The 224872-nt window shown below is 69.8% G+C and carries 233 protein-coding genes, 3 tRNA genes and 1 pseudogene (1 of these 237 cut by a window edge); 112 read left to right on the top strand and 125 right to left on the bottom strand.

Going from position 1 to position 224872, the window contains the following annotated elements; translation table 11 throughout:
* From ABD716_RS09230 to mftA, 10 genes are all read right to left on the bottom strand, one after another.
* Positions 1–614: the 5' portion of a vWA domain-containing protein gene (locus tag ABD716_RS09230; RefSeq protein ID WP_344776092.1), read on the bottom strand. The gene continues 64 nt to the left of window position 1, outside the view; only the first 614 of its 678 coding nucleotides appear in the window; the start codon lies at positions 612–614; its stop codon lies off the left edge, out of view.
* 306 nt (positions 615–920) lie between these two features.
* Positions 921–1883, bottom strand: a complete 963-nt coding sequence (locus ABD716_RS09225; RefSeq protein WP_344776090.1) for an AAA family ATPase — start codon at positions 1881–1883, stop codon at positions 921–923.
* Positions 1884–1912: 29 nt separating this feature from the next.
* Complete coding sequence (locus tag ABD716_RS09220) at positions 1913–2734, bottom strand: mycofactocin-coupled SDR family oxidoreductase (RefSeq protein WP_344776088.1); 822 nt, start codon at positions 2732–2734, stop codon at positions 1913–1915.
* Between the two features lie 46 nt (positions 2735–2780).
* Positions 2781–3623: a mycofactocin-coupled SDR family oxidoreductase gene (locus tag ABD716_RS09215; protein ID WP_344776086.1), complete on the bottom strand. Its 843-nt coding sequence runs from the start codon at positions 3621–3623 to the stop codon at positions 2781–2783.
* 13 nt (positions 3624–3636) lie between these two features.
* Complete coding sequence (locus tag ABD716_RS09210) at positions 3637–4473, bottom strand: mycofactocin-coupled SDR family oxidoreductase (RefSeq protein ID WP_344776084.1); 837 nt, start codon at positions 4471–4473, stop codon at positions 3637–3639.
* Between the two features lie 23 nt (positions 4474–4496).
* Entirely contained in the window at positions 4497–5330 is an 834-nt protein-coding gene (locus tag ABD716_RS09205) for a mycofactocin-coupled SDR family oxidoreductase (protein ID WP_344776081.1), read from the bottom strand.
* A gap of 11 nt (positions 5331–5341) precedes the next feature.
* Positions 5342–6157, bottom strand: coding sequence for a mycofactocin-coupled SDR family oxidoreductase (locus tag ABD716_RS09200; RefSeq protein ID WP_344776079.1), 816 nt, complete (start codon positions 6155–6157; stop codon positions 5342–5344).
* A 104-nt stretch (positions 6158–6261) separates the two neighbouring features.
* Positions 6262–7530: a mycofactocin radical SAM maturase gene (gene mftC, locus ABD716_RS09195; RefSeq protein WP_344776077.1), complete on the bottom strand. Its 1269-nt coding sequence runs from the start codon at positions 7528–7530 to the stop codon at positions 6262–6264.
* Positions 7527–7847 carry a mycofactocin biosynthesis chaperone MftB gene (gene mftB / locus ABD716_RS09190; protein ID WP_344776074.1) on the bottom strand — a complete coding sequence of 107 codons (321 nt, stop codon included), beginning with the start codon at positions 7845–7847 and terminating at the stop codon, positions 7527–7529. Before mftB ends, mftC begins: the two co-directional genes overlap by 4 nt.
* Complete coding sequence (mftA, locus tag ABD716_RS09185; RefSeq protein ID WP_344776072.1) at positions 7837–7941, bottom strand: mycofactocin precursor MftA; 105 nt, start codon at positions 7939–7941, stop codon at positions 7837–7839. The genes mftB and mftA overlap by 11 nt, the downstream gene beginning before the upstream one ends.
* 114 nt (positions 7942–8055) lie before the next feature.
* Here mftA and mftR point away from each other — a divergent pair, with 114 nt between their 5' ends.
* Together mftR and ABD716_RS09175 are read left to right on the top strand one after the other, a co-directional pair.
* The gene (gene mftR, locus ABD716_RS09180; protein ID WP_344776070.1) at positions 8056–8646 is read left to right on the top strand and encodes a mycofactocin system transcriptional regulator; all 591 of its coding nucleotides are present in this window, start codon (positions 8056–8058) and stop codon (positions 8644–8646) included.
* A complete protein-coding gene (locus ABD716_RS09175) occupies positions 8643–10190 on the top strand; it encodes a GMC family oxidoreductase N-terminal domain-containing protein (protein WP_344776068.1) in 1548 nt (515 codons plus the stop codon). Before mftR ends, ABD716_RS09175 begins: the two co-directional genes overlap by 4 nt.
* Positions 10191–10197: 7 nt before the next feature.
* Here the strand turns inward: ABD716_RS09175 and ABD716_RS09170 are convergent, their stop codons facing one another.
* Together ABD716_RS09170 and ABD716_RS09165 are read right to left on the bottom strand one after the other, a co-directional pair.
* A complete protein-coding gene (locus tag ABD716_RS09170; RefSeq protein ID WP_344776066.1) occupies positions 10198–10836 on the bottom strand; it encodes an FMN-dependent NADH-azoreductase in 639 nt (212 codons plus the stop codon).
* A gap of 190 nt (positions 10837–11026) precedes the next feature.
* Positions 11027–11239, bottom strand: a complete 213-nt coding sequence (locus ABD716_RS09165; RefSeq protein WP_344776064.1) for a hypothetical protein — start codon at positions 11237–11239, stop codon at positions 11027–11029.
* An 18-nt stretch (positions 11240–11257) separates the two neighbouring features.
* On the opposite strand from ABD716_RS09165, the gene ABD716_RS09160 reads away from it, so the two are divergent.
* The gene (locus ABD716_RS09160; protein WP_344776061.1) at positions 11258–12214 is read left to right on the top strand and encodes an SDR family oxidoreductase; all 957 of its coding nucleotides are present in this window, start codon (positions 11258–11260) and stop codon (positions 12212–12214) included.
* Here ABD716_RS09160 and ABD716_RS09155 read toward each other — a convergent pair.
* On the bottom strand, positions 12211–12447 hold the full coding sequence (locus ABD716_RS09155; RefSeq protein ID WP_344776059.1) for a hypothetical protein: 237 nt from the start codon (positions 12445–12447) through the stop codon (positions 12211–12213). The genes ABD716_RS09160 and ABD716_RS09155 overlap by 4 nt on opposite strands.
* Positions 12448–13029: 582 nt before the next feature.
* On the opposite strand from ABD716_RS09155, the gene ABD716_RS09150 reads away from it, so the two are divergent.
* The 3 genes and pseudogenes from ABD716_RS09150 to ABD716_RS16380 form a co-directional block, all read left to right on the top strand.
* Positions 13030–13317, top strand: a complete 288-nt coding sequence (locus ABD716_RS09150) for a hypothetical protein (RefSeq protein ID WP_344776057.1) — start codon at positions 13030–13032, stop codon at positions 13315–13317.
* Positions 13318–13360: 43 nt separating this feature from the next.
* Complete coding sequence (locus ABD716_RS09145; RefSeq protein ID WP_344776055.1) at positions 13361–13666, top strand: hypothetical protein; 306 nt, start codon at positions 13361–13363, stop codon at positions 13664–13666.
* Positions 13667–13759: 93 nt separating this feature from the next.
* Positions 13760–14029: pseudogene (locus tag ABD716_RS16380) on the top strand (HAD hydrolase-like protein); the annotation flags it as partial.
* 46 nt (positions 14030–14075) lie between these two features.
* Here the strand turns inward: ABD716_RS16380 and ABD716_RS09140 are convergent.
* Positions 14076–14813, bottom strand: a complete 738-nt coding sequence (locus ABD716_RS09140; RefSeq protein ID WP_344776053.1) for an SDR family oxidoreductase — start codon at positions 14811–14813, stop codon at positions 14076–14078.
* A 58-nt stretch (positions 14814–14871) separates the two neighbouring features.
* Here ABD716_RS09140 and ABD716_RS09135 point away from each other — a divergent pair, with 58 nt between their 5' ends.
* The 7 genes from ABD716_RS09135 to ABD716_RS09105 all read left to right on the top strand — a co-directional run bounded on the left by ABD716_RS09135 (position 14872) and on the right by ABD716_RS09105 (position 19738).
* On the top strand, positions 14872–15309 hold the full coding sequence (locus ABD716_RS09135) for a MarR family winged helix-turn-helix transcriptional regulator (RefSeq protein ID WP_344776051.1): 438 nt from the start codon (positions 14872–14874) through the stop codon (positions 15307–15309).
* Positions 15306–16427, top strand: a complete 1122-nt coding sequence (locus tag ABD716_RS09130) for a glycoside hydrolase family 113 protein (RefSeq protein WP_344776049.1) — start codon at positions 15306–15308, stop codon at positions 16425–16427. Before ABD716_RS09135 ends, ABD716_RS09130 begins: the two co-directional genes overlap by 4 nt.
* A 184-nt stretch (positions 16428–16611) precedes the next feature.
* Positions 16612–16869 carry a type II toxin-antitoxin system Phd/YefM family antitoxin gene (locus ABD716_RS09125; protein WP_344776047.1) on the top strand — a complete coding sequence of 86 codons (258 nt, stop codon included), beginning with the start codon at positions 16612–16614 and terminating at the stop codon, positions 16867–16869.
* Position 16870: 1 nt separating this feature from the next.
* Positions 16871–17128, top strand: a complete 258-nt coding sequence (locus ABD716_RS09120; protein ID WP_344776045.1) for a Txe/YoeB family addiction module toxin — start codon at positions 16871–16873, stop codon at positions 17126–17128.
* Between the two features lie 171 nt (positions 17129–17299).
* On the top strand, positions 17300–18001 hold the full coding sequence (locus ABD716_RS09115) for a VOC family protein (RefSeq protein WP_344776043.1): 702 nt from the start codon (positions 17300–17302) through the stop codon (positions 17999–18001).
* A 731-nt stretch (positions 18002–18732) separates the two neighbouring features.
* Positions 18733–19086, top strand: coding sequence for a hypothetical protein (locus ABD716_RS09110; protein WP_344776042.1), 354 nt, complete (start codon positions 18733–18735; stop codon positions 19084–19086).
* A 142-nt stretch (positions 19087–19228) separates the two neighbouring features.
* Complete coding sequence (locus tag ABD716_RS09105) at positions 19229–19738, top strand: hypothetical protein (RefSeq protein WP_344776040.1); 510 nt, start codon at positions 19229–19231, stop codon at positions 19736–19738.
* Positions 19739–19779: 41 nt separating this feature from the next.
* Here ABD716_RS09105 and ABD716_RS09100 read toward each other — a convergent pair whose 3' ends face one another.
* Positions 19780–20577, bottom strand: a complete 798-nt coding sequence (locus tag ABD716_RS09100; RefSeq protein ID WP_344776038.1) for an SDR family NAD(P)-dependent oxidoreductase — start codon at positions 20575–20577, stop codon at positions 19780–19782.
* 117 nt (positions 20578–20694) lie between these two features.
* On the opposite strand from ABD716_RS09100, the gene ABD716_RS09095 reads away from it, so the two are divergent.
* The gene (locus ABD716_RS09095) at positions 20695–21213 is read left to right on the top strand and encodes a MarR family winged helix-turn-helix transcriptional regulator (RefSeq protein ID WP_344776036.1); all 519 of its coding nucleotides are present in this window, start codon (positions 20695–20697) and stop codon (positions 21211–21213) included.
* Between the two features lie 55 nt (positions 21214–21268).
* Here the strand turns inward: ABD716_RS09095 and ABD716_RS09090 are convergent, their stop codons facing one another.
* Complete coding sequence (locus tag ABD716_RS09090; RefSeq protein WP_344776034.1) at positions 21269–21571, bottom strand: antibiotic biosynthesis monooxygenase family protein; 303 nt, start codon at positions 21569–21571, stop codon at positions 21269–21271.
* A 215-nt stretch (positions 21572–21786) separates the two neighbouring features.
* On the opposite strand from ABD716_RS09090, the gene ABD716_RS09085 reads away from it, so the two are divergent.
* The 3 genes from ABD716_RS09085 (at position 21787) to ABD716_RS09075 (ending at position 26028) form a co-directional block, all read left to right on the top strand.
* Entirely contained in the window at positions 21787–23031 is a 1245-nt protein-coding gene (locus tag ABD716_RS09085) for an O-acetylhomoserine aminocarboxypropyltransferase/cysteine synthase family protein (protein WP_344776032.1), read from the top strand.
* A gap of 23 nt (positions 23032–23054) precedes the next feature.
* On the top strand, positions 23055–24377 hold the full coding sequence (locus tag ABD716_RS09080) for an LLM class flavin-dependent oxidoreductase (protein WP_344776030.1): 1323 nt from the start codon (positions 23055–23057) through the stop codon (positions 24375–24377).
* 118 nt (positions 24378–24495) lie between these two features.
* Positions 24496–26028, top strand: coding sequence for a glycosyltransferase family 39 protein (locus ABD716_RS09075; RefSeq protein WP_344776028.1), 1533 nt, complete (start codon positions 24496–24498; stop codon positions 26026–26028).
* 19 nt (positions 26029–26047) lie between these two features.
* Here the strand turns inward: ABD716_RS09075 and ABD716_RS09070 are convergent, their stop codons facing one another.
* Together ABD716_RS09070 and ABD716_RS09065 are read right to left on the bottom strand one after the other, a co-directional pair.
* The gene (locus ABD716_RS09070; RefSeq protein WP_425553415.1) at positions 26048–27316 is read right to left on the bottom strand and encodes an MFS transporter; all 1269 of its coding nucleotides are present in this window, start codon (positions 27314–27316) and stop codon (positions 26048–26050) included.
* Between the two features lie 32 nt (positions 27317–27348).
* Positions 27349–27819 carry a DUF2000 domain-containing protein gene (locus tag ABD716_RS09065; RefSeq protein ID WP_344776026.1) on the bottom strand — a complete coding sequence of 157 codons (471 nt, stop codon included), beginning with the start codon at positions 27817–27819 and terminating at the stop codon, positions 27349–27351.
* 68 nt (positions 27820–27887) lie between these two features.
* Between ABD716_RS09065 and ABD716_RS09060 the strand changes: the two genes are divergently transcribed.
* Positions 27888–28367, top strand: coding sequence for an Lrp/AsnC family transcriptional regulator (locus ABD716_RS09060; RefSeq protein WP_344776024.1), 480 nt, complete (start codon positions 27888–27890; stop codon positions 28365–28367).
* Positions 28368–28410: 43 nt separating this feature from the next.
* Here ABD716_RS09060 and deoC read toward each other — a convergent pair whose 3' ends face one another.
* Together deoC and ABD716_RS09050 are read right to left on the bottom strand one after the other, a co-directional pair.
* Complete coding sequence (gene deoC, locus ABD716_RS09055) at positions 28411–29103, bottom strand: deoxyribose-phosphate aldolase (RefSeq protein ID WP_344776022.1); 693 nt, start codon at positions 29101–29103, stop codon at positions 28411–28413.
* The gene (locus tag ABD716_RS09050) at positions 29096–29458 is read right to left on the bottom strand and encodes a winged helix-turn-helix transcriptional regulator (protein WP_344776020.1); all 363 of its coding nucleotides are present in this window, start codon (positions 29456–29458) and stop codon (positions 29096–29098) included. Before ABD716_RS09050 ends, deoC begins: the two co-directional genes overlap by 8 nt.
* Positions 29459–29523: 65 nt before the next feature.
* Between ABD716_RS09050 and ABD716_RS09045 the strand changes: the two genes are divergently transcribed.
* The 4 genes from ABD716_RS09045 to ABD716_RS09030 all read left to right on the top strand — a co-directional run bounded on the left by ABD716_RS09045 (position 29524) and on the right by ABD716_RS09030 (position 34374).
* Positions 29524–31767 carry an LLM class flavin-dependent oxidoreductase gene (locus ABD716_RS09045; RefSeq protein WP_344776018.1) on the top strand — a complete coding sequence of 748 codons (2244 nt, stop codon included), beginning with the start codon at positions 29524–29526 and terminating at the stop codon, positions 31765–31767.
* A gap of 84 nt (positions 31768–31851) precedes the next feature.
* Positions 31852–33102 (top strand): MFS transporter, encoded by a 1251-nt coding sequence (locus tag ABD716_RS09040; RefSeq protein WP_344776016.1) that lies wholly within the window; start codon positions 31852–31854, stop codon positions 33100–33102.
* Positions 33103–33104: 2 nt separating this feature from the next.
* The gene (locus tag ABD716_RS09035) at positions 33105–33659 is read left to right on the top strand and encodes a winged helix-turn-helix transcriptional regulator (protein ID WP_344776014.1); all 555 of its coding nucleotides are present in this window, start codon (positions 33105–33107) and stop codon (positions 33657–33659) included.
* Positions 33660–33819: 160 nt separating this feature from the next.
* Positions 33820–34374, top strand: a complete 555-nt coding sequence (locus ABD716_RS09030; RefSeq protein ID WP_344776012.1) for a YceI family protein — start codon at positions 33820–33822, stop codon at positions 34372–34374.
* 94 nt (positions 34375–34468) lie between these two features.
* On the opposite strand, the gene ABD716_RS09025 is transcribed toward ABD716_RS09030, so the two are convergent.
* Both ABD716_RS09025 and ABD716_RS09020 read right to left on the bottom strand, forming a co-directional pair.
* A complete protein-coding gene (locus tag ABD716_RS09025; RefSeq protein WP_344776010.1) occupies positions 34469–35092 on the bottom strand; it encodes an NADPH-dependent F420 reductase in 624 nt (207 codons plus the stop codon).
* 47 nt (positions 35093–35139) lie between these two features.
* Positions 35140–35874, bottom strand: coding sequence for an SDR family NAD(P)-dependent oxidoreductase (locus ABD716_RS09020; RefSeq protein WP_344776008.1), 735 nt, complete (start codon positions 35872–35874; stop codon positions 35140–35142).
* Between the two features lie 121 nt (positions 35875–35995).
* Between ABD716_RS09020 and ABD716_RS09015 the strand changes: the two genes are divergently transcribed.
* From ABD716_RS09015 to ABD716_RS09005, 3 genes are read left to right on the top strand one after another with little or no spacing between them, the layout of a single operon-like run.
* Positions 35996–36580 carry a TetR/AcrR family transcriptional regulator gene (locus tag ABD716_RS09015; protein ID WP_344776006.1) on the top strand — a complete coding sequence of 195 codons (585 nt, stop codon included), beginning with the start codon at positions 35996–35998 and terminating at the stop codon, positions 36578–36580.
* A gap of 55 nt (positions 36581–36635) precedes the next feature.
* A complete protein-coding gene (locus ABD716_RS09010) occupies positions 36636–37076 on the top strand; it encodes a MarR family winged helix-turn-helix transcriptional regulator (RefSeq protein WP_344776004.1) in 441 nt (146 codons plus the stop codon).
* Positions 37073–38488 (top strand): MFS transporter, encoded by a 1416-nt coding sequence (locus ABD716_RS09005; protein ID WP_344776002.1) that lies wholly within the window; start codon positions 37073–37075, stop codon positions 38486–38488. The genes ABD716_RS09010 and ABD716_RS09005 overlap by 4 nt, the downstream gene beginning before the upstream one ends.
* Here the strand turns inward: ABD716_RS09005 and ABD716_RS09000 are convergent.
* The gene (locus ABD716_RS09000; RefSeq protein WP_344776000.1) at positions 38453–39472 is read right to left on the bottom strand and encodes a YeiH family protein; all 1020 of its coding nucleotides are present in this window, start codon (positions 39470–39472) and stop codon (positions 38453–38455) included. The genes ABD716_RS09005 and ABD716_RS09000 overlap by 36 nt on opposite strands.
* 81 nt (positions 39473–39553) lie before the next feature.
* On the opposite strand from ABD716_RS09000, the gene ABD716_RS08995 reads away from it, so the two are divergent.
* Positions 39554–41047 (top strand): DNA-3-methyladenine glycosylase 2 family protein, encoded by a 1494-nt coding sequence (locus ABD716_RS08995; protein WP_344775998.1) that lies wholly within the window; start codon positions 39554–39556, stop codon positions 41045–41047.
* 15 nt (positions 41048–41062) lie between these two features.
* Here the strand turns inward: ABD716_RS08995 and ABD716_RS08990 are convergent, their stop codons facing one another.
* Positions 41063–41521: a Clp protease N-terminal domain-containing protein gene (locus ABD716_RS08990; RefSeq protein WP_344775996.1), complete on the bottom strand. Its 459-nt coding sequence runs from the start codon at positions 41519–41521 to the stop codon at positions 41063–41065.
* Positions 41514–41714 carry a helix-turn-helix domain-containing protein gene (locus tag ABD716_RS08985; RefSeq protein ID WP_344776176.1) on the bottom strand — a complete coding sequence of 67 codons (201 nt, stop codon included), beginning with the start codon at positions 41712–41714 and terminating at the stop codon, positions 41514–41516. The genes ABD716_RS08990 and ABD716_RS08985 overlap by 8 nt, the downstream gene beginning before the upstream one ends.
* A 77-nt stretch (positions 41715–41791) precedes the next feature.
* Between ABD716_RS08985 and ABD716_RS08980 the strand changes: the two genes are divergently transcribed.
* Positions 41792–43006 carry an FAD-dependent monooxygenase gene (locus ABD716_RS08980; RefSeq protein ID WP_344775994.1) on the top strand — a complete coding sequence of 405 codons (1215 nt, stop codon included), beginning with the start codon at positions 41792–41794 and terminating at the stop codon, positions 43004–43006.
* Positions 43007–43027: 21 nt separating this feature from the next.
* A complete protein-coding gene (locus tag ABD716_RS08975) occupies positions 43028–44779 on the top strand; it encodes a cutinase family protein (RefSeq protein WP_344775993.1) in 1752 nt (583 codons plus the stop codon).
* A 1-nt stretch (position 44780) separates the two neighbouring features.
* On the opposite strand, the gene ABD716_RS08970 is transcribed toward ABD716_RS08975, so the two are convergent.
* The 5 genes from ABD716_RS08970 to ABD716_RS08950 form a co-directional block, all read right to left on the bottom strand.
* Positions 44781–45350 carry a DinB family protein gene (locus ABD716_RS08970; RefSeq protein WP_344775991.1) on the bottom strand — a complete coding sequence of 190 codons (570 nt, stop codon included), beginning with the start codon at positions 45348–45350 and terminating at the stop codon, positions 44781–44783.
* 23 nt (positions 45351–45373) lie between these two features.
* A complete protein-coding gene (locus ABD716_RS08965; protein WP_344775989.1) occupies positions 45374–46720 on the bottom strand; it encodes a serine hydrolase domain-containing protein in 1347 nt (448 codons plus the stop codon).
* A gap of 95 nt (positions 46721–46815) precedes the next feature.
* Complete coding sequence (locus ABD716_RS08960) at positions 46816–48114, bottom strand: ATP-dependent DNA helicase (RefSeq protein WP_344775987.1); 1299 nt, start codon at positions 48112–48114, stop codon at positions 46816–46818.
* Positions 48115–48170: 56 nt separating this feature from the next.
* The gene (locus tag ABD716_RS08955) at positions 48171–50138 is read right to left on the bottom strand and encodes a bifunctional copper resistance protein CopD/cytochrome c oxidase assembly protein (RefSeq protein WP_344775985.1); all 1968 of its coding nucleotides are present in this window, start codon (positions 50136–50138) and stop codon (positions 48171–48173) included.
* A gap of 102 nt (positions 50139–50240) precedes the next feature.
* Positions 50241–50528, bottom strand: a complete 288-nt coding sequence (locus ABD716_RS08950; protein WP_344775983.1) for an HU family DNA-binding protein — start codon at positions 50526–50528, stop codon at positions 50241–50243.
* 172 nt (positions 50529–50700) lie between these two features.
* Between ABD716_RS08950 and ABD716_RS08945 the strand changes: the two genes are divergently transcribed.
* Entirely contained in the window at positions 50701–51951 is a 1251-nt protein-coding gene (locus tag ABD716_RS08945; protein ID WP_344775981.1) for an amidohydrolase, read from the top strand.
* A 125-nt stretch (positions 51952–52076) separates the two neighbouring features.
* On the opposite strand, the gene rpsN is transcribed toward ABD716_RS08945, so the two are convergent.
* From rpsN to ABD716_RS08905, 8 genes are all read right to left on the bottom strand, one after another.
* Positions 52077–52382, bottom strand: coding sequence for a 30S ribosomal protein S14 (rpsN, locus tag ABD716_RS08940; RefSeq protein WP_344775979.1), 306 nt, complete (start codon positions 52380–52382; stop codon positions 52077–52079).
* A 5-nt stretch (positions 52383–52387) separates the two neighbouring features.
* The gene (gene rpmG, locus ABD716_RS08935) at positions 52388–52555 is read right to left on the bottom strand and encodes a 50S ribosomal protein L33 (RefSeq protein WP_022881958.1); all 168 of its coding nucleotides are present in this window, start codon (positions 52553–52555) and stop codon (positions 52388–52390) included.
* Positions 52555–52791 (bottom strand): 50S ribosomal protein L28, encoded by a 237-nt coding sequence (rpmB, locus tag ABD716_RS08930; RefSeq protein WP_344775977.1) that lies wholly within the window; start codon positions 52789–52791, stop codon positions 52555–52557. Before rpmB ends, rpmG begins: the two co-directional genes overlap by 1 nt.
* A 184-nt stretch (positions 52792–52975) precedes the next feature.
* Complete coding sequence (locus ABD716_RS08925; RefSeq protein ID WP_344775975.1) at positions 52976–53395, bottom strand: Fur family transcriptional regulator; 420 nt, start codon at positions 53393–53395, stop codon at positions 52976–52978.
* The gene (locus ABD716_RS08920) at positions 53392–54291 is read right to left on the bottom strand and encodes a metal ABC transporter permease (RefSeq protein ID WP_344775973.1); all 900 of its coding nucleotides are present in this window, start codon (positions 54289–54291) and stop codon (positions 53392–53394) included. The genes ABD716_RS08925 and ABD716_RS08920 overlap by 4 nt, the downstream gene beginning before the upstream one ends.
* A complete protein-coding gene (locus ABD716_RS08915; protein WP_425553414.1) occupies positions 54288–55190 on the bottom strand; it encodes a metal ABC transporter ATP-binding protein in 903 nt (300 codons plus the stop codon). The genes ABD716_RS08920 and ABD716_RS08915 overlap by 4 nt, the downstream gene beginning before the upstream one ends.
* The gene (locus ABD716_RS08910; protein WP_344775969.1) at positions 55162–56070 is read right to left on the bottom strand and encodes a metal ABC transporter solute-binding protein, Zn/Mn family; all 909 of its coding nucleotides are present in this window, start codon (positions 56068–56070) and stop codon (positions 55162–55164) included. The genes ABD716_RS08915 and ABD716_RS08910 overlap by 29 nt, the downstream gene beginning before the upstream one ends.
* Before the next feature lie 74 nt (positions 56071–56144).
* On the bottom strand, positions 56145–57203 hold the full coding sequence (locus ABD716_RS08905; RefSeq protein ID WP_344775967.1) for a histidinol-phosphate transaminase: 1059 nt from the start codon (positions 57201–57203) through the stop codon (positions 56145–56147).
* Positions 57204–57240: 37 nt separating this feature from the next.
* Between ABD716_RS08905 and ABD716_RS08900 the strand changes: the two genes are divergently transcribed.
* Positions 57241–57645, top strand: a complete 405-nt coding sequence (locus tag ABD716_RS08900) for a phage holin family protein (RefSeq protein WP_344775965.1) — start codon at positions 57241–57243, stop codon at positions 57643–57645.
* On the opposite strand, the gene ABD716_RS08895 is transcribed toward ABD716_RS08900, so the two are convergent.
* On the bottom strand, positions 57605–58855 hold the full coding sequence (locus ABD716_RS08895; RefSeq protein ID WP_344775963.1) for a hypothetical protein: 1251 nt from the start codon (positions 58853–58855) through the stop codon (positions 57605–57607). The genes ABD716_RS08900 and ABD716_RS08895 overlap by 41 nt on opposite strands.
* Positions 58852–59070: a hypothetical protein gene (locus tag ABD716_RS08890; protein WP_344775961.1), complete on the bottom strand. Its 219-nt coding sequence runs from the start codon at positions 59068–59070 to the stop codon at positions 58852–58854. The genes ABD716_RS08895 and ABD716_RS08890 overlap by 4 nt, the downstream gene beginning before the upstream one ends.
* Positions 59071–59310: 240 nt before the next feature.
* Between ABD716_RS08890 and ABD716_RS08885 the strand changes: the two genes are divergently transcribed.
* Together ABD716_RS08885 and purB are read left to right on the top strand one after the other, a co-directional pair.
* Entirely contained in the window at positions 59311–59757 is a 447-nt protein-coding gene (locus ABD716_RS08885; protein WP_486326950.1) for a low molecular weight protein-tyrosine-phosphatase, read from the top strand.
* Between the two features lie 44 nt (positions 59758–59801).
* Positions 59802–61184: an adenylosuccinate lyase gene (gene purB / locus ABD716_RS08880; protein ID WP_344776174.1), complete on the top strand. Its 1383-nt coding sequence runs from the start codon at positions 59802–59804 to the stop codon at positions 61182–61184.
* 33 nt (positions 61185–61217) lie between these two features.
* Here purB and ABD716_RS08875 read toward each other — a convergent pair whose 3' ends face one another.
* The 11 genes from ABD716_RS08875 to ABD716_RS08825 form a co-directional block, all read right to left on the bottom strand.
* Complete coding sequence (locus ABD716_RS08875) at positions 61218–61571, bottom strand: hypothetical protein (protein ID WP_344775957.1); 354 nt, start codon at positions 61569–61571, stop codon at positions 61218–61220.
* The gene (locus ABD716_RS08870) at positions 61568–62131 is read right to left on the bottom strand and encodes a DUF308 domain-containing protein (RefSeq protein ID WP_344775955.1); all 564 of its coding nucleotides are present in this window, start codon (positions 62129–62131) and stop codon (positions 61568–61570) included. Before ABD716_RS08870 ends, ABD716_RS08875 begins: the two co-directional genes overlap by 4 nt.
* A 119-nt stretch (positions 62132–62250) precedes the next feature.
* Positions 62251–64788, bottom strand: a complete 2538-nt coding sequence (locus tag ABD716_RS08865; RefSeq protein ID WP_344775953.1) for a glycoside hydrolase family 65 protein — start codon at positions 64786–64788, stop codon at positions 62251–62253.
* A gap of 26 nt (positions 64789–64814) precedes the next feature.
* Positions 64815–65567 (bottom strand): HAD family hydrolase, encoded by a 753-nt coding sequence (locus ABD716_RS08860; protein ID WP_344775950.1) that lies wholly within the window; start codon positions 65565–65567, stop codon positions 64815–64817.
* A 104-nt stretch (positions 65568–65671) separates the two neighbouring features.
* Positions 65672–66910 carry a glycoside hydrolase family 1 protein gene (locus ABD716_RS08855; protein ID WP_344775948.1) on the bottom strand — a complete coding sequence of 413 codons (1239 nt, stop codon included), beginning with the start codon at positions 66908–66910 and terminating at the stop codon, positions 65672–65674.
* Positions 66907–68955 (bottom strand): beta-galactosidase, encoded by a 2049-nt coding sequence (locus ABD716_RS08850; RefSeq protein ID WP_344775946.1) that lies wholly within the window; start codon positions 68953–68955, stop codon positions 66907–66909. Before ABD716_RS08850 ends, ABD716_RS08855 begins: the two co-directional genes overlap by 4 nt.
* Positions 68952–69872 carry a carbohydrate ABC transporter permease gene (locus ABD716_RS08845; protein WP_344775943.1) on the bottom strand — a complete coding sequence of 307 codons (921 nt, stop codon included), beginning with the start codon at positions 69870–69872 and terminating at the stop codon, positions 68952–68954. The genes ABD716_RS08850 and ABD716_RS08845 overlap by 4 nt, the downstream gene beginning before the upstream one ends.
* A complete protein-coding gene (locus ABD716_RS08840; RefSeq protein WP_344775941.1) occupies positions 69869–70834 on the bottom strand; it encodes a carbohydrate ABC transporter permease in 966 nt (321 codons plus the stop codon). Before ABD716_RS08840 ends, ABD716_RS08845 begins: the two co-directional genes overlap by 4 nt.
* Positions 70827–72161, bottom strand: a complete 1335-nt coding sequence (locus ABD716_RS08835) for an ABC transporter substrate-binding protein (RefSeq protein ID WP_344775939.1) — start codon at positions 72159–72161, stop codon at positions 70827–70829. Before ABD716_RS08835 ends, ABD716_RS08840 begins: the two co-directional genes overlap by 8 nt.
* Positions 72162–72215: 54 nt before the next feature.
* A complete protein-coding gene (locus tag ABD716_RS08830; protein ID WP_344776172.1) occupies positions 72216–73808 on the bottom strand; it encodes an FAD-dependent oxidoreductase in 1593 nt (530 codons plus the stop codon).
* A gap of 200 nt (positions 73809–74008) precedes the next feature.
* Positions 74009–75112 (bottom strand): LacI family DNA-binding transcriptional regulator, encoded by a 1104-nt coding sequence (locus tag ABD716_RS08825; protein ID WP_344775937.1) that lies wholly within the window; start codon positions 75110–75112, stop codon positions 74009–74011.
* 203 nt (positions 75113–75315) lie between these two features.
* Here ABD716_RS08825 and ABD716_RS08820 point away from each other — a divergent pair, with 203 nt between their 5' ends.
* Positions 75316–76299, top strand: coding sequence for a hypothetical protein (locus ABD716_RS08820; protein WP_344775935.1), 984 nt, complete (start codon positions 75316–75318; stop codon positions 76297–76299).
* A 55-nt stretch (positions 76300–76354) separates the two neighbouring features.
* The gene (locus ABD716_RS08815; RefSeq protein WP_344775933.1) at positions 76355–78826 is read left to right on the top strand and encodes a carbohydrate binding domain-containing protein; all 2472 of its coding nucleotides are present in this window, start codon (positions 76355–76357) and stop codon (positions 78824–78826) included.
* A 126-nt stretch (positions 78827–78952) separates the two neighbouring features.
* Here the strand turns inward: ABD716_RS08815 and ABD716_RS08810 are convergent, their stop codons facing one another.
* The 6 genes from ABD716_RS08810 to rpsF all read right to left on the bottom strand — a co-directional run bounded on the left by ABD716_RS08810 (position 78953) and on the right by rpsF (position 82943).
* Positions 78953–79423: a nuclear transport factor 2-like protein gene (locus ABD716_RS08810; protein WP_344775931.1), complete on the bottom strand. Its 471-nt coding sequence runs from the start codon at positions 79421–79423 to the stop codon at positions 78953–78955.
* Positions 79424–79463: 40 nt separating this feature from the next.
* The gene (gene dnaB, locus ABD716_RS08805; RefSeq protein WP_344775929.1) at positions 79464–80852 is read right to left on the bottom strand and encodes a replicative DNA helicase; all 1389 of its coding nucleotides are present in this window, start codon (positions 80850–80852) and stop codon (positions 79464–79466) included.
* Between the two features lie 451 nt (positions 80853–81303).
* Positions 81304–81756: a 50S ribosomal protein L9 gene (gene rplI / locus ABD716_RS08800; RefSeq protein ID WP_344775927.1), complete on the bottom strand. Its 453-nt coding sequence runs from the start codon at positions 81754–81756 to the stop codon at positions 81304–81306.
* A gap of 11 nt (positions 81757–81767) precedes the next feature.
* Complete coding sequence (gene rpsR / locus ABD716_RS08795) at positions 81768–82031, bottom strand: 30S ribosomal protein S18 (protein WP_120789059.1); 264 nt, start codon at positions 82029–82031, stop codon at positions 81768–81770.
* A 29-nt stretch (positions 82032–82060) separates the two neighbouring features.
* Positions 82061–82570 (bottom strand): single-stranded DNA-binding protein, encoded by a 510-nt coding sequence (locus ABD716_RS08790; RefSeq protein ID WP_344775925.1) that lies wholly within the window; start codon positions 82568–82570, stop codon positions 82061–82063.
* Positions 82571–82574: 4 nt separating this feature from the next.
* On the bottom strand, positions 82575–82943 hold the full coding sequence (rpsF, locus tag ABD716_RS08785; RefSeq protein ID WP_344775923.1) for a 30S ribosomal protein S6: 369 nt from the start codon (positions 82941–82943) through the stop codon (positions 82575–82577).
* Positions 82944–83096: 153 nt separating this feature from the next.
* On the opposite strand from rpsF, the gene ABD716_RS08780 reads away from it, so the two are divergent.
* From ABD716_RS08780 to ABD716_RS08770, 3 genes are read left to right on the top strand one after another with little or no spacing between them, the layout of a single operon-like run.
* The gene (locus ABD716_RS08780) at positions 83097–84287 is read left to right on the top strand and encodes a glycosyltransferase (protein ID WP_344775921.1); all 1191 of its coding nucleotides are present in this window, start codon (positions 83097–83099) and stop codon (positions 84285–84287) included.
* A 9-nt stretch (positions 84288–84296) separates the two neighbouring features.
* Positions 84297–85127, top strand: coding sequence for an aldo/keto reductase (locus ABD716_RS08775; RefSeq protein ID WP_344775919.1), 831 nt, complete (start codon positions 84297–84299; stop codon positions 85125–85127).
* Entirely contained in the window at positions 85127–85945 is an 819-nt protein-coding gene (locus tag ABD716_RS08770) for a PIG-L family deacetylase (RefSeq protein WP_344775917.1), read from the top strand. Before ABD716_RS08775 ends, ABD716_RS08770 begins: the two co-directional genes overlap by 1 nt.
* Here ABD716_RS08770 and ABD716_RS08765 read toward each other — a convergent pair.
* Complete coding sequence (locus ABD716_RS08765) at positions 85851–87287, bottom strand: CCA tRNA nucleotidyltransferase (RefSeq protein ID WP_344775914.1); 1437 nt, start codon at positions 87285–87287, stop codon at positions 85851–85853. The genes ABD716_RS08770 and ABD716_RS08765 overlap by 95 nt on opposite strands.
* Positions 87288–87370: 83 nt before the next feature.
* Here ABD716_RS08765 and ABD716_RS08760 point away from each other — a divergent pair, with 83 nt between their 5' ends.
* From ABD716_RS08760 to ABD716_RS08735, 6 genes are all read left to right on the top strand, one after another.
* On the top strand, positions 87371–89608 hold the full coding sequence (locus tag ABD716_RS08760) for a DUF6049 family protein (RefSeq protein ID WP_344775912.1): 2238 nt from the start codon (positions 87371–87373) through the stop codon (positions 89606–89608).
* Complete coding sequence (gene murJ / locus ABD716_RS08755) at positions 89601–91214, top strand: murein biosynthesis integral membrane protein MurJ (protein WP_344775910.1); 1614 nt, start codon at positions 89601–89603, stop codon at positions 91212–91214. Before ABD716_RS08760 ends, murJ begins: the two co-directional genes overlap by 8 nt.
* 71 nt (positions 91215–91285) lie before the next feature.
* On the top strand, positions 91286–92281 hold the full coding sequence (gene trxB, locus ABD716_RS08750) for a thioredoxin-disulfide reductase (RefSeq protein ID WP_344775908.1): 996 nt from the start codon (positions 91286–91288) through the stop codon (positions 92279–92281).
* Positions 92282–92328: 47 nt separating this feature from the next.
* Positions 92329–92655, top strand: a complete 327-nt coding sequence (gene trxA, locus ABD716_RS08745; protein ID WP_344775906.1) for a thioredoxin — start codon at positions 92329–92331, stop codon at positions 92653–92655.
* 165 nt (positions 92656–92820) lie between these two features.
* On the top strand, positions 92821–94134 hold the full coding sequence (locus ABD716_RS08740) for an aminotransferase-like domain-containing protein (protein ID WP_344775904.1): 1314 nt from the start codon (positions 92821–92823) through the stop codon (positions 94132–94134).
* A 34-nt stretch (positions 94135–94168) separates the two neighbouring features.
* Positions 94169–95146, top strand: coding sequence for a D-alanine--D-alanine ligase family protein (locus tag ABD716_RS08735; RefSeq protein WP_344775902.1), 978 nt, complete (start codon positions 94169–94171; stop codon positions 95144–95146).
* A 59-nt stretch (positions 95147–95205) separates the two neighbouring features.
* On the opposite strand, the gene ABD716_RS08730 is transcribed toward ABD716_RS08735, so the two are convergent.
* The 9 genes from ABD716_RS08730 to rpmH form a co-directional block, all read right to left on the bottom strand.
* Positions 95206–95568 carry a DUF952 domain-containing protein gene (locus ABD716_RS08730; RefSeq protein WP_344775900.1) on the bottom strand — a complete coding sequence of 121 codons (363 nt, stop codon included), beginning with the start codon at positions 95566–95568 and terminating at the stop codon, positions 95206–95208.
* 20 nt (positions 95569–95588) lie between these two features.
* Complete coding sequence (locus tag ABD716_RS08725) at positions 95589–96548, bottom strand: ParB/RepB/Spo0J family partition protein (protein ID WP_344775898.1); 960 nt, start codon at positions 96546–96548, stop codon at positions 95589–95591.
* A complete protein-coding gene (locus tag ABD716_RS08720) occupies positions 96548–97378 on the bottom strand; it encodes a ParA family protein (RefSeq protein ID WP_344775896.1) in 831 nt (276 codons plus the stop codon). Before ABD716_RS08720 ends, ABD716_RS08725 begins: the two co-directional genes overlap by 1 nt.
* Before the next feature lie 115 nt (positions 97379–97493).
* Positions 97494–98120 (bottom strand): 16S rRNA (guanine(527)-N(7))-methyltransferase RsmG, encoded by a 627-nt coding sequence (gene rsmG / locus ABD716_RS08715; protein WP_344775894.1) that lies wholly within the window; start codon positions 98118–98120, stop codon positions 97494–97496.
* Positions 98121–98217: 97 nt separating this feature from the next.
* Positions 98218–98715, bottom strand: a complete 498-nt coding sequence (locus ABD716_RS08710) for a Jag family protein (RefSeq protein ID WP_425553412.1) — start codon at positions 98713–98715, stop codon at positions 98218–98220.
* Positions 98716–98736: 21 nt separating this feature from the next.
* Entirely contained in the window at positions 98737–99726 is a 990-nt protein-coding gene (gene yidC / locus ABD716_RS08705; protein WP_344775890.1) for a membrane protein insertase YidC, read from the bottom strand.
* A gap of 10 nt (positions 99727–99736) precedes the next feature.
* Entirely contained in the window at positions 99737–100057 is a 321-nt protein-coding gene (gene yidD, locus ABD716_RS08700) for a membrane protein insertion efficiency factor YidD (protein WP_344776170.1), read from the bottom strand.
* A 47-nt stretch (positions 100058–100104) separates the two neighbouring features.
* A complete protein-coding gene (gene rnpA, locus ABD716_RS08695) occupies positions 100105–100443 on the bottom strand; it encodes a ribonuclease P protein component (protein ID WP_344775888.1) in 339 nt (112 codons plus the stop codon).
* 13 nt (positions 100444–100456) lie between these two features.
* On the bottom strand, positions 100457–100594 hold the full coding sequence (gene rpmH / locus ABD716_RS08690; protein ID WP_120789077.1) for a 50S ribosomal protein L34: 138 nt from the start codon (positions 100592–100594) through the stop codon (positions 100457–100459).
* A gap of 380 nt (positions 100595–100974) precedes the next feature.
* Here rpmH and dnaA point away from each other — a divergent pair, with 380 nt between their 5' ends.
* From dnaA to ABD716_RS08630, 12 genes are all read left to right on the top strand, one after another.
* A complete protein-coding gene (dnaA, locus tag ABD716_RS08685) occupies positions 100975–102417 on the top strand; it encodes a chromosomal replication initiator protein DnaA (protein WP_344775886.1) in 1443 nt (480 codons plus the stop codon).
* A gap of 450 nt (positions 102418–102867) precedes the next feature.
* Positions 102868–104013 carry a DNA polymerase III subunit beta gene (gene dnaN, locus ABD716_RS08680; RefSeq protein WP_344775884.1) on the top strand — a complete coding sequence of 382 codons (1146 nt, stop codon included), beginning with the start codon at positions 102868–102870 and terminating at the stop codon, positions 104011–104013.
* 41 nt (positions 104014–104054) lie between these two features.
* A complete protein-coding gene (gnd, locus tag ABD716_RS08675; RefSeq protein WP_344775882.1) occupies positions 104055–104942 on the top strand; it encodes a phosphogluconate dehydrogenase (NAD(+)-dependent, decarboxylating) in 888 nt (295 codons plus the stop codon).
* Positions 104943–105030: 88 nt separating this feature from the next.
* Entirely contained in the window at positions 105031–106209 is a 1179-nt protein-coding gene (gene recF / locus ABD716_RS08670) for a DNA replication/repair protein RecF (RefSeq protein WP_344775880.1), read from the top strand.
* The gene (locus ABD716_RS08665) at positions 106206–106709 is read left to right on the top strand and encodes a DciA family protein (protein WP_344775878.1); all 504 of its coding nucleotides are present in this window, start codon (positions 106206–106208) and stop codon (positions 106707–106709) included. Before recF ends, ABD716_RS08665 begins: the two co-directional genes overlap by 4 nt.
* A gap of 122 nt (positions 106710–106831) precedes the next feature.
* Positions 106832–108835: a DNA topoisomerase (ATP-hydrolyzing) subunit B gene (gyrB, locus tag ABD716_RS08660; RefSeq protein ID WP_344775876.1), complete on the top strand. Its 2004-nt coding sequence runs from the start codon at positions 106832–106834 to the stop codon at positions 108833–108835.
* Between the two features lie 31 nt (positions 108836–108866).
* Positions 108867–111458, top strand: coding sequence for a DNA gyrase subunit A (gene gyrA / locus ABD716_RS08655; RefSeq protein WP_344775874.1), 2592 nt, complete (start codon positions 108867–108869; stop codon positions 111456–111458).
* Positions 111448–111858, top strand: coding sequence for a DUF3566 domain-containing protein (locus ABD716_RS08650; protein ID WP_344775872.1), 411 nt, complete (start codon positions 111448–111450; stop codon positions 111856–111858). Before gyrA ends, ABD716_RS08650 begins: the two co-directional genes overlap by 11 nt.
* Positions 111859–111950: 92 nt before the next feature.
* A tRNA-Ile gene (locus ABD716_RS08645) sits at positions 111951–112027 on the top strand.
* A gap of 13 nt (positions 112028–112040) precedes the next feature.
* Positions 112041–112113 (top strand) — tRNA-Ala (locus ABD716_RS08640).
* 158 nt (positions 112114–112271) lie between these two features.
* Positions 112272–113597 carry a ferredoxin reductase family protein gene (locus ABD716_RS08635; protein WP_344775870.1) on the top strand — a complete coding sequence of 442 codons (1326 nt, stop codon included), beginning with the start codon at positions 112272–112274 and terminating at the stop codon, positions 113595–113597.
* Positions 113598–113768: 171 nt separating this feature from the next.
* Positions 113769–114167 carry a PPOX class F420-dependent oxidoreductase gene (locus ABD716_RS08630; protein WP_344775868.1) on the top strand — a complete coding sequence of 133 codons (399 nt, stop codon included), beginning with the start codon at positions 113769–113771 and terminating at the stop codon, positions 114165–114167.
* Here the strand turns inward: ABD716_RS08630 and ABD716_RS08625 are convergent.
* Positions 114152–115081, bottom strand: coding sequence for an alpha/beta hydrolase fold domain-containing protein (locus ABD716_RS08625; protein WP_344775866.1), 930 nt, complete (start codon positions 115079–115081; stop codon positions 114152–114154). The two genes, ABD716_RS08630 and ABD716_RS08625, sit on opposite strands and share 16 nt — an antisense overlap.
* A 34-nt stretch (positions 115082–115115) precedes the next feature.
* Here ABD716_RS08625 and ABD716_RS08620 point away from each other — a divergent pair, with 34 nt between their 5' ends.
* Positions 115116–115538, top strand: a complete 423-nt coding sequence (locus ABD716_RS08620; RefSeq protein ID WP_344775864.1) for an NUDIX hydrolase — start codon at positions 115116–115118, stop codon at positions 115536–115538.
* On the opposite strand, the gene ABD716_RS08615 is transcribed toward ABD716_RS08620, so the two are convergent.
* Positions 115535–116062: a DNA helicase gene (locus ABD716_RS08615; RefSeq protein WP_344775862.1), complete on the bottom strand. Its 528-nt coding sequence runs from the start codon at positions 116060–116062 to the stop codon at positions 115535–115537. The genes ABD716_RS08620 and ABD716_RS08615 overlap by 4 nt on opposite strands.
* Positions 116063–116194: 132 nt before the next feature.
* On the opposite strand from ABD716_RS08615, the gene ABD716_RS08610 reads away from it, so the two are divergent.
* Both ABD716_RS08610 and ABD716_RS08605 read left to right on the top strand, forming a co-directional pair.
* Positions 116195–116734 (top strand): peptidylprolyl isomerase, encoded by a 540-nt coding sequence (locus ABD716_RS08610; protein ID WP_344775860.1) that lies wholly within the window; start codon positions 116195–116197, stop codon positions 116732–116734.
* Between the two features lie 30 nt (positions 116735–116764).
* Complete coding sequence (locus ABD716_RS08605) at positions 116765–117631, top strand: rhomboid family intramembrane serine protease (protein WP_344775858.1); 867 nt, start codon at positions 116765–116767, stop codon at positions 117629–117631.
* A gap of 129 nt (positions 117632–117760) precedes the next feature.
* Here ABD716_RS08605 and ABD716_RS08600 read toward each other — a convergent pair whose 3' ends face one another.
* A complete protein-coding gene (locus ABD716_RS08600; protein ID WP_344775856.1) occupies positions 117761–118003 on the bottom strand; it encodes a cell division protein CrgA in 243 nt (80 codons plus the stop codon).
* Positions 118004–118044: 41 nt separating this feature from the next.
* Between ABD716_RS08600 and ABD716_RS08595 the strand changes: the two genes are divergently transcribed.
* The 3 genes from ABD716_RS08595 to ABD716_RS08585 are packed head-to-tail and all read left to right on the top strand — an operon-like array spanning position 118045 to position 119647.
* Positions 118045–118827: a class E sortase gene (locus ABD716_RS08595; RefSeq protein ID WP_344775854.1), complete on the top strand. Its 783-nt coding sequence runs from the start codon at positions 118045–118047 to the stop codon at positions 118825–118827.
* A 2-nt stretch (positions 118828–118829) separates the two neighbouring features.
* Complete coding sequence (locus ABD716_RS08590) at positions 118830–118991, top strand: hypothetical protein (protein ID WP_344775852.1); 162 nt, start codon at positions 118830–118832, stop codon at positions 118989–118991.
* Positions 118988–119647, top strand: a complete 660-nt coding sequence (locus tag ABD716_RS08585) for an anthranilate synthase component II (RefSeq protein WP_344775850.1) — start codon at positions 118988–118990, stop codon at positions 119645–119647. The genes ABD716_RS08590 and ABD716_RS08585 overlap by 4 nt, the downstream gene beginning before the upstream one ends.
* Before the next feature lie 42 nt (positions 119648–119689).
* Here ABD716_RS08585 and pknB read toward each other — a convergent pair whose 3' ends face one another.
* The 7 genes from pknB to ABD716_RS08550 are packed head-to-tail and all read right to left on the bottom strand — an operon-like array spanning position 119690 to position 128689.
* Positions 119690–121411 carry a Stk1 family PASTA domain-containing Ser/Thr kinase gene (gene pknB, locus ABD716_RS08580; protein ID WP_344775848.1) on the bottom strand — a complete coding sequence of 574 codons (1722 nt, stop codon included), beginning with the start codon at positions 121409–121411 and terminating at the stop codon, positions 119690–119692.
* A 44-nt stretch (positions 121412–121455) separates the two neighbouring features.
* Entirely contained in the window at positions 121456–123234 is a 1779-nt protein-coding gene (locus ABD716_RS08575) for a protein kinase domain-containing protein (RefSeq protein WP_344775846.1), read from the bottom strand.
* Entirely contained in the window at positions 123231–124688 is a 1458-nt protein-coding gene (locus tag ABD716_RS08570; protein WP_344775844.1) for a peptidoglycan D,D-transpeptidase FtsI family protein, read from the bottom strand. The genes ABD716_RS08575 and ABD716_RS08570 overlap by 4 nt, the downstream gene beginning before the upstream one ends.
* Positions 124689–126110 (bottom strand): FtsW/RodA/SpoVE family cell cycle protein, encoded by a 1422-nt coding sequence (locus ABD716_RS08565; protein ID WP_425553410.1) that lies wholly within the window; start codon positions 126108–126110, stop codon positions 124689–124691. It lies immediately after the preceding gene.
* Entirely contained in the window at positions 126100–127341 is a 1242-nt protein-coding gene (locus ABD716_RS08560) for a PP2C family protein-serine/threonine phosphatase (RefSeq protein WP_425553422.1), read from the bottom strand. Before ABD716_RS08560 ends, ABD716_RS08565 begins: the two co-directional genes overlap by 11 nt.
* Positions 127342–127346: 5 nt before the next feature.
* Complete coding sequence (locus ABD716_RS08555; protein WP_344775840.1) at positions 127347–128000, bottom strand: FHA domain-containing protein FhaB/FipA; 654 nt, start codon at positions 127998–128000, stop codon at positions 127347–127349.
* Complete coding sequence (locus tag ABD716_RS08550; protein ID WP_344775838.1) at positions 127997–128689, bottom strand: FHA domain-containing protein; 693 nt, start codon at positions 128687–128689, stop codon at positions 127997–127999. Before ABD716_RS08550 ends, ABD716_RS08555 begins: the two co-directional genes overlap by 4 nt.
* A 177-nt stretch (positions 128690–128866) precedes the next feature.
* Between ABD716_RS08550 and ABD716_RS08545 the strand changes: the two genes are divergently transcribed.
* Positions 128867–128953, top strand: a tRNA-Leu gene (locus tag ABD716_RS08545).
* 80 nt (positions 128954–129033) lie between these two features.
* Here ABD716_RS08545 and ABD716_RS08540 read toward each other — a convergent pair.
* Together ABD716_RS08540 and ABD716_RS08535 are read right to left on the bottom strand one after the other, a co-directional pair.
* Entirely contained in the window at positions 129034–129951 is a 918-nt protein-coding gene (locus tag ABD716_RS08540) for a cation diffusion facilitator family transporter (protein ID WP_344775836.1), read from the bottom strand.
* Between the two features lie 70 nt (positions 129952–130021).
* Positions 130022–130663 (bottom strand): response regulator transcription factor, encoded by a 642-nt coding sequence (locus ABD716_RS08535; protein ID WP_344775834.1) that lies wholly within the window; start codon positions 130661–130663, stop codon positions 130022–130024.
* A 94-nt stretch (positions 130664–130757) separates the two neighbouring features.
* On the opposite strand from ABD716_RS08535, the gene ABD716_RS08530 reads away from it, so the two are divergent.
* The 3 genes from ABD716_RS08530 to ABD716_RS08520 all read left to right on the top strand — a co-directional run bounded on the left by ABD716_RS08530 (position 130758) and on the right by ABD716_RS08520 (position 132425).
* A complete protein-coding gene (locus ABD716_RS08530) occupies positions 130758–131093 on the top strand; it encodes a DUF7882 family protein (protein WP_344775832.1) in 336 nt (111 codons plus the stop codon).
* Between the two features lie 57 nt (positions 131094–131150).
* Positions 131151–131735, top strand: coding sequence for a uracil-DNA glycosylase family protein (locus ABD716_RS08525; RefSeq protein ID WP_344775830.1), 585 nt, complete (start codon positions 131151–131153; stop codon positions 131733–131735).
* Between the two features lie 78 nt (positions 131736–131813).
* Positions 131814–132425: an HdeD family acid-resistance protein gene (locus tag ABD716_RS08520; RefSeq protein ID WP_344775828.1), complete on the top strand. Its 612-nt coding sequence runs from the start codon at positions 131814–131816 to the stop codon at positions 132423–132425.
* Here ABD716_RS08520 and ABD716_RS08515 read toward each other — a convergent pair.
* A complete protein-coding gene (locus ABD716_RS08515) occupies positions 132391–133215 on the bottom strand; it encodes a GntR family transcriptional regulator (RefSeq protein WP_344775826.1) in 825 nt (274 codons plus the stop codon). The two genes, ABD716_RS08520 and ABD716_RS08515, sit on opposite strands and share 35 nt — an antisense overlap.
* A gap of 80 nt (positions 133216–133295) precedes the next feature.
* Here ABD716_RS08515 and ABD716_RS08510 point away from each other — a divergent pair, with 80 nt between their 5' ends.
* Positions 133296–134501, top strand: a complete 1206-nt coding sequence (locus ABD716_RS08510; RefSeq protein ID WP_344775824.1) for an MFS transporter — start codon at positions 133296–133298, stop codon at positions 134499–134501.
* A 127-nt stretch (positions 134502–134628) separates the two neighbouring features.
* Here the strand turns inward: ABD716_RS08510 and ABD716_RS08505 are convergent, their stop codons facing one another.
* Positions 134629–134901 carry a hypothetical protein gene (locus tag ABD716_RS08505; RefSeq protein WP_344775822.1) on the bottom strand — a complete coding sequence of 91 codons (273 nt, stop codon included), beginning with the start codon at positions 134899–134901 and terminating at the stop codon, positions 134629–134631.
* 121 nt (positions 134902–135022) lie between these two features.
* On the opposite strand from ABD716_RS08505, the gene ABD716_RS08500 reads away from it, so the two are divergent.
* The 6 genes from ABD716_RS08500 to ABD716_RS08475 all read left to right on the top strand — a co-directional run bounded on the left by ABD716_RS08500 (position 135023) and on the right by ABD716_RS08475 (position 141750).
* Complete coding sequence (locus ABD716_RS08500) at positions 135023–136057, top strand: LacI family DNA-binding transcriptional regulator (RefSeq protein ID WP_344775820.1); 1035 nt, start codon at positions 135023–135025, stop codon at positions 136055–136057.
* A gap of 79 nt (positions 136058–136136) precedes the next feature.
* Entirely contained in the window at positions 136137–137825 is a 1689-nt protein-coding gene (locus ABD716_RS08495; protein WP_344775818.1) for a glycoside hydrolase family 13 protein, read from the top strand.
* 45 nt (positions 137826–137870) lie between these two features.
* Positions 137871–139253 (top strand): ABC transporter substrate-binding protein, encoded by a 1383-nt coding sequence (locus ABD716_RS08490; RefSeq protein ID WP_344775816.1) that lies wholly within the window; start codon positions 137871–137873, stop codon positions 139251–139253.
* 88 nt (positions 139254–139341) lie between these two features.
* Positions 139342–140217, top strand: a complete 876-nt coding sequence (locus ABD716_RS08485) for a carbohydrate ABC transporter permease (RefSeq protein ID WP_425553421.1) — start codon at positions 139342–139344, stop codon at positions 140215–140217.
* Complete coding sequence (locus ABD716_RS08480; RefSeq protein ID WP_344775812.1) at positions 140214–141092, top strand: carbohydrate ABC transporter permease; 879 nt, start codon at positions 140214–140216, stop codon at positions 141090–141092. Before ABD716_RS08485 ends, ABD716_RS08480 begins: the two co-directional genes overlap by 4 nt.
* Positions 141093–141144: 52 nt before the next feature.
* A complete protein-coding gene (locus tag ABD716_RS08475; RefSeq protein ID WP_344775810.1) occupies positions 141145–141750 on the top strand; it encodes a hypothetical protein in 606 nt (201 codons plus the stop codon).
* Here the strand turns inward: ABD716_RS08475 and ABD716_RS08470 are convergent.
* Together ABD716_RS08470 and ABD716_RS08465 are read right to left on the bottom strand one after the other, a co-directional pair.
* Complete coding sequence (locus tag ABD716_RS08470) at positions 141731–143332, bottom strand: amino acid permease (RefSeq protein WP_344775807.1); 1602 nt, start codon at positions 143330–143332, stop codon at positions 141731–141733. The genes ABD716_RS08475 and ABD716_RS08470 overlap by 20 nt on opposite strands.
* Before the next feature lie 54 nt (positions 143333–143386).
* Positions 143387–143959: a TetR/AcrR family transcriptional regulator gene (locus tag ABD716_RS08465; protein WP_344775805.1), complete on the bottom strand. Its 573-nt coding sequence runs from the start codon at positions 143957–143959 to the stop codon at positions 143387–143389.
* Between the two features lie 125 nt (positions 143960–144084).
* Here ABD716_RS08465 and ABD716_RS08460 point away from each other — a divergent pair, with 125 nt between their 5' ends.
* On the top strand, positions 144085–145533 hold the full coding sequence (locus ABD716_RS08460; RefSeq protein ID WP_344775803.1) for an MFS transporter: 1449 nt from the start codon (positions 144085–144087) through the stop codon (positions 145531–145533).
* Between the two features lie 184 nt (positions 145534–145717).
* On the opposite strand, the gene ABD716_RS08455 is transcribed toward ABD716_RS08460, so the two are convergent.
* From ABD716_RS08455 to ABD716_RS08440, 4 genes are all read right to left on the bottom strand, one after another.
* Positions 145718–146740: a hypothetical protein gene (locus ABD716_RS08455; RefSeq protein WP_344775801.1), complete on the bottom strand. Its 1023-nt coding sequence runs from the start codon at positions 146738–146740 to the stop codon at positions 145718–145720.
* Between the two features lie 35 nt (positions 146741–146775).
* A complete protein-coding gene (locus ABD716_RS08450; RefSeq protein WP_344775799.1) occupies positions 146776–147180 on the bottom strand; it encodes a VOC family protein in 405 nt (134 codons plus the stop codon).
* Between the two features lie 67 nt (positions 147181–147247).
* A complete protein-coding gene (locus ABD716_RS08445) occupies positions 147248–147730 on the bottom strand; it encodes a helix-turn-helix transcriptional regulator (protein ID WP_344775797.1) in 483 nt (160 codons plus the stop codon).
* An 89-nt stretch (positions 147731–147819) separates the two neighbouring features.
* Positions 147820–148338 (bottom strand): nitroreductase family deazaflavin-dependent oxidoreductase, encoded by a 519-nt coding sequence (locus tag ABD716_RS08440; RefSeq protein WP_344775795.1) that lies wholly within the window; start codon positions 148336–148338, stop codon positions 147820–147822.
* Here ABD716_RS08440 and ABD716_RS08435 point away from each other — a divergent pair.
* Together ABD716_RS08435 and ypfJ are read left to right on the top strand one after the other, a co-directional pair.
* Positions 148337–148951 carry a flavodoxin family protein gene (locus tag ABD716_RS08435; protein ID WP_344775793.1) on the top strand — a complete coding sequence of 205 codons (615 nt, stop codon included), beginning with the start codon at positions 148337–148339 and terminating at the stop codon, positions 148949–148951. The two genes, ABD716_RS08440 and ABD716_RS08435, sit on opposite strands and share 2 nt — an antisense overlap.
* A gap of 59 nt (positions 148952–149010) precedes the next feature.
* Positions 149011–149907, top strand: a complete 897-nt coding sequence (gene ypfJ, locus ABD716_RS08430; protein WP_344775791.1) for a KPN_02809 family neutral zinc metallopeptidase — start codon at positions 149011–149013, stop codon at positions 149905–149907.
* 4 nt (positions 149908–149911) lie between these two features.
* Here the strand turns inward: ypfJ and ABD716_RS08425 are convergent, their stop codons facing one another.
* From ABD716_RS08425 to ABD716_RS08415, 3 genes are read right to left on the bottom strand one after another with little or no spacing between them, the layout of a single operon-like run.
* The gene (locus ABD716_RS08425; RefSeq protein ID WP_344775789.1) at positions 149912–150175 is read right to left on the bottom strand and encodes a glutaredoxin family protein; all 264 of its coding nucleotides are present in this window, start codon (positions 150173–150175) and stop codon (positions 149912–149914) included.
* A gap of 9 nt (positions 150176–150184) precedes the next feature.
* Positions 150185–151570 carry a M20/M25/M40 family metallo-hydrolase gene (locus ABD716_RS08420; protein WP_344775787.1) on the bottom strand — a complete coding sequence of 462 codons (1386 nt, stop codon included), beginning with the start codon at positions 151568–151570 and terminating at the stop codon, positions 150185–150187.
* Between the two features lie 48 nt (positions 151571–151618).
* Positions 151619–151987, bottom strand: a complete 369-nt coding sequence (locus ABD716_RS08415) for a TM2 domain-containing protein (RefSeq protein WP_344775785.1) — start codon at positions 151985–151987, stop codon at positions 151619–151621.
* Between the two features lie 173 nt (positions 151988–152160).
* Here ABD716_RS08415 and ABD716_RS08410 point away from each other — a divergent pair, with 173 nt between their 5' ends.
* Positions 152161–153117, top strand: coding sequence for an ADP-ribosylglycohydrolase family protein (locus ABD716_RS08410; RefSeq protein WP_344775783.1), 957 nt, complete (start codon positions 152161–152163; stop codon positions 153115–153117).
* Positions 153118–153270: 153 nt separating this feature from the next.
* On the opposite strand, the gene ABD716_RS08405 is transcribed toward ABD716_RS08410, so the two are convergent.
* From ABD716_RS08405 to ABD716_RS08385, 5 genes are all read right to left on the bottom strand, one after another.
* Positions 153271–154398: a TM2 domain-containing protein gene (locus ABD716_RS08405; RefSeq protein WP_344775781.1), complete on the bottom strand. Its 1128-nt coding sequence runs from the start codon at positions 154396–154398 to the stop codon at positions 153271–153273.
* A gap of 213 nt (positions 154399–154611) precedes the next feature.
* Positions 154612–155418, bottom strand: a complete 807-nt coding sequence (locus tag ABD716_RS08400) for a nuclease-related domain-containing protein (protein WP_344775779.1) — start codon at positions 155416–155418, stop codon at positions 154612–154614.
* A gap of 172 nt (positions 155419–155590) precedes the next feature.
* On the bottom strand, positions 155591–156502 hold the full coding sequence (locus ABD716_RS08395; RefSeq protein WP_344775777.1) for a DUF6188 family protein: 912 nt from the start codon (positions 156500–156502) through the stop codon (positions 155591–155593).
* Positions 156499–157536: a hypothetical protein gene (locus ABD716_RS08390; RefSeq protein WP_344775775.1), complete on the bottom strand. Its 1038-nt coding sequence runs from the start codon at positions 157534–157536 to the stop codon at positions 156499–156501. The genes ABD716_RS08395 and ABD716_RS08390 overlap by 4 nt, the downstream gene beginning before the upstream one ends.
* Positions 157533–157823, bottom strand: coding sequence for a hypothetical protein (locus tag ABD716_RS08385; protein ID WP_344775773.1), 291 nt, complete (start codon positions 157821–157823; stop codon positions 157533–157535). Before ABD716_RS08385 ends, ABD716_RS08390 begins: the two co-directional genes overlap by 4 nt.
* A gap of 119 nt (positions 157824–157942) precedes the next feature.
* On the opposite strand from ABD716_RS08385, the gene ABD716_RS08380 reads away from it, so the two are divergent.
* A complete protein-coding gene (locus tag ABD716_RS08380) occupies positions 157943–158974 on the top strand; it encodes a serine hydrolase domain-containing protein (RefSeq protein WP_344775771.1) in 1032 nt (343 codons plus the stop codon).
* Between the two features lie 108 nt (positions 158975–159082).
* Positions 159083–159313 carry a hypothetical protein gene (locus tag ABD716_RS08375; RefSeq protein ID WP_344775769.1) on the top strand — a complete coding sequence of 77 codons (231 nt, stop codon included), beginning with the start codon at positions 159083–159085 and terminating at the stop codon, positions 159311–159313.
* Here the strand turns inward: ABD716_RS08375 and ABD716_RS08370 are convergent.
* Together ABD716_RS08370 and ABD716_RS08365 are read right to left on the bottom strand one after the other, a co-directional pair.
* Entirely contained in the window at positions 159291–159581 is a 291-nt protein-coding gene (locus ABD716_RS08370) for a DUF1905 domain-containing protein (protein ID WP_344775767.1), read from the bottom strand. The two genes, ABD716_RS08375 and ABD716_RS08370, sit on opposite strands and share 23 nt — an antisense overlap.
* 26 nt (positions 159582–159607) lie before the next feature.
* Positions 159608–160210, bottom strand: a complete 603-nt coding sequence (locus ABD716_RS08365; RefSeq protein ID WP_344775765.1) for a TetR/AcrR family transcriptional regulator — start codon at positions 160208–160210, stop codon at positions 159608–159610.
* A 90-nt stretch (positions 160211–160300) separates the two neighbouring features.
* On the opposite strand from ABD716_RS08365, the gene ABD716_RS08360 reads away from it, so the two are divergent.
* Positions 160301–161191 (top strand): oxidoreductase, encoded by an 891-nt coding sequence (locus ABD716_RS08360; protein ID WP_344775763.1) that lies wholly within the window; start codon positions 160301–160303, stop codon positions 161189–161191.
* Between the two features lie 162 nt (positions 161192–161353).
* On the opposite strand, the gene ABD716_RS08355 is transcribed toward ABD716_RS08360, so the two are convergent.
* Positions 161354–161698, bottom strand: coding sequence for a hypothetical protein (locus ABD716_RS08355; RefSeq protein WP_344775761.1), 345 nt, complete (start codon positions 161696–161698; stop codon positions 161354–161356).
* A gap of 66 nt (positions 161699–161764) precedes the next feature.
* On the opposite strand from ABD716_RS08355, the gene ABD716_RS08350 reads away from it, so the two are divergent.
* Positions 161765–162094, top strand: a complete 330-nt coding sequence (locus ABD716_RS08350; RefSeq protein ID WP_344775759.1) for a GNAT family N-acetyltransferase — start codon at positions 161765–161767, stop codon at positions 162092–162094.
* Between the two features lie 9 nt (positions 162095–162103).
* On the opposite strand, the gene ABD716_RS08345 is transcribed toward ABD716_RS08350, so the two are convergent.
* Complete coding sequence (locus ABD716_RS08345) at positions 162104–162343, bottom strand: hypothetical protein (RefSeq protein ID WP_344775757.1); 240 nt, start codon at positions 162341–162343, stop codon at positions 162104–162106.
* An 83-nt stretch (positions 162344–162426) separates the two neighbouring features.
* On the opposite strand from ABD716_RS08345, the gene ABD716_RS08340 reads away from it, so the two are divergent.
* Genes ABD716_RS08340 through ABD716_RS08330 form a run of 3 tightly spaced genes read left to right on the top strand, consistent with a single transcriptional unit; the run spans position 162427 to position 165954 of the window.
* Complete coding sequence (locus ABD716_RS08340) at positions 162427–163698, top strand: aspartate aminotransferase type Ic (RefSeq protein WP_344775755.1); 1272 nt, start codon at positions 162427–162429, stop codon at positions 163696–163698.
* Positions 163699–163734: 36 nt separating this feature from the next.
* On the top strand, positions 163735–164550 hold the full coding sequence (locus ABD716_RS08335) for an ABC transporter ATP-binding protein (RefSeq protein WP_344775753.1): 816 nt from the start codon (positions 163735–163737) through the stop codon (positions 164548–164550).
* 9 nt (positions 164551–164559) lie between these two features.
* Positions 164560–165954, top strand: a complete 1395-nt coding sequence (locus ABD716_RS08330; RefSeq protein ID WP_344775751.1) for an MFS transporter — start codon at positions 164560–164562, stop codon at positions 165952–165954.
* 65 nt (positions 165955–166019) lie between these two features.
* Here ABD716_RS08330 and crcB read toward each other — a convergent pair whose 3' ends face one another.
* The 11 genes from crcB to ABD716_RS08275 all read right to left on the bottom strand — a co-directional run bounded on the left by crcB (position 166020) and on the right by ABD716_RS08275 (position 174911).
* Positions 166020–166391: a fluoride efflux transporter CrcB gene (gene crcB / locus ABD716_RS08325; RefSeq protein WP_344775749.1), complete on the bottom strand. Its 372-nt coding sequence runs from the start codon at positions 166389–166391 to the stop codon at positions 166020–166022.
* Positions 166388–166945 (bottom strand): fluoride efflux transporter FluC, encoded by a 558-nt coding sequence (locus ABD716_RS08320; RefSeq protein ID WP_344775747.1) that lies wholly within the window; start codon positions 166943–166945, stop codon positions 166388–166390. The genes crcB and ABD716_RS08320 overlap by 4 nt, the downstream gene beginning before the upstream one ends.
* A complete protein-coding gene (locus tag ABD716_RS08315) occupies positions 166938–167534 on the bottom strand; it encodes a universal stress protein (protein WP_344775745.1) in 597 nt (198 codons plus the stop codon). The genes ABD716_RS08320 and ABD716_RS08315 overlap by 8 nt, the downstream gene beginning before the upstream one ends.
* Before the next feature lie 10 nt (positions 167535–167544).
* A complete protein-coding gene (locus tag ABD716_RS08310) occupies positions 167545–168252 on the bottom strand; it encodes an HAD hydrolase-like protein (protein WP_344775743.1) in 708 nt (235 codons plus the stop codon).
* Between the two features lie 64 nt (positions 168253–168316).
* Entirely contained in the window at positions 168317–168730 is a 414-nt protein-coding gene (locus ABD716_RS08305; protein WP_344775741.1) for an SseB family protein, read from the bottom strand.
* A 73-nt stretch (positions 168731–168803) separates the two neighbouring features.
* On the bottom strand, positions 168804–169802 hold the full coding sequence (locus ABD716_RS08300; RefSeq protein ID WP_344775739.1) for a glycine betaine ABC transporter substrate-binding protein: 999 nt from the start codon (positions 169800–169802) through the stop codon (positions 168804–168806).
* Positions 169799–170590 carry an ABC transporter permease gene (locus ABD716_RS08295; protein ID WP_344775737.1) on the bottom strand — a complete coding sequence of 264 codons (792 nt, stop codon included), beginning with the start codon at positions 170588–170590 and terminating at the stop codon, positions 169799–169801. Before ABD716_RS08295 ends, ABD716_RS08300 begins: the two co-directional genes overlap by 4 nt.
* Positions 170587–171813, bottom strand: coding sequence for an ATP-binding cassette domain-containing protein (locus ABD716_RS08290; protein WP_344775735.1), 1227 nt, complete (start codon positions 171811–171813; stop codon positions 170587–170589). Before ABD716_RS08290 ends, ABD716_RS08295 begins: the two co-directional genes overlap by 4 nt.
* Positions 171800–172450: an ABC transporter permease gene (locus ABD716_RS08285; RefSeq protein ID WP_344775733.1), complete on the bottom strand. Its 651-nt coding sequence runs from the start codon at positions 172448–172450 to the stop codon at positions 171800–171802. Before ABD716_RS08285 ends, ABD716_RS08290 begins: the two co-directional genes overlap by 14 nt.
* A 218-nt stretch (positions 172451–172668) precedes the next feature.
* Positions 172669–173364 carry an endonuclease NucS gene (nucS, locus tag ABD716_RS08280; RefSeq protein WP_344775731.1) on the bottom strand — a complete coding sequence of 232 codons (696 nt, stop codon included), beginning with the start codon at positions 173362–173364 and terminating at the stop codon, positions 172669–172671.
* A gap of 185 nt (positions 173365–173549) precedes the next feature.
* Positions 173550–174911 (bottom strand): MFS transporter, encoded by a 1362-nt coding sequence (locus ABD716_RS08275; protein WP_344775729.1) that lies wholly within the window; start codon positions 174909–174911, stop codon positions 173550–173552.
* 151 nt (positions 174912–175062) lie between these two features.
* Between ABD716_RS08275 and ABD716_RS08270 the strand changes: the two genes are divergently transcribed.
* Positions 175063–176160, top strand: a complete 1098-nt coding sequence (locus tag ABD716_RS08270) for a LacI family DNA-binding transcriptional regulator (protein WP_344775727.1) — start codon at positions 175063–175065, stop codon at positions 176158–176160.
* Between the two features lie 101 nt (positions 176161–176261).
* On the opposite strand, the gene ABD716_RS08265 is transcribed toward ABD716_RS08270, so the two are convergent.
* Both ABD716_RS08265 and ABD716_RS08260 read right to left on the bottom strand, forming a co-directional pair.
* Positions 176262–177647: a glucose-6-phosphate dehydrogenase gene (locus ABD716_RS08265; protein WP_344775725.1), complete on the bottom strand. Its 1386-nt coding sequence runs from the start codon at positions 177645–177647 to the stop codon at positions 176262–176264.
* Positions 177648–177729: 82 nt separating this feature from the next.
* A complete protein-coding gene (locus tag ABD716_RS08260) occupies positions 177730–179082 on the bottom strand; it encodes an MATE family efflux transporter (protein WP_344775724.1) in 1353 nt (450 codons plus the stop codon).
* Between the two features lie 35 nt (positions 179083–179117).
* On the opposite strand from ABD716_RS08260, the gene ABD716_RS08255 reads away from it, so the two are divergent.
* The 4 genes from ABD716_RS08255 (at position 179118) to ABD716_RS08240 (ending at position 183329) form a co-directional block, all read left to right on the top strand.
* Positions 179118–180203, top strand: coding sequence for a PrsW family glutamic-type intramembrane protease (locus ABD716_RS08255; protein WP_344775723.1), 1086 nt, complete (start codon positions 179118–179120; stop codon positions 180201–180203).
* Positions 180204–180279: 76 nt separating this feature from the next.
* Positions 180280–181236, top strand: a complete 957-nt coding sequence (locus tag ABD716_RS08250; protein WP_344775721.1) for an ABC transporter ATP-binding protein — start codon at positions 180280–180282, stop codon at positions 181234–181236.
* Positions 181236–182858 (top strand): ABC transporter permease, encoded by a 1623-nt coding sequence (locus ABD716_RS08245; protein ID WP_344775719.1) that lies wholly within the window; start codon positions 181236–181238, stop codon positions 182856–182858. Before ABD716_RS08250 ends, ABD716_RS08245 begins: the two co-directional genes overlap by 1 nt.
* Before the next feature lie 3 nt (positions 182859–182861).
* Positions 182862–183329, top strand: coding sequence for a GbsR/MarR family transcriptional regulator (locus tag ABD716_RS08240; RefSeq protein WP_344775717.1), 468 nt, complete (start codon positions 182862–182864; stop codon positions 183327–183329).
* An 81-nt stretch (positions 183330–183410) separates the two neighbouring features.
* Here the strand turns inward: ABD716_RS08240 and ABD716_RS08235 are convergent, their stop codons facing one another.
* From ABD716_RS08235 to ABD716_RS08220, 4 genes are read right to left on the bottom strand one after another with little or no spacing between them, the layout of a single operon-like run.
* The gene (locus tag ABD716_RS08235) at positions 183411–184409 is read right to left on the bottom strand and encodes an ABC transporter permease (protein WP_344775715.1); all 999 of its coding nucleotides are present in this window, start codon (positions 184407–184409) and stop codon (positions 183411–183413) included.
* Positions 184409–185368: an ABC transporter permease gene (locus ABD716_RS08230; protein ID WP_344775713.1), complete on the bottom strand. Its 960-nt coding sequence runs from the start codon at positions 185366–185368 to the stop codon at positions 184409–184411. The genes ABD716_RS08235 and ABD716_RS08230 overlap by 1 nt, the downstream gene beginning before the upstream one ends.
* Complete coding sequence (locus ABD716_RS08225) at positions 185365–187113, bottom strand: dipeptide ABC transporter ATP-binding protein (RefSeq protein WP_344775711.1); 1749 nt, start codon at positions 187111–187113, stop codon at positions 185365–185367. The genes ABD716_RS08230 and ABD716_RS08225 overlap by 4 nt, the downstream gene beginning before the upstream one ends.
* Positions 187110–188759, bottom strand: a complete 1650-nt coding sequence (locus tag ABD716_RS08220; protein ID WP_344775709.1) for an ABC transporter substrate-binding protein — start codon at positions 188757–188759, stop codon at positions 187110–187112. Before ABD716_RS08220 ends, ABD716_RS08225 begins: the two co-directional genes overlap by 4 nt.
* A gap of 95 nt (positions 188760–188854) precedes the next feature.
* Between ABD716_RS08220 and ABD716_RS08215 the strand changes: the two genes are divergently transcribed.
* A complete protein-coding gene (locus ABD716_RS08215; protein ID WP_344775707.1) occupies positions 188855–190828 on the top strand; it encodes a M13 family metallopeptidase in 1974 nt (657 codons plus the stop codon).
* Positions 190829–190961: 133 nt separating this feature from the next.
* On the opposite strand, the gene ABD716_RS08210 is transcribed toward ABD716_RS08215, so the two are convergent.
* Entirely contained in the window at positions 190962–191873 is a 912-nt protein-coding gene (locus ABD716_RS08210; RefSeq protein WP_344775705.1) for a serine hydrolase, read from the bottom strand.
* Positions 191874–192053: 180 nt separating this feature from the next.
* On the opposite strand from ABD716_RS08210, the gene ABD716_RS08205 reads away from it, so the two are divergent.
* Positions 192054–193442, top strand: coding sequence for a glycine--tRNA ligase (locus tag ABD716_RS08205; RefSeq protein ID WP_344775703.1), 1389 nt, complete (start codon positions 192054–192056; stop codon positions 193440–193442).
* Positions 193443–193578: 136 nt separating this feature from the next.
* Here the strand turns inward: ABD716_RS08205 and ABD716_RS08200 are convergent, their stop codons facing one another.
* Both ABD716_RS08200 and ABD716_RS08195 read right to left on the bottom strand, forming a co-directional pair.
* Positions 193579–194202, bottom strand: coding sequence for a GNAT family N-acetyltransferase (locus ABD716_RS08200; protein WP_344775701.1), 624 nt, complete (start codon positions 194200–194202; stop codon positions 193579–193581).
* A 54-nt stretch (positions 194203–194256) separates the two neighbouring features.
* Complete coding sequence (locus ABD716_RS08195) at positions 194257–195582, bottom strand: glutamyl-tRNA reductase (protein WP_344775699.1); 1326 nt, start codon at positions 195580–195582, stop codon at positions 194257–194259.
* Positions 195583–195667: 85 nt separating this feature from the next.
* Between ABD716_RS08195 and hemE the strand changes: the two genes are divergently transcribed.
* The 5 genes from hemE (at position 195668) to ABD716_RS08170 (ending at position 199369) form a co-directional block, all read left to right on the top strand.
* On the top strand, positions 195668–196774 hold the full coding sequence (gene hemE / locus ABD716_RS08190; RefSeq protein ID WP_344775697.1) for a uroporphyrinogen decarboxylase: 1107 nt from the start codon (positions 195668–195670) through the stop codon (positions 196772–196774).
* Positions 196771–198282: a protoporphyrinogen oxidase gene (gene hemG / locus ABD716_RS08185; RefSeq protein ID WP_344775695.1), complete on the top strand. Its 1512-nt coding sequence runs from the start codon at positions 196771–196773 to the stop codon at positions 198280–198282. The genes hemE and hemG overlap by 4 nt, the downstream gene beginning before the upstream one ends.
* A 68-nt stretch (positions 198283–198350) precedes the next feature.
* A complete protein-coding gene (locus ABD716_RS08180; RefSeq protein WP_344775693.1) occupies positions 198351–198719 on the top strand; it encodes a hypothetical protein in 369 nt (122 codons plus the stop codon).
* Between the two features lie 10 nt (positions 198720–198729).
* Positions 198730–199128: a phage holin family protein gene (locus tag ABD716_RS08175; RefSeq protein ID WP_344775690.1), complete on the top strand. Its 399-nt coding sequence runs from the start codon at positions 198730–198732 to the stop codon at positions 199126–199128.
* Entirely contained in the window at positions 199118–199369 is a 252-nt protein-coding gene (locus tag ABD716_RS08170) for a hypothetical protein (protein WP_344775688.1), read from the top strand. The genes ABD716_RS08175 and ABD716_RS08170 overlap by 11 nt, the downstream gene beginning before the upstream one ends.
* A gap of 93 nt (positions 199370–199462) precedes the next feature.
* On the opposite strand, the gene ABD716_RS08165 is transcribed toward ABD716_RS08170, so the two are convergent.
* Positions 199463–199747 carry a hypothetical protein gene (locus ABD716_RS08165; RefSeq protein WP_344775686.1) on the bottom strand — a complete coding sequence of 95 codons (285 nt, stop codon included), beginning with the start codon at positions 199745–199747 and terminating at the stop codon, positions 199463–199465.
* A gap of 146 nt (positions 199748–199893) precedes the next feature.
* On the opposite strand from ABD716_RS08165, the gene hemQ reads away from it, so the two are divergent.
* The 7 genes from hemQ (at position 199894) to ABD716_RS08130 (ending at position 206514) form a co-directional block, all read left to right on the top strand.
* Positions 199894–200643, top strand: a complete 750-nt coding sequence (hemQ, locus tag ABD716_RS08160; RefSeq protein ID WP_344775684.1) for a hydrogen peroxide-dependent heme synthase — start codon at positions 199894–199896, stop codon at positions 200641–200643.
* Positions 200640–201734: a ferrochelatase gene (locus tag ABD716_RS08155; RefSeq protein ID WP_344775682.1), complete on the top strand. Its 1095-nt coding sequence runs from the start codon at positions 200640–200642 to the stop codon at positions 201732–201734. The genes hemQ and ABD716_RS08155 overlap by 4 nt, the downstream gene beginning before the upstream one ends.
* On the top strand, positions 201734–202690 hold the full coding sequence (gene hemC / locus ABD716_RS08150; RefSeq protein WP_344775680.1) for a hydroxymethylbilane synthase: 957 nt from the start codon (positions 201734–201736) through the stop codon (positions 202688–202690). Before ABD716_RS08155 ends, hemC begins: the two co-directional genes overlap by 1 nt.
* Positions 202687–203475, top strand: a complete 789-nt coding sequence (locus ABD716_RS08145) for a uroporphyrinogen-III synthase (protein WP_344775678.1) — start codon at positions 202687–202689, stop codon at positions 203473–203475. Before hemC ends, ABD716_RS08145 begins: the two co-directional genes overlap by 4 nt.
* 74 nt (positions 203476–203549) lie before the next feature.
* Entirely contained in the window at positions 203550–204539 is a 990-nt protein-coding gene (hemB, locus tag ABD716_RS08140) for a porphobilinogen synthase (RefSeq protein WP_425553407.1), read from the top strand.
* Between the two features lie 72 nt (positions 204540–204611).
* The gene (gene hemL / locus ABD716_RS08135) at positions 204612–205940 is read left to right on the top strand and encodes a glutamate-1-semialdehyde 2,1-aminomutase (protein ID WP_344775676.1); all 1329 of its coding nucleotides are present in this window, start codon (positions 204612–204614) and stop codon (positions 205938–205940) included.
* 178 nt (positions 205941–206118) lie between these two features.
* On the top strand, positions 206119–206514 hold the full coding sequence (locus tag ABD716_RS08130; RefSeq protein ID WP_344775674.1) for a hypothetical protein: 396 nt from the start codon (positions 206119–206121) through the stop codon (positions 206512–206514).
* Positions 206515–206517: 3 nt separating this feature from the next.
* On the opposite strand, the gene ABD716_RS08125 is transcribed toward ABD716_RS08130, so the two are convergent.
* The 4 genes from ABD716_RS08125 to ABD716_RS08110 form a co-directional block, all read right to left on the bottom strand.
* On the bottom strand, positions 206518–206931 hold the full coding sequence (locus tag ABD716_RS08125) for a DUF1304 domain-containing protein (RefSeq protein ID WP_344775672.1): 414 nt from the start codon (positions 206929–206931) through the stop codon (positions 206518–206520).
* 36 nt (positions 206932–206967) lie between these two features.
* Positions 206968–207801 carry an ABC transporter permease gene (locus ABD716_RS08120; RefSeq protein WP_344775670.1) on the bottom strand — a complete coding sequence of 278 codons (834 nt, stop codon included), beginning with the start codon at positions 207799–207801 and terminating at the stop codon, positions 206968–206970.
* Complete coding sequence (locus ABD716_RS08115) at positions 207798–208724, bottom strand: ABC transporter ATP-binding protein (RefSeq protein WP_344775668.1); 927 nt, start codon at positions 208722–208724, stop codon at positions 207798–207800. Before ABD716_RS08115 ends, ABD716_RS08120 begins: the two co-directional genes overlap by 4 nt.
* An 83-nt stretch (positions 208725–208807) precedes the next feature.
* A complete protein-coding gene (locus tag ABD716_RS08110; protein WP_344775666.1) occupies positions 208808–209743 on the bottom strand; it encodes an aldose 1-epimerase family protein in 936 nt (311 codons plus the stop codon).
* A 99-nt stretch (positions 209744–209842) separates the two neighbouring features.
* On the opposite strand from ABD716_RS08110, the gene ABD716_RS08105 reads away from it, so the two are divergent.
* The 8 genes from ABD716_RS08105 (at position 209843) to ABD716_RS08070 (ending at position 221852) form a co-directional block, all read left to right on the top strand.
* Positions 209843–211927 carry a S53 family peptidase gene (locus tag ABD716_RS08105; protein WP_344775664.1) on the top strand — a complete coding sequence of 695 codons (2085 nt, stop codon included), beginning with the start codon at positions 209843–209845 and terminating at the stop codon, positions 211925–211927.
* A gap of 94 nt (positions 211928–212021) precedes the next feature.
* A complete protein-coding gene (locus ABD716_RS08100; RefSeq protein WP_425553419.1) occupies positions 212022–212711 on the top strand; it encodes a polyprenol monophosphomannose synthase in 690 nt (229 codons plus the stop codon).
* A gap of 34 nt (positions 212712–212745) precedes the next feature.
* Positions 212746–213297: a YbhB/YbcL family Raf kinase inhibitor-like protein gene (locus ABD716_RS08095; protein ID WP_344775660.1), complete on the top strand. Its 552-nt coding sequence runs from the start codon at positions 212746–212748 to the stop codon at positions 213295–213297.
* Between the two features lie 110 nt (positions 213298–213407).
* Entirely contained in the window at positions 213408–214943 is a 1536-nt protein-coding gene (locus ABD716_RS08090; RefSeq protein WP_344775658.1) for an MmgE/PrpD family protein, read from the top strand.
* A gap of 11 nt (positions 214944–214954) precedes the next feature.
* The gene (gene prpB / locus ABD716_RS08085) at positions 214955–215854 is read left to right on the top strand and encodes a methylisocitrate lyase (RefSeq protein ID WP_344775656.1); all 900 of its coding nucleotides are present in this window, start codon (positions 214955–214957) and stop codon (positions 215852–215854) included.
* A 68-nt stretch (positions 215855–215922) separates the two neighbouring features.
* On the top strand, positions 215923–217026 hold the full coding sequence (locus ABD716_RS08080) for a bifunctional 2-methylcitrate synthase/citrate synthase (RefSeq protein WP_344775654.1): 1104 nt from the start codon (positions 215923–215925) through the stop codon (positions 217024–217026).
* Between the two features lie 79 nt (positions 217027–217105).
* Positions 217106–218086: a DNA-3-methyladenine glycosylase family protein gene (locus ABD716_RS08075; protein ID WP_344775652.1), complete on the top strand. Its 981-nt coding sequence runs from the start codon at positions 217106–217108 to the stop codon at positions 218084–218086.
* 16 nt (positions 218087–218102) lie between these two features.
* On the top strand, positions 218103–221852 hold the full coding sequence (locus tag ABD716_RS08070) for a proline dehydrogenase family protein (protein ID WP_344775649.1): 3750 nt from the start codon (positions 218103–218105) through the stop codon (positions 221850–221852).
* On the opposite strand, the gene ABD716_RS08065 is transcribed toward ABD716_RS08070, so the two are convergent.
* Entirely contained in the window at positions 221849–222214 is a 366-nt protein-coding gene (locus tag ABD716_RS08065) for a GntR family transcriptional regulator (RefSeq protein ID WP_344775647.1), read from the bottom strand. The two genes, ABD716_RS08070 and ABD716_RS08065, sit on opposite strands and share 4 nt — an antisense overlap.
* Positions 222215–222629: 415 nt before the next feature.
* On the opposite strand from ABD716_RS08065, the gene ABD716_RS08060 reads away from it, so the two are divergent.
* Together ABD716_RS08060 and ABD716_RS08055 are read left to right on the top strand one after the other, a co-directional pair.
* Entirely contained in the window at positions 222630–223394 is a 765-nt protein-coding gene (locus ABD716_RS08060) for a C40 family peptidase (RefSeq protein WP_344775645.1), read from the top strand.
* A gap of 153 nt (positions 223395–223547) precedes the next feature.
* Positions 223548–224753, top strand: a complete 1206-nt coding sequence (locus ABD716_RS08055; RefSeq protein WP_344775643.1) for a C40 family peptidase — start codon at positions 223548–223550, stop codon at positions 224751–224753.
* Positions 224754–224872 lie beyond the last annotated feature (119 nt).

Genomic DNA, 224872 nt, shown 5'->3' with positions numbered 1-224872 from the left:
AGGGTGCCGTGCCCGCTGCGCGCAAGCTCGCGGCCGAGCTCGACGTCGCGCTCGCCGCTCGTGTCGAGCAGCACGTCGAGCCGGGGCAGCGCCGCCGCGAGCGGTCGCGGGTCGGGGCCGGCGTTGTGCACGCAGTCCGAGAGCAGGACGACGCGGCTGTCGCGCTCGGGGGAGCGGGCCAGCTGCTCGGCTGCCAGCTGCAGCGGGAACGCGACGTTGGTGAGACCCCGCGCGGGAATCCGCATCAGCTGGTCGAGCAGTTCGAAGGGGCGCACCGGCGCCCCGATCTCGAGCAGCACCGCGGCATCCGACCAGAAGGCGATCACGGCGAGCCTGTCGCGCTCGAGCTCGCCCGCGAGCGCGCCCACCGCCGCGGCCGACGTGGTCAGCCGCTCGCCCTTCGACGACCCCGAGACGTCGACGAGCAGCACGACCGCGCGCGTCGAGCGGATGCGGTCGCGCACGATGATGTCCTCGTCTTCGGGCACCGGCCGCTCGGCGAGCACCTCGATGGTCGCGTCGAGGTCGATGTCGTCGGCCGCACCGCGGTAGGGCAGGCTCGCGAGCACGCCCTGCCCGCGGCGCGACGACGACTGCGCCCGTGGCCGGGGCACGGCGAGCGCCGCCGCGATCGCCCGAGCCCGTTCGCGCGCGGCGGGCTCGACGGCGAGCTGCTCGTCGATCAGGGCGAGCTCGGCCGGGTCATCCGTGAAGCCCGCCTGCAGGGCGCTCGGCAGCTGCGGCGCACGGGCGGATGCCGCGCCGCGCTTCTGCGCGCGCAGGGCGATTCCGGACTTTCCCGGCGTGGCCTCGAACAGGGTGGGCTCCTCGGTGAGTTGCTTCGGGGTGCGGGTGAGCGGCCGCGTCGGCGGCCGCTGGGCGCGGCGTTCGACGGGGCCGCCGTCGGCGGGGACCTCTCTTCACGTCGGCCCGGTGAAGGTGGCCGGCTCGAGGATGAAGCGGTCCTCCCAGATCTCGCGCAGCACGCGCTCGGGGGTGGTCTCGGCCGCTTCGTCGAGCCGGATGCGGCCCGAGAGCGAGACGAGCATGGCGTCGAGCATCAGCTCGGGGTACGGCGCCGCGCCGTCGCCGGCGCCCGCGCGGGCATCCGGCTCGGCCCTCGTCACCCCGCGCAGTGCGGCGAGCTCGTTCGCGATCAGCGCGCAGTCGATCGCGCCCCGCACGCTCGAGCCCTGCCGCACCGCGGGGTGCGCGCGAGTCGCCCGCGTCACGGCGACCGCGTCGACGACGATGCGCTCGGCCACGGCGCCCGCGATGCCGCTGCGCAGCGCGACGATGCGCTCTTCCGCGGCGGCATCCTGATAGTCCACGACGATGCGGTTGAGGCGGTCGCTCACGCTCATCGACAGGCGCGTCGTGCCCACGTTGTCGTAGGGGTTCATCGACGCGATCACCCGGAAGGTCGGCTTCGCGACCACGCCGCCGACGCGCGGCACCTCGATCGCTCGGTCGGCCATGGCGGTGAGCAGGGTGTTGAGAGTGTCCTCCGGCGCGCGGTTGAACTCCTCGATGTAGAGGAACCCGCCCTGCTCCATCGCCTCGACGAGCGGTCCCGCGACGAAGTTGTCGGCGCTGTAGTCCTCGCGCAGCACGCGGGCGGGGTTGTGGTGGCCGATCAGCTTGGCCGGCGTCAGGTCGCCGTTGCCCTCGACGAACAGCAGCGGGATGCCCCACTCTGCGGTGATCGCTTTGAGCATGGTCGTCTTGCTGGTGCCCGGCGGCCCCTCGAGGATGAGGTCGCGGCCGGCGCCGACGGCCGCGAGGGCGAGCTCGAGCTCGTGCTCGCGGCCGACGACCCGCGCGAGGATGCGCTCGCGCAGCGCCGTGCGGTCGCCCGGGTTCGTGACGTCGCCGTCGGTCATGCGGATGCCTCCTCTGCGGCCCCTCGTTCCTAGTACTGCGTCATGCCGCCGTCGACGGCGAGGGCGTGCCCGGTGACCCACGTCGACTCGTCGGAGGCGAGCCAGAGCACCGCGTTCGAGATCTCGCGCGGCGGCATCATGCCGGGAATCCACTGCGTCAGCATCCCGAACAGGTCCGGGTTCTCCTTCTGCCCGCGCTCGAAGCCGTTGTCGGGCAGGCCGAAGATGCCGTTCGCCATCGGGGTGTCGACGCCGCCGGGGTGCACGGAGTTCACCCGCACGTGGTCCTTCGCGAGCTCCATCGCGAGCGACTTGGTGAGCCCCGTGACGCCGAACTTCGCCATGTTGTAGGCGAGGTTCCACGGGCCCGCCTTGAGCCCGTTGGCCGAGCTCGTCAGGATGATCGAGCCGCCCCCGCCGTCGATGAGGTGCTGCACGCCGGCCGTCACGGTGTTCCACACGCCGATCAGGTTGATGTCGATCGTGGTGCGGATGATCTCCGGCGTCATGTCGTGCCAGGGGCCGACGATGTCGATGCCGGCGTTGCCCGCGATGACGTCGAGCCGGCCGAGCTCGCCGACCCCCTTGTCGACGAAGGCCTTCAGACCGTCGAGGTCGCGCACGTCGACCGCTTCCGCGACGATGCGCCGATCGAGCGCCTCGACCTGGCGCACCGTCTCGGCCAGATCGTCCGGCGTGGCCGTGGGGTACGGCACGTTCTCGACCTGCGCCGCGATGTCGACCGCGATGATGTCCGCGCCCTCCTCGGCGAGCCGGAGAGCATGCGCCCGCCCCTGCCCGCGTGCCGCCCCGGTGATGAAGGCGACCTTGCCTTCGACCCGTCCTGCCATGTGTGTGTCCTTCCGTAGATTGTCTGAACCGGTCACGCGAGCCGGGTCACTTGATCGTGTAGCCCGCGTCGACCTTGAGCTCGGTGCCCGTGACGTAGCGCGCCTCGTCTGAGGCGAGGAACAGCACGGCGTTCGAGATGTCGACCGGCTCGACCCAGGGGATGGGCAGCGCGTTGGTGGACTCGAACACCGCGGCCGCCTGTTCCTTCGTCGGGTGCTCGACGTCGGGCAGGAAGAGCTTGAACGCCGCCTCGTTGAGGATCATGTCCGTCGCGACACCCGTCGGGTGCACCGTGTTGACGCGGATCCGATAGGGGGCGAGCTCGAGGGCGAGCGTGCGCATGATGCCCACGACCGCGTGCTTGCTCGCCGTGTAAGCGGCGACGTTCGGCGTGCCCTTGAGGCCCGCCGTCGAGCTCGTCAAGATCATCGAGCCGCCCGTGCCCTGCTCGATGAGGTGGGGGATGACCGCCTTGGCGGTGTGCCACACGCCCGTCTGATTGATGTCGATGACGTCCTGCCAGTCGGACTCGCTCACCTCGTGCGTCTTGTCGCCGAAGGCGAAGACGCCGGCGTTGGCCGCGACGACGTCCACGTGACCGAGCTCGGCCACGCCCTCGTCGAGCGCCGCCTTCAGCTCGTCGAAGTCGCGCACGTCGGCCTTGCGCGCGACGACCCGCCGGTCGAGCGCCTCGATCTGCCGCACGGTCTCGTCGAGGTCGGCTTGCGTCGACCCTGCGTAGTACCTCTCGATGCTCGGGATGCCCTCGCAGATGTCGACCGCGATGATGTCGGCGCCCTCCTGGGCGAGGCGCAGCGCGTGGCTGCGCCCCTGCCCACGGGCGGCGCCGGTGACGAAGGCGACCTTGCCCTCTACCCGTCCTGTCATGTCCGCCGCCCCTCTACTTGAGCAGCTGGCCGGCGTCGACGCGGACTTCGAGTCCCGTCACATAGCGGGACTCGTCGGACGCCAGCCACAGCACGGCGTTCGAGATGTCGACCGGCTCCACCCACGGGATCGGCAGCACGTTCAGCGTCTGGAACCGCGGCGCGAGCGCCTCCTTGGTGCGCTGCTCGGGTGTCAGATCCGGAGCGAACAGCTCGTACGTCGCCGAGTTCTGGATCATGTCGGTGTTGACGCTCGTGGGGTGCACCGAGTTGACGCGGATGTTGAACGGCGCGAGCTCGAGGGCTGCCGTCTTCATCACGCCGACGACGCCGTGCTTCGCCGCGACGTAGTGCCCGATGTTCGGGATGGCGAGGAGCCCCGCGGTCGAGCTGGTGAGGATCATCGAGCCGCCGCCGTTCGCCTTGAGGTGGGGGATCGCGGCCTTCACCGTGTGCCACACACCCGTCAGGTTCACGGCGAGCATGTCGCTCCACTGCTCCTCGGTGAGCTCGTCGAGCGTCCCGAAACTGAAGATGCCGGCGTTGGCCGACACGATGTCGAGCTTGCCGAGTTGGGCGACGCCCGCGTCGAGCGCACCCTTGAGCGCGTCGAAGTCGCGGACATCGGCCTGCGTGGCGACGATCCGGCGGTCGAGCGCCTCGACCTGCCGCACCGTCTCGTCGAGATCGGCCGGGGTCGACATGGCGTAGGGCACCGTGTCGATCTGGCCGGTGAGGTCGACGGCGATGATGTCGGCGCCTTCCTGCGCCAGGCGAAGGGCGTGGCTGCGGCCCTGGCCGCGCGCCGCGCCGGTGACGAAGGCGACTTTGCCTTCGACTCTTCCAGGCATGCTGGTTCCTTCTTTCTTTGTCTTCAGATCAGGTAGTTGCCGCCGTCGACGGGCAGCGGCACCCCGGTGACGAACCGTGCCTCGTCGGAGGCGAGCCACAGCACCGCATTCGAGATGTCGACCGGCTCGACCCAGGGGATCGGCAGCGCAATCACGGCCTGCGACGCCGCGGCGAACTCCTCTTTGGTCGACCCCTGTTTGCCGGTGAACAGGTCGTAGGTCGCCGAGTTCTGGATCATGTCCGTGTCCACCTGCGTCGGGTGGATGCTGTTCACGCGGATCGACAGCGGCGCCAGCTCGATGGCGAGGGTCCGCATCAGCCCGACCACCCCGTGCTTGGCAGACACGTAGTGGGCGATGTTTCCGTAGCCGCGGATGCCCGCCTCAGAGCTCGTCAGGATGATCGAGCCACCCCGGCCGCCCGCTTTGATGTGCGGCAGCCCTGCCTTCACGGTGTGCCACACACCGGTGAGGTTGGTGTCGATCATGTTCTGCCACATGTCCTCGTCGAGCTCATCAGCCGGCGCCATCTGCGTGGAGATGCCCGCGTTGGCCGAGATGATGTCGAGTCGGCCGAGCTGGGCGACGCCGTCGTCGACCGCTTTCTTGAGCCCGCCGAAGTCGCGGACATCCGCTTTGCTCGCCACGATGCGGCGGTCGAGCGCCTCGACCTGACGGACGGTCTCGGCGAGGTCCGCCTCCGTCGCGCCGTGATACGGCGCCCCCGGGATGTCCTCGAGCAGATCGACCGCGATGATGTCGGCGCCCTCCTGCGCGAGCCGCAGCGCGTGGCTGCGCCCCTGACCGCGAGCGGCTCCGGTGATGAAGGCGACCTTGCCCTCGACCCTTCCTGCCATGAGCGACCCCCTTACCTCTTGTTGACGAAGCCGGCGTCGACGGGAAGTGTGACGCCGGTGACATAGCGCGCGGCGTCCGAGACGAGCCACACGATCGCGTTCGAGATGTCGACGGGCTCGACGAGCTCGACCGGCAGCGCGTTCGCCATCGCCTGGCCCATCGCCGGGTCGGCCTGCAGGAACTGCTGCATGAACTCGTTGACGACCATCGGGGTGTTGACGCCCGTCGGGTGCACGGTGTTCACGCGGATCGAATACGGCGCGAGGTAGTTGGCGTAGGCCCGCATCAGGCCGACCACGCCGTGCTTCGCCGCGGTGTAGCCGATGCCGCCCGGCGTGTTCCCGCCGATGCCGGTGAGCCCCGCCGTCGAGCTGGTCAGCACGATCGCGCCGCCCTCACCGCGCTCGATCATCGACGGCGCGGCGACCTCGACCGTGTGGTAGACGCCGGTCAGGTTCACGGCGATGACGTCGGTCCACTCCTGGTACTGCGGCGTGAGCGACATCGGCGCGATCCCGGCATTGGCGGCGACGATGTCGACGGGGCCGAGTTCGGCGACGCCGGCGTCGAACGCCGCCTGCAGGGCGTCCTTGTCGCGGACATCCGCCTGCCTCGTGAAGATGCGGCGGTCGAGGGCCTCGACCTGCCGCGCCGTCTCGGCCAGGTCGTCGGGCGTCGACATCGGGTACGGCACGGTGTCGATCTGGGCCGCGATGTCGATGGCGATGATGTCCGCCCCCTCCTGCGCGAGGCGGACGGCGTGGCTACGGCCCTGGCCGCGAGCGGCGCCGGTGACGAAGGCGACTTTGCCCTCGAGAACTCCCATGGTGTTCTACCTGCTTTCTTCTGTTTTCGAGCGCGACGAGCCACCCCGACGGCGTTGTCAGGGTGATCGGATGCGTCGCGCGGGTCTGTGGGGCGGAGCGGGTCCTACTGCGGGTTCTGCGGCGCGAGCCCGGCCAGAGGGTCGGCCTCGCAGGCGTTGACGGGCGGGCGCCCCAGGTCCTCGCGGCGCTTCAGGGTGAGGCGCACCGGCCCGAGGCCCTCGCGGGGCCGGGGCGGCGTGGTGCGGTGCGAGTGGTCGGCCGACGGCTTCGGGGCGAGCCCCTCCTTCGCCTTGGCATTCTTCAGCAGCTCTTCGCCGTAGCCCTGCACGCACTCGGGGTCTGGCCCGTCGAGCGGCAGCCCGGTGAAGAACTTCGCGGCCATGCATCCGCCTTTGCACGTGTCGAAGAACTGGCACGACGTGCACGCGCCGCCCGACTGCGGCTGGCGCAGACGCAGGAACAGCTCGGACTCGCGCCACACCTTCTGGAAGCCGCCCGGCATGCGGACGTTGCCGGCGAGGAACTCGTCATGGATCGCGAACGGGCAGGCGTACACGTCGCCGATCGGGTCGATCAGGCACACGACCCGGCCCGCGCCGCACAGGTTGAGCCCGGGAAGCGCCTCGCCGTAGGCCGAGAGGTGGAAGAACGAGTCGCCCGTGAGCACGCCGTCGCCGTGGGCGACGAGCCAGTCGTAGAGCTGCTTCCGCTGCTCGGGCCGCGGGTGCAGCTCGTCCCAGGTGTCGGCACCCCGGCCGGAGGGCCGCAGCCGGGTGAGGCGCAGCTGCGCGCCGTAGCGGTCGGCGATCGCCTTGAACTCGTCGAGCTGCGGGATGTTGTACCGGGTGCACACGACCGAGAGCTTGAAGTTCTTCATGCCCGCGGCCTGCAGGTTCGCCATGGCGGTGATCGCCGTCTCGTACGAGCCGGGCCCGCGCACATAGTCGTTGACCTCGGCCGTCGCGCCGTCGAGCGAGATCTGGATGTCGAGGTAGTCGTTCGCGGCCAGCTGCCGCGCCCGCTCTGGGGTGAGCTTCACGCCGTTCGTCGAGAACTTCACCCCGACGTGGTGGCTCGTCGCGTAGTCCACGATGTCCCAGAAGTCGCTGCGCACCGTCGGCTCGCCGCCGCCGATGTTGACATAGAAGACCTGCATGCGCTCGAGCTCGTCGATGACCGCGAAGCACTCCTCGGTCGTGAGCTCGCGCGGGTCGCGCCGCCCCGAGCTCGACAGGCAGTGCACGCACGAGAGGTTGCATGCGTAGGTGAGCTCCCACGTGAGGCAGATCGGCGAGTCGAGGCCGTACTCGAACAGGTCGACGAGGCGCTGCGGCTTCGCCGGAGCCTCGGCCCTGACATCCGTCATCGTCATGCCGCCACCTCGCTGCTGTCCTGCTCGCTGCTGTCCTGCTCGACCAGCATCTGCGCCACGCGCAGCGTCTCGAGCGCGCGACGGAACGTCGGGAGCTCGGCGTCTGTGACGCCCGCGTCATGGCAGGCGGCGCGTGCGGACGGCTGCTCGTCGAGGCTGCGCACGACCGCGAGCAGGCGCGGGTCCTTGAGGAACGACAGCTTCCGCGTGCCGAAGTGGTACAGCAGTGCGCCGAACGGCTCGGGGCGCACGGAGACCTGCGGGTGCAGGCGCCAGGCGCGGCTCAGGTCGAGGGGCGGGCGCGATTCAGTAGACACCGCACATGCCGTCGATCGAGACCTCTTCGACGAGAACGTCGGATTCGATGATGGCGTCGTCGGTGTTATCGGCGGCTACGGGCTTCTCAGTCATATCGATGCTGCTCCTGAGTTCGATCTTCGTTGATCGTGGGGATTCCTCCGCGATGGAGCACACGTTACGTGGCACTCGGTGCCACCGCAAGAGCTGTGGAGCAAGATGGTCACCATGACAGGGCAGACGGGCGCGCACGCGACGCGGCGCGCGACCACCGTCGCGCAGCTCAGCCACATCGGGCTGCAGCTGTTCATCGAGAACGGCTTCGACGAGACCACCGTCGACGAGATCGCGGCCGCCGCGGGCATCGGCCGGCGCACGTTCTTCCGCTATTTCGCCTCGAAGAACGATCTGCCGTGGGGCGACTTCGACGAGCTCGTCGAGCGGATGCGCGCCGACCTCGCCGCCGTGCCGGATTCCGAGCCGCTCTATGCGACGCTGACCCGGGCTGTGCTCGACTTCAACACCTATCCGGCATCCGAGCTCCAGTACCACCGCGAGCGAATGCAGCTGCTGATGACCGTCCCGTCGCTCGTCGCCCATTCGACGCTGCGCTACGAGTCGTGGCGCGAGGTGATCGCCGAGTTCGCCGCGCGCCGACTGGGGGAGCCCGTCGGCAGCCTGCGGCCACGCATGATCGGCTGGGTCTATCTCGCCGCATCCCTCGGTGCCTACGAGCAATGGCTGCACGACCCGGGAAGCGAGCTGCTCGAGGTTCTGAGGTCGGCTCTCGACATCCTGTCGGAGCGGCTGACCGCGTGACGGATGCCTCGGCCGAGCCCGCCGTCGACGTGATCGTCGTCGGTGGAGGCTCGGCGGGCTCGGTCCTCGCGGCGCGCCTCTCGGAGGACGACGGCCGCCGGGTGCTGCTGCTCGAGGCCGGCCCCGTGCCCCGCCGCGCCGACGCGTTCCCCGCCGAGGTGCTCGACGCCGGGCGCGTCGCCGGGGCGCGCGCCGGCCTTCCGGTCAACTGGCGGATTCCGGGCGAGCTCACCCCCGGGCGGCCGTTCGTGAGCACCCGCGGGCGCATCCTCGGCGGGTCGTCGGCGACGAACGGCGGGTACTTCATCCGCCCGCGGCTCGCCGACTTCGCGGAGTGGGCGCGGGCGGGCGGGGACGCCTGGTCGTACGAGGGAGCGCTGCCGCTGCTCGTCGGCCTCGAGCGCGACCTCGACTTCGGCGCGCTGGCCGAGCACGGCGACGCGGGCCCGATCACGGTCGCGCGCGACCCGCTCGAGCATCCGGCCGCCCGAGCGTTCGCCGCGGCGAGCGCCGAGCTCGGCTTTCCCGCGGACCCGGACAAGAACGCGCAGGGCCGCCCCGGCTTCGGGCCCGTGCCGAGCAATGCCGTCGGCGGGGTACGCCAGAACGCAGGGCTCGTCTTCGTGCTGCCGGCGCTCGCGCGAGCGAATCTGACGGTGCGCGGCGACACGCTGGTCACCCGGGTGCTGCTCGAACACGGTCGCGCGGTCGGTGTCGTCGCGCGTCCCGCGAACGGGAGCGGGAGCGGCGGCGAGCGCGTCATCCGCGCCGGCCAGGTCGTGCTGGCGGCGGGGGCGATCCGCTCGCCGCAGCTGCTGCTGCTCTCGGGCATCGGGCCGCGCGACGAGCTCGCCGCCCACGGGCTGCCCGTCGCCGTGCACGCGCCGGGGGTCGGAACCGCGCTCTCGGATCACCCGCAGCTCCTCATGGGCTGGCGACCGCGTGAGGCGGTGCCCGCGCCCTCCGGTCGCTGGATGGGCGGCGTCCTGCACGCGGGCCCGGCTGGTGGCGAGCTCGAGGTGCTGCAGTCGCTGCGGCCGATGAGCGAGGTGACGGGGTCCGCCACGAGCGACGACGTGCTGCCGCTGCTCGTGTCGGTGACGACGCCGGCGCGCACGGGGCGCCTCAGGTTGCGCTCGGCCGACCCCGGCGATTCGCCGCTGCTCGACTATCGCTACCTCGGCAGCGCCGACGATCGGGCGCGCTGGCGTGACGCGACGCGCCTGGTGGCCGGCGTGCTGGATGCCGCGGCGATCCGCGCCGACGCGCGGGCGACGACCGCCCCCGAGGCATCCGCTCTCGCCGACGACGACGCGCTCGACGCCTGGGTGATCGCGCGCCTCGGCACCGCGATGCACAGCGCCGGTACCGCCTCATTCGCGGGGCCGTCACCGGTTGTCGACCCGGGCGGCCGCGTGCTCGCCGTACCGGGGCTGCGCGTCGGCGACGCGTCGATCCTGCCCGCAGCGCCGCGCCGGGGCACGGCTGTGGCGGCGTTGCTCGCGGGCGAGATCGTGGCCGCCGCGATGCGCTCGGACGGCTGAGAGGCGGTCAGAGCGCGGCGGCGAGCCGGGCGAGCTCGCGCTGCGCCGCGGCATACTCGGCGTCGAACGCCGCACGCTCGCCGGCCATCGCGGGCACGCTCAGCGCGAGGGTGCGACTCACGGCGACCGTCTCGACGCGCATGCCGAGCGCGCTCTCGAGGATGATCCGCAGCGGCGGCACCGTGTGGTCCCAGTTCTCGGTCGCGGAGCCCTGGTCGTAGATCGCCCCACGCGTCGTGACGATGACGGCCGTCTTCCCGCGCAGCGGCTGACTGTCGACGTCGAAGGGGGCGGTCAGCCCCGGAACGTGGATGTGGTCGACCCACGCCTTGAGCGTCGACGGCAGCGAGTAGTTGTACATCGGCGCCCCGACGACGAGTGCGTCCGCGCCGAGCAGCTCGTCGATCAGCGCGCTCTGGCGCGTCTCTGCCTCGGGGAACGCCGGCGCTCCGGCAGGCCGCAGCCGCGGCGGCCAGTGCAGCGAGGCGTGCGGCAGATGCGGCAGCGCTTCAGCGTGCAGGTCGCGGCTGACGACGGTGTGGTCGGCGCCGCGCTCGCGCCACCGGGTGGCGAACTCCGCGGTCAGCCGGCGCGAGACCGAGGCGTCCCCCGCGGAAGACGAGTCGAGCTGCAAGAGAACCGGCATGTGTCCCGCCCTTCGTCGTGTGGGTTCACGTTACGCCCGAGAGGATGCCGCTCGGCGACCGGGCCGGTCGGGTCTGCGCCCCCGGTCGCGCACTTGTGCGTCCGCGCCCGACAGCTGCGCCCACCCGCGCGGGCGCAGCTGTCGGTGCCGGGCGCAAAACCCGGCGGGGGATCCCGGCAGGGGACCCCTGCTAGCTCGCGATCGCCGGGGCCGGGGCCACGGCCGCCTCGCCGCGCGCCTCGCCCGGCTGCGCCGCGTGCGCGACCGCGAAGACCTGCTGCAGCGTCGCGTCGAGATCCTGCGCGAGGCACTCGGCGGCGATGATGTGGTCGGGGCGCACGATCACGGCGCCGACGGGGCGGGCGTCGAACCAGTCCTTGAGCACGCCGCCGTCGCCGATCACGACGACGGACGCGTCGGTGTGCAGCAGCTGCTGCGCGCGTCGATCGCGGGGTCGTCTGCTCCGGCATCCGAGCGCGGGCACGTCAAAGACACGTTCTGGATCATCGGTCTGATCCTCGCGCTCGAGAAGCGCCTGTCCGACAACGAGGCGCGCAAGAAGTACCTCGAGATCCGCGGGCAGATGCTCGACACGGCGCTCGCGCAGGTCGGCGGGCAGTTCCCGCCCGAGGCGCTCGCGGCCGACCCCGAGCTGTCGACCCTCGCCGTCGACCTTCTGACCGAGCACTACGCGAAGCTCGGTGCCGCGTGCGCGACCGAGCTCGCCTCGGCCGGGTACCGCATCGCGGCGATGTCGCCCTCTGGCCGGGGCGCGGCGCTCGCCCGCGAGCTCGGCGGCGTGGGCCTCGACGGCTCGAACCGCTCGGTGGACGATCTGCAGGCCGTCGTCGACCTCGCCGTTACCGAGTACGGCCGCGTCGACACGGTCGTGAACTGCTCGGGGCATGCCGCGAAGGGCAAGATCCTCGAGCTCACCGACCAGGACTGGCAGGACGGCCTCGAGCTCTACCTGCTGAACGTCGTGCGCATGGCGCGCATCGTCACGCCGCACCTGCTCGAGGCCGGCGGCGGCTCGATCGTCAACATCTCGACCAGCTCGCCGTTCGAGCCGAACCCGAACTACCCGGTCTCCGCGACGATCCGCGCGGGTCTCGCGTCGTTCACGAAGCTTTACGCCGACGAGCACGGCCCGCGGGGCATCCGCGTCGACGGGGGCAGCTCGCGCGCGGTGCAGCGCGGGCGTTGTAGCGCGGGCGGCGCTCACCTGTGCCGTTGCAGTCGAGGTGCCTGTGCGGGCATCTTCAGCGGGCGGGGCAAACGGGCATTGGTACAGACCGCGGCCATGCGGCGGCCGCTTTCCGCGCGACTCCGCGTGATGGGGGACGGGCTATCGCGCTGCATACGACCGAGCTCCTAAGGTCGGGCGTACGCCCCACTACGGTGGACCCGGTCGTACGCTCCGACGACCAGGTACCCGACTCCGAGCAAGGACCACACGATGCCGAGCACGATCCGCAGCGTCGTCAGACCCTCCGCGATCGCCAGCGCAAGCCAGACCGCGCCCAGGCACGTCATCAAGACGCCTCTCCACAGCCGGGGCCGCCCGAACATTGCTCGAATGAGCGGCTGGCGGTCGTCGTCTTCGCTCACGGTAGAAATGTAGTCCCAAGGCCGCTCGACGCTGAAGCCCGATGATCGATCAAACGCGGACATCAGAATCGACCTACTGCCGACGAGTCGCCCAAAGCGATGCGCGCAGACCGATCGCTCCACGGGCAGGTCAGGGCCCTTGTATGGCAGTGTCGAGTGAGAGTCGACTCTTGTGCAGAATTCCGTCGAGGTCATGGGGCCGCTGAGGTGGGTTTTCACCGCCGTGCTGTTGGCGCTCGCGATCATCAATTGGGCGGCGGGTCACGGTTACATTGGGCTGAACTCGACAATCGGCATCCGGATTCCGCCGCTTCAGCGCAGCAAATCCGCCTGGAGGGCGGGGCACGCAGCAGGCGTGGTTCCGGCAGCGGTGGCTTTCACCGTCTTCCTGATCTGCAGCATCGTCGGCCTCTTTGCGAGCGTCGTGGTCTGGGGAGTGGTCGGTTGCCTTCGTGGGTGGGCTGGTCTGGTCAATCACGGTTGCGGTTCGCGCCGCCAACGCTGCGTAGCTCCGCAGTTGCGTGGAAACCCATCGACTATCCGGCGACGCAAATTTGTGGTTCTCGGCCTAGTCTCATCGCCATGGGGTTGCAGCACGAGGTCATCACAATCATGGTGATCGCGTTCGGGGTTCTCTTCCTCGTTGCCTTCTTCGCCATGCCGTGGATCGTCCAGGGCGAGCGTCGGCGCCAGCGGAAGAAGGCACAGTCCGGAACAGTGGGCGTGTTCGACGAAGTCTTCCATCCCGAAGCAAAGAACGCTCGCGTCATGTGGGAGGCGCAGACCGAGCTACCCGCGCCTGCACCGACGCCGGGAGACAAGCCCGACCTCGACGGCGGGCACATCACCATTCGGCTTCCCCAGCAATAAGCCACCCTGCTTCTTGCCTCTGCGTCTAGCTAGCATCGTGGGGGTGGCAGGGACGATCGTTGTGACAATGAAGGGCTACTGGCTCAGCGCCGGATGGTTCCGGCTGACGGCCCGCCCGTTCGTCCGGATCGACGGAGCCGAGCAACGGGTCCGGTGGGGCGTCCCACACTCGACCGATGTCGAAGCCGGCACGCACACCGTCGCGGGTGGCATCCGATACCCCGGCTTCTCTTCCCTCATGGGAACCCGTGACATCACCGTCAACGTCGCCGCTGGTCAGACCGTTTCCCTCATTGCCCGAAACGGGCTCTTCAACAGCGAACCGTTCTATCTGTCGGCCGCACGCTGATCGATCGGCTATCGGGCGCGCAGTCTCGCGTCCGAACCGCATCGTCTGGCGGCGTGCGCTGCGGGAGCGAACGCGTTGTCTTCTGGGACTTCGATGGCAGGCTCGCGGCGCGAGATCTGCTCTCCTCGCGGGGTACCGGAACGTGATCCTCAGCAGTCACGCACTCGAACTACCGCAACTCGTTGCGGATCTGGGGCTTTCTCCCTGGATCGGCAGGACCATCACGAGCCAGCGGTCGGCGCGGAGCAGGCGAACCCATGCATCTTCGAATACGCGCTTGAGGCGGCAGGTGCGGGTGATGACGTGTGGATGATTAGTGACAATCCCGTTGCCGACATCGGTGGAGCTGAGGTAATCGGTCGAAGTTCGGCTTTACGCGTCTGCGTCGTGATCGCTCGGGAGACCCTGGTCACCAGACCAGTCTCGTGTCGTCTTCGTAGACGGTGCCGGTGGGTCCGTCGGCGTCGAGGGTGGCGAGGCGGATGGCGACGGCGGCGCCTTCGTCGGGGGTGCGGGTGCCACGGAAGCCGTTGAAGTCGGTGGCGACGTGGCCGGGAGCGGCGCCGTTGATCTTGAGTGCGGTGTCGGTGAAGGCGCGGGCGTAGTGGACGGTGATCGCGTTCAGGGCGGTCTTGGAGCTGGAGTACACCATGGAGGGCTGCCCGGCCCAGGCGCCCTCTTCGCCGAGGGAGCCGCGCTTGCTGGTGACGTTGACCACGCGAGGCGCGTCAGCCTTCATCAGCAGGGGCAGGAAGGCGTTCATCATGCGCACGACGGCGAAGACGTTGACCTCGTAGACGCGGCGCATGTCCTCGGGCGTCTCCTCGGTCGGGGTGGGCAGGTGGTCCATCGGGCGGAAGGTGAGGGTGTTCGCGCCGGCGTTGTTGACTAGCACGTCGAGTCGGCCGAACTCGTTCTCGACGAGCTCGGCGAGTGCGTCGACCTGGTGCTGGTCGGTCACGTCGAGCAGGACCGGGCGCACGTCGCCGTCCAGGGTCTCGGCCGCGGCGTGGCCGGCGGCGAGGTCGCGGGCGCCGAGGAGCACGGTGAAGCCCTTGGCAGCGAGCCCGCGGGCGATGGCGAAGCCGATGCCCTTGTTCGCCCCGGTGACGAGTGCGACCGGGCGAGCTGTGTCTTGTGTTGTCATGACAACATGATCGCCCTAAAATGTTGTCATGTCAACACGGGTGACCTAGGCTCGGGGTGTGAAGGGTCTTTCGGATGAGGAGGCGCGCATCTGGCATGCCTGGAAGCGCGCGAGCGACACGGTCAGGGCGCGGGTGGCCGAGGAGATCGGCGCCGCGACGGGGCTGTCCGATCCGGACTTCGGCATCTTGACGCGTTTGGAGGATCTCGGCGACGGAACGCTGAGGCAGAGCGAGCTGGCCGCCTCGATGGGGTGGCACCGCAGCCGCCTGTCCCATCAGCTCACCCGTATGGAGGAGCGTGGGCTGGTTCTGCGCGACGCGGCCGCCGGCCCCGGGGTGACGGTCTCCCTCACTCCCGCGGGATCCGCTGCCGTCGCCGCGGCGCGCCCCGTCCACGCCGAAGCGGTGCGACGCCACCTCGTCTCGCGCATCCCGTCCGCTGAGCTGGCCCGCCTCACGGAGGTGCTGGAGCGGCTCGGAGACGCCAGCACATGATCCGCGACAGCGAGGCGCCCGCGGAGGCACCGGGGAGCTTCTCCCTGCGTCGGGGTGCGGGCCGGTGGACGTTCGTCGGGCCGGGAGGTCATGCCTTCGTCAGTCTCGGCGTCAACCATGCGGACGAGACGAACCTGCTGTACCCGCACAACATCGGTCTCTGGCAGGAGCGGTACGGCAGCACGGCCGCATGGATCCGGAACGGCCTGGAAGCCGACCTGCAGGAGTGGGGCTTCACCACCATCGGCGCCACCGAGGAGGCGGTGTCCGGGCGGCAGCTCGCCGCCGGCGGTGGCCTCGTCGACATCGCGCATACGCACGGCTGGCCCGTCACCGACTACGCGAGCGCGAGCCTGCCGTACTGCGTGCCGCTGCGCCCCTTGGAGATCGAGGCGTGGAACGCGTTCCCGGCGTACCGTGACCCGAGGGACCCCGGCTTCGCCGAGTACTGCGACTACCTCGCCCGCCGCTACGTCGCACCCCACGCCGGACGGCCAAACCTGCTGTGCTACCTCCTCACCGACGCCCCGCGCTGGACCGGCCACCCCGCCGGTGCGGGATTCCCCGGAGCGGACGATCCCAGCGTCCTCTTCGAGATCGCCGACGCTTATCACCGGACGATCACCGCGGCCATCCGCCGCCACGACCCGGACCACCTCATCCTCGGAGACCGCTACGGGCTGACCGCGGGAATGCCCGGAGCAGTGCTCGAAGCCGCGAAGCCGCACGTGGACGCGTGGGCCGTGCAGGTGTTCACCGGAGCCAGCGACGGACGGCTGAGCCGGAGCCTCGATACCCTCGACGCGCTCCACGAGCACACAGGCAAGCCGATCCTCATCGCTGACACCGGCAACTGGTGCGCCACCCCGACCAGCCCGCACCGCGCCTCCGACATCCCCGACCAGGCCGGCCGCGCCCGTCGCTACATCACCGCACTGTCTGCATACGCATCCCGGCCCTGGTTCCTGGGCTGGCACTGGTGCGGCTACATTGAAAACACCGCCCGCGGCGTCGGCATGAAAGACCCCTACGACCAGCCATACCGCGACTTCGTCGAACCAGTCGCCGAAGCCAACCCTGACATCGCCGCCACCCTCGGACACGAGAACTCGCTGTGACGGGCCCGTACCGGTGTTCTGCCCGCCGGCCTCGCAGCCTTGCCACTGGCAAAGATGGTCGGGCGTGCGGCCCACCCACGCGCCGGTGAAGAACGCGCGGCACGCTGACCGATCCGCTATCGAGGCATTCCAACATCGGTTTCGCGACGGCAGGACGTACACTTTTCTGTACGGGAGGTTCGTCATGAAGACCATGAGCTACACCGAGTCGCGAGCAAAATACGCCGAAGTACTCGATTCGGTCGTCGACGACCGCGAAGAAGTCATCATCACCCGCGCGGGCCACGAACCCGTCGTCATCGTCTCGCTCGAGGACTATGAGTCGCTGCGGGAGACGGCGTATCTCATGCGCTCGCCCGCCAACGCGCGCCGGCTCCTCGACGCGATGGAGCGCCTGGAATCGGGGCGCGGCCAGGCACACGAGCTGATCGAGACCGACTGACGTGCAACTCGTCTGGGACGAGAACGCCTGGGACGACTACCTGTGGTGGCAGGCACAGGACCGCAAGGTGCTGAAGCGGATCAACGCCCTGCTCGTCGACATCCAGCGCAACGGCAACGATGGCATCGGCAAGCCCGAGGCGCTCAAGCACGACTTCGCGGGATATTGGTCCCGGCGCATCACCGACGAACACCGCCTGGTCTACAAACTCGTCGGGGATGAGGTCCGCATCGCCTCCTGCAGATACCACTACGGGTAGCGCGCCGTCTCCCGCCGGCAACTTCCGTCAGCGCGCCCGCTGGGCGACTCCGTCATGACGCGTCGCTGGGAGCGACAAGCTCGACTTTGAACCGCTCGCCGTTCTCAAGAAATGCGGCGTAGTGGTCGGGGCCGCCAGCCCAAGGATGGCGGTCGGCATACAGTTGCGACCGTGCTGGGTCTGGCGCGGACCATCTCGGATGGTCAGACGGTCGCCTACTTTCAGGACCTGCTGATGGAGCCCCGCTCTCAACGACACGGTACCGGAGAAGCCTTGCTCGACGAAGTGCTCTATCGCACGCGCGACATCCGGCAATTCGTACTCCTGACGGGCGCCGAACCGACGCAGAGCGCGTTCTACGAGTCGCGTCGACTTGTCGAAACGCGCGACGTCCGCCCAACGCTGATCGATCAGCTCGCGCGCTGCTGCCACGATGGTTTCGTGGATGCCGACCTCGAACCCGCCCTGGTGCCCGAGCTGCTCGTCGCTGACCTGTCTCGGAGCCTCTCATTCTGGGTGGGGCTCTGCGGGTTCTCGGTTCGTTACTCACGACCTGAGGAAGGCTTCGCGTACATCGCTCGCGGCACCGCGCACGTGATGCTCGAGCAGATCGGCGTCGGGCGCAACTGGGTCACCGGCGCTCTGGAATCTCCGCTCGGACGCGGCATCAACTTCCAAGTCAGCGTCCCGGACTGTTCGCATATCGCCGAAGCTCTGCGCGCAGCGGGTGTGGAACTCTTCATGGAGCCCGAGACGAAGTGGTACCGCGTCGATGACCACGCAGCCGGCGTCCAGCAGTTCCTCGTCACAGACCCAGACGGCTATCTCCTCCGCTTCCAGTCCTCGGTCGGCCGCCGCAACATCGCTCGCTGAACCACCGCTCAGCGAGCCGCGGTCAGCCCCAAGGTGCCGCACGAGGAAGTTGACGCTTCGGCCGATGATGTCGTCGGCCTGCACAGCGGTCCATGCGCCTGTGCAGCCAGCCATCAAAGGTGCCGATGCTCACGTTCGGGCCGGCCGCTTCGACAAGCGGTTCGCGCTTCTCCGTCGTCGGCATTGCACCCTTCTAAGCCGCGCACGAGCTCGGCCAGACCCCAGATCGTCAGTACCATCGGCGAGAGGTCATCGGATGGTCATGAGGTTCTCGGCACGGCCGGCACGGAGTACGACGTCCACGGGGGAAGCCCATGAGCGCCGCGCACTGATCCCGATCCTCTTCGGCATCACACTCGTGCTGGCCGGATGCTCTCAGCCGACCGCCGCGCAGTCTCCCCGGAACCCGCCCTCCACAAGCGTGGGGCAGCCCACTGGCAACTCCTCGGTGCCGGCGACGCCGCTGACAGTGTCAGGCGGGCCTCTGCCGATGAGCGTCGGTGCGCCTCCCTCGGACGAGGCGACGGTCCCCTGGACTCTTGAGAAGGTCGATCGCGCCGCGAACCGGATCTACCTGGTTGCCAGCAAACAGGGCTGCGTGACACCGTCGCGGGTCGCCATCACTGACACAAGCACCCAAGTCGTGATCGCCGTGACCGGGCGCAAAGCAGACTCACCGTGCACCGGCGATGCGCGCACGCTCTTCGGGTACATAACGCCACCGACCGCGATTGGCGATCGCCGAGTCGTCCACGGCTGAGCGTCGCCCATTCGGGGTGGGCCAGCCGTTCACCGGTGGCGCGCTGACCGATCCGCTTGCGGGCGTCGCTGCGAGCCTCAAGCATGCATGCGTGGGATCCAATGACGAGTACACGCCCGAAGACCGCGTCCTGACGATCGGTGTTCTGGCGAGATTGGCCGGGTGGTTTCTCACCCCGGAGGCAGGCGGCGACGAGGCGATGATGGATCGCTACCGCCGCGATCTCGGCCGGCTCGTGGGTCATGTGCCGACCAACGAGGAATGCCATCGGCGTCTCGAAGATCAGATCGTGCGTCTGCGTCACTCGATCGGAGAGCGCTGGTAAGAAGCCCAGGCGAAGGCGTGACCGTACGCAGAGCACCATTCGGCCCGGCCTCGCCAGGATTCGGACGCGGAGTACGGCAGCGGCGGGGTCTTCCCTCGCGGCGTAGCGATCTGCCACAGTGAGCGCAAGAGATCGGAGTCCGATGACCGCCACGCTCGAGACGCCCGCCACGACGACGCGAACGCCGCTTCCGGGCGCACGGATGCTGCGGCGGACCGTCTGGCTCATCGTGGTCGCCGCAGTGAGCGCCTTCGGCTACGGCAGCCTGGTGCTCGCGAGCAAGGGCGGCGGGGTCGGCCCCGAGGTGTTCGTGGACGGCAACGGCAACCACGTCGACGCCAACGGCAACCCGACCGATGCCACCCAGACCTCGGTGAACGTCGTCATGCACGCGAGCCCGGTGATCTACGTCCTGATCGCGGCGATCGCGCTGGGGGCGATCGCCGTCGTCCTGCGCCGGGCACCCGATGAAGCATCCGTCGTTCGCATCCTGACGCGCGCCATGTTCGTCGCGCCGGCCGTCGCGCTCATCGCGGTCATCGTGGCCTACGCGTGGTTCCGGGCGATCCCGATCGACTACTGGGTGCAGCCTGGCTGGCACGTCGCACCGTTCCCGTTCGGGTCTGTCGAGGTGACGCAGTCGACCTCGTGACCACGAGACGCCCGTGGCTCTGCGCGCCCGTCGCGCGGCGATCACAGGGTCGTGGTCAGGACACCGCCGTCGGCGCGCAAAGCGGCTCCGTTGGTGGCTGACGAGCGCGCGCTGGCGAGGTAGGCGACGAGGTCCGCGATCTCGGCGGGGTCGATGAAGCGCTCGAGCAGGGTCGTCTGGTTCTGGCCGATGATGACCGCCTTCATTGCGTCGACCGAGAGGCCTTGTGACCCGGCGATCTCTTCGACGGTCGACGCGACGCCGTCGGAGTAGGTCGGGCCGCCGAGCACGCTGTTGACGGTGACGCCCGTGCCCCTGGTGAGTTTCGCCAGACCGTTGCCGAGCGCGATCGTCGCAGCCTTGGTGGTGCCGTAGTGGATCATGTCGGCCGGCACGTTCACCCCTGACTCACTGGAGATGAAGACGACACGACCCCAGTCGCGCTGAAGCATGCCGGGCAGCAGTGCCCGTGCGAGGCGCACCCCGCTCATGACGTTCACCTCGAAGTAGCGCCGCCAGTCCGCGTCGTCGATGTCGGCGAACGCTGCGAGCCCGAACTGGCCGGCGTTGTTGATGAGGATGTCGATGTCGAAGGCCCGCACCTCGTCGAGCAGGCGGGCGACGTCTTCGGGCTTCGCGAGATCCGCCGCCAGCCCTGATGGGCGCGCGCCGGGGTACTCGGCCCGCAGCCTCTTGAGCGCCGCGTCGACGCCGGCCTGCGTCCTGCCGTTGATGAGGACCTGGGCGCCTTCGGCGGCGAGCGCGGATGCGATCGCGTAACCGATCCCGCGGGTCGAGCCACTGATGAAAGCCGTCCGCCCCGACAGTCCCAGGTCCATTCCTCATCCAGATCCCGGCGCTGCGAACGCCGAAGTTGACTTGCGCAGGAAAGTAAAACTAGGCGAATTCAGTTTCCTGAGCAAGTGAAAACCGGTTCTGTGGGGTAGCGTGCATGCATGCCCGAATCACAGCGGAGCGCGCAGAAGGAGCTGACGAGGCTGGAGATCTGGTCCTCCATCGCGACGTTGCTCGAGCGTCTCCCGGCTGCGCTCGACGCTCAACTGCAACGCGACAGCGGGATCACCCACTTCGAGTACGGCGTCCTCTACGCCCTCGACACGGCGCCGCAGCGAACCCTGCGCTTGAGCACTCTTGCCGGGTACGCCAGCTGCACCCTGTCCCGCCTGTCACGTGCGATCTCGCGCCTCGAGGGCCGCGGCTGGGTGAAGCGCACCATCGACCCGAGCGACGGCCGCTTCACGCTCGCGGCCCTCACCGATGACGGGCATGCGAAGGTCGCCCAGGCGACCCCCGGCCACGAGGCACTCGTCGACCGTCTCGTGTTCCAGGCACTCACGCCCACCCAGGCGCGACAGCTGGGCATCGCGAGCCGGCGGATCTCCGCAGCCATCGCGCCGGAGCCGAGCTGGGCCCCCAACGCCGAAGTCCAAAACCGGTCGTTGTCGGCACGCTGATCTGACCTTCGTCAGCGCTCGCCCGCGACCCGCCTGCGGCGGTGCGGCGCGACGGCTACAGCTCGACGACCTCGAACTCGAGCAGGCTCGCGCCGGTGGCCACGGGGCGCGGGCCGGACTCGGCGCCGCCATGATGCGCCGCCGCCGCACCGTTCTCGCGCCAGGCCTGGAAGGATGCCTCGTCGGCCCACGTGGTGACGACGAAGTAGCGGGTCTCGCCCGAGACGGGTCGCAGCAGCTGGAATCCTTCGAAGCCGGGGGCCGAGTCGACGGCGTGCTTGCGCGCGGCGAAGCGCGACTCGAGCTCGGGGCCGGCGTTCTCGGGCACCTCGATGGCATTGATCTTCACGACAGACATGAGGCCATCCTCGCGGCGGAAGCTGTGGGCCGGGTCTCCATTCGGCTGCGCCGAGTCGACCCGCATAGCGGTCTCCATTCGGCTGCGCCGAGTCGACCCGCGGGCGCACGCTGGTCGACTCGCCGCCTGCGGCGAATGGAGACCGAGTCGCGTGCGCGTAACCGCAGGTCACACAGCGGGCCGCTTCCGGCCGGCGGGGCCAAGATCGAGGCACCATGGGAAACACCGAGTGGGGCTTTTCGACCGAGCAGGTGCACGCCGGCATCCGACCAGACGGCGGCCACGGCGCGCGCATCACGCCGGTCTACCTGAGCAACGGCTTCCTGTTCGACGACTTCGAGCAGGCGCGCGAGCGGTTCGCGGGCGAGACCGAGGGCTACTACTACACGCGCTACGGCAACCCCACGATCGCGGCCGTCGAGCGCAAGCTCGCGGGCCTCGAGCACGGCGCCGACGCCCTCGCGGTCGCAAGCGGCCAAGCCGCCCTGACGATCGCGTTCCTCACGCTGCTGCAGCAGGGCGACCACGTCGTCTCGGCCCGCTCGATCTACGAGGGCACCCGCGGCCTGCTGCGCGAGGACTTCGCGCGCTTCGGCATCACCGCCACCTTCGTGAAGGACCCGAACGACGCCGATTCGCTGCGCGACGCATTCCGGCCGAACACCAGGGCCGTCTTCATCGAGTCGATCCCGAACCCCCGCAACGACGTCCCCGATCTCGAGCTCGTCTCGGCCATCGCGCACGAGCACGGGGTGCCCGTCATCGTCGACAACACGCTCGGCACGCCGTTCCACGTGCGCCCGATCGAGCACGGGGCCGACCTCGTCGTGCACTCCACGAGCAAGTTCCTCTCGGGCCACGGCTCGGCGATCGGGGGAGCGATCGTGGACTCGGAAAGCGAGTATCTCAAGGATGCCCGCGCCGACGGCCACACCGTCACGAACGAGACGTTCACGCAGAAGGCCCGCAGCCTCGCCGGCCGCTTCGGCCCGACGCTCTCGCCGTTCAACGCCTTCCTGCTGCAGCACGGCATCGAGACGCTCTCACTGCGCATGCGGCAGCAGTCGGGGAACGCGCTCGAGATCGCACGGTGGCTCGAGGCGAGCCCGGCGGTGGCATCCGTCGACTACAGCGGGCTGGAATCGAACGCGCATCACGCGAACGCCGAGCGCTACTTGCGCGGCGGCTACGGCGCCGTCTTCGCCTTCACCCTGAAGGGCGGCCTGCCGGCCGCGCAGGCGCTCATCAACCAGGTGACGCTGTGGAGCCGCATGACGCACCTCGGCGACGTGCGCTCGCTGATCCTGCACCCCGCGTCGACGACGCACATCCATCTCACGGCCGACGAGCTCGCCGAGATCGGCATCGGGCCCGGCACGATCCGGGTTTCCGTGGGCATCGAGGATGCCGCGGACCTGATCGCCGACCTCGAGCAGGCGCTCGCGGCCCCCGCGGCGTAGGCCCGCGAGGTAGGAAGGACACCATGACGCGACTGCAGCACTTCGGCTGGTTCTTCTCGCGCGGCTTCGGGCCGCAGGCGTGGGGGCGCGCGGACTACCACTGGGGCTACGACTGGTTCCGGCCAGAGCTCTATGTGCACGCCGTGCAGCAGCTCGAGCAGGCCGGCCTCGACCTCGTGATCCTCGAGGACGCGCTCTCGATCGGGAATCCCTCGACCATCGACCTGCGCACCCGCCAGGCCTACGGCGGCCCCAAGCACGACCCGCTGCTGCTCGTGCCGTACCTGCTCAACGCGACCAGGCACCTCGGCTTCACCCCGACCATCAACCCGGTCGCGACGCCGCCCTATCTGGCGGCCCGTCAGGCGGCGACGCTGCACCACCTGAGCGGCGGGCGGTACGGCATGAACGTGGTGACGGATGTCGCGTCGAGCCGCCACTTCGGCGCCCGGCCGCTGCCGCACGACCGCGCCTACGATCGCGCCACCGAGTGGCTCGCCGTCGTGAAGAAGCTCTGGCACTCGTGGGGCGAGGGCGCATTCGTGAACGACACCGAGAGCTGGCACTTCGCCGACGGCGCGAAGATCGACGCGTTCCGGCACACGGGGGAGTACTACGACGTGACGGGGCCGCTCAACGCGATCCCCTTCGACGACGGCGACCCGGTCGTCGTCTCGCCCGGCGGCAGCCCGAGGGGCATCGCCTTCGCCGGCGCGAACTCCGAAGTGCAGCTCGCGCTCGCGCCGCTCGACGTGTCGTCGGTGGCGGGCTACCGCCAGCGCGTGATCGACGCCGCGAGGGATGCCGGGCGCTCGGCCGCGTCGATCAAGACGCTCTTCGTCTTCAAGCCAGAGATCGTCGCCAGCAAGGAAGAGGTCGACCGGGTCGTCGCCGCGAGCGAGAACCCGAGCGACGCCGAGCTGCACGCCATCCTGCTCGGGCAGTCGAGCGACCTCGAGACCGACCTGACCGGCCTCGACTGGGACAAGCCGATCGACCCCGACGCGATCTTCGGCGACCACGTCTCGCGCGGCTCGATCAAGGGCCTGCTCGCGGGGGCGTCGTCGTTCGAAGAGCACACCCTGCGCGAGCTGCTGCGGCGGCACGCCCGCAAGGGCCGCGCCGCAGACCGCGCCGGCTGGGTCGGCACCGCCCAGGACATCGCCGACTACATCGAGGAGTTCGGCGAGGTCGCCGACAACGACGGCTTCATCTTCTCGGGCGACCTGCACCCGACGACCGTGCACCGCTTCCTCGACCAGCTGGTGCCCGAGCTGCGCGGTCGCGGCCTGCTGCGCACCGAGTACGGCGACGGCAACCTGCGCGCGAACCTGACGGAGTTCTGAGCGGGCCGGGGCAGTCCCCGCGCGCCGCCGCGCCCGGCCGCCCACCCCGCGCGCCCTCACTGCGGGTTCCTGGGCTTCCTTAACGGATTCTTCGACCTGCCCTGGTTCTCTGCCCGGTATGAGCACCGCCCTGTGGGTCACCCGCCCGCCCCGTGCGCACGAGTTCCAGCTGCGCAGCCGGCTGCGCACGCCCGCCGTCACGGTGCCGGCCGGCGCGGGCGCGCTCGCGACGCTCGTCACCGCCCTGGGGTCCTGGATTCCGTCGTTGTGGGGCGACGAGGCGGCCTCGGCGCTGTCGGCGCAGCGGTCGTTGCCGTCGTTCCTGCACGAGGTGACGCATGTCGACGCCGTGCACGCCGTCTACTACGCCGCGCTGCACGTGTGGGTCGCGCTCTTCGGCGCGAGCGCGTTCTCGCTGCGATTCCCCTCGGCCATCGCGACCGGCGTCACGGTCGCCGGCCTGATCGTGCTCAGCCGCATGTTCACCGCGAGCTGGCGGCTGCCGATCCTCGCGGCGGTGCTCGCCGTCGCCCTGCCGCGACTCGACTTCGCGGGCATCGAGGCGCGCAGCTATGCCTGGACGGCGGCGGTCGCGACCTGGATCGTCGTGCTCGCCGTGGCGACGCTGCGCGGGCGGCTGCCGGCGAGCGCGGGCTGGGCCGGCCTCGCGGTCCTGTGCGGGGCAGGCGCGGCGCTCAACCTGATGGTCGGCAGCCTGATCGCGGTGATCGGATGCCTGGCTGCGCTCTGGGGGCGCGGTCGGCGCGCTCAGCTCGCGCGCTGGGCGGCCGCCTCGGCCGTCGCCCTCGTGCTGGCCTCGCCGATCGTGCTGCTGGGCCTGCTCGAGCGGCATCAGGTGGCCTTCCTCGCGCACCGGCCCGTGCCCGCGACCGCCTGGCTCGTCGACCAGTGGTTCCACGACCCGCTGTTCGCCGCCGTCGGGTGGCTCCTGCTCGGCGCCGCGGTCGTCGTGGTCGCGGTGCGGCGAGACGCGGCGCTGGATCGCGGCCTCGGCCTCGTCGCCCTGCTCTGGGCCGGCCTGCCGAGCGCGTTCCTGATCGGCACGATCTCGACCCTGCACAACTACGCCGCCCGCTATCTGACCTTCACGGCCCCGGCGGTCGCGATCCTCATGGCTCTCGCGCTCGACGCCGCCTTCCGCAGCTGGCGGCCGGCCGGCGCGGCAGCCCTCGCGCTCGTGCTTGCGTCGGCTGCCCCCGCGGACCTCGCCCAGCACGGGCCGAACGCCGAGAACGGCAGCGACTGGGCGCAGTTCGGCGCCGTCGTCGCAGCGCACGCGCGGCCGGGCGACCAGCTCGCGTTCGACGAGGTGGTGCGGCCGAGTCGCCGACCGGAGTCCGCATGGCGGCTATACCCCGCCGACTTCCGTGGCGACGCCGTTCCGCAGCTCATCACGCCGTACTGGCAGCGGCACACCTGGTCGGACGAGCTCATGACGATTCAGGATGCTGCGGCGCAGCACCGCTTCACGGCGGCGACCGTCTTCGCCGTCGAGGCGGACTTCCCGGGGGAGGGGGTGGTCGACGTGCGCGGGGTGCCGTCGCTCGAGGCATCCGGCTATCACGTGGTCGAGCACTGGAAGCTGCACTCTGACGACGTCTACATGCTCGACCGCGACCCCGTGCGCTGAGCCGTGAAACCGGGCGCCGCTACGACGGCTCGGAGTCGCCCGCCAACGGCGCACCGGCCGCACGGGCTGCGGTGGGTGGGGGCGCGACGCCGGCGCGCACACGCCCCGCGTTCTTCGGAATCCACGCCCACAGGGCCGCAGCCGCCCCGAAGCCGACGACGGCGCTGACCTCGATGCCGAGCGCGAGCCCGGCGACGGCCGTCACGGCAGACAGGATGACCGGCCCGATGCCCGCACCCGCATCGGCCAGCTCGCGCCAGACGCCGAGGAAGGTCGGCCGGCCGACGGCGGGCGAGGTGTCGGCGCCGAGCGTCATGACGATGCCCGAGCCGATGCCGTTTCCGAAGCCCATGATCATGGCAACGAGGGCCAGGGTGGCGACACCGTGGGTGAGGGGCATGAGCGCGAACGAGACCCCCAGCACGATCGTCGACGGCACGGCCACCCAGCGGCGGCCGTAGCGGTCCATCACCTTGCCCGCAGGGTAGAAGGTGAGGGCGTCGATCGCCCCGGCGACGCCGTAGATGATCGACGAGACCGACGGCTCGAGCCCGAGATGCGCCGCCCACAGCGGTATGACGATCTGCCGCGTCTGCCTGATCGCCGAGAGCAGCAAGACGCCCATGCCGAGCGTGAGGAACAGGCGCCGATACTGCTTGACGATGCCGACCGTCGTGACGGCGGCCGCCGCGCTGCGCCGCTTCTCGTCGAGTTCGAGGTCGGGAACGCGATAGACGATGACGGTGGCCGCGACGATCGCGGCGAGCGCGACGAAGTATGCACCGTCGAGGCCCCAGAAGTGCATCGCCGCCGCGCCGATGAACGGGCCGAGGAAGACGCCGATGCGCATCGTGCCGCCGAGGGTCGACAGCGCCCGCGCCCGCATGTGCGGGGGCACCATCTCGGTCAGGTACGACTGCCTGGCGAGGTTGTAGACCGAGCTCGCGGCGCCGATCAGCAGCACGCCGAACGCATACGTCAGCAGTGACAGCTCGTGGTCGCGCAGGTCGATCAGGCAGAAGGCGAGGCCCACGATCGTGATGCCCGCCGCGACGAGCATCGCGCGGCGTTCGCCGATGCGCGTGGCGAGGATGCCGGAGGGGATGTTGGTCGCGATCGAGCCGATGCCGATCAGCGCCGCGACGAGCGCGGCGACCGAGGTCGTCGCACCGCGATCGATCGCGCTCAGCGCGATGACGGGGAAGATCGCACCCTCGGCGAGACCGAACAGGGTGGCCGGACCGTAGGCCGCCACCGCGATCTGGCGCAGGCGGAATTCTTCGGTCACGTTAACCATCTTGCCCCGCCGGCCGGTGGCGCTCACCCCAGCAGCGGCAGCCTTCCGACGAGGCGGTCGACGCGGTTGCGAGGGCCGACCAGGCTGAGGGCGAGGTACTCGTGCTCGTCCGCCGCGCGCGCCGCCAGCTCGTCGACGTACTCCGCATAGACGCGCGTCGCCTGCGCCGCGGCCACCATGTCCGCGACGAACAGGTCCTCGCGGGCGGCCGCCTTGGCGCGCAGCTCGGGAAGGCGAACGCCCGGGGCCGCGAGGATCGTGCAGCCGAGCCACGGCAGCCCGGGGTGCGGCGCACCGGAGGCGTCCGCCACCTCGGGTCCGAGCAGACCCGTGACGCGCGCCTGGGTGGCGGCGGCCACGCAGACCGCCGCATTCACGGCACGGCCCGGCGGCAGCGCGGAGTCCACCACGATGACCCACTTGAGGGGCGCCTCGCGCGTCGAAACGGTGGGGTCGAAGAGGTCAGGGTCGAAGCCGATGGTGAGGGAACTCATGGCGCTAGCTATTCAGATCGGCGGAGTCAGTGCAACACGGCCGCACTTCGTACGGCTAGGGTCCCCCTATGGCCGAACTCGACGAACTAGATGCGGCGATTCTCGCCGTTCTGCAGGCCGACGCACGGACGACGAATCGCGACGTCGCCGCCGCCGTCGGCATCGCGCCGACGACCGCGCTCGAGCGCACGCGCGCGCTGCGCGACCGCGGCGTCATCACCGGCGCGAGCCTCGACGTCGACCTCGCTGCCGTCGGCCGGCCCGTGCAGGCACTCGTCGCCGTGCGCATCCGCCCGCCGTCGCGAAAGGCGATCGAGGGGTTCCGCGACTGGGTCACCGGGTTGCCCGAGACCCTTGGCGCGTTCGTGACCACGGGCGACCAGGACTTCATCCTGCACATCGCCGTTCCCGACAACGACGCGCTGTACGCATTCGTGATCGACAAGCTGACGAGCCGGCCCGAGATCGCCGACGTGCGCACCTCGGTCGTCTACGAGCACCTGCGCCGCAAGGCCGTCGCGCCCGTCGGGGTCAGGCCGCGTCGCTGACCGCGCTGCAGCGCACGCACCGAGCTCGCGCGGGCATCCGCACTCAGTACCCCGCTTCGCCCGTCGTCGCCGCCCCCGCGAGCAGTGCGCGCGCGCCGGAGACGCCGAGCCGTGTCGCCCCGGCCGCGATCATGGCGCGCGCCTGCTCGATGGTGCGCACCCCGCCAGAGGCCTTCACCCCGACCTCGGGGCCCACGCTCGCGCGCATCAGCGCGACGGCGTGCTCGGTGGCGCCACCGCTCGGGTGGAATCCGGTCGACGTCTTCACGAAGTCGGCGCCCGACGCGACGGCGGCGCGGCAGACCGCGACGATCTCGTCGTCGGTCAGCACCGCCGACTCGATGATGACCTTGAGAACGGTCGGCGCCGGCGCCGCGGCGCGCACGGCGGCGATGTCGGACTGCACGTAGGCGAAGTCGCCCTCCTTGGCGGCGCCCACGTCGATCACCATGTCGATCTCGTCGGCACCGTGCTTCACGGCCTCGGCCGCCTCGACGGCCTTCACGGTCGAGCTGTGCTTGCCCGACGGGAAGCCGCACACGACGGCGACCTTGAGATCGGCCTCGAGCGGCACGTCGACGGGAAGCATCGAGGGCGAGACGCACACCGAGTAGGTGCCGAGCTCGATCGCCTCGGCGATCAGCGCCGAGACGTCGGCGTGCGTCGCCTCGGGCTTGAGCAGGGTGAAGTCGATGTAGCGCGCGACCTCTGCCGCGGAGAGGGCCGAGTCAGTCATGGTTCGATTCTGCCGCCTCCCAGCGCTGCCCGTAGCGCACGAGCGGCTGCAGCGCGGTCAGCAGGTCGCGGCCGCGCGGGGTCAGTGCGTAGCGCACGGTCACCGGCGTGGTCGGCTCGACGATGCGATCGATCAGCCCGGCGTGCTCGAGCTCTTTGAGCCGGAGCGCCAGCATCCTGTCCGACAGTCCGGCCACCGACGCCACGATCTCGGTGAACCGCGTGGCGCCGCGGGCGACGGCGAGCATGATCGCGCTGCTCCAGCGGCGCCCGATCAGCTCGACGATGCTCGTCGCGCGACGGCACTCGTCGTCGTCGATCTGCTCCCAGCCGGTGCGAAGTTCCTCGATGGTCACTTACCTATTGTGAGTCACTTCTGCGCATGTTGCCGCAAACAGAGCGAGAACGGATGCTTGTGCCCATGCCCGACTACGGCCACCCCCTGCGCTTCGGCACGTTCATCACCCCGACCAACTCGCCCGCTGAGCGACCGGTCGAGCTCGCCGTGCTCTCCGAGCAGCTCGGCTTCGATTTGGTCACCTTCCAGGACCACCCGTACCAACCGCGCTTCAGCGACACGTGGACCCTGCTCACCTGGGTCGCGGCGACGACCGAGCGCATCCACCTCAGCGGCAACGTGCTCAACTCCGCGCTGCGGCCGCCGGCCGTGCTCGCGCGCAGCGCCGCGTCCCTCGACCTGCTCTCGCACGGCCGCTTCGAGCTCGGCCTCGGCGCCGGCGGCTTCTGGGACGCGATCGCCGCCATGGGCGGCCCCGCCTGGACCCCCGGCCAGGGCGTCGACGCCCTCGCAGAGGCGATCGAGATCATCCGCGGAATCTGGGACGCCGCCGAGCGCCGCCCCCTGCGCGTCGCCGGCTCACGCTGGCACGTGGACGGCGCGAAGCGCGGCCCCGCCCCTGCCCACGAGATCCCGATCTGGATCGGAGCGCTGAAGCCGCGCATGCTGCGCCTGATCGGCCGCGTCGGCGACGGGTGGCTGCCCAGCCTGCCCTACCTGCAGCCCGGCGACCTGCAGCGCGGCAACGCCACGATCGACGCGGCGGCGACAGCGGCGGGCCGCGACCCGGGCGAGATCGTCCGCCTGCTGAACGTGAGCCCCCAGAGCACCGCGGAAGAGCTGGTGCGCTATGCCCTCGAAGACGGCGTCAGCACCTTCATCTTCATGGGCGATGACCCCGACACGTTGCGCTTCCTCGCGGGCGAGCTCGTTCCGCAGGTGCGGGAGGGCGTGGCGGCGGGGCGCGCGCAGGCGGGCACTCCCGCGGCATCCGCTCGCACGCGGTCGAGCGCGGCGCGCGCCAAGCGGATGCCCGGCATCGACTACGACGGCGTCCCCGCGTCGCTCGCGCAGCGCGCGGTCGAGCCGGGCGACGTCGCGTACGCGCGCTACACCTCTGGCTACCTGCGCGGCGGGGCGCCGGGTCTCGTGCTGCGACCGCAGACGGTCGCCGAGGTGGCGGATGCCGTGGACTTCGCCGGCCGTCACCGCGAGCTGCCCCTCGGCATCTTCAGCGCCGGCCACGGCCTCTCCGGCCGCTCACTGAACCGCGGCGGCCTCGTCATCGACGTCGGCGCCTTCGACGACATCGAGGTGCTCGATGGGGCATCGGGCCGCGTGCGCGTCGGCCCGGGCGCGCGCTGGCTCGACGTCGCTCGGGCCCTCGCGCCGCACGGGCTCGCGATCACGAGCGGCGACTACGGCGGCGTGGGGGTCGGGGGCCTCGCGACGGCGGGCGGCGTGGGCTGGTTCGCGCGCGAGCACGGGCTGACGATCGACCACCTGCGCTCGGTCGATGTCGTGCTCGCCAGCGGCGAGCACGTGCGCGCCGCCGCCGATGAGAACCCCGAGCTGTTCTGGGCGATGCGCGGCGCCGGCGCGAACTTCGGCGTCGCGGTCTCGTTCGAGTTCCAGGCGCAGCGCGTGGGAAGGCTCGGCTTCGCGCAGCTCGCCTTCGACGCGAGCGACACCGCGGGGTTCCTCACCCGGTGGGGCGCCGCGGTCGAGGCATCCGATCGCCGTGTCACGGGCTCCGTGATCCTCAGCGGCGGTGGCCGCGCACGCTATGCGCAGGCGCTCATCGCGGTCGACAGCGACGACCCCGACACGATCGTCGAGCTGCTGCAGCCGATCGCCGGGGTCGCGCCGCTCGTCGATCAGTCGGTCGCGCTCGCCACCTACGACCAGGTCATGGCGGCGTTCGTAAGCGACGAGCCGCAGCAGGCGCAGGGCGAGCCGCACAGCCACTCGGGCCTCATCGAGCACCTCACGCCGGCCTTCGCGGCCGACGCCGCAGCCCTGCTCGACGCGGGCGCCTCGTACTTCTTCCAGCTGCGCGCAGTGGGCGGCGCCGTCGCCGATGTTCCGGCCGAGGCGACGGCATACGGCTGGCGGGGCGCGAACTTCTCGGTGGCGGCGTTCGGAACGCGATCGTCGGGTCTCGACGAGTGGTGGCGGCGCCTTGAGCCGCACTTCGCGGGGCTGTACCTCAGCTTCGAGACCGACACGGGGCCCGACGCGCTCGCCCGGGCCTTCCCGGCGGGGCACCTCGCGCGCCTGCGCGAGCTCAAGCGGCGCTACGACCCGAGCGGTCTTTTCCGCGACAACTTCTTCATCGCACCCACCGCTTCCGAGCGCGCCGCCTGAATTGGGAATAGCTACTCAGCTCGCTGAGTTGGGAAGGAGTATTCAGCCCTTCTGGGCGCCGCACTCGATCTGACAGGACGACCGATGAACCGCATCGCACGCACGCTGCCCAGGGCAGCCTCGTACTGGACGGCCGCGGCCGTCGCCGCCATCGCCCTCTGGACCAGCGGCGCGCCCAGCACCACCTACCCGCTCTACGAGTCGCAGTGGCACGTCACCACGGCCGTGACCAACGCGGTGTTCGCGGTCTACCCGGCCGCGCTCGTCGTCGTGCTGCTCGTCTTCGGCGACCTCGCCGACCACATCGGCCGTCGCGCAGCGATCCTGCTCGGCCTCGCGGCGATGCTCGTCGGCACCCTGCTGTTCGCGCTCGCGCCGAACATCGGCATCGTCTTCGTCGGCCGCGTGTTCATGGGCGTCGGCGTGGGCCTCGCGCTCAGCCCCGCCTCCGCGGCGGTGCTCGAGTTCAGCCGGGCGGGGCGCGAGCGCGCCGCCGGCTCCGTGACCACGGCGGCGACCGCGCTGGGCCTCGCCCTCGCCACGCTCATCGGCGGCGCCCTGATCCAATACGCGCCGTTCCCGCTGCACCTCGACTTCTGGGTGCTCACCGTCGTGATCGCCGCCGTCGCCGCGATGGTCTGGTTCATGCCGCGCCACACCCGCGACGAGGCCAGGGGCGCATGGCGCCCGCGCGGCGTCGCCGTGGCACCCGGCATCCGCCTGATGTACCTCGTCGCCGCGCTCTCGATGAGCACCGCGTACATGTTCGGCGCCATCATCCTGAGCCTCGGCGCGACGATCGCCGAGCAGATCACGCACGCGACGAACGTGCTCGAGGTCGGTGCGATCATGGCCGTCATGTCGGTGTTCATCGGCGCGACCGCGCTCGCGACGCGCACCGTCAGGCCGCGCAACTCGATCTCGATCGGGGCGGTCGTGACCCTTGCTGCCTTCGCGCTGCTGCTCGACGCGGCCTACACCGGCTCGCTGCCCGTGTTCGTCGCCACGACGATCGTCGCCGGCTCGGGCTACGCGCTCATGTTCTCGGGCGCGCTGGCGCTGATCGGCCAGAACGCCCCCGCGCACCACCGCGCCGGCACCATCTCGGCCGTGTATCTCGTGGCCTACCTGATGCAGGGCGCCACGGCCGTCGCACTCGGGTTCATCGCGACCGGCGGCGGCCTGCGCAGCGCACTCGACGTCGGCGCCATCGGGGTGGGCGTGTTCGCCATCGGCTCGCTCGTGACTGCGCAGGTGCTGCGCGCGCGGCAGAATGCTGCGGAATCACGCACCGCTGCGACCGCGCACACGGCTTCCATCGCCTTCGAGGAGTGACCATGCCCGACCTGACCGCGACCACGCACGAGCCCGAGCTCGACCCGGTGGACGCCCGGGAGTACCAGGCGCTGTGCTCGATCTCGCGCACCGTCGACATCCTCGGGCCGCGCTGGAACTTCCAGATCATTCGCGAGGCGCTCGCGGGGATCACGCGCTTCGCCGACTTCCGCGAGATGCTCGGCGTCTCTCCCGACATCCTGAGCGCGCGGCTCAGCTCGCTGGTGGACGCCGGCGTTCTCGAGCGGCGGAAGTACCACGCCCCCGGCGAGCGCGCCCGCGATGAGTATGTGCTGACGCAGGCCGGCCGCGAGCTCGACATCGTCATCTCGGCGCTGCGGGACTGGGGCGACCGGCACGCGCCGGGCGAGTTCGGGCCGATCAGCCGGCGCATCCGACGCAGCGACGAGACCCCGGTGCACGTGGCCTACGTCGACGATGCCGGGCGCGAGGTGCCCTCGGAGGACGTGGTCGCGCTGCCCGTCGAGTCGACTCCGGCGGTGAGGTTCTACGCGCGGCGCAGGGAGCTTGTGGAGCGCGCGGCGGCGACGCGCTAGGGGGGATCGCGGTCCGAGCCGAGCCGTCCGGGGCTCGCCGCCGAGCAGCGGCTTTCGTAATAATTCAAGATGATCTGGAATACAGAGCAATTCCATGCGCTTGCATGCACCAGACGGGGCATCCGCCTCGGCCATCCGATTCTCTAGGAGTACGAGAGCCATGACCGACACCATCGACATCCCCGGCTACCGCGCCGGCACCTGGGTCGTCGACCCGACCCACACCGAAGTGGGCTTCAGCGTCCGCCACCTCATGATCGCGAAGGTGCGCGGCAAGTTCGAGAAGTTCGAGGCGACCTTCGTCACCGGCGAGAACCCGCTCGAGTCGTCCGTCACTGCCAAGGCCGAGGTCGCCTCGATCAACACCGGCGAGCCGAACCGCGACGGCCACCTGCGCACCGGCGACTTCTTCGAGGCCGACAAGTTCCCCTACATCGAGTTCGTCTCGACCGGCGTGCGCGTCGACGGCGGCGACTTCAAGATCGACGGCGACCTCACCATCAAGGGCACGACCAAGCCGGTCACCTTCGACTTCGAGTTCGCGGGCTTCCAGTCCGACCCGTACGGCAACTACAAGGCCGGCGGCACCGCCACCACCAAGATCAAGCGCGAGGACTGGGGCCTCACCTACAACGCCGCGCTCGAGGGCGGCGGCGTGCTGATCGGCTCCGACGTCACGATCACGATCGAGATCGAGGCGGCGCTGCAGGCGTAACGCCGCCCGCTCGCTTGGGCCACCAGCTTCCGGCGTGCGCTACTCGGATCGGAGTAGCGGAACGCGGAAGCTGGTGGCCCGACGCATAGGCGGCTCAGCCGAGGGCGTTGACGCCGAGGGAGAAGTCGAAGTTCCCGACGCCATGTCGGGCCAGCCCCATCGTCAGCACGCCCGCGCCCTCGACCCAGTGCGCCATGCTCAGGCCGCCGGTGTCACGCGGGCGCAACCCGATGCTCTCGATGAACGCGGACACCCGCGCCTTCGCTGCCGCGTCGTCGCCCGCGATGAACACCTCGGCCGAACCGCCGTGCGCGAGCACATGGCGGAACAGGGTGTTGAACCCCTTCACGACACGGGCGCTCGCCGGCGCGGCATCGGCCACCAGCTGGGCGATCGAGGTGGTGTGCGGCACCGCCAGACCGGTGCCGGTCGCGTCGAAGGGGTTGGTGATGTCCACGACGGTCTTCCCTGCCAGCGCGTCCCCGAACTCGCGGACGACGGGAACGGCCGCCTCGAACAGCACGGCGAGGATGACGATGTCGCCGATCGGAGCGGCGCCCCACGCCCCGCTCGTCGTGCCGCCGCCCAGGGATGCCGCCAGCGTCGCCGCCTTGGCCGCGTCGCGGCCGATCACCTCGACCCTGTTGCCGCCCGCCACGGCGAGCGCGCCGATGGTGCGGGCCATGTTCCCCGTGCCGATGATGCTGATGGTTCTCATGTGGTTCTCCTTCGTGTCGTGCCGGTCAGCTGCCGATCGGGTGCCGGTCACAGGGCGGTGGTGCCGCCGTCGGCGACAAGCTCGAGGCCGTTGACATAGCTCGAGTCATCCGAGGCGAGGAACAGGGCGACGTTGGCGATCTCCTCCGGCCGGCCCATCGCGCCACGCGGAATGAGGGACTCGAACGCCGCCTTCGTGGCCTCGTCGAACAGCTCCTCCTGCTTGGCGGTGGCGACCTGGCCCGGCGTCAGCACGTTGACCCGGATCTTCCGGTCGCGCAGCTCATTGAGCCAGACCCGAGCCCAGGCCTGCTGAACGGCCTTGCTGCCGGCGTAGAGACTCCACCCCGGGAAGGCGCCGAGCGAGGCGTTCGAGCCGGTCATGAAGACCGAGGCCCCGTCTGCCAGCAGCGGCAGCGCCTTCTGCACGGTGAAGAGCGTGCCGCGGGCGTTGAGCCCGAACCAGGTGTCGAACTGCGCCGGCGTGATCTCCCCGAGGGGTGCCGCCTCGCCGCCGCCGGCACTGGCCCACAGCACGTCGATCGCGCCCTTCTCGCGCGCGACGACCTCATACAGGCGATCGAGGTCGTCGAGATCCGCGGCGTCGCCCCGCACGCCGGTGACGTTGCGGCCGATCTGCTTCACGGCCTCGTCCAGCGCCTCCTGACGGCGTCCCGTGACGAAGACGTACGCGCCCTCGTCGACGAACAGCTTCGCTCCGGCCAGCGCCATGCCGCTGGTGCCGCCGGTGATGACCGCGACCTTGCCGTCGAGCTTTCCCATGTTGCTCCTTCGAGTCAGTGGTGCCGTGCGCACCAGGCGTCGATGTTAGGTACACCGATCTGTGTGCTTACGCTAACAGACTAAGTACACCGTTCCGTACCATGTCGCGTACCATGGGCTCATGACGGAATTGCAGAAGGGGCCGCAGGGCCTTCGCCGCGGGCGGGGCGCCCGCGAGCGCATCCTCACCGCCTCACGGCAACTGTTCCGCGATCAGGGCATCGCGGGCACCGGCATGGACCAGCTCTGCGCGACGGCCGAGGTGTCGAAGCGCACGCTGTACCAGCACTTCGCCGGCAAGGACGAGCTCGTCACCGAGTGCCTGCGCCAGTTCGACCCCACCGTGCTCGCGCACGTATTCGACCGCGTCGACCTCAGCCCCCGCGAAAAGCTCCTCGCCGCCTTCGACATCCCCGCGGACAACCCGATGTGCCCCTACATCTCGACCGCCGTCGAGCTGCACGACCCGGGCCATCCCGCCGCCCAATACGCGTCCGAGTACAAGAGGGCCGTCGCCGCGCGCTTCACGGTCGCCGCCCGCGAAGCCGGCGCCCCCGACCCTGAAGGCCTCGGTGAGCAGCTCGCGCTGCTGCTCGACGGCGGGGCGGCCCGCAGCCGCGTGCTGAACTCCGACGCCTTTCCCACGGCCGCGGCCATCGCCGCCGTGCTCATCGACAACGCCATCCCCGAGACGGCCGGGCGTTGAATCCGGGACTCGGATATTGACAGCGAAACTTGCAAGGTAGGCTTACTATATTGAGGTGAGCAACCCCACCGACCCCGAGACGCTCGCCGACAGCATCTCCGACATGCTCGCCTCGCTGCGCCGCGCGATGCGCAGCGGCCGCCAGATCGGCGACCTGCCCCCGCGGCACGAGGCAGCACTCGCCTGGCTGCGCCGCAAGCGCCAGCTGACCACCGCTCAGCTCGCCCGCTTCGAGCAGATCACCCCCCAGTCGATGGGCGTGGTCGTCGCCGAGCTCGTCGAGCGCGGCCTGGTGGTGAAGACGAAGGACCCGGAAGACGGTCGACGCGAGCTGCTCACGCTGACGGACGCCGGCGCGGCGACCGTGAACCGCACCGACGAGGCGCGCCACGCCGACCTCATCGAGCTTCTCGCCACCCGGCTCACCGAGACCGAGCGCGACACCGTCGCCCGGGGCCTCGCCGTGCTCATGAAGATCGAAGAGGACCAGAAGTGACCGACGCCCCCGCAGCCCCCGGCCGGTTCACCTGGCGCTTCGTCACGCCCGTGCTCATCGGGCCCGTGCTCAACCCGATCAACACGAGCATGATCGCCGTCGCACTCGTGCCCATCAGCCACGACCTCCACGTCGCGACGTCGACCGTCGTGTGGCTCGTCGCCGGACTCTACCTCGCGAGCGCGATCGCGCAGCCGACCATGGGTAAGCTCGCCGACGTCTTCGGGCCGAAGCGGGTCTACCTCGTCGGGCTCGTCGTCGTGCTGGTCGCCGGCTTCCTGCCGAACATCTGGCACGACTTCAGTGCGGTGCTGATCTCGCGCATTCTCATCGGCATCGGCACCTCGGCCGCCTATCCGTCTGCGATGTCGCTGATCCGCGACCAGAGCGCGCGCCTCGATCGCCAGACCCCGCCCGCGCTGCTCTCCGGCCTCTCGATCGCAAGTCAGACCGTCGCGGCGGTCGGCCCCGTGCTCGGCGGCGTGCTGATCGAGTTCTTCGGGTGGCAGTCGATCTTCCTCGTCAACATCCCGCTCGCCGCCATCGCGCTCGTGACGACGATCGTCTGGGTGCCGTCCGACGCGACCCGACCGCAGCGCCCCGGGCCCAAGCCCACCCTGCGCGACGTCGACCCGATCGGCATCGTGCTGTTCGCCGGCGCGCTCGCCTCGCTGCTCGTCTTCCTGCTCGACCTCAAGCTCTCGATGCTCTGGCTCGTCGGCGTGACCCTTGTGCTCGTGGCGGCACTCCTGTGGTGGTCGCTGCGCAGCAGGCATCCGTTCATCGACCTGCGCATGCTGCGGCGCAACGGCGCGCTCAGCCGCACCTACCTGCGCATGCTGCTCATCTACTTCGGCGCCTACACGATGATGTACGGCTTCAGCCAGTGGGTGCAGGGCTCGGCCGGGTACTCGGCAGATCAGGCCGGCTTCATCCAGCTGCCGACGGCCGTGCTCGCGGCGCTGACCTCGATCACCGTCGCGAAGAACCGGCGGCTGCGGCTGCCCCTCGTGCTCTCCGGCCTCATCCCGTTCTTCGGCGGCGTCCTGCTGATCTTCCTGCACGCGGCGAGCCCGCTCGTGCTGCTGCTCGTCGTCGCCGCCATCTTCGGCGTGCCCCAGGGGCTCGCCTCGGTCAGCAATCAGCAGGCGCTCTATCGGCAGGCGCCGGGCGACCAGCTCGGCACCGCATCGGGCCTCTCGCGCACCGCCGTGTACCTCGGCTCGATCCTCTCGTCGGCCGCGATCGGGCTCGCCTTCCCGCATGCGCCGACGGATGCCGGACTGCACGGCCTCGGCATCGCGATCGCCGTCATCGTGGGGCTCGCGGCCCTGCTCGCCCTCGTCGACCCGGCGCTGCGCACGCGCAAGGACGGCTCAGAGCGTGTGGGTGGCGGCCTGAAGTCCGAGTGACGACAGGGCGACGAGCACCCACAGGCTCGCGCCGAGCACCAGCGGGCGCAGCCCGGCCTGCCTGAGCACGCCCACGCGGGTGCCGAGGCCGATGCCCGCGAGCGCGACCGTGATCATGAAGGTGCCGAGCTGGCTGAGATACGGATGCCACGCCTGCGGGATCACTCCGAGGGAATCGACCAGCACCGCGACGAGGAACCACACCAGGAACATCGGCACGACCTTGTTCCACGAGATGCGGCCGGGGGGCTCTTCTGCCGCGGCGCCGCCGGCCGCGGCATCCGCCCGCACCTCCTGGCGCCGCTTGTACAGCGCCAGCGCGACCGTGATCGGCACGATCATGAGCGTGCGCGTGAGCTTCACGACGATGCCATACGCGCCCGCCGCGGCGCTGAAGCTGAATGACGCCGCGACGACCGATGAGGTGTCGTTGATCGCCGTGCCCGCCCACAGGCCGAAGGAGTGGTCGCTCATGCCGAGGGCGCGCCCGATGAACGGGAACGTGACGACGGCGATCACGTTGAACGTGAAGATCGTGCCGATCGCGTAGGCGACGTCGGAGGACTTGGCGCGGATGACCGACTGGGTCGCGGCGATGGCGGATGCCCCGCAGATCCCCGTTCCCACGCCGATCAGCGTGCGCACGTCGCCGTCGAGGCCGAGCGCACGCCCGATCAGCCACGCGCCGAGCAACGCGATCGCGAGGGTGCCGAGCATCACGGGCAGCGAGTGCCAGCCGGTGCGCAGCACCTCGACGATCGAGAGCCCGGTTCCGAAGACCACCACAGAGGCCTGCAGCACGTACTTGCCCGACCAGGCCGCTCCGGCGTCCGTCACCGTGCCCGGCTTCAGGAACGCGGCGAGCACGGCGCCGATCACGATTCCGAACACGGGCGCTCCGACGACGGGGACGAGGGCGCCGAGCCCTGTGGCGACCAGCGCGATCGCGACGCAGAGGCCGAGCCCGGGCAGCCGCTTCTTCATCACGGCCAGGCTACCCGGCAGCCCGAGACCCATGTCCGATTCCCGCCACTCAGCGCGCGCCGCGCCACGGATGATGGAGGGGTGAGCACGCCATTGGACCCCGAGGTCGCCTACCGCGCGGCATCCGGCCGCGACCCGCGCTTCGACGGGCGCTTCTTCCTCGGCGTCACCACGACGGGCATCTATTGCCGGCCGTCGTGCCCGGCGCGCAAGCCCCTGCGCCGCAACGCCGTGTTCTTCCCCACGGCAGCCGCGGCCGTCGCGGCGGGCTTTCGCGCGTGCAAGCGCTGCCGGCCCGATTCGCTCCCCGGCTCGCGGCACTGGGATGCGAGCGGGGACCTCGCCGCCCGCGCCGTGCGAGCGATTCGCGACGGGGTCGTCGACGAGTTGGGGGTTGCCGGGCTGGCGCGGCGGCTGGCGGTGAGCGAGCGGCACCTCCACCGCGTGCTCGTCGCCGAGGTCGGCGCGTCCCCTCTGCAGCTCAATCGCACGCGCCGCGCGCACACGGCACGCACGCTGATCGAGCAGACCTCGCTGTCGCTCACCGACATCGCCTTCGCGGCGGGCTTCGGCAGCGTGCGCCAGTTCAACGAGGTCATGCTCGGCGAGTACGGGGTGCCGCCGTCGGCGCTGCGGCGCCCGGGCGCGGGCGCGGCTTCGGGGCGGGCGGGCGCGCTCGGCCCCGGCGACCCCGCGTCGGACGCGGCGCCAACGGTCGTGCTCCGGCTGCGGCACCGCGCCCCGTACGACGCCGTCGCCATGCGGGCGTTCCAGAGGGCGCATGCCGTGGCCGGCATGGACCTGATCGGCGACGACGGCGCCTTCACCACGGGCGTCCCCGCGCCCCACGGCACGGCCGTTGCGACCGTCGACTGGGCCGCGGCGAGCGCCGACCACCTCACCGTGCGCATCCGCCCCGCCGACATCGCCGACCTCACCGGCATCGTCGCGAAGCTGCGGCGCTGGCTCGACCTCGACGCCGACCCGCAGCTCATCGCCGAGGTCCTCGGCCCCGACCCGATCATCGGGCCACTCGTCGCCGCGCGGCCCGGCCTGCGTGTGCCCGGCTCCCTCGACGGGGCGGTGATCGCGATGCTGACGGTCATCGGCCAAGCCGTCTCGCTGAAGGCCGCGGCGGTGTTCGCGGCCCGGCTGGTCGCGGCCTTCGGCACGTCGGTGAGCGACAGCGGGTTGCATGCGTTCCCCACGCCGCAGACGGTGGCGGGCGCCGGAGCGGACGCGCTGCGCGAGATCGGGCTCACCGGGGCGCGAGCCGCGGCGCTGCACGCCCTCGCGTCTGCGCTCGCACGCGGTCTCGAGCTGAGCCCCGCCTCAGACCGCGCGCAGGCGCGCCGCGAGCTGCTCGCGCTGCCCGGCATCGGCCCGTGGACGGCCGACTACATCGCCCTGCGCGCCCTCGGCGACCCCGACGCCTTCGCGCCCGGCGACCTCGTGCTCAGGAAGTCTCTCGGCGCGAGGACCGAGCGCGAGGCATCCGCCATCGCCTCTGCCTGGTCGCCGTGGCGCGGCTACGCCGCGATGCACCTGTGGACGTCCTCGGCGTACCTTCCCTAAGCACCCCGGCCACGACTAGGCCGCCTGCAGTCGGTCGCGGGCGGCCACCGCGTCGACCGCGAGCGCCGCGAGCAGCTGCGCGGCCGGATCGGGCGCGTCGCGCTCAAGCAGCGCGAGCATCATGTGCCGCGGCGTGAGCGAGCGCGCCTTCTCGGCCACTCCGTGCCGCAGCGTGCCGTTCATGACCTGCCGCGCACCCGCCGTGAACGGCACGAACCTGCCCACCCGCCCGCGCCCGCCCGGCGCGAACTCGCCCAGCTCGATGCCGACCGCGGCAAGGGCCGACCGGTCGAGCTGCTCGGCCGCCGTGCGCGCCGCCTCCGCATCGATGCCCACGGCCGCGGCCAGCTCGTCGTTCTCGAGCAGCGTGATGAGCAGATGCTCGGTGCCGACCCTGCGGTCGCCACGCCGAGCAGCCTCGTAGCGCGCGTCGTCGACGGCGACGCGGGTGGCCAGTGCGAATCGCTCAAACATCTTTCTTCCCATACTTCGCGTGGACCGACTGCCGAGTGACGCCGAGCGCGTCGCCGATCTGCTCCCACGACCAGCCAGCGCGACGCGCGGCCTCGACGTGCATGGCCTCGACGCGCTCGGCGAGGCGGTGCAGCGCGCCGACGGCGCGCAGGCCCGTGGCCGGGTCCGTCTGCGTGAGTCGAATGCCGAGCAGATCGGATGGCTGCGAGTTCGGCAGATCCTTGTCAGTTTGGCTTGACACGCGTCTATTGTCAGCCCAAACTGACACGCATGTCAACGTCAATTCAAACTGACGCACCGCCCATCGTCATCGTCGGTGCCGGCCCGACGGGGCTGCTGCTCGCCGGCGAGCTGGCCGACGCCGGCGTCCGCGTCATCGTCCTCGAACGGGAGGCTCAGCCGGCGACGATGCCCAAGGCCAACGGCATCGTCGGCCGCGCCGCGGTGGAACTCGCCCGGCGCGGCGTGCTGCGCGGCAGCGGCCTTCGCATCGTGCGCCCGCCGCGATTCCTGTTCGGAACGCTCGCGCTGCGGCTCGGTCTGGGGCCGGCGAATCCGCTGCATCTGCTGCCCGTTCCCCAGCGCCGCCTCGAGCAGCTGCTCAAGCAGCGCGCGCTCGCGCGCGGCGTCGAGCTGCGCCGTGGCACCACCCTCGCCGGCTTCACGCAGGGCGGCGACGCCGTCGAACTGGAGGTGCACACCCCGAGGGCCACGGAGCGCCTCCCGGCAGCCTTCCTCGTCGGCTGCGACGGCGCCAGGAGCACGGTGCGGAGGGCCGCCGGCATCGGCTTCCCAGGCTTCACGAGCGACGTCATCACGCGGATCGCGCGCGTGACCCTGCCGCCGCGCACCGCGCGGCTCGACGGTCGCGGCGACACGATCGAGCTCACCGGCATCGGCCGCCTGCACACCATGCGCCAGAACCGACTGCCGGGCGGTGGCTTCGCGATCGCCCCCGTCGCGACGCTTGATCGCACCGCCCCCGATGACCTCTACCTGATCACGACCCACGAGCCGCACCGCGGCGAGGAGCCCACCGACGCTCTGCCGGAGGCCGAGCTGCGGGCCAGCCTGCGCCGTGTGCTCGGGGCCGAGCTGCCGTTCTCGGCCGTCGACTCCGCGCGCAGCACGGTGGCGAACAGCAGGCTGGCGAGCACCTACCGCGTCGGCCGCGTGCTGCTCGCGGGCGACGCGGCGCACATCTTCAACGCGGGCGGGTCCGCACTCAACGTCGCGCTGCTCGACGCGCTGGCCCTGGCGCCGCTTCTTGTGGCTGCGGCGCGGGGCCAGGCATCCGTCGCCTCACTCGAGGCCTATGAGAGCGCGCGCCGACCTGCGGCAGAACTCGCGCTCGCCCAGACGCGCGTGCAGGCCGCGCTCAGCGGTGATGACGAGCACGCCAGCGCGCTGCGCGAGATTGTGGGCACGCTCATAGCTTCCCGTACGGGCGCTCGAGCCGTGGCCCGTCTCATCGAAGGCTCATGACACCCGCGTAGCGTTGAACGGGTGACCCGCACACGTCGACGCACGCCCGCGCTTGCGGCGGCCGCCCTGGTGGCGCTCGCCCTCGCGGTCTCGTCGGCGACCCCTGCGCGGGCGGCGGCGACTCCGACGCCGACGCCGGCTGCGACGGGCGCGGCGGCCGGTGCGGTGGCGGGCAACTGCCCCGACTACGAGTTCATCGGCGCGCGCGGCTCCGGCGAAGACAACAGCATCCCTGCGAAGAAGCGCTACACCTCGGCGAACCCGAGCTGGGGCATGGGCGGCGAGCTCGCCGACCTCTACCGACGCGTCGAGAAGACGGCGTCGGCGAACGACGTGACGATCACGCCCTACGGCGTTCCCTATCCCGCCGTCGGCATCGATGTCGTGACGGGCGACGCCCTCGTCAGCGGCGACCTCGGCGTGTACTCGAAGTCGGTCGAGCTGGGCGCGCACGCGGCGGCGGCCGAGCTCGAGCGGGTGAGTCGCACCTGCCCGGGTACCGGCGTGATCATGTCGGGGTACTCGCAGGGCGCCCAGGTGATCGTCGAAGCCGTGCTGTCGGCCATGCCGAGTGCCCGCCGTGCGCTCGTGGCGGCCGTGTTCTTCGGCAACACCTACTTCAACTCGGCCGACAGCACCGACGACTACGGCAGTTTCGCGCCCGGCCTCGACGGCTACCTCGTGAGCAACAGCAAGGGCGGCAGCACGCCCAACGGCGCCGCCGACGCCGGCTCCGCCGCGAGCACGGCCGACGGCGGCAGCGACTGGGCGAGTGAGTTCGGGCGGGCCGCGATCTTCGACTACTGCCACGACGGCGACCCGATCTGCGGGCTGGTCGACGACCGTGTCGTCGGCGGCGTGAACTACCCCGTCCGCGACTTCGCCCACATCGTCGCGACCACTGCGAGCCCGTCGGGCGACCCCAACATCCTGTCTCAGCACGGCACCTATCAGCGCGGCGACACCGCGAACGCGGCGCAGCAGCTGCGCTACGTGATGGGGCTCCCGCTGCTGCGTGCGCCGAAGGCGACGGCCAAGATCACGGGGCCCGTGACGACCGAGGTGGGTGCCGAGACCCGCTTCAGCGCGGCGGGCAGTCTCAGCGACCCGGCCGACCCGATCATCCGCTACGCCTGGACCATCGACGGCGGCACCGCAGCCGCGCGCCGGCTCACGACCACCGCCCCGAGCCTCGCCACGGTCTTCGCGACGCCCGGAACGCACACGATCGCGCTGCGCACGACGACGCTGACCGGCGCGCAGGCCTCGGCCTCCGCCAGCGTCGAGACCTCGCCGAAGCCGGTCGCGGCCCCCGCCGCGCCGACGCGCGTCACCGCCACGCCCGGCGACGGCGCCATCACGCTCAGCTGGCCGGCCGTCGATGGGGCGGAGTTCTATGCCGTGAAGGACTCCGACGGCAAGCTGCTCACCGCCTTCACGCCGCTCGTGGCCGGGCAGCAGACGGTGTCGTGGACCGACACCGGCTTGAGCAACGGCCACGCCCGGAGCTACCGCGTATATGCCGTCAACAGCATGGGCCGCAGTGTCGGCTCGACCGAGGCGACCGCCGAACCGGAGGCGGCGCCGAGCCGGCCCGCGGCGGCGGCCGTGCGGCTGCCTGCCGCCGCGGCGACCCCCGTCGACCCCGAGCTGGCGTGGGCGCTCGGACTCGGCCTGATCGTGGTGGTGGTGGCTGTCGCCCTGCTCAGAACGGCGCCGCCGCGCCCGGCGCGCCCTGCCCGCCCGGCGCGGGTGCGTCGCCGCCTGCGCTGAACTACTCGCCTGCGCTGAAGGATTCGCCGCCGACATCCCAGCGATGGTGGATGACGTCGTGCGCGAAGTATGCCGCGAGCGACGCGACCGTGAAGCGCGAGCCGTCAGTGCGTCGCCCCGTGCGACCGAGCTCGGCGTCGGGCACCAGCTCGAAGGCATCCGCGATCGCATGGCCCGCGGCCGCCAGCTCGCGCGCGACCCGCACGGGCGACTGGGACCGGTAGTCCGCCCGCACGGCCGTGTCGTCCTGGTCCCAGTTGAGGAAGTCGGGGTCGGTGAGCACGAGCATGAGGTTGAGCCGCGCGTGCATGATGCGGAATACGTCGCGGGTGTGCGCGGCGTATTCGAGCGGCGACCACGTCGAGTCGTCGGGGCGCACGCCGAGGGCTGCGGCCGAGCCGGCCGCCGCCGAGCCGTCGCCGCCTTCGAGAACTCCCTGCCAGAACTCGACGGCCTCACGCGTCACGCGGGGAACGTCTCCATAGCTGATCGCCGCGGGGTCGAACCCGCACTCGGGGCAGGCGCGCTCGAGCACCCAGGTCCAGTTCTTCGTGTCAGGCGTGATGGGCACTGGCTCAGTATCGCAACGACGGGCTAGTACTCGGGCTGGATGTCTGCGATCGCGGCGAGCGCGGGGGTGAGTGCGCCGCCTGCGGCGTTGCACCCGGTCTCGTGCGGCAGCACCGCGCCCAGCTGCTGAGCCGTCCACGGCAGGCCGATCGCCGGCTGCTTCTTGCCCGACTCGGCCGGCGCCTTCGACGCGATCGAGGCGAGCTGCAGGGCGACCAGCCGGGCGAAGTTCGCGCCGGGCGTCGAGTTGTTCACCATGACGACGACGGTCAGCCCCGACTTCGGGTCGGAGTACGCGGCGGTCGCATAGCCCGGCACCGCGCTCGCGTGCCCGATGAGGGGCCCCATCTTCTCGACCCCGAGCCCGTACTGCGCCCACGACGGCATCGACTTCGACATGATCACGCTCTTCTGCTGCTGCGCGGCGAGTTCGTCGGGCAGCAGGGCGCCCGCCGCGACGGCGTGCACGAGCGAGGCCGTGTCTGTCAGGTTGCTGACCAGACCGCCGGCCTGCTGCATCGCCGTCGGCGAGAGCTTCGTGTCGTCATCGAGCACCTTGCAGTTCGTCGCACCGGTCACGGGGTCCCTGTCAGCCGCGTATCCGCTGGCGACCGGGCTCGGCAGCGCCGAGGTGCTCGGAAGGGTCGTCGTGTCGCTGATGCCGAGCGGCCCCGTCACGTACTTCTCGTAGAGCGACGGCCATGACTCGTGGGTCGCGGTCTGCAGTGCAAGGCCGAGCAGCACGAAGCCGGCGCTCGAATACGACCACTTCTGACCGGGGGCACCGGTGCGCGCCTGGCCGAGCCCGCTGTTGATCAGCTCGACCGCGTCCCAGGTGCGCGTCGGGTTCGTCACCATCTGCGGCGCGAGCTCGCCCCAGTAGTCGGCGAACCCCGAGGTGTTCTGGCACAGTGCGCCGAGGGTGAGCCCGTTCAGGCCCACCATGCGCGGCAGATAGGTCGACACCGGGTCGTCGAGCTTCACCTTCTTGTCGCCCACGAGCCCGAGCAGCACGGTGCACGTCGCGGGTTTCGTGATGGACCCGATGCGGAACGACGCGTCGACGTCCATGGGCGCCGCGTTCTTCTCGCGTGACGCGTGGCCGGATGCCGCCGTCCACGTTCCCGACCAGGGGGCCCACACGCCGGCGACCCCGCCGCTCGCACCCGCCAGCTTGACCGCATTGTCGAGCACGTGCTGCAGTTGCTTGGTCGTGCTGCTCGGCATCCGATCGCCGGTCTGCGCTCCGATCGCGGTGACGCTGGCGCCCGCCACATTGCCGCACCCGGCGAGCAGCAGCGCGCTCATGCCGAGAGCGATCGCGGCAATCGCGCGGCGCGCGCGCAAAGCAGGACGGACGTCAGACGCCATGCCCACCACCCCTCGTGCAGCAGCAGTCTGTGGTTTCGAGTCTATGCGTGCGTCTACGGTCATCCATACGCCGATCGGATGACTCCGCGACGGTGTTACGAAGCCGTGACCGCCACGCGCGGCGCACGCCCCGCGTCGGCCATGAACCGCTCGACGTCCTTGTCGACCCAGATGTCGGAAGGGCGCAGCGGCCGGGTCAGATAGAGCCCCTCGAGCGCCGTGATGCGGCTGAGTGCGACGTAGGTCTGCCCGGGGCTGAACGCACGCGAGCCGAGGTCGACGATCGCCTGGTCGTAGGTCTTCCCCTGCGATTTGTGGATCGTCACCGCCCACGCGAGGCGCAGAGGGAACTGCGAGAACTCGGCGACGACCTCTTTCTCGAGCTTCTTCGTCGCCGGATCGTAGCTGTACTTGTGCCGCTCCCACGTGGCCGGCTCGACCTCGTAGCGCACGCCGTCGATCTCGACCTCGACGTTGGCGGTGATCTTGGTCACGGTTCCGATCGAGCCGTTCACCCAGCGCACCTCGCCCTGCCCCTGGGTGTCGTTGCGCAGGAACATCACCTGCGCGCCGACCTTCAGCTCGAGCGCTTCGTCCGCCGGGTAGTTGCGGCCGCCGAAGTCACCCGAGATCTCTGCCTTGGCGGTCTGCAGCCGCCCCGGCAGCCGCTGCAGCTGCGCCTGGTTGATGCGGTTGACCGAGTCGTTGCGGCTCGCCAGCGTGATGACCCCGTCGCGCGGCGCCGGGCGAGCGCCCACCGTGTTCAGCCTGTCCGCGATCTCCTTCGTGACCATGCCGTGCCGCACCGCGTTGAGCATGTACTTGAACTCGGCCTCGTGCTGCCGGTGCACCTCGCCGAGCTCGACGATGCGCAGCTCGGCCGTTTGCCACACCTTCGCGTCGAAGAACCACATCGAGCGGTAGGTGTCGGCGAAGTACTCGCGCTCTTCCTGGCTGCCGGGCACCGGCGCCAGCTGGTACGGGTCGCCGAACAGCACGACCTGAACGCCGCCGAACGGCTCCTTCCGCTTCCGCGCCTGGCGCAGGCTGCGGTCGATCGCGTCCATCAGATCGGCGTTGACCATCGACACCTCGTCGATCACGAGCGTGTCGATCGTGTTGAGCAGCTTCTTCAGCTCGTCGGACTGGTCGATCGCCTGGTCGGCGATCACGCCGATCGGCAGTCGGAACAGCGAGTGGATCGTCTGCCCGCCGACGTTCAGGGCGGCGACGCCCGTCGGCGCGCTGATCACCAGCTGCTTCTCGGTGTTCCACGCGAGGTGGTTCAGCAGCGTGGACTTGCCCGTGCCGGCGCGGCCGGTGACGAACACGTGCTCGCGCGTCTTCTCGATCAGGTCGAAGACGGCCTGCTGTTCGCGAGAGAGTCGGGGCACCGATTCAGATTAGTTGCCGTCGGATGCCGCCGCCGTTGATATCCCCAGGGTGCCGCTCAGCGGCGCGAGGAATCCCGTTCGGCCATGCGCTGCAGCATCGCGTTGTATTCGGCGACGTCGGCGTTGCCGGTGCGATCGGACGCCCGGTCCTTCCGCTTCGTCTCGCGCGCGTCGCTGCGGCTCCATTGCAGGGCGACGATGATCGCGAGCACCAGCGTCGGAAGCTCGCCGATGCTCCACGCGATGCCGCCGGCGACGTACTGGTCGTGCATCGGCGTCGCGCCCCAGGTGCGGCCCATCGCCCCGAACCAGTCGGCGAGGAACAGCCCGGACGCCGTCATGATCGTGAGTCCGAAGAAGGCGTGCACCACCATCGTTCCGAGCAGCAGCACGAGCCGGAACGGGTAGGCGAGCCGGAACGGCACCGGGTCGATCCCGATGAGCGACTGGACGAAGAGGTAGCCGGTGATGAGGAAGTGCACCGTCATCCACTCGTGCCCGAGATGGTTCTCGGTCGCCCAGCGGAACAGCGGCGAGTAGTAGAAGACCCAGAGACTGCCCACGAACAGCAGCGCAGCGATGAACGGGTTGGCGAGGATGCCTGCGATCTTGCTGTGCACGGCGAGCAGAATCCACTCGCGCCCGCCGCGCGAGCCGTCCGTGCGCTTGGCGATCGCGCGAGCCGCCAGGGTGACCGGCGCGCCGGGGACGAGCAGCAGCGGAACGACCATCATGAGAGCCATGTGCATCGTCATGTGCGCGGAGAACAGGTAGTCGACGTAGACCGCGATGCCGCCGCTCGTGATGTAGGCGAGCACGAGCATGCCGACGATCCACGAGATCGTGCGGCCGAGGGGCCACGCGTCGCCGCGGCGGCGCAGGCGCAGCACGCCCGCGACATAGAAGACGATGCCGAACGCGGCGACGAGCAGCCAGATCGGGTCGACGTTCGCGCCGAAGAGCAGCGTGCGCAGCGTCTCGGGCGGCGGCAGCGGCTGCCCCGTCAGGATCTCGGCGGGCGTCGTGCCGATGGGCACCTGCTGAACGGGCGTGGCGGTGCGGGCGAGTGCGGCGGCGATGCCCGAGGCGACGCCCATGAACGCGAGCTCGGCCGCCACGAGCGCCCAGAACGGCCCTCGGCCGGCGCTCGTGCGAAGGCGGGCGATCAGCCACCTGCGCTGCAGCACGCCGAACAGGCCCAGGATGATGAGCACCGTCACCTTGCCGATGACGAGCAGGCCGTACGGGGTGAGCAGATTCGCCCAGGTGCCGATTCGCAGCTGCGCGTTGAGGAAGCCGCTGAAGGCCACGACGATGAAGCAGATCAGGGCGAGGCTCGAGTAGCGGGCGAGCACGGTCGGAAGCCGGTCGCCGCCGAGCGTGTTGCGCAGCAGCACGAGCGTCAGCAGGCCGCCGATCCAGACGGCGGCGCCGACGATGTGCAGGCCGAGCGAGGTGATCGCGAGGTTGTGGCCGCTCGTGCCTGCGGCATGCCCCTGCAACGCGATGGGAACCAGCGAGCCGGTGGCGAGCAGAGCGACGAAGACGAGAGCGGTCTGGTTGCGGACCGCGAAGCACAGCACCGTGGTCGCCGCGGCCGCGAGCGTCGTGATGCCCCACGCCTGGCCCAGGGCGATGCTCGAGACGAACTGCATGAACTGGTTGCTGAAGGCCTCCGTCGCCGCAAGGCGCGTGCCCGTCGCGTCGCTGAACGAGAGCACCGTGACGACGCCGGAGGCGACCGCCATGACGGCGGCAGATGCCGCCGCGACATCGAGGGCGCGGTCGAACTCGGGCCTCTTCGCGCTCAGGGCGAAGATCGACAGCACGAGCGCCCCGATCATGCCCGCAGACGACAGATCGACCACCAGCTTCGTGAGCGGCAGACCCCACCTCACCACCGGGCCGGGGTCGCTCAGTGCGAGCGGCGCGCTCGCCCCGCCGAAGGCGAGGGCGGCGATGACCGCGGCGAGCGCCGCGACGACGAGTGCGACGGGCCCTGCGACGCGCTGCGCTCTGTTCACCGCACCAGCGTAGTTCGCGGTGCCTTGGAGCTTTCCTGGCACGGTCGCGCGCACGAAAAAGGCGCCCACCGCGGTGAGCGCCTTCCTCTGTGTGGTGCGGTCTTACTTGACGGCAGCCTTGAGCTTCGAGCCCGCGGTCAGCTTGACGCGCTTGCCGGCCGGGATCTTGATCTCGGCGCCGGTCTGCGGGTTGCGGCCCGTGCGAGCGGCGGTCGCCGAGCTCTCGGCGGCGAGCCAGCCGGGGATCGTGACCTTGCCGCCGTCGGCAACGGTCTTCGCGATCGTCGCGAAGAAGGCGTCGATGACGCCGCCGACGACGGTCTGGCTCTGGCCGGTCTCACCGGCGACCGCAGCGACGAGCTCGGTCTTGTTCAGCGACTTGTCAGCCATGGGGTGTCCTCCTCGGACTACTGCTGCGTCAGCAGCGTCTGTGTTCAGTGATGAAACGGTTGGCCCACAGGGAGGCTGGTGTTCCGGCCCCCTCCGGCCACGGCCAAAGTAGCATCACACCCGCGTGAATCCGCGGAATTTCGGCGTGTTGCGGCAGTGAAAGGATGTCGTCATGAGCCATCGCGACGACAGGAATCCGATCAGAACGACCCGCGGAAGCGTCGCGGTGACGAATGCCCGACTCGTTCCCGTCTCGGCAGAGCCGATCGAGAACGGCACGATCGTGGTTGTCGATGGTGTGATCCAGGCGCTCGGCGCCGGGGTCGAGATCCCCTCGGGCATCCCTGTCGTCGACGCGGGCGGCAAGCCGGTCTACCCCGGCTTCATCGAGGCGCACGGCCATCTCGGCGTCCACGAGGAGGCCGAGGGCTGGGCGGGCAACGACACCAACGAGATGACCGACCCGAACGGCGCGGGCCTGCGCGCCATCGACGGCATCAACATCGAGGACGAGGGCTTCCGCGACGCCCTCAGCGGCGGAGTCACGAGCGCCGTGATCAAGCCCGGCTCGGGCAACCCGATCGGCGGGCAGACCGTTGCGATCAAGACCTGGGGCGGGCGCACCGTCGATGAGCAGGTGATCGCGGATGCCGTGTCGGTGAAGTCCGCGCTCGGCGAGAACCCGAAGCGGGTCTACGGCGACAGGAAGCAGCTGCCGTCCACGCGGCTCGGCGTGGCATCCGTCATTCGCTCCGCGTTCGTCGACGCGCAGAACTACCGCGCCAAGCGCGACGCCGCGGCGGCCAAGGGCGAGGTGTTCGAGCGCGACCTCGCGAAAGAGACCCTGGTGCGCGTGCTCGACGGCGAGCTCGCCTGGGACCAGCACACCCACCGCGCCGACGACATCGCGACGGCACTGCGGCTGGCCGACGAGTTCGGCTACCGCCTGGTGATCAACCACGGCACCGAGGGTGCCGAGCTCGCCGACGTGCTCGCCGAGCGCGACGTGCCGGTGATCTTCGGGCCGCTCTTCACGACCCGCTCGAAGGTCGAGCTGCGCAAGCGGGCGATCGTGAACCTGGGGCGGCTGGCCGCGGCGGGCGTGCGGGTCGCGATCACGACGGACCACCCGGTCGTGCCGATCAACTTCCTCGTGCACCAGGCGTCGCTCGCCGTCAAGGAAGGGCTCGACCCGCGCACCGCCATCGAGGCGCTGACCGTCAACCCGGCCTCCTTCCTCGGCCTGCGCGAGCGCGTCGGGGCGCTCGAGCCCGGCCTCGACGGCGACCTCGTGATCTGGTCGGGCGACCCCCTCGACGTCAACTCGCGCGCCGAGCAGGTCTACATCACGGGCACGCGCGTGTACTCGTGGGATGCCGCAGGCGGCGGCGCCGTCGTGGAGCGCTCCGCCCGCTTCGCCTAGCAACTAGTTCCCGTTCCGGACGGATGCGCCCGGGGCCGCGGGCGCGCATGTCCGGAACGGGAACGAGTTGGCGCCGGGCACGACGAAGGCCCCCTGGAGAACCAGGGGGCCTTCGTGAGAACTGCTTACCAGCTCGACTTGGTGATGCCGGGCAGCTCGCCGTTGTGCGCCATCTCACGGAAGCGGACACGCGAGATGCCGAACTTCGAGAGGACGCCGCGGGGGCGGCCGTCGATCTGGTCGCGGTTGCGCAGGCGCACCGGCGACGCGTTGCGCGGCAGCTTCTGCAGCCCCACGCGAGCGGCCTCGCGCTCCTCATCGGTGGAGTTCGGGTTCACGAGCTGCTTCTTCAGCTCGAGGCGCTTCGCGGCGTAACGGGCGACGACGGCCTCGCGCTGCTTGTTGCGGGCGATCTTGCTCTTCTTAGCCATATTCCTTAGCGCTCCTCACGGAACTCGACGTGCTTGCGGATGATCGGGTCGTACTTCTTCAGCACGAGGCGATCGGGGTCGTTGCGGCGGTTCTTCTTGGTCACGTAGGTGTAACCGGTGCCGGCCGTCGAGCGGAGCTTGATGATCGGGCGGATGTCCTGCTGCTTGGCCATTAGATCTTCTCCCCACGGGCCAGGATGTCCTTGACGACGGCCTCGATGCCGCGGGCGTCGATGACCTTGATGCCCTTGGCGGACACGTTCAGGGTGACGTTACGGCGAAGCGAAGGGACGAAATACGTCTTCTTCTGGATGTTCGGGTCGAAACGACGCTTGGTGCGTCGGTGCGAGTGCGAAATGGTGTGACCGAAGCCGGGGGTGGCGCCGGTCACCTGGCACACTGCTGCCATGTGATTCCTCCATCACTACCGATGCCCCAGAAGGGGCATCCCAAGATCTCTTGTCGGCACACGCCCGCCACCTTTTTTCGCGAAAGGGGGATCGGTGTGTGCGAACCGGCTCGAGGAGTCCGAGCCAGACAAACATCAAGTCTACGGGACGGCGTGTCGCGGCACCAAATCGCGGCGAGCGCGGCTATGCGGATGCCTGTGCCGAACGCGCCTGCGCGGAACAGTCGCGGCACAGGCCGAACACGTCGACGACGTGCTGCGGCTCGGTGAATCCATTCGCGCTCGCGACCTGCTGGGCCCATTCCTCGACCGCATCGGCCTCGATCTCGACCGTGAGCCCGCAGTTGCGGCAGATGAGGTGATGGTGGTGGCCCGTCGTGGAGCACGCACGGTAGAGCGCCTCGCCTTCCGGCGACTGCAGCGAGTCGGCCTCGCCCTCGACGGCGAGCGACGCGAGCGCGCGGTACACGGTCGCGAGCCCGATGGGGGAGCCGCCGTCGCGCAGATTCGAATAGAGGCCCTGCGCGCTGATGAAGCCGTCGCTCGAGCCGAGCGCCTCGCGCACGGCCTCGCGCTGCCAGGTGTTGCGCTTCGCGGTCGTCATGCCGCCACCTCCATGGGGGCGGCCGGCTCGGGCATCCGGCGCCCGGAAACGCCGCGACGCGCACGCGACGCGCCGATCACGCGGCAGACGACGTAGATCGCGAACGAGATCGTCGTGACATACGGGCTGATCGGGACAGAGCCGCCGAGAGCCAGCAGGATGCCGCCGACCATCGACACCACGCCGAACAGCACGCTCAGCAGCGGCACCACGAGCGGCGAGGCGGAGACGCGCAGCGCCGCAGCGGCCGGGGTCACGAGGATCGAGAGCACGAGCAGCGCACCGACGATCTGCACCGACACCGCAACGGTCAGCCCCAGCAGCAGCATGAACACGATCGACAGCCCGCGCACCGGCACCCCGCGTGCGGCCGCGACGTCGGCGTCGACCGACGCGAAGCTGAGCGGGCGCCACACGATGGCCAGCCCGACCAGCACGACGAGGGCGATGGCGATCAGCCAGCCGACCTGCGGGTCGTCGATCGCGACGATCTGCCCGGTGAGCAGCCCGAACTTGTTGGCGCTGCGCCCGGGGTAGAGGGCGAGGCACAGGATGCCGAGGCCGAGGCCGAACGGCATGAGCACCGCCGTGATGCTGTTGCGCTCGCGGGCCCGGGCACCGAGTGCGCCGATGAGCAGCGCGGCGACGAGCGAGCCCACGATCGAGCCCTGCACGACGCCGACGCCCAGCAGCAGCCCCGCCGAGGCGCCCGCGAACGAGAGCTCGCTGATGCCGTGCACCGCGAACGCCATGTCGCGGCTCATCACGAACACGCCGATCAGGCCGCCGATCACGCCGAGGACGGCGCCCGCGATGATCGAGTTGCGCAGCAGCACGAGTAGCTGGCCGTAGTCGCTGAAGTTGAAGATCTCGCCCCAGAGCTCCGCGTGCGTCACAGCACCACCACCTCGCTGTCGTCGGGGTTGTGGTCGCACACGGCCTCGTGCCCGGCGTCATGATGCTCGTCGTGGGGGGCGTGGCCGCTGTCGGGCGTGCCGACCACGATGATGCGGCCGCGCGCGCGGATGACGTCGACGGGCGAGCCGTAGAGCTCGCTCAGCACCTCGCTGCGCAGCACCTCGTCGGGGGCCCCGACGCGGAATCGCCCGCCCGCGAGATAGAGCACGCGATCGACGATGGGCAGCACGGGATTCACGTCGTGCGTGACGAACAGCACGCCGAACCCGCGCTCGCGCCGGTGCCGGTCGATCAGCTCGCTCACGGCGCGCTGGTTGTTGAGGTCGAGTGAGGCGAGCGGCTCATCGGCAAGCAGCAGACGGGGGTCGGATGCCAGCGCCTGGCCGATGCGCAGGCGCTGCTGCTCACCACCCGACAGCGTCGAGACGGGCACGTTGGCGTAGTCGGTCGCGCCGACATCGGCGAGCAGTCGGTCGACCCGGCGGCGCTTGTCGCGGCTCGGCCAGAAGCCGTACGAGCGGCCGTCGACGCCGAGGCCCACCAGATCGCGGGCGCGCAACGGCGTCCCCTCGTCCGCCAGCTTCTGCTGCGGCACGTAGCCGATGCGCGGATTCCCCGCCGTGACGGGCTCGCCGGCGACAAGCACTTCGCCCGCGGTCAGCGGCTGCCGCCCGAGGATCGCACGCAGCAGGCTGGTCTTGCCCGACCCGTTGGCACCGAGCACCGCGATGAACTCGCCAGGGGCGACGTCGAGGTCGAGCCCCTGCCAGAGCGTGCGGCGGTCGAAGCGCAGCGTCGCGCCCCGCAGGCTCAGGACCGGGCCGGCGGGGCGCTCACCTGCCGAGAGCTCAGTCGCCAAGCGCTGATCCGATCGCATCGAGGTTCGCGGTCATCCACTCAATGTAGTTCTTGCCCGTGGGCAGCGTCTCGGTCACCGGCACGACGGCGACGTTGTTCTGCTTGGCCGCCTTCAGCACGGCTTCGGTCTGCGGCCCCGTGGTCTGCTCGTTGTAGGCGAGCAGCTTCACGCGACCGCTGCTGTAGAGGTCGAGCGTCTGCTTCAGCACCGTCGGTGCGACATCCGTGTCGTTCTCGATGGCCTCACTGAACTTCTCGGGCGTGACGTTCTTCAGCCCGATCGCGTCGAGCATGTAGACGGGGACCGGCTCGGTGATGGTCACCGCCGTGCCCGCGTGCTCGCTCTTGAGGTGCGCTTCGGTCGCCTCGAGGTCGGCGAGCTTGCCGTCGAAGCTCGTCGCGTTGGCGTGGAAGTCGTCCGCCGCCGCGGGGTCGGCCTTCGCGAACGAGTCGGCCAGCTGGTCTGCCACCTTCTTGACGGTGGGGAAGTCGTACCAGAGGTGCTCGTTGAAGTCGCCCTCGCTCGGGTGCTGGTCATAGCCCGAGATGTCGGCGGCGACGAGCGTGGTCGGGTGCTTCTTCGACGCCTTCACCATGGTGCTGACGAAGTCGTCGTAGCCTCCCCCGTTCGAGATCACCACATTCGCCTTCGAGATGGCGAGCTGATTGCGGGCGTCGGCCTGGTACTCGTGCGGGTCCTTGTCGGGGTCGTCGATGATCGACGTCACCTTCACGTGATCACCGCCGATCGCACTCGCGACTGAGCCCCACACGTCGGTCGAGGCGACCACGTTGAGGCTTCCGGACTTCGCTGGGCCGGAGGCGTCGGTGGAGCAGCCCGCCAGGACGAGGGCCGCCGCGGCGAGAGCGACAGGAGCAATAAGGCGCGTTCGATTCACGTCTGTGACGTTACGCCTTATTGATAATGATTGTCAAAACCAGCAGAGCAGCAAGCGGATGCCTGCGCCGCACCTCAGTGCGGCAGGGTGGCCGTCACCGCGAGAATCCGCTCGATCGACTCCTCTTCGCCGATCGAGATGCGGATGCCGTCATCGAGGAACGGCCGCACCGCGATGTCGGCGTCGAAGAACGCGTCGGTCGCCGCGGTCGTGTGCGCCCCGGTCGGCAGCCACAGGAAGTTGCCCTGCGCCGCGGGAATGCTCCAGCCCTGCTCGACGAGCGCACCGCGCAGGCGGTCGCGACGGCTGACGATCTCGGCCACGCGCTCGTCGAGCGCGTCCTTCCTCTCCAGGCTCGCGAGGGCGGCGGCAAAGCCGAACTCTGTCACCGCGAATGGGATCGCGGTCGCACGCGCCGCGGCGAGCAGGCGGGCGGGCCCGATCGCGTAGCCGACGCGCAGCCCCGCGAGGCCGTAGGCCTTCGAGAACGTCCGGGTGATGACGAGGTTGGGGTAGCGCCCGAGGTAGGCCTCGCCGTCGACGGCGCTCGGGTCGGTGACGAACTCACGGTAGGCCTCATCGAGGACGACGAGCACCTCGGGGGGAACGGCGGCCATGAACGCCTCGAACGCCGCCGCGGGCACCGCGGGCCCTGTCGGGTTGTTCGGCGAGCAGACGACCACCACGCGGGTGCGCTCGGTGACCGCCGCGGCGAGCGCGGTGAGATCGTGCTCGAGCGTGTCGGTGAGCGGCACGCGCACGCTGGTCGCGCCGGTGACGGTGACGAAGCCGGGGTATGCCTCGAACGAGCGCCATGCGTAGACGATCTCGTCGCCGGGGGCGGCCGCCGCGAGGAACAGCTGCTGCAGCAGGGACGACGAGCCGGCGCCGACGATGACCTCGCTGAACTCGACGTCATAGCGGTCGGCCAGCGTGGTGCGCAGGGCCACGGCCGCGCCGTCGGGGTAGCGGTTGATCTCGACGTGCGCGGCCGCGGCCTCGAGCACACCGGGAAGCGCCGGGTACGGGTTCTCGTTGCTCGACAGCTTGAAACCGTCGGGCGAGGGCGAGCGCCCCTGCGAATAGGCCGTCAGCGCGGCGATCTCGGGGCGCAGACGCACATTCTCAGACACCCTTCAAAGGTAGCCGTGCGCCTGTCAGACTTTCGCCATGCGCTTCGTCGTGAAACTGCTGATCAACGCCTTCGCCCTCTGGCTCACCACGCTCATCGTCGCGGGCGTGCACGTGACGGCATGGAAGGACGGCTCGGGCTCGGCGCTCTTCTGGACCTACATCGTGCTCGCGCTGATCTTCGGCATCGTGAACGGCGTCGTCGGCACCGTGCTGCGCATCGTCGCCTTCCCCCTCTACATCCTCACGCTGGGCCTGTTCTCTCTGATCGTGAACGGGCTGCTCCTGCTGCTCGTGGAGTGGATCAGCGACCACTGGCTGCACTTCGGCCTCACCGTCGACGGCTTCTGGTGGGGCGTGCTCGGGGCCCTCGTGCTCGGCATCATCGGCTGGATCGTGGGGCTCATCTTCCGGCCCCTGACCCAGCGGCCTGACCCTCGCTGAGCCGCTCGCCCCGCCAGAGCGTCACCTCGGCCGGGCCACCGCCCGTGAAGGCGGCGAGCTTCCCCCGCGCCGCGACGAGCCGAGGGTCGCTCGAGACATCCATCTCGGCCGCGGTGCGCGCGTAGCCGGTGAGCTCGTGCGCAGGCAGGACGCCGGAGCCCCGGGCGTCGGCCGGCGTCGCCTCACGCACGAGCAGCCGCGCGTCGACGAGCGGCCGAGGACTGCCGCCGAGCGCGGGCACCGGGTCGTCGGTGTGCTCCACGGCGACGTCGACGGTGCCGCGCGGCACGCGCACGCCCGCGGTGGGGGAGCCGAAGGTGACGACGGCCGGCACCGGTGCGACCCCGCTGGTCGCGATCGCGGTGGCGACGATGCCGCCCTGCGAGTGGCCGACGGGGACCACCGGCTCGCCGCTCTTCCACCCGGCGCGTTTCAGCGCCTCGATGGCCGCCCGCGTCGAGCCCGCAGAGCCGCCCGCCACGCCGACGACGTTCGAGGTGTCGTCCCACGGCTCGGTGCCGGGCTCGAGCGACCAGTCGATCGTGCCGGCGGAATAGACGATCCAGTGATGCTCGCCGTCGGGAAGCGTGTACTTCTCGACCCGCAGCTGCGGCTGCCCGGCCTGCGCCGGGGGAATCCGCTTCGCAAGGTCGCCGAACCCGCCGGGCGCCCGGTCTATGCGCGGCGCCGACGCGGTCACCGGGCTCGCCGTCACCGCGGTCTCCTCCAGCGCATCGCCCGGCAGGGCGCGCACGAGCACCACGAGCCCCGGCAGATTCACCGCGTCGGCGAGGTGGCGCAGCGCGGCGACGATCTGCGGGTCCCCGACCGTCAACGCGGAGTGCTGCGCCGCGCTGACGCCGAGCGCGACCAGCAGCGCTCCGAGCTCGGGCACGGGCCCCACCAGCCGTGCGAGCAGCTGCTGCTGAGCGAGCACGACCCGCTCGGCCCAGCCGTATGCCTCGGCGGCGGCCTCGAGCTCGCACGCGAGCAGCTCGGCCTCGCGCACAGCGTCGGCGAGCTCGTTCTCGGCCCGCGCGAGCACCTGGGCGGCGGCGCCGGTCGCGAGCTCCGTGCACGCGAGCGCGGCGCGCACCTGGCCGTGAATGCCGTCGACCCGCTGCGCGACCTCGCGCAGCTCGCGGCGCGCGCCGAGCAGGTCTTCGGTCTCGACGGCGACGCTTCCCCCGCCCGAGACCTCGAGCGTCACAGCTCTGCCTCGGCGGCGGCGAGCGCCGCCCACGCAGCGTCGATGCGCTCGCGCAAGCCGTCGATGCGCAGCCGGAAGGCCCACCCGGCCGGCCCTGCCCACAGCCCGCGGTCGGGCAGCAGGCGATACACCGGCAGGAGCTCGGCCTCGGCGGCGCGCACGCGAGCGCGCAACGCAGCGCGCTGCCGCTCGTGCTCGGCGGACAACACGGTCATGATCAATCCACTCCCGGCGCGGGGTGGAAGACCAGGCTGCCAGGAGCCGCGGGCAGCGGGAATGCCCGGGCGCGGCATCCGTGCACAATCGCAGCCCGCATCGCCCTGTGCGGGGCGAGATCCCCAGCGCGGTGCGGCAGAATGGCTCGCGTGACGTTCGCCTCGCCCGCAGATGACGAGGTCGCCCCCGACCTGTTCCGGGTGTGCTTCGTCTGCAGCGGGAACATCTGCCGCTCGCCCATGGCCGAGGTCGTCTTCCGCGACCTCGCCGAGAAGGCCGGCATCGGGCACCGCATCGCCTCGAGCTCAGCAGGTACGGGCGACTGGCACGTCGGCGAGCCCGCCGACCGGCGCACCGTCGCCGCCCTGCACCGCCGCGGCTACGACGGGGCGATGCACCGGGCGCGCCAGTTCGACCCCGAGTGGTTCGATGAGCTCGACCTCGTGGTCGCTCTCGACCACAGTCACAAGCGCATCCTCGACCACTGGGCGGGAACGCCCGACAACCAGGCCAAGATCGCGCTGCTGATGAGCTTCGCTCCGCACCACGGCGACGCCCTCGATGTGCCTGACCCGTATTACTCCGATGACGCCATGTTCGACAGCGTGCTCGATCTCGTCGAGCGCTCCTGCGCCGGCCTCGTGCACCAGCTCGAACCGGCCCTCAAGCACGAACACCGCCGCTGAGGCGGCAGATGACAAGGAACCGCACCAGAGACATGAACGATCAGCTGCCCGCCCTGCCCCCTCAGCCCATCAGCCCGCTCGACGGGCGCTACCGCGCCGCCGTCTCGGCGCTCGGCGACCATCTCTCCGAGGCGGGCCTCAACCGGGCGCGGGTGCACGTCGAGGTCGAGTGGCTGATCTATCTCACCTCGCACTCGATGTTCGGCTCGTCGCCGCTCGAGTCCGAGCACGTGCAGCAGCTGCGCGCCTTCGCCGCGAACTTCGGCGACCTCGAGATCAACGCCCTGGCCGAGATCGAGGCGAGGACCCGCCACGACGTGAAGGCCGTCGAGTACCTGATCCGCGGCGAGCTCGATCGCCTCGGGCTGAACGGCATCGCCGAGCTCACGCACTTCGCGTGCACCAGCGAAGACATCAACAACCTCTCCTACGCGCTCACCGTGAAGGCCGCGGTCGAGCAGATCTGGCTGCCCAAGCTGCGCCGCGTCATCGACACGCTCGCCGCGCTCGCCCACGAGCACAAGGACGCCGCGATGCTCTCGCGCACCCACGGCCAGCCGGCGACGCCGACGACCATGGGCAAGGAGCTCGCGGTCTTCGTCTACCGCCTGCAGCGGGTCGTCGCGCAGCTCGAGCATTCCGACTACCTCGGCAAGTTCAGCGGAGCCACCGGCACCTTCGCGGCCCACCTCGCCGCCGACCCGCGCGCCGACTGGCCCGCGATCAGCCGCGAGTTCGTCGAAGGGCTCGGGCTCACCTGGAACCCGCTGACGACGCAGATCGAGTCGCACGACTGGCAGGCAGAGGTCTACGGCAAGGCGGCGCACGCGAACCGCATCCTGCACAACCTCGCCACCGACATCTGGACGTACATCTCGCTCGGCTACTTCCGGCAGATCCCCGTGCCCGGCGCGACGGGCTCGTCGACCATGCCGCACAAGATCAACCCGATCCGCTTCGAGAACGCCGAGGCGAACCTCGAGCTGTCGTCGGCGCTGCTCGACGCGCTGTCCGCCACGCTCGTCACCTCGCGCCTGCAGCGGGACCTCACGGATTCCACCACCCAGCGCAACATCGGCGTCGCCTTCGGCCACTCGCTGCTCGCCCTCGACAACCTCGAGCGGGGGCTCGGCGAGATCGCGCTCGACCCCGAGGCGCTCGCGGCCGACCTCGACACGAATTGGGAGGTGCTCGCCGAGGCGATCCAGACCGTCATCCGCGCCGAGGTCACCGCCGGCCGCTCGACGATCACCGACCCCTATGCCGTGCTGAAGGAGCTGACCCGCGGCCACCGCGTCGGGCCGGCCGAGCTCGCCGAGTTCGTGCAGGGCCTCGAGATCGGCGACGAGGCGAAGGCACGGCTCATCGCGCTGACGCCGGCCACCTACATCGGCGTCGCGCCCCAGCTGCTGCGCTTCCTCGACTGAGCGGGCGGATGCCCCAGGGCCAGTGCCCTAGGGTCAGTGCCCCGGGCTCGGCGCCCCGGGCTCAGTGCCCGCCTCGTCGTCGGGCTTCGGCTTGTCGAGCAACACGGGGCGCGAGCCGCCGTTCGCGGCATCCTGCTCGGCGATGTCGGCCTGCTCGTCCTCGGTGGGCTTGATCGACTGCACGAAGAGCGCGGTGATCACGAGCGCGACGATGAAGACGACGCCGAGGCCGATGACGGCGACGACCCAGCTGCGGGATGCGACGAGCATGACCACGCCCGCGAACAGCGCGAGCACCGCCGAACCGCCCACCAGCTCGGCGGGGCGCAGCACCTCGCGGCGCGACGGCTGGCGGGAGGCGGGGGTGCGGGACTTGCGGGCGCTCATGCGTGGGACTCCGAGGTTTCGTCGGCGGCCCCCGCGGGCTGAGCCCACTTGAGCGAGAACGCGCCGATCGCGAGGTAGACGCCGATGACGATGGCGTAGGCGCCGAACAGGCCGACGGCGAGTCGGTGCTCGGGCGGAATGACGAGGTAGACGATCGCGAGGACGACGGTCGCGCCCCCGACCAGCAGCCGGTCGCGCGCGGCAGCGGCGTCAGCAGGAACGCGTCGTGCGCGCCAGCCGCCGTACAGCTCTGCGGCACCGGTCAGCAGCGCCCAGACGCTCACGCTGTAGAGCAGGTCGCCGAGTGCGCCCGCATGCACGATCAGCGCGACGACTCCCGCGGCGACTCCGATGATGCCCTGCACCAGCCAGACCGTGCGGCTGCCGGCATCCGTCGCGAAGAAGAACGCGCACGCCGCGAGCCCGCTCACGATCGCGAACGACGCGAACATGGCGATGCCGTAGGCCGCCGTGTGGTCCTGATCGAGGGTGATCACGAACCCCGCCGCGAAGGCGATGACGGCACGCACAAGCTGAAGAAGCCAGTACCGGCCAAGCACGTGAATAGCCCTGCTTTCGGATTCGAAGGGGATCGACTCCTCAGTCTAGTTGCGGCGCTCTTGTGGCTTTTCTGAACGGATGCCTCATCGCGACGGCCGCGCCCGACTCGGTTCCCGACTCAGTTCCCGTGCGGCTGGATCACGACGATCGGCGCCGTGCCGGTCGTCGGCGTCGGGTCGTCGGCCGCGAGCGTCGGAATCGACGCGGTCATGACCGACCCGTCGGGCCGCAGCTCGCCCTTGATCGCGCTCGCGCTCGGGGTGCCGTGCCTGATCGGGCCCTGCCCGTCGAGCGGGATGAGCCGCGGCTCGCCCGGGCGCACGAAGAACGTCTCGCCGCGCACCGAGACCTCGACGCCCTCGCCCTCCTCGATGCGCAGCTGGACGCTCTCGCGCCGCAGCTCGACGCGCAGCCGGCTGCCCTTCACGGTGAGGCGGTAGCGGATGCCCTCCCACTCGTTCGGAAGGCGGGGGTCCATGCTGAGCTTGCCGAGGTAGTCGCGCACGCCGCCGAAGCCCCACACCAGCGAGCCCCAGACGCCGCCCGTCGACGCCACGTGCACGCCGTCGACCGCGTTGTTGTGCAGGTCTGCGAGGTCGACGTAGACCGCGTCGAGGAAGTAGTCGACGGCGAGCTGGCCGTAGCCGACCTCGGCGGCGATGATCGACTGGGCAACGGCCGACAGCGTCGAGTCGCCCGTGGTCAGCGGGTCGTAGTACTCGAAGTCGGCGAGCTTCTGCTCGGCCGAGAACTCGTCGCCCTGCAGCACGAGCGCGAGCACGACGTCGGCCTGCTTGAGCACCTGGAAGCGGTAGATGACGAGCGGGTGGTAGTGCAGCAGCAGCGGCAGCTTCTCCTGCGGGGTGTTCGGCAGGTCCCAGAGCTCCTTCTCGAGGAAGTCCGCGTCCTGAGGGTTGATGCCGAGGCTCTCGTCGTAGGGAATGTGCATCGCCTCGGCCGCGCGCACCCACTCGGCGACCTCGTCGTCGGTCAGCCCGAGCCGGTTCACGACGCGGCGGTAGGCGCTGGGGTCGCGCTCCTTCACGGCCCGCACGGCCCGCACGGCCGCGCGCAGGTTCCCGCGCGCCATGACGTTCGTGTACAGGTTGTCGTTCACGACCGTCGTGTATTCGTCGGGCCCCGTCACGCCGTGGATGTGGAAGATCTCGCCGCCGTTGTAGCGCCAGAAGCCGAGATCGGCCCACATGCGCGCGGTCTCGATGAGGATGTCGATGCCCTCGGAGTCGAGGAACGCGTCGTCACCGCTCGCGTTCACGTACTGCACGAGCGCATACGAGATGTCGGCATCGATGTGGTACTGCGCGGTGCCCGCCGCGTAATAGGCCGAGGATTCCTGACCGTTGATGGTCCGCCACGGGAAGAGCGCACCGCGCTGGCTCAGCTCGCCGGCGCGCGCCCTGGCGTCGTCGAGGATGCTGTGCCGGTAGCGCAGCGCGTTCCGCGCAGCGGTCGGCTGCGTGTAGCTGAGGAACGGCAGGACGTAGATCTCCATGTCCCAGAAGTAGTGGCCGCCGTAGCCCGAACCGCTCACGCCCTTGGCGGGGATGCCGAGGCCGTCGGCGCGCGCCGTCGCCTGCGCGAGCTGGAACAGGTTCCAGCGCACGGCCTGCTGCTCGGCGGGGCGGCCGAACACCTCGACGTCGCTCTTCGCCCAGAAGTCGTCGAGCCAGATGCGCTGGTCCTCGTAGAGCTGCTCGATGCCGCGCTCGCGCACTCGGTCGAGCGTGCGGTCGCATCGGTCGGCGAGCTCGCGCACGGGAACCGCGTGCGAGGTGTGGTAGCTCAGCAGCTTGACGAGACGGATCGGCACGCCGGCCTTCGCCTCGACGCGGTACTCCTGCTTCGCGAGGTCGTCCTCGAGGGTGTACGACTGCGTGACCTCGTTGTCGGTCTCGACGATGTGGTCGGCCGCGACCGCGATGGTCATGCGCGAGTTGGTGCAGCGGTAGCCGAGCAGGCTGCGGCCGCCCGAGTTCCGCTTCAGCCGCGGCTGCAGCACGCGCTCGGCGAACGACTCCGCCTTGCGCGGGTCGAAGCCGGCGTCGCCGAGGGCGGCGCCGCCGATGCCGTATTCGTCCTTGCGGTCCTGGCGGTTGATCACCTGGCTCGAGAGCACGACCGAGGCATCCGCATCGAGCACCGTGACCTCGTAGTCGACGACCGCCAGGTGCCGGTCGGTGAACGACGCGAAGCGGCGCGAGGTGATCTGCACGCGGCGCCCCGAGGGCGTGCGCCACTCGAGGTCGCGCGTCAGAACGCCGTTGACGAAGTCGAGGCGGCGCTCGTACGACAGCAGCTCTGCCTCGGAGATCTTGAAGGGCACGTCGTCGACATAGACGCGGACCACCTTCGCGTCGGGCGCGTTGACGATCGTCTGGCCGACGTGCGCGAAGCCGAAGGCGTCCTCGGCGTGGCGGATCGGCCAGGTCTCGTGGAAGCCGTTCACGAAGGTGCCCTGCGTGACGCCTTCGCGCGCCTCTTCGTAGTTCCCGCGCAGCCCGATGTAGCCGTTGCCGACCGAGAACAGAGTCTCGGTCCGGCCGAGGTCGGCGATGGAGAGCTCGCTCTCCACCAGAGCCCACTCGTCGATCGGGAAGCGATCGCGATCCAGAGGGTCGGCGGCAGGTCGTCTCATTGCTCTTCCTCAGTCTCCGTTCGGGCTCAGGCGGTCTGCGTCGGGGTGATGCTCTTCCAAGTCTCGACGAGTTCGGCGAGGTCTTCGACCACCACGTCGGCGCCTTCGCGCAGCAGCGCATCCCGGCCGGTGCCGCGGTCGACTCCGACGACGATGAACCCGCCGGCGCGCCCCGCGGCGACGCCCGAGGTGGCGTCCTCGACGACGACGGCGTGCGCGGCATCCGTACCCAGCACGTGCGCGGCGTACTCATAGGTCGCGGGCGACGGCTTCCCTGCGAGGTTCTGCGCGCGTGCGACCTTTCCGTCGACGACCGTGACGAAGCGGTCGGCGAGCCCCGCTGCGTTGAGGACGTCGACCGCGTTCGCCGACGACGACACGACGGCCGAGCGGATGCCTGACGCGTCGACCGCGTCGAGGAACTCGATCGACCCGGGGTACGGGGCGACGCCCTCCTCAGCGAGCACCCGATTGAACTCGAGGTTCTTGCGGTTGCCGAGGCCGCAGACGGTCTCGGCGTCGGGGCCGTCGCTGGGGTCGCCCTCGGGAAGCACGATGCCGCGGGCGGCCAGCTCGTCGCGCACGCCGTCATAGCGCGGCTTGCCATCGATGTGGTCGAAGTAGTCGGCCTCGGTGTACGGCCCGGCGCCGACCTTGGCGAAGTACTCCTGGAAGAGCAGGGCCCACGCCCGACGGTGCACCTCGGCGGTCGGTGTGAGCACCCCGTCGAGGTCGAACAGCACGGCGCGTACGTCAGCGAACAGTTCAGCCCCAGCCACGTTCCGAGCGTAGCGAGAGTGGTCGACCGGTGCACTGCCCGGAGAGAACTGTGCGCCCCCACGTCGAACCACCCTGACCTGCCTCGGTCCCGCGCGTGGCCGGTCTACGCGCCCGAGCGGTCCATCCGACTCTGACCGCAGCCTGCCTCATCCACAGCGACAGTTCCCGTGCGGGCAACGTCGGCGAACCAAGCCAGTGACGGCTTGGGCCGTCGCTCGAACGTCGTGCGGTTCCAGTCGACCAGACCGAAGGTCGGCGTGAAGCTGCCCCACTCGTAATTGTCGAGAAGCGACCAGTACAGGTAGCCACGCACATCGACGCCGTCGTCCATCGCCGCACGAAGGCCGAGAAGGCCCGCGGCCGTGTGATCGATTCGTCGTCGGTCATCCCGTGTCGCGAAGCCGTGCTCGGTGACGAAGACCGGCGTCCCGCCGGTCACCTCCCAGGTATGTCGCACAGCGCGACCAAGCGATTGCGGGTAGTACTCCCAGCCAAGGATGTTGGTCTCCGTTCCGTCTGGCAGCGGCATCGGGCCCTCCGTGCCGATGAGATTGCGCGAGTAGTTCTGCACACCGACGAAGTCGTCGCCGCGCGCTGCCTCAGTGAAGAAGTCCTCCCGCGGATAGCGATAGGCCCTCATCACCTCTTCTGCACCGGGAACGGCCTCGAAGTCCTGGGTGCCGATCGTCCAGCCCACCTTAAGTCCGGGGATGCCGGACAACACCTCCTTCGCGCGGTGATGCGCATGGACGAGCAGCTCGGAGGCCTTCGGATCCGGATCCGGCCGCGCGACCATGCGCATCTCGGCGGCCTCCCAGTCCCGGTGCGTGGCAACCATGTTTGGCTCGTTGATGGTGCACACCCATTCCACGTCGTTCTCAAGGATCGGGCGCACCGTCTCGACGTACCGCGCGAATCGCTCGGGCGCGCCGGCGTCGGCCCAGCCGCCGCGGCGACTGAACCACAGCGGATTGGTCGCATGGTGGAGCGTGACCATGGGGGTGATCCCACGATCGAGGCATCCGTCGATCATGCGCCGGTAGTGCTGCAACTGAGCCTTCGACGTCCAGCCCTCCTCGGGCTGGATGCGCGCCCATTCGATCGAGAAGCGGTAGACCTGCAGCCCCGCGTCGGCGACCAATGCGACATCGTCTGGCCAGCGGTGGTACGAGTCGGCGGCATCGCCGCTCGGCTCCTCGAGGTCGGTGTCCGGTCGGTGCTCCCGAGCCCACCAGTCGGACGCGACGTTGGACCCCTCGACTTGGTGCGCGGCCGTCGCGCTTCCCCACAAAAAGTCGCGAGGAAAGCGTGCGACCTGCAGCCGTTCATCATCCCAGTTCATGACTGCCCCCTCTCGTCGTGATGTCCCCCCGACAGTGAAGTCCGCCGTTCTCTGAAGACCGCAGCACCTCCGGCCGGCACTGCTCCGGTACCACGGGCCACGCGCCCGGTGAGCAGATCTTCGCCGTACACGGCGATTTCGGCTTCCTCGGCGCCGTGGTTGATGCAGAAGAGGAAGCCCGTGCCATCGGCCGCCACGCGACGAACGAGATCCACCGCCGTGCCGGTGGCGGCAGCGGGCGGCCGGATGCCGAGCTCCGCTGTGAGCGCACCGGCCAAGGCGTCGAACGACTCCTCGGCGAGGACCGCAGCGACGTAGCGCACGGTGCCGGCGCCGAGCTCGCGTCGTGTCATCGCCCCGAGTCCTCGCAGCGGCCCGTCCGAGAACGTCGCCGTCGTCCGACTCGTCGTCGGAGTCAGGTGCTCGACCCAGCGCTCCGCGGTGCTTCCGTCGCTCAATCTGACACGTTGACCGGGCTGAAGCGGCAGCAGTTCCTCGCCCCGGAGACCCAGCAGCTCCCGGAACGCTCCGGGATAGCCGCCGCCGATGACACGCGCCGTGTCGTCGACTATGCCCGAGAGTGCGGTGATGAGCACATGCATGCCGGATCGCACAGCGGCGTCGAGTCGCTCCGTCAGTCCGGCGGAAGCCTGATAGAGGCCGGGGAGGATGATCAGGCGGTAGCCCGCCAGCGCATCATCCGGGTGCAGCACGTCCACGCGGATGCCCCGGCGGTGGAACGCACGATGAGTGCGCTCGGGCAGCAACGGGTATGCCACGTCGATCGTCGGCGGCCGCGCCGCGTCCATCGCCCAATGCGCCTGGGCGTCCCATAGCACCGCAACTTCGGCGCGCTCGACCACGCTGCCGGTCACCGGGGCGAGGCGAGCCAGTTCGGCGCCGAGCTCACAGACCTCGCGCCATACTCTCGTGTGGACACCCGCATGAGGCACCATCGCCGAGTGGAACTGCTCGACCCCGGCGGTCGACGCGCGCCACTGGAAGAACAGCGCCCCGTCCGCGCCGCGGGCGATGTGACTGAGCGTGTCGCGCCGCATCTCGCCCGGTCCCTTGGCTCGGTTGCGTGGCTGCCAGTTCACGGCGCTCGTAGAGTGCTCCATCAGCAGCCATGGGCCGCCACCGGCCACGCCCCTCGCGCGGTCCGCGCTGAAGGCGAGTTCGCGGTGACGTTCCGGATCCGCAGCGACGGTGTAATGGTCGTTGGCCACGACATCGACTTCCGCGGACCAGGCGTGGTGATCGATGGCATCCGCGCCCTGGGCGATCATGAAGTTTGTCGTCGCTGGCACCGTCGACCCGGCCCCACGGATCGCCACGACCTCGGCGCGGTAGTGGGCGAGGAGCTGATCGGAGCAGAAACGCCGGTAGTCGAGCGCGAGGCCCGGGTCGGGTGGATTCCTCGTGGTCCTCGGCGGCGTGATCTGCGACCACGCCGTATACCCGTGTCCCCAGAATGCCGTGCCCCAGGCCCTGTTGAGCGTGTCGAGGGTGGTGTGGCGACGGCGCGCCCAAGAGCGGAAGGCGATCGCGCACTCATCGCAGAAGCACTGCGCATTCTCGTTGCCGAACTCGTTCCCGACATGCCACAGACTGAGTGCGGGATGCCGTCCGAACGCCTCGGAGAGCACGGCAGCCGCGCGCGTCGCGTAGTGACGGAACACGGCGGAGGACGGGCACCACGACAGCCGGCCGCCGCCGGGCACTCGCCGCCCCTGTGCATCGACGAGTTGGATCTCAGGGTGGGCATCGAGCAGCCACCACGGCGGCGCGGCGCTGGGCGTGGCGAGATTGACCCCGATGCTGGCGGCGTCGAGCCGGTCGAGCAGCCGCTCAAGCCAGTCGAGTTCGAAGCGTCCGTCCTGCGGTTCGATGGTGCTCCAGGCGAACATGCCAAGGCTGACCCGGTTGACCCCGGCCTCGCGCATGAGGCGGAGATCCGCGTCGTTCACCTTCTCCGGCCATTGCTCTGGATTCCAGTCCGCGCCGAAGAGCATCATCCCCTCGGCGACGCGCGCTCCACTCATCCTTTGACGCTTCCGTCCGTCAGACCGCCGACGAAGCCGCGCTGGTTGAACAGGAACACCACGAGCACGGGAATGGTGATGACGACGGCACCGGCCATGAGCGGCCCATACTGGACATTCCCCGTTGCGAGGAACTGCGCGAGAGCGAGCTGCACCGTCTGGTTCTCCGGCGTCGTGGTGATCACGAGCGGCCAGAGGAAGTCGTCCCATACTCCGGTGAAAGCGAAGATCGCGATCACCGCAAGCATCGGCCGCGCCAGCGGCAGATAGATGCGGCTGAAGATGCGCCATTCACCCGCTCCGTCCACACGCGCCGCCTCAGCGAGCTCGGGCGATGCGGAGATGAAGTACTGCCGGGCGAGGAACACATTCATGGCACCGACGAGGTACGGAATGGTGAGACCGGCCACCGAGTTGAGCAGCCCGTTTCCGCCGTGGCCAAGGAGATCGTTGCCGCCGGCGAGCGGAATGCCGCGCGTCATCAGAAACAGCGGGATCAGCGTCACCGACACAGGGATCGCGGTCGTCGACAGCAGGATGTAGAAGACTGCTGTACTGCCGGGGAACGGCAGTCGCGCGAAGGCGTAGCCGCCCAGCGTAGCGAGGATTACGTTTGCAAGCACCACCACGATCGCGACGATCGCCGAGTTCAGAAGCGCCCTCAGCATGTTCGTCTCAGTCATCACATCGATGAAGTTCGCAAAGGTCGGATCGGCGGGGATCAGGCTGATGGAGCCGAATGCCTTGTCCTCTGGCGTAAACGAGATGCTGAGCATCCAGAGGAACGGCACGAGCACGAGGATCGCCGCGGCGAACGCCACCACGACACGCGTCGTGTTCGCTGCTCGAGTACGAGTCTTGAGCGACGTGCCTTGCCCGCGGCGCGCGGACTGCGGCCGTCCGGCGTCTGGAGTCATGAGCTCCTCCTTCCCAGCATCCCCCGCATGGAAAGCAGTGAGACACCGGCGATCAGGGCGAACAGCACGAAGGCCATCGACGACGCGCTGCCGAGCTGGTTGTACTGGAATGCCTGCTGATAGATGAGGTAGTTCGCCGTGGTCGTGCTGCCGAGCGGTCCACCTTGGGTCAGCACATAGATCTCAGCGAAGCCCTGCGCGAGGAAGATGATGTCCATCGCCACGACATACACGAGCATCGATCTGAGCCCGGGCAGCGTGACGTGTCGGAATTGCTGCCAGCCGTTCGCGCCGTCGACACGAGCCGCCTCATACAAATCCTTCGGAATGGACTGCATTCCCGCCATCAGCAGCACCATGTTGCTGCCGAGCGCCTTCCAGATGCGCATGACGGACGCCGCATTGAGTGCCGCCGACTGCGAGATGAGCCAGTGCTGATCAGAGAGTCCGACAGCGTTCAGCACCTCATTCACGAAGCCGTTCTGTGAATAGAGCCACAGCCAGATCATGCTGACGGCCGTCAGCGACACGATCTGCGGGATGTACAGAGCCGAGCGAACGAACCCGACGCCCCGGAACGGTCGGGAGACGAGCACCGCGAGCAGCAACGCGATGACGACCGTCGGTGGCAGCACCTGCAGCACATAGCGGGCCGTCACCCAGAGCGACTTCCAGAAGTCGCCGTCCTCGAAGATGTGCGCGTAATTGCTCACGCCGTTGAACACGGGGCCGCTTCGGCTCAACGGACTGTACGAGGTGAAGCTCAGTACCAGCCCGTACACCACGGGAATGATGCTGAAGATCCCGATGTACGCGATCGCGGGCATGGCGAAGCCGAGTCCGATCCAGTTCAGCCGCGTCCACCGCTTGCGCGGCCGGCCCGGGGCGGGGGCCGGCGCAGGCGTGCCCGCGCCGGCCCCCGCCCGTCGCGCCGTGGTCAGCGCGACAGTGTCGTCAGCCATTCGCGGACAGAATCCCATCCACCTCGGATGCCGCCTGCTTCAGCGCTTGTTTCGGGGTGACGACTTTGTTCAGTGCCTGCTCGAGATACTTGTCGAGCGTGTCACGTGCCTGCACCCAGTTGGGAACATTCGGATTCGGAACCCACTGGCTGGATGCCTTGAGCCATGCTCCGAGAACCGGGCTGTTCTTCACGTATGCGGTCGAGAGGGCCGAGCTGCGATTCGGCACGCCGCCGATCGTCTTGATGTACCCGTTGTAGTTGGCCGGATCGATCATGAACTCGATGAACTTCCAGGCCAGCGTCTTGTTCTTGCTGTCCTTGTTGATCATCATTCCGGGCCCGGAGCCGCCGAATGCGTAGCCTTCGCTCTGCCCGGCGAACTTCGGCGGCTGGACGACTCCCCAATCTCCATTGGGGTAAGCCGCGGCGATCTTGGAGGCGCCTTGAGCGGTCTGGATCGTCATCGCCGCGTCTCCTGTGACGAGAGGCTGCTGCGCGGTGGGCTCGTTCAGATAGTCCTGACCGAGGTTGGTCGCAACCGCGTCAGGGCCTTGGTACAGGCTGACGAAGTACTGCAGAGCCTTTTCACCGGCGGCCGAGTCGAACGTCGCTTTGGTGCCCTTCTTGTTGAGCTGGCTGCCCCCTGCCGAGGCGATCAGGGTCGCAAAGCTTTGCTGCCGCCCGGTCGCCTCGGTCTGCAGCAGCAGCCCGGAACGTGTGATCTTGCCGCTGCTGTCACGCTTCGTCAGCTTCTCGGCATCCGACTTCACCGCTTCCCACGTCGTAGGCGGTGCGTTGGGATCGAGCCCGGCCTCGGTGAAGTCTTTCTTGTTGTACATCAGCAGCCAGCCCTGCATCTGCAGCGGGATCATGTACTGCTTCCCATCGACTTTGGCACCGGCAAGCGCGTTGGCGAGGTCCTTGCGATCGGAGGCGCTCAATTTCTCGACGTCGCTGTCGAGCGGCTCGATGCGGTCGTTCTTGACGAAGTCGGCGACAGCGGCGGCTCCGTGGCCGAACACATCGGGGGCACTGCCCGCGGCAAAGGCTGCATTGAGCTTTGGCGACAGGTTCGTGTAGTCGACGAAGGTCACGTCGACCTTGGCACCGGTCTCCCTCTCGAACTTCGGCACCATCGTCTGCTCGACGTACTTGCTCTCATTCGGGTCGTTGCCAGGGAACCACACCGTGAGGTGCTTGCTCGATCCCGATGCGGTGTCGCCGGACGTACTGGAATTGCTGCTACAGCCAGTGAGGGCAAGAACGGCCGCCGCGAGCATCCCTATGCTCGCCGCAGCCACTTTCCTTCGTGAGATAACACCCATTGTCATCTTCCTTTTCTCTGTGATCGTCGCTGATCGTGGGTTTTGGGGCAGGTTTCAGGTAGTGGTGCGGCGCACGTCATCCGGCCACTCGAGTTCGACACCGTGTACCGAGGCCAGGAGTGACTGGAAGTCGTCGAGGGCAGCCCCCCGCCTCAGAGCCCGCGGCGGCACCCGTCGATCGAGGGAAAGCGCCGCGGCCGCGCCGGCCGCCTCTCCGATGTTCCATTCCACCGGATGTAGGCGATAGCACCCATTGGTGATGTGCGTAGTGCCGATGTTCTTTGCGCCTGCCAGCAGGTTGTCCACCCGCACAGGCAGCAGAGCGCCGTAGGGGATCTGGAACGGGTAGTTCGCCACGTCGATGTAGGTGCGCGGGCCGGCTGCGCCACCGGTGCTGGGATGCAGATCGATCCGGTACGACCCGACGCCGACGCTGTCCGCGAAGAGCTCGGAGCCGGACTCCAATCCGAGTTGGGCACGCGCCTCTACTCCGACATGCTGCTCGAGGACAGTGAATTCGGCGACGATGCGCCGCGACTCGCGGATATAGGGACGCAGGGCCAGCCCGTCCACTCCGCCGGCGAGGTCGCCGCGCAGCCGCAGACCCGGATAGCCGGTGCCACCGTCGTAACGAGGCGCCTCCGTCTGCATCCAGTAGAGCAGTGACAGGCTCAGCTGCCTCGACTCGAGAAGGCTGCGCTCCCGGCTGGCGTCGTCGACGCCGATCAACGGTCCCATCCAGTAGTCGTTCTGCGGCCAGTTGACGACGGACACGTCACTTGCATAGCGTTCCGGTGCGAAGGTGCCGACACTGCTGATACGGCGATAGTTCCACCGGTCGCGTGCCTTGCCGCCGCGCGGCGATGCGGCACTCGCGAAGATGTTCTCGGTGCGCGGCTCCAACGTGATCGGATGCACATCGGTCCAGGAGAGCAGCGGACCGGGCCAGAACGACGGCACATAGTCGCGCCAACGCTCGTAGTCGGTCGGTCGGTCGATTGTGTTGTCGCGGTCTGGCAGGTAATCGACGGCGAAGCACCACGTGAATGCCTGTTGGTCGAGCGGATCACCGGGGCCATCGACGGCATGCAGCTCGCCGGTCGTCGCCCGGGACTCGGCGCCGATGACGTGCTCGACACCGGCCAGGGCGAGCAGCTCGCCGGTCTCGGTTGCGTCGATGAAGCGATCGGCGGTGAGCAAGCGATGCTCCCCCTCGGGGCCGACCAGGTCCACCGCAGAGATGGAGTCTCCATCGGTGATCGCAGCGGTCGGAGCGGACGAGAGCCACACCGTGATCGTGCCGTCGAGGCGGTACGGCGCGATCATCTCGTCGATCGCGGCAAGCGCGACCCGCGGTTCGTGGCAGATCACGCTCACCCCTCCTTGACCGGGATTGAGGTGCTCGTCGGCCGCAGCCTCGCGGCTCAGGGAGTAGTTCCGGCGGTAGTAGTCCCGGATCCGCTTCCGGAACTCTCGATAGCTGGCTGTCGCTCCGAAGTCCTCGATCCAGGGATGCTCGTCGGGGGGTACCAGCTGGCTCGTGACCTGACCGCCGAGCCATGGCGACTCCTCGGTGAGCACCACGGTCCGTCCCATACGGGCTACGGCGAGCGCTGCCGCCACACCCCCGAGTCCTCCGCCGATCACGGCCACATCAGCGTGTGCGTGCACCCTCTGTCCTCTCCTCGTCGAGCTGTTCAACGGCGATGATATAAGCGCATTAGGTCATGCGCAACATCAATCGCTGTGGGCTCTAGGACGCAGATCGCGCGCCCGGTCCTACTGCCCAGAACCCGCCCCTCGAAGCCGCGGGACCACTTGCGGGCCGCTGCGACGTGCGGGGGTTATCACTCGATAGGGGAGGAAGGAGCCGCGAGCGATCCGGCGTCGCGAAGCGAACACGACAGCGTCGTGGATGCAGGCGCCGCGACCGGATCCGCGAGCAGCGCGACGAGCAACCGCATCGCCTCCCGGCCCATCTCACGACGGGGGATGGAGAGCTCGGTGATGCTGCGCGCTGGTGCCAGCTCTGGTGTGCCGCTAAGTCCCACGAGCGAAAGGTCGCCGGGGACCGCGAGCCCCCGCGCCGCCGAGACATCTCGGATCGCCGCGGCGGTCGTCGTGCTCTCTACAACGAGCGCGGTGAGTCGCGTGGCGCGCGCCCAATCAAGCACCGCTTCGACATCGATCGCAAGCTCCGCACCCTCCGCGGCGCCCCCGAGCGCCACCAGGTGATCGCCATCCAGACCAGGATTACGTCCGATGCCCGCGCGATAGCCGGCGCGGCGGCCGGGGATCGTCTCGTTCGAGTTCGCATCCAGCACCATACCGACGCGCTCGTGCCCGAGCCGCGCGACCCGGTCGACGATCTCAGCCGTCGCAGAAAGGTAGTCGGCCGCGACGTAGTGGACGTCGACGCCCTCAATGTGCCGCTCGCCGATGAACACGAAAGGGTAGTTCTCGCCGGCAAGCCGCCTGATCTCGTCCTGTCGTTCGCCCCAGCCAACGAGTATGCCCCCGTCTGCGAGCTGTAGGCCGTTGGCACCGTCAGGGAACAAAGAACGCTCACCCCGTTGGTCCTTGGCGGCTGTGAGCATGAGCAGGTTGTAGCCAGCCGCCTCGGCCTCCTCTTCCACCCCGACAAGGAACTCATAGTAGAAGTCTTCTTTGACGAGAGGGAACAAGCGCTGGAAGGTGAATACTCCGACGAGCTTGTTCGCACCACCCGCGAGATTCCGGGCGGCGATGTTGGGCGAGTAGCCGAGTTCTCGCACCGCTTCGAGCACGCGACCGCGGGTGCGGTCGCTGATGCGGATGTTGCCATACTGGCGGCCGTTCAAAACCGCCGAGACGATAGCGGGGGAGACACCCGCGTGACGTGCGACGTCGGCCTGGGTGAGACGGCGACGACTGCGATCGGCGGCCTCGACCCCTTGCTTCGCTGCGGCCACGGCTACCCCTCCTCGCGTCGCCCGCGGCACTTCCGCACAGCAACCGATGGCCCAGCCTAGCGCGAGGACACTGCTCACATTGGGGAGGAAGGGTCTTGCGATGCGCCTTAGGTAACGCGCTACTATCACGCTACCTGGACCTCTTCCATGCCCACGGAGAGCCCAGAGCGAGAGCAAGGGAGCTCGGAGTGCAAGGGAATGCGATGACGAAGACAGCTCGTCGTTGGCTGCGCAGGGCGCTCATCGTCACGATGGTCGTCGCGCTGCTCGGCATCGGTGGCGGCCTTACGGTCTCGGCCCTGCACACCCCACACTTCGCCGACGACGAGGTCGCGCGCGTCGGTGGGCAGAGCATAAGCTCGGCCGAGCTCGCGGCGATCGCCGAGTCAGAAGGACTGCCCCTCGAGAGCACGACGCAGGTGAGGGCCGGAATCACAGCCGCCGCAAGATTCACCGTGCTCGAGCAGCTGGCAAAGCAGCACGGCATTATCTCCAGCACCTCGTACGACGATGTCCTCGCCCAGATGCGCCTGGCCAATGCTCGGCAGCAGGCGACGTTGCGATCGGGAAGCACGGTGTACGGCGTCACACAGTTCACGCCGCAGAGCTACCTCGCACATCTGAACAGCTCGCTGCGCACAGCCCTGATCGCGAAGCTCGTCGCGAGCGGAAAGTTCTCGACCAGCGCGGCCCGACTGAAGGATTACTACGACACTCACGCGAACGCCTACGCGAGAGCCTCGGACGACATCCGGCTGCGGGTACTGCGCTTCTCTGCGGATGCTACGGGGCAAGCGGCTGCCGAGCATGCGCTCGCGGCTCTCCAATCCGGCCGGAGTGTGACGGATGTCACCACCGCGAGCGGCCCCGGATTGGAGCGCGCCGAGAGTCTGCACGTCGATCAGAGCTCCGTCGGCGAGCTGTCCAAATATCACAGCGGCGAGTTGTCCGCCGCTCAGGCCCTCGCACCGGGCTCAGCTGCTCTGGTGCCCGATGACATCAACGCAGAGCCGCTCCTGCTCGTCTGCCAGAGCAGAAAGGCGGGAGGCCTCCAGCCCTTCGGGAAGGTCCGCGCGGAGACGCAGACCCTCTATGAGAAGGCGAGTCTCGACAAGCTCATCAGCCGGCGGCTCGCGGGCGAACAGCTCGCGGTGCGGCCCGACCTGTCCGCATTCGTGCGCGGATGACGCCCCCGGAACACGACTGGCACATAACGAGAAGACCACCACAGGAGGAACGCTCATGAAGACGCGCAGCCACGCCGCACGCTGGGCGAGCAGCATCGCCATCGGAGCCACGATCGCCGCCGCGGGCATCTTGGCGGCAGCGCCCGCTCAGGCGGCCACCAACCTCGTCAAGAACGGGGACTTCGAGACTGGGGCGCTCACACCGTGGACGAGCTATCCGAGCGGGTCATCACAGGTCGTCGGCCCTGATGCGGGACATGGCGACGCGCACGGCGGCACCTACTTCGCCACCGTTCCGGCGGGATCGAGCATCTCGCGCACCGTCACCGGACTCACAGCGAGCCGCTCTTACCTCGCAGTGGCCTATCTGCGTAACGACGCAGGGGCCACGGACTTCTTCATGGGCCTGCGCTACTTCGACGCGCAGCATCCGAACGTCATCGCCTCCGAGGAGAAAGTCTCCTCCAGTCAGGACTGGACACGCGTTGGTGTGGCGTTTGCGACGGACGCGTCACACAGCCAAGTCGGAGTCCTGCTGCAGAACGCGTCGGCCAGCGGCAACGGTTATGCCGACGACGTCGCCGTGATCGCGCTCTCCACGGCGAGGCTGGAGATCCAACGGGACCAGGCTGCAGCGGCGCAACTCAGCCAGTCCGGTTCCGACCCGACGAACTGGTCCGAACTGCAGTCGGCGCTCACGCAGGCCGACGAGGCGTTCTGGGATGCGGCGGCCACAGACATCCAAGTACAGGACGCCGCGATCCGATTGCATGCCGCACTCCAAGCCTTCTCTCTCGCCCCGGTCGGCGTCACCTCGCCGGGGCACACGACGTACTACGTGTCGTCGTCGACCGGTGACGACACGAATAACGGACTGACGCCGGAGACCGCGTGGAAGACAGTCGCAAAGGTGGACGCGAGCACCTTCGCCGCGGGCGACAAGATCCTCTTCAAAGGCGGCGATCAATGGCTTGGGACAACGCTGCATCCCCGCGGCAGCGGAGCTGCCGGGGATCCGATCGTGCTCGGCGCCTACGACGATGCAGGAGAGAAGCCGCTCATCGACTCCCAGAACGACGTCATCTCGATGCGCACCTACGATCTGGTCAAGCAGGACGCGAATAGCCATCTCACTCCGCTTGCCGAAGACTTCCACGCCTCCGTCTACCTCGACAACCAGCAGTACTGGACCATTCAGGATCTCGAGGTGAGCAATCACGCCCCGGGTGACACCGATCTCACCGGCGACGGAGAGTCCCGCGACGGGATCATGATCATGAACGACAACGGTGGCACTCTGCACAGCGTGCATGTCGTCGACTGCTATGTGCACGGCGTCCTCGGTAGCAAGAGCGATAAGACGTACTGGGGCAGCGCCGGCATCATCTACACGGTCATGCTGAAGGCGCCAGGTGCCACTGTGCAGTCGAACTACGACGATGTGTTGATCGAGGGAAACTACGTCGTGAACACGAACCGGCAAGGCATCGTCACGAACTCCCGCCAGAATCTGCGAGCCGACATCGACACGACCGGCGCTCTCGCGGACTCGATCGCCGCGGGCCTGTCCCCGTGGTACCCGAGTACGAACGTCGTGATCCGCGACAACTACGTGAAGGATGTCGCCGGAGACGGGATCCTCCCACAGGTGACAGACCACGCTCTCGTCGAGTACAACACGGTCGACGGATTCAACGAGCGCTCCGGCGGCGCGAGCGCTGGGATCTGGGCCTGGAATGCAGACCACACCGTCTTCCAGCTCAACGAGTCGTCCGGCGGAACGACGACCCAGGACGGGGAAGGCTACGACATCGACTATGGGCAGACCGGCACCATCTATCAGTACAACTATTCGCACGACAATGACGGCGGATTCATGCTGATCTGCTCCTCCGGGCAAGGCAGTAACACCTCTGGCCCTGGAGCGGGAGTGAAGTCGCAGAACGGGGTGGTGCGCTACAACATCAGCCAGAACGACCAGGCGCATACCTTCATGTTCAGCGGATATTCGGATGGAACGCAGATCTACAACAACACCCTGTATCAAGGACCGGGCGTGAATGCCCGGCCGATCGACTTCTGGGCGTGGGAAGGCACCTATCCCACTTCCGCCTCGTTCTACAACAACATCTTCGATCTCCAGAGCGCCGGCGCCTGGAACTTTACTGACACGGTCGCCGACGGCACGTTGAAAGATGTCTCAGACCTATTCACCTTCGACGGGAACACCATCTACGGCAGCCACACCGCCAACGAACCGGCCGACCCGGACAAGCTCACGAACGACCCCGTGCTCGTCGCTCCAGGAAGCGGCACCACGCGAACTCCCGTCGGCGGGCGGTACCTCACCCCTGATCTCACGGGATATCGCCTCCAAGCGACGTCACCAGATATCGGCACCGGCGTCGTGGTCGAACAAATGAACGGCACGACTATTGGCGGGATCGCGGCCAACGGAGGTCGCGACTACTGGGGCGACGCTGTCACGCCCGGCCAAAGGCCGAATCGGGGCGCAGACAATCGCTAGGCATGCGGTGCCGTCTCGCGATGTAGCGAACGTCCCTGAGCGAACAGTGCGCCCGGCGCGGCAGGGTACGGCTCTTTACTGCGCGGTTCGGAAGCTCGAGCGACATGCTGGCACGCCTCGGGCACCTTACGGCTTGATGACCATGCGGGAGATCCGGTCCCCGTCGACGGTGAATCGGATCGGGCTGGTGCCATTGAAGCCGTTGCCTGTCACGACGTCGGTGACGACCCATTCGCCACCGGCATCACGCGCGTCGACAACGTCGAAGTGCGCCTGCTTGCCGATGTTGTCAGTCTGGTTCCATGAGCGGGCCCCTTCGTTGTCATGGAAGACGCGGCCCCAGTCCTCGAGATAGGCGTCATCGGTGAACGACGCCACGAACGCATCGGAGTCGGCCGCATTGGTGGCGTCGAAGAAGCGCTGAATGGGGCAGGAACTGTGCTCATACATAGACGATCGCAGCCGCGGGTGACCGTATCCAGGGGCTGTCGCTCCTCGGATGCCTGCACTCCGGATCCGGTTTCCCGACGCCTCGGGCCGCGGATCTCGAACCCCGCCGGCCGCACCGTCTTCATCCCCGATCGTCGACTTCGACATGGCGCCGACATCGAGTGCCGAGGAGCGAAAGATGCTCCCGCTACATCGCCGCCATGTCGGCGAAGCGGGAGTAGGCGCCCTGGAAGGCGACCGCCACATCGCGGGTCGGGCCGTTGCGGTGCTTGGCCACGATGAGGTCGGCCTCGCCGGCGCGGGGGCTCTCGCGGTCGTAGGCGTCTTCGCGGTGCAGCAGGATCACCATGTCGGCGTCCTGCTCGATGGAGCCGGACTCACGCAGATCAGACAGGGCCGGGCGCTTGTCGGTGCGCTGCTCGGGGCCACGGTTGAGCTGCGACAGCGCGATGACCGGAACCTGCAGCTCTTTGGCGAGCAGCTTGAGCGCACGCGAGAACTCTGAGACCTCTTGCTGGCGCGACTCGACGCGCTTGCCGCTCGTCATCAGCTGCAGGTAGTCGATGACCACCATCTTGAGGCCGACGCGCTGCTTGAGGCGGCGGCACTTCGCGCGGATCTCGACCAGCGTCATGTTCGGGCTGTCGTCGATGTACAGCGGCGCATCGTTGATGCGGCCGCGCGTCGAGGCGAGCTTCGTCCAGTCGGACTGCTCGAGGCGCCCCTTGCGCAGCACGTGCAGGGGCAGCGAGCCTTCGGCCGAGAGCAGGCGCATCGCGATCTCGGCCCGGCCCATCTCGAGACTGAAGAACACCGTGGGCATGTCGTTCTTCACGGCGGCGCTGCGCGCGAAGTCGAGCGCGAGCGTCGACTTTCCCATGGCGGGGCGGGCCGCGACGACGATCATCTGGCCCGGGTGCAGACCGTTCGTGAGCTCGTCGAGCTCGGCGAAGCCCGTGGGCACGCCCGTCATGGTGCCGTCTTTGTGGCTGGCGGCGTCGATCTCGTCGCTGGCGGCGTCGATCGCGACGTTCAGCGGCACATAGTCTTCGCTGTCGTTCGTGTTGGTGAGGTCGTAGACCTCGGCCTGGGCGCGGTTGACGAGGTCGGCCACTTCGCCCTCTGCCGCATAGCCGTATTGAGCGATGCGCTCGCCGGCCGTGACCAGCCCGCGCAGCACCGCCTTCTCTGAGACGATCTGCGCATAGAAGCCGGCGTTCGCGGCCGTCGGCACCACACTCGTGAGCGTGTGCAGGTATTCCACGCCGCCCGCCCGCTGAAGCTCGCCGGTCTTGATCAGCTCGTCGGTCACCGCGACGACATCGGTCGGCTCGCCGTGCGAATAGAGCCGAAGCACCGCCTCGTAGATGACCTCGTGCTTCGGCAGGTAGAAGTCCTTGCTGCGCACGACCTCGACGACGTCGGCCACCGCGTCTTTGCTGAGCAGCATGCCGCCGAGGGTGCTCTGCTCTGCCAGCTCGTCGTAGGGAGGAGTGCGGGCACCGGGGTACCCGCCCGACTCACCCCCGCGGCCACCGCGGTCGTCGCGACGCTCGTCCAAGTGTGCGATCGACAAGCCGTCTCCTTTGCATTTTCGGCGCGCTGAACTGTCTGGCCGTCACTCTTGTGGCAACCACCGACATCGGGGCGAGCGAAGGTGCGGGGAATCTCTGCGGCACCGTGTGCTCGCCCCCGCCTCAACGCGGCTCTGGCCACCCTAGGGAAGCCCTGGTGCCGATTCAAGACGGCCTGTGGATAAGGCTGGGGACGAGGAGTGCGAAACGCCGTGCACCATGTGGACGACCGCTGTGGAAAACTGTGGACGGGGAAAAGTCTTGGAGCCGCAATTCGCACCTGACCAGGGATTTCGAATTCCCCACCCTGTGTGTAGAAAGTTGTTTAGAGTGCCGGTCGAGGGTTTGCATTTCGGGCGTGTTGCCTGTGCACAAGGCTGTTGAAAACGGCCCCATAAATGGCGATAGCGGCGGGACGGATCCCGCCGCTATCGGCAATAGTGCACCTTGCGGTTACTTGGCCGCAACCACCTTCAGGGTGATCGTGGCGACGATGTCGTCACGCAGCTTCACAATGGCCTCGTGAGTGCCGGTGCTCTTGATCGGGGCGACCAGCTCGACGCGGCGCTTGTCGACCGCGCCGATGCCCGCCGCCTCGACCGCCGCGGCGATGTCGCCCGGCTTCACCGAGCCGAACAGACGGCCCTCGGCGCCCGCCTTGACGGTGAGCGTCACGACGTTGGCCTTGAGCTTCGCGGCGAGGTCCTGCGCCTCTTCGATGCTCGCGTGCTCGCGAGCCGCACGGGCGGCCTTGATGGCCTCGACCTGCTTCTCGCCGCCGCGGGTCCACGGGGTGGCGAAACCCTGCGGCACGAGGTAGTTGCGGGCGTAGCCGTTCTTGACCTCGACGACGTCACCGGCCGAACCGAGACCGGACACTTCGTGGGTGAGGATGACCTTAGACATGGGTTTCCTCCTTAGCGGCCGGCGCCGGCGTAGGGGAGCAGTGCCATCTCACGGGCGTTCTTGATCGCCTTCGCGATCAGACGCTGCTCCTGAACCGACACGCCGGTGATGCGGCGGGCGCGGATCTTGCCGCGCTCAGAGATGAACTTGCGCAGGGTTGCGACGTCCTTGTAGTCGATGACACCGACGGTCACGGACTTCGCCGGGGCGGCGTTCTTGCCGTCCTTACCCTTGCGGATCGGCTTGCGGCGGTCGCCGCTCGACTTTCCAGCCATGAGTGAATTCCTTAGTTGATGAAGAGTGTTTAGAAGGGCGTGTCGTCGCTGTAGCCGCCCGGGGCCGACCACGGGTCGTTCGACGGGGCGTCGACCGGGGCCGCGGGAGCCCACGGCTCCTCTGCTCCGCCGCCGTTGCCGCCGAAGTTCGAACCGCCGCGGGGGCCGCCCGACGACTGCGCCCGCGTCACCGACGCGGTCGCGTAACGCAGCGAAGGACCGATCTCGTCGACCTCGAGCTCGATGGAGACTCGGTTGTTGCCGTCACGGTCCTGGTAGTTGCGCTGCTTGAGACGCCCGGTAGCGATGACCCGGGAACCCTTGGTCAGTGAACCCGCGACGTGCTCGGCGAACTCGCGCCAGACGCTCGCGCGCAGGAACAGCGCCTCACCGTCCTTCCACTCGTTGCTCGCTCGGTCGAACGTGCGGGGCGTGGAAGCGATGGTGAAGTTGGCGACCGCCAGACCGTTCTGCGTGTAGCGCAGCTCGGGGTCGCTGGTCAGGTTGCCGACCACGGTGATGATGGTCTCGCCGGCCATGGGACTAGGCGCCGACCTTCTCGGCGGCCGGGGTCTTGGCGGCCTTCGCGGCCTTGGCGGCCTCGACCTTGGCGACACGGGCCACGGCCTCTTCGGCGCGCAGGACCTTGGTGCGCAGAACGGCCTCGGACAGCTTCAGCTGGCGGTCGAGCTCTGCCGTGGCCTCGGGGGTCGCGTGGAAGTCGACGACGGCGTAGATGCCCTCGGCGCGCTTCTTGATCTCGTAGGCGAGACGGCGACGGCCCCAGACGTCGACCTTGTCGATCGTCCCGTTGTCGTTACGAACGACGTTGAGGAACTTGTCAAGGCTGGGAGCAACGGTGCGCTCATCGATCTCGGGATCGAGGATGACCATCAACTCGTACTGATGCATGACTAACCCACCTCCTCTGGACTCGAACGGCTGCAGTCTTTCTGCAGCAGGAGGGTATGTGCATCGTGTGGCGACCTCGCGGAAGAAGCCCGGAGGGCAGACCACAACCTGAATAGGATACCGGACGGAGGGTTGCGGGTGCGAATCGGTCTGGTGTCACTGCACACCTCACCCCTCGACACCCCCGGGCGCGGCGACGCGGGCGGCATGAACGTCGTCGTGCGGGCTCTCGCCGATGAGCTCGCGCTCGCGGGCCATCGCGTCGAAGTCCTGACCCGCGCGGCATCCGTCGCCGATCACGGGCGCATCGAAACGCTCGAATCCGGCGCACGCGTCCGCTTCCTCACCGCGGGCGAACCGTGCCCGCTCGCGAAGAGCGAGCTGCCCCGGGTCACCGATGAGTTCGCGCGGATGCTGCGCGAGCAGCCCCGCTTCGACGTGCTCCATTCGCACTACTGGCTCTCGGGCCGTGCGGCGCTGCCCGTTGCGCGCGACACGGGCGCGGCGCACGTGCTCAGCCTGCACACTCTCGCGGTCGTCAAGAACGCGCGGCTCGCGCCCGGCGACACGCCCGAGCCGCGTGAGCGGATCGATGCAGAGCGGATGCTGGCGTGCCGCTCCGAGGCCGTGATCGCCTCGACGCGCAGCGAGCGCGACGCGGTGATCGCGGCGTACGGCGCATCCCCACGCGCGGTCGAGGTGGTCACGCCCGGCGTCGACACCGGCACCTTCCGGCCGGCGCCCCGATCGCCGCTGCGCGACGAGTCGACCCCCAGTGCCGACAGACCGACACTCCTCGTCGTGGGGCGAATCCAGCCGCTCAAGGGCCAGGACCTCGCCATCCGCGCCCTCAGCCGCCTCGCACCCGGCATCCGGCCCCGACTGCTCATCGCGGGCGACGTGAGCGGCGCGGGGAACGAGCGCTACCGTGCCGAGCTCGAGCGGCTGATCGCCGAGCGCGGGCTGGTGGGCGACGTCGAGTTCGTGGGCGCTCTGGCGCGTCGCGAACTCGCGGCGCTCATCGCACGCAGCACCCTCGTGCTCGTGCCGAGCCGCTCGGAGACCTACGGCCTCGTCACGCTCGAGGCGGCGGCGTGCGGGGTCCCGGTCGTGGCCGCGGCGGCGCCCGGGCTCATCGATTCCGTGCGCGCCGGCGCCACCGGGGTGCTCGTTCCCGGGCGGGACGAGCGCACGTGGGCGGCCGCCATCGAGCGACTGCTGAGGGACCCCGCGCGTCGGGCGGTGATGGCGCAGGCATCCCTCGCACACGCACGCGCGCACACGTGGAGGGCGGCGGCGGCCCGTCTGGCAACCCTCTACGAGCGCCTTGCGCGCGCGAATTAGTTTGGAAGCATGACCGCTTCCACTTCTGTCCCTTCCGTGGCACTGAACGACGGCACGTCCATTCCGCAGCTCGGCTTCGGCGTCTTCCGGGTCGACCCGGCTGAGACGGCGCGCATCGTCAGCGACGCGCTCGAGGTCGGCTACCGGCACATCGACACCGCTGCGATGTATCGCAACGAAGACGGTGTGGGCCGCGCGATCGCCGAGAGCGGCATCGCGCGCGACGAGCTGTTCGTGACGACGAAGTTCCCGAACAACGGCTCGAGCAGCGCCGCCGATGCCCTGCGGCACAGCCTCGACCAGCTCGGCCTCGAGCGCGTCGACCTCTACCTCATCCACTGGCCGCGGCCGCGGCTCGGCACCGCCCTGTCGGCCTGGCAGGAGCTCATCGAGCTGCAGCGCGAGGGGCTCGCCACGTCGATCGGCGTCTCGAACTACCGCATCGAGGACCTCGAGCAAATCATCGCAGAGACCGGCGTCACGCCCGCCGTCAACCAGATCGAGCTGCACGTCGAGTTCCAGCAGCGCGAGCTCGCGGAATACCACGCTGCGCATGGCATCGCGACCGAGTCGTGGTACCCGCTCGGCGGCGGCGAGATCTCCTCGGCGCCCGCCCTGCTCGAAGTGGCGAAGGCGCACGGCGTGACGCCGGCGCAAGCGATTCTTCGGTGGCAGCTGCAGACGGGCAACATCGTGATCCCGAAGTCGAATCGCCGCGAGCGCATGGCCGAGAACCTCGACGTCTTCGGCTTCGAGCTGAGCGACGTCGAGCTGCGTGCCCTCGCCGCCGTCGACCGCGGTGCCGCCGGCCGGCGCGGTGGCGACCCGAACGAGCTGTAGTGGCCCTTCCCCCTCTGTTCGCCCGGGTGCGGCGCGCACTGTTCCTTCACGCCCACCCCGACGACGAGTCGCTGTCGACCGGCGGACTCATCGCCGCCCTGGGGGATGCCGGAGCCGCGGTTCGCGTCGTGACGTGCACCAGGGGCGAGCGCGGTGAAGTCGTGCCCGGCCCGCTCTCGTGGCTCGAGGGCACGCCCGAGCTCGCCGACCACCGGGTCGGCGAGCTCACCCGCGCGCTGTACGAGCTCGGGGCCGGCACGCCCTGCTTCCTCGGCGAGCCGCGCGCTCGCGCGCTCTACCGGGGTCCGGACTTCCGGTACCTCGACTCGGGGATGAGCTGGGGCGAAGACGGGCGGGCGCAGCCTGCCCCGGACGCGCCGGCGGGCACCTTTGCCGGCAGTCCGGCGGCGCGAGCGGACGCGATCGCCGCCGCGAAGCGCTTCCGGCCCGACGTCGTCGTGAGCTACGACTCGGGCGGGGGCTATGGCCACCCCGACCATCGCTGGGCGCACGAGGTCGCGCGGGACGCGGCGGCGGCCGTCGGGGTGCCGTTCATCGAGGTCGTCCCGGCCGAGGCATCCGATGCGGTGGACGTCGCGATCGACCTCGCGGCCAAGCGCCGCGCACTCGCCGCCCATGCGAGCCAGCTGACGCTGACGGCCGACGGCTTCGTGCTCTCCGGCGGCCAGCACCACGTGCTCGAGCCGGTCGAGCGCTACCGGCTCAGCCCTGCGCCTGCTGCTCGGCCCACCACGCCGCGAGGCGTGCCGTGGCCTCCTCAGCGCCGAGCGGCCCCTCGTCGAGGCGCAGCTCCATGAGGAACTTCATGGCGCGGCCCACGTCGGGACCGGGCCGCAGGCCCAGCAGCGACATGACCTCGTCGCCGTTGAGATCGGGACGGATCGCGTCGATCTCCTCCTGCTGCTTGAGCTGCGCGATGCGCGCCTCGAGGTCGTCGTAGGCGAAGCCGAGGCGGTCGGCCTTCCGGCGGTTGCGCGTCGTCACGTCGCTGCGCGTCAGGATGTGCAGGCGCTCGAGCTGGTCGCCCGCGTCGCGGACGTAGCGGCGCACTGCCGAGTCCGTCCACTCGCCATCGGTGTAGCCGAAGAAGCGCAGGTGCAGTTCGATGAGGCGCGCCACCGCGTCGACGGTGTCGTTGTCGAAGCGCAGCGCGCGCAGCCGCTTGCGGGCGAGCCGTGCGCCGACGAGGTCGTGGTTGTAGAAGCTGACCGCGCCGCCCGGCTCGAGCTTGCGGGTCGCGGGCTTGCCGATGTCGTGCAGCAGCGCCGCGAGGCGCAGCGTCACGTCGGGCGCGGCGCCCGGGTGACGCGAGTGCTCGTAGCCGATGGCCTGATCGAGCACCGTCAGCGAGTGCTCGTAGACGTCCTTATGGCGGTGCTCTGCGTCGATCTGGAGCTGGAGCGCCGGCAGCTCGGGGAGCACCAGCTCCGCAAGGCCCGTGTGCACCATGAGCTCGAGCCCCGGGCGGGGGGTGTCGGATGCCAGCATCTTGACCAGCTCGTCGCGAATCCGCTCGGCGCTGACGATCTTGAGCGTCTCGCGCATGCCGCTCATGGCATCCATCGTCTCCGCGGCCACCTCGAAGCCGAGCTGGGCGGCGAAGCGCGCCGCCCGCAGCATGCGCAGGGGATCGTCGCCGAACGACACCGCTGCGTCGACCGGGGTGCGCAGCAGGCGGCCCATCAGGTCCTCGACGCCGCCTGACGGGTCGACGAGCTTGATCTCGGGAACGCGCAAGGCCAGCGCGTTGACGGTGAAGTCGCGGCGCACGAGGTCGGCCTCGAGGGTGTCGCCGAATTCGACCACCGGCTTGCGCGTCTCGCCGTCATAGCTGTCGGCTCGATAGGTCGTGATCTCGACGGTCTCGCGATCGACCCGTGCGGCGATGGTGCCGAAGGCCCGGCCGACATCCCAGGTGGCTTCGGCGAGCGGCGCGACGATCTTGAGGATGTCGTCGGGGCGCGCATTCGACGCGAAATCGAGGTCATGCACGGGCCGGCCCAGCAGAGCGTCGCGCACGGGGCCGCCGACGAGAGCGAGCTCGAAGCCCGCGGCCTGGAACGCCTGGGCCAGCTTCGAGACCACGGGGGACTCGGCGAGGGTTCGCAAGCGTGAAAGGGAATCGGCCACGCTCTGCATGCGGGGAATTCTACCGAGGCGGCTTCCGGCGCCTCGGGCCGGGTCACAGGGTCGCCTTCTCTGCCGCCCATAAACTGACCTGCATGCCAGAGAAGGAGGGTGCTGTGCGCCGACGCGCGCCTCGAAGCCTTCTCGGCGTCACTCTTGCGCTCGTGGGCGCGATCGGCGCGATCACGCTGGGTTCGGTGGCCGTGCCGGCGCCCGCGGCGCACGCCGCGCACCGTGACGCCCCGGCCGGCAAGCCCACGGTCGAAGTCTTCGCCTCGGGCGGCGGCGTCGTCAGAGACGGCGCCGATGTTCAGGTGTCGGTGGTCATCGCCAACCCCAGCACCGAGGCCGTCCCAGCCGGGCACGTCTCCGTAGCCGTCACGACCTCAGCGATTCCCTCGACGGCCTCGCTCAGCGACTTCACGAAGAGCCCCGGCGGCCGCGCGTCGCGCAGCCTCGGCTCGGCGAGCACCGCTGCGGTGCCCGCCGGCGGCTCACAGGTCGTCGCTCGCCTGACCGTGCCGGCCGACACGCTGAACCTGCCCCAGAGCGCGCCCGGCGTGTTCGGGCTGAGCGCGAGTGTGACCACCTCCGACGGTCCGCTCGGCGCCGGCACCGGCACCCTGGTCGTCCCCGACTCGACCCCGACGCGGGTCGGCGTGGCAGCGATCATGCCGATCACCGTGCCGGCGACCGGCGCCGGCCTGATCTCGTCGACCGACCTCGCCACCTACACCGCCTCCGACGGCGTTCTTTCCCGCGAGCTGACGATCGCGCAGCAGAACCCCGAGCTGACGGTGGGGATCGACCCCATGATCCTGGTCTCCATCCGCGCGCTGGGGCAGAGCGCTCCCGCGAGCGCGCGCGAGTGGCTGACGAGCCTCGCCGATCTGGGGAATCCGAGCTTCGCCCTGCAGTACGGCGATGCGGACCCGGTGCTCCAGCTGCAAGCCGGGCTGTCGGCCCCACTTCAGCCGAGCGATTTCAGCTACGCCATGTCGCCCGGCGACTTCAATGCGCCGCTGACCGTGGGCGAGCCCACCTCGACCCCGAGTCCGACCCCGACGCCGACCTCGTCGCCGACGACGAGCACGCGTCTGCCGTCGCTCGCCGAGCTCGTCGGCTTCACATATTCCCTCGACGGCATAGCTTGGCCGGCCTCGGGCACGGTGCGGGCTGCCGATGTCGAGAAGCTGAGCGCGGCAAAGCTCACGACGACCATCGTGAGCTCGAGCAACACCAATGCGACGTCGCTCAGCCAGACGCCCGGTGCCGCCCTGTCGACCGATCACGGCGACCTTCTGGTGACCGACGATGCCCTGAGCACAGCGCTTCAGGCGGCCGCCACCGCAACCGACGCGGCCGACGCCAACGTCGCTTCGGCGGCCCTGAACGCACAGCTGGCACTCGCAGCCGAGAACGCCTCGAGCGGCACCGTGGTGCTGGCGTCGCTCGCGCGCTCCCTGCCGACGGACACCGCGCGCGCGACCGCCGCGCTCTCGTCGGCCTTCGACTCCGAGTTCAGCCACCCCGCGACCCTCGACCAGGCGATGTCGTCGACTCCCACTCAGGGCCTCGCCCTGGTCGACCATCAGAACACCAACGACCGTCTGCAGAGCGCCCGCGACCTGCTCGACCTCGCTGGCGAGCACCGCGCAGGAGGAACGCCGCCGAGCGACAACATCGCCACCTTTGCGAGCGTGCTCACCACGCCCGCCCTGCTGACCGGCGACGTGCGTGCGCGTCTTCTCGACCTGTTCTCGGTCGGCTGGGTCGGCTCCGACAATTGGCCCGCGGCCGTCAAGAAGCAGATCGACTCGATGCACTCCACCGTCGCCGCGGTGCAGATCGTCTCGCCCGGCTCCATTCGCCAGGCATCCCGCCAGGCCCTCATCCCCATCACCGTGACGAACAAGCTCGATCACGCCGTCGATGTGGTGCTGCGCGCCACCCCGTCGTCGTACCGGCTCACGGTCGACTCCGACACGACGAAGACCATCGCGCCGGGCTCCAGCGCGAAGGTCCTCGTGCCGGTCAAATCGCAGCTGAGCAACGGCACCGTCTATCTCGGGCTGCAGCTCTTCAGCAGCACGGGCGTCGCGATCGGCGAGTCGCGCACCGCCGAGATCGACGTGCACGCCGATTGGGAGGGCGTCGGCGCCTTGATCTTCGGCATCATCGTGGCCGGGTTCTTCGGCTTCGGGCTCTTCCGCACGATCCAGCGCCGCCGCCGTGAGAAGGCGGAGGCCGAGGCAGGGGCGGCTGCTGAGTCCGACGCCGAGTCCGATGCCGCCGAGGCGGGCGACACCCCGGGCGGAGCCCCCCGTGGCTAGCCTCGGCCGCGCGACAGCGTTGCTCGCGAGCGGCACGCTGGTCTCGCGCGTGCTCGGCTTCGGCCGGCAATGGATGCTGGTGCAGGCGCTCGGCACCGTCGGATTCGTCACCGACGCCTTCAGCACCGCCAACAACGTTCCGAACACGATCTTCGCGATCATCAGCCAGGGGCTGCTCAACGCCGTTCTGATCCCGCAGCTGGTGCGCGCAGCGAATCACAAGGACGGCGGCCAGGCGTACATCAACAAGCTGGTCACGCTCGGCATCCTGGTCTTCGGCGCGATCACGGTCGTCGCGACTCTGCTCGCGCCGCAGCTGATCTTCGCCTACAACATCCACGGTGCGAAGGCGACGCTCGCGACCGCGTTCGCGTACTGGTCGCTGCCGCAGATCTTCTTCTACGGCCTCTACACCCTGCTCGGCGAGGTGCTCAACGCGCGGAAGTCGTTCGGCCCCTTCACCTGGGCGCCCGTGCTCAACAACGTGGTCTCGATCGCGTCGCTGATCGTCTTCATCGCCGTCTACGGCCCGGGCGGCCTCCCCGGCGTCGCCGATTGGTCGCCCCTCGCCGTGTTCATCGTGGCCGGCGGCGCGACGCTCGGCATCGCCGCGCAGGCGCTCATCCTCACCCTGTTCTGGCGCCGCGTGGGCTTGCGCTTCCGCTTCGACTTCGCCTGGCGGGGGATGGGGCTTCGCTCGGTGGGGACCGCGGCGGGCTGGACCTTCGCCATGCTCCTGTGCACGCAGGTCGCCGGATGGTTCGAGACGGTCGTCGCGAACTCGGCTTCCGGCCATCACCGCGCCGGGGTGACCGTGATGACGACGACGTGGCTGCTGTTCATGCTGCCGTACTCGATCATCGCCGTCTCGATCGTCACGGCCTACTTCACGCGGATGTCCGAGCACGCACGCGACAACGACATGGAGTCGTTCAAGGCCGACTACTCGCAGTCCGTGCGCGCGATCGTCCTGAGCGTCTCGGTGTGCGCGGCGGTGCTGATCGTCACCGCGATCCCGGTCGCCCGCATCTTCAGCAACGATCTGCGCGCGATCAACTCGTTCGCCTACGTGCTCATGGCCTTCGTCGTCGGACTCGTGCCCTTCGTCATCGGCTTCGTCACCCTCCGCGCCTTCTATTCGCTGGGCGACACCCGCTCGCCGTTCCTCTACACGCTCGTGCAGTCACTGATCGTGGTGGCGGGGCTCTTCGTCTGCTTCACGCTTCCGCTCGAGGCGCGCGTCTTCGGGATCGCCCTCACCGTGTCGATCGCGGGAACGGTGCAGACCGCGCTCGCGATGCTGGCGCTGCGCCGCCGCCTCCACGGCCTCGAGTTCGGCCGCGTGTTCAGCGCCGTGCTGCAGGGCTTCGCAGCCGCAGCGGTCGCGACGATCGTCGGCTTCGGGGTCCTCGTCGCGTTCGTGGAAGTCGGGCCGCCGCGGTTCATCACGGCCTCGTTCGGCAGCGCCGTCATCACCAGCGTGGTGGTCGCCATCGTCATGCTCGCGGTGTATGTCGCACTGCTGCGCGCGTTCCGCACCCCCGAGCTGCTGACCGCCATCGCCGGCATCCGGCGCCGTCTGGGTCGTTCACAGACAGCGGAATAACTCCACCTACTATGTGTTCTACCTTCCAGCGCCTGCGTCTTCCGCGGGTGCGCAACGTCAGGGAGTACTGAGTGACTGAGAACGGCGTCCGCGACGTCATCATCATCGGGTCCGGTCCCGCCGGTTACACCTCCGCGATCTACGCGGCCCGTGCCGAGCTGAACCCGCTCGTCATCGCCTCGAGCGTCGAGGCGGGCGGCGAGCTGACGAAGACCACCGAGGTCGAGAACTTCCCCGGCTTCCCCGAGGGGGTCATGGGTCCCGACCTCATGATCAAGATGCAGCAGCAGGCCGAGCGCTTCGGCGCAGAGGTCGTCTACGACGACGTGGTGGCCGTCGAGCTGCTCGGCGAGACCAAGCGCGTCGTGCTGGGATCCGGCCAGACGCACGAGGCGCGCAGCGTCATCGTCGCGACGGGCTCGGCCTATCGCCGTCTCGGTCTCGAAGACGAGGACCGCCTGTCCGGCCACGGCGTCTCGTGGTGCGCCACCTGCGACGGCTTCTTCTTCCGTCAGAAGAACATCGCCGTCGTCGGCGGCGGCGACTCCGCCATGGAAGAGGCGACCTTCCTCACCCGCTTCGCCGACAAGGTGACGGTCATCCACCGCAAGGACACCCTGCGCGCCTCGCGCATCATGCAGGAGCGCGCATTCGCGAACGAGAAGATCGAGTTCGCGTGGAATAAAGAGGTCGTCGGCATTTCGGGCACGGATGCCGTGACCGGCGTCACCCTGCGCGACACGGTCGACGGCACCGAGAGTGAGCTCGCCCTCGACGGCCTGTTCATCGCGATCGGGAACGACCCCCGCGTGCACCTGTTCCACGGCCAGCTCGAGCTGACCGCCGCCGGCACGATCGCCGTCGACGGGCGCTCGTCGCGCACCAGCGTCCCCGGCGTGTTCGCCGCGGGCGACGTGATCGACCCGACCTATCGTCAGGCCGTCACGGCCGCCGCGTCCGGAACAGTCGCGGCGCTCGACGCCGAGCACTACCTCGCCGAGCTCGACCAGGCGGCAGAGTCCGTCGACGCCGTGCTCGAGCCCGCGGGCGGCGTCGCGTCCGCCTAGTGCGGGCGCCGTGTGCACGAAAAGACCACCCCAAAGGAGATATGAGAATGTCCGCTGCTAAGGCTGTGACCGACGCCTCGTTCGAGGCCGACGTCCTGAACTCCGACAAGACCATCCTGGTCGACTTCTGGGCAGAGTGGTGCGGCCCGTGTCGTGCGGTCTCGCCGATCCTCGACCAGATCGCGTCCGAGCACGCCGACAAGATCGAGATCGTGAAGCTCAACGTCGACGAGAACCCGGCGACCGCCGCGAAGTACCAGATCACCTCGATCCCGGCGATGAAGGTCTACCAGGGCGGCGAGGTCAAGAAGACCGTCATCGGCGCCAAGCCGAAGCCGGCCCTCGAGCACGACCTGGCCGAGTTCCTCGCGTAAGGACTTCTGAGCGAGGCTTTCGGGCCCCTGCTCACCGAGCCAATCGGGCATGAATGGCCCCGTTCCACACGGAACGGGGCCATTTTCCGTGTCCGTGGCGACACGCGCGGCGGTTCCGCACAGCGCGCCTGGTTACGATTGACCAACCGTCGAGATTGGACGCACGTGATCGAGAGCTCGCCCGCGCAGGGCAACAACCTGGACCCCTGGTACAACTCCTACGCCAGCCGCACGGCAGGTCTGGCAGCCAGCGAGGTCCGAGCTCTCTTCGCCGTCGCGTCGCGGCCCGAGGTGGTCTCGCTCGCCGGCGGCATGCCCTACGTTTCCGCACTTCCGCAGGAGCTCGTGACCGGCGCGATGGACAAGGTCATGGCCGATCAGGGCCCCGTGGCGCTGCAGTACGGCTCCGGGCAGGGCGTCCCCGCGCTGCGCGAGCAGATCCTCGAGGTCATGGCGCTCGAGGGCATCCGCGGTTCCGCCGACGACGTCGTCGTGACGACCGGGTCCCAGCACGCGCTCGAGCTGTTCAGCAAGCTGTTCATCGACCCGGGCGACGTGGTCATCGCCGAGGGGCCCAGCTACGTCACCGCCATGGTGATCTTCAACTCGTACCAGGCCGATGTCGACCACGTTCCGATGGACGAGCACGGCCTCATCCCCGGCGCGCTGCGCGAGCACATCGCCCGCCTCAAGGCCGCCGGCCGCCGCATCAAGTTCCTCTACACGATTCCGACCTTCCACAACCCCGCCGGTGTGACGCTCACGTGGGAGCGTCGTCTCGAGATTCTCGAGATCTGCAAGAGCGAGGGCATCCTCGTGCTCGAGGACAACCCCTACGGTCTGCTCTACTTCGGCGACCGCCCGCCCGCCGCCATGCGCTCGATCGAGGAGGAGGGGGTCGTCTACCTCGGCACCTTCTCGAAGACCCTCGCCCCCGGGTTCCGGCTCGGGTGGGCGCTCGCCCCGCACGCGATTCGCGAGAAGCTCATCCTCGCCAACGAGGCGGCGGTGCTGTCCCCGTCGTCGTTCACGCAGCTCGTGGTCTCCGAGTACCTCTCTCAGGCCGACTGGCGCGGCCAGATCGACACCTTCCGCGGCGTCTACCGCGAGCGGAAGGAGACGATGCTCTCCGCCCTTCAGGAGCACCTGCCCGAGCTGTCGTGGACCAACCCGAACGGCGGCTTCTACGTGTGGCTCACGCTACCCGAGACGCTCGATTCGAAGGCCATGCTGCCGCGCGCCGTGAAGGAGCTCGTCGCCTACACCCCCGGCACCGCGTTCTATGCCGACGGCAACGGCAGGCACAACATCCGCCTGTCGTTCTGCTACCCCACGCCCGAGCAGATCAAGGTGGGCATCCGCCGCCTCGCCAACGTCATCGGCGGCGAGCTCGACCTGCTTGAGACGTTCGCGGGGACGGGCGAGCTGAGTTCTATCCGGATGCCTCGCGGCGCGTTCCCGCCCAGCGACCTGCGCTGAACCGCCGCAGGCTAGTTTCAAGGATTCCCTGATCATGAGCGATTTCGACCGACTCAATGTGCTGGTCCTCGCCGGCGGCATCTCGCACGAGCGAGACGTCTCACTTCGCAGCGGTCGGCGGGTCGCCGACGGTCTGCAGGCGCACGGCCATCGCGTCACCGTGCGCGAGCCCGATGCCGACCTTCTCGGCTATCTGCGCACGGCGCGGCCCGATGTCGTGTGGCCGGCGCTGCACGGCGCGAGCGGTGAGAACGGCGCGCTGCGTGCGCTGCTCGCTGCCTCCGGGGTTCCGTATGTCGGCGCAGAGCCCGAGCCCGCCCGACTCGCCTGGCTGAAGCCGATCGCGAAGACCGTCGTGGCCCGTGCCGGGGTGCCGACGCCGCAGGCCGTCACCCTGCCGCGCGAGACGTTCCGCGAGCTCGGGGCGAACGCTGTGCTGAGTGTCCTCAGGGACTTCCTCGGGGCGCCGCTGGTGGTCAAGCCGTCGCAGGGCGGCAGCGCTCAGGGGGTCACGATCGTCGACGACGAGGCCGAGCTGCCGCGAGCCATGGTGACGGCGTACACCTACGCCGATGTGGCGCTGCTCGAGCGCAAGGCCGTCGGAACCGAGATCGCCGTCACGGTGCTCGATCTCGGCGACGGTCCCCAGGCACTGCCCGCGGTGGAAATCGCCCCCAACCAGGGCGTCTACTCCTTCGAGGCGCGCTACAACGCGGGTGAGACCCACTTCTTCACCCCGGCGCGCCTCGCCCCAGAGGTCGCCGAGCGCGCCGCGCAGACGGCGGTCGAGGCGCATCGCGCGCTCGGACTCCGTCACATCTCACGCGTCGACCTGATCGTCGATGCCGAGGGAACCCCCTGGTTCCTCGAAGCGAACGTGCTTCCCGGGCTGACCGAGACCTCGCTTGTGCCGCTTGCGATCCAGGCCGCCGGCTTCGACCTCGGCTCGGTGTATGTGGGGCTCGCTGAGCGCGCGATCAAGGACTTCGACGCGGCCCTGCTCAGCCGCTAGCTGGCGCCCGGGTCGGGTAGCTCGCCTCTCGCGTTTCACATGAAACGCCCGCCGAGGCCTCAGAAGCGGAATCGGCCCTCGTGGTCGAAGGCGGCGGGGAGCACGTCGCTGACCCACTCGGTGCGCAAGGGGGCATAGATGTGGGGAAACAGCTCGCCATCGCCGCCGTCCTCGTCCACCACGCGCACGCCGGCCGCCCGGATCGCGTCGACATCGAGAACGAGAACGCACAGCTCGTCCTCGTCGCCCGCGTGGACGAACTCGGCCACGCGGGCGAGCTGATCGGCGTAGGACGCGTGCACGAAGCCGACCTCGGCGAACGTCGCGCCGCGCGTCGAGAGCCGATAGAGGCCATCCGCCTGCGCCGCCTCCCAATCGGAGCGGTGGGCGAGGTGGAGCGCCCTGCCGGAATCGCGTTTCACGTGAAACACAACCGTGTGATTCAGGCCGGGTAGGCGGTCTCGCCAAGCTCGGACAGGATGCGGTTCAGGTCCTGGATCGTCGCGAAGTCGATCGTGATCTGACCCTTGCGGGACGAGAGTGCGATCTTGACGCGCGTGTTCAGGCGATCGCCGAGCCGCTCCGCCACCTCGTCGAGGTGGCCCTTGTGGCGACCGGCCGTGGGCTTCGTACGCTCGGGCTTCGGGGCCTTGCTGACGACGGCCTCGGCCTGCCGCACGGAGAGATCCTCGTTGACGATCTTGTCGGCGAGCCGCACCATCGCCTCGGTCTCACCCGCCGCGAGAATCGCCCGCGCGTGCCCTGCAGAGAGCACGCCGGCGGCGACCTTCGACTGCACCGGCGCCGGCAGCTTGAGCAGGCGCAGCGTGTTCGAGATCTGCGGCCGGGACCGGCCGATGCGGCCCGCAAGCTCCTCCTGCGTGATGCCGAAGTCCGACAGCAGCTGCTGATAGGCGGAAGCCTCCTCAAGGGGGTTCAGCTGGGCCCGATGCAGGTTCTCGAGCAGCGCGTCGCGCAGCATGTGCTCGTCCTGCGTGTCCTTGATGACAGCCGGGATCGTCGCGAGGCCGAGCGCCTTGGTCGCGCGCAGGCGGCGTTCGCCCATGATCAGCTCGTACTTGCCGCTCTCGCCCTTGATCGGGCGGACCACGACCGGCTGCAGCACCCCGACCTCACGGATCGACGCGATCAGCTCGTCGAGCAGCTCCTGGTCGAACTCGGTGCGGGGCTGGTTCGCGTTGGGCACGATGTCCGCGGGGGAGAGGCTGGCGAGCCGCGCCCCGGGAACCGCCACCAGTGCGTCGGAGTCCTCCTGCGGTGCAGCCGCCGTCACAGCATCCGTGGATGAGAAGAAGACGTCGGCCGGGCGAGCGCCCGAATCGGCGGGCGCCGTCGGAATGAGGGCGCCGATTCCGCGTCCGAGTCCAGTGCGCTTCGCCATTACCGGGGTACTCCTCTTCGTGCGATTTCAACGGCGGCCTCGAGGTATGCCAGGGACCCGGAGGAACCGTAGTCGTAGGCGATCACGCTCTGGCCGTAACTCGGTGCCTCAGAGATGCGCACGGAGCGGGGGATGACCGTCGCGAGCGTCTCCTTGGGAAAGTGCTCGCGTACGTCTGCGGCGACCTGGTGGGCGAGGTTCGTGCGCGAGTCATACATCGTGAGCAGGATGGTCGAGAGCCTCAGCTTCGGGTTCAGGTGCTTCTCGATGAGCTTGATGTTCTTGAGCAGTTGGCTGAGGCCTTCGAGCGCGTAGTACTCGCACTGGATCGGTATCAGGACCTCGTTCGCGGCGACGAATGCGTTGATCGTGAGCAGTCCGAGCGACGGGGGGCAGTCGATGAAGATGTAGTCGAAGTCGACGCGCTCGAGGTACTCCTGCAGTGCCCGGGCGAGACGCTGCTCACGAGCGACCATCGACACCAGCTCGATCTCAGCACCGGCCAGGTCGATCGTGGCAGGCACGCAGAACAGCCCCTCGGCTTCGGGGCTCGACTGCACGACGTCCTCCATCGGGGTCTCGCCCACCACGACGTCGTACACGCTCGGAGTTCCCTCGCGATGCTCGACCCCGACCGCCGTGGAGGCATTGCCCTGCGGGTCGAGATCGATGACGAGCACTCGGGCGCCGTACTTCGCGAGGGCGGAGGCGAGGTTGACCACCGTGGTCGTCTTCCCCACACCGCCCTTCTGGTTCGAGATCGTGAAGATGCGCGTGCGCGAGGGAAGGGGGAGGACCTGCTGCTCCGCTGCGGCGCGCCGCTTCGTCATGTCGGTCAACTCCCGCAACAGCGGGGGAGCACCGGCGTCGTGCGCGGGGTCCTGCTCAGGGGGTTTCACGTGAAACGGTGGTCCTTCTCGGATCGGCGGGCGGCGGGGAGGAGGTCTAGTTCACTGTAGCCCGGATCACCCGGGTGACCTCTGCGAGCACGCCCTCGCCGAGCACGACGACCTCGATGTCGTGGACCCGGTTCTTGCGCAGTTCCTTCGTCGCCGCCTCGATCTCCGCCTGGGCACCGGCGCCCTTCAGCAGAACGAGCTCCCCGCCGAGCCGCAGGAGAGGGGCGGTGATCGGTACGAGTTTGCGCAGCGCGCTCACCGCGCGAGCAGTGACCTGATCGAAGGAGTACTTCGGTGCCTCCTCCGCGCGCGCCCTCAGCACCTCGACGTTGTCGAGACCCAGCTCGCCCACCTGCTCGTTGAGCCAGGTCACGCGCCGCTCCATCGGCTCGATCAGCGTGAAGGAGACATCAGGTCGCGCGATCGCGAGCACGAGACCGGGAAGGCCCGCCCCGCTGCCGACATCGCCGACTCGGCCCGGGCGCAAGAGGGGACCCACGACGGCGCAGTTCAAGATGTGCCGCGTCCAGAGTCGCGGCAGCTCGAGCGGGCCGATCAGTCCGCGCTCCTCGCCGTGCCGGGCGAGGGCGGCGGTGAACCGGCGCGCGAGCTCGATCCGGTCGCCGAACAGGGCAACGGCCGCTTCCGGCTCCGGTTCCATCTCGGGGGGCATCCGCACTTCTCTCCTTCGCCGATCGCGGTGGGTTTCACGTGAAACAAAGCGAAGGGGCGCCGATCGCGCTTCACGACCGGCGCCCCTGAATACCGCCCTATGCGCGCGAGATCACCGTATGCCGCTCGGCGCCCTCGCCCTGCGACTCGGAGGTGAATCCGCGCTCGGCCACGAGGTCGTGCACGAGCTTGCGCTCGTAGGACGACATCGGGGGGAGCGCCGCCTTCGCCGCGCCCGCCTCGATGCGCGCCACGGCACTGTCGACGAGCGCGGCGAGTTCCTGCTGCCGTGCATCGCGCGAGCCTCCGATGTCGAGAATCAGGCGCGAGAACTCGCCGGTCTGGTTCTGCACGGCGAGACGAGTCAGCTCCTGCAGCGAGCGCACCACATCCTGCTGCGAGAGGCGGCCCAGATTGCCACCCTCCCCGGCAGTGACCGTCAGGTACGTGCGGCCGTTTCGAACGTCGATCTCAAGATCACCGTCGAGGTCGGCGATGTCGAGGAGCTCCTCGATGTAGTCGGCCGCGAGGTCACCCTCGTCAACGGCGCCGTCGGCTGCGGTTTCGGGGGCTGTGGTGTCGCTCATGGCATCCATCTTCGTATCGGGCGCCGTCGCCTAGCGGCGCTTCTTCTTGCGCTTGTTGCTGACCGGCTGCTGACGCTGCGTATTGACCCGCGTGACAACAGCCTCGCCGCCGTCGACCGCGGGCGCGGCGACCTGCAGCTTGCCGGCCGCAATCAGCGCCTCACGCTTCTTCGCAAGGCGCTCCTCACGCAGGCGCGCCGCCTCGCTGCCGGGCGTCGGCATCGCGCGGATGACGAGGAACTGCTGCACCATCGTCCAGATGTTCGTGGTGAGCCAGTAGAACATGACGCCGAGCGGGAACGCGAAGCCCGAGAACAGGAAGATGAACGGCAGGAAGTACATCAGCGTGCGCTGCTGACGGAACTGCGGGCTGTTCTTCGTCTCGTCGGAGATGTTCTTCGACATGATCTGCAGCTGCGTGTAGAACTGCGAGGCGACCATCAGGGCGACCATCACCGCGGCGACGATCATGACCGGCACGACGGGCCCGCCGGCATGGTTCATGGCGCTCTGGAAGCTGTCGTGCAGCGGCGCGAAATCGAACAGCGACGCAGAGCCGAAGGACTTGGACAGGGATGCGTTCAGCATTCCGACGCCCACCTTGCCGTGCTGGGCGTTGTTCAGCACGGCGAACAGGGCGCCGAAGATCGGCAGCTGGATCAGCAGAGGAAGACACGACGCCAGCGGGTTGGTGCCCGTCTCTCGGTAGAACTCCATCATCTCGCGGCTCATGGCCTCGCGCGAGAGCTGGTCTCTCTTGCCCTTGTACTTGTCCTGGATCTTCTTGATCTGGGGCGCGACCTCGAGCATCTTGCGCTGGTTCTTGATCTGGCGCACGAACACCGGAATCAGTGCGGCACGAACGACCACGACGAGGCCGACGATGGAAAGAACCCAGGTCAGACCACCATTCGGGTCCATTCCGAGGTGGGAGAAGATCCAGTGCCAGGAGACCAGAACGACCTCGACCAGCCAACGGATCGGCCAGAGGATCGTGAGGTACAGATTCTCGAGGTTCATCTCGGTTGGGTCAGCCCTTTCCTTGGCCGTGGTGCGCGTGATCGTCGACGACGAAGCCGTAGCGATTCACGTGGAAGTGAGAGGAGTGCGATTCGGGAACATCGTCGACGCCGCCCACCGCCCAGGGGTGGCAGCGCACCACACGACGCGCAGCGAGGAAGCCCCCGCGCCCGAGGCCGTGCTGCTGCACGGCGCCGAGTGCATACGCCGAGCACGACGGGTAGTAGCGACAGACATCGCCGTAGAGCGGGGAGATCACGGCACGGTAGCCGCGCAGAAGCGCAACGACGATGTTGCGGGGAAGGAGCCGAAGGGTGCGGGCGACGTGCATCGCGGACGCGGCGGCGGGCCGCGTGAATCCGGGCGCATGCGCGGTGGTCATCGGGTTCCTGCCCTGTGGATGGCTTGGGAGATCTCGTGATGGAGAGTAGACCAGGATGCCTGCGCGGACGCTGGCAGGGCCCTGATCACGACATCGGCGCCGGCAGGAGCTTCGGCGAGCAATTCGAAGGCCACTGCCTTCAATCTGCGTCGCACGGTGTTCCTGACCGGCGCCGAGCCGACAGTCTTGCCCACGATGAACCCGAAGCGCCGTTCCGTCTGCCCGGGGGTGATGCGCACGTACGTCAGGGTGTGAGGTGCGGGGAACCTGGTCCCGCGCCGCACCACCGCCCTGTAGTCGTTCGCCCGGACGATGCGGTTGGCTTTGGCGAGCACCGCGAGCGGACTGCTACGCGGAGAGCTCGCTGCGGCCCTTGCGACGACGGGCGGCCAGGATGGCGCGGCCCGCACGGGTGCGCATACGCAGGCGGAAGCCGTGCACCTTGGCGCGGCGGCGGTTGTTCGGCTGGAAGGTACGCTTCGTCATGGTTCGTCTTTCGATCGATGCAGCGGCCAGGACGTCGGAGTACGACACAGGGCCTCGAGGAATGGGAGCAGCCGAGCACTCGGCTGCAGTCAACCAATTAACTGTACGGGCGCGAGACGTGTAGTTCAAACTGGGGCGCCGCAGTCACAGCCGAATCGAACGAACCATCCTGCCGACACATTCCAGAACCGCCACACGTGACACGCCGTGAGACGCGCGTTCTATGCCCCGTTCGGGATTTGTCCACAGCCTTCTCCTTCACTACCGTGGCACTCACAGTTATCCCCAGGCCCGTCAGCTTCCAACGACGGGCCGTGTGTTTTCTTGCGACGCTGAGGTGGATAACGCTGTGAATAACTACAGGGGACCCGGGGACACAGATGACTGATGGCGACGCTGCGCTTGATGAGGCGTGGGGATCGATCCTCGCGACTCTCGAGAAGGACGAGCGTGTAACGCCTCAGCTCTACGGCTTCCTCAGCCTCGTCGAGCCCAAGGGGATCATGGCCGGCACCTTCTATCTGGAGGTTCCGAACGAGTTCACCCGCGGCATGATCGAACAGCGCAGCCGCGTGCCGCTGCTCTCGGCCATCGGCGGTCTCGATTCCTCCCTCGAGGTCTCGACGTTCGCCATCGTGGTCAACCCCGAGATCGAGCAGGAGATCCTGCAGACCGGCACCGACCCGGTCCCCGTCGAGGCGGCACCGGCCCCCGCGTACGCGGAAGCACCCGCTCAGGTGGCGCCGCCCGCCCCGCCTTCACCCGAAGTCACGGTCGCGCCGCGCGCCACCGACACCCGCCTCAACCCCAAGTACAGCTTCGACAACTTCGTCATCGGCCAGTCGAACCGCTTCGCGCACGCCGCGGCGGTCGCGGTGGCCGAGGCGCCGGCCAAGGCGTACAACCCGCTCTTCATCTATGGCGACTCCGGGCTCGGCAAGACCCACCTGCTGCACTCGATCGGCCACTACGCCATGAGCCTCTACCCGGGCATCCGCGTGCGCTACGTCAGCTCGGAAGAGTTCACCAACGACTTCATCAACTCGATCCAGAACAACCGGGGAGCGAGTTTCCAGGCCAGGTACCGCAACATCGACATCCTGCTGATCGACGACATCCAGTTCCTGCAGCGCGCGGTGGAGACGCAGGAGGCCTTCTTCCACACCTTCAATACGCTGCACGACCACAACAAGCAGGTCGTGATCACCTCAGATCTGCCGCCGAAGATGCTCACGGGCTTCGAGGACCGCATGCGGTCTCGGTTCGAGTGGGGCCTCATCACCGACGTTCAGGCGCCCGACCTCGAGACCCGCATCGCGATTCTGCGCAAGAAAGCGCAGAGCGAGAAGGTCATGGTGCCCGACGACATCCTCGAGTTCATGGCGACGAAGGTGTCGAGCAACATCCGAGAGCTCGAGGGAACGCTGATCCGCGTCACGGCCTTCGCGAGCCTCAACCGCACGCCGGTGGACATGTCCCTCGTGCAGACGGTGCTGAAAGACCTCATCACCCTCGACGATGACAACGTCATCGCGCCGGTCGACATCATCACGGCGACGGCCGACTACTTCAAGCTCTCGGTCGACGACCTCTACGGCTCATCCCGGTCGCAGGCGATCGCCACCGCCCGGCAGATCGCCATGTACCTGTGCCGCGAGCTGACGAATCTGTCCCTGCCGAAGATCGGGCAGCTGTTCGGCAACCGCGACCATACGACAGTGATGTACGCGAACAAGAAGATCAGCGAGCTCATGAAGGAGCGCCGCTCGATCTACAACCAGGTCACCGAGCTCACGAGTCGCATCAAGCAGACGCGCCGCTGACGCGCGTGTCAGAAAAAGCCCCCGGCCCGCCCGGGGGCTTTTCGTGCGTCCGGGGCTGCCTGCGGCGCGATTGCGGCCCCTCCTGAGCCCCCAGTTCACACTGTGGATAACTTGTGGAGTGTTAAGGCATAACACGCTCGCCGGTGTGGGCGAGACGCTGATTCTTGTGAATCACACGTTTTTGCGCGCTTCCGTGTCATTCCGCGGCAGACGGGCTCACCACATGACATTCACAACTGACAGGAATGTAGTTCCCGCGCCCCGACTGGCATCGGCCGAGTTATCCACACTCTCCACATCCGTTAAGACCGTTAACCGAAATATTTGTAAGCCAGCGATTCCACAACCTCACGTCGGGCGGCGGTGCGGAATCACACGTTTGTCGGCTCACCCTGAACGCGGCGCTAGCATTGTGACGACTTCCGTCCGCCGACTCTCCAGGGGTGTCTCTTGCGATATCAGGCCAATCGCGACGTTCTGAGCGATGCCGTCTCTTTCGCTGTCAAACTCCTGCCGCAGCGCACGACGCTGCCGATCCTGTCGGGCATCCTGATCCGCACGACCGACGCGGGCATCTCGCTGTCATCGTTCGACTACGAGGTCTCGTCGCAGACCGAGATCGACGCCGAGGTCACCGAGCCTGGCACGATCCTCGTCTCGGGCCGGCTGCTGGCCGACATCGTTTCGCGCCTACCCAACGCACCCGTGCAGTTCTCCACCGATGACGGCAAGATCGCCGTCAGCTGTGGCTCTTCGCACTTCACCCTGCTGTCGATGCCCGTCGAGGAGTACCCGACGCTTCCGCAGATCGAGCAGTTCAGCGGCGTCGTGCCGGCGGATGCCTTTGCCGAGGCCGTGGCCCAGGTCGGTGTCGCTGCTTCGCGCGACGATGTGACCCCTGTCATCACCGGCGTGCAGCTCGAGATCGCCGAGAACGCGCTGAGCCTCGTCGCGACCGACCGCTACCGCGTCGCCGTGCGCGAGATCGACTGGGACGGCGGGGCCGGCGGCGTCGAGCAAGCGAGCGCCCTCGTGCCGGCGCGCACCCTGCAGGAGATCGGCAAGACGCTCGGCCACACCGGCAACATCTCGGTCGCCATCCAGAACAACGACGAGCGCGAGCTCATCGCCTTCTCCGCCGAGAAGAAGACGGTGACGTCGCTGCTCATCAAGGGTAATTTCCCCCCGGTGAAGCGTCTCTTCCCGGAATCCGTCGACAACTACGCAGTGCTCAACACGGCTGAGCTGATCGAGGCGACCCGCCGCGTGCAGATCGTCCTCGAGCGCGAGGCAGCGCTGCGCTACACCTTCACGTCAGAAGGCCTGACGCTCGAAGCCATCGGCTCCGAGCAGGCGCAGGCCTCGGAGAGCATCGACGCTCTTCTGACTGGGCAGGACACCGTCGTCTCGCTCAAGCCGCAGTTCCTGCTGGACGGTCTGAGCTCGGTGCACTCGGAATTCGTGCGCATCTCGTTCACCAAGACCGAGAACCCCAACAAGCCCGGCCCCGTGCTCATCACGAGCCAGACCAGCAGGGAACAGGCCGGGAGCGACACATACAAGTACCTGCTGCAGCCGAATCTGCTGCTGCGTTAGTGGGAACCACCCCGCCAACGCGTCAAGGAAGAAGGACCCCCATGCACATCGGTCTCGTCGGTCTCGGCAAGATGGGCAACAACATGCGTGCCCGCCTCGAGAAGAACGGCGTCGAGGTCACCGGCTACGACACCAACCCCGCCGTCAGCGACGTCGCCGCGCTCGCCGACCTGGTCAAGGCGCTGCCCGCGCCGCGCACGGTGTGGGTCATGGTGCCCGCCGGCAAGATCACCGACGCCGTCGTGAACGACCTCGAGGGGCTGCTCGAGCCGGGCGACCTCGTCATCGACGGCGGCAACTCCAAGTTCACCGACGACTTCCGCCACGCCGAGCAGCTCGCCGCGAAGGGCATCGACTACATGGATGCCGGCGTCTCCGGCGGCGTGTGGGGACTCGAGAACGGCTACGGGCTCATGGTCGGCGGCTCGCAGGCCCAGGTCGAGCGCGTGATGCCGGTGTTCGACGCACTCCGCCCCGAGGGGCCGCGCGAGGAAGGCTTCGTCCACGTGGGCGAGGTCGGCGCCGGCCACTACGCGAAGATGGTGCACAACGGCATCGAGTACGCGCTGATGCAGGCCTACGCCGAGGGCTACGAGCTGCTCGACACCCGCAAGGACATCATCAAGGACGTCACCGGCACCTTCAAGGCGTGGCAGCGCGGCACCGTGGTGCGCTCGTGGCTGCTCGAGCTGCTGGTGCGCGCCCTCGAGGCCGACCCCGAGTTCCAGAACATCGAGGGCTACGTGCAGGATTCCGGCGAAGGCCGCTGGACCGTCGAGGAAGGCATCAACAACGCGGTGCCGCTGCCCACGATCTCGGCCTCGATCTTCGCGCGCTTCGTCTCCCGCCAGGAGGACTCGCCGGCGATGAAGGCCGTCGCGGCGCTGCGCAACCAGTTCGGCGGTCACGCGGTCAAGGCCGTCGACTAAGGAACGTCTGTCGCTGGGCGAGCAGTTCTGCTGCTCGCCCAGCGCTCGCGGTTAAGGCAACCGCCGGCCGGAGAGGAGGAGAGCACCGTTGCACGTGAAACGGCTCACCCTCACCGACTTCCGCAACTACCGCTCGGCCGAGCTCGACCTCGCGCCGGGGGTCACGGTCTTCGTCGGCCCGAACGGCCAGGGGAAGACGAATCTCGTGGAGTCGCTCGGCTATCTCGCGACGCTCGGCTCGCACCGCACCTCCGTCGACGCGGCGATGATCAGGGCGGGGGCGGATGCCGCGGTCGTCCGTGCTCTGCTGCGACACATCGACCGCGAGTTGCTCGTCGAGGTGCAGCTCAATCGCGGTGCGGCGAACCGCGCCCAGGTGAACCGCTCGGCGGTGCGCACGCGCGAGCTGCCCCGCTACTTCTCGAGCGTGCTGTTCGCCCCGGAGGACCTCGCCCTCGTGCGCGGCGAGCCGTCGACGCGCCGCCGCTTCATCGACGAGCTCCTCGTGCAGCGATCGCCCCGACTCGCCGGAGTCCAGGCCGACTACGCGCGGATCGTGACGCAGCGCAACTCCCTGCTCAAGTCCGCGCGCGCCCAGCGCATCAAGGAGTCGCAGCTGTCGACGCTCGAGATCTGGGACGAGCGCCTCGTTGAGCTCGGCAGCGAGCTCATCGACCGGCGCGAGGAACTGGTCGCCGAGTTGGCGGCGCCGCTGCGCGACGCATATCAGGCCGTCGCGGGCGTCGATCAGCAGCCGCGCGTCACGCAGCGGCTCAGCATCCACGGAGCTGCGGGCGATGACGACGACGGGGATGCCGGGAGCGGTTCTGTCTCCATGCGCGCTGCGCGCGAGTCGACCGGCGACGGGGCGACTGCCGACGTGTTCCGCGCGGCCCTTGCCGGGGTTCGGCGCAAGGAGCTCGAGCGCGGGCTGACCCTCGTCGGCCCACACCGCGACGACCTGCTCTTCGAGCTCAACGGACTCCCCGCCAAGGGCTACGCGAGCCACGGCGAATCATGGTCGTTCGCATTGGGGCTCCGACTCGCCGCGGCACAGCTGCTGCGAGCCGAGTCCGCGATCGGCGACCCGGTGCTCGTCCTCGACGACGTGTTCGCGGAGTTGGATGCCGCGCGGCGGCGCGCACTCGCGCAGGCGATCGGCGACTTCGAACAGGTGCTCATCACCGCCGCAGTCCTCGAAGACGTGCCTGCCGAGCTCGGCGCCCGGCTCGTGAAGATCCGTGCGGGGGAGGTGCTGGCCGAGTGAACGACTCCGGTGACGAGCCGCGCAGTGAGGCATCCGCCGTCTATCTGCGCCTCAAGAAGCTGTTCGGCGGACCGTCGGCCCGCAGCTCGAAGACGCGGCGACGGGCCGAAAGTGGAGAACCGGGATCTGAGCCGTTCGGTGCTGGGCGAGACCCACGCGGCCTGTCGTCGGTCATGGACGCGCTCACGACGGAGCTCGGCTGGGACTCCGAGCTCGACAAGGCCGAGCTCATCGGCGCCTGGTCGGAGCTCGTGGGCGAGAGCACGGCCTCGAAGTCGCAGCCGCTCGGAATCGAGGACGGCGTGCTGACCGTGCAGTGCGAGTCGACGGCGTGGGCGACGCAGCTGCGCATCATGCGCGTCGAGTTGCTGACTGCAATCGCTCAGCGGTACCCGCGGGCGGGCATCCAGTCGATCCGTTTCAACGGGCCGGACGTACCGAGCTGGAAATACGGTCGCAGGTCGACGCAATGGCGTGGCCCTCGCGATACTTACGGCTGAGAAGGCAAATCTCATGACGAACGCGTAAAAAACGCGTCAGAGCGGCGTCTAGCCCCGGGAATCGCAAGCCCTCCTGATACGATGGAACGTCACGATTTGTGGGGTCAGGAGCTCAATTTCATATGACGACCGAACCGACGAACCAGGCCGGCGACGGCTCTGACGACCAGAGCTACGGCGCGAACCAGATCCAGGTGCTCGAAGGCCTCGAGGCGGTTCGGAAGCGGCCCGGAATGTACATCGGCTCGACCGGGCCCCGCGGTCTGCACCATCTCGTGTGGGAGATCGTGGACAACGCGGTTGACGAGTACCTCGCCGGCAGCGGTGATCGGGTGGTCGTCACGCTTCTTCCCGACGGCGGGGTGCGGGTCGTCGACAACGCACGCGGCATCCCGGTCGACATCCATCAGCCGGAGGGCATCTCGACGGTCGAGCTCGTGCTCACCGTGCTGCACGCCGGCGGCAAGTTCGGCGGCGGCGGCTACGCGGTCTCGGGTGGTCTGCACGGCGTCGGCTCGTCGGTCGTCAACGCGCTCTCGAAGCGACTCGACGTCGAGGTGAAGCGGCAGGGGCACGTCTGGACCCAGAGCTACCACGACGGCAAGCCCGACGCGCCCCTCGCCCAGGGTGAGGCCACCGAGAGCACGGGAACGACCATCACGTTCTGGCCGAACGACGAGATCTTCGAGACCGTCGAGTTCGACTACGAGACGTTGCGATCGCGCTTCCAGCAGTACGCCTTCCTCAACAAGGGCCTCTCGATCGAGCTGCACGACGAGCGGGCGATCGACCAGCTGGACGAAGAGGGCGAGCCGATTCAGGCACGCAGCGACGTCTTCCACTACGAGCGCGGCCTCGAGGACTACGTCGAGTACCTCAACTCGATCAAGAAGAACGAGATCGTCAACGACGAGATCATCCACTTCGAGTCAGAGGACACCGAGCGCAAGATCGCCCTCGAGGTGGCGATGCAGTGGACCAGCGCCTACAGCGAGAGCGTCCACACCTACGCGAACACGATCAACACGCACGAGGGCGGCACCCACGAGGAAGGGTTCCGCGCGGCGCTCACGACACTGGTGAACCGGTATGCCCGCGAGAAGGGCATCCTCAAGGAGAAGGACGACAACCTCTCCGGCGAGGACATCCGCGAGGGTCTGACCGCGGTCATCTCTGTCAAGCTGGCCGAGCCGCAGTTCGAGGGCCAGACCAAGACGAAGCTCGGCAACACCGAGGCGAAGGCGTATGTGCAGCGGGTCGTGGGCGATCAGCTCGGCGACTGGTTCGACCGCAACCCGAACGCGGCACGCGACATCATCCGCAAGGGCATCCAGGCCGCCACGGCACGCATCGCGGCGCGCAAGGCGCGCGAGACGGTGCGCCGCAAGGGGCTGCTCGAGGGCAGCGGCATGCCGGGCAAGCTCAAGGACTGCTCGTCGAAGGACCCGTCGATCTCCGAGATCTTCCTGGTCGAGGGCGACTCGGCCGGCGGCTCGGCGACACAGGGGCGCAACCCCTCGACCCAGGCGATCCTGCCGCTGCGCGGCAAGATCCTGAACGTCGAGAAGGCCCGCCTCGACCGCGCCCTCGCGAACGCCGAGATCCAGGCGATGATCAAGGCGTTCGGCGCCGGCCTCGGCGAGGAGTTCGACGCCGAGAAGGTGCGCTATCACAAGATCGTGCTGATGGCCGATGCCGACGTCGACGGCCAGCACATCACCACGCTGCTGCTGACGCTCATCTTCCGCTACATGCGGCCGCTCATCGAGCTCGGCTACGTGTACCTCGCGCAGCCCCCGCTCTACCGCCTCAAGTGGACCAACGCCGAGCACGAGTACGTCTACTCCGACCAGGAGCGCGACGCACTGCTCAAGGCGGGCCAGGCCGCGGGCAAGCGGATTCCCAAGGACAACGGCGTTCAGCGCTACAAGGGCCTCGGCGAGATGAACTACGAAGAGCTCTGGGACACCACGATGAACCCCGAGACGCGCACGCTGCGCCAGGTCACGATGGAGGACGCGGCGGCGGCCGACGAGGTCTTCGCGACACTCATGGGCGACGACGTCGACTCGCGTCGTCACTTCATCCAGAAGAACGCCAAGAACGTTCGCTTCCTCGACGTCTAGAGCCTGCCGGCATCCGTAAAGAAAAGAAGACATGTCTGACGAGACCCCCGGTATCGACGAGCCCAACATCCACGGCAAGATCGACCAGGTCGACCTGCAGCTGGAAATGCAGCGGTCGTACCTCGACTACGCCATGGCCGTCATCGTCGGCCGTGCGCTGCCCGAGGTGCGCGACGGTCTGAAGCCCGTGCACCGCCGCGTCATCTACGCGATGTACGACGGCGGCTACCGCCCCGACCGCCCCTTCTCGAAGTGCGCGCGCGTCGTCGGCGACGTCATGGGCCAGTACCACCCCCACGGCGACTCGGCGATCTACGACACCCTCGTGCGCCTGGTGCAGCCCTGGGCGCTGCGTTACCCGCTGGCCCTCGGCCAGGGGAACTTCGGCTCGCCGGGCAACGACGGCGCGGCCGCCCCGCGATACACCGAGACCAAGATGGCGCCGCTCGCCCTCGAGATGGTTCGCGACATCGACCAGGAGACGGTCGACTTCCAGCCCAACTACGACGGGTCGACCGATGAGCCGCTCGTGCTGCCGAGCCGCTTCCCGAACCTGCTCGTCAACGGCTCTGTCGGCATCGCCGTGGGCATGGCCACCAACATCCCGCCCCACAACCTGCGCGAGGTGGCGGATGCCGCGCTCTGGGCGCTCGCGCACCCGGATGCGACCCGCGAGGAGCTTCTCGAAGCCGCCATGCAGCGGATCAAGGGGCCCGACTTCCCGACCGGCGCCCAGATCCTCGGCGTCAAGGGAATCCACGACGCCTACCGCACCGGCCGCGGCTCGATCACGATGCGCGCCGTCGTGGGCGTCGAGGAGATCCACGGCCGCACGGCCCTCGTCGTCACCGAGCTGCCCTACCAGGTCAACCCCGACAACCTCGCGATCAAGATCGCCGACCTCGTCAACGACGGCAAGCTCGCCGGCATCGCCGACATCCGCGACGAGACCTCGGGCCGCACCGGCCAGCGACTCGTCATCACGCTGAAGCGCGACGCGGTGGCGAAGGTCGTGCTTAACAACCTGTACAAGCACACCCAGCTGCAGGAGAACTTCGGCGCGAACATGCTCGCCATCGTCGACGGCGTTCCGCGCACGCTGCCCCTCGACGGGTTCCTCACCGCGTGGATCGATCACCAGATCGACGTCATCGTGCGCCGCACGCAGTTCCGGCTGCGGCAGGCGGAGGAGAAGGCGCACATCCAGCGCGGCCTCGTGAAGGCGCTCGACGCGCTCGACGAGGTCATCGCCCTGATCCGCCGTTCGCCCGACGTCGACCAGGCGCGCACGGGCCTCATCGAGCTTCTCGACATCGACGAGCTGCAGGCCAACGCGATCCTCGCGATGCAGCTGCGCCGCCTCGCCGCACTCGAGCGGCAGAAGATCATCGACGACCTCGAGGCCCTCGAGCGCGAGATCGCCGAATACAAGGAGATCATCGCGTCGCCCGAGCGCCAGCGCGGCATCGTCAGCGACGAGCTCACCGAGATCGTCGACAAGTACGGCGACGAGCGCCGCACCGACATCCTGCTCGGCTACGACGCCGACATGTCGATCGAGGACCTGATCCCCGAAGAGGAGATGGTCATCACCGTCACCCGCGGCGGGTACATCAAGCGCACCCGTAGCGACAACTACCGCTCGCAGCACCGCGGCGGCAAGGGCGTCCGCGGCGCGCAGCTGCGCGGCGAGGATCTCGTCGACCACTTCTTCGTCACGACCACCCACCACTGGCTGCTGTTCTTCACCAACATGGGCCGGGTGTACCGGGCGAAGGCGTACGAGGTGCCGGAGGGCGGGCGCGACGCGAAGGGCCAGCACGTCGCCAACCTGCTGGCGATGCAGCCCGACGAGCAGATCGCCGCAGTGCTCGACATCCGCGACTACGAGGTGGCGACCCACCTCGTGCTCGCGACCCGCGACGGGCTGGTGAAGAAGACCCCGCTCGAGGAGTACGACACCAACCGCACGGGCGGCATCATCGCCATCAAGCTGCGCGAGGGCGACGAGCTGATCTCTGCCCTGCTCGTCGAGAACACCGACGACATCCTGCTCGTCTCGCGCAAGGGCATGTCGCTGAGGTTCACGGCGACCGACGAGTCGCTGCGGCCGATGGGCCGCTCGACGAGCGGTGTGAAGGGCATGAGCTTCCGCGACGGTGACAGCCTGCTCGCGGCATCCGTCGTCACCGACGAGGGCTTCGTGTTCGCGGTCACCGAGGGCGGCTACGCCAAGCGCACCTCGGTCGATCAGTACCGCCTGCAGGGCCGCGGCGGCCTCGGCATCAAGGTGGCCAAGCTCGTCGAGGACCGCGGCGACCTCGCCGGGGCGCTCATCGTGGACGAGGACGACGAGGTTCTCGTCGTGCTGCAGAGCGGCAAGGTGGTGCGCACGGCCGTCTCAGAGGTTCCTGCCAAGGGCCGGGATACTATGGGCGTCGTCTTCGCCCGCTTCGCGGACAACGACCGCATCATCGCCCTTGCGCGCAACGTCGAGCGGAAGCTCGGCGGCGAGGACGTGGTGAGCGAGGCGAGCGAGGGTACCGAAGAGGCAGTACTCGTAGAAACGACAGAGCCCGCAGCGGCGGGCCCGGTGGAGGGTGAACCGACAGATGAGCAGTAGCGTCGCCGAGCGACTCGCCCGCAAGACGGCGAAGCGCCCCACGTCGAAGCAGGTTCGCCTCAAGCTGGTCTATGTCGACTTCTGGTCGGCCGTGAAGGTGTCGTTCCTCGCGGGCCTCGCGCTCGCGATCATCGGCATAGTGGCGACGTTCCTGCTGTGGACCGTGCTCACCCAGACCGGCGTCTTCAAGCAGATCGCCGAGCTGTTCCAGTCCATCGGCGGTCAGAGCCAGAGCGGCCTGCTCGACGCGGTCGGCCTGGGCAACGTCATGAGCTTCGCCATCATCGTCGGCATCCTCGATCTCATCGTCGTGACTGCGCTCGGCGCCGTGGTGGCGCTGCTCTACAACCTGTCGGTGAAGATCACCGGCGGCCTGCTCGTCGGCTTCACCAACAACTGATTCCAGACGAGCGGATGCCTGTCCCAGGGTTTTCCCGGCCCGATTTCGTCGCAGCGGCAATCGTCCGGTAATCTCTAACAGGTTCGTTTCACGGGGCTATAGCTCAGGCGGTTAGAGCGCTTCACTGATAATGAAGAGGTCCCAGGTTCAAGTCCTGGTAGCCCCACCACGTTCCCCTTCTGGGGGCCTTAGCTCAGTTGGTAGAGCGCCTGCTTTGCAAGCAGGATGTCAGGAGTTCGATTCTCCTAGGCTCCACTCCGTCGCAACGCCCGGCCATCTCGCCGGGCGTTTTTCGTATGCCGGCTTCAGCTCGGACCTTGGCCCGGGCGACGGCGTCCGCACGGGCGCTGCTCGTGATCGGCCATGCCCGTGGCTAGGGTGGGAGCCATCCCGCGATCAGGAGGAGGGCCCGGTTGAGGAATCTGCTGAGCGGGCTGGTCTGGATCTTCCTCTACCTGGCGTTCTGCCTCGCTCCGCTGGCCCTGATCATCGGCCAGGACAATCCGCCCGGGCGCCCCTTCCTCGTGGAGTTCTCCGTGGCGCTCGGATTCGTCGGGCTGTCCGTCCTCGCGCTGCAGTTCGCACTCATCGCGCGTTTCCAGACCGTGGCCGCCCCGTTCGGCATCGACGCGCTGCTCAAGTTCCACGTGCAGATCACGTTCTTCGGGCTCGGCTTCGCCCTCGTGCATCCGATCCTGCTGTTCCTTGCCGACCCGAAGTACCTGCCGCTGCTCAATCTCGCAACCGCGCCGTGGCGCGCCCGGTTCGCCTTCACGAGCGTCATCGCCCTGCTGGTGCTCGTCGTGATCTCGCTCTGGCGCCGCCGCCTGCGCGTCAGCTACGAGGTGTGGCATATCTCACACAGCATCCTGGCCGTCGCCGTCGTGCTGTTCGCCCTGCTGCACGCGAGCCTCGTCGGCTTCTACGTCGTCGGCATCGTGCGACATGTCGTCTACGACGCCTATATCGGCGGGCTGATCTTCCTGCTGCTCTGGATTCGCGTGCTCAGCCCGATCGGGCGCTATCGGCGACCATGGTCGGTCGTCGAGGTGCGCCCCGAATACGGGAACGCGAGCACGCTGGTCGTCGAACCGGTGGGGCACCCCGGCTTCCGCTTCGACCCGGGGCAGTTCGGCTGGATCGCCGTCGGCCGCTCGCCGTTCAGCATGACGCAGCACCCGTTCTCGTTCTCCTCCGCGGCGGACACTCCGGAAGGCGGAACGATCAGCATCACCATCAAGGCGGCAGGGGACTACACCCGCACGATCCCGTCCGTGCGACCGGGAACCCGCGTGTATCTCGACGGCCCGCACGGCGTGTTCTCGATGGACCGCCGGCAGGCTCCCGGCTACGTGTTCATCGCCGGCGGCGTCGGGGTCACACCGTTCGTCAGCATGCTCACGACGATGAAGGAGCGCGGAGACGTGCGACCCGTGACGCTCTTCTACGCGAGCCCGCGGTGGGACGAGGTCATCCTGCGCGATCAGCTCGCCGAGTTGGATGCTGCGCTGCCGAATCTCACGGTCGTCCACGTGCTCAGCAGGCCCGACCCGGGCTGGGCCGGCGAGTCGGGCCGCATCACCGCCGAACTGCTGCGCCGGCACCTGCCGCCGCAGTTCCGCCGCTATGAGCACCTGATCTGCGGGTCGACGCAGATGATGGATGCCATGGAGGACGCCCTCGTCGAGGTGGGCGTCCCGCCCAGCCGCATCAGCAGCGAACGCTTCGACATGGTCTGAGGGGAGTCCCGTGAGACAGAGATGGATCACGAGCTTGGTCATCGCGGTGGGCTCGGTGCTCGTACTCGCGAGCGCCGTCTTCGCGCTGGTCAGAGCCTGACTACGATCGAGGGAGGCGCTTCCGGGCGCGCGGGATGCCGTCGATGAGGCATCCCTTGATTGAATGAGGGCATGAGCGCAGCCGACGTCATTCCTGCCCACCTCATTCACCTGCTCGAGAATCCGAACTACGGATTCCTCGGCACGATCCGCCCCGACGACACCGTGCAGGTCAACCCGATGTGGTTCGACTTCGACGGCGAGACTCTGCGGTTCACCCACACCACGAAGCGGCAGAAGTTCCGCAACCTGCAGCACAACCCGGCGATGAGCTTCGCCGTGCTCAACCCCGAGAACCCGTTCAACTATCTCGAGGTGCGCGGCAAGCTGATCGAGGTCGTGCCCGACCCGACGGGCGAGTTCTACATCCACCTGGGGAAGCGCTACGGAAACGCCGGGCAGGAGGCCCCGCCGGACAGCGCCGATCGCGTCATCCTCGTCATGTCGATCGAGCGCTACACGACCCAGTAGGGCGCGAGGCGCCGCCGGAGCCACGCGCGGGCCGCGCGCGCTTCCGGCAGGCGGCTCGCGGCGAGGAACACGTGGAACCCGCCCGCGGCGGTGAAGGCCGCGATGTCGACGCCGTCGCGGCGGGCGGATGCGTGGAAGTCGCGGGCGTCGGCGAAGAGCAGATCGCGCGTGCCGAGCACGAGCGAGGTCGGCGGCAAGCCGCTGAAATCGCGGGCGAACGCGGGGCTGACGAGGGGCTCGGCGGGGTCGAGTCGGCCGGCCCAGACCCCGCCCGCGATGCGCAGCCCGGTCGCAGCGAGGCTCGGGTCGCGCCGCTCGAGCGCCGGCACCTCGCGGTGCTGCAGCGTGACGTCGAGCCACGGCGCGGCGAGCACGAGGTGCGCCGGTGCGGCCGGGTCCCCGCGCAGGCCGAGGGCGACGGACAGCGCGAGGCCGCCGCCGGCCGAGTCGCCTGCGAGGATCGGCGGGGCGCCGTCTCGTTCGCCGACCGCGCGCACCACCGCGGTGACGTCGGCAACGCCTCGGTGCGCCGTTCCGAGCGGCGCCAGCAGATAGTCAGGCGCGATGACGCGCACGCCCCACTCGCGCACGAGCGAGGCGACGAGCCACCAGTGCGCGGTCTCGAACTGGTGGACGTAGGCGCCGCCATGCACCCAGACCAGTGAGCGGGCGGATGTCGCACCGGCGCGCGGCTCGACGACAAGCGCGCGCAGTGCGCCGAGCTGCTCCCACCGCATTCGGAATTCGCGACGATAGCGCGCAGGGGGAACGGCGAACCGGGAGCCTGCGCTTGCCGCGAGGTTCAGCCGAGTGCGCTCTTCGTCGACCAGGATCGGCTTGTAGCGCAGTGCCGGCAGGGCGAGCGAGGTGAGGCGCATCAGGGCCGAGGGGCGGCTGGTCGAGGCATCCGTCATAGCCCGTACGGTAGCCGCCGTTAGGCTCGACAGCATGGCACTCAGGGTCGCTGCGTACTGCATCATCGTCGACGACGGGAAGGTGCTGCTCTCGCACTGGAACGAGGGCGGGAGCAACGGCTGGACCCTTCCAGGCGGCGGCCTCGACCCCTATGAGGACCCGAGGGATGCTGCCGTCCGCGAGGTCTTCGAAGAGACGGGCTACCGCGCAGAGCTCGGCGAGCTGCTCGGCATCGACTCGCACATCGTGCCGGCCGAGCAGCGGTTCAGCGGAGCCACCGAGCCGCTGCAGGCGTTGCGCATCGTCTATCGCGCTCGGGTAGTCGGGGGCGAGCTCACCAATGAGCTCGACGGGTCGACCGACGAGGCGGCATGGTTCGACCTCGACGAGGTGCGAGCGCTGAAGCGCGTCGGTCTCGTCGAGGTCGGACTGCGGTTCGCGGGGATCGAGCTCTAGGACTCGGTGGTCGCGTCGGGGTCATCGGCGACCCACAGCTCGTCGTCGGTGCGGAAGGTCTGCCAGACGGCGTAGGCGACGCCTGCGAGAGCCGCGACGCCGACGGCGATGCCGATGTAGGTGCCGATGCCGCTCTTCCTCTTCTTGGGCAGGGGCGCCTTGCCGGTCACCTTCGAGGTGGTGTCCTTCAGGCGGCTCACCGCCGCTTTGACGCGCTTGTCGTTCGCGACGTCGGCGACCGAGAGCACGGTGCCGAGCGCCGAGCCGAGCACGGGGACGATCGTGTGGTTGACCACGTCTTCCGCCTTGGCTGCGGCGGGCACGACGTAGTTGGTGTAGCCCTCGCGCACTCGCGGGTAGAGCTGCTCACGCGTCAGGTGCTGGGCCTGCTTGCCCGCCTCCTGCGCGACGGACGAGGCGTGCGCCAGCACGTCCTGCTGGTGCGCGAGCAACTGCTGCGCCTCCGCCTTGAGCTTGTCGAGTTCCTTGAGGCGCTTCTTCGAAAGCGAAAGAGACGTACTCACCGGGCTTACCTCCCACGGGGTTGGTTACGGGGTGCGCGAAGCTGCAACCCATCTTGCCACCTGCCTTGTATATGACCACCAGGGCATTGACCCAAACCGATCGATGACACACCCTGTGGAAGAATTGCTGGCATGTCGATTCACACCGCCGTGGCCACCATTCACACCAATTACGGCGACATCGTCGTCAACCTGTTCGGGAACCACGCGCCGAAGACCGTGAAGAACTTCGTCGGCCTTGCGACTGGTGAGCAGGAGTGGGCGAACCCGGCCACCGGCGAGCGCTCGAACGAGCCGCTCTACAAGGGCGTGGTGTTCCACCGCGTCATCCCCGGCTTCATGATCCAGGGCGGCGACCCGCTCGGCACCGGCACCGGCGGCCCCGGCTACCAGTTCGACGACGAGATCCACCCCGAGCTCGCCTTCACGAAGCCCTACCTGCTGGCGATGGCCAACGCCGGCAAGCAGATGGGCCGCGGCACCAACGGCTCGCAGTTCTTCATCACGACCGACCAGACCACCTGGCTCACGGGCAAGCACACCATCTTCGGCGAGGTCGCCGACGACGCCTCGCGCGCCGTGGTCGACAAGATCTCGGCGGTGCCGACCGACGGCCGCGACCGCCCGCTCGATGACGTCGTCATCGAGTCGATCGACATCGCGAACGTCTAGCACCGGCTCGATCACGAGGGGGAATCAGCAGTGAGCTACGACGGTTCCCCGGGCGCGGGCGTCTGCTACCGGCATCCGGATCGCCAGAGCTACGTGCTCTGCCAGCGCTGCGGGCGCACCATCTGCGGTGAGTGCCAGACGCCGGCGCCCGTCGGCGTCATCTGCCCCGAGTGCATGCGCGAGGCGCGGGCGAGCATGCCGCGCACGCGCCCTGAGGCGATCAGGCGCATCGGATTCCTCAGCCGCAGCGGCCAGCCGGTGATGACCTACGCCCTGATGGCGCTGTGCGTGCTGGTCTTCATCTTCCAGTCGATTCCGGGCATCGGCGCGCACGTCACCCAGGCGCTGCTCTATGCGGGCGGCTACTCGTACCCCGCGAGCGCGGGCGGCAGCTTCCAGCCGTGGCGGCTGCTGACGAGCGTCTTCGCCCACGGCGGCCTGCTGCACATCGCGCTGAACATGTACACGCTGTGGGTGTTCGGCCAGATCCTCGAGCCGATGATCGGCAGGTGGCGCTACCTCACGCTCTTCCTGATCAGCGGTGTCGCCGGCTCGGTGGGCATGCTGTACCTCGCGCCGAACCAGGGCGCCGTCGGCGCCTCCGGTGCGATCTTCGGCATGTTCGGCGCGCTCGTGGTGATTCAGCGGAAGCTAGGCGGTCCGATCCGGCAGCTGATCGTGCTGATCATCATCAACCTGGCGATCGGCATCGTGCCGATCTTCGGCTCCAACATCGCCTGGCAGGCACACGTCGGCGGCCTTGTCGGCGGTCTGCTCACGGGGCTCGTGCTGACCGAGACCCGGAAGCGCTCGCAGTTCCCGCTTCAGGTGATCCTGCTCATCGTGCTGGCCGCGCTGGTCGTGCTCGCGGGCATCAGCCCGGTCTTCCGCTACTAGCCGCGGCAGTTATTAAGACGCTCTCCACAGCTGTGGAGAAGCGTCGAGTTATCCACAGTCTTAATAACACTGGGGATAATTACAGCCCTGTAATTATCCCCAGTGTGATGTGTGTGTGGACGGATCGAGCTACTTCCACCTCGTCGTCATCAGGAACCCAACGAAGGCGATCGCGAAGCCGATCAGGATGTTCCACGAGTTCAGGCCCGGGATCGGCAGAGTCGCGCCGCTCAGGTAGAACACGATGATCCACAGCAGGCCGACGATCATGAATCCGATCATCAGCGGCTTGTACCAGACGGGGTTCCCCGCGTGTTCGCGTGCGGCAGCTCGCTCTTCGGGCGTGAGCTTGCTACGGGTCTTTGAGGCCATAGCCAGAGAGTTTACTGGGCCGCGCGGTTAGACTCACCCGCGTGAGCCGAGCCGATGCCGAGAATGCGGAGCCGCGGAATCGGCGGCATCGCGTCTCGCTGATCGGCGTGGCCGGCGAGCTTCTGCTCACGGCCGGGGTTCTGGTGCTGCTCTTCATCGGGTGGCAGAACGTGTTCAACAGCTGGGTGCTGAACGGGCAGCAGAACGGCGCGGCGGCCCAACTCGGCAGGCAGTGGCTCGACGAGTCGGCGTCACCGTCGGGGGGCGGCTCGAGCTCCGGCGGCGGCAGCGCCACCCAGACATCCGTCGGGCCTGCTGCGAACATCCCTGTGGAAAAGAGCGCGCCCGCCAACCAGCAGCCGATCGCCGTGATGTACGTGCCGCGCTTCGGAACGGACTGGAAGCGCACGGTGCGCGAGGGCACCGGCCTCGATGTGCTGAACAGCTCGACCGCAGGGGTCGGGCACTACGCGTCGACGGCCATGCCGGGCGCCGTCGGCAACTTCGCGGTGGCCGCGCACGACACCGGCTATGGCAGCACCTTCCTGCACATGCAGAACCTGCGGCTCGGCGACAAGATCTACGTGCAGACCAAGGACGGCTTCTACACCTACGCGTTCCGCAACTACCAGTACGTGCAGCCGAACGAGGTCGCGGTGCTCGACCCGGTTCCCCGCGAGCAGAGCGCCCAGGCATCCGATCGCATCCTCACCATGACGACCTGCAACCCGCCGTATCACACCGTCGAGCGGCTCATCTCGTACGCCGTGCTCGAGTCGTTCTCGAAGACGCCGCCCGCCGCAATCGCCTCGGTGGTGGGGTAGCGGTGTACGCGGCGCTGTGGCGGGTGCTTCCGGGCCCCTGGTGGGTGCGGCTGCTGATCGTGCTCGTGCTGCTCGCGGCCGTGCTGTTCGTGCTCTTCGAGTGGGTGTTCCCCTGGGTCGACGGCATCGTCGACCAGAACCAGCAGGGTACGGTGGGCACGTGACCCGGGTGCTCGTCATCGACAACTACGACAGCTTCGTCTACACGCTGAACGGCTACCTGCAGGAGCTCGGCGCCGAGACGGTCGTCGTGCGCAATGACGTGTTCGATGCGGCGGATGCCGCGTCCGAGCTGGCCGGCTTCGACGCCGTGCTCGTCTCGCCCGGCCCCGGCGCTCCGGCCGACGCGGGGGTGTCGATCGCGATGGTGCGCGCCGCACTCGCCACCGGCACGCCGCTGCTCGGGGTGTGCCTCGGACACCAGGCCATCGCCGAGGCGTTCGGTGCCGTCGTCACGAACGCCGAGGAGCTGATGCACGGCAAGACGTCCCTCGTCAGCCACGACGACGACCCGTTCTGGGCGGGGGTGCGGCAGCCGTTCACGGCCACGCGCTACCACTCGCTGGCGGTCGTCGACGGCACCGTTCCGCCCGAGCTCGTCGTGACGGCGCGCACCGAGGCGACCGAGCGCGCACAGGGCGGCGTCATCATGGGGCTGAAGCACGCGAGCGCGCCGATCTGGGGAGTCCAGTTCCACCCCGAATCCGTGCTCACCGAGGACGGCTACCGGATGCTCGGCAACTGGCTCGAGGCGGCCGGGCTCGAGGGCGCTCGCGAGCGCGCCGAGCGGCTCGACCCGCTGCTCAAAGCGTCGGCCTGAGTAGCGGCGCCGCGCGCCGACGCGAGCCGGGCCGACGAGTCGTCAGCCGTTTCCGAGGCAGTACGAGATCGTGATCTTCGCGCCCTGCGGCTGATCGCCGACGATCGACTGCTTCGACACGGGAGTGCCGGGCTGCACGGCGCAGCTCTGGTCGCCCTGGGGCGGCTGCACGTCGAGGCCGAGCCCGGTCAGGATCGTCTGCGCTTCCTGCACGGGCTTCGTCGTGACATCGGGCACCTGCACCAGGCCGTTCGACTCGATGAGATTGACGGTGTCGCCCTTGTGAGCGTCGGCATCGCCGGCGGGGTCGGTCGACAGCACGGTGCCGGCGGGGTTGTCCTGATCGTCCTGCTGATGGACGTAGCCCACGGTGAAGCCGGCGTCGGTCAGCTTCTGCTGGGCATCCTTGTCGCTCATGCCGACCACGTCGGGCACCTTGATCGTCGGCGCCCCGGTCGAGACCCAGACGGTGACCTGGGTGTTCCGGTTCGTCACGAACCCGGCGGAGGGGTCGGTGCGCGTGACGGCGCCCTTGGGCACGTCGGCGGAGGCCTCGTACTCGACGACGATCTTGAGGTGCGCCGCCGTGATGGCGTGCTGCGCCTGGGAGAGGCTGTCGTTCTCGACCGAGGGGACCTTCGTCGACGAGGCGCTGATCACGTCGCTCGGGTTGTGCTCGAACACCCAGATGAGCAGACCGGCGAGCACCGACATGACGAGGATGACCCCCGCGATGATCCACAGCGCCGGGGGCCGGCTCTGCGTGCGGGGCAGGGCCGTGTCGTCGGCGAGCTGGCGGATGGTCGCCTCGGCCTTCGAGACCTGTACGGGCGAGGGGCCGAAGAGCGCGTCCGAGCGCTCGGGGTGCTTCGGCGCGCGGGGCACCTTGCCCTGCGCCGCCGTTTCGAGGTCGGCGCGGAACTCCGCCGCGGTCTGGTAGCGCTCGAAGCGGTCCTTCTGGAGCGCCTTGCGCATCACCACGTCGAGTGCGGGCGAGACGCGGGGGTTGATGCTCGAGGGCTTCGCGGGGATCTCGCTGATGTGCTGGTACGCGACGGCGACGGGCGTCTCGCCCTGGAAGGGGGTGCGGCCCGTGAGCATCTCGAAGAGGACGACACCCGTCGAGTACAGATCGGTGCGGGCATCCACCTGCTCGCCCTTGGCCTGCTCAGGCGAGAAGTAGTTGGCCGTGCCGAGGATCGCCGTGGTCGCCGACAGCGAGGCCGACGTCTCGGTGATCGCGCGGGCGATGCCGAAGTCCATGACCTTGACCTGGCCCTGCCGCGTGATCATGACGTTGGCGGGCTTGATGTCGCGGTGGACGACGCCGGCGCGATGCGAGTACTCGAGGGCGGTGAGGATGCCTTCGGTGATGCGGATCGCGTGCACGGGATCGATCTGCCCGCGCGAGACCAGCTCGTCGAGGGGCGCGCCGTCGACGTACTCCATGATGATGAAGGGGGCCTGCACCTCGTTGCCGTTCGCGTCGCGCACCGTGTCTTCCCCGGCGTCGAAGACGCGCACGATGGTGGGGTGCGCCATGCGGGCGGCGGCCTGCGCCTCTTGCCGGAAGCGCGTGCGGAACGCGGGGTCGGTGGCGAGCTGAGGCTTGAGCAGCTTGATGGCCACCGTGCGGCCGAGGCGGCTGTCGACGCCCTTGTGCACGTCGGACATGCCGCCGCGCCCGAGGAGCTCGCCGACCTGGTAGCGGCCGGCGATCACTCGCCTGGTGTCGGGGCTCACGGCCAGTTCCTCGGTGCTCATTTGGCGATCAGGTTAGCAATCGGTCCTTGAGGCTCGGCTGAGCCTCATTCGTTCGGGTCAGCGGACGAGTCGTCGTCGCCGGAGGCGCCGTCGGTCGGCGTGCTCGTGGGCGACGACTGGTCGCGCGACGAGATCGGCACCGAGAGCGCCGGCGACTGCGTCGACCAGTTCGTGTCGGCGCACTGGATCGCGTAGGTCACCGTCACGCTGGAGCCGGCGTTGTCGTTGGTCGGCGTCCACTGCGCGGTCGGGGTCGAGCCGTCGACCTGTTGCACCTGCGTGCCGTTGACGTACAGCCTGCGGCCCGTGAGGGTCTGGCCGGAGGGGCACGAGTCGTTGCCGAAGGCGAAGGTGATCTGCGTCGCCGGCGGGATCGGCGTGTCGGTCGGGCTCTGCAGCGTCGGCGCGCCCGCCGGTGCGCTGGGAGCGACGAGGTCGCCCCAGACGTACAGCGTGATGGGCAGGTTGAACGGCACCTGCTGGGTCGGGTCGATGTCGTAGACGTGGCCGACCTGGTCGGGGTCGGTGGCGTGCTTGCTCGTGTCGGCGTGGACGTTGGCCCAGCCCTGGCTGTTGAGCCGCTGGGTCGCCTGGTCCTGCGTGAGGCCGATGTAGTCGTTGCGGTCGATGAGGCCGCTGTCAGTGGTCGGCGTCGAGGTCTCGGTCGGCGTCTCGGCCGGCGTCGTGTGCGTCGCCGCGGGCGAGGTGGTGTGCGGGGCCGCCGAGTTGCCGCCGCCGAGGAAGTTCACGAGCGACCACACCAGCGCGCCGACGAGCAGGGCGATGAGCACGATCAGCGGGATGGTCCAGGGGCTGCGCTTCTTCGTCTGGCGCGCGGCCTCCGCCCGATTCGCGGGCGTGGCCGATGTCGCGAGCGCGCCAGCGGCCGGATAGACGGTGGTGGCGGCCGTGGGCGCTCCCTCGCCCGAGGGCATCAGCTGAGTCGCCACGGTCAGCGGCGTCGTGCCGAGAACCGCCGGCACTGCGGCGGCCGCCGATGCGACATCCCCCCGGCGCAGCGACTGCGCAGCCCGCGCGAGGTGCGCGGCCGAGGCCGGGCGGTCGCTCGGGTTCTTGGCGATCGACGCCATGATGAGGTTGCGCACGGGCTCGGGGACCGTGGTCGGCAGCTCGGGCGGCGCCTCGTTGATCTGCGCCATCGCGATCGCGACCTGCGACTCGCCCGTGAACGGCCGGCGGCCGGCGACGCACTCGTAGGCGACGATGCCGAGCGAGTAGATGTCGGTGGCGGGGGATGCCGGGTGGCCGCTCGCCTGCTCTGGGGAGAGGTACTGCACGGTGCCCATGACCTGGCCCGTGGCCGTCAGGGGGACCTGGTCGGCGACGCGAGCGATGCCGAAGTCGGTGATCTTGACGCGGCCCTCTGGGGTGATCAGCAGGTTGCCCGGCTTGATGTCGCGGTGCACGAGCCCGGCCGCGTGGGCGGCCTGCAGGGCGGAGGCGGTCTGGGCGACGATGTCGAGCGTCTTGTCGGCGGAGAGCTGCCCCTCGCGCTCGAGGATCGACGAGAGCGCCTCGCCGGGGACAAGCTCCATCACGAGGAAGGCGCTGCCGTCCTCCTCGCCGTAGTCGAAGACATTGGCGATGCCCTCGTGGTTCACCAGGGCGGCGTGCCGTGCCTCGGTGCGGAAGCGCTCGAGGAAGGCCGGGTCGCCCAGGTACTCGTCCTTCAGGATCTTGATCGCGACGGTGCGGCCGATGACCTGGTCGGTCGCCTGCCAGACCTCGCCCATGCCGCCGATCGCGATTCGCGACTGCAGCTGGTATCGCCCACCGAAGGTGAGCCCCGCGGAAGGTCTCATTTGTTCAGCACCGCCTCAAGTACCTGTCGCGCGATCGGAGCCGCGACGGAATTGCCACTGCCGCTCTGCCCCAGTCCTCCGCCGTCTTCCACGACAACCGAGACAGCGAACTTCGGATCGTCAGCCGGGGCGAACCCTGTGAACCAGAGCGTGTACGGCTTGTCATCGCCGTTCTGAGCGGTTCCGGTCTTCCCCGCCACACTGACCCCACTAATCTTCGCATTGGTTCCGGTGCCCTGATCGACGCCCTTGACCATCATCCCGGTAACGGTCTTCGCGGTGTCGGCGCTCATAGCCCGGCCGAACTGCTGCGGGTCGAACTCCTGCTGGCGATCGAGGTCGGGGGTGATGACCGACTGAACGAGGTTCGGCTCCATGACGACCCCGTCGTTGGCGATCGCCGCGGAATCCATGCAGATCTGCAGCGCCGTCGCGGTGTCGCTCTGCTGGCCGAAGGCGCTCTGCATCAGCTCGGCCTGGTCGTCATAGCCCGGGTACTTGCTCACAGAGACGCGCATGGGGATCGAGAACTGGTGGTTGAAGCCGAAGGCCTCAGCCTGGCTCTTGATGGTGCTGCTGCCGAGCTTCGCGCCCAGCTCGGCGAACGGGATGTTGCAGCTCCAGACCTGCGCGTTCTGGATCGAGACATTGCCCCCGGTGTCGCCCTGGCACTTGGCGCCCGTGTCGTTGTGGATGACGGTCGAGCTGCCCGGCAGCTGCAGGGCCGAGGGGTTCGGCAGCTGCGAGCTCGGGGTGAAGCGGCCCGTCTCGAAGGCGGCGGTGCTCACGACCGGCTTGAACGTGGAGCCGGGCGGATTGAGGTCGGTGATCGCCTTGTTGACGAGAGGCTCGCCATCGGCATCCTGCAACGCGTCGTAGGTCTGCGTGTAGGCGGCGCTGTCGTGCGTCGCGAGCTTGTTCGGGTCGAAGTCGGGCTTCGAGACCATCGCGAGGATCTTGCCGGTTCCGACCTCTTCGACGACCACGGCGCCGCGCTTGTCGCCGAGCGCCTCATAGGCCGCCTTCTGCGCGACGGGGTCGATCGTGAGCTCGACCGAGTTCCCCTGCGGGTGCTTGCCCGTGATGATGTTCTTCACCCGCTGGAAGAAGTCGGCGTTCGAGGTGCCCGAGAGCTGCTGGTTCATGGCGCCCTCGATGCCCGTCGCCGAGCCGTTGACGGCGAGGTAGCCGGTGACGGCCGAGTACAGCGGCCCGTCGCTGTACTGCCGCTGCCACTGGTAGCGGTCGTCGCTGCGCACGGACTGGGCGATCGGCTTGCCGCCCACGATGATCGCTCCGCGCTGCACGTTGTAGCTGTCGTTCACGGCGCGCGTGTTGCGGCTGTCGGCGTTCAGCTGGTCGGCGTAGCCCACCTGGATCGTGCTGGATGCCACGAACAGGGCGAGGAACATCAGGAGCACGACGAGGCTCAGTCGCTTCAGTTCACGATTCACTTACGACACCGCCCTCGGTTGATTGCGGACGGTGTCCGACAGGCGCAGCAGCAGCGCGACGATGATCCAGTTGGCGACGAGCGACGATCCGCCGGCAGCGAGGAACGGAGCGGTCAGGCCCGTGACCGGGATGACCCGGGTGATGCCGCCGATCACCACGAAGGTCTGCAGGGCCACGACGAAGCCGAGGCCGATGGCGAGCAGCTTGCCGAAGTCGTCCTCGCTGGCGAAGCCGATGCGGAACGCGCGGGCGACGAACAGCATGTAGAGGCACAGCAGCGCGAAGACGCCGATGAGGCCGAGCTCTTCGCCGAGGCTCGCGAAGATGTAGTCGCTGTCGGCGACGGGCGTCACGTAGGGCTGCCCCTGGCCGAGACCGGAGCCGATGAGGCCGCCGTGGGCGAGCCCGAACAGGCCCTGCACGAGCTGATAGCTGCCGCCAGTGGAGCCGAACTGCGCGTTCGCGAACGGGTGCAGCCAGTTCTCGAAGCGGCCGTGCACATAGCCGAGCTTGGGGATCACGCTCGAGAGCCCGTTGACCGCCCACGCGCCGCCGACCAGGGCGACGACGCCGAGCAGAGCCCAGCTCGTGCGCCCCGTCGCGACATAGATCATCGCCACGAACAGCCCGAAGTAGAGCAGACCGGTGCCGAGGTCTCGCTCGAACAGGATGACGAGCAGCGTGAGCACCCACAGCACCGCGATCGGCCCGAGGTCGCGCACGCGCGGGAACGTGACACCGAGGATGCGCGTGCCGACGGCGGCGAGCGAGTCACGGCGCTGCACGAGGTAGCCGGCGAAGAAGATCGCGAGGGTGATCTTCGCGATCTCACCCGGCTGGAAGTTGAGGGGACCGATCTGGATCCACACCTTCGCGCTCTCGTTCGCCGTGCCGATCACCGGCAGCAGTGGAATGAACACGAGCACGATCGAGATGAGCCCGCTGAGGTACGTGTACCGCTGCAGCGAGCGGTGGTTGCGCACGAAGACGAGCACGAGGATCGCGCAGACGATCGCGAACGCGGCCCACACGATCTGGCGAACGGATGCCGCGGCCCAGCCGCTCGTGCCCTCGTGGATGTCGAGGCGGTAGATCATCGCGATGCCGAGGCCGTTCAGCAGCGTCGCGATGGGCAGGATGAACGGGTCGGCACCGGGCGCTGTCAGGCGCAGCGCGATGTGCACGCCGAAGACCAGGATGCCGAGCGCGACGCCGAAGAACGCGAGGGAGCCGTCGATGCGGCCGTTCGCGCCCAGCTGCACGAGCACCTCGGCGGCGACGACGATGCCGAACGCGAAGATGAGGAGCCACAGCTCGAGATTGCGCAGCCGGCGCGGCATCCGGATGCGCGGCACGACGCTCGTCATCGCCGTGACGATGCCGGTTCTCGCTTCGCTGCGCGCGTTCGACTCAGCCGCCATGGCTCAACTGCTCCACGATGCGCTGCGCCTGCTCGAGGCTGCTCGGGTTGGTGGTCTGGCGCAGCTGCTGCTGCTCGAAATCGGTGAGCTCGTCGGCGGCCAGCTGCGTCTCGCGGTAGACGTGCGAGAGGTGCCAGGGGCCGACGGACTGCTGCACGCCGCGGAAGATCGCGACGTTGCCGTCGGGGGCGATGCCGACGTAGAAGTGCGTCTGGGTCCAGCGGTAGCCGAGCACGCCGATGAGGGCGAGCACGGCCGCGGCGATGAGCGCGAAGCTGATCCAGAACGCGCGGCGGCGGCGGTGGCGCCGCTCGTCCTCTTCGATGAGCTCGCCGAGATAGTCCTCGGTCTGCGGCTCGAAGTGGGTGGGCACCTGCACCGGGCGCGTCGGGTGCAGCAGCAGGGCGGGCAGCGGCAGGCGGGCGGCGCGCGGCCGTGTGGACTCGGCCACGTGGGAGATCGGTGCGGCCGCCGAGCCGACCGTGACCGGCTCGTGCGGCTGATCGCCGCGGTCGATGTCGACCACGATGACGGTGACGTTGTCGGGAGCGCCGGCGTCGAGGCTCGCCTTGAGCAGACGGTCGGCCACGGTCTTGGGCGACGCCGGGCTCGCGAGCATGCGCGCCATCAGCTCGGGCTTGACCACCCCCGAGAGGCCGTCGCTGCACAGCATCCACCGATCGCCCGGCTTCGTCTCGAGAATCCAGGAATCCACGTCGGGGTTCGCGTCGACGTCGCCGAGCACGCGCATGAGCACGCTGCGGCGCGGGTGCACCGCGGCCTCTTCGACCGTGATGCGGCCGGTGTCGACCAGCCGCTGCACGAAGGTGTGGTCGGTCGAGATCTGCGTGAGCTCGCCGTCGCGCCACAGGTAGATGCGGCTGTCGCCGATGTGCGCGAGCGCGACGTAGTCGCCGACGCGGATGAACGCGCTGACGGTCGTGCCCATGCCGGTCAGCTCGGGGTGGTCGTAGACGGTGTCGGCCAGCGCCGCGTTCGCCTCGAGCAGTGCCGCCTTCAGCGCCTCGCGGGCGACCTCGGGGTCGTCGTACTCGCGGTCGACCTTCTTGATGTGGTTCGTCGCGATCGCGCTGGCGACATCGCCGCCGGCGTGGCCGCCCATGCCGTCGGCCACCAGGAAGAGGTCGTGGCCCGCATAGCCGGAGTCCTGGTTGTTGCTGCGCACCCGGCCGACATTGCTGACCGCGGCGCCGCGGGTGTTGGACGCCACCAGCGTCACCGCCGCAACTCGAAGGTCGTCATGCCGACCTTGATCGGCGTGTCGAGGGGAACCTGGGTCGGCGCGGTCACGCGCTCGCCGTCGAGGAAGGTGCCGTTGGTCGAGTCGAGGTCCTGCAGCATCCACTCGTTGTTCCACAGCATGAGCCGCGCGTGGTGCGTGCTCGTGTAGTCGTCGCGGATCACGAGGCCTGACTCGCTCGAGCGGCCGATCGTCAGCGGCTCGGCGGTCAGTTCGTACTCGACGCCGGCGCGCGGGCCGCCCGTGATGACGAGCTTCGACGCGTTGAACACCGTCGCGTGGGTGCGCTTGCCGTTCGCCTGCGGCACGACGGGCACCGAGCCGGTGCGGTCGATCGCCAGGCCGGCCAGCGGGCTGTCGGCGCCCGAGCCGAGCTCTTCGGGCTCGGGTGGCGGCTGCGGCGGGAACGCGGCTGCCGGCGAGGGCGACGGCGGGGTGGCGGGCGCGGCCGCCGGTGGAGCAGAGGGGGCATGGGATGCCTGCGCCGGGGCACCGCTGTCGGGCAGCCGCTTCGCGCGCGTGCCGAACAGGTCGCTGCGCAGCGTGTAGACGATGACGAAGACGAACACCCACAGCACGATCAGGAATGCGATGCGCAGCAGGAGCAGGGTGAGGGAGCTCGGGTTCACCAGCGACCCCCCGCCCGGTGCGCCTCTGCGCGCGGCACCACGTTGAAGACGATGCGCGTGCGACCGGCGGTGATGACGTCGCCCGGCTCGAGGACCGAGCGGGAGAGGGGCTGGCCGTTCAGCTTGCTGCCGTTGGTCGAGCCGAGGTCGCGCGCCTCGCCGCGGCGGCCGTCCCACGCGATCTCGAGGTGTCGCCGGCTGATGCCGGTGTCGTCGACCGTGATGTCGGCCTCGCTGCCGCGGCCGATCACGGTGCGCGCGTGGTGGAGTTGGTGCCGGACGCCGTTCACGTCGACGATGGGCGTCCACGCGACATCCTGCTTGACGTTGCCCGACTCGATCTCGAGAACGCCGGTCGTGAGCTGGTCGTCGCTCGCGAGCTCGATCGAGACGGCGCCCGCGAACTGGTAGCGCTGGGCGTTCGCATGCTTGGTCACGAAGCTCGTGAGCTCGTCGGTGAGGGTGTCGCCCATGCCGCTCATGCGCTTGTAGTCGGCGGGCGCCAGGTGCAGCCGGAACGAGTTCGGGGCGAGGATGCGGTCACGGGCCACGACGGCCGCCTTCGTGTCCATCTCGCGGCGCAGCGCGCTCGTGAGCTCGACGGGCTGCAGGCCGGAGCGGAAGGTGCGTGCGAAGGCGCCGTTGACGGCGCGCTCCAGCCCCTTCTCGATGCTTTCCAGGAAGCCCACGATTCACTCCGGTCGCACAGTTGCCTGTCTTGCGCGCCGGGGCGGGCCCGGCGTCTGTCTTCGTTGCATGCTAGCGGGCGGTCTCGGACCTTCGGCTCTGAAGGGCTGCCCGAATAGGAACTCCCAGGGGCTGCGTGTTATCGTCGTGAGGTTGGCGTTCGCAGGAACGACAGCACTGCGCGAGTGGCGGAATAGGCAGACGCGCACGGTTCAGGTCCGTGTGCCCGTGAGGGCGTGGGGGTTCAACTCCCCCCTCGCGCACCAAGACGACAGGCCCCGAGAGATCGGGGCCTGCTCTCGTTCCGGCCCGTTCTCGCTTTCTCGTTTCGGAGCGCTGCGGCAGGTCAGGCGTGCGGCGTGTGCTCGTGCGTCTGATGCGCGGCCGGCTCGAGCTGGAAGGTCGAGTGCTCGACGCTGATCGGGAAGTGGTCGGCGACGCAGGCCTGCAGCTGGTCGAGGATGCCGGGGGCGTGGCCGTCGCGGAAGCAGTCGGCGTCGACCGTGATGTGCGCGGTCAGCACCGGCAGGCCGGTCGCGATCTGAGTCACGTGCAGATCGTGCACCTCGCTGACGTGATCGATGCCGAGCAGGTGGGTGCGCACCTGGTCGAGGTCGAGGCCGGCGGGGGCCGATTCGAGCAGCACGTCGACCGTCTCGCGCAGCAGGCGGAAGGCCCGGGGCAGGATGAGCACTCCGATGAGGATCGCCGCGACGGCATCCGCCCCCTGCCAGCCCGTGGTCAGGATCACGATGGCGGCGAGGATGACGCCGACGGACCCGAGCGCGTCGTTCACGACCTCGAGGAACGCGGCCCGCAGGTTGAAGTTCGCCGCGCGGCCGCCGCTCAACACGGCGATCGACACCAGGTTGCCGACGAGGCCGATGACGCCGAAGATCAGCAGACCCTCGCTCTGCAGCTGGGGCGGCGTGATGAGGCGCTGGATCGCCTCGACGAGCACGAAGAGCCCGACGGCGAGCAGCACGGCGGCCTGCGCGGTCGCGGCGAGCACCTCGGCACGCGCGTAGCCCCACGTGCGGCGGCTTGTCGCGGGCCGGCCGGCGAGCCGCGCCGCGAAGAGCGCCATGGCGAGGCCGCCCGCGTCGGTCAGCACGTGGCCGGCGTCGACGATCAGCGCCAGCGAGCCCGTCAGGGCGGCCCCCACCGCCTCGGCCAGCAGGATCGCGCAGGTGATCGCGAGCGCGACCGTGAGCCGCACGCGGTTCGTCGCGCCGGCGGCCCCGTGGTCGTGATCGTGCACCATGCCGACCATTCTCTCGGCTTGTGCGGCCCGCGGCATCCGCCCTCGTCGTTCGCGCAGCAGCGCGCGGTCGTCAGTCGCGGCGCCTGCGGATGTGGTCGGGGCGGAAGCCGTGCTCGATGCCCCACAGGATTGCCTGCGAGCGGTTCGTGGCGCCGATGCGGCGGTAGCAGGTGCGGATATAGGACTTCACCGAGTTGATCGACAGGCGCGTGCGCTCGGCGATCTGCGCGTTGTTCAGGCCCTGCGTGATGAGCGCCAGCATCTCGGATTCGCGCTGCGTGAGCCCCTCGTTGCGCCCGGGCCAGTCGCCGACGACCGCCGTGAGCGCGCCGGCGGGGACGGGGTGCACGCGGCCGTCGCCCTTGTGAATGGCGAGCAGGGCGGCCACGAGGTCGCGGGCCGGGAGCCCCTTGGAGATGTAGCCGGCTGCACCGTTCGCGAGCGCCTGCTCGACCAGCTGCTCGTCAAGGTCCCACGAGTAGACGACGGCCTTGCCGACGCGCGGGTCGCGCGCGAGATTCCTCGCGTCCTCGCGATCGCCGGCCGTCGCCGCGAAGGTGTCGTACAGGGCGATGTCGGCCTGCCGCCGCGGCTCGGTACCCGCGTCGAGCTCGACGACCTCGAAGGTGTCGCGGTAGGCGTCGAGCATCGCGGCCAGGCCGCGAACCACGACGTCGTAGTCGTTGACCAGCGTGATGCGAATGAGTGGCACGCCTTCCAGCGTAGGGGTGGGTCGATACACCCCTAGGGGTGAGGCGGGAACCCGCCCCTTGCCCGTAGCGTCGGTGGGGACAAGAGAGAAGGCAATGGGAACACTGACGTACGCCGGTGTCGACTACCGGATCGAGGATCGCCTGCTGGCGCACCTGAAGATCGCGATCACCGCGAAACTGCGGGTCGGCGAGACCTTCCTGCTCAACTGGCAGATCCCCGCCGAGGAGGGCTCAGGGCGGATCAGCCTCTGGATCGCTCCCGGAATCCCGATGGCCTTCCGCTTCAACGGCTCGAAGGTGCCAGACCTGAATCGGCATTGGCTCGACGCGCTCTCGCGGTCGGCTCACGGCATCCGCGGGATGGTCGCGATGGACGAGGCGCAGGCCGCCGAGTACCTCAAGCGGGCGGGCGCGCCGGCGGCGCCGTAGGCGCGGGCCTGCCCGCGCCCGTGCGGCGTGCGGCGCGCGCCGCGTCAGGATGGAGTCATGACGCTCGACGAAGTGCGCGCGGCGATCATGGCGGACCCTGAGAACGCGGCGATGACGGATTCCGGCTGGGAGCCGCTCTTCACCGCGGGGCCGCGCGCCCGCGTGGTCGTCGTGGGGCAGGCGCCCGGCCGCAGGGCGCAGGAGCGCGGGGTGCCGTGGCGCGACGCGAGCGGCGCCAAGCTCTGCGACTGGCTCGGCGTGAGCGACGGGTTGTTCCACGACCCCGAAGCCTTCGCGATCGTGCCGATGGACTTCTACTACCCCGGCAAGGCCGCGAGCGGGTCGGGCGATCTGCCGCCCCGCGCGGGGTTCGCCGCGAAGTGGCATCCCCTGATTCTCGGCGAGCTACCCGACGTGCGGCTCACGATCCTGATCGGCGCGTACGCGCAGCGGTTCTATCTCGGCGCGCGCCGCGGCGCGACGCTCACCGACACCGTGCGCGCGTGGCGCAGCTACCTGCCCGAGTACTTCCCGCTGGTGCATCCCTCGCCGCTCAACTTCCGGTGGCAGGCGCGCAACCCGTGGTTCGTCGACGAGCTCGTGCCCGAGCTGCGCGCGTCCGTCGCGGCGGCTCTGGCATGACGCGCGGCCGCGCGGACCACGTGGTGCGGCCGTGATTCCCCCTGGTCGCCGCGGCGGCGGGCGGATAGCTTTGCGCTCATGAGCATCCCGTCTTCGCCAGACGAATTCCGCGACGCGCTGCGGCTCGAGGCCGCCGGCCTCGCGAAGAGAGCCATCAACGGGGTGCGCCTCACCTTCGGGATCGCCGGTGCGGTCGCCGTGATCGTGGGCGCGCTGCTGCTGATCTGGCCCAACCACACCATTCCCGTGCTGGCGTTCCTGTTCGGCATCTATCTCGTGATCACGGGTGGTGTGCGGCTCGTGCTCGGCATCTTCGGCCGCAGTCTGGGCACGGGTCACCGCGTGCTCAACGTGCTGCTCGGCACGCTGCTCGTCGTCGGTGGGGTCATCGCGCTGCGCGATGTCGCGGTCGCCTCGGCGACGCTGTTGCTCATCGTCGCGATCGTGGTCGGGGTCGCGTGGATCGTCGAAGGCATCATGGCGATCACCGAGTCCGGGGCGTCGCGGAAGCAGGGCTGGTCGGTCGCCTACGGCATCATCAGCATCCTCGGCGGGGTGGCCGTGCTGGCTGTTCCCGGGTGGTCCGGATTCTGGCTGCTGATGGTCGCCGCCGTCATCCTGATCATCCTGGGGCTGCTCGGTCTGATGCGCGCGTTCACCTTCGGGCGCGACGCGCTGAAGGCCCTGTAGCGACCTCTTCAGGCACCGACTCGACGATCGCGATCCCGCTGCCGCGCAGCCGGCGGCGCTCGTCGGCGAGGAACCCGAGCAGCCGGTCGCGGGTGCCATGGCTGTGCGCCGTGACGAGTGCGACCGCCCGGTCGGCGTCGCGGGCGGCGACGGATGCCACGATCTCGAGGTGCTCCGCCCGGGCGCGGTCGCGCGACGCCGCGGTGCTTGCGGAGAGCCAGCGCACGCGCAGCAGCCGAGTGAGCACCTGGCTCATTCCATCGGTGAGGAACGGGTTACCCGACAGGCCCGCGAGCGCCACGTGGAAGTCCGTGCCGTCTTGCAGAGACGTCTCTCGCCCCGAGGCGGCGCCGCTTGCGGCATCCGCCCCCTCGTCGGCGTCGCGGGCCGCCTCGGGGGGTGCATCGCGGTGCGCGTCGGCGATCAGGCGCAGCGCCTCGAGCTCGTCTCGGCTCGCGCGCTCGACGGCGAGGCGCACGGCCGCGGTCTCGAGCGCCTCGCGGTACTCCATCACGGCGCGCACCTCGGCGAGGTCGATGGGTGCGACCTGCCAGCCGCGGCCCGCGCGCTGCACGAGCCCGTCTGCGGCGAGGCGCATGAGCGCCGCGCGCACCGGGGTGCGCGAGCCCCCCGCGACGGCCTCGAGACCGCGCTCGCTGAGGCGCTCGCCGGGAGCCAGCTCGAACGAGAGGATCGCGGCGCGCAGCGCCGCGTAGGCGCCGCCGTCGCGCGTGGACCGGCGGCTGCCGTCGGCGCCGCTGCTGTCGATGCTGTCGATGCTGTCGTCCATTTCGCGCTTCCCCGTCGGCCATGCGAGCATTGGTATACCGAAATGGTATCCCGAATCTGACCTGAGCGGAGAGGCGCGGCATGGGCGACAGCGAGCGTGTACCGGCGGCAGCGTGGCGGATGCTGGCGCTCGGCGTGCTTGCGCAGGCGGCCGGCACCCTGCTGGTCTCGACCCCGGCCTACCTCATCCCGCTGCTGCATCTGCAGCGCGGGGTCCCTCTCGCGCAGGCCGGGCTGCTCGCGTCGGCGCCGACGTTCGGCATGGTGCTGACCCTCGTCGCGTGGGGCGCGCTCGCCGATCGCTACGGGGAGCGCTGGGTGATCGCCGGCGGCCTGCTGCTGACGGCGCTCTTCGCGCTCGCCGCGGCGTTCGCGGGCGGCGGCGGTGCGGGCGGCGCCGTGGCCCTCGGGGCCCTGCTGCTGCTCGGCGGGGCGGCGTCGGCGAGCACGAACGCGGCGAGCGGGCGGGTGGTCGTCGGCTGGTTCCCACGGTCGCGGCGCGGTCTCGCCATGGGCATCCGCCAGATGTCGCAGCCGCTCGGCGTAGCAGCCGCCGCCATTGCCGTGCCGCCGCTCGCCGACCGCTTCGGGCCGACGGGGCCCTTGCTGCTCGCCGGCGTCGTGCTGGCGGTGCTCGCCGTGCTGTGCGCGCTCGGCATCGTGAACCCGCCGCGGCCGGCCGCCCGGCCGGCGTCGGCCGACGCGCCCGCGAACCCATATCGCGCGAGCGGGTTCCTGTGGCGCATCCACCTCGTCTCTGTGCTGCTCGTCGTGCCGCAGTTCACCCTGTCGATCTTCGGGCTGGTGTGGCTCATCACGCAGCTGCACTGGAGCGCGACCGCCGCCGGCGTCGTCATCGGCCTCTCGCAGTTCGTCGGAGCCATCGGCCGCATCGTGATCGGCTCGTGGTCGGACAGGGTGGGCTCGCGCACCCGCGTGCTGCGCTGGGTGGCGATCTCGGGGGTCGTGGTGATGGCGGCCCTGGCGGCGACGGGCACCGTGGAGTGGTCGGCCGCGGCTGCGGTCGTGCTGATCGTGGCGACGACCGTGAGCGTCGCCGACAACGGACTCTCGTTCACCTCGGTCGCCGAGGCGGCCGGCCCCGCGTGGTCGGGCCGCGCCCTCGGGCTGCAGAACACGGGGCAGTTCCTCGCCGCGTCGGCCGTCGGGCCCGGCATCGGGGCGCTCATCACCGCCGTGGGCTATCCGCTCGCGTTCGCGCTGGTCGCGGTCGCGCCCCTGCTGTCGATCCCGCTGGTGCCGCGGCGCGACCGGCACTGGGGCTGAGCGCGGCGGCAGATTCCGGTCGCGCTGCTCGGATCCTCTCGACGCTGCCCGGATCCGAGCAGCGTGAAGCGGATCCGAGCAGCGCAAGGGAGGCGCGGCGGGCGCGGCGGCGGGGCGAGCGGATGCCTCAGGAGTCGCGGCTCATGAGGCCGGCCGGCCACAGCATCCGCTCGGCGTAGCTGTGGTCGCGCTCGAGCATGCAATCGCAGGCCGCGAACAGCACCTCGCCGGTGCGCGCGTGGCGGAAGGTCTCGGCGTGCCACGGGGCGGTCAGGTGCAGCGCCCTGCGGTCGTTCTCGGCGACGGCGCGAGATGCGGTGTCGGCATCGGGCCGGTTCGCAGGAGCCGTCGACGCCGGCATCAGGGGGAGTGCCTCGAGCGGCACGCTCAGAATGCTCATGCCCTTTACGACCCCGGCTCGGGCGAATCGTGACGCGGCGCCATCGAACCGCGCGGCCTGACGGATCTGTGGGCAGTCCGCTCGGCTTGCACATGCTCGCAAGAACTTGCACAGTTCTTGCATGTCGAAGAGGCTCGCGGAGGTCGCGAAGAAGGTCGGTGTCTCCGAGGCCACGGTCAGCCGTGTGCTGAACGGGAAGCCCGGAGTGAGCGAGGCCACCAGGCAGCAGGTGCTCACAGCGCTCGATGTGCTCGGCTATGAGCGGCCGACGAAGCTGCGGGGTCAGCGCGCCCGCCTCGTCGGGCTGGTGCTGCCCGAGCTGCAGAACCCGATCTTCCCGGCCTTCGCCGACATCATGGGCGGCGCGCTCGCCCAGAACGGCTACACCCCGGTCCTGTGCACCCAGACAGCGGGCGGCGTGAGCGAGGCGGACTACGTCGACCTGCTGCTGCAGCAGCAGGTCTCTGGCGTCGTGTTCGCGGGTGGCCTCTATACCCAGGCCGCCGCCAGTCATGCGCACTACGACAAGCTGCGCGAAGTGGCACTGCCGACGGTGCTCGTGTCTGCGCCGGTCGACGGGCTCGGCTTCCCGACCGTCTCGTGCGACGACTGGGCGGCGACCGATATGGCGGTCAACCACCTCGTCCAGCTCGGCCACACGCGCATCGGCTTCGCGTTCGGGCCGAGCGACCACATGCCGTCGCGGCGCAAGGCGGAGGCCGCGCGGCGGGCGATGGCGGATGCCGGGCTCGAGTTGGCCGACGACTTCATGATCCGGTCGCTGTACTCGGTGGAGGCAGGGCAGGCGGCCGGCGCGCGGCTCATCCGCTCCGGAGCGACCGCCGTCGTGTGCGCGAGCGACCCGATCGCGCTCGGCGTGATTCGGGCGGCGCGCAAGGCCGGGATGTCGGTTCCGCGCGACCTGTCGGTCATCGGCTACGACGACTCGGCGCTCATGGGCAGCGTCGAGCCGCCGCTCACGACCGTGCGCCAGCCGATCGACCTGATGGGGCGCATGGCGCTCGAGCTGCTGCTCGGCCAGATGAAGGGCGTCGAGAGCGACGTCGACGAGTTCCTGTTCGAGCCGGAGCTCGTGGTGCGGTCGTCGACGGGACCCGCGCCGAAGGCGGCGCGGAAGGCATCCGCCGTGCGGTAAGCGGCGCAAGACGCACGCAAGCGTGCGCCAAAAAGTTACGTTCTTGCATCATCTTGTCACGTTCTCTACGTTGAGAGCCGTGAACGAGCAGAGCAGCCCGCTCGCGCAGACCCTTGCGCCGGCGCCCCTGTCGCTGGACCCCGACTGGTGGCGCAGCGCAGTCATCTACCAGATCTATCCGCGCAGCTTCGCGGACGGCAACGGCGACGGCATCGGCGATCTCGCCGGTGTGCGGGCCCACCTCGACTACCTGCAGCGCCTCGGCATCGACGCGATCTGGTTCACCCCGTGGTACGACTCGCCGCTCGCTGACGGCGGCTACGACGTGGCGGACTACCGGCGCATCCACCCCGCCTTCGGCACGCTCGAAGAGGCCGAGCAGCTCATCGCGGAAGCGCTCGAGCGCGGCATCCGCACCATCATCGACGTCGTTCCCAATCACATCTCGGCCCAGCACGAATGGTTCCGGGCCGCGCTCGCCGCGCCCCCCGGAAGCCCCGAGCGCGCCCGCTTCTGGTTCCACCCGGGGAAGGGCGAGCACGGCGACGAGCCGCCGACGCACTGGCCGAACAACTTCGCGGGCGACACGTGGACGCGCACGACGAACCCCGACGGCACTCCCGGCGAGTGGTACCTGCACCTCTTCACCCCCGAGCAGCCCGATGTGAACTGGTCGAACCCCGACGTGCCGCAGGAGTTCCTCGACGTGCTCGCATTCTGGTTCGACCGCGGCGTCGGCGGCATCCGCATCGACTCGGCCGCGCTGCTCATCAAGGACCCCGCGCTGCCCGAGGTCCCGGAGAATCCGGGGCCAGGCGAGCACCCGAACACGGATCGCGACGAGCTGCACGACGTGTACCGCTCGTGGCGGGAGCTCGCCGACTCGTACCCCGGAACGCGCGTGCTCGTCGGTGAGATCTGGCTGCCGGACATCGATCGGTTCACCAAGTACCTGCGCTCGGACGAGATGCACACGGCGTTCAACTTCGACTTCATGGCGCGCCCGTGGGACGCCGCCGAGCTGCGCGCCTCGATCGACCAGACTCTGAGCGCGCACGCCCCCGTGGGCGCGCCCTCGACCTGGGTGCTCTCGAACCACGACGTGACGCGCCCCGTGACGCGGTACGGCCGCGAGGACACGTCGTTCGCCTTCGTGAAGAAACGCTTCGGCACCCCGGTCGACCTCGAGCTCGGGCTGCGGCGGGCGCGCGCCGCCGCGCTGCTCACCGCCGCGCTGCCCGGCTCGCTGTACATCTACCAGGGCGACGAATTGGGCCTGCCCGAGGTCGAGGACCTGCCGCTCGACCGGCTCGAGGACCCGATGCACTTCCGGTCGGGCGGCGTCGACCCCGGGCGTGACGGATGCCGCGTGCCGTTGCCCTGGGCAGGCGACTGCGCCCCGTTCGGCTTCGGCCCAGAGGGCTCTGCAGAGCCCTGGCTGCCGCAGCCGGCCAGCTGGGCGTCGCTCACCGTGGCCGCGCAGGAGCGCGACCCGGGCTCGATGCTGAACCTGTATCGCGCGGCGCTCGTGCTGCGGCGCCGCGACGCCGATCTCCGCGCGGGCACATTCGCCTGGGTCGACGGGCAGCCGGCCGGTGCGCTCGCCTTCCGCAGGGGCGGGGGATTCCTCAACGTCACCAATCTGAGCAGGCATCCGCTCGCCCTGCCCCCGCACGGCGAGGTGCTGCTCACCAGCAGTCCGCTCGTGGGCGGGAAGCTGCCCCCTGACTCCACCACCTGGCTGCGCATCGCCGGCCGCTCCCTGTAATCACCGCAGAACACCTGCACTCACCACAGAACAAAGGAAATGACAATGAAGTCACGGAAGGCCATCGCGGCGCTCGCGATCGCCGCCGTCGGCGTCGGCCTGCTCGCGGGCTGCTCGTCGTCGGACAGCGCGGGCGCCAAGAACGGGAAGGTCTATCTCACCGTCGCACCGGTGCTGCCCGGCGCGACCGCTGACGCCCTCAAGGCGCTCGGCGACCGCGTCAAGGAATTCGAGAAGGCGAACCCGAACATCATCGTGAAGCCGATCGAGTACCAGTGGACCGGCACCACGTTCGCGGCAGAGCTCGCGGGCGGCACCCTGCCCGACGTGTTCAATGTGCCATTCACCGACTCGAAGACGCTCGCGAACAACGGGCAGCTCGCCGACATCACGGCTGAGTTCAAGAAGACGTCGACAGCCGACAAGTGGAACAAGAACGTGCTCGATGTCGCCACCGGCAAGGACGGCAAGATCTACGGCATTCCCTGGGGGCCGTACGCAATGGCGCTGTCGTACAACCGCGAGATCTTCACGAAGGCGGGCCTCGACCCCGACAAGCCGCCGACGACGCTCGATGAGATCGAGGCCGACGCGAAGGCCATCGCCGAGAAGGTGCCGGGGACCGCGGGATACATGCAGATGACCTCGGGCAACACCGGCGGCTGGGAGCTCGCCACCCTGACCAACTCGCTCGGCGGGCGGCTCGAGACGGTCGGCAGCGACGGCAAGGTGACCGTCACGACCGACAACGACGAGACCAAGCAGGCGCTCGCGTGGCTGCAGAAGCTGCGCTGGGACGACAACGCCATGGGCAGCAACTTCCTGTTCGACTGGGCGGGCATCAACCAGGCGTTCGCGTCGGGGCAGATCGCGATGTACATGAGCGGCTCCGACGTCATCGGCTCGCTGATGCAGGCCAACGGCTTCGACCAGACGAAGTACGGGGTGACCACCTTCCCGCTGGCGGACAGCCCCGACGCGGGCATCCTCTCTGGTGGGAATGTCGACGTCGTCAACGTCAAGGACTCGCCCGCGCAGATCGCGGCGGCCGTGAAGTGGATCGACTTCTACCGCACTCAGCCGACCGTCGACAAGGCGGCGGCGGTGAAGAACGCGCAGACGCTGAAGGCGGGCAAGCAGGCGGTCAACGCGCCGACCCTGCCCGTGTTCGACAAGTCCACCTGGCAGCAGAACCAGCAGTGGATCGAGCCGTACGCCAACATCCCTGCGGCGAACATCAAGCCGTTCACCGACGGCATCTTCGACCAGCAGATCGTGCCGGAGCCCTCCGCGCACACGCAGGACCTCTACGGGGCGCTCGACAGCGTCGTGCAGGCCGTGCTCACGAAGAAGAACGTCGACGTCGACGCCCAGCTGAAGGCCGTGGACAAGAAGATCCAGGCCCTCGTCGATGCTGACCAGGGCTGAGGCGGCCGAGCAGGCGACCGGGCTCGGTGGGGCGGCGGTGCGCCGCCCCACCGAGCGGGTCCGCCCCCGCTGCACCCCGATCACCTGGGTGCGGCGCGGCGGGCTGTCGAAGCTCGTCTTCACGCTTCCCCTGCTCGTCGTCTTCGGGGTCTTCTCGTGGTGGCCCATCGTGCGGGCCGTCGCCATGAGCTTCCAACACACGAACCTGGTCACCGCGCCGGTGTTCGTCGGCTGGCAGAACTTCGCCTACGTCTTCCATGACCCGACCTTCTGGGTCGCGGTGCGCAACACGGGCTGGTTCGCTCTGCTCGCGCTCGTCTTCGGCTACCCGCTGCCGCTCGTGGTCGCCGTGATCATGAGCGAGGTGCGCCGGCTCAAAGGGCTGTACAGCGTGCTCGCCTATCTGCCGGTGGTGATGCCGCCGGTCGTCTCGGTGCTGCTGTGGAAGTTCTTCTACGATGCGCGCGCCGAGGGCGTGTTCAACACGATCCTCGGCTGGGTGGGGATCTCGCCCCAGCCCTGGATCCAGAGCACGGTGGCCGCCATGCCGTCGCTCGTGCTGCAGGCGACCTGGGCCGCGGCCGGCGGCACCATCGTGATCTACCTCGCGGCACTCACGAGCGTCGCGCCCGAGCTGTACGACGCGGCCGAGGTCGACGGCGCCGGCATCTGGGGGAAGATCTGGCACGTCACGCTGCCGCAGCTGCGCGGCATCCTGTTCATCACGCTGATCCTGCAGATCATCGGCACCGCGCAGGTGTTCCTGCAGCCGTTCCTGTTCACGGGCGGCGGCCCGGTCGACTCGACGACCACGATCCTGCTGCTCGTGTACCGCTACGCCTTCACCAACAGTCTCGGCGGGAACTACGGCGCCGCGACCGCGCTCAGCCTGATGCTCGCGGTGTTCCTGGCCCTGATGTCGATCCTGTATTTCCGTCTGACCAAGCGCTGGAGCGACGCATGAGCGACCGCACGATCATCTCGTCCGCCGACTGGAAGCGCCCTGGCGTGCGGATTCCGACGACGGTGCTGCACGTCGTGCTGCTTCTGCTGCTGATCGCGGTCGGCTTGCTGCCGCTGCTCTGGCTCGCGAAGTCGGCGATCACGCCGACGCAGGACACCCTGCAGCATCCGATGTCGCTGTTCCCGAACGGCTTCGCCTGGTCGAACCTCGCGCACGCGTGGAACGACGTGCACATCGGCAGCTACTTCGTGAACACGATCTGGGTGACCCTCGGCGAGTGGGTCGTGCAGCTGGTCGTCGCGACAACGGGCGGCTTCGCGCTCGCCGTGCTCAAGCCGGCCTACGCCAAGGTCGTCTCTGGACTCGTGCTCGCGACGCTGTTCGTGCCGGCCGTCGTGCTGCTCGTGCCGCTCTACCTGACGATCCTGCACCCGCCGGTCATCGGCACCTCGCTGCTCAACACCTACTGGGCGGTGTGGCTGCCCGCGGGGGCATCCGCCTTCAACGTGCTGCTCGTCATGCGGTTCTTCCAGGGGCTGCCGACCGAGGTGTTCGAGGCGGCAGAGACCGACGGCGCCGGTCCGTTCCGGCTGTTCTGGTCGATCGTGCTGCCGATGTCGCGGCCGATCCTCGGCGTCGTGTCGGTGTTCGCGATCTCGGCGGCGTGGGCCGACTTCCTGTGGCCGATGCTCGTGCTGCCGAATCAGCAGATCCAGCCGCTGTCGGTGCGCCTGCCCGCGATCGCGTCGCAGACCGACCTCGGGGTCTACCTCGCGGCGCTCGCGATCGCCTCGCTCATTCCGGTCGTGATCTTCCTCTGTTTCCAGCGCACCTTCCTGCGCGGCGGCGGGCTCGGAGGCGCGGTGAAGGGCTGAGGGGCGCGCGAGCGGGGCAGAGCGGATGCCCATCGTGAGGCACGATGGAAGGGTGGCACTGTTCCGGAAGAAGCGACGGGATCTCGGGCGGTTCGTTCCGCCCGAGCCCGAGCCTCTCGCGCCCCTCGAGGAGCTGGTCGAGGACGCCTTGAAGATCGCGTACCACGGCGTGCGCATGGCGGTGAAGAACCACCTCATCGTCAACGCCCTGCGCGACGGCAAGCCGTTCGACGAGGCAGAGCTCGAGGAGTTCGCGCGCGGCGAGTACCACGCGCTCGCCCAGACGAATCGCGATGCGGCGGTGCGCGCGCAGCGCGACCTCGACCGCGACGAGACCACGACCGGCGGCCGCATCTACCCGGGCGGAAAGCCCGTCGTCATCGAACCCGAGCATCGCCGCAAGCCGCTCGCGTTGCGCGCCGTGGCGGATGCCTACGACACGCGCGCGGTCGAGCACGACGCCCTCAAGAAGCTCGTCGACGAGGCGAAGGCCGCCGCATGGGACGAGATCGGCGGAACGCTCGCCGCCCGCCTCTCAGCCCCCCGCGTGGACGACGACCCCGACTACGCCGCCTTCCGCGACGAACGCCTCGCGCACTTCATCGAAGAGGACCTGAAGGAGCTGCTCGAGCGGCCCGCTACTCCTCCGGCGGAGTGATGGGCGGCCGCCTGCCCGGGATCGTCGGGAACATGCCCGTGTGCCCGAGGCGCTCCTCGGCGATGGCCAGGATGCGGTCGCGCTGCAGGAACCACCCCAGGATCAGCAGCGGAATAATCACCACCAGCCCCGCGATCGTGTAGGTGCCCGTCGGGTAGTCGAAGGCCATCAGCACCAGCACCGCGACGAGGAACGCGAGGGTGAGCCATGAGGTGAACGGCGCTCCGAACAGCCGGAAGGCGGGGCGCTGCAGCTGGCCGGCATCCGCCATGCTCTTCAGCTTCATCTGGCACAGGATGATCGTGCCCCAGCTCGAGACGATGCCGAGCGCTGAGACGTTGAGCACGATCTCGAACGCCTGCGCGGGCACGACGAAGTTGAGCACGACGCCGAGCAGAGCGACGCAGAACGTGAGCACGATGCCGCCCCACGGCACGCCGCGCGCGTTCATGCGGCCGGTGAAGGCGGGGGATGCCCCGGCCTGCGCCATCGAGTGCAGAATGCGCCCCGTCGAGTACAGCCCCGCGTTGAGCGACGACAGCGCCGCGGTGAGCACCACGAAGTTCATCAGGTTGCCGGCGATGGCGCCCGCCTCGGGGTTCCCGATGTGCGAGAAGAAGGTGACGAACGGGCTCTCGTCGCCGCTGTAGACCGTGTAGGGCAGCAGCAGTGCGAGCAGGAACACCGAGCCGCAGTAGAAGACGGCGATGCGGAAGATCACCGAGTTGACCGCGCGCGGCATCACCTTGTGAGGGTCGGGGGTCTCGCCGGCCGCCGTGCCGACGAGCTCGACGCCGGCGTAGGCGAACACCACGCCCTGCACGACGATGACCGCCGCCACGATCGTTCCGACGCCGTGCGGCAGCAACCCGCCGTGCTCGGCGAGCATGCCGAAGCCGGTTGCGCCAGACGACGTCGGGAAGCGGAAGGCGAGGAAGACCGCGCCGATGATGAGGAACGCGATGAGAGCGGTCACCTTGATCAGGGCGAACCAGAACTCCATCTCGCCGAAGACCTTGACCGAGATCAGGTTCGCGCCGAGGACCACCACGAGCGCGATCAGCGCGATCAGCCACTGCGGGGCCGCCGAGAACGCCGACCAGAACTTCACGTACACCGCGATGGCCGTCGAGTCGACGATTCCGGTCATCGCCCAGTTGAGGAAGTACATCCACCCGGCGACGTAGGCGGCCTTCTCGCCGTAGAACTCGCGCGCGTAGCTCACGAAGGACCCGGACGACGGCCGGTGCAGCACGAGCTCGCCGAGGGCGCGCAGGATGAGGAACGCGAAGAAGCCGCAGATCGCGTAGACGAAGATCAGGGCCGGCCCGGCGTCGTGTAGGCGGCCGCCGGCACCGAGGAAGAGGCCCGTGCCGATCGCGCCGCCGATGGCGATCATCTGCAGCTGCCGGGCGCCGAGGCCCTTGTGATAGCCGGCCTGCTCGTGGCTGAAGTCCTCAACGGCCGACAGGCGGTCGCCGAGCAGCTCGAGCCGGTTCTCCTTCGTGTCGGCGATGTCGTATTCCGCCGGCGTCGTGTCGGCCGCTTCGGCTCGTCGCGGGTCTTGCGGTGCTGAAGACATCGGTCCCCTCTCCCTGCCTGTCAGAACAGCTTGGCCCCAGGGAAGGGGACGGCGCTACTGCGCGCGCAAGCCGTCGACGACGAGATCGAGCAGGCGCGCGGCCTGCGGGCGCCAATCGGATGCCGGGTCGAGTCGCCACAGGAACCCGACAGCCAGCAGCACGTCTTCCGCCGTGAGATCGGCGCGCAGCTCGCCGGCCTGCTGCCCCCGCTCGAGCAGATGCGCGATGGCCGCGGTGAGCAGCCCGTGGATCTCGGCCCTCTCGAACGGCACGCTCTTGGTCGCGGCGTCGAGGGCGCTCATGAGCCCGGCCTTCGTCATGCCGTACTGCGCCATGCGGTCGAACCAGGTGCGCAGCGCGGCGACCGGGTTGAGCTCGGCGATCCACGGCGAGTACGCCGCATCGACGAGCTCTTCCACCTCGTGGCGATAGGCGGCGACGACCAGGTGGTCGCGCGTGGGGAAGTGCCGATACAGGGTGCCCGCGCCGACGCCCGCCGTCTTGGCGATCGAGTTGAGCGAGGCGTCGGGGTCGGCGGTGAGCGCCGCGAGCGCCACTTCGAGGATGCGCGCGTAGTTGGCCTGCGCGTCGGCGCGCTTCTTCACTTCGGGCTGTGCTTCAGGCATCCGTCAACTCAAAAGGTGTCGCTTGCGAAACGGAGAACTCTCCGTTACTGTGGTCAATGTCACCGGAGAGCTCTCCGGTTCTGACCTATCGTACACCCCCTCTTCTCACGAAAGGCGGTACCGCTGTGCCTGAAACCAAGGCCACGAATCCCACCATCGCCTTCACGATCCTCGCGCTCGCGGTCGCCGCACTGACCGCGCTGCAGTCGCTCATGGCGCCCGTGCTGCCCGCGATGCAGGCCGACCTGCACACGACCCAGACCGGCGCCACGTGGATCATGTCCGCCTGGCTGCTGTCGGCGGCCGTCGCGACACCGCTGATCGGAAAGGCCGGCGACCTGTTCGGCCGCAAGCGCGCGATCGTCGCGGTGCTCGGTGCCATCGCCGTCGGCACCCTCGTCTCGGCGCTCGCGCCGAACCTCGCCGTCGTTCTCGTCGGCCGGGTGCTGCAGGGCTTCGGCTACGCCGTCACGCCGCTCGCCTTCGGCATGATCCGCGAGATCTACCCCGCCCGCCGAGTGCCCGGTGCCATCGGGCTGCTCTCGTCGATCCTCGCGATCGGCAGCGGCATCGGCGTGGTGCTCGCGGGGCCGATCGAGTCGGCGCTCGACTGGCGCTGGCTGTTCTGGCTGCCGATGATCCTCGTCGTGCTGCTCGGCGTCGCCGCCGTGTTCCTGCTGCCCGAGTCGGGCACGCGCACTGAGGGCCGCTTCAACGGCCGGGCCGCCGTGCTCATGGCCGGGTGGCTCGTCGCGCTGCTGCTGCCGCTGTCTGAGGGCCGCGCCTGGGGCTGGACCAACCCCGCCACGCAGGGCCTGTTCGTCGTGGCCGCCGTTCTGCTCGTGCTCTGGGTCGTCGTCGAGACCCGCGCCGCGCACCCCATCATCGACATGCGGCTGATGCGGACCCCTGCCGTCTGGGCCACCAACCTCGTCGCGCTGCTCTTCGGCGCCACCATGTTCGGCATCCTCACCTTCCTGCCCCAGCTGGTGCAGACCCCGATCTCGTCGGGCTACGGCCTCGGCCTCACCGTGACCGGAGCGGGTCTCGTGCTGCTGCCCATGGTCGTCGGCATGGGCGTGACCGGGCCGCTCAGCGCGCGGATCTCGCACCGCATCACCTTCCGCATGCAGCTCGTGTGGACCTCGGCGATCAGCACCGTGGCGACGGCCGGCATCGCCTTCCTGCACGACTCGGCCCTGGTGATCGCCGCATGGGGCCTGCTCTACGGCGTGGGCCTCGGCTTCGCCTACGCCGCGCTGTCGAGCCTCGTCGTGCAGAGCGTGCCGCACCACCAGACCGGCGTTGCCACCGGCATGAACGCCAACATCCGCGTCATCGGCGGCGCGGTCGGCACGGCGGCCGTCACGAGCGTCGTCACCGCGCACGCCACCCAGACCGGGCTTCCGGTCGAGGGCGGCTACATCGGCGGGTTCCTGCTCGTCGCGATCTTCGCTCTGGTCGCGGTCGGCGCCGCGCTGCTGGTGCCGCGGCGCGCGGCCGTGATCGAGCAGCCGGATGCCGCGCCCGCGCCGCGCCACGAGGTGGAGGTGGAGTTCCTCGACGCGGCGTGAGCCGGGGGTCTGCACGTCACCCCGAGGCGCTTCGTACAAAACTCCGCGAGTCGGACGAATTGGACGATCGGCCTCGGGGGACGTGTGCGTCCGGCGCGCTCGAAGCGTGTGAGGTGGCCGGGCGGCGCGCAGGCCGCACGCGCGGCGCGCTCGGGCGGCACCGGGCGGCACCCCGGCGACGGTGTCAGTCGCGCGAACTCAGCACCTTGTTGGTGTTGCTGACCCCGCCGTCGTGCGGCGTGAGGGCGATCTTGCCGCCCGTCACCGCGACGTCGAACGCGAAGGAGACCTGCGCCGTGTTCTGGAACTGCCCGAGGTTCGGGTCGCTGCCGGTCGCGACCACCTCGCCATCGGCGCTCGAGGTCACGCGCATCGTCGTGGCATCGAAGGAGAACCGGGGCGCCCGGGTCAGCCGGTACGTCACCGACGTCTCGGCCGTGAGGTTGAAGACGTTGCGGACGCCGTCGGCGATGGGGCACCCGCTCAGGCTCGGCTGGGCGAAGCATCCGCTCACCGTCTTCGTCGCCTGCGCGACAGACTGCTCGCCCAGCTTGCTCGTCGGCTTCATGCCGAGCGTCACCGCCGCAGTCGCGCCGGTGACGGCGACCGTGCGCGGCACCGGGCCGAACAGGCCGCTCGTGTCGCCGAGCGCGAAGGTGTAGCTGCCCGGCAGCGCCGGAACCGCGAGCTTCCCGCCGCCGCTCGGCAGCGGCAACGACGACCCGTTCACCGACAGCGCGTCGGCCTGGCCGTCGCTCGCGACCGTCACGTCGACGCGCGCGAGCGGCGCGTTCGTGATCTGCCAGCTCGGCGCGGTGAGGAATCCGCGGCGGACGAGCGCGAGCTCGACGCGTGCGGTGCGCCGCGTGCCGTGCTGGGTGTAGGCGATGGTGCCGGATGCCTCATCGCCCGTGCGCCGGAAGGAGCGCGCCTCGACCTGAGCGATGCCGCGGTCGGCCTTGCCGTAGACGGCGTCGCCGAGCAGCAGCCCGTTGGGCACGCTGTCGGCGGCAGTGCTGGTGAGTGCCAGTGCTTCCTGCGCCTTGCCGTCGGCGAGCAGGCGCCAGAAGCGGGTCGCCGTCTGCGCCGGGTCGGCGGGGCGCTGCAGCTGCGCCCAGCCGATGACCGCTGCGGCGACCACAGCGATGGCGACGGCGATCGCCGCGACGACCCAGGGCGCGCGGCGGCGGCGAGTGGCGGCGGGCATGCGTCCCAGGGTACGGGGCGCGCCGCCGGCGTCGGTCAGCGCTGCGCGATGCGCACCATGTTGCCCGCTGGGTCGCGGAACGCCGCGTCGCGCTGGCCCCAGGGCTGGTCGGTGGGCTCCTGCAGCACCTCGGCACCGGGCGCGGCGGCGATCTTCTCGAACGTCTCGTCGAGGTCGTCGGTCGTGAAGTTCACCATCTGCAGCTCACCCTTCGCGAGGAGCGCGGCGATCGCGTCGCCGTTCTCCTGTGAGCGGCCGCCATGGGGCTGCTCGAGCACGATCTGGATCTCGGGCTGCGTCGGGGTGCTGAGGGCGATCCAGCGGTAGCCGCCGTTCTCGGCCTCGAACAGCTTCGTGAAGCCGAGGGTGTCCTGGTAGAAGGCGAGCGCGGCGTCGGGGTCGTCGACGATGATGTGCACGGCGCTGAGTGAAACGGTCATGCGGCTGACGCTACGCAGGTGCGGGGGCGGATGCTTCTTCAGAACTGCTCTGTCGAAGGCCGCTCTGCTAAAGCCCGCTGTGTTGAAGGCCGCTCTGCTGAAGAGACGGCCCCGCCTGCTCTCGAGGCCCGGCGTCGCGCGGCCTGCTCGACCACCCGGCCTTCCGCGGCCGCGTGATCACCATGACCTCGCACAGGCCGAGCGGGCGAAGGGCGCTGTGGTCGCGCGCGCGATACGCGCTCGGAGTCTCGCCCACGATCTCGGTGAACCGGGCGGAGAACGAGCCGAGGCTTGTACAGCCGACCGCGAAACAGGCATCCGTCACGCTCATGTCGCCGCGCCGCAGCAGCGCCTTCGCGCGCTCGATGCGCCGGGTCATGAGGTACGCGTAGGGCGTCTCGCCGTAGGCATCGCGGAAGCGGCGGCTGAAGTGCGCCGGCGACATCAGTGCCGTGCGGGCGAGGGCCGGCACGTCGAGCGGCTGCGCGAACTCGCGGTCCATGCGATCGCGCGCTCGCCGCAGGCGCTTCAGCTCGTCGAGGTCGGGCATGGCTTCATTGTGCGCTGAGTCGGCGCGTGTTTTGCGCCCCCGGCCGACAGTTGCGCCGGCCGCGCGGGGCACAAAACTGCCGGAAGGCGTCAGCGCCGCCTCAGGCGGAAGATGCGCAGCGTGCGCCCAGAGGCGACCTCGTACTTCCGGTAGCCGGGCCACTGCCGCTCGATCGTCGCCCAGACCTCCTCGCGCTCCGCCTCGGGCACGAGGCCGGCGCGCACGGGAATCCGCCGCCCCTTGTACTCGATCTCGGCGTCGGGGTGCGCGAGCAGGTTGGCGGTCCAGGCCGGGTGGTTCTCGCGGGCGTAGTTCGAGCCGGTGATCAGCCAGGTGTCGCCGTCGGGGACGCACATGAGCTCGGTGCTGCGCGGCTGCCAGGACTTCGCGCCCGTCGTGTGCAGCACGAGGGCGGGCATGAGGATGCCTGACGCCGTCACGCGCCCGCCCGTGAGGCGCCGCATCAGGCGCTCGAAGCCAGGCATGAACCGCGGGCCGACGCGGCGGAACCACGGCGTGCGGGACACCCAGGCGACGCCCGCGCGGAAGAGGCGCAGCGGGGAATCCATGCGTTCAGTCTGCACGAGCGGCGGGTACCTGCCGGTCATGGCAGGCACGCTCACCGCACTCGCACTGAACTGCACCCTCAAGCCCTCGCCGCAGCCCTCGAGCACCGAGAAGCTCGCGGGCGAGGTGCTGGCCGAGCTCGAAGCGCTCGGGGTCGCGACCGAGCAGCTGCGCGTCGTCGACTACGACGTGCGCCCGGGCGTCACGGCCGATGAAGGCGACGGCGACGAATGGCCGAAGATCCGCGGTCGGGTGGTCGCGGCCGACATCCTGGTGTTCGCGACCCCGACCTGGATGGGACACCTCTCGTCGGTCGCACAGCGCGTGCTCGAGCGGCTCGACGCCGAGCTCTCGGTCTCCGACGACAACGGCGTCAAGGCGCTCACGGGCAAGATCGCCGTGCCCGTCGTCGTCGGCAACGAGGACGGCGCGCACGCGATCATCGCCGACGTCGGGCAGGCGCTGAACGACGTCGGCTACACGATTCCGGCGCAGGGCTCGACGTATTGGAACGGCGAGGCGATGCAGACCGTGGACTATCGGATGCTCGACCAGCAGCCCGCCGCCGTGGCCGCTCAGAACACCGTGGTCGCCCGCAACGCCTTCCACCTGGCGTCGCTGCTGAAGGCGCGGCCGTACCTGCCGGCGGTGTAACGCGCCGCACGGCCCCGCCGGCGGGTTTCTTTGCACACGCTCAGCGGTACCTTTGCGGCATGACGTTCAACGAGAACGCCGACATCTCGGGCGGCAAGGCCAGTCGTCGCGGCGGCGGCCGGGGAATGAAGATCGGCGGCGGCGCGGGTGGCGGGGCCGTTCTGATCGCGATCGTCGTGCTGCTGGTGCAGCACTTCACCGGCGTCGACGTAAGCGGCGTGGCCGGCGGCCTGACCGGGCTGCAGGGCCAGCAGATCGACACGAGCGGCGATGAGGCGCTGAGCTGCACCGCCGCCGAGGCGAACACGGACGCCAACTGCCGCATCCAGGGGGCGGCCGCGCTGCTGCAGGACTACTGGGCCGGCGAGGTGCGGGGCTACACCGACCCGCAGGGCATCGTCATCTTCGACCAGTCGACGAACACCGGGTGCGGTGCGGCATCCACCGACATGGGTCCCTTCTACTGCCCCAATGACCAGACGATCTACATCGACCCCGCGTTCTACGACGAGCTCGCGCAGCAGTTCGGCGATGACGCCGGGGCGCTCGCGCAGCTCTACGTGATCGGCCACGAGTGGGGCCACCACGTTCAGAACATCACGGGCACGATGCGCGGCAAGAACCTGTCGGCGACAGGCCCGGCGTCGGATTCCGTGCGGCTCGAACTGCAGGCCGACTGCTACGCCGGAGCCTGGCTCGGCGACGCGACGACCGAGACCGACGAGAACGGCGAGCACTACCTGAAGCCGATCACGAAGGACCAGATCACGGATGCCCTGAACGCAGCCGCCGCCGTGGGGGACGACCACATTCAGCAGACGACGCAGGGCCAGGTGAACCCGGAAGGGTTCACGCACGGCACGAGCGCAGAGCGTCAGAAGTGGTTCAACACCGGCCTCGCCGGCTCGCCCGCGAGCTGCCAGACCTTCGGCATCCCGGCGTCGCAGCTGGGGTAGCGGGTTACGCCGCCGCTTCCTGCAGCTTCGCCTCGAGCTCGGCATCCGTCGGCTCGACGACGTGCGTGGCATCCGGGAACACGATGACCGGGATGTTCTTGCGCCCGCTGATCGCCTCGGCGCGCGCCGCGCCGTCTTCGACGGCCTCGACGTCGACGTAGTCGTAGTCGACCTCGAGTCGGTCGAGCAGCGCCTTCGAGCGGCGGCAGTCGCTGCACCAGGCAGCGCCGAACATGGTGATCTTGTCGAACGTCTCAGCGGTGGCCATGTTCCGAGCTTACGTCGGCAGGTGCAACAGCAGCTGACGATAGAAGCGCTCGCCGCGCACGAGAGCGTCGATCGTGACGCGCTCGTCGAGGCCGTGGATCGCGGCGCGCTCCGCCGCCGACATGGCGAGCGGGGCGAAGCGGTACGTCGCGTCCGGAGTGAAGCGGTGGAAGTGCCGGGCGTCGGAGGCCTGCAGCATGACATAGGGAGCGACCACCGCCTCGGGGTAGGCCGCGGCGACGGCATCCCTGATCGCCTGCCACTGGGCGTTGTCGGTGCGCGACTCGGGGCTCGCGGCGTGACCGTCGAGCAGCTCGACCGTGATCGACGGGTCTTTGACCGCGCGCGTCAGCGTCGCGAGGACCTGCTCGACCGAATCGCCCACGGCGAGCCGCAGGTTGAGGATCGCGCTCGCCGTGTTGGGGATCACGTTGTGGGCGGTGCCGGCGTCGAGCATCGTGACCGCCAGCGTCGTCTGCACCATGGCAGCGGGCTCGCCGCCGAGCGCCGCGAGCAGCCGTGCCGTGACCGGGCCGAGCCGCGGGGCGACGGTGACGAGCGCCTTTCCCGCGCCCGTGGCGACGCCGTCGAACGCGGCGAACATGTCGCGAGCGGTGCGGCTCAGGCGCTTCGGGAACGGATTCCGGCGCAGCCGGGTGAGCGCCTTCGCGAGGCGCTCGGGCGCGGTGGGCGTGCGGCTCGGGGTGGCGGCGTGGCTCGGCGGAGCCGTCGCCGTGAGCCGCACCGTCATCGCGCCCTTCTCGGCGACGCCGACCATCGCGCTCTGATGATCGAGCGTCGGAAGCGGCGCGTCGATGACGGCGCCGCCCTCGTCGATGATGAGCCAGGGGCGGATGCCCCGCGCGTGCAGCGCCTCGGCGATGGCGTTCGCCGAGGCGCCGAGGGTCTCTTCGTCGCCGCCCAGGCTGACGAGCACCGGGCGGGCGGGCGTCCGCCCCGCGGCCAGCAGGTTCTCGACCGCCTCGAGCACGGTCACGAGGGCGCCCTTGTCGTCGACGGCTCCGCGGCCGTGCACCGCGCCGTCGGCGACATGGCCCGAGAAGGGGTTGAAGCTCCACTCGGCGGCGACCGCGGGCACCGTGTCGAAGTGGGCCATGAGCACGACGGGGTCACCGTCGCCCCCCGGGGGCCGACTCGCTGCAGGTGAAGCGAGCCCCCAGCTGAACAGGAAGCCGCGCTCGCCGATACGCTCCTTGGTCAGGTGCTCGTGCACGAGCGGGTAGAGCTCGGCCAGCAGCTCTTCGAACGCGGTTGTGCCCTCGGCGACGACCGTCGCCGAGACGGTGTCGAGCTGCAGCAGCCGGCTGAGGCGGTCTTCGATTCCGGGGCGTGCGGGCGGGGCATCCGCCTCGCGGTCGTCGGCGACGTCGGGCATGCGGTCAGCCTAGGGGCCGAGCCGCTGTGCGGTCAGGGTGGCGAGCGGTCAGTGCATCGGGCCGTTCCAGTGCCCGAACGCCGAGCCGATCGAGCTCGCGACGACGAGCACGCCGGTGCCGATCCAGGCCAGCTTCCGGTCTCTGTCGCTGTCGACGCCGAGCAGCGGGCGGCGCAGGTTGTCGGTCGTGAGCCCGGTGAGCACGAGGATGACGTCGATCGCCCACCAGATGCCGAGCCCGCCGAGGGTGATGAGTTTGAGGATGCCGGTGCCGATCTTCCCGAGGTAGAAGCGGTCGACGCCGAGCCACCCGAGCACGAGCGAGAACAGCCAGGTCGCGGTGAACGACTTCGGCTCGGGCGCCGGTGGCGCAGCGGGCGGGACGTAGCCGCCGGGGGCGGCGGGTGTGGTGGTCATGGTGGTGTTCCTTTCCACCGAAAGGCTCGCGCCGGGCCGGGGCCGCCACAACGGTCTCAAGTACCGTCCTGACTCGCGCCGTGTGGCACCGGGGGCTCACGGCACCGCGAAATGGGGGCAGAAGTGCGGGCGCGGTGCCCAATACTGTCAACTCTTAAGGGGTTGGGGGACGGATGCTGACACCACAGCAACTGGACCGGGCTGTCGGCGCCGTCACTGCGTCGGCGGCAGGGGACGCACTGGGAGCAGCATACGAATTCCGTGCGCCTGTCCTGCCGCCGACGCCAATCACCCTTCACGCCGCCCCGCCGTGGGGGCTCGGCGAGTGGACCGACGACACGAGCATGGCCGTGCCCATCCTGCAGGCGCTGGCCCGCGGTCGATCGCTCGACGACAGCGCGGTGCTTGCGAGCATCGTCGGCGAGTGGATCGGCTGGTGCCGCAGCGCGAAGGACGTCGGCCTTCAGACGAAGGCGGTGCTCGCAGGCATCCGCCACGTCACTGAAGACGATGCGCGCGCGTCGGCGCGAGCTGTTCACGACCAGGCCGGGCGGTCGGCCGGCAACGGGTCGCTGATGCGCACGGGGCCGGTGGCGCTCGGCTATCTGGGCGAGGGCCAGGCGGATGCCCTGGCTGCGGCTGCTCGCCGCGTGAGCGAGCTGACGCACTTCGAGGTCGACGCGGGGGATGCCTGCGTGGTGTGGTCGCTCGCCATCCGATCGGCGGTGCTCGGCGGGACCGCGGAACTGCGGGCCGCGGTGGGCGCGCTGCCGGGTGCGCGTGCCGCCGTCTGGCATGCGCGGCTGGACGCGGCCGAGGCGGTGCTGCCGTGGGAGCTTCCCGCCAACAACGGCTGGGTGGTCGGCGCCCTGCAGGCGGCGTGGTCGGCTCTGGTGCACGGGTCGTCGCTGCGCGAGGTGCTCGAGCTGGCGGTGCGGGCGGGGAACGACACCGACACGGTCGCGGCGATCGCGGGGTCGCTGGCGGGGGCCGTGTATGGGGCGGCGGCGCTTCCCGCGGAGTGGGTCGCGGTGCTGCATGGCTGGCCTGGGGACGAGTTCCGGGCGTTCGGCGCCGCCGAGCTCGAGGCGCTGGTGCGGCGGGCGGTCGGCGCGCCGGTCGCTGAGTAGCTCGCTGAGTAGCTCGCTCTGCGGTCGTTCTGCGTCGCTCCGGCAGCAGCACTTGCACGAGGGAACACTTTCAGCCTGGTCGGGAAGGCAGATCGTGGGCGCCCCGACTCGGCGCGGGGCCGAGAAGCGGGGCGCCCGCGACGCCGACGGACGCTACCGCAGCGCGGTGAACACCGAGCCGTCGCCGAAGCTCACGCGACCACCGGTGAAGGCGGCAGGAACCTCGAAGACGACGACACCCGCGGCCTGCTGACCGGCGCCGAGCGTGACGTCGGGCATCGCGCCGGCGTAGCCGTAGACGTCGGCCTGGTCATAGGCGGTGCCGTCGGGGCCCGTGAGGTCGGCGTCGTACGCGACGGTGGAGGCATCCACGCCTGCATCGTTGGCCTTCACATGAACGGTGGCCGCGATGTACTTGTCGCCGGCCTTGGGCGCCTCGAACTCGTCGTAGCCGCCCCAGTTGTCGGTGTAGCCGTCGAACCACTCCTCATAGGTGGTCTGCGAGCCGTCGAGGCGGTTGGTCGACTGCATCTGGCTGTGCGTGCCCGCGGGGTTGGGGTTGTCGAAGGACTGGCCGATCGTGGCGGCCTTCTTCGCGGCCGCATCCGCGGCAGTCTGCGCGGTCTGTGCGGCGGCGTCATCCCCGGCGATGCACTTGTCGAGTGCGATCGCGTCGGCGTACTTCACCGAGCAGTCGGCCTTCGCCTGCACCCGGTCGGCGAGGGCATTCTGGCCGTTCGCACAGTCGGACGCGGCGATGCTGTCGGTGTAGCGCGCGCAGCTCGCGGCGGGCGAGGCAGCCGTTGCGGTGCCGGCGCCGACGTTCGCGCCGCCTGCGCCGCCGGTGGTGCTCGCGGGGCCAGAGCCGCCCGCGACCGCGCCCAGCACGATGCCGAGCACGACGACGGCGGCGCTCACGATCCATGCCATCGTGCGGGTGTTCCTGTTCTCGGCGCCGGCGAGCGGGCGGCCGAGCTTGTCGCGCTGGGCGCCGGCGAGGGTGATGATCAGGTCGATCAGGCTCCAGACCCCGAGGCCGCCCAGGGTGACGAGCTTGAGGATGCCGGTGCCGACCTTGCCGAGATAGAAGCGGTCGACGCCGAGCCCGCCGAGCAGCAGGGCGAGGATCCAGGTCGCGAGGAAGGACTTGCCGGGGCGGCCGGGGACTGCGCCGGGGCCGGTGCCAGTGGGGTTCGGGCCGGTGCCGCTGGTGCTCGCGCCGGGCTGCGGCGGCGCCGGGTAGGGCTCGGGCGAGTAGGGCTGCGTGGTTGCGTCGGACATTTCGTGCGGCTTTCTTTCGAACGGATGCCGCGAGCGGAGGTGCTCGAGGCGAGCGAGCACGTTTCCGGGCACCACCGACATCGGGTGGCCGCGAATTGTCCAAGATGCCCCGGCTGGGCCGAAATTGCCCCCGTAGTGGGGGGGCCGAGGTAGAACGCCGCTTCGAGAATTACTCGGCTGTAAGTGTTCGGTATGCGAGGCCGGGTTGAGGGCTCAGGCGCCGAACAACTGCACCGCAGCGATGGCCGCCGCCGCGATGAGGGCCGTGCCCCAGAAACCGCGGGCGAGCCAGGCGCGCTGCACCTCTACGCGCAGCGCATCGAATGCGGTGCCATCGAAACCGGGAGTGCGGTGCGGGGCGGCGCCTCGCCAGGTGGACGGCTCGGCCGCGGCATCCGCGATCGCTGCCACGGTCGCCGCGTCGAGCACGTGCTCACGAGTGGCGAGCCACTTGCACAGCGTGCGGTCGCTTGTGACGCCGACGTCGTCTGGCTCGTCGCGCACCGAAACGGACTGCGGCGCGACGTAGACGATGAGGCCCCGCACTGGAACGTTGAGCCCGGTCACGCGGGTGAGGTTCACGGCCGCGTCGGTCGCGAGGTCGCGCGCCAGCGCGAGGTGTGGGCGCGGGACGCCGTTGATTGCAAGCAGGTCGCCCCGCACCGTGACGGTGTCGGCCTGCTGGTGAAGGACGTCGAGCGCGAAGACCCCGGCCGGGCCGATGGCGAGGTGATCGATGACACCGCCGCGCTCGCCGGCGGGAACGCCGTGCAAGATTTCCCAGTCAGGACCGAGCTTTGCGAGCTCGTCGGCGACATGCAGCGCGCCGAGTGCCGCGACGTAGGGGCCTCGGGATGCCTCGGACAGCGGGCTGACTCCGAATGCTTTGCCGAACGTCGAGCGAGGGCGCGACTCGGCCTGGGCGTTGAGACACGATGCGATGGCAGATGCCGCGGCGGGGTGCGCCCGCAGCGTGGCCGCTGCGGCCGTTGCGCTCTTGGCACCTCGCAAATCGGTCACGCTACTGTCCTACGTCGCGGGGTTCGCACCCATCAGTCCCAACATGAGGACCCCTCCCACGGGGGACAGGTGCCTGACTGCCCCCTGCTGTGCGGCCATTCTCCAGCGGACCACCGACATCCTTCGGCGCGGAGCGGGCGTTTCGCCGCCTCGGGCAAGTCGCCACCGCCGCTCAGTCGGTGCGGTCGGTCTTCTTCGGCCCGCCGACGAGAAACGTCGGGTATGTGCCCTTCGGGCCCCCGTACCAGAAGACGCCGCCGTCGGACGCGCTCCAGTACTGGCGTCCGTTCTTGTGGCGGGCCATGAAGTGCCCCTGGCCCTTTGCGGCCGCGGCCCACGTGAGTCGCTTGCCGTCGGTGAACGAGACGTCGAGTTCGCTCGTCTCGGCAGTAAGCGCGGCGGTCTCGATCTGACTGTCGATGAGTAGCTCGAGCACTTCGCCGGTGTGCGGGTCGGATGCCGTGAGCTTCGGATCGAAACGATGGGGCTCACCCGTCTCATCGGTGATGGTGAACGGGCCGGCGAGGAAGATGGTTCCTGTCCAGGTCTCAAGCTGCACACTCTCGGCGTGCACCGTCACGCCGTAGACGCGGTCGGATATTTCGAGATCGACGACGCGGGGGGCGCTGCCCTCGTACCAGGCGACCTCTTCGGGGGCAGCTTCGTCAGCCGCGCTCGACTCGCTGTCCGCAGGGAACCATGTAAGCCTGTTGGTGGTGAGGCAGACGTACGTGCGGTCGTCGCGGTTGCGCGCCTGCCACTCTTCGTACGGCGAATCAGTCGGCTCATAGTGCAGCTTCAAGCCGCTGTCGAACTCGACATCGAGCACCGACGTCTCGGTGTCGGCGACGGCCGTGACGACATGGGCCTCCGCGAGAGATTCGATCAGCCTGGCCGTGTCCGGATGGCGACCTGCTGAGTCGGTGTCGTACTCCGACGTCGAGCCATCCGGCCAGGCCAGATCCCAGACGCCGGACACTTCCAGGTAGGTCCCGCCTTCCCCGAACCAGAGCCGGATGCTGCCGGGCTGAAATGCGATCGTCCAGACATCCGCTCCGTCAAAGCCGAGATTCTTGGTCGTCACTTGGCCCACCCCTTAGGAGTAGGGAAACTTCCGTCTGCATTGCGCACGACGTGTGCCGCGTCGGACGTGGGTTTCACTGTGCGCCCGCTGAGGTCGATGACTTGCCCGTTCTTGTTTGTGAACTGCACGTAGCCGTTCGGGTATCGATCGTCATGACCCGGCTCTGCGACGCGCTGTGAGCGCTCGCTGCCCGGCTCCTTGTAGACCCAACCCTCATCGTTCCACGCCCGTTCTTTCGTCCAGTCCGGCTTGGTTCCGAGCATGTCGCCCGGCTCTTCGTCGCCCCTCACCTTGTCACCGGTGAACGGCTGGTCGCCTGGTTTATCCCCAGACAGGTGTTGTTGGCAGCCGGGCCCGTGCTCCCACGGATTGCAGGGCGTCCACGGCGTGATGCGCACTTTGTCGATGCCTCTGCGAGGCTTCCGGTTGCTCTGGTCGTGCGGACGGGAGGCGACTTCGTCGGTCGAGCCGCCCATCGACAGCACCAGCGAGAGCACGCCGAGCAGGCCGGCCGCACCTGCGGCGGCTGCCGCGCCCGCCCCCTCGACGAGCGCGCTGAAAGCGGGCAGGCTGGCCGTGGGGGCGATCGGTGCGACGAGGCTTGCGGCACTCAGCCGGCTCGGCTCCGTCCACCCCTGGGGCGCCGGGCACGGCAGGTCCACCGAACCGGCCTCGCCGCCGCGGATCGCTGCGATCGTCGCGGCAAGCGACGCCGACGCGGCGTCGACGCCGACCGCCCAGCTCGGGTCGTCGGGGTTCGCCGCCGCCTGATACGACAGCTCGCGCAGCGGCTGCACCTCGGCGAGCAGCGCCGCGTGCAAGGCATCGGCCGCCGCGAGCAGGCCGCTTGAGAGCTGATGCGCCGGGCCGACATAGCGCCCGACGGCCAGCTGCGTGCCGGGGGAGTCGAGCGCCGCCGGCAGCAGCTTCCACGCCGCCTCGGCGTCGGCCGCGGCATCCTCGAGTCGCCCGACCGCCAGCCGGTAGTCGGCCGCTGCGGCAGCAAGCGGGCCGACGTCGACGAGCGTGCTCACGAGAGCGCCCCGGCGACGAGCAGATCGTCGTGCTCGAGCTCGTCCGCCGCCTCGTCGAGCGCGTCGGCGACCTGGCCGATGTGACCGCAGATCGCCGCCCCACTGCCCGTGCGCGCGGACCAGTACTGCGCGAGTGCCGCGTGCACGTCGGGGTAGCGCGCCGCCCGGGCAAGCAGCTCGTCGAACGCCAGCACGGCGGCCTGCTCGGCCTCACTCGCCGCAGCCGCTGCCGACCGCAGCCGGCTCACCAGGCCGGCGACCGTCGGGGCATCCATTCGCGTCGTCATGGCAGGCGACGTTAGGGACGCGCCGCGGCGCACGAACCGCGCCGATGGCCGAATTGGGGAGAGATCGGATGCTTGGCCGGCTGTGCTGGGCAAGAGGAGTCCGGCGCTAGCCTTCCCGCGTGGGTTGGGATGACGTGGCTCGTGTCGCCGCCGAGCGTGGTGGTGCCTCGTCGATCATCGTCATGCGCGGCGACGAGGTCGTCTTCGAGCAGCTGGTCGGTGCGCAGCCGAGCGACCTCTTCTACACCTTCAGCGTCAGCAAGCCCTTCACCGCGCTCGCCGTGCACCTGCTGGCGCAGCGCGGCCGGCTCGAGCTGGACGCACCGGTGGCCGACTACTGGCCGGAATATGCCAGCAACGGAAAGTCAGCCGTCACGGTGCGGCACGTGCTCACCCATCGCAGTGGAGCGCCCTATTCGGCCGGCGGGATGCTCGGCGATGCGCTGCGCATGGCCGACTGGCGGGCATCCGTTCAGGCGGCCGAGGAGGCGGCGCTGCGCTACCCGCCTGGCCGCGTCGTCGCCTATGAAGTGCTGAGCTTCGGCTTCACGCTGGGCGAGCTCGTGCGGCGCGTCGACGGGCGCGTCGTCGACCGGTTCATCGACGACGAGCTCGTGCGGCCGCTCGGCCTCGGCGACACTCACCTCGCCCTGGCGCGAGAGGCGTGGGAACGCCATGTGCCGCTTCGGGCGGGGCATCCCGTGGAATATATACGTGAAGCGGCATTCAACCGGCGCACCGTGCGCGAGGCGGTGATCCCGGCCGCAGGAGTCCAGACGACCGCGCGCGACCTCGCGCACTTCTACCGCGCGCTGCTGCGGGGCGGAGACGGCGTGCTGCCGCCCGAGACGATCGCCGACGCGCGGGCCGTGTCGGCCGAAGGCGAGATCGACCGTGTCATCGGCCACACCATGCGCTGGGGGACAGGATTCCAGCTCGGCTTCCCCGGCCAGGTGCGGCCGATGGGGACGCACGCGAACGAGAGCATGTTCGGGCACAACGGCAGCGCCGTCTGCAACGCGTGGGCAGACCCGCAGACCGATACGGTGATGGTCTGGCTGAACAGCGTGATCCTGCCGCGGAAGAGCGGACTCGCCCACATCTCGCGCCTCTCAGACGTCGTGATCGACGCGCTGGCCTCGACCCTCTGACGTAGGCAGCCAGCAGCTCGGCAGCGCGGCCGCCACGAATGTCAGTGGTCGCTCCTAGCCTCGAATGGTGGGCAGAGCGCCACGTTCGGTCAAGGTTTGGAGGGGCCGATGTCGCACAACATCATATCGCCCGCCGAAGAGCTCGAGTACGCCGATGTGATCCTCGAGCTGCGCGAGCGGGCGAAATACGAAAAGCAGAAGCACGCCAACGAACACTGGCATCAGGTTGCCGAGCGGGTCGCGCACGCATTCGGCGCAGGCGATCCGGATGCCGGTGCCAGGGGTGCTCGGTCGGGGTTCGTCGCCCCGCCGGCGTCTATCGCACGACCACGAGGGTGACCTCGACCGGCGAGCCCGCAACGAGCGAGTTGCGGGCTCGCACCTCTTTCTTGATCGGCAGCACGAAGGTGCCCCGCTTGTCGTCGGGGAACACCGACGTACGCCAGGTCACGTGGCCGACCGTCGCCTCGACCTTCACCGAGCCGAAGCCGCCCGGAATCAGAGGCAACGCCGTGATCTCGTCGCTCACCGCGGGCGGCAGATCGACGAAGAACCAGTTGTCGCGGGCCGACCACTCGTAGAGCTCGGACGTGAACTCGTAGGCCATGAGGGTGAGCGTAGTGAGGGCTTCCGCTACTCGGCACCCGAGGAGGTCGCTGGCGCCGCGAGCACCGCAGCCACCGCGCGGACGATCTGCGCGCGGATGCGCGCGTGGTCGAGACCGGGCGCGCCGTAGGGGAAGGCCGGCACCCACGCGGTCGCAAGTGACATGACGAAGGTGATGAGGAACTCGGCATCCCAGGCATCCGTCAGTTCGCCCGCCTGCTGGGCCGCGCGCAGGGCGGCCGCCTTCGCTCCGGCGCCCTCGCCGTGGGCCGCAGGGTCTGGCGTGTCGGGGTCGAGCTTGGTCCACGCCGTGAGCCGGATGACCTCGGGGTTGGCCATCACGAAGTCGAAGGTGCGCCCCGCGAACTCCGCGAGGTCGGCGGGGGTCAGCGGGTTCTGCTCCGAGACGATGCGCAGCCGCCGGCGCAGCGTCTCGTCGAAGAGGCCCTCTTTGCTGTCGAAGTAGATGTAGATCAGGTTCTTGTTGCAGCCGGCGGCCTTCGCGATGCGGTCGACGCGGGCGCCGGCGAAGCCGTAGGTCGAGAACTCGGCGAACGCGGACTCGAGGATGCGCTGACGGGTCGCTTCTGCGCGGCCGGCGGCCGCGGGCGATTGCTCGGGTTCAGGCATCCGTTCACCTCTCTTCTCAGCTCATCGTATTTCTTGACTAAATGGTTAGTCCCGATCTAGTCTCTGACTAACCGGATAGTTAGGAAACACATGAGCATCGCTGGCGGAACCCTCACCCTCGCCCCTGACCTCACCATCACGCGCATGGGCTACGGCGCCATGCAGCTTCCGGGCCCCGGCGTCTGGGGCCCACCACGCGACCGCGACGAGGCGATCGCGGTGCTGCGCGCCGCCGTCGACGCCGGAGTCACGCACATCGACACGGCCGCCTTCTACGGGTACAACGTGTCGAACGACCTCATCCGCGAGGCGCTCCACCCGTACCCCGCGGGCTTGCACATCGTCACGAAGGTCGGCGCCTCCCGCGGGCCGGACGGCGCCTGGAACATGGACCGCAGCCCCGAGAGCCTCGTCGCCCAGGTGCACGACAATCTCGAGCACCTGGGGCTCGAGACGATCGACGTCGTGAACCTGCGCATGGGCTCGCCCGAGGCCACCGTCGAAGAGTCCATCGCCGACCAGGTCGGCGCACTCGTCGAACTGCAGCAGCAGGGCAAGATCCGTCACCTCGGGCTGAGCCAGGTGACCGACGCGCAGCTCAGCGAGGCGCTGTCGATCGCGCCGATCGTGACCGTGCAGTCGCTCTACAACCTGGTGCGGCGCGGCGACGAGCCGATTCTGCGGCGCACCGCCGAACTCGGCATCGCCTACGTTCCCTACTTCCCGCTCGGCGGCTTCACTCCGCTGCAGTCGGGTGTGCTCGCCGAGGTGGCCGAGCGGCTCGAGGCGTCGCCCCAGCAGGTCGCGCTCGCGTGGCTGCTGCAGCGCTCGCCGAACATCGCGCTGATCCCGGGCACATCCCGTCGCGTGCATCTCGCCGAGAACATCGCGGCCGCCGCGCTCGAGCTGCCGGCGGATGCCGTCGCCGAGCTCGACGCGATCGAGTCGCTCACCGAGCCGCCGCAGGCCGCGACGCACTAAACGCGTGCGACGCACGGGGGTTGCACATGGCTCTTTTCGTGTCTGTCCGAATTGTCCAAGATGTCCAACTCGCGGCATTTCGCACAAGCGTGATCTGAGAGACGTGTGGGGGCAGCGCCGTGCGCGCCGGCGCGGGAACACACCGCTGCCTCGAGCTCGCGCTCACCTGAGACCGTCTTCGATGGCGCGGTACGACTCGCCGAGAATCTCGTCCTCTTCCTCGGTCCACTCCTCCATCGGCTTGAGGAAGATCTGCTTCTTGCGCTGCCTCAGTGCGTCGACGCGCTCCCAGACGGGCAGTGAGTGGTCCAGCCACGGGTATCGCGGCGGGGCGGCGGCCTCGGCTGCCGCCTCGGCGAGGATGCCCGTGAGCTTCTGGGACAACTTCGCGTCGACGATGAGGACGCGTGCGCGACCGTGAAAGGTGACCGCGATGGGCTCGTGCAGCGCGTCGTCCATCACCCGCGCCCAGTTGTCGCGGACGTAGCTCGACGAGACGCTCTTCATGGCCCGAGACGGTACCGGTGGCATCCACGAGCCCGCGCGCGCTGTCCACAGACGTAGGCTCGCCGCATGAGCGACGAGAACGTCACGGTGCGCGACACCGGCTCGACGTATGTGATCACGAGTGACGACGTGGATGCCGGCTTCCTCGAGTACCTCGACCAGGGCGCGCGCCGTGTGTTCCTGCATACAGAGGTGAGCCCCGAGTTCGGCGGTCGCGGCCTCGCCGGGCAGCTCGTGCGCGCCGCGCTCGATGACGTGCGGGCGCAGGGGAAGCGGCTCGTCAACTTCTGCCCCTACGTGACCAAGTTCCTCGACAAGAACCACGAATGGGACGAGCTCATCGACAGCCCGACACCGGCCGTGCTGGACGCGGTGCGCGAGCGCTCGGGTTCCTAGGCCGCGACCTCAGCTCTCGTCGGTGTCGGTGTCGGTGTCGGGGTCGCGCCGCTCGGGGTCCTCGTCGAGCTCCGCGGCGCTGCCCGGTGGCATCCCCCTCGGGAACTCGTCGGGAAGCGTGTCGTCGTCGGCATCCTTCGTCGTCTCGTCCTTGGCCTCATCGATCTCGCCGTCGAGCTCGTCCAGTTCGTCGGCGTCGTCGTCGAGTTCCTCTGGGTCGTAGGGGCGCGGGTCGTCCTGATCAGTCATGACCGGCTCGTACCCGTGCGGGCCCGCCCCCACACGGACCGCGCACGGGCATCCGCCAGGCGACGCGCCGGTACGATCTCCGTGTGAGCACCGCGCCCGTCACCCTGCCCGACCGTCTCGCCGAGTTCCAGTCGGCGTACGACGAGTTGAAAGCACGCGGCCTGCGGCTCGATCTCACGCGTGGCAAGCCCGCCGCCGACCAGCTCGCCCTCTCCGACGCGCTGCTCACACTGCCGGGCGCGGGGTCATACACGGATGCCGCAGGAACCGACCTGCGCAACTACGGCGGCGCCTCCGGCCTTCCCGAGCTGCGCGCGCTGTTCTCCGACGCGCTGCGGGTGCCCGTGCCGCAGCTGCTCGCGCTCGGCAACTCGTCACTGACGCTCATGCACGACGTGCTCGCGTTCGCGATGCTGCACGGCGTACCGGGGTCAGAACGGCCGTGGGGTCGTGAGGAGACGGTCTCGTTCCTGTGCCCCGTGCCCGGCTACGACCGCCACTTCGCCATCACCGAAGCGCTCGGGGTGCGCATGATCCCGGTGCCGCTGAACGACGACGGCCCCGACATCGCGGCGGTCAAGGCGGCGCTCGAGCTCGACCCGACCATCAAGGGCATCTGGTGCGTGCCGGTGTACTCGAACCCGACGGGCGCCGTGTACTCGGAAGAGGTCGCGCGCGAGCTCGTCTCGCTCACGGCCGGCGACGACTTCCGCATCATGTGGGACAACGCCTATGCGGTGCACCACATCACCGACTGGCGACCCGAACCGATCGACGTCCTGCGGCTCGCGGCAGAGGCGGGGAATCCGGATCGCGTGTTCGTGTTCGCGTCGACCTCGAAGGTGACGTACGCGGGTGCGGGCGTCGGATTCCTGGGCTCCTCGCCCGACAACATCGCGTGGTTCTCGCACTGGGCGTCGTTCCAGTCGATCGGCCCCGACAAGCTCAACCAGCTGCGCCACGTCGAGCTGCTGCAGTCGCCAGAGGGCGTCGCCGCGCACATGGAGAAGCACCGCGCTCTGATCGCGCCGAAGTTCGCCGCCGTGCAGGAGGTGTTCGGGCGCCGGCTCGCGCCGTTCGGCGTCGGCAGCTGGACCGACCCGAAGGGCGGCTACTTCGTCACACTGACCGTTTCGCCCGGTGTCGCCAAGCGCGCGATCGCGCTCGCCGCGGAGGCGGGCATCGCGATCACACCGGCCGGCTCGACGCACCCGTACCTCGACGACCCCGAGGACGCCGTCATCCGCATCGCCCCCACCTTCCCCACCATCGACGACCTGAACGCGGGTCTCGAGGGGTTCTGCACGGCGCTGCTGCTCGCCGAGGCCGAGAAGGCGTCAGCCTCAGCGGCGTGAGAGTGCCGATCGAAACGATTCGGTAGCGTAGGCGGGGTGAGCCCCGCCCCTGTCCTCTCCGCCGTCGGTGTCGACTTCGTTCGGGACGGCCGGGCGATTCTCGACCACATCGATCTCGAGGTCGAGCGGGGTCAGCACTGGGCCTTGATCGGCGCGAACGGTGCGGGGAAGTCGACGCTGCTGTCGATGCTCGGCGCCCACCAGCACCCCACCCGCGGCACCGTCGAGGTGCTCGGGAAGCGGCTCGGCCGCGTCGACCTGCGCGAGCTGCGCACCCTCATCGGCCACGTGAACCCCCGGCATCAGCTGCTCAGCCCGCTGACCGCGCGTGAGGTCGTGCTCACCGGCGGCACGGGCGGCACCGAGCTGCCGATGCGCTGGGCGCCGAGCGATGCCGAGGTCGAGCGCGCCGACTATCTGCTCGAGCTGCTCGGCATGGGCGCGCTCGCGGACGCGCGGTGGCCGAACCTCTCACAGGGGGAGCGCGGCCGCACCCTCATCGCCCGGGCGCTGCAGGCAGACCCCCATGTGCTGCTGCTCGACGAGCCGTCGACGGGCCTCGACATCGCGGCGCGCGAGCAGCTGCTCGACAGGATCGACCAGCTGCGCGAGCAGCACCCCGACCTGGCATCCGTGCTCGTCACGCACCACCTCGAAGAGCTGCCCGCCTCGACGACGCACGCCATGCTGCTGCGGGCCGGGAAGGTGGTGGCCCAGGGGCCGGCGGACGAGGTGCTGACCACCGAGCTCGTGTCGAAGACGCTCGACTACCCGGTGACGATCTCGCGGCACGACGGCCGCTGGGCCGTGCGAACGCGCCGGGCCACCGCTGATATTCCCGCCGAGGCATAGAAGAGCGTTATGGCGCCGAGTGCGAGCTTCAACCGCGGCCTGGCGCTGCTCGTCGCCGTCACGGCATTCATGGAGTTCCTCGACGGCACCGTGATCCAGACGGCTGCGCCCGCGATCGCCCGAGACTTCGGAGTGCGCGCGACCGACATCAATGTCGCGATGACGGCCTATCTGCTGGCCCTGGCGGTCTGCATTCCCGCGACCGGTTGGCTCGCCGACCGCTTCGGCACGCGCCGGGTGTATCTCACGGCGATCGTGGTCTTCGGGGCGGCATCCGCCCTGTGCGCGCTCTCGCCCGACCTGTTCTGGCTGTGCGTCTTCCGCGTGCTGCAGGGCATCGGCGGTGCGATGATGGTGCCGGTCGGGCGACTGGCGGTCCTGCGCTCGGTTGAGCCGCGCGACCTGCTCGATGCGATGGCGTATCTCACCTGGCCCGCGCTGCTCGCCCCGGTGATCGCCCCGGCCGTCGGCGGCGTGCTCGCCGACACGGTCGGCTGGCGCTGGATCTTCATCATCAACGTGCCGATCGGCATCGCGACCCTGATCGCCGCTGTGCTGCTGGTGCCGCGCGCGGACGAGCTGCGGCCGGTGCCGCTCGACTGGTCGGGCCTCGTGCTGATCGCCCTCGCGCTGGCCGGCCTGGTCATGGCCGGCGAACTCGTGGGCGAGACCCGCACCGACTGGCTCGCGGTCGCCGTCGCGCTGGCTGTGGCCGCCGTGAGCGGATGCCTGTTCTGGTGGCGGCTGCGCCGTGCGCGGCACCCCGTGCTCGACTTCTCCGCCCTGCGCATCGACACATTCCGCGCGGGGAATGCAGGGGGCGGGGTCTATCGGCTCATGATCGGGGCGGTGCCGTTCCTCGTGACCCTGCTCTTCCAGTCCGGCTTGGGGTGGTCGGCGGCGCAGGCCGGGCTCATCGTGATCGCGCTATTCGTCGGCAACATCGGCATCAAGCCGGCGACCACGCCGCTTATCAAGCGATTCGGCTTCCGCACCGTGATCGTCGGGTCGAACATCATCGGCGCCGCGATCCTGGTGCTGCTCGCGTTCGTCGACCCGTCGACGCCCATCGCGGTCACCGTCGTGCTGCTCGTCGCGAGCGGCGCCTTCCGGTCGATCGGCTTCAGCGGCTACAACACCATCCAGTTCGTCGATGTGCCGCCGGCGGCGACGAACGGGGCGAACACGCTCGCCTCGACGATGCAGCAGGTGGCGGCGGGGCTCGGCATCGCGGTCGCGGCGCTGCTCGTGCGCCTGGGCGGGGCGCTCGCGGCATCCATCACTCACGACGGCGACTGGCTCGGCTATCGCTGGGCCTTCGTCGGTGCCGCCGCGCTGCTGCTCATTCCTCTGTTCGAGGCGCTGGCGCTGCCCCGCGAGGCGGGCACCCGGGCGACGGCGTGACGGCGTGACCGCGTGACCGCATGACGGCGTGACCGCAGGCCGTGCGGCTCAGCCGGCCCGGCGACTCAGAACAGGGTCCCCAGGAAGACGCCGAGCACCGCGGCACCCAGCCCGAGCAGCAGCATCGCGATGCCGTTCACCGCGGCCGCGCCCCAGCGCCGCTGCTGCAGCAGGCGCACCGTCTCGATCATGGCCGTCGAGAAGGTCGTGTAGCCGCCGAGGAAGCCCGTGCCGAGCACGACGCGCACATCGGTCGGCTCGGCGCCGACGAGCACCAGCCCCGTGAGGAAGCCGAGCAGCAGCGACCCCGACACGTTGATGACGAAGGTGCCGGCGGGAACCAGCGACGCGACCCGCGAGCGGATCACGCCGTCGAGCACGAAGCGCGCCACGGCCCCCACGCCGCCCGCGACGGCGACGAGCAGAGAGACGATCACCGGAGGTCTCCCTCGGTGGCATCCGAGTCGGTACGCGCCCGCGGCGCGTCGGCGAGCGGGCCGCGGTCCTCGGGCTCGGCGAGATGCAGGATCTGCGTCGACGTGACCGTCGAGTGCGAGCTGCCGGGTGCCGCCGCGGGCACCTCGAACACGTTCGCGGCCACCCACACCCCGGCCGCGGCGGCGGCGAGGCCGAGCAGCAGTGTGGCGACGGCGTAGACGCCGCCCGTGACGTAGTGGCCGTTCTCGGTCAGCAGCACGGTCTCGACGCAGAGGGAGCTGTAGGTCGTGAACCCGCCCAGGAAGCCGGGCGCGAAGAAGAGGCGCGCGCGCTGCCGCCAGCCGACGTCGTTGCCGCCACGCAGCAGCCCCTCGAGCAGCATGCCGAGCGCGAAGGCGCCGACGAGGTTGACGAGGAAGGTCGGCAGGGGGAATCCCGGCCCGAGAGCGGGGACGACCAGGCTGAGCAGATAGCGGGCGAGGGTCCCGAGGGCGCCGCCGACGAAGACGAGCAGCACGGGCAGGGGGCGCGTGTGCAGGGGTGAGCTAGGCATGACCCTCGCCGAAGAGCACATCGCTGGGGTCGGGGACGTCGGCCCCGGCATCCGCATCGATCTCGCCGCCCGACTCTGCAACGGCGGCCGTGGGCAGCGGCGAGCGGTCGTGCAGCGGCACGACCAGCACGGGCACGGGCTGGCGCCGGGCGAGCCGTGAGGCGACCGGGCCGGCGAGCAGCAGCGAGAGCGACGCGCGCACCCCGGGCTGACGGGTGCCGACGACGATGAGGCGGGCGCCGCGGTCGACCGCGAAGCGCGAGAGCGCCGTGACCGGGTCACCCGCGAGAGTGTGGTGCGTGACCGTCACGTTCGCCGCGGCGGCGCGTGCCACGACGCGGGCCGAGATCTCGGTCAGCGCGGGCTGCAGCTTCTCGCCCTGCGGCTCGTTGTGGTCGAAGGCGGCAACGGGCGCCGTGACGACCGACCCGTCGGGGGCTTCGCCTATCGGCACGCGGCTCTCGTCGACGTAGACGCACATGAGGCGCGCGCCGAGGTCGTGCGCGATCGAGACGGCCTCGTCGAGCACGCGATCGGGCGTGCCGACGGCGAGACCGACCACCACGGGGCCGGAGCGAGGGGTGCCCACGTGCGGAATGCTACGCCGCGACCGCCTGGCCGAGCAGCAGCGAGCGCAGCTGGTCGACGGAGTGCACGACCGCCATGGCGCCCTTCGCCTCGGCCGGCGAGCCGTAGCCCCACTCGACCAGGATCACAGGCACGTCGTTCGCGGTGGCGCCCTCGACGTCGTAGAAGCGGTCGCCGACCATCACGGGCCGCGAGGTGTCGACGCCGAGCTTCTCGAGCTCGGCGAGGGTGTAGGCGATCACCTCGGCCTTCTCGGCGCGCGAGTCGTCGTCTGCCGCGCCGCCGATGAAGGTCAGGTACTGCGAGAGGCCGAAGTGGTCGAGGATGCGCGTGGCGCGCGAGGTCGGCTTGCTGGTCGCGGTGGCGACGGGAATGCCGTCGGCGTGCAGAGAGGCGAGCAGGCCCGCGATGCCGGGGAACACGGCGTTGTCGGTGAGATCGGATTCCTCGGCGAAGGCGCGGTACACGGTGAGGGCGTGCTCGGCCTCTGCCTCGGTGAAGTCCTCACGGGCGCGCAGCGTGCTGACGAGGGGCGGGCCGACGTATGCCATCAGCTCGTCTTCGCTGTGGACGGGGCGGCCGATGGCGTCGAACATTCGCCGCAGCGAGCTCGTGATGCCGGGCGCGGAGTCGGTCAGGGTGCCGTCGAGGTCGAAGAGCACGCAGCTCCAGCTGCGCGTGACCTCTGAGCCCATGGCCGCGGTTTCATGGATTGACATAGCCCGACAAGTGTAGACGGGGCATTCCGAACGGCCGGGGTCGGCCCGTGCGCCCGGCGCGGGTTCAGGATGCCAGCGCGCGCAGCACGTGCTCGCGGGCGACGATGCCGCCGGGCCGGCGCGGGTCGAACTGCACGGCGACGAAGTCGGCGGTCTCGATGAAGCCGAGCGCCTGACGGCCCGGGACGATGATGCCGTTCACCTTCGTGCCGCCGAGGCCCGCGGCATCCGCGGTCGCCTTCAGCTCTTTCATCGACGAGAACAGGGGAAGCACCTGCTGGCCGTCCGTCGTCTGCAGCGTGCGCAGGCGCAGGTCCTGCGGCGAGGGCGAGCCGGTGACATCGACGGTCAGGCCGCCGCGCAGCGCGGCGTCGAGCAGCGCGGCGAGCGTGTCTTCGCCGGGGCTCTCGACGAGCTTGTCGAGCGCCCGCGCGACCGCGCGGTTCTCGTAGGACTGGGGGAAGGCCGGCGCGCGCACGTGTGCCAGGCTAACGGGGCAAGCCGAACGGGCGCTCGTCGGGGCCGACCGCCGCGCGGCCGGCCCCGACGGGTCACTTCGTGAGGAACCCTTCCTTCACGAGCCAGTCGGAGGCGACCTGGCCAGGGTCCTGCCCCAGCACGTCGACCTTGCGGTTCAGCGAGACCAGCACGTCGTTGGTGAGCTTCGGCGAGAGCCGGTTCAGCACCGTTGCGATCTGCGGGTACTTCTTGAGCGTCTGCGTGTTGACAACGGGCGAGCCGTTGTATGCGGGGAAGAAGTGCTTGTCGTCGGTGAGCACCTTGAGGTGCAGCGAGCCGATGCGGCCGTCGGTCGTGAACACCTCGCCGAAGTTGCACTTGCCCTGTGCGGTCGCGGTGTAGACGGTGCCCGTATCGAGGACGCTCACGTTCTTGGCGGGAACGCGGTTCGCGCCGGAGCCACCGAGTTCGAGACCGTACTTCTCCAGCATCGGGCGGAAGCCGTCGGGCCGCGAGTTGAACTCGGACTCGACGCAGAAGGTGCGCTCATCGACGGGAAGCGTGGCGATGTCGGAGAGCGAGGTGACCCCGAGCTTCGTCGCTCCGGCCGAGGTCGACGCGAGCGCGTAGGTGTCGTTCATCGGCGTGACCGGCAGCCACGTCAGCCCGTTCGCCGCGTCCGCCCTGCGCACCGCCTCGTACTGCTCGTTCTGGTCCGCGATGCCGGTCGTCTTGCCGAGGTACGTGAGCCACGCCGTGCCGGTGTAGTCGTACTCGACGTCGGCATCGCCCGCCAGCATCAGCTGGCGAACGGCCTGGCTGCCCGGAACGTTGGTCTCATCGGTCACGTGGAACCCGGCGGCGGTCAGCGCGAGCACGGCGATCTTACCGAGCAGGATCTGCTCGGTGAAGTTCTTCGACGTCACGATGACGGATGCATCGGCGGGCAGCCCCTTGACGGGCTTGATCGACCCCGAGTGCACCTCAGGCACGAATGAGGCGGCCGGCTGCAGGCCGCAGCCCGCCAGGGCGAGCACAGCCGAAATGGCGACGGATGCCGCGACGGCGGCGCGGCGGAGGGGGTGGTTCATCGGGTCAGTCCTTTCGGCTGTGCCAGGTGCTCGACGACGCGGCCGAGCCAGTCCACGAGCAGCGCGAGCAGAGCGATCAGCAGGGCGCCGGAGATCAGCACCCGGGGAAGGAAGAGGTTCACGCCGGTCGTGATCAGCAGCCCCAGGCCGCCGCCGCCGATGAACGTTGCGAGCGCGGCCGAGCCCGCGAGCAGCACGAGCGCGGTGCGCACTCCGGCGAGCATGACGGGCACCGCGAGCGGCAGCTCGATGCGCAGCAGGGCGCCGAAGTTGCTCATGCCCATGCCGCGCGCCGCCTCCACGAGACCCCGGTCGACGCTCTGGATGCCGATCATGGTGTTGCGCAGCACGGGGAGCGCCGCGTAGATGACGAGCGCGACGACCGCCGTCCAGAACGAGAACCCGAGCCAGAACGCGAGCAGCACGACGAGCCCGATGGCAGGGGCGGCCTGCCCGATGTTGGCGAGCGCGAGGATCACGCCGCTCGCCCTGTTGAGCGGCCGCCTGGTCAGCAGCACGGCGAGGGGGATCATCACGACGACGACGATCGCCGCAGAGATGAACGTCAGGCCGAGGTGCTGCCACGAGTAGCCGAGCAGGTCGGCGGGGTTCAGGGTGGCACGCTCGGTCGCGGAGAGGTCGGCGGTGGCGAGCCAGACGCCGTAGGCGAGCAGCACGACGACGATCGCCGCGGGCTGGATGAGCAGTCCGCGCCAGGTGCGCGCGCCGCCCACCTGCTCGGTCGTGACGATGGTCTGTGCGTCAGCGGGCGCGGCGACGGCCGTCACGACGGGTCCCCGCTCACCACGGCGATCGCCTCGGTGTTGAGGCCGATCGGGGCGTCCTCGGCGACTTCCGCCGCCGACTCGCGGGCCCTCGTGATGGCATCCATGATCACCTCGACCGTGATGACGCCGGCGAACTCGCCGCGGCGCCCCGTCACGATCGCCGCGCCCGCGCTCGAGACGAGCATCGTGTCGAGCGCGTCCTGCAGTGAGGCGGTCGGCGCGACCACGGGCATCTCGTCGTCGCGCTCGGCAGGCAGGAGGTCCATGCGCGACAGCCGTCGCAGCGAGGGCCAGCGCAGCGGGCGACGCTGGCCGTCGAGGACCACCGCGTGGTTGTGACCGGCCTCTCGGGCGCGCTTCAGCAGCTCGGCCGCCGGCGTCCCCGCGGCTCCCGTGACGGCATCCGCCAGCTCGACGTCGCGCACGCGGGTGAGCGTGAGCTGCTTGAGCCCGGCGCCCGAGCCGATGAAGTTCTCGACGAACTCGTCGGCGGGGTCCGCGAGGATGCGCTCGGGGGTGTCGTACTGCACGATCCGGCCGCCCTCGCGGAAGACGACGATCCAGTCGCCGAGCTTGACCGCCTCGTCGAAGTCGTGGGTCACGATCACGATCGTTTTCTGCAGCTCCTCCTGGATGCGCAGCAGCTCCTCCTGCAGTCGCTGGCGGGTGATCGGGTCGACGGCTCCGAAGGGCTCGTCCATGATCAGCACAGGCGGGTCGGCCGCGAGGGCGCGCGCGACGCCGATGCGCTGCTGCTGGCCGCCCGAGAGCTCGCGCGGGAAGCGGTGCCGGTAGGTGTTCGGGTCGAGCGACACGAGTTCGAGCAGCTCGTCGACGCGGGCGGCGATGCGCTCCTTCGACCAGCCGAGCAGCTTGGGCACGGTGGCGATGTTCTGGGCGACCGTCTGGTGCGGGAACAGCGCAGCGCCCTGCACGACGTAGCCGATGCGGCGGCGCAGCTCGTCGCCGCTGATCGAGGTGACGTCCTCGTCGCCCAGCACGATCCGGCCCTCGGTCGGCTCGATCAGGCGGTTGATCATCTTCAGGGTCGTCGTCTTGCCGCAGCCGGACGGCCCGACGAGCATCACGATCTTGCCGGCCGGGATCTCAAGGGTCAGGCCGTCGACGGCCGCCTTCGCCTGCCCGGGGTACCTCTTGGTCACCTGGTCGAGCAGGATGCTGCGGCCGGAGACCTCGGTGGTGGAAGCGTTACTGGTTGACACGGATACCTCGCGAGATGGTGAGTCGGCCGAGGCCGACGAGGAGCAGATCGAGAATCAGGGCGAGCACGATGACGCCGACGACGCCGACGACCACCGACTCGAGGGAGTTCGCGCCGCCGAGGCGCGACAGGCCCGAGAAGATGAAGCTGCCGAGCCCGGGCCCCAGCGCATAGGCCGTGACGGCCGCGACGCCCATGACCATCTGGGCCGAGACGCGCAGACCGGTGAGAATGACGGGCCAGGCGAGTGGCAGCTCGATGGACAGCATGACCCGGGCGCGGCTCATGCCCATGCCGCGTGCCGACTCGACGACACTGCGGTCGACCTCGCCGAGGCCGACGATCGCATTGCGCAGCACGGGGAGCGCCGCGAAGAACGTGACCACGGTGACCGACGGCGCGACGCCGAAGCCCATCGGCGCGATCAGCAGGCCGATGAGCGCGAACGACGGGATGGTGAGCCCCACGGCCGAGACGCCGTTCGCCAGCGCGCGCAGCCAGGGAACGCGGTAGACCGCGAAGGCGATGGCGAGGGCGATCACCAAGGCGAGCACGAGGCACTGGGCGACGAGCCAGAGATGCTGCCACGCAGAGAACGAGATCTGCGGCAGACGGTCGATCACATAGGACCAGAACACAGGAGAAGGACTCTCGTTGTTTCACGTCCGGGTCGGGGCGCGCACGGCGGGACCTCAAGCGGGTGGAACAGCACCACGAGGAGCCCGCACCGACACAGCCATCCGGGCCGCATCCGCGCCGCCACACCATACGCCCACCTGTCGGGAACAGGTGGCCGCGAACTGGGCGGAGGCCGCAAGCGGCCGCCACCAAGCTATCAAAGAGCTGAGCGGGGTCCTCAGAACAGGGTCGGCACGCCCGAGTCGACGCCCTTCATCGCCTCGTAGTCGAGCACGACGCAGCGGATGCCGCGGTCCTCGGCGAGCGTGCGCGCCTGCGGCTTGATCTCCTGCGCGGCGAACACGCCCGTCACCGGGGCGAGGTGAGGGTCGCGGTTCATCAGCTCGAGGTAGCGGGTCAGCTGCTCGACGCCGTCGATGTCGCCGCGGCGCTTCAACTCCACCGCGACCGATCGGCCCGAGGCATCCCTCGCCAAGATGTCGACCGGCCCGATCGCCGTCATGTACTCGCGACGCACCAGCGTGTGCCCGTCGCCCAGCAGTTCGATCTGCTCGGCGAGCAGCTTCTGCAGGTGTGCCTCGACGCCGTCTTTCACGAGCCCCGGGTCGACGCCGAGCTCATGCGCGCTGTCGTGCTGCACCTCGTGGATCGCGACGATCAGCTTGTCGTCGGTCTTGGTCGCGCTGACCGTCCACACCTGGGTGACGCCGGCGGATGCCTGCTCTTCGGTCGGCTCGCCGTAGGAGATCGTGCACGGCGGGCTCATCCAGTTCAGCGGCTTGTACGAGCCGCCGTCGGAGTGCACCAGCAGCGAGCCGTCGGCCTTCACCATGAGCAGGCGCGTCGCGAGCGGCAGGTGCGCCGACAGGCGCCCGGCGTAGTCGACGGAGCACTTCGCGATCACCAAACGCACCCGTCGAGTTTACGAGAGCGCTTGAGCGTCGGTGGCCCGGGCCACTCCGTACCCGGCCGTAAGTCACCAATTCGGCGCAGCCGGCCGCCCGGCGCGGCGTGTCGAGCCTCGCCGCGCCGTATCGGTGACCTGCGGCGCCGGCGGAGCGGCCGATTCGTCGAATCGGCGCCCCGTGAGGCCGCGGCTCAGCCGTTCTGCTCGGCGGCGTTCGGCGCGGAGAGCGGCGACGTCGAGGCATCCGCCCGGCCCGTGCCGGCCTCGTAGCTGCGCTGCCGCAGCGCGGGCGCGCACAGGAACGCCGCGACGACGAGCGCGAGCACGACGTAGAGCGCGTGCAGGATGCCGATGTGGTCGGCCAGGAAGCCGATGACGGGCGGCCCGCCGAGGAACGCGAGGTAGCCGATCATCGCGACGGCCGCCACGCGGGTGGTCGCGTTCCGCTCGTCGTCGGCGGCGGCCGACATGCCGAGCGGGAAGCCGAGCGAGGCACCGAGGCCCCACAGCACGGCGCCTGTGACGAACACGGCGGGCTCGCCGCCGATGATGAACAGCAGCAGGCCGATGACGCCGAGGCCCGCGGTGATGCGGATCGCCCATACCCGGCCGAGCCGGTCGACGACCGGGCCGCCGGCGATGCGGCCCAGCGTCATCGCGACGAGGAACACGTCGAGCACGAGCGCCCCCGCGGCCTTCGTCGTGCCGTGGTCGTCGACGGCGGCGAGGGCGATCCAGTCGTTGGCCGACCCTTCCGCGAACGCCATGCCGAGCATGACGACGCCGATCATCACGAGCGTGACGTCGCGCCACACCACGATGCGCGCGACCACGGAGCGCCGGAAGCGCTGCCCCGTGCTGATCGCGGGGGTGTGAGCGGATGCCTCGGCCGCACCCGCCTCGTCGGGGGACTCGACCCGATCGGGCACGAACCGCACGGCGATCACCGCGACGACGATCAGGACGACGGCGACGAGCGCCAGGTGCAGCCACATCGGAATGTCGGCGGCCGCGGCGCCGGCGCCGGCGAGCGCCCCGAGCACGGTGCCGATCGAGAAGCACGCGTGCATGAGCGGCATGAGGGTGCGCCCGATACGCCGCTCGACGCTGGCGCCCGAGACGTTCATCATCACGTCGACGGCGCCGTTGCCGAGGCCCAGCATCGCGAGCCCGATGACGGTCGCCGGGATGTTGCCCCAGAGCGTCGCACCGAGCCCCGCGAGTGCGAGCCCGAGCGCGCCGAAGACGAGCCCCGTCGCCATGCCCCAGCGCTCGCCGAGCACGTGGCTCGCGGCGGGTGCGACCACGAGGCCGAGGATCGCGCCGATGGAGATGCAGATGATGAGGAGTCCGACCTGGCCGGGGTCGATGTCGAGGGCGTCGCGCGCCGCGGGCAGGCGGGCGGCGAAGCTCGCCAGCAGCACGCCGCTCAGTGCGAAGACCACGAAGACCGCGTTGCGCCAGCTGCGCAATTCAGGGGCGGGGCGAGGGCGCGCGGGGGGTGCGGAGGGCTGGTCGGCGGGGCTGTCGGTGGTGCTCACGGTGTTGCTCACTTGGCTGGTGCTTCGCATGTGAAGCGGTCGGAAGACTTGCTGTGAATTCGGCGCTCGAATCGATTCGAGCGCATGGTCCGGCTAACCTAGCTGAAACCCTGCCCGAAGGGAAGCCAGGGCCCAGCCGCCCGAGAAGGCCGAAGGAGCGTGCGTGACCGCTGTCGACAACTCCGTGGAGCATCGCCCCACGCTCGCCGCGGTTGCGGCGCGCGCCGGCGTCAGCGCCTCCACGGCGTCGCTGGCGTTCAGCGGAACCGGCCCGGTCTCCGACGCGACCCGCGAGCGCGTGCTGCAGGCCGCCCGCGAGTTGAACTACGCGGGCCCCGACCCGCGCGCGCGGTCGCTGCGCCGAGGCCGCAGCGGCATCGTCGGCGTCGTGCTCGAAGAGCGGGTGCGCGACGCATTCCGTGACCCCATCAAGATCGCGACCCTCGACGGCATCTCGGAAGAGCTGGGGTCGATCGACGCCGGCCTGCTGGTGCTCACCGAGGTGGCGGGCGAAGCCGAGGGCGACGAGAAGAACCCGGTCACGCTGAGCGACGCGCCCATCGACGGCGCCGTGCTGATGGGCTGCAGCCCCCGGTTCGAGGAGTCCATCGCCACGCTGCGCGCCCGCGGCGTTCCCGTCGTGGCGATCGAGGGCAACCCGGGCGACGACGACATCGTCATGATCCTGCAGGATAACCGCGAGGCGACCCGCAGGGGCGCCGAGCACCTCAAGGCCCTCGGCCACACGCGGGTCGCGATCGTCGCGCTCTCGCTCGACCGCGACCACCGGCGGGCGCTTGTGACCCCTGAGCGGATCGCCGCCGGCACGAGCGCGACGACGCTCGAGCGCCTCGCGGGCGCCCGCGACGTCTTCCCGGATGCGCCGGCGTACACGGGGGCGGGCTCGTACGTCGAGGAGGGGCGACTGGCCGCTCTCGAGCTGCTTTCGGGCGAGGCATCCGACCGCCCCACCGCGATCATCGCGCAGAGCGACCTGCTCGCCGCCGGCGTGATCCGCGCGGCGGAAGAGCTCGGCATCGCCGTGCCGGAGCAGCTCTCGGTGATCGGCTTCGACGGGGTGAAGGTCGACGGGCTGTGGCCCTACGACCTGACGACGCTGGTGCAGCCCGCTGCCGAGAAAGGCCGCGCGGCCGGGCGGGCGGTCAAGGCGATGCTCGCCGGCAACGACGTCGCGTCGCGCCTGTTCACGGCCGAGTTCCACGAGGGGAACACGACGGCGCCGGTGCCGGTGGTCGAGTAGCGCGAAGCGCGTATCGAGACCCGTTCCTGCGAGGAGAGGGTCTGGCTGCGATACGCCCGGATTCGCGCGGGCTACTCGGCCCGGCGGATACGGTGAGCGACCTACTCGACCAGCGGCGTCTTCCATGGCCCGCTCGACCCGGCCCTGTACTCGTCGAGGGGCACCTTGCCCTTCTTCCAAGCAGTGAGCACCGGGTCGACGAGCCGCCAGCACTCCTCCGCCGTGTCACCGCGCACGGCGAGCATGGGGTCGCCCTCGAGCACCCCGGCGAGCACCTCGCCATAGGCCGGCAGCTGGCCGGGGTTGAGTTCGGCGCGCAGTTCGACGTGGTCGATCGTGTACGGGTCGCCCGGCCCGTTCACGTCGAGCTCGAGCGTCATCTCGAGTGTCTTGAGGTCGAGGCGCAGCCGGTTCGGCCGGTCGGAGCCGCGGATGCGCTCGGGCACGTGCGCCGGGGGACGGAACGTGAAGACGATCTCGTGCCGCGGCGCGCCGAGCGCCTTTCCGCTGCGCAGCGTGAACGGCACGCCGGCCCAGCGGTTGCTGCGCACCTCGACCGTCAGCTCGGCGAGCGTCTCGGTCTCGTTCTTCGGGTCGACCCCCTCTTCGTCCACATACGACGGCAGTGTGCGGCCGTCGATGGTGCCGGCGGTATAGCGCCCGCGACGGGATGCCGCGGCCGGGTCATCCGCCCACAGCCGGGTCGCGCGCAGCGCGAGCGCCTTGAGATCGCGCACGTCGGTCGCCTCCAGGGCGGCAGGCGGCTCCATCGCCACGACGGCGAGCGTCTGCAGCAGGTGGCTCTGGATCATGTCGACCAGCGCGCCCGCGTGGTCGTAGTAGCGGGCGCGGCCCTCGAGCCCGAGCGTCTCGTCGAAGACGATGTCGACCGACGCGACGTGGGTGTTGTTGAGCAGCGGCTCGATGATGCGGTTCGCGAAGCGCGTGCCGAGGATGTTGAGCACCCCGCTCGTGCCGAGGAAATGGTCGACGCGGAAGACGTGGTCCTCGGGCACGAGGGTCGCGAGCTTCTGGTTGAGGGTGTGAGCGGATGCCTCATCGACGCCGAACGGCTTCTCCAGCGCCAGCCGGGTTCCCTCGGGCAGCAGCCCGACCAGGGCGTCGCAGGCTTTCGCGGTGATCGCCGGGGGCAGCGCGAAGTAGATGGCGGGCGGGTTCTCGCACGCGGCCAGCAGCCTCTTCAGGTCGGCGGGCTTCGTGACGTCGGCGGTGAGATAGCTCGTGCGCTTGAGGAGATCGGTGACCGCGCGGCCCTTCGCGCTGCCCGCCGTCATCGCCGTCGTGACGCGGCCCTTCCACTCGGCATCCGTATACGTCTCGACGCCCGCGCCGATGAGCTGCACGCGCCGCTCGGGCTGCACCGTGAGCAGGCCGCCGAGGCCGGGCATGAGCAGGCGCGAGGCGAGATCGCCACTCGCGCCCAGGATCAGCAGCGTCGCGGATTCGGTCGTGTCAGCTTTGGCCACGCTGCTGACGGTACCCGCGTGCGCCCCGGTCGTCACAGAGTCGGCTCATTCGCGCCGATGGGCCGCGTTCGTGACGACCCGGCTAGGCACCCGTGACCAGCCAGCGCGGCGAGCGGGCGCGCAGGCCGAGGGTGAGCGCGCGGGCGCCGAGATAGATGAAGGCGAAGGATGCCGCGAGCAGCGCGAACCCCAGCCAGGAGGGCAGCCCCGACCCAGGCACGAGCACTGCGACCAGCACGGCGCACGGCACGAAGCACGAGAGGTTGAGCAGCCCCGTGAGCGCGAGGTAGCGGGCGTCGCCGGCGCCGATCAGCACCCCGTCGAGCACGAACACGAAGCCGTCGAGCGGTGCGGCGACCGCGATCAGCGCCACCCCGACGGGCAGCACGGCGAGCACATGCGGGTCGCTCGTGAAGGCGCGCCCGAGCCAGGGCGAGAGCACGAGCACGACGGCGCCGAGCACGACCCCCGCCCCGATGCCCCATTGCAGGCAGCGCCGAAGCACCGCCCGCACACGGTCGACATCTGAGGCCCCGAGCCCGTGCCCGATCAGCGCCTGCGCCGCGATCGCGAGCGCGTCGAGCGCGAAGGCGAGCGTGTTGAACACCGTCATGACGAGCTGCCACCCCGCGAGCTCGACCGAGCCGAGCCGGGTCGCCGCCCAGGTCGCGAGCAGCAGCGCCGCGCGCAGGGCGGCGGTCCTGATGAGCAGCCACCACCCGGCGCCCGCGACGCCGAGCACCCCGCGCGCGTGCGGCCTGAGCGACGCGTGCTCGGCACGCGCCCGCCGCACGATCACCACCACGTACGCCGCCACCATGCCCCACTGCGCCACGTCGGTGCCGACGGCCGAGCCGACGACCCCGAGGTGCAGGCCGTAGATGAAGAATCCGTTCAGCCCCGCGTTGGCGATGAAGCCCGCGACCGCGACGGCGAGCGGCGTGCGCGTGTCCTGCAGGCCGCGCAGCAGGCCCGTCGCGGCGTACACGATGAGCATGGCGGGCAGCCCGATCATGGCGACGCGCAGATAGGCGGATGCCTGCTGCGTGACCTCGGACGCGGCGGAGAACAGGCCGACGAGGTACGGCGCGGCGAGGAATCCGATCGCCCCCAGCGCGACCCCGAGGGCCGTCGCGAGCCACGTGCCGTCGACGCCGAGCGAGATGGCGCCCGCGCGGTCGCCCGCGCCGAGCCGGCGCGCGACGGCGGGAGTCGTGCCGTAGGCGAGGAACACCATGAGGCCGACGACCGTCTGCAGCACGGCGCTCGCGAGGCCGAGCCCGGCGAGCGGCACACGGCCGAGGTGGCCGACGAGCGCACTGTCGACGAGCAGGAAGACCGGCTCGGCCACGAGCGCGCCGAGGGCGGGCACCGCGAGCGCGAGGATCTCGCGGTCGGTCGTGCTCGCGCCGGGCGTCGGCTTTATCAAGGGCATCGCTAGATCTTTTCAGGGTCGGGAAGAATGCAGGGATGACCGACACTCCCGACCGCGTGCCGGTGCCGCAGCAGCACTCGCCTCATGAGGACTGGCGGCGGCTCTACCCGCCGCAGCCGCCAGCCGCACCGCAGCCGCGCGTGCTGCCGCAGAGGGAGCCGAGGCCGCCACGGAAGTGGCTCGGCGCGTGGGGTGGCCTCTGGATCGCCCTCGGCGCCGTCGCGATCATCGGCCTCGAGTTCCTTGTGGCCTGGCTGCTGCGCGACGTGCAGCGCCCGTCGCCGCGCGACTACCAGGTGCTCGACCCTGTGCTGCTGCTCATCGGCAGCGGATGCGTCATCGCCGGCTTCCTCTACACGATGGCCTATCGCCTGCAACCGCGCTGGCGGCTGTCGGTGGGGCGTCTCATCGGCGGCGGCCTGCTCGCCGGATTCCTCGCCGCCGCCGCGGCGGCTATGGCGAACGGCACGATCGACGCGTTCGCCGGGGGCACCGCGGCCCGCCCGGCCACGCTCAGCTTCGCGCTGGTCGGCTTCGTCGAAGAGTCGGCGAAGCTCGGCGCCGCGCTGCTGCTCGGGCGCTCGCTGCCGGTGAAGAACGGTCGCGTCGGGCTGTACGTCGGCGCCGCGGTCGGCTTCGGCTTCGCGTTCGTCGAGAACCTCGGCTACCTCGAGACGGCGTGGTCGGTGGGCCTCGCGCATCAGGGTGCGCTGGTCGGCACGCTCGGAACGGCCGTCTCGCGGCAGCTGCTCGGGCCGTTCCTGCACCCGGTGATGACGGGGCTCGCCACGGCGGCGTGGTTCGCCGTGGCGCGGCAGCCGGGGGCCGAGGGCGAGAGCAGCGGTGGGCGGCCGCGCTACCGACTCGCCGTCGGCGCCGTGCTCGCCTGGCTCGCGTCGGCGGTCGCTCACAGCCTGTTCGACCTCGGCGCGAGCGCCGCCGACAGCCTGCCCGATCGCTATCTCGGCGCGGGCGTCACGGTGCTCACGATCATCGGCTACCTCGTCGCGTCGTTCCTCGCGTGGCTGCTCGTGAGCCGCGCGCTCAAGCGCCGGGACGTCGCGCGCGCTGCTGCGGCCGGCGAGTACGGCGTACTCGCGCCGAACGCGCCGCCGAGCTAGCGAGTGCGCCGTACGCGCGGGGTGAGAGGCGTTTTCTTTATTCACAAAATGGTGAACGCGGCGTAGCTTGTGCCCCGTGAATGCAGCAGACGCCGGGCAACCGGTCATCGAGACCCGGGGTCTCACCAAGCACTTCGGCCGGGTGCGCGCCCTCGACGGGCTCGATCTCTCGGTCGGCCGCGGCGAGGTGCACGGTTTCCTCGGGCCGAACGGCGCAGGCAAGTCGACGACGATCCGCGTGCTGCTCGGGCTCGCCCGAGCGACCGCGGGCGAGGCGCGGGTCTTCGGCCGGGATCCGTGGCGCGAGGCATCCGCCCTTCATCGCCGCATCGCGACCATCCCCGGTGACGTGGCGCTCTGGCCCAACCTCAGCGGCGGCGAGACGATCGACCTGCTGGTGCGCCTGCGCGGCGGCGACGCGACATCCGCCGCGTACAGGAGCCGGCGCGCCGAGCTCATCGACGCGTTCCAGTTCGACCCGACCAAGAGGGCGCGCAGCTATTCGAAGGGCAACCGGCAGAAGGTCGCCCTGATCGCGGCGTTCGCGCACCCCGCCGAGCTGTATGTCTTCGACGAGCCGACGAGCGGCCTCGACCCGCTGATGGAGTCGGTCTTCACGCGGCAGGTCGGCCGCGTCGCCGCCGACGGTGGCACGGTGCTGCTCAGCTCGCACATCCTGAGCGAGGTCGAGAAGCTGTGCACCCGCATCTCGATCGTGCGCGCCGGCCGCGTGGTCGAGTCGGGAACGCTCACCGAGCTGAGGCACCTCACGCGCACGTCGTTCAGCTTCGAGCGCGCGGGCGCCGGCGGCGCGATGCTGACGGATGCCCAGCTCGCCGGCATCCCCGGCGTGCACGACCTCGCGCTCGCCGAAGGGCGCGTCTCGTTCACGGTCGACTCCGACGCGGTCGCGGGCGTGCTGCCCGCCCTCGGCGCCCTCGGCGTGCAGGGGCTGCAGGTCGCGCCGCCATCGCTCGAGGAGCTCTTCCTCAGGCACTACGGCGACCTCGTTCCGCCCGCCGAGGCGGCGTGATGTTCGGCACGCTGCTGCGCTTCCGCCTGCGGCGCGACCGCTGGCAGCTCGCCGTGTGGGCGGTCGTCCACTTCCTGCTCGCCTACCTGGTCGTGAGCGCCGTGCACACGACCTACGGCACGGCCGTCGAGCGGGCGAACACGGTGAAGGTCATGATGGTCACGCCCGCGATCCTGCTGTTCCGCGGCACTCCGCAGGGCACGAGCGCGGGCGACTTCATGGCGCTGCTCGGGCTCACCTTCATCGCCGTGCTCGTGGCGTTCCAGTCGACCTTCCTCGTGGTGCGCAACACCCGCGCGGAAGAGGCGCTCGGCCAGACCGAGACGATCGCGGCGACGGCCGCAGGGCGCTGGGCGCCGAGCCTCGCGGTCATCGCGCTGGGGGTCATCGCCAACGTGATCGCGATGATCGCAGTGGCGGTCGGATGTCTCGCCGGCGGCCTCCCCACGGGCGGGTCGTGGCTCTTCGGCGCCGCTCTCGGCGCCGTCGGGCTGACCTTCGTGGGGGTGGCGTTCCTGCTCGCGCAGCTCTTCCCGGCGGGTCGCTCGGCGAACGGGTGGGCGGCGGCGCTCGTTCTCGCGGCCTATGTGGTGCGGGGCCTCGGCGACGCGACCGGCACCCCGCACCTCGCCACCGCGACACTCACGCCGGCGTGGCCGATCTGGGCGAGCCCGATCGGGTGGGCGCAGCGCACGCTGCCGTGGTCACCGCACGCGCGGGTGTGGCCGCTGCTGCTGGGGGTCGCGGCGTTCGTCGTGCTGACCGCGGCCGCTCTGGTGATTCAGGATCGGCGCGACGTCGGCGCCGGCGTGTTCGCCGAGCGGCGGGGCCGGGCTGCGGCCTCGACGGTGCTCCGCGGGTCGATCGGGCTCGCGCTGCGGCTGCAGCGCGGGGTGCTGATCGGCTGGATCACGGCCGTCGTCGCCGGTGCTCTATTGCTCGGCGGACTGTCGGGGGTCATGGTCGATCAGCTGCAAACGGCGGGCGCCGGCGTGACCAACGCGCTCGACGAGATCGGCGGCGGGGACGGCTCGAGCGGCTCGCTGCTGCAGGCGTTCGTCAACGTCGGCGCGATCTTCTCTGCGCTGCTCGCATCGGCGATCTGTGTGCAGGGTGCGATGCGCCTGCGGCAGGAGGAGGTCGCGGGCGGCACCGACGCCGTGCTGAGCACCGCCGCCGGCCGCATGCCGTGGATGCTCTCGTTCGTCGTCGTGGCGGGCGTCGGCGCCGTGCTCGCGCTCGTGCTCGGCGGACTCGTCGCCGGGGCGGTCGCCGGCGACAAGGGCGGCGGCTTCGCGACCTGGTTCTGGGCGGTCGTGTGGGAGGCGCCTGCGGTCCTCGTCTTCCTCGGAATCGTCGCGCTCGTGTTCGCGGTGCTGCCGAACGCGACGATCGCCGTCGGCTGGGCCGTCTTCGGGCTGGCCGCGATCTTCGGGCTGTTCGGGCCGCTGTTCGGTCTGCCGCAGTGGGCTCGCGACCTGGCGCCGTTCGCCCACACGCCGGCGATCGCGCTGCCCCACCCGGATTTCACCGGCGGCTGGGCGATGGCTCTCATCGCGATCGCGCTGGTCGTGGCATCCCTTGTTCTCTTCAGACTTCGCGACACGAAGCCGGGCGCATGACGCATGAGTGACGAACTGCAGGAGTACGCCGAGCGGCTCGCCGCGCTGTTCACGGTCGCCGGGTTCCCGCGCATGGCCTCGCGCGTGCTGATGACGCTGATGCTGTCGCCGGATGCCGCGCTGACGGCCGCCGAGCTGCGAGACCGCCTCGGCATCAGCGCCGCCGCGGTGTCGGGCGCGATCACGTACCTCGAGCGGCTCGGCATGGTGCGGCGCCGGGCGCACCGCGGCTCGCGGAAGGAGCTCTACGAGCTGCCCGAGTCGGCCTGGTACACGGCGTCGCTGCGGCAGCCGCCGTTCTATTCCGAGATCGCGGCGACGCTGCCCGACGGCATCGCGGCGGCGCGCTCGGCCCGCGCTGAAGGCCCGCTCGCGCGCCTCGTCGAGATGCAGGAGTTCTTCGAGTTCATGCGCGTGCGGATGCCCGAGCTCTACGAGGAGTGGCTGGCGAGCCGCCGCGACCAGCGCTAGTGCCCCGGGTTTAGTGCCCCGCGCCGACGTTTGCGCCCCTGGCCGGAGGCGCGAACGTCGGCGCGGGACGCAAAAGCGCGCTCAGGCCCGGGCGCGCACCCGCGGGTCGATCAGGCCGTAGACGATGTCGACCAGCACGTTCGCGATCGCGATCAGGAACGCCGCGAACAGCGTCACGCCGACGACCACCTGCAGGTCGCGCGAGCCGATCGAGGTGATCAGCAGCGCGCCGATGCCCTGCATCGAGAACACCCGCTCGGAGATCACGGCGCCGCCGAGCAGCGCGCCGAGGTCGAGCCCGAACAGCGTCACGACCGGAATCAGCGCGTTCCGCAGCCCGTGCCGCATGATGACCCGTCCCTCGGTCAGCCCCTTGGCGCGCACCGTGCGGATGTAGTCCTGCCCGAGCTGGTCGATCAGCTCGCTGCGGGTGAGCCGCGCGTAGACGGCGGCGCTGATGAAGGCGAGGGCCGTCCAGGGCAGCAGCAGGTGCGTGAACCACCCCACCGGGTCGTCGCCGAACGGCTCGTAGCCGCCCGTCGGAAGCCAGCCGAGCGCGAAGCCGAACAGCAGGATCAGCAGCATGCCCACGAGATAGGCGGGCGCCGAGACCCCGGCGATCGCGACCGTCATGATGGCCCGGTCGGCGGCGCGTCGGCGCCACACCGCCGCCGCGGCGCCGCCTGCCACACCGGCGATGAACCACAGCACCGCCGCGCCGACCGCGATCGACGCCGTGACGGGGAAGCGGGTCAGGATCAGCTCGGTGACGGGCGTGTTCAGCTGGAACGAGTACCCGAAGCAGGGCGCCGCGCACGCGATCGCGCCGGCGCCCGTGCCGAAGGTGCGACCCGCGACGATGCCCTTCAGGAACTCCCAGAACTGGCCGTACCACGGCAGGTTGAGGCCGAGGTAGTCCTTCGCGCGCGCCAGGTTCTCGGGCGTGCACGGCTTGCCGCACGACAGCTGCGCCGGGTTCGACGGCAGCAGATAGAAGATCACGAACGTCACGGCCGTCACGACGAGCAGCACGATGACGACGCCGATGAGGCGGCTTCCGATCAGGCGGGCGATGCGCATCAGGCGGTCACCTCCTCATGCGCGCCCGGCTTCCCGGGCTCGGCGGTCGTCGATTTCGAGCGGATGCCCCGCCTGCGGTTCACCCGCGGGTCGAGGGCGTCCCGCAGCCCGTCGCCGAACGCGTTCAGGGCGAGCGTGACGAGGAAGAGCGCGCCGCCCGGGAACGCGAGGTATGCCGGGTCGGTCGAGAACCACGCGACGGCGTCGCCGATCGTGCGGCCCCACGACGGCGTGGGCGGTGGCACCCCGACGCCGAGGAACGAGAGCGCCGCCTCGGTGCCGATCATCGCCGGCACCAGGATCGTCGCGTAGACGATGATGGTCGCCCCCACGTTCGGCAGCAGCTGGCGCCAGAGCACATGCCCGTCGCCCGCGCCCATCGCCTCGGACGCCACGACGAAGGTGCGCTGCCGCAGCGAAAGCGTCTGGCCGCGCACGACCCGCGCCACGGCGGGCCAGCCGAAGAATCCGATCACCAGCACCATGAGCACGGGCCTCGGGAACGCGGCCGCCGCGATCGCGGTGAGCGAGATCATGAAGATGAGGCTCGGGAAGCCGAGCATGACGTCGACGACGCGGCTCGCGATGCGGTCGTACCAGCCGCCGAAGTAGCCGGCGGTGAGCCCGACGGCGACGCCGATCGCGACGGCGACCGCGGTGGCCAGCACGCCGACCGTCAGCGACAGCCTGCTGCCGTAGACGACGATCGCGAACAGGTCGCGGCCGGTCAGCGGCTCGACGCCGAACCAGTGCTGCCACGAGATGCCGCCGCCGAAGCCCTTCGGCGCGCCCGAGCCGTCGAGGGCGTGCAGGTGGTACGTGTACGGGTCCTGCCCGTTGATCGCCGTGATCAGAGGGGCGAAGATCGCGGCCAGCACGAACACGCCGACGACGATCACGCCGCCGAGCGCCCACGGGTCGCGGCGGATGTGTCCCCAGACGCTGCCCAGCCCGTTCACTCGGCCACCGCCTCGAGCTCGCGCCACTGCGCGCGCCGCAGCGCCTGCGCGGCCGGGTCGGCGACGGGCGCTGCGGCGAGCAGGCGCCGCGTGTACGGCTGCGCGGGCGCGGCGAGCACCTCGGCCGCCGGCCCCTGCTCGACGACGCGGCCGGCCTGCAGCACGACGACCCGGTCGGCGAGACGGCGCACGACCGCCAGGTCGTGGCTGATGAAGAGGCAGGCGAAGCCGTGCCGCGCCTGCAGGCGCTCGAGCAGCTCGAGAACGGATGCCTGCACCGACACGTCCAGCGCCGAGGTCGGCTCGTCGGCGATCAGCAGCTCGGGCTCGAGCGCGAGGGCGCGGGCGATGGCGACGCGCTGCCGCTGGCCGCCCGACAGCTCGTGGGGGTAGCGGTCGGCGAACTCGGGCGGCAGCTGCACCTGCTCCAGCAGCTCGCGCGCTCGCGCGGCTCGGGCCGCGGGGGAGTCGCCCGTGTGCAGGGCAAGCGGCTCGGCGATGCTCGTGCCCACGGTGTTGCGCGGGTTGAGCGACGAGGCGGGGTCTTGGAAGACGTAGCCGATGCGGCTGCGCACGCGGCGCCGCTCGCGCCGCCCCGCGCGGCCGAGCTCGACGCCGCCGACGGTCGCGCGGCCGGCCGAGATCGGCACGAGGCCGACGAGGGCGCGGCCGATCGTCGACTTCCCCGAGCCGGACTCGCCAACGAGGCCGACCACCTCGCCGCGGCCGATCGTGAAGCCGACCTCGCTGACCGCGTGCACGGCGGCGCCGCGGCGGCGGAAGACGACGCTCGCGCCGTCGAGCACGACCGTCGGCTCGGGCTCGGGCTCGGCCGCGGGCGCCGGCGCCGGCACCGGCGCAGACACCGGGGCGGCGGGCGTCTTCTGCACGGGCTGCTGGCCGGCCGGGGCATCCGTCTCGCTCAACTCGGTCAGCGTGGGCACGGCGGCCAGCAGGCCGCGCGTGTAATCGGAGCGCGGCCGGTCGAACACGTCGGCGACGGGGCCCGACTCGAGTGCCTCGCCGCGGCGCATCACGAGCACGTCGTCGGCGAGGTCGGCGACGACGCCCATGTCGTGCGTGATGAGCAGGATCGCGGTGCCCCGCTCGTCGCGCAGCGCGCGCAGCAGGTCGAGGATGCCGGCCTGCACCGTCACGTCGAGGGCCGTCGTCGGCTCATCGGCGATGATCGCGACGGGGTCGCAGCTGATCGCCATCGCGATCATCGAGCGCTGCAGCTGGCCGCCCGAGAGCTCGTGCGGGTGCGACGCCGCAATGCGGTGCGCCTCAGGCAGGCCGACCGAGCGCAGCAGCTCGTGCACGCGATCGCGCAGGGCACGCCCCCGCACCCCGGGCCGGTGCACCCTGATCGCCTCGGCGATCTGCTGCCCGATGGTGTAGACGGGGTCGAAGGCGCTCATCGGCTCCTGGAAGACGGTGCCGATGCGGCCGCCGCGCACCGCCCGCAATTCGGCCGCCGGCGCCCCGATCAGCTCGCGGCCCTCGAGGCGCACGCTGCCCGTGACCGTCGCGCTGTCGGGAAGCAGGCCGAGCACGCTCATGGCCGTCACCGACTTGCCCGAGCCGGACTCGCCGACGACGGCGAGCACGCGGCCGGGGGCAAGGTCGAAGCCGACCGAGTCGACGACTCGGCCGGCTTCGGCAGTGCCTGCGGCGTCTCCTGCGGAGAACGAAACTGAGAGGTCCCGAACGGAGAGAACCGGTGCGGGGCTGGTCGGACTCACTTCTCCAGTGTGACGGTCCGGTAGTCCGGGTAGGCGGGGAAGGACGGGATGAAGAAGTTCCCGACCCCCGCGCCGCGCAGGAAGGACTGCTTCGCGTAGATCAGGGGCACGACGGGTGCGTCGGCCATGATCTGCTTGTCGATCGCGGCCCAGTCGGCCTGCGCCTTCTTCTGGTCGACCTCGGCCTGCGCCGTGGCGATCGCCGCGTCGACAGCGGGGTTCGAGTACTGCGACACGTTGAAGTTGCCGTTGCCGATCTGGCTCGAGTCGAACAGCGGCGAGATGTTCGAGTTCGCCGACGGGAAGTCGGGCTGCCAGCTCATCAGCGCCAGGTCGAAGCTCGGGTGGCTGACGGCGACGTCGGTGTAGAACGAGTCGGCGTCCTCGGTCTTGAGGGTCACGGTGATGTTCGCCCGCTTCAGCCCCTGCTGAATGGCCTGCGCCTGCGCGAGCGACGCCGCGTCGTTCTGCGTGAGCAGCGTGAGCTTCAGCGAGCTCACGCCGGCCTCGCCGAGAAGGGCCTTCGCCTTGCTGACGTCGCCCGAGGCGGGCGCCTTGTAGAGGTCGTAGTCGACACGGCCCGCGATGCCGGGCGTGATGAGCGTGCTCGCGAGCACCCCCGCCTGCTCACCGCCCGAGGCGACGAGGTAGGACTGCTTGTCGACGGCGTACTCGATCGCCTGGCGCACCTTGAGGTTCTTGAGGTCGCCCTTCTGCGTGTTCAGCGACAGGTACTGGATCGGGCCCGCCTTGGACGTCGCGAGCCGCGACTTCGCCGCGGCGTTGTGGGTCACGGATGCCAGATCGGATGCCCCGAGGTACTGCACGTCGAACGCGTTCTTGTACTGCCCGGTGCCGTTGATCAGGTTCTGCACGGCGGTCGACTGGTTCTGGCTCTCCTGGAAGACCACCTTGTCGGCCGACGCGGTGCGCACCGAGTCGGTCTTCTTGCTCCAGTACTTGTTGCGCGTGAGCGTGAGCGAGGTGCCGTCCTTGATGCTCTCGACCTTGTAGGGGCCGGTCGTGATCGGCGCCTTGGAGTAGCTGGCGGGGGCGCCGTTCGACTCCTTCACCGGCGAGAACGCCGGCATCGACGCGATCCAGGGCCAGTCGCCGAACGGCTTGTCGAGGTGGAACACGATGGTCTTGTCGTCGGGGGTCTCGATCGAGTCGAGGCTCTTGCCGTCGAAGGGGCCCTTGTAGCTGCTGCCGCCCACCAGGAGGGTCTTGTGATAGCTCAGGCCGCCCTGCAGCTGGTCGCTGAACGAGCGCTCGATGCCGTACTTGATGTCTTCGCTCGTGACGGGGGAGCCGTCCGAGAACTTGAGGCCGCTCTTCAGGTGGTAGGTCCAGGTCTTGCCGCCGTCGCTCACGTCGCCTGTGTTCGTCGCGAGATCGGGCACGACCTTGGCGTCCTGGCCGGGCTTCACCTCCCACGTCGTCAGACGACGGTCGATGAGGCCGAGCGTCGTGGTCGCCAGATTCTGGCTCGACGCGGGGTCGAGCGAAACGGTGCTGGCCGGGGTGAGCAGGGTCAGGGTGCCGCCGGACTTCGAGGAGTTCGAGCTTCCGTTGGAGGAGCAGCCGGTGAGGACCAGAGCGGCTGCGACGGCTGCGGCCGCCGCGGCGGTCGTGAATCTACGCATCCCTCCACTCTCAGCCGATACGTTCGTATATGAAGACGCCGAGCGTTACATTTCGTCACACGCCCGCGCCCTGGGCTCTCACTAGGGTGGGGACCATGACCGACGCTCCCGTCTCCGGCATCAAGCTCGAGGAACTCGACCCCGACATCCGCCCGCAGGACGACCTGTTCCGGCACGTCAACGGCACGTGGCTCGAGCGCACCGAGATCCCCGCAGACAAGGCACGCTGGGGCTCCTTCTACCTCCTCGCGGAGGAGGCCGAGAAGGCCGTGCGCGACATCATCGCCGAGGCCCAGCACGCCGAGCCCGGCACCGAGGCGCGCAAGTTCGGCGACCTGTTCACGAGCTTCATGGACACCGAGCGCATCGAGCAGCTGGGAGCCGCTCCGCTCGCGAGCTCGCTCGCGATGATCGACAACGTCCACTCCATCGGGCAGTTCCTCGAGACGCTCGCGCACTTCGAGCGCAACGGCGTGGGCGGCCTCTATCAGCTGTTCGTGGACAACGACCCGGGCGACCCCGAGCGCTACCTCGTCTTCTTCGAGCAGGCCGGGCTCTCGCTGCCGGACGAGTCGTACTACCGGGAAGAGACGTTCGCCGGCATCCGCAAGGCGTTCTGCACGCACGTGCAGACGATGTTCGAGTTGGCGGGCGTGCCGGATGCCGCGCGCCGGGCCGAGAACGTGTTCGCTCTCGAGACCGAGATCGCGAAGCACCACTGGGACAACGTGAAGTCCCGCGACAGCGAGAAGACCTACAACCTGTTCGCGTGGCAGGACGTGAAGGGCCTCGCGAGCTCCGAGGGCGCCGACCTGCAGCTCTGGCTCGACGCCCTGAAGGCGCCGCACGGCTCGCTGCGCGAGGTCGTGCTGCGGCAGCCGTCGTTCACCGCGGGCCTCGCCGGGCTGCTCACTGCCGACCGGCTCGGCGCATGGAAGGACTGGCAGACCTGGCAGGTCATCCACGCCCGCGCGCCCTACCTCAGCTCTGACTTCGTCAACGCGAACTTCGACTTCTACGGCCGCACGCTGACGGGCACCCCGCAGCTGCGCGAGCGCTGGAAGCGCGGGGTCTCGTTCGTCGAGGGCGGCATGGGCGAAGCGGTCGGCCGCGAATACGTCGCGCGCCACTTCCCCGAAGAGTCGAAGGCGCAGATGGACGAGCTGGTCGCCAACCTCATCGAGGCGTACCGCGACAGCATCCGCTCGCTGTCCTGGATGGGTGACGACACGAAGAAGCGCGCGCTCGAGAAGCTCGACAAGTTCACGCCGAAGATCGGCTACCCCGTGAAGTGGCGCGACTACTCGGCGCTGCACGTCGACCCGACCGACCTCATCGCCAACGTGCGCGCGATCTCGGCGTTCGAGTTCCACCGCGAGCTGTCGAAGATCGGCAAGCCGATCGACCGCGACGAGTGGTTCATGACCCCGCAGACGATCAACGCCTACTACAACCCCGGGTTCAACGAGATCGTGTTCCCCGCCGCGATCCTGCAGTTCCCGTTCTTCGACCCCGCCCGCGACGCGGCCGCGAACTACGGCGCGATCGGCGCCGTCATCGGCCACGAGATCGGGCACGGCTTCGACGACCAGGGCTCGAAGTTCGACGGCGACGGCAAGCTCGAGTCGTGGTGGACGGATGCCGACCGCCAGGCGTTCGAGAAGCTGACCGGCGCTCTCATCGAGCAATACAACGCGCTCACGCCCGCGCAGCTGCCTGAGGGCTCGCCGCACGTGAACGGCGCGCTCACGATCGGCGAGAACATCGGCGATCTCGGCGGCCTGGGCATCGCGTGGAAGGCATACGTGCGCTCGCTCGGCGGTGTGCCGTCGCCCGTCATCGACGGCCTCACGGGCGCGCAGCGCTTCTTCCTGTCGTGGGCGCAGGCGTGGCAGCAGAAGGGGCGCGACGAAGAGGTGATCCGGCTGCTCACGATCGACCCGCACTCGCCGAACGAGTTCCGCTGCAACCAGATCGTGCGCAACATCGACGAGTTCTACGCGGCGTTCGACGTGCAGGAGTCCGACGACCTCTACCTGCCGAAGGAGCAGCGCGTCACCATCTGGTGACGTCGCCCCGCTCCGCTCCGCTCCGCTGGTCGAGTAGGTCGCTCTGCGACCGTATCGAGACCCTCTTCTCGCAAGGAGAGGGTCTCGATACGCGGCCGGCGCAGGCGCCGGCTGCTACTCGACCAGCGTGGTCTCAGTGCACGTACTCGAGCAGATCGAGGCCGAAGGTGCGCATGCCGTCGAGCACGCGCAGCCGCGCCGGCAGGCCCGAGTCGTCGAAGTACATCGAGACGGCATACGCGACGCCCGCCCGCGGGCCGCGCAGCACGCCGACCTCGCTGCGCACGCCGTTGTCGGTGCCGGTCTTGTTGACGAGCAGGATGCCGTGATCGGCGCCGCGGTGCGCGAGGGGGTCGAGCCCGAACGAGGCCGCGACCATGGTCAGGTCGGAGTTGAGCGAGAGCCACTGCACGACCCGCTGGCTCGTCGCCTGGTCGACGATCTCGCCGCGCGCGAGCGCCGCGAACAGCCAGGTGAGCTCGGACGCCGAGCCGATGGAGAGCTGCGGCGCGTCGTCGGGGCCGCGGTGGTCGCGCACGAGGTCGAGCAGCGCGGTGCGGGTGAGGCCGAGCTGCTCGGTGCGCGCGCCGACGGCTTCGAGGCCGATGCGCCGCAGCAGCACGTTCGTCGCGAGGTTGTCGCTCGTGGCGCCGACGAGCGCCGCGAGGTCCGCGAGGGGCAGCGAGGGCACGGCGAGGTGCTGCCACACGCCCGAGTCCCCGACGGCATCCCTTGCCTCGCGGTCGAGCAGGGTCAGCCCGCTCACCTGGCGCTGCTCGAGCTGCGCGGCCACCTCGATCAGCAGCAGTACCTTGCCGATGGACGCGGTCGGCATGACGACGTGGTCGTCCACCGAGAAGAGCACCTGGCCAGAGGCGAGGTCGACCGCGCGCGCAGAGACCTGGACGCCGGCGAGAGCGAGCTCGGCAAGCGCCGCGAACCCGCGCTCGAAGCTGTCGGAGAGATCCTCGCCGCGGTGCCGGCCCACGGCCACGGCGGTGTGGCGGGCGCGTCGGCCTGAGGCCTGCTGGGCAGCGGAGGACATGGTGCGCAGATCTCCCTCTGGACGATGGAACACCGGGCCCCCTCCCCTGATGTGTCGATCATATGTGCTTCCGGGCCCCCCCAAATCACGTGCCAGACGGCCGCGCGAGGGCGCCCCGGTAGAATCGACCGGATTCCCCTCGCGGGGTTCATCTGCACCGTCCCTCCAGGAGAACCGCCCATGGCCGAACAGTCCCGTCTCGAGTCCGTCATCGCCCTCGCGCAGCACCGCGGCTTCGTGTTCCAGTCGGGCGAGATCTATGGCGGAACCCGCAGCGCGTGGGACTACGGCCCCCTCGGCACCGAGCTCAAAGAGAACATCAAGCGGCAGTGGTGGAAGACCTTCGTGCGCGGCCGGGGCGACATGATCGGCCTCGACTCGTCGGTCATCCTGCCCCCGAAGACGTGGGAGGCATCCGGTCACCTGGCGACCTTCAACGACCCGCTCACCGAGTCGCTCGTGACCCACAAGCGCTACCGCGCCGACCACCTCTTCGAGGCCTACGAGAAGGAGCACGGGCACCCGCCCGTGAACGGCCTCGACGACATCCCCGACCCCGACAACCCGAAGGTCGTCGGGCAGTGGACGCCGATCCGCCAGTTCAACGGCATGCTCAAGACCTACCTCGGCGTCGTCGAAGACGAGTCGGGCCTCGCCTACCTGCGGCCGGAGACCGCGCAGGGCATCTTCACGAACTTCCTGAACCTGCTGCAGACGAGCCGCAAGAAGCCGCCGTTCGGCGTCGGCCAGATCGGCAAGGCCTTCCGCAACGAGATCACGCCCGGGAACTTCATCTTCCGCACCCGCGAGTTCGAGCAGATGGAGATCGAGTACTTCGTGCCGCCGGCCGAGGCGCCCGCGCACTTCGAGAAGTGGGTCGAGGACTGCGTGAACTGGTTCGTCGACCTCGGCGTCTCGCGCGACAGCATCCGCCTCTTCGACGTGCCAGACGGCGACCGCGCGCACTACAGCGACCGCACGATCGACGTCGAGTACGACTTCGGCTTCGAGGGCGAGCCGTGGGGCGAGCTCATGGGCATCGCGAACCGCACCGACTTCGACCTGAAGAGCCACGCCGCGGTCTCCGGGCGCGACCTGTCGTACTTCGACCCGACGACCAACGAGCGCTGGACGCCGTATGTCATCGAGCCGTCGTTCGGCCTCACCCGCTCGCTCATGGCCTTCCTGCTGTCGGCCTACGACGAGGAGGAGGTGCCGACCGCGAAGGGCGGCACCGAGACCCGCACCGTGCTGCGCCTCGACCCGCGCCTCGCGCCCTTCAAGGTGGCCGTGCTGCCGCTGTCGAAGAAGGAGACGCTGACGCCCCTCGCGCAGAGGATCGCCGACGAGCTGCGCGGTGACTGGAACGTCGACTACGACGAGACGCAGGCGATCGGCCGCCGCTACCGCCGACAGGACGAGATCGGCACCCCGTACTGCGTCACGGTCGACTTCGACTCGCTCGAGGACGATGCCGTGACCGTGCGCGATCGCGACACGATGCAGCAGGAGCGCGTGCCGGTCGCCGGCCTCAAGGCCTACCTGGCCGAGCGCCTCGTCGGGGCGTAAAGACGGGCGCCCGCCGCTGATCGACTCGCCGCCCGCGGCGAATGGAGGCCAGCGGAGGCCGCCGCGTCTGGTCTCCATTCGGCTTCGCCGAGTCGACCGGCGAAGGGCGCCGAGTCGACCGGCGAAGGGCGCGGGGCTACTTGGCCTTGTGTGCGCGCCACTCCTCGGCCGTGATCGCGTAGATGGCCACATCGTGCCACTCGCCGTCGACGATCTCGCGCTCCTTGAGCAGCGCCTCCTGGCGCATGCCGTGGATGGCACACAGGCGGGCGGATGCCTCGTTGCGGGCATCCAACTCGGCATAGACGCGGTGCGCGCCCATCTGGTCGAACGCGCAGTCGAGCACGGCGGCCGTCGCCTCGGTCGCGAGCCCGCGACCGTGGATCGCGGGGTGGAAGACCCAGCCGATCTCGAACTGGGCGTTGCGGATGCTCTTGGCGAAGAGCGCCACGTCGCCGATCTCGCCGCCCTGCGAGCCGTCGGCCTGCTTGAACTCGACGGCCCAGGCGAGGCCGTCGCCCTTGTCTTTGATGCGGGCGCTCTGGATCAGGCGTTTCGACGCGTTGCCGTTGTTCTCGTCGTCGTGGTCGCGCACTTCCCAGCGCAGGTACTTCACGACCTTCTTCGCGAGCGCGAAGTCGCTGTGGGCGGCCACCGCCTCGTCGATGGTCAGGGGCCGCAGTACGAGCCGATCCGTGGTGATGATGCAGGCGTCGAACGGAACCGTCGCCGGCGCGGGCTGGTCGATGGTGTCGGTCATGGTGGCACTCCCTCCCGTGCGGGCAGAGCCTGGGCACCCCACCCGAGTGACAGCCTAGGCCGTTTCCCTGCCCGTCTCTGCCACGTTGTTCTGCGCAACGGAACCGGCTATTGTGCCGCCGATTGTGCCAAGGGCGTCCTCGGCCTCGACGCCGAACACCGCGGCAACGCCGTCGACGAAGGCCGCCGCGTCGCCGTCGCGCGCGAGCTCGCGGGCCTTCACGCTCGGCGTGTGCAGCAGCACGCCGGCGAAGTGCCGCAGCGCCCGCTCGATCTCGCCGTTCGCGTCGCGCGAGGCCGCGCGCGCGATCTCGGCGTCGAGCTTCTCGAACACGTGCCGGCGCAGGGCCACGAGGGCCGGCTCGACATCGCGCTCGGCCGACTTCGCGGCGAACTCGGCGGCAGCCGCCCCGACCAGCTCGCGAGCCGAATCGGTCGCCTGCAGCTCCTCGAGCGGCGCGTGCAGCGAGATCGTCTCGAGGTCGAGCAGCTCGACGCGCTCGACCTCGGCGACGGCGGGCTCGACGTTGCGCGGCAGGCCGAGGTCGACGATGAGCAGGCGCCGCGCGTCGCTCGCGCCGCTGAGGGCGTCGCTCACGATGTCACGCGTCACGACGAGCGCGGGCGAGACGGTGCAGGTGATGACGAGGTCGGCGGATGCCACGGCCGCGGTCAGCCCGTCGGCGGGCACCGCCTCGATCCCGTGGCTCAGCGCGAACGACCGCGCACGGCCGGTGCGGCTCCAGACGGCGGCGTCGGTCACTCCGCGGTCGCGCAGCGCGGCAAGCGAGGCGGCGGCGTAGCGCCCCGTGCCGACGAGCAGCACGCGCACGGCCGACCAGTCGGCGAAGCGGCTCTCGGCGAGGTCGAGGGCGAGGCGCACCATCGATCGCCCCTGCGTCATGAGGCCGGTGGTGTTCTTGACGCCGCGGCTCGTGCGGCTGGCGGTCTGGAAGAGGCGCTCGAGGTCATGGGTGACGGCGCCGGAGTTGCGGGCGGCCGTGTAGGCGCGGCGCACCTGGCCGGCGATCTCGCCCTCGCCGACGACGACGGATTCGAGGCCGCTCGAGACCGAGAAGAGGTGCGAGGCGACGGCGTCGCCCGCGATCAGCTGGCTGCCGTCGCGCAGCTCGTCTGGGGCGACCTGCGCCGCGTCGGCGACGAGGTCGATGAGACCGGCGGCGGCGTGGTCGCGCAGCTCGAGCTTATCGAGGTCGACGTCGAGGTAGGCCTCGAAGCGGTTGCACGTGGCGAGCACCACCGAGCCGGTCACTGCCTGCTGCCCGCGGATCGCGTCGATCACAGCGTCTGCGCCGCGTTCGAGTCGATCGAGCAGGTCGAATCCCGCGGTGCGGTGACTCGAAGTGAAGCAGAACAGCATGGTTGCCGATCTTACGCCGCGCTGCTATGAGAACACCGGCGGGCTCCCAGCGCCCGTGCTCAGCCAACACTGGAAGAATCTGCGCGTGAGTTCTGAGTCCGCCGCGCCCTCCGCAGCATCCCCTGCTGCCTCCCGCCTCATCTCCGCCTATCGCGGCGTGCGACCCGACGTGACTCCGGTGTGGTTCATGCGGCAGGCGGGCCGCTCCCTGCCCGAGTACCACGAGGTGCGCCGCGGGCACACGATGCTCGAGTCCTGCCTCGACCCCGAGATCGCCTCAGAGATCACGCTGCAGCCCGTGCGCCGCCACGGCGTCGACGCGGCCATCTTCTACAGCGACATCGTGATCCCCCTCAAGCTCGCGGGCGTCGAGGTCGAGATCGTCCCTGGGCGCGGCCCGGTCTTCGAGCAGCCCGTGAGGACCGCGGCGGATGTCGCGGCGCTGCCCACCCTCACCGTCGACGACCTCGCCCCGGTGGCCGCCGGGGTGCGCCGCACGGTCGAGGGCCTCGGCCGCATCGGCGACGGATCTACACCGCTCATCGGCTTCGCAGGGGCGCCGTTCACGCTCGCTGCCTATCTGGTCGAGGGCGGCCCCTCGAAGGAGCATCTCGCCGCGCGCACCCTGATGCACGCCGACCCGGATGCCTGGGCCGCGCTCATGGCCTGGGCCGCGGACGCGTCCGGGCTCTTCCTGCGCGCGCAGGTTCTGGCGGGGGCATCCGCCGCCCAGCTCTTCGACTCGTGGGCCGGGTCGCTCTCGCTCGCCGACTATGTGACGCACGTCGCGCCCGCCTCTGCCCGCGCGCTGTCGCGCATCGCCGATCTCTCGGTGCCCAAGGTGCACTTCGGCGTCGGGACCGCCGAGCTGCTGCCTGCGATGCGCGACGTCGGGGCCGATGTCGTCGGCGTCGACTGGCGGATCCCGCTCGACGAGGGCGTGCGGCGCCTCGGCGGCATGGTGCCCGTGCAGGGCAATATCGACCCCGCTCTGCTCGCGGCGCCGTGGCCGGTGCTCGAAGCGCACGTTCGCGACGTGCTGCGGCGGGGCCAGGCGGCGCCTGCCCACGTGCTGAACCTGGGTCACGGCGTGCCGCCCACGACCGACCCGGCGGTGCTCACCCGCATCGTCGAGCTCGTGCACAGCATCTCGCTGGTCGACTCGGCGAAGCCGAATGGAGACCCTGTATGACCGACCCGCACGAGGGCCTCGACCACCTCATCAACGATGACCCGACTCGCGTCGTCATCATCGGCGGCGGCATGGGCGGCCTCGTTGCGGCGCGCGACCTCGCGCGACCCGGTTTCGAGGTGACGCTGCTCGAGGCGTCCGACCAGCTCGGCGGATCGGTGCAGCGCCTCGACCTCGAGCTCGCCGACGGATCGAAGCTGACGGTGGATGCCGGCGCAGAGAGCTTCGCCACCCGCGGCGGCCACGTCGCGACGTTCATCGACGAACTGCACCTGAGCGATCAGGTGGTGCAGCCCAACCCCGCCGGCGCGTGGCTGCAGCTGCCCGACCGCGCGGTGCCCACGCCGAAGGGCGGCATGCTCGGCATCCCCGCCACCCCGCTCGCGAGCGACGTCGTCGCGGCGATCGGGTGGCGCGGGGCGCTGCGCGCGTACCTCGACCGCGTGCTGCCGCCCCTCAAGATCGGCCAGGAGCGCAACCTCGGTCGGCTCGTGGAGCGCCGCATGGGCCGCGCGGTGCTCGAGAACCTCGTCGCCCCCGTGACCACCGGCGTCTACTCGGCGGCGCCCGACCAGCTCGACGTCGCTGTCGCCGCCCCGGGGCTCAACCCGGCGCTCACCCGCACGGGGTCGCTCTCGGGCGCCGTCGCCGAGCTGCGCGCGGGCGGCCCGTCGAAGGCCGGGTCGGCGGTCGGGGGCATCGCGGGCGGAATCTGGCGCCTGGCGTACACCGTGATCACGGATGCCCGCCGCCGCGGCGCCGAGCTGCGCACCGGTGCGCGCGTCACCGGCCTCACCCGCGACGGGGAGCGGTTCCTCGTGCGCGTCGCCGGGCAGGAGGACCCCATCGCGGCCGACGCCGTGCTGATCGACACGCCCTCTGCCGAGGCGCTGCCGCTGCTGGCATCCGCGCTGGTCGATGACGACGAGGGCGGGCTCGAGGCGCTCCTGCGCGCGCCGTGGCCCGAGGCGACCAGCGTCGAGCTCGTCACCCTCGTGCTCGACGCGCCCGAGCTCGACGCGGCGCCGCGCGGCACGGGCCTGCTCGTCAGCGACCGCGTCGACTCGGCGTTCGTCACCGCGAAGGCGATGACGCACGTCACGGCGAAGTGGTCGTGGGTCGCCGACCAGTTGCCCGCGGGGCGCCATGTCATCCGGCTCTCGTACGGTCGCGCAGGCCGCGACAACGACGCGGTGACGATGACGGATGCCGCGCTCCGTGCTCGCGCGCTGCAAGACGCCGCAGCGCTGATGAATATTCCGCTTTCGGAATCCATGGTGGTCGGGTTCGCCCGCGTGCGCTGGCAGAACGCGCAGCCGCTGGCGGCCGTCGGGCAGCGCGAGCGGCTCGCCGCGCTCGGCGCCGCGGTCGAGAAGACGCCGGGGGTCGAGGTTACGGGCGGCTGGGTCGCGGGTACCGGCCTGGCATCCGTCATTCCCCACGCCAGGGAGGCGGCGGCCCGCTTGCGTGGGCTACGCTGGCGAAAGCTGACCGATCAAGGAAGCTGAGCTGGAAACCTGATCAGAAACCGAACGAGCAGATCGCGGGGGTGTCGATGAAGGGCAAGCTGCTTTTCGTGACGGGGCTAGCCGTCGGCTACGTGCTGGGCGCGCGGGCCGGCAGAAAGAGGTACGAGCAGATCGCCTCGGCCGCGAACAAGGTCTGGCAGTCGCCGGGCATCCAGAAGCAGGTGCATGCCGCTCAGGACTTCGCCGCCGCCAAGATCGGAGATATTCCCGGCGCGGTATTCGACGGGGTGCGCAAGGTGACGAACGTCGCGATCGACCGTGCCCAGACCAAGGCGACCGGTAAGGTCCCGAGCCCGAGTTCGAGCTCACGGGCAGCGGGCGCACCGGCCACGCAGGCGGCGCGGACCGCCGCGGCTCGCGCCGCGTCCGGCGAATCGGACGCCGAGCTGCGGTCGACCGCGGAACCGCTCGACTGATCGGCTGCACATGGCACAGGGAGCACGTTCTCTTCCGGAGCTCATCAGTGAGCTCCCTCAGCTGTTCATCGCGCTCGTTCGCGCCGAGCTCAACCAGCTCAAGGCCGAGCTCATCGCGAAGGGCAAGGTCGCCGGCATCGGCATCGGCATGTTCTTCGGGGCGCTGCTGCTGCTTCTGCTGTTCGTGCCGGTGCTCATCGCGGCGGCGATCCTGGCGTTCTGCCTGATCGTGCCGCCGTGGCTCGCGGCGCTGATCGTGGCCGGCATCCTCTTGGTCCTGATCGCGATCCTCGTGATCGTCGGCATCGTGTTCTTCAAGAAGATCGGGTCGGCCACGCCGAAGCAGACGATCGGCAGCGTTCAGCGCGATGTCGACGCCGTGAAGGGAGTCGGCGACTATGACGAATGAGTACACCGGCCGCTCGGCGGAGCGCGGCGGCGTGCAGAAGGAGACCGAGGTCGAGCGCGCCCGCGCCGAGCTCGTCGCCGCCCTCTCCGAACTCGAAGACAAGGTCAACGTTCCGAAGCGCATCAAGCGACTGCGGGCGGAGGACCCGAACAGGTTCCTCGCGGGCGTCTCGGCCGTCGGCGCCGTCGCGGCGGGAATCGTGGCCATCGGAGTGACCATCCTGGTCAAGCGCCGGCACTAGAAGCCCACAACGCAGAAGTCGTTGCCACGTGCGGCCGGTTCGGCGGAACCGGGACCGCGAGACGTGGCGACGACTTCGATGGGTGGCGCAGGGCTAGGCCGCGCGGGCCTGGCCCTTCGCCTGCGCCAGCTGTGCCCGGCGCTTCCACGAGACGATCAGCGCCTCGAGCTGGGCGTTGCTGAACGACGACGGGTGGTTCGCGAGGGCGTCCGCGAACTCCTCGCGTTCGGCCGCGGAGAGGTGTCTGCTCCACGGGAAGGTGATCAGCATCTGCTCCTGTCCGGTCAGGTGCTCGACGAATTCGATGTTCTTGCGACGACGGCTACGACGAGGAACCCTCGGCGCTCCGCCGGTCTGCGGGGTGCGCTCAGTGCTCATAACAGTGGAAGTAACGCTCCTAGACGTGCTTTTATTCGATGAATGCCCCGAGCGGGCCGTGCGCACACTCAGAGTTACCCGAATGTGATGCCTTCTCAGGCCTCCCGATTTTTCAACAGCGGCCCCCGAGGGAGAGACTGGAAGCCATGACGAACTCGGCCGCTCCGGGGGCGGCATCCGCTCCGACTCCCGACGACGCAGCCGACCAGATCCCGGTTCAGCCCGACGGCTACACGCTCTGGGTGGTCCTGCGCCGAGACCCCGCACACGCGGCGACCGCCGCACAGGCATCCGATCTCGACGCCGCGGTTCGCGAGCTCGACGAGGTCGTGGCGGCGGCGGCAGGCCGCGGGGTCACCCTGCGCGGCTTCTACGACGTCTCCGGCCTCAAGGCCGACGCCGACCTCATGTTCTGGATCTGGGGCCCCGCGCCCGAAGAACTGCAGGCGGTGGCGCGCGAGCTGCGCCGCACCGCGCTTCTCAAGAACCTGCTCCCCACGTGGAACGCCATGGGCGTTCACCGCGCGGCGGAGTTCAACAAGGCCCACATTCCGGGATTCCTTCGCGGCAAGGACGCCAAGCAGTGGATCACGGTCTACCCCTTCAACCGCAGCTACGACTGGTACCTGCTTCCTGACGAGGATCGGCGGCGCATGCTCGCCGATCACGGCCGCAAGGGCGCGGCGTTCAGGGGCGTGCTGGCCAACACGGTCGCCGCGTTCGCGCTCGGCGACTACGAGTGGCTGCTGCCGATGGAGGCCGACGAACTGTCGGACCTCGTCGACATGATGCGTGAGCTGCGCTACACAGAGGCGCGCTTGCACGTTCGTGAAGAGGTGCCGTTCTTCACCGGCCGACGCATCGTCACGGCGGAAATCCCGGAGGTTGTTTCTTGACCGACCATGTGAGTGGTTCCTATCCCTTCGACGCGATCCTGCTGTCGAGCTTCGGCGGGCCAGAGGGCCAGGACGACGTCATCCCCTTCCTGCGCAATGTGACCGCGGGCCGCGGCGTTCCCGACGAGCGACTCGAAGAGGTCGCGCACCACTACCGCCACTTCGGCGGCGTGAGCCCGATCAACGCGCAGAACCGCGCCCTGAAGTTGGCGCTCGAGGGCGAGCTCGCCAAGCGCGGCATCGACCTTCCCGTCTACTGGGGCAACCGCAACTGGGCGCCGTATTTCACGGATGTCGTCGCCGAGGCCGCCGCCAACGGGCACACCCGTCTGCTTGGGCTCGTGACGAGCGCGTACACGAGCTACTCGGGCGTCGGCCAGTACCGTGAGGACTTCGAGAAGGCGCTCGCCGAGAACGGGCTGACCGAGACGGCATCCATCGATCGCATCCGCGAGTACTTCGATCACCCCGGCTTCGTCACGCCGCTCATCGAGGGCACGCAGACGGCTGTGCGGCGCCTGACGGATGCCGGGCACGAGGCCGCGCGCATCCGCATCCTCTTCTCCACGCACTCGATTCCGACCGCCGCCGCGAAGGCGTCCGGCCCCGAGTTCGGCGAGCACGGCGCCTACGAGGCGCAGCACCTCGCGCTCGCCGAGGTGATCTCGAAGGCCGTCGATGAGGCCGCGGGCGCACAGGTGCCGTGGAAGCTCGTGTACCAGTCGCGCTCGGGCGACCCGCGCGTGCCGTGGCTCGAGCCCGACATCAACGACGTGATCGCCGACCTGCACGACGAGGGCGCGACCACGGCGGTCGTCGTCGTGCCGTTCGGCTTCGTGAGCGACCATATGGAGGTGCTCTGGGATCTCGACAACGAGGCGAAGGAGAGCGCGGCCGAGGCGGGCTTCGCCTTCGAGCGCGTGCCGACCTCTGGCGTGCACCCGGCCTTCGTCGCCGGCCTCGTCGACCTGATCGTCGAGCGGCTCGAGGACACCCCGGTCGAGCAGCGCCCGCACCTCACGGCGCTCGGCCCCTGGCCCGACCACGAGACGGTCGGCACCTACATCGCCAAGGTGGGGGCAACCGCCTGATGGCTGACACGATCCGCGTCGGAACGCGCGGCAGCGCGCTGGCGCTCGCCCAGAGCGAGCAGGCAGCGCGCGCCCTCGCCCGCGCCGCGGGTCTCGAGTTCGAGCTCGTGACCGTCACGACGCACGGTGACACGTCGAAGGCGAATCTCGCGAGCATGGGCGGCATGGGCGTGTTCGCGACCGAGCTGCGCGAGGCGCTGCTCGGCGGCGAGGTCGACGTGATCGTGCACTCCCTGAAGGATCTGCCCACCGCGGCGTACCCGGGCCTCACGATCGCGGCGACGCCGAAGCGGGCGGATGCCCGTGACGTGCTGGTCGCGCGCGACGGCCTCACCCTCGAGACGCTGCCAGAGGGGGCACGGGTGGGCACCGGCTCGCCGCGGCGCATCGCCGAGCTGAAGGCGCTGCGCCCCGACCTCGCGGTCGAAGAGAACTTCCGCGGCAACATCGACACGCGCATCGGCAAGGTGTCCTCAGGCGAGGTCGACGCCGTGATCCTGGCGGCCGCCGGGGTCGACCGGCTCGGCAAGGCGGATGCCGTGACGGAGCGATTCGCGCTCTCCGACTGGCCGACCGCGCCGGGGCAGGGGGCACTCGCGCTCGAGGTGCGGGCCGATCAGGCATCCGACGGCACGGCATTCAGCCGCGCCCTGCAGAAGGGCCTCGCGAAGATCGACCACGCGACCACGCGCGCGGCGGTGCGCGCTGAGCGCGACGTGCTCGCCGGGCTCGAGGCGGGCTGCGCCGCGCCGGTCGCGACGACGGCGATGGTCGACGACGGCATGCTCTTCCTGACGGCGACGGTGTACGCGCTCGACGGCTCGCGGTCGATCACGGCGAGCCACGCCGCGGTTCTCGACTCGACGTCGGCCGCCGACCTGCTGACCGCGGCGGCCGAGGTCGCGCAGCGCACCGTCGCCGAACTGCTCGACGCCGGCGCGAAGGAGCTCGCATGAGCGAATCGCGCCCGACCCCGCAGAAGCCGCTGGGCGGCTGGCGGGTCCTCGTGCCCCGGGGCGGCCCCTGGGGGGACACGGTCGCCGCCGACCTGCGCGCTCAGGGGGCGCAGCCGGTGATCGCGCCCATGATCAACTTCGCGCCCGCCGCCGACGGCGCCGTCGTGACCGCCGCGCTCGAGCGGCTCGCCGCGGGCGAGTACGACTGGCTGACCGCCACGAGCGCCACCACGGTCGATGTGCTGCAGAGCTATCGCGCCGTGATCCCCGCGACGACCAAGGTGGCGGCCGTGGGTGAGACGACCGCGGCGGCGCTCGTCGCCGCGGGCTATCGCGTCGACCTGGTGCCGGTTGCGAACAACTCGGCGAAGGGGCTGCTGGCCGAGTGGCCCGAGGCCACGGGCGGCGCCTCGGGGCTGCGCGTTCTGACGCTGCGCTCCGAGATCGCCAAGCCGACGCTGACCGAGGGGCTCGCCCACCTGGGGCACCATGTGGACGCGGTGGTGGCGTATCGCACCGTCGGGGTGCCGGTGGACGAGAAGATCGTCGCGGACGTTCGCGCCGGAAACATCAACGCGATCCTCGTGACCTCGGGCTCGGTGGCCGAGCAGGTCGCGGCGCAGCTCGGGCCGATTCCCGACGGCACGCTGATCGCCGCGATCGGCCCGCAGACCGCGCACGACGCGCGCGACTACGGCCTGAACGTGCACCTCATCGCGGCCGAGCGGTCGGCCGACTCGCTCATCGATGCGGTGGTGCAGGCATCCCGCTCGCAGCGGCCGTAAGGCGGCGCGGTCTCGAGGCACGCGCCTCTCGTGCTCCTCAACCAGCGTGCAGGTGGTGCGCATAGGCTCGAACGGTGAGTGACGTGCTGCATCCCCATGTCCGTCCGCGCCGACTGCGCTCCACCCCGGCCATGCGCCGGCTGGTCGCCGAGACCCGGCTGCACCCCGCCGAGCTGATCCTGCCGATGTTCATCCGCGAGGGGGCGAGCGAGGCGCAGCCGATCGCCAGCATGCCGGGCGTCGTGCAGCACTCGCTCGACTCGTTCAAGGCGGCGTTGCACGAGGCGGCCGAGGCGGGCATCGGCGGTGTCAACCTCTTCGGCGTGCCCGAGGTGCACGACGCCGTCGGCTCAGGGGCGACCGACCCCGACGGCATCCTCAACGTCGCGACCCGCATCGCTCGTGAAGAGGTCGGCGACGCGCTCGTCATCCAGACCGACCTCTGCCTCGACGAGTTCACCGACCACGGGCACTGCGGCGTGCTCGACGAGGCCGGGAACGTCGACAACGACAAGACGCTCGTGCGCTACGCCGAGATGGCGCTGGCGCAGGCATCCGCCGGCGCGCATCTCGTCGCCCCGAGCGGCATGATGGACGGCCAGGTCGCCGTGATCCGCGAGGCGCTCGACGAGAACGGATTCCGCGACACCGGCATCCTCGCCTACTCCGCGAAGTACGCGAGCGCGTTCTACGGCCCCTTCCGCGAGGCCGTCGACAGCCAGTTGACGGGCGACCGCCGCACGTACCAGCAGGACCCGGCGAACCGCCGCGAAGGCCTGCGCGAGGCGACGCTCGACCTCGCCGAGGGCGCAGACATCGTCATGGTGAAGCCCGCGATGGCCTACCTCGACGTGCTCGCCGACGTGGCCGCCGTCTCCGACGTTCCGGTGTGGGCCTACCAGGTCTCCGGCGAGTACGCGATGGTCGAGTCGGCCGCCGCGAACGGCTGGATCGACCGCGACCGCGCCATCATCGAGACGCTCACGGGCATCCGCCGTGCGGGCGCCGACGCCGTGCTCACCTACTGGGCGGTCGAGGTCGCGACGCGGCTGCTCGACCGCTGAGCCCCTGCAGCGCTAACCCCTGCACCGCTGAATCCCTGCACCCCCTGCACGAGACCGAAGGCAAGGCATCCGTTGACCACTAACGAGACCGAGTTCGAGCGCGCCCGGCGCGTCATCCCCGGCGGCGTCAACTCACCCGTGCGCGCCTACCGCTCGGTGGGCGGCGCGCCCCGCTTCCTGACGTCGGCGCGCGGCGCATACGTCACCGACGTCGAGGGCCGCGAGTTCGTCGACCTGGTCGCGTCGTGGGGGCCCGCGATCCTGGGCCACGCGCACCCCGAGGTCGTGCGGGCGGTGGCGGATGCCGCAGGCCGCGGTCTCTCGTTCGGCGCGACGACCCCCGCCGAGACCGAGCTCGCCGAGCTCGTCGTCGCACGGCTCGGGGGCGGCACGGCGGCAGGCGGCCTGGTCGACGAAGTGCGCCTCGTGTCGACCGGCACCGAGGCGACGATGACCGCGATCCGCCTCGCCCGCGGATTCACGGGGCGTCCGCTGCTCGTCAAGTTCGCCGGGCATTACCACGGGCACTCTGACGGGCTCTTGGCCGAGGCCGGCTCGGGCGTCGCGACGCTCGCGCTGCCGGCGTCTGCCGGGGTGCCCGAGCCGATCGCCGCGCAGACGCTCGTGCTGCCCTACAACGACCTGGCCGCCGTGCGGGCCGCCTTCGAGGCGCACCCCGGCGACATCGCCGCCGTGATCGTCGAGGCCGCCGCCGCGAACATGGGCGTGGTCGCGCCGCGGCCCGGGTTCAACGCCGCGCTGACCGAGCTCGCCCACGAGTTCGGGGCGCTCGTCATCCTCGACGAGGTGCTCACGGGGTTCCGCGTCTCTGCGCAGGGGTACTGGGGCATCGACGGTGCGGGGGAGGGCGGCTACACCCCCGACCTCGTCACCTTCGGCAAGGTCATCGGGGGCGGCATGCCGCTCGCCGCGCTCGGCGGCCGCCGCGAGGTCATGGAGTACCTCGCGCCCGTCGGCCCCGTCTACCAGGCGGGCACGCTGTCGGGGAATCCGCTCTCGGTCGCGGCCGGGCTCGCCACCCTGCGACTCGCCGACGATGCGGTGTACGCGACGCTCGACCGCGTCAGCGCCACGCTGCAGCAGGAGGTGTCGGCGGCGCTCGCCGCCGAGGGCGTCGAGCACACGATCCAGCGCGCAGGCAACCTGTTCTCGGTGCTGTTCGCCGCCTCGCCCGCGGTGGACTACGCCGGGGTGCAGGCGCAGCAGGCGTTCCGCTTCGGGCCGTTCTTCCACAGCATGCTCGAGCAGGGCGTCGCGCTGCCCCCGAGCGTCTTCGAGGCCTGGTTCGTGACGGCGGCCCACGACGAGCGGGCGCTTGAGCGCATCGTCGCGGCGCTGCCCGCCGCGGCCCGCGCCGCGGCACAGGCATCCCCGGCCTGACCCTCGGTCCCCGGTCGTCACAAACGTGGCTCAATCGCGCGAATAGCCCGCGACATCGACGACCGGGCGGTGGGCGCTACGGTCGGTCGTCACAAACGTGGCTCATCGGCCCGAATCGGCCGCAAAAGTGACGACCCACATCCGCGACGCGACCTGGCGGACACGGCAGACTAGGTTCATGGCCGATCTGCATGTGCACCGCGACCGCCTCGAAGTGCATCTGAGCACTGCCGAGAAACTGCTTGCGCTGCGCAAGGACGACCTCGTGATTCCCCGCGACGCGATCCGCTCGGTGGCGATCACGCAGGACCCGTGGATCTGGATCCGCGGCGTGCGCGTGCCCGGGGCCGCGATTCCGCTCACGCTCGCGATCGGCACGTGGAAGTTCCACGGCGGCAAGGACTTCCTGATCGTCAAGGGGAAGTCGCGGCCCGCCGTCGTCATCGACATCGCCCAGGACGACGCGGAAGAGGCCGAGATCGCCGACGGCTACGACCGCGTGATCGTCTCGACGACGCACGCGACGAAGCTCATCGAGGCGCTGCGGCACGCGCCGGCGACGGAAGAGAGCTGAGACTCAGGCGGTCGCCGCGACGATCGCCGTCAGCACGAGCCCGATGAGCGGCGCGAGACCCTGCGTGAGCGCAGCGGCGGCGAAGCGCCTGCCCAGCGTGAGCAGCACGAGGGATGCCGCGAGCATGCTGCCCGTGCTGAGGAAGACGAGCGCCAGGCCGGCCGAGCGCAGGCCGGACGACGGCGCCCCGCTGGCCAGCAGGACGACCCCGATCGCGGCGCCGATCGCGAGGAACAGGTTGTAGAAGCCCTGGTTGTAGGCGAGTTCCCGATTGGAATCCGCCTGGGCCTGGTCGGCCACGTTGAAGCGCCGCCAGACCGCGGGTCGCCTCCAGCCGAAGCTCTCCATCCAGAAGATGTAGACGTGCAGCAGCGCGGCGAGCGCGACGACGATGCAGGCGATGACGGTGACGACCATGCGTCAACTGTGCCCGCCCGGCGGCCGGGCGGGGCGTTACGACACGTCGCGGCGCCAGGTGGTGAGGCACCCGATCACGGTCACGGCCGCGCCGTAGATCACGAGCATCACGCCGCCGTGCTGCCAGCTGAGCTGGTCGACGACCATGGCGCCCTCCGCGGTGTTCTGCAGGTCGAGGAAACTCGCCCCGACGAGCGCGTCGCTCGAGGCGCCCGGCAGGAACTTCGCGGCGCCGGCCGTCTCGACCGAGAACGCCGCACCGAGGCGCAGCAGCGGCTCGACGAACTGCGTGAACGCGAGGATGATCACGATCACGGCCGCCTGGTTCGGCACGAGCACCCCGAGCCCGACGCCGACGAAGCCCCACAGCGCCATGGCGATCACAGCGCGCCCGAAGAGATGCCAGGTCGCGTGGTCGCCGAGCTCGGCGTTCAGTCCGTAGTGCGTGAGGGCGGCCGCGCCGCTCGAGACGGATGCCGCGAGCGCGAGCGCCCCGTAGGCCGCGCCGAAGACGACCGCGGTCACGATCTTCGCCCACAGCACCGTGTAGCGGTGCGGGTTCGCGAGGAACGTCGGGGTGATCGTCTGATAGCCCCACTCGCCCGCCGTGATCAGGGCGCCGAACAGCACGGGGAAGACGTAGCCGATCGAGGTGGCGAAGCTGTACAGCGGCGGCGCGAGGTCGCCGAAGCTCGGCACGAGGCCGTGGCGGGCGTGGATCGCCCCGGTCTGCAGGCCGGCGAAGAGCAGCCCGAGGCCGCCGGTGAGCGCCATCAGATACAGCACGAGGACGAGCGCGAGGCTCCACCACAGCCGCGTCGTGAAGATCTTCGTGAACTCGGACCCGACGCCGGCGAAGAACCCGATCACAGCCCGTCCTCCCCGACGAGACGCAGGAAGGTATCCTCGAGCGACCCCGTGTCGGTGCGCAGCTGCGAGAGCTCGACCCCGGCCGCGAAGGCCGCCCGGCCGACCTCTTCGCTGCTCGCGCCCCGCACGACGAAGCCGCTGTGGCTGCGCTCGAAGCCGAGCTGCGCGGCGCTCAGCGCCTGGGCCAGATCGTCGCGGCGGGGAGCGTCGACGACGGTGCTCGGGGCGATGCCGCCCGGGCTCTGAGCGCCGAGGCCCGCGAGCGTCCCGGCGTATCTGAGCCGCCCCTTCGCGATGATGATCACGTCATCGACGCTCTGCTGCACCTCGCTGAGCAGGTGCGAGCTGATCAGCACCGTGCGGCCCTGCGCGGCGAGCCCGCGCAGGAAGTGACGAATCCATCGGATGCCCTCGGGGTCGAGCCCGTTGATGGGCTCGTCGAGCACGAGCACCTCGGGGTCGCCGAGTAGCGCGAACGCCAGCCCCAGCCGTTGGCGCATGCCGAGCGAGTAGCCGCCGACGCGGCGGTCGGCCGCCTCGGTGAGGCCGACGGCCGCGAGGGCGTCGTCGATGCGGCGGGCAGGCACGCGGCCCGCCTGCGCGTAGACCCGCAGATGGTCGCGGGCGCTGCGGCCGGGGTGGAAGCTCGACGCCTCGAGCGCGGCGCCCACGCTCATGAGCGGGCGGCGCAGCCGCCGGTAGCGCACGCCGTTGAAGGTCGCCTTCCCCGAGCTGGGGCGCTCGAGGCCGAGCAGCATGCGCAGGGTGGTCGTCTTCCCGGCGCCGTTCGGCCCGAGGAATCCGGTCACGCGACCCGGCTGCACGCTGAACGTCAGATCGTCGACGGCCTTCACGCGGCCGAATCGCTTCGTCAGGCCGGCGATCTCGATCGTCGCGCCGGGCAGCCCGGTTGTCGTAGGCATGGCCCTCCTCGTCGGGGTCGGCGGCGGGGGTGGAGCTCTTCCACCCTAACCACACCGACCCCCGAACGGGGGGGCGGGTGCGTCTACAGCGCCGAGATGGTCCAGCCCGCGGTGTGCGACTCGCCGGGGCCGAGCACGATCAGGTCGGTGCCCGAGTTGAAGGCATCGGGCGGGCAGGTCATCGGCTCGACCGCGAGGCCGACGCGGTGCAGCTCGGGGTGCAGCTCGGGCTGCGGCTGGTCGGCCGTGTGCACCTGCACCCAGGGGCACGCCGCGTCCCAGGTGATCGCGACGCCCTCGCCGCCCGCGGTGCGAACCTCAACGGAGGCGCGGCCCGCGGCATCCCGCGCCAGCGACGTGAACGCGTGGTCGATGAAGACGCTGCCGATCTGGCGCGACTCGCGGAAGTCCCACGCGCCGTCGTTCGCGGTGTCGACGGATGCCAGGCCGAGCGGCAGCAGCGTGTCAGGGGTGACCTCGAGCACCTCGTCGGCAGGAAGCAGCAGCGACCAGTCGTCGACGAGGCCTGGGCCGGCCACGAGGTAGGGGTGCGGGCCGGTGCCCCACGGGGCGGCATCCGGCCCCGTGTTCACGCCCGTGATCGCGGAACGCAGCCCGTCGGCCCCGAGCTCGTACACGACCTCGACGTCGACGCGATGGGGATAGCCGGGCTGGGCGACGATGGTCGCGCCCAGCGTCACCCGCGACGGGGTCTGCTCGATGGCGCCGAAGTCGAGCCACGTGGCGAGGCCGTGCAGCGCATTGCCGCGCTCGGGCTCGGTGAGCGGAACCTGCTGCAGGACCCCGTCGAAGCGGTACGCGCCGCCGCCGATGCGGTTCGGCCACGGGGCGAGTGCGGCGCCGCGATACGCGGGCCGCACGCTGTCGGCGTCGAAGGGCACGACGAGGTCGCGGCCGCGGTGGGTCAGCGTGCGCAGAGAGGCGCCGACCGACGCGATGGTGGCGCTGTAGTCGCCGAAGGTGAGCTCGTACTGGGTGCCGGACAGGGGTCGCGTCATACGGGCAACGCTAGCGGCTGGCGGGTCGGCCGGCGGGGCGGCCGGGGAGGGAACGGCGTTCCCCTGTCGGATGTCCGAGGCTGTCCCTAGCATGTGAGCGTGCCTCGACTCCCCGGCCCCCGCCTCGCCGTCACCGCTGCTCTCGCGGCCGCTCTCGCGGCGGCCGTCACCGTGGGAAGCCCGGGCGTCGCGGCGGCCACCCCGACCCCCTCCCCGTCGTGGCAGCAGGTGCCCTCCGGCCCGACGGGCGGGCAGCTGCCCGGGGCGACCGCGTTCGGCGACACGCCGGGGTCGACGCCAGAGCAGGTGACCTTCGTGCTCAAGGGGCGCGGTATCGCGCAGCTGCAGCAGCAGGTGCTCGCGGGAGCCGTCGGCGGCCCGCAACGCCGCCTCACGGTCGCGCAGTTCGCGGCGAGCCACGGGCAGACGCCGCAGGCGATCGGGGCGCTCACGAGCTATCTGTCCCGTTTCGGCATCCGCTCGACCGTGCTCGCCAACCGGCTCGACGTGCAGACGACGGGCACGGCGTCCGCCTACAACCGCGCACTCAACGTGAGCCAGAAGCAGTACCGGGTTCCCGGCGGGCCGGCCCGCCACGGCGCCCGGGCCAGCCGCCCGCAGAACGTGCATGCGCCGACGAAGGCGCCGCAGCTGCCCCCGCGGCTGGCGCAGGGCGTCACGGCGATCTTCGGGCTGAGCAATTACGCCGCCTTCGGCAGCAGCACGGTGGCCGCCTCGGTGCCGGGGAAGAGCGCGCCCACCCTCAGCCCCGCGACGGTCGCCGCCGCGGTGCGGAAGGGCACGAGCGCGCCTGCAGCCCAGGGCGCGGCCGTGATCTCCGAAGACGACTGCGCTGCGATCACCCTCGGGTGGCCGCGCGACTGCAATCTGCCGCAGGACTTCGCGAGCGAGTACGGGCTCGACGACCTCGGCGCGCAGCACGACGGCACGGGCCAGACCATCGGCGTCGTCACCTTCGCGTCGCTCGACGAGGGCGCGCCCGAGTACTTCTGGCAGAGCCTCGCGGCCACGCCCCAGCGCCCGCGCTCCGTCACGGTGCGCAACGTCGACGGCGGCCCGGGGGCGGCCGACGAGTACTCCGACGAGACCGATCTCGACGTCGAGCAGGCGGGCGGTGTCGCGCCCGGCGCCGACATCGTCGTCTATCAGGCGCCGAACACGGATGCCGGCGGGGTCGACGCGCTCTTCCAGGCCGCGGTCGAGAACACCGCGGGCTCGATCAGCATGAGCTGGGCGGAATCCGAGACGCTGGTGGCGTTCGGCCAGGCGACCGGCGCCGCGTCCGCCGGCTGGCGGGCGGCCTTCGACCTCGCGTTCCTCGAACTCGCCGCGCAGGGTCAGTCGACCTTCGTCGCCAGCGGAGATGCCGGCCCCTACCAGGCGCACATCGAGGACGATCTCGCGACGACGAATCTCACGGTCTCGGCCTTCGCCGCGAGCCCGTTCGTCACCGCAGCGGGCGGCACCACGCTGCCGTACACGGTCGACTTCTGGGGCAGCTGGAGCGACGAGCAGGTCACGGTTCCCGCCGAGCGAGCGTGGAACTCGGCGTACCTGTGGGGGCCGTTCGCGCGCACCTACGAGGTGTCTTACCAGGAGGCGGCGACGGTGAACATCGGCGGCGGTGGCGGCGGCTACAGCCGGTACCAGCCGCTGCCGCCCTACCAGCGGCTCGTGCCCGGCGGCCAGAGCTTCACGGCCGTGCAGAATCTGACCGGCACGGACCCGCGCCAGCTCGCCGCAGGGCTCACGCTGCCGACCGACTGGGTCGCGAACGAGTCGCCGCGCATCGTGCACGGGCGGGCGACCGGCCGCGCGGTGCCCGATCTCTCGGCCGACGCCGACCCGCAGACCGGCTATCTCGTCTACGCGCCCGAATACGGCGGCCTGATGCCGCTCGGCGGCACCAGCCTCGTCGCGCCCCAGCTCGCCGGGGCCGCCGCCGTGATCAACGAGGCGAACCGCGGGCGCAGCGGGTTCTGGAACCCGTCGATCTACCGAGCGGCCGCGAGCCGGAACTCGCCGTTCACGGCACTCAGCACGACGGGCGGCGGCAACGACAACCTGTACTACACGGGGACCCCCGGCACGCTCTACAACCCGGCGACGGGTCTCGGCACTCCCGATCTCGGAAGGCTCGCGGGCGCGCTGCGCCGACGCTAGGGAGACGCCAGGGAACCCGCAGGTCTAGCCGGCGCATAGGCGCGGACCGATAGCGTTCTTCGTGGTGAGTGCGCTTCCGAACAACGTGCTGGTGATGATCCCGACCTACAACGAACGGGACAACGTGGAGTGGATCGTCGGCCGCGTGCGCCGCGCGCAGCCCGACGCGCACGTGCTCGTCGTCGACGACTCCTCACCCGACGGCACCGGCGAGCTCGCCGACGCGCTCGCCGCGGCCGACGAGCGGGTTCACGTGCTGCACCGCCCGGGCAAGCAGGGCCTCGGCCGCGCCTACATCGAGGCGATGCGCTGGGGCATCGCCCGCGGCTACGGGGTGCTCGTCGAGCTCGACGCCGACGGCTCGCACCAGCCCGAGCAGCTCGGCCGGCTGCTCGACGTGCAGGGCGCCGACCTCGTGCTCGGCTCGCGCTGGATTCCCGGCGGGGCGGTCGAGAACTGGCCGTGGCATCGGCGGGCGATCTCTCGGGTCGGCAGCGCCTATGCCCGCACCGTGCTCGGCCTCGGGGTCAGAGACGTCACGGGCGGGTATCGCGCGTTTCAGGCATCCGCTCTCGAGAAGCTCGACCTCGATGCCGTGCACAGCCACGGCTACGCGTTCCAGGTCGACATGCTCGCGCGTGCGGTGCGCGCAGGGCTGCGCGTGGTCGAGGTGCCGATCACCTTCGTCGAGCGCGAGCGCGGTGCGTCGAAGATGTCGATCGGCATCGTGGCCGAGGCGATGCTGCGCGTGACGTGGTGGGCGATCAGCCGGCGACGGCGCTGAGTCGCGCTGCTGCAGGCCGTCTTAGGCTCGGACCATGACCGAAACCTGGCACGACCCGTATGAGGAACTCGCCCAGCTGCGCGAGTTCGGGTCCTTCACCGTCACCAGTTCCTCCATCGACCACGGCCAGCCGATCCCGGCCGTGCACCGCTCGCCCGGGCAGGGCGGCTCGTCCGTCTCGCCGCAGCTGTCGTGGAGCGGCTTCCCCGCCGAGACGAAGAGCTTCGCCGTCACGCAGTTCGACCCCGACGCCCCCACGGGCTCCGGCTTCTGGCACTGGGCGGTCTTCAACATCCCCGCCGGCGTCACCGAGCTGCCCGAGAACGCGGGCGCCGAGGGCGGCGCGAACCTGCCGGCCGGCGCTGTGATGCTGCGCAACGAGCTCGGCCAGCGCGCCTACACGGGGGCCGCGCCGCCCGCGGGCACCGGCACGCACCGGTACTTCACCGTCGTGCACGCCGTCGACGTCGACACGCTCGACGTTCCCGAGGAGGCGAGCCCGGCCATCCTCGGCTTCAACCTGCACTTCCACACGCTGGCCCGCGCGATCCTCGTGCCGACGGCCTCGGCCGCCGACGCGAGTTAGCCACCCGAGGTGTGAGTTTGGGCGCACGATGCGCGAGTCGAGCCGCCCGAACTCACTCCTCGGTGCAGCGGGTGGCGGGGGAGCTGTCTGCCCCTCGGTAGGGTGGCCAGGTGGAAACGCATCACGTTCGAGTCCATCGCAGCGACGAGAACCTGGCCAAGGAAGACCAGCTCGCCTGGAAGATCGCGCAGCTCGCGACCGACCGGACCCCGGTCGACGACGACGTCACCGAGATGGTCGTGAACCGGGTCATCGACAACGCGGCCGTCGCCGCGGCATCCCTCGTGCGCCCCGCCCCTGCCGCGGCGCGTGCCCAGGCGCTCGCGCACCCCGTCTCGATCGGGGGAGCGGGCGCGACAGTCTTCGGCACCGCCCTGAATCGGCGCGCCTCGGTGGAATGGGCCGCGTGGGCGAACGGCGTGGCCGTGCGCGAGCTCGACTTCCACGACACCTTCCTCGCGGCCGAGTACTCGCACCCGGGCGACAACATCCCGCCCGTGGTCGCCGTCGCCCAGCACGCGGCCGCCCGCGGGCTGACGGGAGCGGACGTCATCCGCGGCATCGCCACCGGCTACGAGGTGCAGATCGACCTCGCCCGCGCGATCAGCCTGCACGCGCACAAGATCGACCACGTCGCGCACCTCGGGCCGAGCGCGGCGGCCGGCATCGGCGCGCTGCTCGGGCTGTCGGCCGACACGATCTACCAGGCGATCGGCCAGGCGCTGCACACGACCACCGCCACGCGACAGTCGCGCAAGGGCGAGATCTCCTCGTGGAAGGCGTATGCGCCGGCGCTCGCCGGCAAGGCCGCCATCGAGTCGATCGACCGGGCGATGCGCGGCCAGACCAGCCCGACGCCGATCTGGGAGGGCGAGGACGGCGTCATCGCCTGGCTTCTCGATGGGCCGGATGCCTCGTATGACGTGGCGCTGCCGGGGGCGGGCGAGCCCAAGCGCGCCATCCTCGACTCCTTCACGAAGGAGCACTCGGCCGAGTACCAGGCCCAGGCCTGGATCGACCTCGCCCGCAAGCTGCACAGCGAGTACCCGCTGATCTTCGACGACCCGGCGCGGGTGGAATCCATCGTTCTCAAGACCTCGCATCACACGCATTTCGTCATCGGATCGGGCGCGAACGACCCGCAGAAGTACTCGCCGGATGCCTCGCGCGAGACCCTCGACCACTCGGTGCCCTACATCTTCACGGTCGCGCTGCAGGACGGCGGGTGGGACCACGAGCACTCCTACGACCCCGAGCGCACCCATCGCCCCGACACGGTCGCGCTGTGGAAGAAGGTCACCACGGTCGAGGACCCCGAGTGGACCCGCCGCTACCACTCGCTCGACCCGAAGGAGCAGGCCTTCGGCGGTGCCATCGAGGTGCGCTTCACCGACGGCTCGGTGATCACCGACGAGATCGCGGTCGCCGACGCGCACCCCTCCGGCGCGAAGCCGTTCGCCCGCGACGACTATGTGCGCAAGTTCCGCACCCTCGCCGAAGACGCGCTCGAGCCCGAGGAGATCGACCGCTTCCTCGACGTCGCGCAGCGTCTGCCCGAGCTCACCGCCGACGAGCTCGGCGAGCTGAGCTTCACCGCGAAGTACGGGCATCTGGCGCAGGCTGACGTGCCCGACGGGCTGTTCTAGGAGGTCGCGACGTGCTCTACGCCAAGCAGACGGCCGCGGCCAAGCGCGCCGCGTTCCGCGAGCGGCTCGCGAGCGGCGAGCTGCTGCGCTTCCCCGGCGCCTTCAACCCGCTGTCGGCGCGGCTGATCGAGCGGCGCGGCTTCGACGGCGTCTACGTCTCGGGCGCCGTGCTGTCGGCCGACCTCGGGCTGCCCGACATCGGGCTCACGACACTCACCGAGGTCGCCGGGCGCACGCACCAGATCGCGCGCATGACCGAGTTGCCGACGCTCGTCGACGTCGACACGGGGTTCGGCGAGCCGATGAACGTCGCGCGCACGGTGCAGGAGCTCGAGGATGCCGGCGCGGGCGGCATCCACATCGAAGATCAGGTGAACCCCAAGCGCTGCGGCCATCTCGATGGCAAAGAGGTCGTCGACGACGAGACGGCGATCAAGCGCATCCGCGCCGCGGTCGATGCCCGCCGCGACCCGAACCTGCTGATCATGGCCCGCACCGACGCGCGCGGCGTGGTCGGGCTGCCCGGGGCGATCGACCGCATGAAGGCGCTGGTGGATGCCGGCGCCGACGCGATCTTCCCCGAGGCGATGGCCACCCTCGACGAGTTCGCGGCCGTGCGGGCATCCGTCGACGTGCCGATCCTGGCGAACATGACGGAATTCGGGAAGTCCGAGCTGTTCACGGTCTCGCAGCTGCGCGACGTCGGCGTCAACATCGTCATCTGGCCGGTCTCGCTGCTGCGGCTCGCGATGGGGGCGGCGCTGAGCGGGCTCGACGAGCTCGATGCTTCCGGGTCGCTCGCGGCGCTCACCGGGCAGATGCAGCATCGCGCCGAGCTGTACGAGCTGATCGACTACGAGGGCTACAACGCCTTCGACTCGGGGATCTTCAACTTCAACGTCGAGAAATAGTCCGCTGGTCGACTCGCCGAAAGCGAATGGAGACCGAGACCGAGACCGAGACCGCTCAAGGAGGAGCAATGACAGACACCGAGATCCACAAGGGCCTCGCCGGCGTCGTCGTCGACACGACCGAGATCTCGTCGGTGAATCAGCAGACGAACTCGCTGCTCTACCGCGGCTACCCGGTGCAGGAGCTCGCGGCGAAGTGCAGCTTCGAGCAGGTCGCCTATCTCATCTGGCACGGCGAGCTGCCGAGCGACGACGAGCTCGGCGCCTTCGAGGCGGTCGAGCGGGGGCAGCGCGCCTTGCGGCCCGAGGTGCAGGCGCTCATCGAGCAGACGCCGGTATCGGCGCATCCCATGGACGTGCTGCGCACTGCGGTCAGCCTGCTCGGCGCGCTGGAAACTCGGTTCCCCGACGAGCAGAGCGACTACGAGAAGGCCGTGCGGCTGTTCGCGCAGCTGCCTGCGATCGTCGCGTACGACCAGCGGCAACGCGACGGCATGGACCCGATCCCGCCTCGTGAGGATCTCGACTATGCGTCGAACTTCCTCTGGATGACCTTCGGCGAGCTGCCAGACCCCGTCGTGGTCGACGCGTTCCGACAATCGCTCGTGCTCTATGCGGAGCACTCGTTCAACGCGTCGACGTTCACCGCCCGCGTCGTCGCCTCGACGCTGTCGGATCTGCACTCGGCCGTGGTCGCGGCCATCGGGGCGCTGAAGGGGCCGCTGCACGGCGGCGCGAACGAAGCCGTGATGGCGACCTTCGCCGAGATCGGCTCGGCGTCGAACGTGCAGGCGTGGCTCGACGACGCCCTCGCGAGCAAGAAGAAGATCATGGGCTTCGGGCACCGCGTCTACAAGAACGGGGACTCGCGCGTGCCGACCATGAAGGCGGCGCTCGACACGCTCATCGAGCACTACAACCGGCCCGATCTGCTCGAGCTCTACACGGCGCTCGAGCAGGCGATGGCCGCGGCGAAGAACATCAAGCCCAATCTGGACTACCCGTCGGGGCCCGCCTATCACCTGATGGGCTTCGACACCCCGACCTTCACCCCGCTGTTCGCGGCGGCGCGCATCACCGGCTGGACGGCCCACTTCATCGAGCAGCAGGCGCACAACTCGCTGATCAGGCCGCTGTCGCAGTACGTCGGCCCGGCGCAGCGCGCGGTCTGAGCCGCTCACCGCAAATCGAGTACGCCGCATTCGATGCGCGCCGCGCGGCGCTGTCAGCCCGGCAGGTTAGCGTGTGCGCATGACGTTGACGGATGCCTCACCCGCGGCCCGCGCCGAGGAAGAGGCATCCGATCACACGCTCGCGACGACCTATGCGCCCGCCGAGCCCGTCGACCTGCGCGCGACGCTCGGGCCCATCGGCCGCGGCCCGTACGACCCGACAACGCAGTGGGAGGCGTCGTCCTCTGCGGTCGTGTGGCGCACCTTCACGACGCCCGACGGCCCCGTGACGCTGCGGCTCGAGCAGCCCGGCCGCGGCGCCGCCATCAGCGCGCGCGCCTGGGGGCCGGGCAGCGAGTGGGCGATCGCCGGCGTTCCGCAGCTCTGCGGCGCCGATGATGACTGGTCGCAGCTCGATCTGTCGCGGCATCCGTTCTTGGCTGACACACTGCGCCGCAATCCCGGTCTGCGCCTGCCCACGACGCGACGCGTCTTCGAGGCGATGGCTCCCGCGATCTTCGAGCAGAAGGTGACGAGCCTCGAGGCCTACCGCGAGTGGGCGCGGCTCGTGACCCGCTTCGGCACGATGCCGCCGGGGCCCGCGCACCTCATGCCGCGCAACCTCAGGGTCGCGCCGACGCCCGAGGTGTGGCGCGCGATTCCGAGCTGGGAGTGGCACCAGGCCGGCGTCGACCCCACGCGCAGCCGCACCCTCGTCGAGGCCGCGAGCCGGGCGGCCGCGATCGAGCGCGCGGCAGACGGCGCCGACCCGACGACCGCGCTCACCAGTCTGCGCGGCATTGGCCCATGGACCGTGGCCGAGACGCTGCAGCGCAGCCACGGCCACCCCGACCAGGTCTCGGTCGGCGACTATCACGTGCCGCACTTCGTCGGCTACGCGCTCGCCGGCGACCGGCAGTGCGACGACGAGGGCATGCTCGAGCTGCTCGAGCCATGGGCCGGTCAGCGCCAGCGGGTCGTGCGGCTGATCCTTCTGAGCGGTCGGCTGCCCGAGAGGCGCGGCCCGCGGGCGACGATCACCGATCATCGGCGTCGCTAGAAATATCCTTGCGACCATGGCCACTGGCGAGAGCGATCCGGGCGCGGGCGAGGGCACGAGCGAACTGCAGTCCGTCGCGGCCGCCGCCGTCGAGCAGGTGCGCCAGTGGCTCGCCGAGCCCGCACAGCAGTGGCCGAGCGGGGCGCGGCGTCTGGCCGAGCTGCTGCGGGAAGAAGGCGGCCTCGACTTCGCCGTGCAGTTCGTCGACGGCGTCGCCCGCCCGCGCGACCTCTCCGTCGCCGCTCGCAAACTGCACGAGCTGTCGGGGCGCGTGCCTGCTTCCCTGCATGGCGGGCTGCGCACGGCGCTCGGCCTCGGCGGCCAGCTCGGGCCGGTGCTGCCCTGGGCCGTCGTGCCCGCCGCGCGTGCGGCGCTCCGGCGGCTCGTCGGGCACCTCGTCGTCGATGCGACCCCGGCCAAGCTCGGGCCCGCGCTCGCGAAGCTGCGACAGGGCGGCCACCGCCTCAACCTCAACCTGCTCGGCGAGGCGGTGCTCGGCGAAGAGGAGGCGGGGAACCGGCTCGCGGGCATCCGCCGGCTGCTCGAGCGGCCCGACGTCGACTACGTGAGCGTCAAGGTCAGCAATGTCGTGAGCAACCTCAATCTGTGGGGCTTCGACGACGCCGTGGCGCGCATCGCACAGCGCCTCATTCCTCTTTATGAGCTCGCGGGCGCGGGCGGCGAGACCTCGGTCACGCCGGGCCGCACCAAGTTCATCAACCTCGATATGGAGGAGTACCGCGACCTCGACCTGACCGTCGCGGTGTTCAAGCGGGTGCTCTCGAACCCCCGGCTCGCGCACCTCGAGGCGGGCATCGTGCTGCAGGCCTATCTGCCCGATGCGCTCGACGCCCTGCAGGACCTCACCGAGTGGGCGCAGGCCCGCCGGGCCGCGGGCGGTGCCGCGATCAAGGTGCGGCTCGTCAAGGGCGCGAACCTGCCGATGGAGCGCGTCGACGCCGAGCTGCACGGCTGGCCGCTCGCGACCTGGGGCTCAAAGCTCGACACCGACGTCAACTACAAGCGCGTGCTCGACTGGGCGCTGACCCGCGAGCACACGGATGCCGTGCGCCTCGGCGTCGCCGGCCACAACCTGTTCGACGTCGCCTTCGCGTGGGAGCTCGCCGGCGTGCGCGGCGTGCGCGACCGCATCGATTTCGAGATGCTGCTCGGCATGGCGACGGATGCCGTCGCGAAGACCGTCGGCGGGTTGACGCTCTATACGCCCGTGGTCAGGCCCGAGGAGTTCGACGTCGCGATCTCGTACCTCGTGCGGCGGCTGGAAGAGAACGGCTCGCCCGAGAACTTCATGTCGGCGCTGTTCGAGCTGACGGGTGCGGAGTCCCGGGTCGGCGCGTCGCAGGAGCTGTTCGAGCGCGAGTGCACGCGCTTCCTCGACGCCGTCGACCGCTACGAGGCCGTGCGCGAGCCCCTCGGCGTCGCCCCGCTGCCGAACCGCCGCCAGGACCGGGCCCGTGAGTGGCAGGACGAGAATGCCACGGCCCTCTTCCACCCCCGCGTCGACCCGGTCGACCCGGGCGGGCAGGCGGCGCGCGACGCCGGGCTCACCGTCGCGGTGCTCGGGCTGCCGCAGGACGGCGGATGGGCGTCGGCCGACACACGCCGGAAGGAGGCGTTCGCGCCGCCGATGCCGGCCGAATGGCAGGCGCGCGGTGACCGGCAGACCTTCCGCAACGTCTCCGACAGCGACCCCTCGCTCGCGGCCAACCGCGCCTGGGCGAAGCGCCTGCTCGCGCGCGCCTCGGGCAGCGACCTCGGCATCGCGGCCGTCATCGCGGCCAGGGTCGCCGACGAGCGCAGGCTCGAGCAGCTCATCGCGGCCGTGCGTGCGGCCGGGGTGCGCTGGGGCCAGGCGCCCGGCAGCGAGCGCGCCGATGTGCTCGACCTCGCCGGTCTTGCGATCTCGGCCAACCGCGACCAGTTCATCGAGGTGATGGTCGCCGAGACCGGGAAGACGCTCGCCGAAGCCGACGTCGAGGTGAGCGAGGCCGCCGACTTCGCCCACTACTACGCCGCCCTCGCGCGCGAGCTCGACACCGTGCAGGGTGCCCGCTTCGAGCCGAGCGCGCTCACGGTGGTCGTGCCGCCGTGGAACTTCCCGGTCTCGATTCCGGCCGGCGGGGTGCTCGCCGCGCTCGCCGCGGGCAGCGGGGTCATCATCAAGCCCGCACCCCAGTCGAAGCGCTGCGCCGCGGTGCTCGTCGACGTGCTGCATCGTGCCGGAGTGCCGCGCGACGCGCTCGCGCTCGTCGACATCGACGAGGAATCCGCGCAGTCGAAAGCACTCATTACCGACACGCGGGTCGACCGTGTCGTGCTCACCGGGTCGTTCGAGACGGCGCAGCTGTTCCGCTCCTGGCGCCCCGACCTGCCGCTGCTGGCCGAGACGAGCGGCAAGAACGCGATCATCGTCACGCCGAGCGCCGACTACGACCTGGCGGTCGCCGACATCGTGCGCAGCGCGTTCGGGAATGCGGGGCAGAAGTGCTCTGCGGCATCCCTCGTGATCCTCGTCGGCTCGGTCGCCGACGACGCGCGCTTCCGCCACCAGCTGATCGACGCGACGCGCAGCCTGCGGGTCGGGCCCGCGACCGACCCGGCGACCCAGATGGGCCCGCTCATCCAGCCGCCGTCGGGGAAGCTCGAATGGGCGCTCACCGAGCTCGACGAGGGCGAGACGTGGCTCGTGCGCCCGAAGCCGCTCGACCGCGACGACATCGCGGCCGGCCGGCTGTGGTCGCCCGGCATCAAGACCGGGGTCGAGCCAGGCAGCCGCACGCATCTGACCGAGTTCTTCGGCCCGGTGCTCGGCGTCATGCGCGCCCGCACCCTGGCCGAGGCGATCGCGCTGCAGAACGCCGTCGACTACGGGCTGACGGCGGGCCTGCACTCGCTCGACGCCCGTGAGATCCGGCAGTGGCTCGGTGCCGTCGAGGCGGGAAATCTCTACGTGAACCGGCACATCACCGGTGCGATCGTGCAGCGGCAGTCGTTCGGCGGGTGGAAGAAGTCCGCCGTCGGCCCGACCGTGAAGGCAGGCGGCCCGAACACCCTGTTCCCGCTCGGGACCTGGGTGAGCGTGCCCGGCGAGCAGAGCAACAGCCTGCACCTGCGCGGGCTCGGCCACGATGTGCAGCAGCTGATCGAGCTCGCCCAGTCCGAGCTGTCCTACGAGGACTTCGACGTCGTGCGCCGCTCGGCCCTGTCCGATGCGATCGCGTACGCGACCGAGTACGGGCGGGTGACGGATGCCTCAGGGCTGCGGTCCGAGCGCAATCTGTTCCGCTACCGCCCCGTTCCGGTCAGCATCCGCCTCGGGCCCGGCGGAACGCTGCCCGAGCTGCTGCGCGTGCTCGCGGCGGCATCCGTGTCGCGCGCGCGATTCGATGTCTCGACCCACGTCGCGCTGCCCGCGGGCGTCGCCGCGTGGCTCGAGGCGCACAGTGTTCCGGTGAAGGTCGAAGACGATGACGCCTGGCACGCGCGGCTCACCTTCCGACCCGAGACGATCGAGGTCGGGGGGCCGGCGACGCCCCCCAAACCGATCCACCGCATCCGCCTGATCGGCGGGAACGGACTCACGGCCTCGCGTGCTCTGCGCGGCGACCCCGAGGTCGCCATCTACGACGCCCCCGTCACGGCGTCGGGCCGCGTCGAGCTGCTCCCATTCTTCCGTGAGCAGGCGATCTCGATCACGAACCACCGCTACGGGGCGATCGTCGACCTGACCGATGCGGTGATCTAGCCGAGCTCGCCGTTGATCGCCGCGACGACGACCCGCTGCGCGTCCTTCGCGCTGACGCCGAGGCTCGCCGCCTTGCGGGCGAACTGCGTCGCCGCGGCCTGCAGCTGCTGCTGGATCGCGTCGCCCTGATTCGCGATGAACGAGCCGCGGCGGCCGAAGGTCTCGACGATGCCGTCTTCTTCGAGAAGGCGGTAGGCGCGTGCGACCGTGTTGACCGCGATACCGAGTTGATCTGCCAACTGGCGGACGGTGGGAAGCTTAGCGCCCGGCGGCAGTGAGCCTTCGCGAACCCCCGCGAGAAGCTGGGTTCGCACCTGCTCCGAGGCGGGCGCAGGATTTGTGGCGTCAATTCTCAGTTCCATGCCAGATTTCCCCCGTCGATCGTTCCCCGGCCGTCAGGGCGGTTGATCGCCACGCGCGTCCCCACGTCGACGTGCACGCCCATTTGTGCAGGTCACTGCCCATATCCAACAGGGGATGCCCCACTGCCTGCAACCCGCAAGCTTGGAATCCTCGGGGAATCCCCACGATCGCAACGCATCAAACGTGGTGCATGAGGCAACACGTGCGCACGACCTGTCCACCCTGGGACTTTCGGCCCAGTCCGCGTGCATAGAGTTCCGGGCGGCCCCGACGGCGGGGCTCTCAGCTCGACGCCCCGCCCCGGTCCCCCTTCCGGTCGGCGTGTGTGCGGCTGAGAACGACCGAGTTCCCCTCCCGACCCGAAAGCCCTCGTGGCGTCGCCCCCCTGCGCCCACGACGAGACCCGAAAACGACATGCGCACCACCCTGCCCTCCCACCAGTCCCACGGCTGGCTGCGCAGGCGCTCAGCTCGCCTGCTCGCCGGTACGACTCTCGCGATCACCGGATGCCTCGCCATCGCCGTTCCCGCCCATGCCGCGACCCTGAACGCGGGCGCCGCGCCTGTGACGGCCGCTGCTGCGGCGTCCCTCAGCGCGGCATCCGTCACCGCCGCGACGACGTCGACCGCGCTCGACGGATCCCCGACCTCCACGGTCGACCTGCAGTCGCTCGACGTCTCCGACAAGATCCCCGCGCCGAAGATCGTCGAAGAGAGCTACTCGGCGGTCGCGCCGAACGTGCCGCAACTGCTGCAGAAGGCGGCGCCTCAGACCGACGCCGCGACGCTCGCCTCGACGTCGTCCGCTCTCGGCGCGACCCCCGGCCAGCGGCTCAAGATCGTCGGCGCGGCGCTCGCGTACCTCGGCACGCCGTATGTGCTGGGCGGCGCGAGCCACTCGGGCATCGACTGCTCGGGCCTCACGATGGCCGCCTATGCCACGGTGGGCATCAACCTGGTGCACTATGTGCCGAACCAGGACGCCGCGGGGCGCGTCATCAGTGCCGATCAGGCGAAGCCGGGCGACCTGGTCGTCTTCGACGACGAGGCGCACGTCGGCATGTACCTCGGCAACGGCCTGCTCGTCGCGGCGCCAGAGCCGGGGCGCAACGTGCAGATCGAGCCGGTCAGCAAGTGGTCGGGGATCGGCTATCACTTCACCCGGATCCTCAACGACTGAGCCCGATTGTTGGGCATCCCCCCAAATCTGGGAGGGTCCCGTACGGCCCGCCGCGGTCGGTCTGATAAGTTCGCCAGGTCGACTTCCGGGTCGGCACTTCGGGGGACTGAGCAAGGCGGGCCGTAACGCCCCGACGGCAAAGGGAGTAGAGCTATGGCGAGACGGAGGATCGACGCGTCTCTCGATGCATTCGATGCTCTGATCGCCGACCTGGCCGATGCCGGTGAGATCGCCCCCTCCGAGGTCACCGCGCTGCGCGCGCAGAACGCGGTTCCGCAGACCAGCGAGATTCCCGTTCAGGTGCTGAACCGCTGGGCCGCACTCGCTCCCTCCGTATCGGCCGTCGCCGCTGAGACCGGTGCGCTCGCCGACGAGGCGCCTGCGGCGGCCGCGGCGCCTGCGGCACAGCCCGCGCCGGCCGTCGAGGCGCCCGCGCGCCCGCAGCCCCTGACGCGTCGTGAAGCGCGCGCTCTGCGCGAGGCGGAGGAGCAGCTCGCCGCGGCACGCGCGACCGACCCGGTCGCCCCGGCCGTGCCTCGACCCGTTGCCGAGCGCTCGCCCGACCCCCGCGTCGAAAGCGCCGTCGAGTCGGCGGCCCGGGAAGAGAATGCGCGCCGCACGGAAGACCTGATCCACTCGCACCGCGTGCGTCCTGCGGCTGCCGAGCCCGCGCCGGCCGCTCTCGCGGCAGCTGCCCCGAAGCCCCCGCGCCGCAGCGCCCGCCGCAGCCTCGCCGCCGGCCTCGGGGCCGTCGTGCTGATCCCGTCGCTGTGGCTCGTCGTGCCGGCCACAGCAGACACGATGCCCGGGCCCGCCACCGCCGACGCCCACGGCCACACGGCCGAGCAGATCCTGCAGATCGCCGACAACGTGAAGTCGCCGACGATCAGCAACAACGACTACGTTGCCACGGCCATCGCCGCGATCGTCGCGAAGGAGGGCGGTGCATCGGCAGAAGCTGCCGAGCCCGCCATCGTCGATGCCCTCGCCGCAGGAGGCGACCGCGCGAAGATCGTCCAAACGGCGCTGAGCTACATCGGCACGCCGTACGTCCTCGGCGGCAGCAGGCACACCGGCATCGACTGCTCGGGGCTCACGCTGCAGGCCTACGCCGCCATCGGCATCAGCCTCGCGCACTATGTGCCCACGCAGGACGCCGTCGGCACCCGCATCACCCGTGACCAGGCTCAGCCCGGCGACCTCGTGGTGTTCAACAACGAAGACCACGTCGGCATCTACCTCGGTGACGGCCAGGTCATCGCCGCACCCGCACCGGGCCGGCGCGTCTCGATCGAGGCGGTCGACATCTGGGAGCCGGTCGGCATCCACTTCACCCGCATCCTTCCCGCCGGGCAGTAAGCGCCGCGCCCGCCGGGCAGAGTTCTGCCTTGCGGCCCGCTTGTGTTGCTAGGCGGCGGGGGTGAGGTTGCGTTTGGGGGTGTGGACGGCTGCGACCCATTCGGTGGCGTGGGATCCGA

Origin of the sequence: Gryllotalpicola kribbensis, assembly GCF_039538245.1 — a bacterium.
GTDB classification, from domain to species: Bacteria; Actinomycetota; Actinomycetes; order Actinomycetales; family Microbacteriaceae; genus Gryllotalpicola; species Gryllotalpicola kribbensis.
Note: the sequence above shows the minus strand (reverse complement) of the source record. Positions and strands in the feature narration are given on the sequence as shown.

Coding starts and splice junctions, on each gene's coding strand:
- ABD716_RS09225 (WP_344776090.1), bottom strand. CDS start 1,883: ATGACCGACGGCGACGTCACGAACCCGGGCGACCGCACGGCGCTGCGC.
- ABD716_RS09220 (WP_344776088.1), bottom strand. CDS start 2,734: ATGGCAGGACGGGTCGAAGGCAAGGTCGCCTTCATCACCGGGGCGGCA.
- ABD716_RS09215 (WP_344776086.1), bottom strand. CDS start 3,623: ATGACAGGACGGGTAGAGGGCAAGGTCGCCTTCGTCACCGGCGCCGCC.
- ABD716_RS09210 (WP_344776084.1), bottom strand. CDS start 4,473: ATGCCTGGAAGAGTCGAAGGCAAAGTCGCCTTCGTCACCGGCGCGGCG.
- ABD716_RS09205 (WP_344776081.1), bottom strand. CDS start 5,330: ATGGCAGGAAGGGTCGAGGGCAAGGTCGCCTTCATCACCGGAGCCGCT.
- ABD716_RS09200 (WP_344776079.1), bottom strand. CDS start 6,157: ATGGGAGTTCTCGAGGGCAAAGTCGCCTTCGTCACCGGCGCCGCTCGC.
- mftC (WP_344776077.1), bottom strand. CDS start 7,530: ATGACGATGACGGATGTCAGGGCCGAGGCTCCGGCGAAGCCGCAGCGC.
- mftA (WP_344776072.1), bottom strand. CDS start 7,941: ATGACTGAGAAGCCCGTAGCCGCCGATAACACCGACGACGCCATCATC.
- mftR (WP_344776070.1), top strand. CDS start 8,056: ATGACAGGGCAGACGGGCGCGCACGCGACGCGGCGCGCGACCACCGTC.
- ABD716_RS09170 (WP_344776066.1), bottom strand. CDS start 10,836: ATGCCGGTTCTCTTGCAGCTCGACTCGTCTTCCGCGGGGGACGCCTCG.
- ABD716_RS09150 (WP_344776057.1), top strand. CDS start 13,030: ATGGGGTTGCAGCACGAGGTCATCACAATCATGGTGATCGCGTTCGGG.
- ABD716_RS09140 (WP_344776053.1), bottom strand. CDS start 14,813: ATGACAACACAAGACACAGCTCGCCCGGTCGCACTCGTCACCGGGGCG.
- ABD716_RS09130 (WP_344776049.1), top strand. CDS start 15,306: ATGATCCGCGACAGCGAGGCGCCCGCGGAGGCACCGGGGAGCTTCTCC.
- ABD716_RS09125 (WP_344776047.1), top strand. CDS start 16,612: ATGAAGACCATGAGCTACACCGAGTCGCGAGCAAAATACGCCGAAGTA.
- ABD716_RS09105 (WP_344776040.1), top strand. CDS start 19,229: ATGACCGCCACGCTCGAGACGCCCGCCACGACGACGCGAACGCCGCTT.
- ABD716_RS09100 (WP_344776038.1), bottom strand. CDS start 20,577: ATGGACCTGGGACTGTCGGGGCGGACGGCTTTCATCAGTGGCTCGACC.
- ABD716_RS09095 (WP_344776036.1), top strand. CDS start 20,695: ATGCCCGAATCACAGCGGAGCGCGCAGAAGGAGCTGACGAGGCTGGAG.
- ABD716_RS09090 (WP_344776034.1), bottom strand. CDS start 21,571: ATGTCTGTCGTGAAGATCAATGCCATCGAGGTGCCCGAGAACGCCGGC.
- ABD716_RS09085 (WP_344776032.1), top strand. CDS start 21,787: ATGGGAAACACCGAGTGGGGCTTTTCGACCGAGCAGGTGCACGCCGGC.
- ABD716_RS09080 (WP_344776030.1), top strand. CDS start 23,055: ATGACGCGACTGCAGCACTTCGGCTGGTTCTTCTCGCGCGGCTTCGGG.
- ABD716_RS09075 (WP_344776028.1), top strand. CDS start 24,496: ATGAGCACCGCCCTGTGGGTCACCCGCCCGCCCCGTGCGCACGAGTTC.
- ABD716_RS09065 (WP_344776026.1), bottom strand. CDS start 27,819: ATGAGTTCCCTCACCATCGGCTTCGACCCTGACCTCTTCGACCCCACC.
- ABD716_RS09060 (WP_344776024.1), top strand. CDS start 27,888: ATGGCCGAACTCGACGAACTAGATGCGGCGATTCTCGCCGTTCTGCAG.
- deoC (WP_344776022.1), bottom strand. CDS start 29,103: ATGACTGACTCGGCCCTCTCCGCGGCAGAGGTCGCGCGCTACATCGAC.
- ABD716_RS09045 (WP_344776018.1), top strand. CDS start 29,524: ATGCCCGACTACGGCCACCCCCTGCGCTTCGGCACGTTCATCACCCCG.
- ABD716_RS09040 (WP_344776016.1), top strand. CDS start 31,852: ATGAACCGCATCGCACGCACGCTGCCCAGGGCAGCCTCGTACTGGACG.
- ABD716_RS09035 (WP_344776014.1), top strand. CDS start 33,105: ATGCCCGACCTGACCGCGACCACGCACGAGCCCGAGCTCGACCCGGTG.
- ABD716_RS09030 (WP_344776012.1), top strand. CDS start 33,820: ATGACCGACACCATCGACATCCCCGGCTACCGCGCCGGCACCTGGGTC.
- ABD716_RS09025 (WP_344776010.1), bottom strand. CDS start 35,092: ATGAGAACCATCAGCATCATCGGCACGGGGAACATGGCCCGCACCATC.
- ABD716_RS09020 (WP_344776008.1), bottom strand. CDS start 35,874: ATGGGAAAGCTCGACGGCAAGGTCGCGGTCATCACCGGCGGCACCAGC.
- ABD716_RS09015 (WP_344776006.1), top strand. CDS start 35,996: ATGACGGAATTGCAGAAGGGGCCGCAGGGCCTTCGCCGCGGGCGGGGC.
- ABD716_RS09000 (WP_344776000.1), bottom strand. CDS start 39,472: ATGAAGAAGCGGCTGCCCGGGCTCGGCCTCTGCGTCGCGATCGCGCTG.
- ABD716_RS08990 (WP_344775996.1), bottom strand. CDS start 41,521: ATGTTTGAGCGATTCGCACTGGCCACCCGCGTCGCCGTCGACGACGCG.
- ABD716_RS08980 (WP_344775994.1), top strand. CDS start 41,792: ATGTCAACGTCAATTCAAACTGACGCACCGCCCATCGTCATCGTCGGT.
- ABD716_RS08965 (WP_344775989.1), bottom strand. CDS start 46,720: ATGGCGTCTGACGTCCGTCCTGCTTTGCGCGCGCGCCGCGCGATTGCC.
- ABD716_RS08950 (WP_344775983.1), bottom strand. CDS start 50,528: ATGGCTGACAAGTCGCTGAACAAGACCGAGCTCGTCGCTGCGGTCGCC.
- ABD716_RS08945 (WP_344775981.1), top strand. CDS start 50,701: ATGAGCCATCGCGACGACAGGAATCCGATCAGAACGACCCGCGGAAGC.
- rpsN (WP_344775979.1), bottom strand. CDS start 52,382: ATGGCTAAGAAGAGCAAGATCGCCCGCAACAAGCAGCGCGAGGCCGTC.
- rpmG (WP_022881958.1), bottom strand. CDS start 52,555: ATGGCCAAGCAGCAGGACATCCGCCCGATCATCAAGCTCCGCTCGACG.
- rpmB (WP_344775977.1), bottom strand. CDS start 52,791: ATGGCAGCAGTGTGCCAGGTGACCGGCGCCACCCCCGGCTTCGGTCAC.
- ABD716_RS08925 (WP_344775975.1), bottom strand. CDS start 53,395: ATGACGACCGCGAAGCGCAACACCTGGCAGCGCGAGGCCGTGCGCGAG.
- ABD716_RS08915 (WP_425553414.1), bottom strand. CDS start 55,190: ATGCGATCGGATCAGCGCTTGGCGACTGAGCTCTCGGCAGGTGAGCGC.
- ABD716_RS08900 (WP_344775965.1), top strand. CDS start 57,241: ATGCGCTTCGTCGTGAAACTGCTGATCAACGCCTTCGCCCTCTGGCTC.
- ABD716_RS08890 (WP_344775961.1), bottom strand. CDS start 59,070: ATGACCGTGTTGTCCGCCGAGCACGAGCGGCAGCGCGCTGCGTTGCGC.
- ABD716_RS08885 (WP_486326950.1), top strand. CDS start 59,311: ATGGCCGAGGTCGTCTTCCGCGACCTCGCCGAGAAGGCCGGCATCGGG.
- ABD716_RS08875 (WP_344775957.1), bottom strand. CDS start 61,571: ATGAGCGCCCGCAAGTCCCGCACCCCCGCCTCCCGCCAGCCGTCGCGC.
- ABD716_RS08865 (WP_344775953.1), bottom strand. CDS start 64,788: ATGAGACGACCTGCCGCCGACCCTCTGGATCGCGATCGCTTCCCGATC.
- ABD716_RS08855 (WP_344775948.1), bottom strand. CDS start 66,910: ATGAACTGGGATGATGAACGGCTGCAGGTCGCACGCTTTCCTCGCGAC.
- ABD716_RS08850 (WP_344775946.1), bottom strand. CDS start 68,955: ATGAGTGGAGCGCGCGTCGCCGAGGGGATGATGCTCTTCGGCGCGGAC.
- ABD716_RS08845 (WP_344775943.1), bottom strand. CDS start 69,872: ATGACTCCAGACGCCGGACGGCCGCAGTCCGCGCGCCGCGGGCAAGGC.
- ABD716_RS08840 (WP_344775941.1), bottom strand. CDS start 70,834: ATGGCTGACGACACTGTCGCGCTGACCACGGCGCGACGGGCGGGGGCC.
- ABD716_RS08835 (WP_344775939.1), bottom strand. CDS start 72,161: ATGGGTGTTATCTCACGAAGGAAAGTGGCTGCGGCGAGCATAGGGATG.
- ABD716_RS08820 (WP_344775935.1), top strand. CDS start 75,316: ATGACGAAGACAGCTCGTCGTTGGCTGCGCAGGGCGCTCATCGTCACG.
- ABD716_RS08815 (WP_344775933.1), top strand. CDS start 76,355: ATGAAGACGCGCAGCCACGCCGCACGCTGGGCGAGCAGCATCGCCATC.
- ABD716_RS08810 (WP_344775931.1), bottom strand. CDS start 79,423: ATGTCGAAGTCGACGATCGGGGATGAAGACGGTGCGGCCGGCGGGGTT.
- rplI (WP_344775927.1), bottom strand. CDS start 81,756: ATGTCTAAGGTCATCCTCACCCACGAAGTGTCCGGTCTCGGTTCGGCC.
- rpsR (WP_120789059.1), bottom strand. CDS start 82,031: ATGGCTGGAAAGTCGAGCGGCGACCGCCGCAAGCCGATCCGCAAGGGT.
- ABD716_RS08790 (WP_344775925.1), bottom strand. CDS start 82,570: ATGGCCGGCGAGACCATCATCACCGTGGTCGGCAACCTGACCAGCGAC.
- rpsF (WP_344775923.1), bottom strand. CDS start 82,943: ATGCATCAGTACGAGTTGATGGTCATCCTCGATCCCGAGATCGATGAG.
- ABD716_RS08775 (WP_344775919.1), top strand. CDS start 84,297: ATGACCGCTTCCACTTCTGTCCCTTCCGTGGCACTGAACGACGGCACG.
- ABD716_RS08765 (WP_344775914.1), bottom strand. CDS start 87,287: ATGCAGAGCGTGGCCGATTCCCTTTCACGCTTGCGAACCCTCGCCGAG.
- ABD716_RS08760 (WP_344775912.1), top strand. CDS start 87,371: ATGCCAGAGAAGGAGGGTGCTGTGCGCCGACGCGCGCCTCGAAGCCTT.
- trxA (WP_344775906.1), top strand. CDS start 92,329: ATGTCCGCTGCTAAGGCTGTGACCGACGCCTCGTTCGAGGCCGACGTC.
- ABD716_RS08735 (WP_344775902.1), top strand. CDS start 94,169: ATGAGCGATTTCGACCGACTCAATGTGCTGGTCCTCGCCGGCGGCATC.
- ABD716_RS08725 (WP_344775898.1), bottom strand. CDS start 96,548: ATGGCGAAGCGCACTGGACTCGGACGCGGAATCGGCGCCCTCATTCCG.
- ABD716_RS08720 (WP_344775896.1), bottom strand. CDS start 97,378: ATGACGAAGCGGCGCGCCGCAGCGGAGCAGCAGGTCCTCCCCCTTCCC.
- rsmG (WP_344775894.1), bottom strand. CDS start 98,120: ATGCCCCCCGAGATGGAACCGGAGCCGGAAGCGGCCGTTGCCCTGTTC.
- ABD716_RS08710 (WP_425553412.1), bottom strand. CDS start 98,715: ATGGATGCCATGAGCGACACCACAGCCCCCGAAACCGCAGCCGACGGC.
- yidC (WP_344775890.1), bottom strand. CDS start 99,726: ATGAACCTCGAGAATCTGTACCTCACGATCCTCTGGCCGATCCGTTGG.
- yidD (WP_344776170.1), bottom strand. CDS start 100,057: ATGCACGTCGCCCGCACCCTTCGGCTCCTTCCCCGCAACATCGTCGTT.
- rpmH (WP_120789077.1), bottom strand. CDS start 100,594: ATGACGAAGCGTACCTTCCAGCCGAACAACCGCCGCCGCGCCAAGGTG.
- dnaA (WP_344775886.1), top strand. CDS start 100,975: ATGACTGATGGCGACGCTGCGCTTGATGAGGCGTGGGGATCGATCCTC.
- gnd (WP_344775882.1), top strand. CDS start 104,055: ATGCACATCGGTCTCGTCGGTCTCGGCAAGATGGGCAACAACATGCGT.
- gyrB (WP_344775876.1), top strand. CDS start 106,832: ATGACGACCGAACCGACGAACCAGGCCGGCGACGGCTCTGACGACCAG.
- gyrA (WP_344775874.1), top strand. CDS start 108,867: ATGTCTGACGAGACCCCCGGTATCGACGAGCCCAACATCCACGGCAAG.
- ABD716_RS08650 (WP_344775872.1), top strand. CDS start 111,448: ATGAGCAGTAGCGTCGCCGAGCGACTCGCCCGCAAGACGGCGAAGCGC.
- ABD716_RS08630 (WP_344775868.1), top strand. CDS start 113,769: ATGAGCGCAGCCGACGTCATTCCTGCCCACCTCATTCACCTGCTCGAG.
- ABD716_RS08625 (WP_344775866.1), bottom strand. CDS start 115,081: ATGACGGATGCCTCGACCAGCCGCCCCTCGGCCCTGATGCGCCTCACC.
- ABD716_RS08620 (WP_344775864.1), top strand. CDS start 115,116: ATGGCACTCAGGGTCGCTGCGTACTGCATCATCGTCGACGACGGGAAG.
- ABD716_RS08610 (WP_344775860.1), top strand. CDS start 116,195: ATGTCGATTCACACCGCCGTGGCCACCATTCACACCAATTACGGCGAC.
- ABD716_RS08600 (WP_344775856.1), bottom strand. CDS start 118,003: ATGGCCTCAAAGACCCGTAGCAAGCTCACGCCCGAAGAGCGAGCTGCC.
- pknB (WP_344775848.1), bottom strand. CDS start 121,411: ATGAGCACCGAGGAACTGGCCGTGAGCCCCGACACCAGGCGAGTGATC.
- ABD716_RS08575 (WP_344775846.1), bottom strand. CDS start 123,234: ATGAGACCTTCCGCGGGGCTCACCTTCGGTGGGCGATACCAGCTGCAG.
- ABD716_RS08565 (WP_425553410.1), bottom strand. CDS start 126,110: ATGGCGGCTGAGTCGAACGCGCGCAGCGAAGCGAGAACCGGCATCGTC.
- ABD716_RS08540 (WP_344775836.1), bottom strand. CDS start 129,951: ATGGTGCACGATCACGACCACGGGGCCGCCGGCGCGACGAACCGCGTG.
- ABD716_RS08530 (WP_344775832.1), top strand. CDS start 130,758: ATGGGAACACTGACGTACGCCGGTGTCGACTACCGGATCGAGGATCGC.
- ABD716_RS08525 (WP_344775830.1), top strand. CDS start 131,151: ATGACGCTCGACGAAGTGCGCGCGGCGATCATGGCGGACCCTGAGAAC.
- ABD716_RS08520 (WP_344775828.1), top strand. CDS start 131,814: ATGAGCATCCCGTCTTCGCCAGACGAATTCCGCGACGCGCTGCGGCTC.
- ABD716_RS08515 (WP_344775826.1), bottom strand. CDS start 133,215: ATGGACGACAGCATCGACAGCATCGACAGCAGCGGCGCCGACGGCAGC.
- ABD716_RS08510 (WP_344775824.1), top strand. CDS start 133,296: ATGGGCGACAGCGAGCGTGTACCGGCGGCAGCGTGGCGGATGCTGGCG.
- ABD716_RS08505 (WP_344775822.1), bottom strand. CDS start 134,901: ATGAGCATTCTGAGCGTGCCGCTCGAGGCACTCCCCCTGATGCCGGCG.
- ABD716_RS08500 (WP_344775820.1), top strand. CDS start 135,023: ATGTCGAAGAGGCTCGCGGAGGTCGCGAAGAAGGTCGGTGTCTCCGAG.
- ABD716_RS08490 (WP_344775816.1), top strand. CDS start 137,871: ATGAAGTCACGGAAGGCCATCGCGGCGCTCGCGATCGCCGCCGTCGGC.
- ABD716_RS08480 (WP_344775812.1), top strand. CDS start 140,214: ATGAGCGACCGCACGATCATCTCGTCCGCCGACTGGAAGCGCCCTGGC.
- ABD716_RS08470 (WP_344775807.1), bottom strand. CDS start 143,332: ATGTCTTCAGCACCGCAAGACCCGCGACGAGCCGAAGCGGCCGACACG.
- ABD716_RS08465 (WP_344775805.1), bottom strand. CDS start 143,959: ATGCCTGAAGCACAGCCCGAAGTGAAGAAGCGCGCCGACGCGCAGGCC.
- ABD716_RS08455 (WP_344775801.1), bottom strand. CDS start 146,740: ATGCCCGCCGCCACTCGCCGCCGCCGCGCGCCCTGGGTCGTCGCGGCG.
- ABD716_RS08450 (WP_344775799.1), bottom strand. CDS start 147,180: ATGACCGTTTCACTCAGCGCCGTGCACATCATCGTCGACGACCCCGAC.
- ABD716_RS08445 (WP_344775797.1), bottom strand. CDS start 147,730: ATGCCCGACCTCGACGAGCTGAAGCGCCTGCGGCGAGCGCGCGATCGC.
- ABD716_RS08435 (WP_344775793.1), top strand. CDS start 148,337: ATGGCAGGCACGCTCACCGCACTCGCACTGAACTGCACCCTCAAGCCC.
- ABD716_RS08440 (WP_344775795.1), bottom strand. CDS start 148,338: ATGACCGGCAGGTACCCGCCGCTCGTGCAGACTGAACGCATGGATTCC.
- ypfJ (WP_344775791.1), top strand. CDS start 149,011: ATGACGTTCAACGAGAACGCCGACATCTCGGGCGGCAAGGCCAGTCGT.
- ABD716_RS08425 (WP_344775789.1), bottom strand. CDS start 150,175: ATGGCCACCGCTGAGACGTTCGACAAGATCACCATGTTCGGCGCTGCC.
- ABD716_RS08420 (WP_344775787.1), bottom strand. CDS start 151,570: ATGCCCGACGTCGCCGACGACCGCGAGGCGGATGCCCCGCCCGCACGC.
- ABD716_RS08415 (WP_344775785.1), bottom strand. CDS start 151,987: ATGACCACCACACCCGCCGCCCCCGGCGGCTACGTCCCGCCCGCTGCG.
- ABD716_RS08410 (WP_344775783.1), top strand. CDS start 152,161: ATGCTGACACCACAGCAACTGGACCGGGCTGTCGGCGCCGTCACTGCG.
- ABD716_RS08405 (WP_344775781.1), bottom strand. CDS start 154,398: ATGTCCGACGCAACCACGCAGCCCTACTCGCCCGAGCCCTACCCGGCG.
- ABD716_RS08385 (WP_344775773.1), bottom strand. CDS start 157,823: ATGACGACGCGAATGGATGCCCCGACGGTCGCCGGCCTGGTGAGCCGG.
- ABD716_RS08375 (WP_344775769.1), top strand. CDS start 159,083: ATGTCGCACAACATCATATCGCCCGCCGAAGAGCTCGAGTACGCCGAT.
- ABD716_RS08370 (WP_344775767.1), bottom strand. CDS start 159,581: ATGGCCTACGAGTTCACGTCCGAGCTCTACGAGTGGTCGGCCCGCGAC.
- ABD716_RS08365 (WP_344775765.1), bottom strand. CDS start 160,210: ATGCCTGAACCCGAGCAATCGCCCGCGGCCGCCGGCCGCGCAGAAGCG.
- ABD716_RS08360 (WP_344775763.1), top strand. CDS start 160,301: ATGAGCATCGCTGGCGGAACCCTCACCCTCGCCCCTGACCTCACCATC.
- ABD716_RS08355 (WP_344775761.1), bottom strand. CDS start 161,698: ATGAAGAGCGTCTCGTCGAGCTACGTCCGCGACAACTGGGCGCGGGTG.
- ABD716_RS08350 (WP_344775759.1), top strand. CDS start 161,765: ATGAGCGACGAGAACGTCACGGTGCGCGACACCGGCTCGACGTATGTG.
- ABD716_RS08345 (WP_344775757.1), bottom strand. CDS start 162,343: ATGACTGATCAGGACGACCCGCGCCCCTACGACCCAGAGGAACTCGAC.
- ABD716_RS08330 (WP_344775751.1), top strand. CDS start 164,560: ATGGCGCCGAGTGCGAGCTTCAACCGCGGCCTGGCGCTGCTCGTCGCC.
- ABD716_RS08320 (WP_344775747.1), bottom strand. CDS start 166,945: ATGCCTAGCTCACCCCTGCACACGCGCCCCCTGCCCGTGCTGCTCGTC.
- ABD716_RS08310 (WP_344775743.1), bottom strand. CDS start 168,252: ATGTCAATCCATGAAACCGCGGCCATGGGCTCAGAGGTCACGCGCAGC.
- ABD716_RS08300 (WP_344775739.1), bottom strand. CDS start 169,802: ATGAACCACCCCCTCCGCCGCGCCGCCGTCGCGGCATCCGTCGCCATT.
- ABD716_RS08260 (WP_344775724.1), bottom strand. CDS start 179,082: ATGCCCTTGATAAAGCCGACGCCCGGCGCGAGCACGACCGACCGCGAG.
- ABD716_RS08255 (WP_344775723.1), top strand. CDS start 179,118: ATGACCGACACTCCCGACCGCGTGCCGGTGCCGCAGCAGCACTCGCCT.
- ABD716_RS08245 (WP_344775719.1), top strand. CDS start 181,236: ATGTTCGGCACGCTGCTGCGCTTCCGCCTGCGGCGCGACCGCTGGCAG.
- ABD716_RS08240 (WP_344775717.1), top strand. CDS start 182,862: ATGAGTGACGAACTGCAGGAGTACGCCGAGCGGCTCGCCGCGCTGTTC.
- ABD716_RS08235 (WP_344775715.1), bottom strand. CDS start 184,409: ATGCGCATCGCCCGCCTGATCGGAAGCCGCCTCATCGGCGTCGTCATC.
- ABD716_RS08220 (WP_344775709.1), bottom strand. CDS start 188,759: ATGCGTAGATTCACGACCGCCGCGGCGGCCGCAGCCGTCGCAGCCGCT.
- ABD716_RS08215 (WP_344775707.1), top strand. CDS start 188,855: ATGACCGACGCTCCCGTCTCCGGCATCAAGCTCGAGGAACTCGACCCC.
- ABD716_RS08210 (WP_344775705.1), bottom strand. CDS start 191,873: ATGTCCTCCGCTGCCCAGCAGGCCTCAGGCCGACGCGCCCGCCACACC.
- ABD716_RS08205 (WP_344775703.1), top strand. CDS start 192,054: ATGGCCGAACAGTCCCGTCTCGAGTCCGTCATCGCCCTCGCGCAGCAC.
- ABD716_RS08200 (WP_344775701.1), bottom strand. CDS start 194,202: ATGACCGACACCATCGACCAGCCCGCGCCGGCGACGGTTCCGTTCGAC.
- ABD716_RS08195 (WP_344775699.1), bottom strand. CDS start 195,582: ATGCTGTTCTGCTTCACTTCGAGTCACCGCACCGCGGGATTCGACCTG.
- hemG (WP_344775695.1), top strand. CDS start 196,771: ATGACCGACCCGCACGAGGGCCTCGACCACCTCATCAACGATGACCCG.
- ABD716_RS08175 (WP_344775690.1), top strand. CDS start 198,730: ATGGCACAGGGAGCACGTTCTCTTCCGGAGCTCATCAGTGAGCTCCCT.
- ABD716_RS08170 (WP_344775688.1), top strand. CDS start 199,118: ATGACGAATGAGTACACCGGCCGCTCGGCGGAGCGCGGCGGCGTGCAG.
- ABD716_RS08165 (WP_344775686.1), bottom strand. CDS start 199,747: ATGAGCACTGAGCGCACCCCGCAGACCGGCGGAGCGCCGAGGGTTCCT.
- hemQ (WP_344775684.1), top strand. CDS start 199,894: ATGACGAACTCGGCCGCTCCGGGGGCGGCATCCGCTCCGACTCCCGAC.
- hemC (WP_344775680.1), top strand. CDS start 201,734: ATGGCTGACACGATCCGCGTCGGAACGCGCGGCAGCGCGCTGGCGCTC.
- ABD716_RS08145 (WP_344775678.1), top strand. CDS start 202,687: ATGAGCGAATCGCGCCCGACCCCGCAGAAGCCGCTGGGCGGCTGGCGG.
- ABD716_RS08130 (WP_344775674.1), top strand. CDS start 206,119: ATGGCCGATCTGCATGTGCACCGCGACCGCCTCGAAGTGCATCTGAGC.
- ABD716_RS08125 (WP_344775672.1), bottom strand. CDS start 206,931: ATGGTCGTCACCGTCATCGCCTGCATCGTCGTCGCGCTCGCCGCGCTG.
- ABD716_RS08115 (WP_344775668.1), bottom strand. CDS start 208,724: ATGCCTACGACAACCGGGCTGCCCGGCGCGACGATCGAGATCGCCGGC.
- ABD716_RS08110 (WP_344775666.1), bottom strand. CDS start 209,743: ATGACGCGACCCCTGTCCGGCACCCAGTACGAGCTCACCTTCGGCGAC.
- ABD716_RS08100 (WP_425553419.1), top strand. CDS start 212,022: ATGATCCCGACCTACAACGAACGGGACAACGTGGAGTGGATCGTCGGC.
- ABD716_RS08095 (WP_344775660.1), top strand. CDS start 212,746: ATGACCGAAACCTGGCACGACCCGTATGAGGAACTCGCCCAGCTGCGC.
- ABD716_RS08080 (WP_344775654.1), top strand. CDS start 215,923: ATGACAGACACCGAGATCCACAAGGGCCTCGCCGGCGTCGTCGTCGAC.
- ABD716_RS08075 (WP_344775652.1), top strand. CDS start 217,106: ATGACGTTGACGGATGCCTCACCCGCGGCCCGCGCCGAGGAAGAGGCA.
- ABD716_RS08070 (WP_344775649.1), top strand. CDS start 218,103: ATGGCCACTGGCGAGAGCGATCCGGGCGCGGGCGAGGGCACGAGCGAA.
- ABD716_RS08065 (WP_344775647.1), bottom strand. CDS start 222,214: ATGGAACTGAGAATTGACGCCACAAATCCTGCGCCCGCCTCGGAGCAG.
- ABD716_RS08060 (WP_344775645.1), top strand. CDS start 222,630: ATGCGCACCACCCTGCCCTCCCACCAGTCCCACGGCTGGCTGCGCAGG.
- ABD716_RS08055 (WP_344775643.1), top strand. CDS start 223,548: ATGGCGAGACGGAGGATCGACGCGTCTCTCGATGCATTCGATGCTCTG.